Source organism: Lacticaseibacillus zeae subsp. silagei (genome assembly GCF_030770335.1).
GTDB lineage: Bacteria > Bacillota > Bacilli > Lactobacillales > Lactobacillaceae > Lacticaseibacillus > Lacticaseibacillus zeae.
In genome coordinates this window covers 1,960,213-2,190,898 of record NZ_CP132484.1, presented here as the reverse complement: position 1 = coordinate 2,190,898, position 230,686 = coordinate 1,960,213, and the positions used below count along the sequence as shown (strand labels likewise).

The 230,686-nt window shown below is 48.0% G+C and carries 200 protein-coding genes, 2 pseudogenes and 1 riboswitch (2 of these 203 running past the window's edge); of the genes and pseudogenes, 162 read left to right on the top strand and 40 right to left on the bottom strand.

Going from position 1 to position 230,686, the window contains the following annotated elements; translation table 11 throughout:
* The 6 genes from LACZS1_RS10240 to LACZS1_RS10215 form a co-directional block, all read right to left on the bottom strand.
* A protein-coding gene (locus LACZS1_RS10240) for an ABC transporter ATP-binding protein (RefSeq protein WP_070652263.1) crosses the window boundary here: on the bottom strand, positions 1 to 758 show its 5' portion. Its footprint begins 109 nt before the window's first position; only the first 758 of its 867 coding nucleotides appear in the window; the start codon lies at positions 756 to 758; its stop codon lies off the left edge, out of view.
* The gene (locus LACZS1_RS10235) at positions 748 to 1,140 is read right to left on the bottom strand and encodes a GntR family transcriptional regulator (protein ID WP_070652262.1); all 393 of its coding nucleotides are present in this window, start codon (positions 1,138 to 1,140) and stop codon (positions 748 to 750) included. The genes LACZS1_RS10240 and LACZS1_RS10235 overlap by 11 nt, the downstream gene beginning before the upstream one ends.
* Positions 1,141 to 1,153: 13 nt before the next feature.
* A complete protein-coding gene (locus LACZS1_RS10230; protein ID WP_070652261.1) occupies positions 1,154 to 2,425 on the bottom strand; it encodes an ABC transporter permease in 1,272 nt (423 codons plus the stop codon).
* A 3-nt stretch (positions 2,426 to 2,428) separates the two neighbouring features.
* Positions 2,429 to 3,316 carry an ABC transporter ATP-binding protein gene (locus LACZS1_RS10225; protein ID WP_070652260.1) on the bottom strand — a complete coding sequence of 296 codons (888 nt, stop codon included), beginning with the start codon at positions 3,314 to 3,316 and terminating at the stop codon, positions 2,429 to 2,431.
* Between the two features lie 190 nt (positions 3,317 to 3,506).
* Positions 3,507 to 4,712 (bottom strand): acetate kinase, encoded by a 1,206-nt coding sequence (locus tag LACZS1_RS10220; RefSeq protein ID WP_070652259.1) that lies wholly within the window; start codon positions 4,710 to 4,712, stop codon positions 3,507 to 3,509.
* Positions 4,713 to 5,052: 340 nt separating this feature from the next.
* Positions 5,053 to 6,021 carry a polyprenyl synthetase family protein gene (locus LACZS1_RS10215; protein ID WP_047106388.1) on the bottom strand — a complete coding sequence of 323 codons (969 nt, stop codon included), beginning with the start codon at positions 6,019 to 6,021 and terminating at the stop codon, positions 5,053 to 5,055.
* 78 nt (positions 6,022 to 6,099) lie between these two features.
* Between LACZS1_RS10215 and LACZS1_RS10210 the strand changes: the two genes are divergently transcribed.
* From LACZS1_RS10210 to LACZS1_RS10195, 4 genes and pseudogenes are all read left to right on the top strand, one after another.
* Positions 6,100 to 7,014, top strand: coding sequence for a 1,4-dihydroxy-2-naphthoate polyprenyltransferase (locus LACZS1_RS10210; protein ID WP_070652258.1), 915 nt, complete (start codon positions 6,100 to 6,102; stop codon positions 7,012 to 7,014).
* A 32-nt stretch (positions 7,015 to 7,046) separates the two neighbouring features.
* Positions 7,047 to 8,117: a metallophosphoesterase family protein gene (locus LACZS1_RS10205; RefSeq protein WP_070652257.1), complete on the top strand. Its 1,071-nt coding sequence runs from the start codon at positions 7,047 to 7,049 to the stop codon at positions 8,115 to 8,117.
* Between the two features lie 792 nt (positions 8,118 to 8,909).
* Positions 8,910 to 10,814 (top strand): asparagine synthase (glutamine-hydrolyzing), encoded by a 1,905-nt coding sequence (gene asnB / locus LACZS1_RS10200; protein WP_070652256.1) that lies wholly within the window; start codon positions 8,910 to 8,912, stop codon positions 10,812 to 10,814.
* 98 nt (positions 10,815 to 10,912) lie between these two features.
* Positions 10,913 to 11,272 (top strand): annotated as a pseudogene (locus LACZS1_RS10195) (HIT family protein); the annotation flags it as partial.
* Here the strand turns inward: LACZS1_RS10195 and LACZS1_RS10190 are convergent.
* Together LACZS1_RS10190 and LACZS1_RS10185 are read right to left on the bottom strand one after the other, a co-directional pair.
* Complete coding sequence (locus LACZS1_RS10190; protein ID WP_306402848.1) at positions 11,160 to 11,537, bottom strand: hypothetical protein; 378 nt, start codon at positions 11,535 to 11,537, stop codon at positions 11,160 to 11,162. The pseudogene LACZS1_RS10195 and the gene LACZS1_RS10190 overlap by 113 nt on opposite strands.
* Positions 11,537 to 11,845, bottom strand: coding sequence for a cation efflux transmembrane domain-containing protein (locus LACZS1_RS10185; RefSeq protein WP_306402847.1), 309 nt, complete (start codon positions 11,843 to 11,845; stop codon positions 11,537 to 11,539). The genes LACZS1_RS10190 and LACZS1_RS10185 overlap by 1 nt, the downstream gene beginning before the upstream one ends.
* Here LACZS1_RS10185 and LACZS1_RS10180 point away from each other — a divergent pair.
* A protein-coding gene (locus LACZS1_RS10180) for an IS5 family transposase (RefSeq protein WP_306402846.1) occupies positions 11,844 to 12,631 on the top strand; the annotation gives its coding sequence in 2 pieces (ribosomal slippage) (positions 11,844 to 12,111 and positions 12,111 to 12,631; 789 coding nt in all). The genes LACZS1_RS10185 and LACZS1_RS10180 overlap by 2 nt on opposite strands.
* A 130-nt stretch (positions 12,632 to 12,761) precedes the next feature.
* Positions 12,762 to 12,986 carry a hypothetical protein gene (locus LACZS1_RS10175; protein WP_003597463.1) on the top strand — a complete coding sequence of 75 codons (225 nt, stop codon included), beginning with the start codon at positions 12,762 to 12,764 and terminating at the stop codon, positions 12,984 to 12,986.
* A 90-nt stretch (positions 12,987 to 13,076) separates the two neighbouring features.
* On the opposite strand, the gene LACZS1_RS10170 is transcribed toward LACZS1_RS10175, so the two are convergent.
* Positions 13,077 to 16,022, bottom strand: coding sequence for a YhgE/Pip domain-containing protein (locus LACZS1_RS10170; protein WP_003662082.1), 2,946 nt, complete (start codon positions 16,020 to 16,022; stop codon positions 13,077 to 13,079).
* 150 nt (positions 16,023 to 16,172) lie between these two features.
* Between LACZS1_RS10170 and LACZS1_RS10165 the strand changes: the two genes are divergently transcribed.
* A complete protein-coding gene (locus LACZS1_RS10165) occupies positions 16,173 to 17,189 on the top strand; it encodes an IS30 family transposase (protein ID WP_306402845.1) in 1,017 nt (338 codons plus the stop codon).
* 29 nt (positions 17,190 to 17,218) lie between these two features.
* Here LACZS1_RS10165 and LACZS1_RS10160 read toward each other — a convergent pair whose 3' ends face one another.
* The gene (locus LACZS1_RS10160) at positions 17,219 to 17,791 is read right to left on the bottom strand and encodes a TetR/AcrR family transcriptional regulator (RefSeq protein ID WP_306402844.1); all 573 of its coding nucleotides are present in this window, start codon (positions 17,789 to 17,791) and stop codon (positions 17,219 to 17,221) included.
* Between the two features lie 512 nt (positions 17,792 to 18,303).
* Here LACZS1_RS10160 and LACZS1_RS10150 point away from each other — a divergent pair.
* Positions 18,304 to 19,091, top strand: a protein-coding gene (locus tag LACZS1_RS10150; protein ID WP_094515910.1) for an IS5 family transposase whose coding sequence is annotated in 2 segments (ribosomal slippage) — positions 18,304 to 18,571 and positions 18,571 to 19,091 — 789 coding nt in all. Because the reading frame shifts where the segments join, the coding sequence is not laid out codon by codon here.
* On the opposite strand, the gene LACZS1_RS10145 is transcribed toward LACZS1_RS10150, so the two are convergent.
* A complete protein-coding gene (locus LACZS1_RS10145; protein ID WP_306402843.1) occupies positions 19,088 to 19,600 on the bottom strand; it encodes a cation diffusion facilitator family transporter in 513 nt (170 codons plus the stop codon). The genes LACZS1_RS10150 and LACZS1_RS10145 overlap by 4 nt on opposite strands.
* Positions 19,601 to 19,615: 15 nt before the next feature.
* Positions 19,616 to 21,499, bottom strand: a complete 1,884-nt coding sequence (locus LACZS1_RS10140) for a YhgE/Pip domain-containing protein (RefSeq protein ID WP_093997820.1) — start codon at positions 21,497 to 21,499, stop codon at positions 19,616 to 19,618.
* Positions 21,500 to 21,751: 252 nt separating this feature from the next.
* Here LACZS1_RS10140 and LACZS1_RS10135 point away from each other — a divergent pair, with 252 nt between their 5' ends.
* Complete coding sequence (locus LACZS1_RS10135; protein ID WP_070652255.1) at positions 21,752 to 22,345, top strand: TetR/AcrR family transcriptional regulator; 594 nt, start codon at positions 21,752 to 21,754, stop codon at positions 22,343 to 22,345.
* 447 nt (positions 22,346 to 22,792) lie between these two features.
* Positions 22,793 to 23,194, top strand: coding sequence for a pyridoxamine 5'-phosphate oxidase family protein (locus tag LACZS1_RS10130; RefSeq protein ID WP_080978087.1), 402 nt, complete (start codon positions 22,793 to 22,795; stop codon positions 23,192 to 23,194).
* Positions 23,195 to 23,353: 159 nt separating this feature from the next.
* Here LACZS1_RS10130 and LACZS1_RS10125 read toward each other — a convergent pair whose 3' ends face one another.
* The gene (locus tag LACZS1_RS10125; RefSeq protein ID WP_070652253.1) at positions 23,354 to 24,169 is read right to left on the bottom strand and encodes an alpha/beta fold hydrolase; all 816 of its coding nucleotides are present in this window, start codon (positions 24,167 to 24,169) and stop codon (positions 23,354 to 23,356) included.
* Between the two features lie 24 nt (positions 24,170 to 24,193).
* Entirely contained in the window at positions 24,194 to 24,898 is a 705-nt protein-coding gene (locus tag LACZS1_RS10120) for a TIGR00266 family protein (protein ID WP_070652252.1), read from the bottom strand.
* Between the two features lie 226 nt (positions 24,899 to 25,124).
* On the opposite strand from LACZS1_RS10120, the gene LACZS1_RS10115 reads away from it, so the two are divergent.
* The 6 genes from LACZS1_RS10115 to LACZS1_RS10090 all read left to right on the top strand — a co-directional run bounded on the left by LACZS1_RS10115 (position 25,125) and on the right by LACZS1_RS10090 (position 31,205).
* Entirely contained in the window at positions 25,125 to 25,535 is a 411-nt protein-coding gene (locus tag LACZS1_RS10115; protein WP_083311646.1) for a VOC family protein, read from the top strand.
* Positions 25,536 to 25,846: 311 nt separating this feature from the next.
* A complete protein-coding gene (locus tag LACZS1_RS10110; RefSeq protein WP_070652251.1) occupies positions 25,847 to 27,010 on the top strand; it encodes an aminotransferase class I/II-fold pyridoxal phosphate-dependent enzyme in 1,164 nt (387 codons plus the stop codon).
* 43 nt (positions 27,011 to 27,053) lie between these two features.
* A complete protein-coding gene (locus tag LACZS1_RS10105; protein ID WP_070652250.1) occupies positions 27,054 to 28,046 on the top strand; it encodes a D-2-hydroxyacid dehydrogenase in 993 nt (330 codons plus the stop codon).
* A gap of 15 nt (positions 28,047 to 28,061) precedes the next feature.
* On the top strand, positions 28,062 to 29,105 hold the full coding sequence (locus LACZS1_RS10100) for a PTS sugar transporter subunit IIC (RefSeq protein ID WP_070652249.1): 1,044 nt from the start codon (positions 28,062 to 28,064) through the stop codon (positions 29,103 to 29,105).
* Positions 29,106 to 29,230: 125 nt separating this feature from the next.
* The gene (locus tag LACZS1_RS10095; RefSeq protein ID WP_032958671.1) at positions 29,231 to 29,620 is read left to right on the top strand and encodes an NfeD C-terminal domain-containing protein; all 390 of its coding nucleotides are present in this window, start codon (positions 29,231 to 29,233) and stop codon (positions 29,618 to 29,620) included.
* 13 nt (positions 29,621 to 29,633) lie between these two features.
* Entirely contained in the window at positions 29,634 to 31,205 is a 1,572-nt protein-coding gene (locus LACZS1_RS10090; protein WP_070652248.1) for a flotillin family protein, read from the top strand.
* Positions 31,206 to 31,645: 440 nt separating this feature from the next.
* On the opposite strand, the gene LACZS1_RS10085 is transcribed toward LACZS1_RS10090, so the two are convergent.
* Together LACZS1_RS10085 and LACZS1_RS10080 are read right to left on the bottom strand one after the other, a co-directional pair.
* Positions 31,646 to 32,992 carry an aspartate kinase gene (locus tag LACZS1_RS10085; protein WP_306402842.1) on the bottom strand — a complete coding sequence of 449 codons (1,347 nt, stop codon included), beginning with the start codon at positions 32,990 to 32,992 and terminating at the stop codon, positions 31,646 to 31,648.
* Positions 32,989 to 34,188, bottom strand: a complete 1,200-nt coding sequence (locus LACZS1_RS10080) for a homoserine dehydrogenase (protein WP_070652246.1) — start codon at positions 34,186 to 34,188, stop codon at positions 32,989 to 32,991. Before LACZS1_RS10080 ends, LACZS1_RS10085 begins: the two co-directional genes overlap by 4 nt.
* Positions 34,189 to 34,297: 109 nt before the next feature.
* Here LACZS1_RS10080 and thrC point away from each other — a divergent pair, with 109 nt between their 5' ends.
* The 13 genes from thrC (at position 34,298) to LACZS1_RS10015 (ending at position 48,668) form a co-directional block, all read left to right on the top strand.
* Entirely contained in the window at positions 34,298 to 35,809 is a 1,512-nt protein-coding gene (gene thrC / locus LACZS1_RS10075; protein WP_070652245.1) for a threonine synthase, read from the top strand.
* Positions 35,775 to 36,680, top strand: coding sequence for a homoserine kinase (gene thrB / locus LACZS1_RS10070; RefSeq protein WP_070652277.1), 906 nt, complete (start codon positions 35,775 to 35,777; stop codon positions 36,678 to 36,680). Before thrC ends, thrB begins: the two co-directional genes overlap by 35 nt.
* A gap of 80 nt (positions 36,681 to 36,760) precedes the next feature.
* Complete coding sequence (locus LACZS1_RS10065; RefSeq protein WP_070652244.1) at positions 36,761 to 37,807, top strand: Fic family protein; 1,047 nt, start codon at positions 36,761 to 36,763, stop codon at positions 37,805 to 37,807.
* Positions 37,808 to 37,872: 65 nt separating this feature from the next.
* Complete coding sequence (locus tag LACZS1_RS10060) at positions 37,873 to 38,823, top strand: hypothetical protein (RefSeq protein ID WP_070652243.1); 951 nt, start codon at positions 37,873 to 37,875, stop codon at positions 38,821 to 38,823.
* A 12-nt stretch (positions 38,824 to 38,835) separates the two neighbouring features.
* Positions 38,836 to 39,123 carry a type II toxin-antitoxin system HicB family antitoxin gene (locus LACZS1_RS10055; RefSeq protein WP_083311645.1) on the top strand — a complete coding sequence of 96 codons (288 nt, stop codon included), beginning with the start codon at positions 38,836 to 38,838 and terminating at the stop codon, positions 39,121 to 39,123.
* Positions 39,124 to 39,337: 214 nt separating this feature from the next.
* Positions 39,338 to 40,597, top strand: coding sequence for a carboxylate--amine ligase (locus tag LACZS1_RS10050; protein ID WP_306402841.1), 1,260 nt, complete (start codon positions 39,338 to 39,340; stop codon positions 40,595 to 40,597).
* Positions 40,598 to 40,645: 48 nt separating this feature from the next.
* The gene (locus LACZS1_RS10045; RefSeq protein WP_010491798.1) at positions 40,646 to 41,107 is read left to right on the top strand and encodes a universal stress protein; all 462 of its coding nucleotides are present in this window, start codon (positions 40,646 to 40,648) and stop codon (positions 41,105 to 41,107) included.
* A gap of 162 nt (positions 41,108 to 41,269) precedes the next feature.
* Entirely contained in the window at positions 41,270 to 42,001 is a 732-nt protein-coding gene (gene sfsA, locus LACZS1_RS10040) for a DNA/RNA nuclease SfsA (protein ID WP_070652241.1), read from the top strand.
* A 354-nt stretch (positions 42,002 to 42,355) separates the two neighbouring features.
* Entirely contained in the window at positions 42,356 to 43,579 is a 1,224-nt protein-coding gene (locus tag LACZS1_RS10035; protein ID WP_070652240.1) for a quaternary amine ABC transporter ATP-binding protein, read from the top strand.
* Positions 43,572 to 44,423 carry an ABC transporter permease gene (locus LACZS1_RS10030; protein WP_010491791.1) on the top strand — a complete coding sequence of 284 codons (852 nt, stop codon included), beginning with the start codon at positions 43,572 to 43,574 and terminating at the stop codon, positions 44,421 to 44,423. Before LACZS1_RS10035 ends, LACZS1_RS10030 begins: the two co-directional genes overlap by 8 nt.
* A gap of 11 nt (positions 44,424 to 44,434) precedes the next feature.
* Positions 44,435 to 45,340 (top strand): glycine betaine ABC transporter substrate-binding protein, encoded by a 906-nt coding sequence (locus LACZS1_RS10025; RefSeq protein ID WP_070652239.1) that lies wholly within the window; start codon positions 44,435 to 44,437, stop codon positions 45,338 to 45,340.
* Between the two features lie 249 nt (positions 45,341 to 45,589).
* Positions 45,590 to 47,350 (top strand): pyruvate oxidase, encoded by a 1,761-nt coding sequence (gene spxB, locus LACZS1_RS10020; RefSeq protein WP_274804356.1) that lies wholly within the window; start codon positions 45,590 to 45,592, stop codon positions 47,348 to 47,350.
* A 376-nt stretch (positions 47,351 to 47,726) separates the two neighbouring features.
* Positions 47,727 to 48,668 (top strand): diacylglycerol/lipid kinase family protein, encoded by a 942-nt coding sequence (locus LACZS1_RS10015; protein WP_070652237.1) that lies wholly within the window; start codon positions 47,727 to 47,729, stop codon positions 48,666 to 48,668.
* 90 nt (positions 48,669 to 48,758) lie between these two features.
* On the opposite strand, the gene LACZS1_RS10010 is transcribed toward LACZS1_RS10015, so the two are convergent.
* Positions 48,759 to 49,169 (bottom strand): GtrA family protein, encoded by a 411-nt coding sequence (locus LACZS1_RS10010; protein WP_010491783.1) that lies wholly within the window; start codon positions 49,167 to 49,169, stop codon positions 48,759 to 48,761.
* A gap of 235 nt (positions 49,170 to 49,404) precedes the next feature.
* Here LACZS1_RS10010 and LACZS1_RS10005 point away from each other — a divergent pair, with 235 nt between their 5' ends.
* The 3 genes from LACZS1_RS10005 (at position 49,405) to LACZS1_RS09995 (ending at position 52,360) form a co-directional block, all read left to right on the top strand.
* Entirely contained in the window at positions 49,405 to 50,106 is a 702-nt protein-coding gene (locus tag LACZS1_RS10005; RefSeq protein WP_070652236.1) for a class A sortase, read from the top strand.
* Between the two features lie 90 nt (positions 50,107 to 50,196).
* Positions 50,197 to 51,273 carry an AI-2E family transporter gene (locus tag LACZS1_RS10000; protein ID WP_010491779.1) on the top strand — a complete coding sequence of 359 codons (1,077 nt, stop codon included), beginning with the start codon at positions 50,197 to 50,199 and terminating at the stop codon, positions 51,271 to 51,273.
* Complete coding sequence (locus LACZS1_RS09995) at positions 51,263 to 52,360, top strand: serine hydrolase domain-containing protein (protein ID WP_070652235.1); 1,098 nt, start codon at positions 51,263 to 51,265, stop codon at positions 52,358 to 52,360. Before LACZS1_RS10000 ends, LACZS1_RS09995 begins: the two co-directional genes overlap by 11 nt.
* A gap of 69 nt (positions 52,361 to 52,429) precedes the next feature.
* Here LACZS1_RS09995 and LACZS1_RS09990 read toward each other — a convergent pair whose 3' ends face one another.
* Positions 52,430 to 53,464: a zinc ribbon domain-containing protein gene (locus LACZS1_RS09990; RefSeq protein ID WP_070652234.1), complete on the bottom strand. Its 1,035-nt coding sequence runs from the start codon at positions 53,462 to 53,464 to the stop codon at positions 52,430 to 52,432.
* 190 nt (positions 53,465 to 53,654) lie between these two features.
* The gene (locus LACZS1_RS09985; RefSeq protein ID WP_274804354.1) at positions 53,655 to 53,861 is read right to left on the bottom strand and encodes a hypothetical protein; all 207 of its coding nucleotides are present in this window, start codon (positions 53,859 to 53,861) and stop codon (positions 53,655 to 53,657) included.
* 238 nt (positions 53,862 to 54,099) lie between these two features.
* Between LACZS1_RS09985 and LACZS1_RS09980 the strand changes: the two genes are divergently transcribed.
* The 33 genes from LACZS1_RS09980 (at position 54,100) to LACZS1_RS09820 (ending at position 88,502) form a co-directional block, all read left to right on the top strand.
* The gene (locus LACZS1_RS09980; RefSeq protein ID WP_047106419.1) at positions 54,100 to 54,789 is read left to right on the top strand and encodes a 2,3-diphosphoglycerate-dependent phosphoglycerate mutase; all 690 of its coding nucleotides are present in this window, start codon (positions 54,100 to 54,102) and stop codon (positions 54,787 to 54,789) included.
* A gap of 162 nt (positions 54,790 to 54,951) precedes the next feature.
* Positions 54,952 to 55,248: an ArsR/SmtB family transcription factor gene (locus tag LACZS1_RS09975; protein WP_010491770.1), complete on the top strand. Its 297-nt coding sequence runs from the start codon at positions 54,952 to 54,954 to the stop codon at positions 55,246 to 55,248.
* A gap of 143 nt (positions 55,249 to 55,391) precedes the next feature.
* Positions 55,392 to 56,765, top strand: coding sequence for an MFS transporter (locus LACZS1_RS09970; RefSeq protein WP_070652233.1), 1,374 nt, complete (start codon positions 55,392 to 55,394; stop codon positions 56,763 to 56,765).
* A gap of 89 nt (positions 56,766 to 56,854) precedes the next feature.
* The gene (locus LACZS1_RS09965) at positions 56,855 to 57,322 is read left to right on the top strand and encodes an NUDIX hydrolase (protein WP_070652232.1); all 468 of its coding nucleotides are present in this window, start codon (positions 56,855 to 56,857) and stop codon (positions 57,320 to 57,322) included.
* Between the two features lie 192 nt (positions 57,323 to 57,514).
* Positions 57,515 to 58,099, top strand: a complete 585-nt coding sequence (locus tag LACZS1_RS09960) for a MarR family winged helix-turn-helix transcriptional regulator (RefSeq protein ID WP_070652231.1) — start codon at positions 57,515 to 57,517, stop codon at positions 58,097 to 58,099.
* A 385-nt stretch (positions 58,100 to 58,484) separates the two neighbouring features.
* Entirely contained in the window at positions 58,485 to 59,240 is a 756-nt protein-coding gene (locus tag LACZS1_RS09955; RefSeq protein ID WP_141753089.1) for a zinc ribbon domain-containing protein, read from the top strand.
* A gap of 228 nt (positions 59,241 to 59,468) precedes the next feature.
* Positions 59,469 to 60,572, top strand: a complete 1,104-nt coding sequence (locus LACZS1_RS09950) for a zinc ribbon domain-containing protein (RefSeq protein ID WP_414973792.1) — start codon at positions 59,469 to 59,471, stop codon at positions 60,570 to 60,572.
* A gap of 195 nt (positions 60,573 to 60,767) precedes the next feature.
* Positions 60,768 to 61,532 (top strand): zinc-ribbon domain-containing protein, encoded by a 765-nt coding sequence (locus LACZS1_RS09945; protein WP_070652229.1) that lies wholly within the window; start codon positions 60,768 to 60,770, stop codon positions 61,530 to 61,532.
* Between the two features lie 159 nt (positions 61,533 to 61,691).
* A complete protein-coding gene (locus LACZS1_RS09940; protein ID WP_070652228.1) occupies positions 61,692 to 62,105 on the top strand; it encodes a MarR family winged helix-turn-helix transcriptional regulator in 414 nt (137 codons plus the stop codon).
* Between the two features lie 494 nt (positions 62,106 to 62,599).
* A complete protein-coding gene (locus tag LACZS1_RS09935; RefSeq protein WP_010491756.1) occupies positions 62,600 to 62,791 on the top strand; it encodes a hypothetical protein in 192 nt (63 codons plus the stop codon).
* A gap of 269 nt (positions 62,792 to 63,060) precedes the next feature.
* On the top strand, positions 63,061 to 63,558 hold the full coding sequence (locus LACZS1_RS09930; RefSeq protein ID WP_070652227.1) for a MarR family winged helix-turn-helix transcriptional regulator: 498 nt from the start codon (positions 63,061 to 63,063) through the stop codon (positions 63,556 to 63,558).
* A 23-nt stretch (positions 63,559 to 63,581) separates the two neighbouring features.
* Complete coding sequence (locus LACZS1_RS09925; RefSeq protein ID WP_070652226.1) at positions 63,582 to 63,947, top strand: rhodanese-like domain-containing protein; 366 nt, start codon at positions 63,582 to 63,584, stop codon at positions 63,945 to 63,947.
* A gap of 94 nt (positions 63,948 to 64,041) precedes the next feature.
* The gene (locus LACZS1_RS09920) at positions 64,042 to 65,238 is read left to right on the top strand and encodes an iron-containing alcohol dehydrogenase (RefSeq protein WP_070652275.1); all 1,197 of its coding nucleotides are present in this window, start codon (positions 64,042 to 64,044) and stop codon (positions 65,236 to 65,238) included.
* A gap of 47 nt (positions 65,239 to 65,285) precedes the next feature.
* Positions 65,286 to 66,254, top strand: a complete 969-nt coding sequence (locus tag LACZS1_RS09915; protein WP_070652225.1) for an alpha/beta fold hydrolase — start codon at positions 65,286 to 65,288, stop codon at positions 66,252 to 66,254.
* A 419-nt stretch (positions 66,255 to 66,673) separates the two neighbouring features.
* Positions 66,674 to 67,111, top strand: a complete 438-nt coding sequence (locus LACZS1_RS09910) for a 3-hydroxyacyl-ACP dehydratase FabZ family protein (protein ID WP_070652224.1) — start codon at positions 66,674 to 66,676, stop codon at positions 67,109 to 67,111.
* Positions 67,112 to 67,181: 70 nt separating this feature from the next.
* Complete coding sequence (locus tag LACZS1_RS09905; protein ID WP_005684753.1) at positions 67,182 to 67,631, top strand: MarR family winged helix-turn-helix transcriptional regulator; 450 nt, start codon at positions 67,182 to 67,184, stop codon at positions 67,629 to 67,631.
* 15 nt (positions 67,632 to 67,646) lie between these two features.
* Positions 67,647 to 68,606 carry a beta-ketoacyl-ACP synthase III gene (locus tag LACZS1_RS09900; RefSeq protein ID WP_070652223.1) on the top strand — a complete coding sequence of 320 codons (960 nt, stop codon included), beginning with the start codon at positions 67,647 to 67,649 and terminating at the stop codon, positions 68,604 to 68,606.
* A gap of 68 nt (positions 68,607 to 68,674) precedes the next feature.
* The gene (locus LACZS1_RS09895; protein ID WP_010491736.1) at positions 68,675 to 68,914 is read left to right on the top strand and encodes an acyl carrier protein; all 240 of its coding nucleotides are present in this window, start codon (positions 68,675 to 68,677) and stop codon (positions 68,912 to 68,914) included.
* Positions 68,915 to 68,937: 23 nt separating this feature from the next.
* Positions 68,938 to 69,927 carry a nitronate monooxygenase gene (locus tag LACZS1_RS09890; RefSeq protein WP_070652222.1) on the top strand — a complete coding sequence of 330 codons (990 nt, stop codon included), beginning with the start codon at positions 68,938 to 68,940 and terminating at the stop codon, positions 69,925 to 69,927.
* Positions 69,928 to 69,953: 26 nt separating this feature from the next.
* Entirely contained in the window at positions 69,954 to 70,877 is a 924-nt protein-coding gene (locus LACZS1_RS09885; protein ID WP_070652221.1) for an ACP S-malonyltransferase, read from the top strand.
* A complete protein-coding gene (locus LACZS1_RS09880; RefSeq protein ID WP_010491731.1) occupies positions 70,874 to 71,602 on the top strand; it encodes a 3-oxoacyl-ACP reductase family protein in 729 nt (242 codons plus the stop codon). Before LACZS1_RS09885 ends, LACZS1_RS09880 begins: the two co-directional genes overlap by 4 nt.
* Before the next feature lie 22 nt (positions 71,603 to 71,624).
* The gene (fabF, locus tag LACZS1_RS09875) at positions 71,625 to 72,845 is read left to right on the top strand and encodes a beta-ketoacyl-ACP synthase II (RefSeq protein ID WP_052767555.1); all 1,221 of its coding nucleotides are present in this window, start codon (positions 71,625 to 71,627) and stop codon (positions 72,843 to 72,845) included.
* Between the two features lie 5 nt (positions 72,846 to 72,850).
* Positions 72,851 to 73,288 carry an acetyl-CoA carboxylase biotin carboxyl carrier protein gene (accB, locus tag LACZS1_RS09870; protein ID WP_010491727.1) on the top strand — a complete coding sequence of 146 codons (438 nt, stop codon included), beginning with the start codon at positions 72,851 to 72,853 and terminating at the stop codon, positions 73,286 to 73,288.
* Positions 73,289 to 73,713: 425 nt separating this feature from the next.
* Positions 73,714 to 74,154, top strand: a complete 441-nt coding sequence (gene fabZ, locus LACZS1_RS09865) for a 3-hydroxyacyl-ACP dehydratase FabZ (protein WP_010491726.1) — start codon at positions 73,714 to 73,716, stop codon at positions 74,152 to 74,154.
* Positions 74,155 to 74,191: 37 nt separating this feature from the next.
* Positions 74,192 to 75,574, top strand: coding sequence for an acetyl-CoA carboxylase biotin carboxylase subunit (locus LACZS1_RS09860; RefSeq protein ID WP_070652220.1), 1,383 nt, complete (start codon positions 74,192 to 74,194; stop codon positions 75,572 to 75,574).
* A complete protein-coding gene (locus tag LACZS1_RS09855) occupies positions 75,556 to 76,371 on the top strand; it encodes an acetyl-CoA carboxylase carboxyltransferase subunit beta (RefSeq protein ID WP_070652219.1) in 816 nt (271 codons plus the stop codon). Before LACZS1_RS09860 ends, LACZS1_RS09855 begins: the two co-directional genes overlap by 19 nt.
* A 264-nt stretch (positions 76,372 to 76,635) precedes the next feature.
* Positions 76,636 to 77,409: an acetyl-CoA carboxylase carboxyltransferase subunit alpha gene (gene accA / locus LACZS1_RS09850; protein ID WP_070652218.1), complete on the top strand. Its 774-nt coding sequence runs from the start codon at positions 76,636 to 76,638 to the stop codon at positions 77,407 to 77,409.
* Between the two features lie 98 nt (positions 77,410 to 77,507).
* Positions 77,508 to 78,689 (top strand): SAM-dependent methyltransferase, encoded by a 1,182-nt coding sequence (locus LACZS1_RS09845; RefSeq protein ID WP_070652217.1) that lies wholly within the window; start codon positions 77,508 to 77,510, stop codon positions 78,687 to 78,689.
* Between the two features lie 463 nt (positions 78,690 to 79,152).
* A complete protein-coding gene (locus LACZS1_RS09840) occupies positions 79,153 to 80,631 on the top strand; it encodes a sucrose-6-phosphate hydrolase (RefSeq protein WP_070652216.1) in 1,479 nt (492 codons plus the stop codon).
* 219 nt (positions 80,632 to 80,850) lie between these two features.
* Entirely contained in the window at positions 80,851 to 81,852 is a 1,002-nt protein-coding gene (locus LACZS1_RS09835; RefSeq protein ID WP_070652215.1) for a LacI family DNA-binding transcriptional regulator, read from the top strand.
* Between the two features lie 75 nt (positions 81,853 to 81,927).
* Positions 81,928 to 83,592, top strand: a complete 1,665-nt coding sequence (locus LACZS1_RS09830; protein WP_070652214.1) for a glycoside hydrolase family 13 protein — start codon at positions 81,928 to 81,930, stop codon at positions 83,590 to 83,592.
* Position 83,593: 1 nt separating this feature from the next.
* On the top strand, positions 83,594 to 85,558 hold the full coding sequence (locus LACZS1_RS09825; RefSeq protein WP_070652213.1) for a PTS sucrose transporter subunit IIABC: 1,965 nt from the start codon (positions 83,594 to 83,596) through the stop codon (positions 85,556 to 85,558).
* A gap of 211 nt (positions 85,559 to 85,769) precedes the next feature.
* Positions 85,770 to 88,502, top strand: a complete 2,733-nt coding sequence (locus LACZS1_RS09820; RefSeq protein ID WP_070652212.1) for a YhgE/Pip domain-containing protein — start codon at positions 85,770 to 85,772, stop codon at positions 88,500 to 88,502.
* A gap of 229 nt (positions 88,503 to 88,731) precedes the next feature.
* Here LACZS1_RS09820 and LACZS1_RS09815 read toward each other — a convergent pair whose 3' ends face one another.
* Positions 88,732 to 89,928, bottom strand: a complete 1,197-nt coding sequence (locus LACZS1_RS09815) for an AbrB/MazE/SpoVT family DNA-binding domain-containing protein (protein WP_070652211.1) — start codon at positions 89,926 to 89,928, stop codon at positions 88,732 to 88,734.
* Positions 89,929 to 90,191: 263 nt separating this feature from the next.
* Between LACZS1_RS09815 and LACZS1_RS09810 the strand changes: the two genes are divergently transcribed.
* The 4 genes from LACZS1_RS09810 (at position 90,192) to LACZS1_RS09795 (ending at position 95,161) form a co-directional block, all read left to right on the top strand.
* Positions 90,192 to 90,998, top strand: a complete 807-nt coding sequence (locus LACZS1_RS09810) for a hypothetical protein (RefSeq protein WP_070652210.1) — start codon at positions 90,192 to 90,194, stop codon at positions 90,996 to 90,998.
* Positions 90,999 to 91,125: 127 nt separating this feature from the next.
* Complete coding sequence (locus tag LACZS1_RS09805; protein WP_070652209.1) at positions 91,126 to 91,437, top strand: nucleotide pyrophosphohydrolase; 312 nt, start codon at positions 91,126 to 91,128, stop codon at positions 91,435 to 91,437.
* 9 nt (positions 91,438 to 91,446) lie between these two features.
* Positions 91,447 to 93,261 carry a DUF2075 domain-containing protein gene (locus tag LACZS1_RS09800; RefSeq protein WP_070652208.1) on the top strand — a complete coding sequence of 605 codons (1,815 nt, stop codon included), beginning with the start codon at positions 91,447 to 91,449 and terminating at the stop codon, positions 93,259 to 93,261.
* 652 nt (positions 93,262 to 93,913) lie between these two features.
* Positions 93,914 to 95,161 (top strand): DNA cytosine methyltransferase, encoded by a 1,248-nt coding sequence (locus tag LACZS1_RS09795; RefSeq protein WP_070652207.1) that lies wholly within the window; start codon positions 93,914 to 93,916, stop codon positions 95,159 to 95,161.
* Positions 95,162 to 95,194: 33 nt separating this feature from the next.
* On the opposite strand, the gene drmB is transcribed toward LACZS1_RS09795, so the two are convergent.
* From drmB to LACZS1_RS09775, 4 genes are all read right to left on the bottom strand, one after another.
* Positions 95,195 to 97,156 carry a DUF1998 domain-containing protein gene (gene drmB / locus LACZS1_RS09790; RefSeq protein WP_070652206.1) on the bottom strand — a complete coding sequence of 654 codons (1,962 nt, stop codon included), beginning with the start codon at positions 97,154 to 97,156 and terminating at the stop codon, positions 95,195 to 95,197.
* Positions 97,149 to 100,673: a helicase-related protein gene (locus tag LACZS1_RS09785; protein WP_070652205.1), complete on the bottom strand. Its 3,525-nt coding sequence runs from the start codon at positions 100,671 to 100,673 to the stop codon at positions 97,149 to 97,151. Before LACZS1_RS09785 ends, drmB begins: the two co-directional genes overlap by 8 nt.
* A gap of 14 nt (positions 100,674 to 100,687) precedes the next feature.
* Positions 100,688 to 103,102, bottom strand: a complete 2,415-nt coding sequence (locus LACZS1_RS09780; RefSeq protein WP_093997814.1) for a hypothetical protein — start codon at positions 103,100 to 103,102, stop codon at positions 100,688 to 100,690.
* Between the two features lie 267 nt (positions 103,103 to 103,369).
* On the bottom strand, positions 103,370 to 104,092 hold the full coding sequence (locus LACZS1_RS09775) for a hypothetical protein (RefSeq protein ID WP_070652203.1): 723 nt from the start codon (positions 104,090 to 104,092) through the stop codon (positions 103,370 to 103,372).
* A gap of 481 nt (positions 104,093 to 104,573) precedes the next feature.
* Here LACZS1_RS09775 and LACZS1_RS09770 point away from each other — a divergent pair, with 481 nt between their 5' ends.
* The 17 genes from LACZS1_RS09770 (at position 104,574) to LACZS1_RS09690 (ending at position 123,688) form a co-directional block, all read left to right on the top strand.
* Positions 104,574 to 106,541, top strand: a complete 1,968-nt coding sequence (locus tag LACZS1_RS09770) for a BglG family transcription antiterminator (RefSeq protein ID WP_070652202.1) — start codon at positions 104,574 to 104,576, stop codon at positions 106,539 to 106,541.
* A complete protein-coding gene (locus LACZS1_RS09765; protein WP_070652201.1) occupies positions 106,534 to 106,830 on the top strand; it encodes a PTS sugar transporter subunit IIB in 297 nt (98 codons plus the stop codon). The genes LACZS1_RS09770 and LACZS1_RS09765 overlap by 8 nt, the downstream gene beginning before the upstream one ends.
* A gap of 20 nt (positions 106,831 to 106,850) precedes the next feature.
* Complete coding sequence (gene ulaA, locus LACZS1_RS09760) at positions 106,851 to 108,146, top strand: PTS ascorbate transporter subunit IIC (protein ID WP_070652200.1); 1,296 nt, start codon at positions 106,851 to 106,853, stop codon at positions 108,144 to 108,146.
* A 15-nt stretch (positions 108,147 to 108,161) separates the two neighbouring features.
* Positions 108,162 to 110,159, top strand: a complete 1,998-nt coding sequence (gene tkt, locus LACZS1_RS09755; RefSeq protein WP_070652199.1) for a transketolase — start codon at positions 108,162 to 108,164, stop codon at positions 110,157 to 110,159.
* Positions 110,160 to 110,813: 654 nt separating this feature from the next.
* Positions 110,814 to 111,644, top strand: a complete 831-nt coding sequence (locus LACZS1_RS09750) for a PTS mannose/fructose/sorbose/N-acetylgalactosamine transporter subunit IIC (protein ID WP_070652198.1) — start codon at positions 110,814 to 110,816, stop codon at positions 111,642 to 111,644.
* 16 nt (positions 111,645 to 111,660) lie between these two features.
* Entirely contained in the window at positions 111,661 to 112,569 is a 909-nt protein-coding gene (locus tag LACZS1_RS09745; protein WP_070652197.1) for a PTS system mannose/fructose/sorbose family transporter subunit IID, read from the top strand.
* Positions 112,570 to 112,582: 13 nt separating this feature from the next.
* Entirely contained in the window at positions 112,583 to 113,089 is a 507-nt protein-coding gene (locus LACZS1_RS09740) for a PTS sugar transporter subunit IIB (RefSeq protein WP_070652196.1), read from the top strand.
* 14 nt (positions 113,090 to 113,103) lie between these two features.
* Positions 113,104 to 113,529, top strand: a complete 426-nt coding sequence (locus LACZS1_RS09735) for a PTS sugar transporter subunit IIA (RefSeq protein WP_070652195.1) — start codon at positions 113,104 to 113,106, stop codon at positions 113,527 to 113,529.
* A gap of 2 nt (positions 113,530 to 113,531) precedes the next feature.
* Positions 113,532 to 114,479 (top strand): phosphoglycerate dehydrogenase, encoded by a 948-nt coding sequence (locus LACZS1_RS09730; RefSeq protein WP_231956488.1) that lies wholly within the window; start codon positions 113,532 to 113,534, stop codon positions 114,477 to 114,479.
* 38 nt (positions 114,480 to 114,517) lie between these two features.
* Entirely contained in the window at positions 114,518 to 115,147 is a 630-nt protein-coding gene (locus tag LACZS1_RS09725) for a bifunctional 2-keto-4-hydroxyglutarate aldolase/2-keto-3-deoxy-6-phosphogluconate aldolase (protein WP_070652193.1), read from the top strand.
* Positions 115,148 to 115,183: 36 nt separating this feature from the next.
* The gene (locus tag LACZS1_RS09720) at positions 115,184 to 116,113 is read left to right on the top strand and encodes a zinc-binding metallopeptidase family protein (protein ID WP_070652192.1); all 930 of its coding nucleotides are present in this window, start codon (positions 115,184 to 115,186) and stop codon (positions 116,111 to 116,113) included.
* Between the two features lie 117 nt (positions 116,114 to 116,230).
* Positions 116,231 to 117,088 (top strand): MurR/RpiR family transcriptional regulator, encoded by an 858-nt coding sequence (locus LACZS1_RS09715; RefSeq protein ID WP_306402840.1) that lies wholly within the window; start codon positions 116,231 to 116,233, stop codon positions 117,086 to 117,088.
* Between the two features lie 138 nt (positions 117,089 to 117,226).
* On the top strand, positions 117,227 to 117,475 hold the full coding sequence (gene mazE / locus LACZS1_RS09710; RefSeq protein ID WP_070652190.1) for a type II toxin-antitoxin system PemI/MazE family antitoxin: 249 nt from the start codon (positions 117,227 to 117,229) through the stop codon (positions 117,473 to 117,475).
* A gap of 452 nt (positions 117,476 to 117,927) precedes the next feature.
* Positions 117,928 to 119,178, top strand: a complete 1,251-nt coding sequence (locus LACZS1_RS09705) for a cytosine permease (protein ID WP_070652189.1) — start codon at positions 117,928 to 117,930, stop codon at positions 119,176 to 119,178.
* Positions 119,179 to 119,210: 32 nt separating this feature from the next.
* Complete coding sequence (locus LACZS1_RS09700) at positions 119,211 to 120,296, top strand: S-methyl thiohydantoin desulfurase family protein (RefSeq protein WP_070652188.1); 1,086 nt, start codon at positions 119,211 to 119,213, stop codon at positions 120,294 to 120,296.
* A gap of 2 nt (positions 120,297 to 120,298) precedes the next feature.
* Complete coding sequence (locus LACZS1_RS09695) at positions 120,299 to 121,855, top strand: hydantoinase/oxoprolinase N-terminal domain-containing protein (protein WP_070652187.1); 1,557 nt, start codon at positions 120,299 to 120,301, stop codon at positions 121,853 to 121,855.
* A 1,020-nt stretch (positions 121,856 to 122,875) separates the two neighbouring features.
* Positions 122,876 to 123,688, top strand: coding sequence for a PfkB family carbohydrate kinase (locus LACZS1_RS09690; protein ID WP_070652185.1), 813 nt, complete (start codon positions 122,876 to 122,878; stop codon positions 123,686 to 123,688).
* A 754-nt stretch (positions 123,689 to 124,442) separates the two neighbouring features.
* Here the strand turns inward: LACZS1_RS09690 and LACZS1_RS09685 are convergent.
* A complete protein-coding gene (locus LACZS1_RS09685; RefSeq protein ID WP_070652184.1) occupies positions 124,443 to 125,057 on the bottom strand; it encodes a WxL domain-containing protein in 615 nt (204 codons plus the stop codon).
* Positions 125,058 to 126,095: 1,038 nt separating this feature from the next.
* Here LACZS1_RS09685 and LACZS1_RS09680 point away from each other — a divergent pair.
* The 3 genes from LACZS1_RS09680 to LACZS1_RS09670 all read left to right on the top strand — a co-directional run bounded on the left by LACZS1_RS09680 (position 126,096) and on the right by LACZS1_RS09670 (position 129,918).
* Positions 126,096 to 126,563 carry a CPBP family intramembrane glutamic endopeptidase gene (locus LACZS1_RS09680; RefSeq protein ID WP_168165320.1) on the top strand — a complete coding sequence of 156 codons (468 nt, stop codon included), beginning with the start codon at positions 126,096 to 126,098 and terminating at the stop codon, positions 126,561 to 126,563.
* A gap of 132 nt (positions 126,564 to 126,695) precedes the next feature.
* Complete coding sequence (locus tag LACZS1_RS09675) at positions 126,696 to 127,301, top strand: hypothetical protein (protein ID WP_172493475.1); 606 nt, start codon at positions 126,696 to 126,698, stop codon at positions 127,299 to 127,301.
* Between the two features lie 40 nt (positions 127,302 to 127,341).
* Positions 127,342 to 129,918 (top strand): ATP-dependent DNA helicase, encoded by a 2,577-nt coding sequence (locus tag LACZS1_RS09670; protein WP_070652181.1) that lies wholly within the window; start codon positions 127,342 to 127,344, stop codon positions 129,916 to 129,918.
* Between the two features lie 338 nt (positions 129,919 to 130,256).
* Here LACZS1_RS09670 and yaaA read toward each other — a convergent pair whose 3' ends face one another.
* Both yaaA and LACZS1_RS09660 read right to left on the bottom strand, forming a co-directional pair.
* Positions 130,257 to 131,000 carry a peroxide stress protein YaaA gene (gene yaaA, locus LACZS1_RS09665; protein WP_070652180.1) on the bottom strand — a complete coding sequence of 248 codons (744 nt, stop codon included), beginning with the start codon at positions 130,998 to 131,000 and terminating at the stop codon, positions 130,257 to 130,259.
* A gap of 62 nt (positions 131,001 to 131,062) precedes the next feature.
* Complete coding sequence (locus LACZS1_RS09660; RefSeq protein ID WP_070652179.1) at positions 131,063 to 133,285, bottom strand: alpha-galactosidase; 2,223 nt, start codon at positions 133,283 to 133,285, stop codon at positions 131,063 to 131,065.
* 555 nt (positions 133,286 to 133,840) lie between these two features.
* Between LACZS1_RS09660 and LACZS1_RS09655 the strand changes: the two genes are divergently transcribed.
* The 5 genes from LACZS1_RS09655 (at position 133,841) to LACZS1_RS09635 (ending at position 137,464) form a co-directional block, all read left to right on the top strand.
* Positions 133,841 to 135,268 (top strand): PTS sugar transporter subunit IIC, encoded by a 1,428-nt coding sequence (locus tag LACZS1_RS09655; RefSeq protein WP_070652178.1) that lies wholly within the window; start codon positions 133,841 to 133,843, stop codon positions 135,266 to 135,268.
* Positions 135,265 to 135,429 carry a hypothetical protein gene (locus LACZS1_RS09650; RefSeq protein WP_168165319.1) on the top strand — a complete coding sequence of 55 codons (165 nt, stop codon included), beginning with the start codon at positions 135,265 to 135,267 and terminating at the stop codon, positions 135,427 to 135,429. The genes LACZS1_RS09655 and LACZS1_RS09650 overlap by 4 nt, the downstream gene beginning before the upstream one ends.
* A gap of 61 nt (positions 135,430 to 135,490) precedes the next feature.
* Entirely contained in the window at positions 135,491 to 135,901 is a 411-nt protein-coding gene (locus LACZS1_RS09645) for a DUF3284 domain-containing protein (RefSeq protein WP_070652177.1), read from the top strand.
* Between the two features lie 91 nt (positions 135,902 to 135,992).
* Positions 135,993 to 137,093 (top strand): DUF871 domain-containing protein, encoded by a 1,101-nt coding sequence (locus LACZS1_RS09640; protein ID WP_070652176.1) that lies wholly within the window; start codon positions 135,993 to 135,995, stop codon positions 137,091 to 137,093.
* A gap of 38 nt (positions 137,094 to 137,131) precedes the next feature.
* Positions 137,132 to 137,464, top strand: coding sequence for a PTS lactose/cellobiose transporter subunit IIA (locus LACZS1_RS09635; protein ID WP_047105743.1), 333 nt, complete (start codon positions 137,132 to 137,134; stop codon positions 137,462 to 137,464).
* A gap of 188 nt (positions 137,465 to 137,652) precedes the next feature.
* Here LACZS1_RS09635 and LACZS1_RS09630 read toward each other — a convergent pair whose 3' ends face one another.
* Positions 137,653 to 138,219 (bottom strand): hypothetical protein, encoded by a 567-nt coding sequence (locus tag LACZS1_RS09630; protein ID WP_010491644.1) that lies wholly within the window; start codon positions 138,217 to 138,219, stop codon positions 137,653 to 137,655.
* A 660-nt stretch (positions 138,220 to 138,879) separates the two neighbouring features.
* Here LACZS1_RS09630 and LACZS1_RS09625 point away from each other — a divergent pair.
* From LACZS1_RS09625 to LACZS1_RS09555, 15 genes are all read left to right on the top strand, one after another.
* Positions 138,880 to 139,662, top strand: a complete 783-nt coding sequence (locus LACZS1_RS09625; protein ID WP_047105741.1) for a (Fe-S)-binding protein — start codon at positions 138,880 to 138,882, stop codon at positions 139,660 to 139,662.
* Positions 139,659 to 141,143, top strand: a complete 1,485-nt coding sequence (locus LACZS1_RS09620; protein WP_070652175.1) for a LutB/LldF family L-lactate oxidation iron-sulfur protein — start codon at positions 139,659 to 139,661, stop codon at positions 141,141 to 141,143. The genes LACZS1_RS09625 and LACZS1_RS09620 overlap by 4 nt, the downstream gene beginning before the upstream one ends.
* Positions 141,136 to 141,843 (top strand): LutC/YkgG family protein, encoded by a 708-nt coding sequence (locus LACZS1_RS09615; protein ID WP_070652174.1) that lies wholly within the window; start codon positions 141,136 to 141,138, stop codon positions 141,841 to 141,843. The genes LACZS1_RS09620 and LACZS1_RS09615 overlap by 8 nt, the downstream gene beginning before the upstream one ends.
* A 241-nt stretch (positions 141,844 to 142,084) precedes the next feature.
* A complete protein-coding gene (efp, locus tag LACZS1_RS09610) occupies positions 142,085 to 142,648 on the top strand; it encodes an elongation factor P (RefSeq protein ID WP_070652173.1) in 564 nt (187 codons plus the stop codon).
* Between the two features lie 172 nt (positions 142,649 to 142,820).
* Complete coding sequence (locus LACZS1_RS09605) at positions 142,821 to 144,254, top strand: MFS transporter (RefSeq protein WP_093997816.1); 1,434 nt, start codon at positions 142,821 to 142,823, stop codon at positions 144,252 to 144,254.
* Positions 144,255 to 144,686: 432 nt separating this feature from the next.
* Positions 144,687 to 146,306, top strand: a complete 1,620-nt coding sequence (locus LACZS1_RS09600) for a peptide ABC transporter substrate-binding protein (protein ID WP_070652171.1) — start codon at positions 144,687 to 144,689, stop codon at positions 146,304 to 146,306.
* 121 nt (positions 146,307 to 146,427) lie between these two features.
* The gene (gene opp3b, locus LACZS1_RS09595) at positions 146,428 to 147,351 is read left to right on the top strand and encodes an oligopeptide ABC transporter permease (protein ID WP_010491629.1); all 924 of its coding nucleotides are present in this window, start codon (positions 146,428 to 146,430) and stop codon (positions 147,349 to 147,351) included.
* Complete coding sequence (locus LACZS1_RS09590) at positions 147,351 to 148,349, top strand: ABC transporter permease (RefSeq protein WP_010491627.1); 999 nt, start codon at positions 147,351 to 147,353, stop codon at positions 148,347 to 148,349. The genes opp3b and LACZS1_RS09590 overlap by 1 nt, the downstream gene beginning before the upstream one ends.
* 11 nt (positions 148,350 to 148,360) lie before the next feature.
* Positions 148,361 to 149,413 (top strand): ABC transporter ATP-binding protein, encoded by a 1,053-nt coding sequence (locus LACZS1_RS09585; protein WP_010491625.1) that lies wholly within the window; start codon positions 148,361 to 148,363, stop codon positions 149,411 to 149,413.
* A 1-nt stretch (position 149,414) separates the two neighbouring features.
* Positions 149,415 to 150,395, top strand: coding sequence for an ABC transporter ATP-binding protein (locus LACZS1_RS09580; protein WP_070652170.1), 981 nt, complete (start codon positions 149,415 to 149,417; stop codon positions 150,393 to 150,395).
* A 284-nt stretch (positions 150,396 to 150,679) separates the two neighbouring features.
* Positions 150,680 to 151,309: a histidine phosphatase family protein gene (locus LACZS1_RS09575; protein ID WP_070652169.1), complete on the top strand. Its 630-nt coding sequence runs from the start codon at positions 150,680 to 150,682 to the stop codon at positions 151,307 to 151,309.
* A 265-nt stretch (positions 151,310 to 151,574) separates the two neighbouring features.
* Positions 151,575 to 151,886 carry a helix-turn-helix domain-containing protein gene (locus LACZS1_RS09570; RefSeq protein ID WP_010491620.1) on the top strand — a complete coding sequence of 104 codons (312 nt, stop codon included), beginning with the start codon at positions 151,575 to 151,577 and terminating at the stop codon, positions 151,884 to 151,886.
* Positions 151,887 to 152,191: 305 nt separating this feature from the next.
* Positions 152,192 to 152,416 carry a DUF2829 domain-containing protein gene (locus LACZS1_RS09565; protein WP_010491618.1) on the top strand — a complete coding sequence of 75 codons (225 nt, stop codon included), beginning with the start codon at positions 152,192 to 152,194 and terminating at the stop codon, positions 152,414 to 152,416.
* Positions 152,413 to 153,126 carry a 3-oxoacyl-ACP reductase gene (locus LACZS1_RS09560; RefSeq protein ID WP_070652168.1) on the top strand — a complete coding sequence of 238 codons (714 nt, stop codon included), beginning with the start codon at positions 152,413 to 152,415 and terminating at the stop codon, positions 153,124 to 153,126. Before LACZS1_RS09565 ends, LACZS1_RS09560 begins: the two co-directional genes overlap by 4 nt.
* A gap of 18 nt (positions 153,127 to 153,144) precedes the next feature.
* Positions 153,145 to 153,243, top strand: a riboswitch (PreQ1 riboswitch).
* Positions 153,241 to 153,741, top strand: a complete 501-nt coding sequence (locus LACZS1_RS09555) for a QueT transporter family protein (protein WP_010491614.1) — start codon at positions 153,241 to 153,243, stop codon at positions 153,739 to 153,741. It overlaps the preceding riboswitch by 3 nt.
* Before the next feature lie 176 nt (positions 153,742 to 153,917).
* Here the strand turns inward: LACZS1_RS09555 and LACZS1_RS09550 are convergent, their stop codons facing one another.
* Positions 153,918 to 154,637, bottom strand: a complete 720-nt coding sequence (locus LACZS1_RS09550; protein WP_070652167.1) for an SGNH/GDSL hydrolase family protein — start codon at positions 154,635 to 154,637, stop codon at positions 153,918 to 153,920.
* Positions 154,638 to 154,926: 289 nt separating this feature from the next.
* Here LACZS1_RS09550 and rfbB point away from each other — a divergent pair, with 289 nt between their 5' ends.
* From rfbB to LACZS1_RS09495, 11 genes are all read left to right on the top strand, one after another.
* A complete protein-coding gene (gene rfbB, locus LACZS1_RS09545; protein WP_070652166.1) occupies positions 154,927 to 155,904 on the top strand; it encodes a dTDP-glucose 4,6-dehydratase in 978 nt (325 codons plus the stop codon).
* A 418-nt stretch (positions 155,905 to 156,322) separates the two neighbouring features.
* Entirely contained in the window at positions 156,323 to 157,237 is a 915-nt protein-coding gene (locus LACZS1_RS09540; RefSeq protein ID WP_274804350.1) for a YveK family protein, read from the top strand.
* Positions 157,238 to 157,252: 15 nt separating this feature from the next.
* Positions 157,253 to 157,999, top strand: a complete 747-nt coding sequence (locus LACZS1_RS09535; protein WP_274804349.1) for a CpsD/CapB family tyrosine-protein kinase — start codon at positions 157,253 to 157,255, stop codon at positions 157,997 to 157,999.
* Positions 158,000 to 158,086: 87 nt separating this feature from the next.
* Positions 158,087 to 159,205: a UDP-galactopyranose mutase gene (glf, locus tag LACZS1_RS09530; protein WP_049169279.1), complete on the top strand. Its 1,119-nt coding sequence runs from the start codon at positions 158,087 to 158,089 to the stop codon at positions 159,203 to 159,205.
* A 39-nt stretch (positions 159,206 to 159,244) separates the two neighbouring features.
* Positions 159,245 to 160,684 (top strand): flippase, encoded by a 1,440-nt coding sequence (locus tag LACZS1_RS09525; protein WP_070652163.1) that lies wholly within the window; start codon positions 159,245 to 159,247, stop codon positions 160,682 to 160,684.
* 82 nt (positions 160,685 to 160,766) lie between these two features.
* A complete protein-coding gene (locus LACZS1_RS09520) occupies positions 160,767 to 162,128 on the top strand; it encodes an O-antigen polymerase (RefSeq protein WP_070652162.1) in 1,362 nt (453 codons plus the stop codon).
* Positions 162,129 to 162,181: 53 nt separating this feature from the next.
* A complete protein-coding gene (locus LACZS1_RS09515; RefSeq protein ID WP_070652161.1) occupies positions 162,182 to 163,246 on the top strand; it encodes a glycosyltransferase in 1,065 nt (354 codons plus the stop codon).
* Positions 163,247 to 163,280: 34 nt separating this feature from the next.
* Positions 163,281 to 164,429 carry a glycosyltransferase gene (locus tag LACZS1_RS09510; protein ID WP_070652160.1) on the top strand — a complete coding sequence of 383 codons (1,149 nt, stop codon included), beginning with the start codon at positions 163,281 to 163,283 and terminating at the stop codon, positions 164,427 to 164,429.
* Between the two features lie 2 nt (positions 164,430 to 164,431).
* Positions 164,432 to 165,529: a glycosyltransferase gene (locus LACZS1_RS09505; protein ID WP_070652159.1), complete on the top strand. Its 1,098-nt coding sequence runs from the start codon at positions 164,432 to 164,434 to the stop codon at positions 165,527 to 165,529.
* A gap of 98 nt (positions 165,530 to 165,627) precedes the next feature.
* Complete coding sequence (locus LACZS1_RS09500) at positions 165,628 to 166,425, top strand: DUF4422 domain-containing protein (protein ID WP_070652158.1); 798 nt, start codon at positions 165,628 to 165,630, stop codon at positions 166,423 to 166,425.
* A gap of 166 nt (positions 166,426 to 166,591) precedes the next feature.
* Positions 166,592 to 167,275 (top strand): sugar transferase, encoded by a 684-nt coding sequence (locus LACZS1_RS09495; RefSeq protein ID WP_083311643.1) that lies wholly within the window; start codon positions 166,592 to 166,594, stop codon positions 167,273 to 167,275.
* A gap of 92 nt (positions 167,276 to 167,367) precedes the next feature.
* Here LACZS1_RS09495 and LACZS1_RS09490 read toward each other — a convergent pair whose 3' ends face one another.
* Entirely contained in the window at positions 167,368 to 168,261 is an 894-nt protein-coding gene (locus tag LACZS1_RS09490) for an LCP family protein (protein ID WP_070652157.1), read from the bottom strand.
* 158 nt (positions 168,262 to 168,419) lie between these two features.
* Here LACZS1_RS09490 and LACZS1_RS09485 point away from each other — a divergent pair, with 158 nt between their 5' ends.
* The 6 genes and pseudogenes from LACZS1_RS09485 to LACZS1_RS09460 form a co-directional block, all read left to right on the top strand.
* Complete coding sequence (locus tag LACZS1_RS09485; protein ID WP_049169300.1) at positions 168,420 to 169,184, top strand: tyrosine-protein phosphatase; 765 nt, start codon at positions 168,420 to 168,422, stop codon at positions 169,182 to 169,184.
* 373 nt (positions 169,185 to 169,557) lie between these two features.
* Positions 169,558 to 171,711, top strand: coding sequence for an AAA family ATPase (locus LACZS1_RS09480; protein WP_070652156.1), 2,154 nt, complete (start codon positions 169,558 to 169,560; stop codon positions 171,709 to 171,711).
* 685 nt (positions 171,712 to 172,396) lie between these two features.
* Positions 172,397 to 172,798 (top strand): Spx/MgsR family RNA polymerase-binding regulatory protein, encoded by a 402-nt coding sequence (locus LACZS1_RS09475; RefSeq protein ID WP_010491576.1) that lies wholly within the window; start codon positions 172,397 to 172,399, stop codon positions 172,796 to 172,798.
* Positions 172,799 to 173,181: 383 nt separating this feature from the next.
* Entirely contained in the window at positions 173,182 to 175,113 is a 1,932-nt protein-coding gene (locus tag LACZS1_RS09470) for a fructose-1,6-bisphosphatase (protein ID WP_070652155.1), read from the top strand.
* A gap of 133 nt (positions 175,114 to 175,246) precedes the next feature.
* Positions 175,247 to 176,077, top strand: coding sequence for a YitT family protein (locus tag LACZS1_RS09465; RefSeq protein WP_070652154.1), 831 nt, complete (start codon positions 175,247 to 175,249; stop codon positions 176,075 to 176,077).
* A 1,231-nt stretch (positions 176,078 to 177,308) separates the two neighbouring features.
* A pseudogene (locus LACZS1_RS09460) lies at positions 177,309 to 178,040 on the top strand (sortase domain-containing protein); the annotation flags it as partial.
* Positions 178,041 to 178,246: 206 nt separating this feature from the next.
* Here LACZS1_RS09460 and LACZS1_RS09455 read toward each other — a convergent pair.
* A complete protein-coding gene (locus tag LACZS1_RS09455) occupies positions 178,247 to 179,278 on the bottom strand; it encodes a branched-chain amino acid aminotransferase (RefSeq protein WP_070652152.1) in 1,032 nt (343 codons plus the stop codon).
* Between the two features lie 469 nt (positions 179,279 to 179,747).
* Here LACZS1_RS09455 and glgB point away from each other — a divergent pair, with 469 nt between their 5' ends.
* The 6 genes from glgB to LACZS1_RS09425 all read left to right on the top strand — a co-directional run bounded on the left by glgB (position 179,748) and on the right by LACZS1_RS09425 (position 190,567).
* The gene (gene glgB, locus LACZS1_RS09450; RefSeq protein WP_070652151.1) at positions 179,748 to 181,808 is read left to right on the top strand and encodes a 1,4-alpha-glucan branching protein GlgB; all 2,061 of its coding nucleotides are present in this window, start codon (positions 179,748 to 179,750) and stop codon (positions 181,806 to 181,808) included.
* 340 nt (positions 181,809 to 182,148) lie between these two features.
* Positions 182,149 to 183,291, top strand: coding sequence for a glucose-1-phosphate adenylyltransferase (locus tag LACZS1_RS09445; RefSeq protein ID WP_010491565.1), 1,143 nt, complete (start codon positions 182,149 to 182,151; stop codon positions 183,289 to 183,291).
* Complete coding sequence (glgD, locus tag LACZS1_RS09440; RefSeq protein ID WP_047105716.1) at positions 183,288 to 184,457, top strand: glucose-1-phosphate adenylyltransferase subunit GlgD; 1,170 nt, start codon at positions 183,288 to 183,290, stop codon at positions 184,455 to 184,457. Before LACZS1_RS09445 ends, glgD begins: the two co-directional genes overlap by 4 nt.
* Positions 184,450 to 185,895, top strand: a complete 1,446-nt coding sequence (glgA, locus tag LACZS1_RS09435; RefSeq protein ID WP_010491563.1) for a glycogen synthase GlgA — start codon at positions 184,450 to 184,452, stop codon at positions 185,893 to 185,895. Before glgD ends, glgA begins: the two co-directional genes overlap by 8 nt.
* 149 nt (positions 185,896 to 186,044) lie before the next feature.
* Positions 186,045 to 188,462: a glycogen/starch/alpha-glucan phosphorylase gene (locus LACZS1_RS09430; RefSeq protein WP_070652149.1), complete on the top strand. Its 2,418-nt coding sequence runs from the start codon at positions 186,045 to 186,047 to the stop codon at positions 188,460 to 188,462.
* Between the two features lie 326 nt (positions 188,463 to 188,788).
* Entirely contained in the window at positions 188,789 to 190,567 is a 1,779-nt protein-coding gene (locus tag LACZS1_RS09425; protein ID WP_070652148.1) for a glycoside hydrolase family 13 protein, read from the top strand.
* Between the two features lie 105 nt (positions 190,568 to 190,672).
* Here the strand turns inward: LACZS1_RS09425 and LACZS1_RS09420 are convergent, their stop codons facing one another.
* Positions 190,673 to 191,602 carry an FAD:protein FMN transferase gene (locus LACZS1_RS09420; protein WP_070652147.1) on the bottom strand — a complete coding sequence of 310 codons (930 nt, stop codon included), beginning with the start codon at positions 191,600 to 191,602 and terminating at the stop codon, positions 190,673 to 190,675.
* A gap of 150 nt (positions 191,603 to 191,752) precedes the next feature.
* On the opposite strand from LACZS1_RS09420, the gene LACZS1_RS09415 reads away from it, so the two are divergent.
* The 4 genes from LACZS1_RS09415 (at position 191,753) to LACZS1_RS09400 (ending at position 196,346) form a co-directional block, all read left to right on the top strand.
* Positions 191,753 to 192,109: an ArsR/SmtB family transcription factor gene (locus tag LACZS1_RS09415; protein WP_010491559.1), complete on the top strand. Its 357-nt coding sequence runs from the start codon at positions 191,753 to 191,755 to the stop codon at positions 192,107 to 192,109.
* A gap of 146 nt (positions 192,110 to 192,255) precedes the next feature.
* The gene (locus LACZS1_RS09410; protein ID WP_070652146.1) at positions 192,256 to 193,200 is read left to right on the top strand and encodes a cation diffusion facilitator family transporter; all 945 of its coding nucleotides are present in this window, start codon (positions 192,256 to 192,258) and stop codon (positions 193,198 to 193,200) included.
* Positions 193,201 to 193,582: 382 nt separating this feature from the next.
* On the top strand, positions 193,583 to 194,854 hold the full coding sequence (tyrS, locus tag LACZS1_RS09405; protein WP_047105709.1) for a tyrosine--tRNA ligase: 1,272 nt from the start codon (positions 193,583 to 193,585) through the stop codon (positions 194,852 to 194,854).
* A gap of 298 nt (positions 194,855 to 195,152) precedes the next feature.
* Complete coding sequence (locus tag LACZS1_RS09400) at positions 195,153 to 196,346, top strand: C40 family peptidase (RefSeq protein ID WP_075760960.1); 1,194 nt, start codon at positions 195,153 to 195,155, stop codon at positions 196,344 to 196,346.
* 328 nt (positions 196,347 to 196,674) lie between these two features.
* Here LACZS1_RS09400 and LACZS1_RS09395 read toward each other — a convergent pair whose 3' ends face one another.
* The gene (locus LACZS1_RS09395) at positions 196,675 to 197,907 is read right to left on the bottom strand and encodes an IS110 family RNA-guided transposase (RefSeq protein WP_070650064.1); all 1,233 of its coding nucleotides are present in this window, start codon (positions 197,905 to 197,907) and stop codon (positions 196,675 to 196,677) included.
* Positions 197,908 to 198,268: 361 nt separating this feature from the next.
* Between LACZS1_RS09395 and LACZS1_RS09390 the strand changes: the two genes are divergently transcribed.
* The 13 genes from LACZS1_RS09390 to LACZS1_RS09330 all read left to right on the top strand — a co-directional run bounded on the left by LACZS1_RS09390 (position 198,269) and on the right by LACZS1_RS09330 (position 210,799).
* Positions 198,269 to 199,090, top strand: coding sequence for a MetQ/NlpA family ABC transporter substrate-binding protein (locus LACZS1_RS09390; RefSeq protein ID WP_070651684.1), 822 nt, complete (start codon positions 198,269 to 198,271; stop codon positions 199,088 to 199,090).
* 537 nt (positions 199,091 to 199,627) lie between these two features.
* Complete coding sequence (locus LACZS1_RS09385; RefSeq protein ID WP_070651686.1) at positions 199,628 to 200,458, top strand: MetQ/NlpA family ABC transporter substrate-binding protein; 831 nt, start codon at positions 199,628 to 199,630, stop codon at positions 200,456 to 200,458.
* Between the two features lie 18 nt (positions 200,459 to 200,476).
* Positions 200,477 to 201,529: a methionine ABC transporter ATP-binding protein gene (locus LACZS1_RS09380; protein ID WP_070651688.1), complete on the top strand. Its 1,053-nt coding sequence runs from the start codon at positions 200,477 to 200,479 to the stop codon at positions 201,527 to 201,529.
* A 4-nt stretch (positions 201,530 to 201,533) separates the two neighbouring features.
* Positions 201,534 to 202,223: a methionine ABC transporter permease gene (locus LACZS1_RS09375; protein WP_010488862.1), complete on the top strand. Its 690-nt coding sequence runs from the start codon at positions 201,534 to 201,536 to the stop codon at positions 202,221 to 202,223.
* A 167-nt stretch (positions 202,224 to 202,390) separates the two neighbouring features.
* Positions 202,391 to 203,158: a Fe-S cluster assembly ATPase SufC gene (gene sufC / locus LACZS1_RS09370; RefSeq protein ID WP_010488859.1), complete on the top strand. Its 768-nt coding sequence runs from the start codon at positions 202,391 to 202,393 to the stop codon at positions 203,156 to 203,158.
* Positions 203,151 to 204,182 carry a SufD family Fe-S cluster assembly protein gene (locus LACZS1_RS09365; protein ID WP_070651689.1) on the top strand — a complete coding sequence of 344 codons (1,032 nt, stop codon included), beginning with the start codon at positions 203,151 to 203,153 and terminating at the stop codon, positions 204,180 to 204,182. The genes sufC and LACZS1_RS09365 overlap by 8 nt, the downstream gene beginning before the upstream one ends.
* Positions 204,175 to 205,371, top strand: a complete 1,197-nt coding sequence (locus LACZS1_RS09360) for an aminotransferase class V-fold PLP-dependent enzyme (protein ID WP_070651691.1) — start codon at positions 204,175 to 204,177, stop codon at positions 205,369 to 205,371. Before LACZS1_RS09365 ends, LACZS1_RS09360 begins: the two co-directional genes overlap by 8 nt.
* Positions 205,358 to 205,804 carry a Fe-S cluster assembly sulfur transfer protein SufU gene (gene sufU, locus LACZS1_RS09355; RefSeq protein WP_025012621.1) on the top strand — a complete coding sequence of 149 codons (447 nt, stop codon included), beginning with the start codon at positions 205,358 to 205,360 and terminating at the stop codon, positions 205,802 to 205,804. The genes LACZS1_RS09360 and sufU overlap by 14 nt, the downstream gene beginning before the upstream one ends.
* The gene (gene sufB, locus LACZS1_RS09350) at positions 205,797 to 207,233 is read left to right on the top strand and encodes a Fe-S cluster assembly protein SufB (RefSeq protein WP_010488843.1); all 1,437 of its coding nucleotides are present in this window, start codon (positions 205,797 to 205,799) and stop codon (positions 207,231 to 207,233) included. Before sufU ends, sufB begins: the two co-directional genes overlap by 8 nt.
* A gap of 252 nt (positions 207,234 to 207,485) precedes the next feature.
* Positions 207,486 to 207,668 (top strand): hypothetical protein, encoded by a 183-nt coding sequence (locus tag LACZS1_RS09345; protein ID WP_025012620.1) that lies wholly within the window; start codon positions 207,486 to 207,488, stop codon positions 207,666 to 207,668.
* Positions 207,669 to 208,006: 338 nt separating this feature from the next.
* Complete coding sequence (locus LACZS1_RS09340) at positions 208,007 to 208,387, top strand: DUF1694 domain-containing protein (RefSeq protein WP_010488839.1); 381 nt, start codon at positions 208,007 to 208,009, stop codon at positions 208,385 to 208,387.
* Between the two features lie 81 nt (positions 208,388 to 208,468).
* Complete coding sequence (locus LACZS1_RS09335) at positions 208,469 to 209,437, top strand: DUF2785 domain-containing protein (protein WP_070651693.1); 969 nt, start codon at positions 208,469 to 208,471, stop codon at positions 209,435 to 209,437.
* Between the two features lie 474 nt (positions 209,438 to 209,911).
* Complete coding sequence (locus LACZS1_RS09330) at positions 209,912 to 210,799, top strand: helix-turn-helix domain-containing protein (protein ID WP_049169589.1); 888 nt, start codon at positions 209,912 to 209,914, stop codon at positions 210,797 to 210,799.
* A gap of 173 nt (positions 210,800 to 210,972) precedes the next feature.
* Here the strand turns inward: LACZS1_RS09330 and LACZS1_RS09325 are convergent, their stop codons facing one another.
* The 3 genes from LACZS1_RS09325 to LACZS1_RS09315 form a co-directional block, all read right to left on the bottom strand.
* Complete coding sequence (locus LACZS1_RS09325) at positions 210,973 to 211,473, bottom strand: universal stress protein (protein ID WP_010488833.1); 501 nt, start codon at positions 211,471 to 211,473, stop codon at positions 210,973 to 210,975.
* Between the two features lie 60 nt (positions 211,474 to 211,533).
* Entirely contained in the window at positions 211,534 to 211,812 is a 279-nt protein-coding gene (locus LACZS1_RS09320) for a hypothetical protein (RefSeq protein WP_010488832.1), read from the bottom strand.
* 442 nt (positions 211,813 to 212,254) lie between these two features.
* Positions 212,255 to 213,550, bottom strand: a complete 1,296-nt coding sequence (locus tag LACZS1_RS09315; protein WP_047105977.1) for a replication-associated recombination protein A — start codon at positions 213,548 to 213,550, stop codon at positions 212,255 to 212,257.
* Between the two features lie 361 nt (positions 213,551 to 213,911).
* Here LACZS1_RS09315 and LACZS1_RS09310 point away from each other — a divergent pair, with 361 nt between their 5' ends.
* Together LACZS1_RS09310 and LACZS1_RS09305 are read left to right on the top strand one after the other, a co-directional pair.
* On the top strand, positions 213,912 to 215,144 hold the full coding sequence (locus LACZS1_RS09310; protein WP_070650064.1) for an IS110 family RNA-guided transposase: 1,233 nt from the start codon (positions 213,912 to 213,914) through the stop codon (positions 215,142 to 215,144).
* 364 nt (positions 215,145 to 215,508) lie between these two features.
* Positions 215,509 to 217,473, top strand: coding sequence for a glutamate--cysteine ligase (locus LACZS1_RS09305; protein WP_172493504.1), 1,965 nt, complete (start codon positions 215,509 to 215,511; stop codon positions 217,471 to 217,473).
* 122 nt (positions 217,474 to 217,595) lie between these two features.
* Here the strand turns inward: LACZS1_RS09305 and LACZS1_RS09300 are convergent, their stop codons facing one another.
* Positions 217,596 to 218,042, bottom strand: a complete 447-nt coding sequence (locus LACZS1_RS09300) for a YueI family protein (RefSeq protein WP_070651697.1) — start codon at positions 218,040 to 218,042, stop codon at positions 217,596 to 217,598.
* A gap of 89 nt (positions 218,043 to 218,131) precedes the next feature.
* On the opposite strand from LACZS1_RS09300, the gene LACZS1_RS09295 reads away from it, so the two are divergent.
* The 9 genes from LACZS1_RS09295 to LACZS1_RS09255 all read left to right on the top strand — a co-directional run bounded on the left by LACZS1_RS09295 (position 218,132) and on the right by LACZS1_RS09255 (position 226,131).
* The gene (locus tag LACZS1_RS09295) at positions 218,132 to 218,782 is read left to right on the top strand and encodes a DUF1054 family protein (RefSeq protein WP_070651699.1); all 651 of its coding nucleotides are present in this window, start codon (positions 218,132 to 218,134) and stop codon (positions 218,780 to 218,782) included.
* Positions 218,783 to 218,948: 166 nt separating this feature from the next.
* Positions 218,949 to 219,614 carry an L-serine ammonia-lyase, iron-sulfur-dependent subunit beta gene (gene sdaAB, locus LACZS1_RS09290; RefSeq protein ID WP_070651701.1) on the top strand — a complete coding sequence of 222 codons (666 nt, stop codon included), beginning with the start codon at positions 218,949 to 218,951 and terminating at the stop codon, positions 219,612 to 219,614.
* A 46-nt stretch (positions 219,615 to 219,660) separates the two neighbouring features.
* Positions 219,661 to 220,530 (top strand): L-serine ammonia-lyase, iron-sulfur-dependent, subunit alpha, encoded by an 870-nt coding sequence (gene sdaAA, locus LACZS1_RS09285; RefSeq protein WP_070651702.1) that lies wholly within the window; start codon positions 219,661 to 219,663, stop codon positions 220,528 to 220,530.
* Between the two features lie 93 nt (positions 220,531 to 220,623).
* Positions 220,624 to 221,310 carry a histidine phosphatase family protein gene (locus LACZS1_RS09280; protein ID WP_306402913.1) on the top strand — a complete coding sequence of 229 codons (687 nt, stop codon included), beginning with the start codon at positions 220,624 to 220,626 and terminating at the stop codon, positions 221,308 to 221,310.
* A 157-nt stretch (positions 221,311 to 221,467) separates the two neighbouring features.
* Positions 221,468 to 222,304, top strand: coding sequence for a peptide-methionine (S)-S-oxide reductase MsrA (gene msrA / locus LACZS1_RS09275; RefSeq protein WP_414973780.1), 837 nt, complete (start codon positions 221,468 to 221,470; stop codon positions 222,302 to 222,304).
* Positions 222,305 to 222,330: 26 nt separating this feature from the next.
* Positions 222,331 to 223,266, top strand: coding sequence for an SDR family NAD(P)-dependent oxidoreductase (locus tag LACZS1_RS09270; RefSeq protein ID WP_070651704.1), 936 nt, complete (start codon positions 222,331 to 222,333; stop codon positions 223,264 to 223,266).
* Positions 223,267 to 223,496: 230 nt separating this feature from the next.
* Positions 223,497 to 224,228, top strand: coding sequence for a nicotinamide riboside transporter PnuC (gene pnuC / locus LACZS1_RS09265; RefSeq protein WP_070651706.1), 732 nt, complete (start codon positions 223,497 to 223,499; stop codon positions 224,226 to 224,228).
* 79 nt (positions 224,229 to 224,307) lie between these two features.
* Complete coding sequence (locus LACZS1_RS09260) at positions 224,308 to 225,036, top strand: deoxynucleoside kinase (RefSeq protein ID WP_070651707.1); 729 nt, start codon at positions 224,308 to 224,310, stop codon at positions 225,034 to 225,036.
* A gap of 282 nt (positions 225,037 to 225,318) precedes the next feature.
* A complete protein-coding gene (locus LACZS1_RS09255) occupies positions 225,319 to 226,131 on the top strand; it encodes a PHP domain-containing protein (protein WP_070651709.1) in 813 nt (270 codons plus the stop codon).
* A 53-nt stretch (positions 226,132 to 226,184) separates the two neighbouring features.
* Here LACZS1_RS09255 and LACZS1_RS09250 read toward each other — a convergent pair whose 3' ends face one another.
* The 3 genes from LACZS1_RS09250 to LACZS1_RS09240 form a co-directional block, all read right to left on the bottom strand.
* On the bottom strand, positions 226,185 to 227,825 hold the full coding sequence (locus LACZS1_RS09250) for a peptide ABC transporter substrate-binding protein (RefSeq protein ID WP_070651711.1): 1,641 nt from the start codon (positions 227,823 to 227,825) through the stop codon (positions 226,185 to 226,187).
* A 139-nt stretch (positions 227,826 to 227,964) separates the two neighbouring features.
* The gene (locus LACZS1_RS09245) at positions 227,965 to 228,861 is read right to left on the bottom strand and encodes a sensor histidine kinase (protein ID WP_093997842.1); all 897 of its coding nucleotides are present in this window, start codon (positions 228,859 to 228,861) and stop codon (positions 227,965 to 227,967) included.
* 17 nt (positions 228,862 to 228,878) lie between these two features.
* Positions 228,879 to 229,553, bottom strand: coding sequence for a response regulator transcription factor (locus LACZS1_RS09240; RefSeq protein ID WP_070651716.1), 675 nt, complete (start codon positions 229,551 to 229,553; stop codon positions 228,879 to 228,881).
* 157 nt (positions 229,554 to 229,710) lie between these two features.
* Between LACZS1_RS09240 and LACZS1_RS09235 the strand changes: the two genes are divergently transcribed.
* Together LACZS1_RS09235 and LACZS1_RS09230 are read left to right on the top strand one after the other, a co-directional pair.
* Positions 229,711 to 230,643: an ABC transporter ATP-binding protein gene (locus tag LACZS1_RS09235; protein ID WP_070651718.1), complete on the top strand. Its 933-nt coding sequence runs from the start codon at positions 229,711 to 229,713 to the stop codon at positions 230,641 to 230,643.
* A protein-coding gene (locus tag LACZS1_RS09230; RefSeq protein ID WP_070651720.1) for an ABC-2 transporter permease family protein crosses the window boundary here: on the top strand, positions 230,636 to 230,686 show its start. The gene runs 720 nt beyond the window's last position; the window shows 51 of its 771 coding nt (coding positions 1-51); it begins with the start codon at positions 230,636 to 230,638; its stop codon lies beyond the right edge, outside the window. Before LACZS1_RS09235 ends, LACZS1_RS09230 begins: the two co-directional genes overlap by 8 nt.

The window sequence follows — 230,686 nt, the reverse complement described above, 5'->3', positions numbered from 1 at the left end:
ATACCGGCAAAACCGACCACGCTGCGTTGAAGGCCGATAATATTAGCTTGAATGGCCGGCGTTAAGTCATTAGGCCCGCCTTTAATCATGACATACCGGTCGAGTAGTTCGTCTAGTGAACCGGTAAAGGTGACTTTACCCGCTAATAAATAAGTGACATAGTCCGCCACCTTCGCCAGCTCAAGGACATCATGAGTCGAGATCAGAACACTTCGTTGCCCATCACTAATGAAATCCTGCAAAATGCCGATTAATTCATCGCGAGCAATCGGATCCAGGCCCGAAGTCGGCTCATCTAGAATCAGTAAGCGAGGATGATGAGCGAAGGCTGCTGCTAATTGGAGTTTGATTTTGGCACCCGTGGATAAATCACGATATTTGGGTTTGGTAGGAATCGCAAAATCTTGGAGGAGTTTCTTAAACTTGTCTGGGTCCCAACTGGGGAAAAAAGGACCGACGTAACGACTCACGGTTTCTGCGCGCCATGAATCAGGATAAACCGGACCGTCTAAAACGATCCCGATTTGATCCCGAACGGATTCCCGGCCTTGCAGTGTTGTCTGACCAAGTAATTCAATCTGGCCGGTATCCGGACGAATCATATCCAGAATGGCTTTGATGGTCGTTGTTTTCCCCGCACCATTGGGACCGATGAACCCCATGATATAACCGGCAGGAAGCTGAAAGCTAACATCGGCCAGCTGAAATTCTGCATATTGTTTGTTCAGATTTGTGACGGTAAGTAAATCAGCGCCCATGATCGTTCTCCTCCGCTTGTAATAAGGTATCCAGCATGGTGTGTAGCTCGCTGGGGGCAATATGCGCCATGTTGGCAGTACCAATTGCCTGATTGAGTGAAGCTTCAATATCTCGTAGGGCATTTTCCCGAACCAGCGCACTGTCTTGGCCTAATACATAAGCACCTTTTCCTTGGACATTGGTGATAAAGCCGGCTGCCTCAAGTTCGTGATAAGCCCGCGTGGTGGTGATGACGCTGATACGTAAATCCCGTGCAAGGCTGCGAATGGATGGCAGCTGCTCATTGACTTTTAACTGACCAGAAAGGATCGCGGCTTTAACCTGATCTTCGATTTGCTCATAGATCGGTTTGCCCGATTGATTTGAGATGACGATCCGCATGGCTGACCTCGTTTCATGACTTGATCGGATTATTTTTGCGGGCGGTTCGTTGCAATTGCAGCGAGCGCTTGAACGCTTTTAAAATGCCGCCATCTGAATAGCTTAACACATTCGTCTGATAAAGCTTGACCGTCAGCCAGGTGAAGATGATTAAAAAGATCAGATTAATACCGAATGCCGACCATGCAGCGAGCGCACTAACCTGGCCCGCGCCAAGGCGTACCGGCATCATCATGGTCGAAAGAAACGGGACGTAGCTGGCGATATTAAGGATAGGCGAGGTGCCGGAACTTACAATTAAGGCACCGAAGTAACCAACCATACCAAGCATCACAATTGGCGTTGTTGCCTGGCCAATCTGTTCCTGATTTGCGACCAGTGAACCGGTGAGTGCAGCTAAGACGGTATACGTCAGCGTGCCCACAAAGAAGAAGGCAAGACTGAAAATCAGCATGTTCGGGGTAATACTACTTAGGTTCATTTGACCGATCAGTGAAGACAGCGGGTTTGAAGGCAACTGGCGCATGATGGCCATGCTGGCGAGTCCCACCACTGCATAAATTGCGATTTGCGTTGCCATTAACGCCAAGATTCCCAGCAACTTACCAAAGAATTGTGCTTGCGGCGTAATGGCCGTTAAAATCGACTCTTCAATTCGCGAGCCTTTTTCAGTGCCGATTTCCTGGGCCATCATGGAGGCGTAGCTGATCACGAACGTATAAATTAAGAGACCGACAATAAATCCGGCTGCCGAGCCTGATGCCTGGCTCTTGGCGGAGCGGGTCACCAATTTGCCGTTGTCAACCGTGACATTGTTAGTGGTGAACTTCGGTGTGGCAAAAAGCTGCTGCAGCTGGGCAGGCGTTAGGTTCAGCTGGGTCGCGACTTCCTTGGTATGTGCCTGGGCAAGGATCGACTGCAACTGGTTACGATCGATACTTTCACCGTCTGTCCGTTTCATTAGGCTGGCTTCCAAAATCGGATGGTTGGTGATGGTTAACACCCCGTCAAGTTTTTCAGTGGCTAAGGCACTTTTGGCCGCGCTGGGGGTCTTGTAACTGATGTATTTTTGATCGTCATTGCTGTTGGCTTTAAAAGTCTGTGTCAGCGCAGGACTGGACGTTACCACGCCGATACGGGTCGTTTGGTTGGTTTGGTTCATAAGCCAGAAAACGCCGCCAAAAACTGCTGCCAGCACTAGCGGACCAAGAACGATCCAGAGCCAGGTTTTACTTTTGAGATTTTTGAAGAAAACTTGACGGAAAATGACATCCATTTTTTTCATGGCTTAGGCCTCAACTTTCATGCGGAAAATTTCGTCTAGAGAAGGTGCTTGTTGGCTAAACTCGGGAATGTAACCTTGATGGGTTGCCGCGGCGAAAATATCGCGGCCAACGTGCGGATCAGTGAGTTTCACCAAGAAGCCGCGCGATTGCGGGGTGACAGACACAACGCCCGGGAATGCTTGGAGTTCTTGCTGCGTCAGAGGCGACTGGATGTGTAGTCGGGGTTGGCCGAATTGTTCGCGAATGGCGTCAAGTTTGCCGGATAAGACGACTTCACCATTTTTTAACATGACTAGCTGATCGGAAATGGCCTCAACATTGCCCATATCATGACTTGAATAAATAATGGCACTCCCGGCATCCCGCAGCCGCCGAATCCCGGCTTCGAGTAAGCTTGCATTCACGGGGTCCAATCCTGAAAACGGTTCGTCTAAAATGATGAACTTTGGCATGTGGATCATGGCAGCAATGAGTTGGACCTTTTGCTGATTCCCCTTAGACAGATCTTTGATGAGGTCGGTCGGTTTTCCCTTGACCTGAAACTGTTCAAGCCACTGATCAAGGCTAGCCATTGCTTCAGTACGTTTCATGCCATGCAGTTCGGCGAAGAAGCTAATCTGATCAGCCACTGTCATTTTCGGATAAAGCCCGCGTTCCTCAGGGAGATAGCCGATCATTTCCCTGTTGAGTTGCGTCAGTGGCCGATCTTGCCAGGTCACCGTACCGCTATCTGGCTGCAATAAATTTAGCAGCATTCGAAAAGTGGTCGTTTTGCCGGCTCCGTTTTGACCGATCAGACCCAGGATTTCCCCTGGGCGAACGGACAGTGAAACGTTGCGAACGGCTGTTGTTTTGCCAAAATGTTTGGTTAAGTTCGTGACAGTGAGCATGGCGCGCATCTCCTTTAATGTGTCTATACTGTATATGTATGATATGCACAGTATAGGCAGTGGGTTGATAAAATGCAAGCTCTTATTAGTTTTGATACAAAAATGTCCCCAAAAGCTGAGACTCAACTTTTGGGGACAGGTTTATTTAGGCGAAAATCATTGACACTTGGTTAGCAGAGGCCTTGAATCACTATTCAGCTTGCTGTGCCGCATGCGATAGTGACATAACATCACGGACGATCATCAGTTCTTCATTAGTCGGAATGACCAACGTTTTAACTCGGGCGCCTGGCGCCGTGATGTCGCCGGCCTGATGGCAAGTTTGCTCATTGCGTTGCAGGTCAATGCGGGCGCCGAGATAGTCGAGTGATTGCATGACCCGAGCGCGAACGGCACTGCTGTGTTCGCCAATGCCGGCAGTGAAGACCAGCGTATCAACGCCGTCCATCAAAGCAGCATAGGCACCGACATATTTGACGATGCGATTGACAAAAATATCCAGTGCAAGTTTGGCGCGGGGATGTTGCGGTGCCGCTTCTTCCAGATCGCGCACGTCATGGCTGATGCCGGAAATACCACGCAGGCCAGATTGGGTATTCAAAATGTCAATCATTTGATCAACATCGGTAATGGCCAGTTTTTTCATCAGGTAGGCGATCAGCGAAACATCAACGTCGCCGGAGCGGGTGCCCATTGTGACGCCGGAGACCGGAGTGAAGCCCATTGACGTGTCGATGGATTTTCCATTTTGAATGGCGGTAATGCTCGAGCCGGCGCCAAGGTGCATGACGATCATGCGCATTGATTCAAGCGGCTTGCCAAGCATTTTGGCTGCATGAGCGCTGACATAGCGAACACTGGTACCATGCGCGCCGTATTTGCGAACGCCGAATTTTTGATAGTATTCGTAAGGAATGCTGTAGAGATAATTAACGGGTTTCATGGTTTGATGGAAGGCCGTGTCAAAAACGGCCACTTCAAGCGCCCAAGGCATCATGGTGCGGAAAATCTCGATGCAGTCCGCTTCGACCGGGTTATGCAACGGCGCATAATCGCGCAAGGCCCGAATCTGTGCCAGCACCCGGTTATCAATCACAATTGGTGCGGAAAATAGTTCGCCACCAGCCACAACTCGGTGACCGATGCCGGTAATTTCATTGAGGTGATGCACGAGGCCAAGCGATTGAAGGTCGGCCAGGGTGTTTGCGACCGCTTCTCGGTAATTGTGGATAGGGGTCGTGCTTTCATATACTTGATCAGTGCCATACTTAATTTTGACAGTAGAGTTTCTTAAAATATCAGTCGCGCCTTCTGCAAGTTGGCGTTCACTTGGCATGTCAAACAGTTTCCATTTAAGGGACGAGCTGCCGGCATTGATAGAGAGGATTTTTACCATGTTTGATCACTCTTTCACGATTGCTATATCAGTATCATACCACTGAACGGGGGTTATGTTTGTGAAATATTATGCAAATTTGTTTTTTTTAGATACATCTTAGTTTCATATCACATTTTAAAAAGACTAAATAATGAGCTGCAACCCATCCCAAAAGTGTCTCTCAACCTTGGCGGGTTACAGCTCATTTTCTGTTTTAATGGTCAACTTTTTAAAATTGGCTAGGCATCAATGTTGGCATGGACGATCCAAAAGTACAACTTAGTCAACGAAGACTTAATGCTTTTTGAAAACTTGGATGTGATATCCGGTGCTCGGAGAAATCCCACTGCCGCAAAAACTAATGGCTTCGCTTCAACATTTGCTGGGTCAGTTTGACCAGCGCCGATTTAGTGGCTGATGTTGGGAAAGGTGCCAGTGCCGCAACAGCACGATTGGTATAAGTAGCCGCCATTTGTTGGGCGTGCGGCAGGCCGTGGGTGCGCACGATCGCGGCAATTTTCTCCGCATTGGCCGCAATGTGGGCGGCATCTTGGGTTAGCGGTGCCAGTTGATCCGGAACGATCTGGTAGGCATAGATTAATGGCAGCGTGACGATGCCATTATGTAGGTCTTCAAGTGCCGGTTTGTTGAGCGTTGAGCTTGTCTGTGTGTAATCCAACAAGTCATCGATCATCTGAAAAGCCATGCCGAGTTGCCGGCCAAAGCGATAGGCGGCCTTTTTTTGCTCAAGTGACAGATGGCTGATGACAGCACCTGTGTATGTTGATAACGCAAATAAGGCGGCAGTTTTGCCCGCAATGGCACTGAGGTAAGCATCGATGGTGGGAATCAACGGCGCACTTGGCCCATTTTGATCCACTTCGCCCATGAAAATGCGTTTCATAATGCGGGCATTGGCGCCAAGGTCGACAACTTCCGGATTTTGTTCGCTGAGTAGCTGAAAATAAATAGCAAACAAAAAGTCGCCGGCATAGATGGCTTCGCGATTGCCGGATTCAGCTGAGACAGTTGCCATGCCCCGCCGAATATCGGCATGGTCCAAAACATCGTCATGGACAAGCGTGGCCAGATGCAGTGCCTCGATCGCCGCGCCAGCCGTCACAAGATCACCGTTGTCAGGTTGACCGAAACGCGCTAGCATAAGCATTAGCCCGCTGCGCAACATTTTGCCGCCAGCGTTGATTTGTTGCTGAATGAGGGTGTGTACTTGCGGCTCGCGCAAAACGGCGACCTGCTCCAGTCGTTGTTGGATTTGTTCGAGTTGGTGATAGACCGTGGGGAATCGGTGCCACAGGGGATGAATCATGCATTTTCTCTCTTTCCTTAAAGACATATTTACTCTACTGTACCTGATTCTTAAAAGTCAATTATTGGAGGTTGGGTTATGTCATTATCTGTATTTCTTGAGTTGGTTGAGATTAAGGCGAAAACGGCATCGGTGTTCCCGTTTCTTTTAGGGACGTTGTATGCCTGGTATCACTATCATACGTTACATATTCCAGAGTTGCTGGTCTTCTTCGTTGCGATGCTTTTATTCAACATGTCAGTCGATGCCAATGACAATTATCAGGATTATCGGCGAGCGGAGCGGACAGAAGCGTTGCATTTTCGCGAAAAGACCAACATCATCGGGGTGCATCATTTAAATCCTAGCATGATTGGCTGGATGGTGGTTGCTATGATGGCCACCAGTGCCGTTCTGGGTTTGTGGATGGTTAGTCGTACCGGGTGGCCGCTGTTGGTGATGGGGTTGTTTAGCTTTGCGGTCGGTTACGGCTATGCTGGTGGGCCGCGGCCGATTTCGGCGACACCTTATGGCGAGTTTTTCTCCGGATTTACGATGGGTTTTGTGATTTTTCTGATCGCGGTTTATGTCAATGTCTTTAATGTTGCAGATTTTTCATGGTCGTTGGTTTTGTCGGTTTATCTGGCCAGCGGTTTGGCGCAGTGTGCGATTTCGGCGCTGCTACTGGCGAATAATATTGCGGATCGGGAAGAAGACGAGACACTTAAACGCCGAACGATCGTGCATTACCTCGGCCTCGACCGCAGTATTATTTTCTTCTATGGTTTGTACACGGTGGGTTTCCTGATGCTCATTGCGTCGGTACTGCTTGGTCTATTGCCGAAGCTGACGTTGCTCACCTTGATAACCATTCCATTTGTGATTAAAAATGCGCGGGGCTTTGCTGCTAATCCAGTGAAAAAACTGACTTTCCCCAATGCAATCAAAAATTTATTTGTCACCACCTTGGCGCAAGTCATTTTCCTGGCATTAGGCGTCTTTTTAAATATTTGAAGCTCACACTCGGTTCTTGAGGGGAGGCCGTCATGAGTATCACGATTCGTCCATTTGTTAAAAAAGATCTCGGTCGCTTTATTAACGCTGTAGCACCACTATTGCCGGCATCAGCGGTAAGTTTTGCTTTGATCACGGATACGCACGATAAGGCTAAGTTTGCAACCACTTATTATGGGCCGACCGGTTATTGGCACGTGCGGGAACAGGGGTGGCTGAGTACCCAGTTGCCGCTTGCACTGCGGGTTCACTTAGGCGATTTGGTTGATGGTTCGGAATCGCCGTGGCTGACAAAATTGCGGCTGCGTAATATCATGGCCGATTATCGCCGCGGCCAGGTGCCGTTTCTGGTCACCAAAGGCAATCACGATGACAATGACAAGTTTGCCGAAAAGCAGCCGGGTCATCGTGGCAGCTTTTTGCCGGATGTGGCGCAGCAGCTGATTTTTGCTGCCGATGCGACTCAGCGCCATGTTGCGGTTTCGCGTGAAGGTTTGCTTGTACAAGACTTTCCCGGACTGCGCATCATCGTTTTAAATACGGCAGATGTGCCTTTACATGACGGTCGTAAAATCTATGACGTTAAAAAGACATTGGCTGTCTCATTTGCGCAGTTGCGTGATTTTGTTTTAGCGCTAAAAGGTGCCCAAAGCCGTGACGTATTGATCATGAGCCACGCGCCGGCCATGAAGCAAAATGGGCAGCCTGCCCTGAAGTTCAACGGACGCGCGGTGCACGAGTTGCTGCGGGCGTTCAATTTACATGCCAGTGGCTTGCTGAACACAGGTAAGACGCCTGAGTTCGGCGGGCAATTACGGTTTGATTTTACCCAAACAACTGGGAAAATCATTGCTTATCTGGCGGGGCACTACCATCTTGAAGCCGATTATCAAGTGAATGGTATTCATTATAGCTTGCAGAATACCAGTGCCTTGATGGGGCGGCATCATGGACTCACCACTAAATTCAATCGCCGTTATGATCGGCGCTTTGGTACGCCGAGTGAATATGCCGGGTATGTTGTCAGTGTAGATGTAAAGCGGCGGCGGCTGAGTCTTTATGGTTATGGAGCAGCGAGTCGTGTCCGCCGGTTTGTTTACTAAATCTTTAGAAATTTTTGCCGAAAAATCTGGCCATTCCGGTTGCCAAGATAACGCTTACATGATACACTGTATTTGAAGTTAAGGAAGAACCAAAGGTCGATGCAGGAACCGAGAATCACGATCCTTTGTCTAGCAGCACAAAGACGAACCGGCTCGAAAGTGTGTGTCGCAAAGCACGAGAAAAGCGAATAGAGCACTGGTGCAGTAAGTATCTGCGCCACTTATCGTAAGATTCATGTTCCACAAGATCCAAAGATGAACACACATGGAGGTATGAGGCTTGTAAACAGACTCAGTAATCCAAGCGGGACAATGAGCTTCCCATAGATGTTCAATCGGGTGTGTCATAGGACCACCAAACAACGCCAAGTTATCTGGCAACATCATTTCAACACTCGTCGTTCCGTACAAGTGAATAAGTTTTTTGTAGAGGTGTCGCAGTATTAGATTTATTGAAGAGGGTTTTACAATTAGCACCAGTAAATGTAACAAAACTGCTGCATCGGTCAAATCCTTAACTTAGGAGATCCAGGTTCACCTGTAGGAATCTGGGTCTCTATTTTTTTGCCTTTTTCTTAATTTTCAGAAATGACCAGAGACATTGCCTGAAAGATCTGAATTTTACTTGCGACCGCGGTTGCGAGACAGTGGCTGTCTATATGTCCCGATTAAGTCGACCTGACAACGTCGTACAGGCTCCTTTTTACCGGCGCGCTTCAATTGACTTGCGCCGCCAAATCTTTATACTGAAACAAGTAATGATGGTCATTCACGTGAAAAGGGGTTAACTGTATGTGCGGAATCATCGCGTTTGCGGACAAGACAATTTTGAACAAAAAGCCAGTTATTAATGGCATGATGGATATGATCAAGCACCGGGGACCGAATTCCAGCGGTGAATATATCAATGATGATGTCGCTTTAGGGTTCCGCCGGTTGTCCATCATTGATTTAAAGGGTGGCTCACAACCGATTTTAAACGAAGATGGCACGGTTGCTATTATCTTCAATGGCGAAATCTATAACTTCCAAAGCATTCGCAAAGACTTGATCGCTGCCGGACATGTATTTAAGACCCACAGTGACACTGAAGTTCTACTCCATGGCTATGAAGAATATGGCATGGAAGAATTACTCAAGAAGATTCGCGGCATGTTTGCCTTCCTGATTTGGGATGACAATAAAAAAGAAATGTTCGGTGCTCGCGACTTCTTTGGTATCAAACCAATGTATTACTATCACGATGGCGACACGTTCATCGTTGGCAGTGAAATCAAGGCATTTTTGAAGCACCCCAAGTTTAAAAAGCAATTAAACAAAGAAGCGTTGAAGCCGTATTTGACCTTCCAATACTCTGCTTTGGACGAGACCTTCTTCAAGGGCGTCTATCGCATTCCGGAAGGCCATTACTTCACGTTGAAGGATAACAAGCTCACGATCAAGAAGTACTGGGATATGGACTTTAAGGCCAACCATCTCAGTTTCGACGAGACCGTGGCTGCGATTGACAAGAGCGTCTCCGAATCCGTTGAAGCCCACCGGATTTCTGATGTTGAAGTCGGGTCCTTGCTTTCTTCCGGGGTTGACTCTTCGTATATCACGGCACTGTTGCGGCCGGAGCATACTTTCTCGATTGGTTTTGACAACAAGAAATATCACGAAGGAACGGCAGCCAAGGAGCTGAGCGACAAACTTGGCTTAGACAACACCAGCGATATCGTGACCGAAAAAGAAGCGCTCGACAACTTCCCACTCATCCAATATCATCTGGACGAGCCGGATTCCAACCCATCCTGCGTGCCGCTCTATTTCCTGACTCGGATGGCGCATAAAGACGTCACTGTTATCCTGTCTGGTGAAGGTGCCGACGAACTGTTTGCTGGTTACGCCAACTATGGGTTCCACACCCGTAGCCATGCAATCCGCGTGTTTGCGGATGGTTTACGGAAGTTGCCGCGTGGCGTGAAGTACCGAATCGCCTATGGCTTGAAAAAAATGCCTAACTTCCACGGCCGCCTGCATTTGTATGAATCCACAGCTCCGGCCGAAGAATTCTTCATCGGTGAAGCACTCGTGTTCCATGAAGGTCAAGCCGACAAAATTCTGCAGCCTGAATTCCGGCAAAGTAAGAGCGTGCGCGACATTGTCACCGAATCCTACAAGAAGGTTCGCCACTACGACGATGAAGTGAAAAAGATGCAGTACCTCGATATCCATCAGTTCATGCCTAAAGATATTCTCTTGAAGGCTGACAAGCTCTCGATGGCAAACTCGATGGAATTGCGAGTACCGTTCTTGGATAAAGAAGTCGCCAAAGTCGCTGCGGGTATCCCAACCAAGTATCTGATCAACTCCCATAACTCCAAATACGCCCTGCGCGAGGCGGCCAACCGCCACTTGCCAGAAGAATGGGCCAGCCGGGAAAAGCTCGGCTTCCCAGTTCCGGTCAAGCAATGGCTTGAAGACGAACCGTTTTACAAAGAAGTGCGCAAAACCTTTGAACAGGATTGGGTCAAGGAATTCTTCGATCAGGATGCGATTCTGGACATTCTTGACAAGACGTATCGCAAAGAACGGGATGATCGGCGGAAAGTCTGGACCATTTACACCTTCTTGGTTTGGTACAAAGTTTACTTTATCGACACCGAGATTCCGCATTACATTGCCGATTCGAATAAAGATAAGATTGAAGCTTAGTCCGGTTTAATGAATCATAAGCACAAGGCAATTGGCAGCATCATGTTGCCAGTCACCTTGTGCTTATTTTTTCTGGGTGTTTAAGGGAGGAAGCCATCATGCAACACACGAATTGTATCTTTTGCCAGTTCCCTAAGTCTGAGGTAGTCCTCGAGAACAATTTAGCGATTGCTTTTTGGGATATTCATCCCGTGAGTCGAGGTCACCTGCTTGTCATCCCACGGGGGCATCGGCAAGACTACTTTGAACTCAGTCAAGAGGAATTACTAGCCGTTAACGACCTTATTCATGCTGGTAAAAAGCTGATTGATCAGCAATTTCATCCCGATGGTTACAATATTGGGGCTAACGTTGGGCAATATGGCGGCCAAACGGTGATGCATTGTCATATCCATTTGATACCAAGATATCAAGGCGACGACCCTGATCCTGCTGGCGGTGTTCGGAAACTTTTGCCGAGAAGATGCGGATCAGTTTTTTGTCGGAGGTCAGTGACCGAGCTAGAATGGCTTCCAGATAATCGCTTGGGGATGTGCGCTGGAACTTTTGGGAGCGGGTTTGACCTGAATACAGCAGTAAAGGTAAAGAAGCTTGCAGGATCTGCTCAATGCTCTTGCAAATGCGGTAGGACTTGGTCAGGCTGTCATCATTAGCTAAAGTGATTTCTGCTTCGATAATAATATTATTGCCTGAGTAACGACCATCAACAAAAGTAACATCCATCACACCACTGACAGTGAGTATTTTGTCGATGATGTCTGTGCGCAGCTTTGGACTGAAGCCATTGGATAGCTTTTCGGCGCTTGTGCTGAGAATCTGGCACCATTCCAGATGATAAAGCATCCTAAAAGAAGCGCTGCAACCGGGTCAATCCAGTGAATACGGAACAACGACGCGCCGATAATCGCCAACATGGTGCCAGTGGAGGTGAGTGCATCACTTAGAAAGTCCCTGGCGGATGCTGCTAAGAACCTGTCCAGTATCTGCTGAATCTGGTAGAATTGTGGAAAACCGACTGAGGAGTTTGTCATGCCAGATTATCCAAGCAATATTTCTCGAGCGCAATTTGCGTTAATACAACCTGATTTAGAAAACTTCCGCAAGCATACAAGACCGCGTCGTTATGATCTTTATGACGTATTCAATGCCATCCTTTACTCGCTTACTACAGGGTGTCAATGGCGTGAATTACCGCACGATTTCCCGGAATGGCACACTGTCTACCGCTATTACGATATGTGGCGAGATAAACCAGACCCGACAGCTGATTCGCTATTAGAAAGGCTTTTAAAAAAACTGTCGCTTCCTATCGCTTTGCACAGGGCCGATCGGCCCGAACGTCGTTTGTGATTGTTGATGCTCAAAGTGTTAAAACCACTGATTTAACGAAAAATAGTGGCTACGATGGCGGCAAAAAGATTTCAGGGATTAAGCGTCATATGGCGGTTGATATTAATGGTTTACCACAAGCCATTCTCGTGACACGAGCTAATGTATCAGATCGTTCAGGTGCATTGGCTATGTTTAGTTTGGCTAGCCAAAATTTAGAGCTGGTTCAGCATGTCATGGTTGATGGTGGCTACACTGGCAATGACTTTGCGGATCAGGTGAAGCTCATTTTGAATGCTAAGACGACGGTAGCTAAACGCAACGAGTTGCATATGTTCACGGTGTTACCGCAACGATGGATCGTTGAACGTTCATGGAGTTGGCTAGACAAATGTCGGCGACTTTGGAAAAACTGTGAACGTGCCCTTAACAGCAGTCTTCAAATGGTTGTATTGGCCTTCCTGAAGATAGTTCTTAAAAGATGCTAGACAGGTTCTAATGAAGCCAAAAAGACACCGGCTAAAAAGCAGGATGAATCAGCGGATGATATTGATTTGAATGATCTGAGCGGATTAGACTTTAGTCAAACCAGTCATGAAAAGAAGAAGGATGATTCGGATGAGTAAAATCATGGCCTCCTTTCTGGTATTCATCGATACGATCGGTGTCGCCATCGCTTTGTTAGGTGGCAATATGATGTTGTGTCTCCTGATGGGCATTATGACCATTATTTTGTATGTTAAAGTGAATCCAATCTTATTTGGCGACTATGACCGTCGACGTGAAGAACGCATTGAGCAGCGGCGGAAAGCCTTGACGGCACGACGGGAGAACGACAAATAAGAACCGTAAATAAATAGGCGCCTTGATCGCGGGATGTTAATGTCTCGCAATCAGGGCGCCTATTCGTGATAAGAGGTCGACAACGTTAACTTATTTTTCAACTGCCTGAAGCTTTTGATTGTCATCAAGCTGTGAAATGCCCATTTTGTGATAGCGTTGTAGCAAGATCATCGTGATCCAGAGCAACAACAATGAGCCAAGTGCGAAGGCGATGATGACGATGTAACCCAAGGTAACCGTGTTGGACGCAATGCCACTCGTAATCGCATTCCGGAAGTTCATAATCGAATACGACATCGGTAAGAATGGGTGAATGATGTTATAAAACTGGTTGGTAATCTCCATTGGGAAGGTCCCGCCAGAGCCGCCCAGTTGTAACATTAACCCGACCATCGCAAGAAATCGGCCAGGATTATCAAATGCCATTGAAAGGAACATAATGAGATACATCGAGGTTAGCGAGAAAAGAATCGCAGTGAGATAAAATTGCCCGACATGATCGACGTTCAGACCGACTGCCATGATCAGTGTTGCTTCAACAATGGCGGTTGCAACGGCGACAACTGCGCCAATGGTGATTTTGCTGAAGAACCACTGGGTCGCAGTGCCATCGGCTTTAGAAACTTTACGGATTGGATAAGCAAAGTTAAAGACCAAGGCACCGACGTAGAGGGCAAGACTCAAGACGTATGGTGCAAGGGCATGTCCATAATTAGGAACATATGAATAATGTTTATGCGACATCTTGGTTGGTGCGGCAAACATTTTCTTGGTATCACTGGTGACGGTGATGCCGTTGACTTTTTTGGCACTGCTAGAGAGCGTTTTGGCAAACTTTTTATCGCCATTTTTAAGCTGAGTGGAACCGGATTTAAGGGTGCCACTCTGGGCGGTGATTTGGCTAGTGCCATCCGCGAGTTGGTTGACACCGGATACAAGCGTTGGAACATTGGCATTCAATTGACCAACGCCATTGGCAACCTGACCGGCACCATTGGCCAGCTGGCTGACTCCGTTCGTGAGGGTCGGTACTTGACCGTTCAGGGTACTTAAGCCACCAGAGACTTGACTGGAGCCGGAATAGAGTTGACTGACCCCGTTTGTGAGCGTCGGGATTTGACCGTTCAAGCTGGTTAGCCCGCCAGAAACCTGGCTAGAACCGGAGTAGAGTTGGCTGACGCCATTGGTGAGCGTTGGGATTTGACCGTTTAAGGTATTTAAGCCGCCAGAAACCTGTCCAGAGCCGGAATAGAGTTGGCTGACGCCATTGGTGAGCGTTGGGATTTGACCGTTTAAGGTGCTTAAGCCGCCAGAAACTTTGCCAGAGCCGGAATAGAGTTGACTGACGCCATCAACCAGTGAAGGTGCTTTTGTTGCTAGCTGGTTGATGCCACTGTTCAAGCTATTCGTCCCGGTCACAAGTTGATCATTGTTAGAGATGATTTTCGTAGCACCGTTTTGAAGACCAGTAATAGCAGCTGTTAATGTCGGAACCCGCTGGTTAAGTGTCGTCAGACCATCTGAAACCTTTTTTGAGCCAGGAATCAGTTTCTGATTAAGAGTCGTCGACAGCGACGTGCCACTGCTTTCGGTCTGAGTCATTAAAGCATTGATATTTGTCTCGAGTTGTTCAAAACCGGCAACCAAATCCGGATCTTGATTGGTTTTGGCTTTTAAGGTGGCTTCATACTTTGTGAGGCTTTCTTGAAGCTTGGCTGCTGATTCGACTGCTTGCTTATTTTGGCTATCGACAGAGCCACTCAATTGTTGAAGACCGTTGGTTAAATCCGATGAACCGGTTGCCAACGAGTTAGTGTCTGTTGCTAAAGAGCCGGTGCTACCTGCAAGCTGATCAATTCCTTTAGAGAGCGATGTCACACCGTCTGTATAGTTCTTTACCCCTGTTGTTAAGCTTGCCGAACCAGTCTGGAGCTGGGTGATCCCGTTAGCCAGTTGGCCTGATTCGGTTTGCAGGGTTCCCAGTCCATTCGTTACCTGATTAGAGCCGGTTGCTAACTGACCGACACCAGAGCTAAGGGTTCCGGTTTTCGACTGCAAGGTTCCCAATCCACTCGTCACTTGGTTGGATCCGGATGCTAACTGACCGACGCCGGAGCTAAGGGTTCCGGTTTTCGACTGCAAGGTTCCCAATCCACTCGTCACTTGGTTGGATCCGGATGCTAACTGACCGACGCCGGAGCTAAGGGTTCCGGTTTTGGATTGTAAGGTTCCCAAGCCATTGGTTACCTGGTTTGACCCATTGGCTAATTGACCCACACCACTAGCTAATTGGGTGGTGCTGCCATTGAGTGTTTGCAAGCCGCTTGCAACTTGATTGGCGCCGCTTGCGAGTTGGGGAATCTGTGAAGACATCGGCGAGACTTTAACTTTCATGGTCTGAATCCCGTCATTTACCTGTGAAACGGCAACGGTATACTGATCAATCCCATCGTCAAGCTTGACTTGACCTTCGTCGATTTGCGTGGCGGCATCAGCGGCATTTTTCATGCCTTTGCCAATGGTTTTGATTTGATCAAAAACCGCACTGGCGTAAGCATTGGTCACATTTGCCCGAATCTCGCTGTTTAAGGCATTCAGACCGATTCCTGAGATGACTTGGCCGATGTAATTTAGCGAATCATTGGTTTGATATTTAAGATCCATTTTTCGGGGATGCTCGTCCAGAATGGTGGCAGCATTTTTCGAAAAATCTTTAGGTAGGGTAATGACCGTGTAATACTTGTTGGCTTTCATTCCCCTATCAGCTTGGGCTTTAGAAACAAAATGCCAGCCAAGCTTTTTGTTATTCTTGAGTTTATTGACCGTCTGCTCACCAACGTTAAGTTTTTTACCTTGGTAAGTAACCGGCTGATCTAAGTTCACCACGGCTACGGGTAGATTCTGTGTATCACCATAAGGGTCCCAAACAGACTTTAAGAAGAAAATGCTGTAAAGAAAAGGAATTAAAATGATGACAAGCACCGAAACTAAGATCAATTTATTTTTGCCGATGAACTTAAATTCATCTTTGATCATAAGCACTTTACTCCTTTATTTCGTTTAGATACATGTCCAGCAGAGATTCCCCAGTTTACAATTCAAGTGCAACACCCTGACGACTAGACCATAAAGGCCATGAAGACCTATTCTTGTTAGTGCTAGCTAAACAAGAAAGCAGGAATCTTCATGACCCACTCTCAGATTAACACCCACAAGCATTACCAACAACTCAGTTTTAGCGACCGTGCTACAATTCAGGCCCTTCAGGCTGCTGGTGACACCGCAACCGTGATTGCACAGAAGCTTCATCGCAGTAAAGCGACAATCTCACGAGAAATCACGCGTGGATCTGTAACTCAGCTCGACTCGAAGCGTCACTCGCATCAAGTCTATCTTGCGGAAACTGCCCAAGCCATGCACGACCGTAAACGCGATAGAACCGGTCACTACGCCTTTCTTAAGACCGGCCGTGCGTTCTTCAAGGCTCTCTCCAGGGAGCTTACTCGTAAGCCGCGCGTACACAGCGTTGATAGCTTCGTACACTTCTATCGCGACCAGGGCAAGGCTTGCCCTTCAACGACAACTGTGTATCGCTACATCGACGCCGGGCTGCTTGAGCTAGACAACATGACACTTCCCAAGAAGCTCCGACGCCGCATCAAAGGCTATAAGAACGCCCACAAGCGCAAGAATAAGAAGATATACGGCGACTCAATCGAGTTGCGTCCTGCGGCCGTGAATGACCGCACAGGCGTGGGACATTGGGAAGGCGACTTGGTCAAAGGTATTCGCTTAGCTGATGAGCCAGCATTAATGACGCTCACAGAACGGTACAGCCGGACTGAGATCATCGTCAAGATTCCTGACTATCATGCGGGCACCTGCCTTAAAGCCTTGCAGGACACGATCGACGACTACGGGGCCAAGGAATTTGAGAGTATCACTTTTGACAATGGTTCCGAGTTTGCCAAGTTATCAGAGATTGTTGGAACCCAGATTTACTTCGCACATCCGTACTCGCCTTGGGAGCGTGGCACAAACGAGAACGCCAATGGACTGCTTAGGGAATTCTTCCCGAAAGGGAAGTCTCTCAGAGCAGTTACCCTGGTTGAAATTCAAGCAGTTCAATCCGCACTGAACCATCGTCCCAGACGTATTCTGAACTATCTTCGCCCATGCGATTACTACCGATGCATGGCGTAACAGCCTAGACCACTATCAAGAATTCGTTATCATCGTTGCACTTGACTTGAAAATTGAGGGTCCAGCAGAGATTCAAAAGATGTGTCGCGGCTGGCTTTATTGTCAGGTAAAAATCCCATGACTTCCAAAACGGTAAAACCAAGCACACTACTAATGAAATCCTGGACAAAACTTTCTTTTGCCATTTGCTTCAGCTCCGTGTGCACAATCAGACGCTTCAGCAAGTTAATAACATCGCCGGTGCCTTGCACAAATGGACTGCTTTCTGGGAATTGATGGACAAAATAAATAATTTCATCTAACGACTGTTGACGTTCAAAATAGCGATGAGCGACTTCTGCAAAAGCACGGATCGCCTCTTTGCCTGAGATACCGCTGACGTTCTCTATCAACTCTTGGTAAAGGTTATGCATAAATTCGGTCCCCAACGCTTCAATGACTGCCGGTAGATTCGGAAAGTAGTTATATAGCGACTGAGAACAGATATTCAGTTCCTTGGCCAGCGTCTGAAAGGTCAAGTCCCGAATACCGTCTTGGGCGACCATCGTTCTTGCAGCATCTAAAACAATTTCCCGATGTAAAATCTGATGTTTGGTTGTCATGCAAGCCTCCTTAAAGCTAATCTATGTTCCAAAGTACGAATATACGCCTACCGATTGAAGCATGCAATCTACAAAATGTAGATCATGCCCAAAAAATGGCCTAAAAAATTTCGCGGAAATTGATGATAATATCCAGTTATACGGCGCAGTATATTGAGAAAAAGAAAAGTATCTCCGTTTAAGAAAGTTAGGATTCGGTAAAATCAAGTGACGAGTTCAAGCTGATTTTTGCCAGTTGAACCAGTATGATGATTGATAGAAAGAACAAGAGTTTGATATTAGAAAAGAGGGACGGTATGGCACCATACACGATTGAATAAATAAGCGCGCCCAGTCGCGAACAATTGGATCAAATTATGCGGTTATGGTGGCAGGGGAATTTACAGGCCCACCAGTTTATTCACGCTGAATATTGGAAAAGTAATGCTCCTCTGGTGCGCCCTTTAATTCAGAACCTGTCTAGTATCTGCTGAATCTGGTAGAATTGTGGAAAACCGACTGAGGAGTTTGTCATGCCAGATTATCCAAGCAATATTTCTCGAGCGCAATTTGCGTTAATACAACCTGATTTAGAAAACTTCCGCAAGCATACAAGACCGCGTCGTTATGATCTTTATGACGTATTCAATGCCATCCTTTACTCGCTTACTACAGGGTGTCAATGGCGTGAATTACCGCATGATTTCCCGGAATGGCACACTGTCTACCGCTATTACGATATGTGGCGAGATAAACCAGACCCGACAGCTGATTCGCTATTAGAAAGGCTTTTAAAAAAACTGTTGCTTCCTATCGCTTTGCACAGGGCCGATCGGCCCGAACGTCGTTTGTGATTGTTGATGCTCAAAGTGTTAAAACCACTGATTTAACGAAAAATAGTGGCTACGATGGCGGCAAAAAGATTTCAGGGATTAAGCGTCATATGGCGGTTGATATTAATGGTTTACCACAAGCCATTCTCGTGACACGAGCTAATGTATCAGATCGTTCAGGTGCATTGGCTATGTTTAGTTTGGCTAGCCAAAATTTAGAGCTGGTTCAGCATGTCATGGTTGATGGTGGCTACACTGGCAATGACTTTGCGGATCAGGTGAAGCTCATTTTGAATGCTAAGACGACGGTAGCTAAACGCAACGAGTTGCATATGTTCACGGTGTTACCGCAACGATGGATCGTTGAACGTTCATGGAGTTGGCTAGACAAATGTCGGCGACTTTGGAAAAACTGTGAACGTGCCCTTAACAGCAGTCTTCAAATGGTTGTATTGGCCTTCCTGAAGATAGTTCTTAAAAGATACTAGACAGGTTCTAAGGAACTGCTTTGGGTTTTGCGGGCGATAAAATGATTAAACGCACATAGCGATAGCATTGTGACACCGGAGATGGCTGCCATATAAGCTGCCTGGCCTTTAAGTGGCGCCGTGTAGTGGCCAGCCAAAAAACCGAACGTCTGCGTGATGCCTTCCCAGACGCAGACGAGGCCCACTAAGAACATCCCAAGCCCGGCTAGAAAAACAGCCAGACTTTCAAACTGCCAGTGACCTTCAAGATGAAAATCATCGGAGGGTCTCTTTGAAAAGGTTAAACCTACGATTAAAGCTGTTACGGACACAATACCTGTTAGATTGTTTTGACCGTCGGCAAGCAATGCGGTTGAATGATCGGCTGTACCGATCGCTAATTCGGCTCCGGCAATCAGGACATAGACAATAAGATTTAGAAAAAGAACTCTTCGCGAAGTCTCGATTCGTTGATGACTGGCTTTTGTAATCAAATTCGAGATGCTGATGGGTTTGACGTTTTTTAACATGATTCGACACCTTCTTCAGTTATCTTCGGTGGCAGTTTCAATTTCAATAAAGCTTTGATGGAGTCCGATCTGGAAGCGAAGGATCATCGCAAGATTAAAGCCAACGATGAGGGCGATCATAACCCAAATGTTAGTTGTGATGGCTTGGTGGGTTGAAATCAGACTTCTCAAAGCATCAATTAGATAGGTCATTGGCAACCAAGCATTGATGGCTTTAGCAAAACTGTTGACTAAATAAGTCGGATATAAGCCACCGGAGCCGGCCAGTTGCAAAACTAGAACAATAGAAACCAGCCAGGTGCCAAAACCGCCAAGCAGCAAACGAAGACAGAAAATAAGCGATAGAAACAGCACTGATCCAAGCCAAATCGTTCCGAAAAACGCACCTTGCGAAGTGACATGTAAATGATTGCCTGAAGTCAATGTCCAATAAAGCAGGATTGCTTGTAATAAACCAACTGATCCGATAACCGATGCCTTACTAGCCCACCAAGTCAATGCATGGCGAGGCTTTTTGTGTGGTAGAAAGCCTTCGTACATGGTTCCTAGTGCGATGCCACCAACGTAAAGGCCAATTGCAATCGCAAATGGTGCCATGCCAGTACCATTGTTTGGGATTTTGGCAATATCACTTGTGACCTCATGGACTGGTGTTGCCAAAGCCGATGCATTTCCTGCCTTCGTATGAATGACGCCTAGTTTCTGAACTGCGGCAGTGAGGCTCTCTGCAAGTGTTTGGCTGCCTTGATCAAGTTGCTGTGAGCCACTCAACAAGGACGACGCGCCGGTATTCAGTTTTTCAGTGCCGGATTGCAAAGCAGGAAGATTGGTTTGTACGGTCGCAAGTCCTTGGGCAATTGCCTGATTACCAGTTGCGAGTGCACTAACTCCATTCGTGTACACGGTTAGCCCATTGTTCAACGTTGCGGCGCCTGTGGCTAGCTTTGAGCTGCCGCTGTCAATTGCTTGCGAACCACTTGTCATGGATTGAAGGCCACTCGTAAGTGCGGAAGATTCTGCAGCAAGTTGCTTTTGGTCAGTGTTTCCGGATGCTAGCTGCTTTTGCATATTTTGGGCTAATTGCTTCAGTTTGATAGTCCCTTGTGCTAAGGCAGGTGATTTCTGTGCCAACTGATTCAAACCGTTTTGGATTTGATCAAGACCGTTGGTAAGAGTCGCGGCGTGATCTTCTAACTGATTGAAGCCGTTTGTCATCGTTGTGTTGCCGACGATGAGTTTGGTATTACCAGCCGCGAGTTTATCAACGCCGGTAGACAAAGCTGTCGTCCCTGTCAGTAGTTGCGACTCACCTGTGGTTAATTTTTGTGCCCCGCTGGCCAGTGCTTGACTGCCATTTGCTGCTTTCGCCAACCCTTTAGTTGCCTGGTGCAATGCGTTTAGAACAACAGTTGCGTCCAGCTTAGTGACCTGCGCTGAGACCTTTGCCTTAATTGCCGTTGCCGCGCCTGTTGTCATTTTGGAGACAATGAAATTCTGTCCGGAGTTAAAACGAAAATAGAGATTCATCTTTTGGGGCTTATCGGTCAAAATCGTGGTTGCCATTTTCGAGAAATTCTTGGGGATCGTTAAAATCATGTAATATTTTCCTTGCCGTAATCGATGATCAGCTGTTTTGGCTGAAACATGATGAAAGTCAAGTGAGTTTGACTTATCCAAGTTTTTGGTCAAAGTTTTGCCGATAGTGATGTGGTTGCCATGATAAGTCACAGATTGGTCGTGATTAACGATTGCAACTGGTATGTCGTCCATTTTGCCATAGGTGTCCCACATTGAGGATAGGTAGATAAAACAGTAGATTGCTGGAATTAATGCAATTGCAATCAACACAACCAGCATCATCTTGTGTTGAAACAGATAGCGCCATTCGCTTTTGAACATTTTATGACCGCCTTTCAAATTGACATCCTGTTCATTAGCGATCATAGGGGCGTCTTAAACCTCAAGCAAGCGACAATCTGGTGAATTTGTTCAGTCAAAAATCGCCTTGCTGTGGGCAAGTTCTTCTAAAAATGTGACCAGAACAATATTGTTTGTATGAACATTTGAGACGAATTTGTCAATTGTAAATATTTAATATTTATTGTTAAATGAAGTTGGAAATTGACAACCTGTCAATGGAGGCGAGCTAGCTTGGCAACAAATACAAAGATGGTTGAAACAGAGGTTAAGATTCAAAAGGCGTTTATTCAACTATTGCAGCAAGAAGGTTTTGGAAAAATCAGCGTGCAACAATTGGTCAAACTTGCCGGCATCAGTCGCGGCACTTTTTACCTGCATTATTTTGATAAGTATGACTTACTGAATCATTACGAGGATGAAATTGTCAGCCATGTCAACAGCATCTTCGAACGTTTTCCCAAACCGTTTACCCAAAACGACCGGTCAAAAACGACTCATGAAAATGATGCGTTTTTCCAGTTATTTAAATACCTTTATCACCAGCGCGAGTTGGCTGCCTTGCTGTTAAATGAAGGTGGCGCGCGACTGGTCACCAAGGTCAAACAACTGATTGTGGCAGTTTTACGCCAAGGCGCAGGGGAATCAGTTGAACAATCAAAACAGGTGCCGAGTGACTATGCTCAGGAAATTGTAAGTCAGGGAGTCTTAGATATCATTGTCTATTGGTTGAATCAATTACCGGTTTTGCCTCCAGAAGATGCTTATCGTATTTTTCGCCAAACCCGAATGCTAACGCCGGAAGAACTGACACGGCAGATCAAGTAACGATTATTGATAGATTCGGCAACGCAGAACATTCATGTCGTCTATTTGTAGGGCATGGCATTATCAGCTTTCAAATTATGATCTCTAAGGCGGCAAACCGATGAACGGAGGAAAAATATGAAGTATTGGCGGAGTTTCATCTTGACGTTCGGCGTTGCGATGTTACTGGCGTTTATTATCTCTATCTGGCTGAGAGGTCCATTTCGATGGTGGGTCTTTGTTGGAGGCGCGCTTGGAAGCCTGATAGCCGATTACTGGTTCGGAAGACGGCGGAAAAAGCATAAACATTCCGCAGATTGAATCAAGCTACTCCACTAGACGCTTGAGTGAATATTTATATTTAACTGTATTCATCTCTATGAACATGGCATCCACCGAGACACAATAATTGCCTGAAACCTTTAGCGGCCTTAGAATGGCTGTACTGAAATGAATAGGGGATGTGTCATAGTGGCAAAATTGAATCAAGCAATGAAAGACATGATTGCTGGTGAGTTGTCCTATATTTCAACCGTTGATGCGGATGGCAACCCGGATGTTGGGCCTAAGATCTCAATGCGGGTGTTGGACGATGAGCACCTTATTTACAACGAAATGACAGGTGGCCAAACCCAAGCCAACATTAACGACAACGGGAAAGCGATTGTCGCTGTTGCTAATGCCAAGGCTCTGAAAGGCTTCCGCTTTGGCGGCACTGCCAAGCTCTATACGGACGGTCCTTACTATGATCAAGCAGCAAAGTGGGCTGAGGGCAAATTCCCAGTGCCAAAAGGAGCTGGCGTGATTACCATTGACAAGATCTGGACATTAGACCCCGGTCCTAAGGCAGGGAAGCTTTTTGAAGCGTAAGCCAATGTCTTTAATATAAATATGGGATAACATCTGAAGCACCAAAAGACGGCCAATCAGCGAAAAGATTAGCCGTCTTTTGGTGTTTGTATCAAGAAAAAGGAATGGTTCCGCTGCCCAAACCGCTGCCGTCACCATTCCCTTGCTTTTGCTGAGATGCTATTCGGTTATATCGTTCTTTCTCGATTCCTGTATGAACCGGTGATAAGTTTGCATCACCTGATCAGGTGTATCCATCATCAAATTATGCCCGGCGTTTTGAATTAACGTCGTGTGGACATGGTCGTGCCCGTTGGCAAAGTCAAGTTGATCTTGATAGCCGACTTCATTATCATTTTGGCCCAGTAACATGGTGACAGGTTCCTGAAGCATGCTGGCTAGACGAGATTCGAAAGAAAAACGGTAGTCATGCCGCATTTTCATCGCATCCCAGAATGGCCGATCAAAATGGGCCACAGCTGGTCGGATCAGTTGTTGATATTGTTGCCAAGTAGCGTGGCTGATGACCACGTTCATGTTGAGGTAGTCGGCAAAATCCGCGGCGTCACTTGTCACATCATCCTTCACGACATGCTGCAGTTTTGCAACGTGGCGGCTTGCTTTATCCGCAATGACAACCGGCGCGGTTAAAAAAGCACCGAGAAAATCCGTCGGGAAACGCGCGAGCAGGCCTAATGCCAAGTAACCGCCATAAGAATGGCCCACGAGGTAACTTTGACCTTGACTGGCAGCTTGGATGAAATGATGGAGTTGCGCTAACACATCGTCTGCATTGCGCAATGCTGCCGTGGCAGGCGAACCACCCATGCCGGGCAAATCAAGATAAATCCGCGTATAGCCGGTTTTTTCATTCCCCGTTAACCGCGGCTCATAAAAGGCTGCCATGCTGTGACTGTCCAACCCCATGCCGTGTAAAAAGAAAATCGGTTGGCCGCTTCCAAATGTTTGATAGTGCAATCCGAATTTTTCTGGCATCGATGTCTCCTTACTGGTTAATGATCAGTCACTCTTAGTCGGGATAAATGGCTCAATCAGGTTAGCCAAAGCTTGAATGTTCCGTGTCTGGATGTAAACCGTTCCTGTTCCGGTGAAGCGGTTGACCAAACCTTCGCCGGTTGTGAAGCCGATGACGCCGCTGGCCGGCTGAATGTGGTAATCCAGCTGACTATCCCACGCAACCACATGGCTATTGTCAACAACGTATTCGTGGCTCCCGTCGAGTTGGATCGGGATGATATCACCATACGCCGAAACCAGCATGGTGCCTGTGCCGGCCGTTTCCATAATGAAGAAACCGCCAGTGCCGCCGAACAGCGCGCCGCCAACCTTTTGACTGGTCATGTGATAGCTGGCGGAGCTGTCCATGGCCAGAAAAGCGCCGGTATTCAGACGGTACTGGTGGCTGTCATCAAGCGTTAATTCCTTAATCACCCCCGGATTGCCGGGTGCAATGGCCAATTCGGCATTGGGTGCGGTACCGGTGGCGGTGGTGATGAAAAAGCTTTCGCCGCTTGTCACCGACCGGCCAATCGCGCTCATGAGACCGCCGAGACCTTTCTTGCCGTTGCTGTTCATATGGCCGCTCAACTCGACTAATCCGTTGTGATAAATCATGGAGCCTGATTCAATCTGGATCGTTTCATCCTGTTCCATGGCAATATCCACAACCGGGAAAGTATTGTTGGCCGTGATGGTATATTTCATCGATAAAAACTCCCTTCTTAATTAATTTAATTGTAGCGTACTCAACCGTTGAAGTGCGGCATTTTTCCTCGGAAAAGTTAGTGGAGGCTTGAACCTGACGCCACGTCATCGGCTATTTTTATGTTGAACCGCAAGCCAATCGCATTGATGATCAGTCTCAACTGACAAGATGGGTCGTCGTTGTGAAATATCGCGGTTCGCTTAATTAAAAAAGGACGTGATAATTTTGCCAGAATACTATCCAATGCCGATGTTCGTCAAACTGCCGGTCAAGGATATCGTCAAGGCGGCCAATTGGTACCAAGACAAATTAGGCTTTCAAAAGCTTTATACGTTTAATGATCAATCGGGATCACCCATCATGATGCATATTCGTCGCGAACGGTATCAGGATTTGATGTTGATTCAAGATAAACACGCCTCAGCTGGCAGCAGTGTTGTGATTAACTTATTAGTCAAAGATATTGCGGCGATTGCTGAGAAGACTGAGGAACAATCAATTGTGTCACCACCGGCCCAAAAGCCATGGCAAGCGGTTGAGATGACGCTAAAAGACCTGGATGGGCATAAACTTACTTTGACCGAACCCAAGCCAAATGGGGAATCGTTTCAAGATGTCATGACAAAAGTCAAATAATTTAACTCGAATTAGTTGACAAATGCACAAGTAACCGGTAATCTTTAGCTAATCCAATTCTTAGGAGGTTCTCATGATGACGATGAAGCTGACTCAAAGCGCACAATCATTTTATTTCTGGTTTTTCAGACGCGATCTGTGAGACCAGTTACCTTTGAGTGAGCGGTCACACAGATCAAGCAATTGACTGTGTGGCTGAAATCAGGAGAATCATTCCCAATTCCTTGCCCGCAGTCACATCGACTGCGGGTTTTTGCGTCTGTCGGGTTAATCGCTAAGAATACTGGCAAAAAATATTGGAGGTAGAAGAAATGGCATTAGTTGATCGTATGAATCAGGAAGTTCGGCAGCTCAAGCCGAGCGATATTTTACAGTTTAATGCGGAAATCAGCAAAATTGACGGGATTGTCAAGCTGACATTGGGTGAGCCGGATTTTCCTACGCCGGAACATGTCAAGGCTGCGGGTATCCGCTCGATTGAAAATAATGAAAGCCACTATACCCAAAGCAAGGGGCTGCCGGGATTGCGGGCTGCAGCCAGTCACTATCTGGCGACAAAGTACCACACGAAATATGATCCCGAGAGCCAGATTCTGATCACGGCGGGCGCGACTGGCGGGATTTATTCGAGTTTGACGGCGATGCTGAATAAAGGTGATACCGTGATTATCCCGACACCGATTTTCCCGTTGTATATTCCGATTGTGATGTTGAATGGTGCTAAGCCGATTTTTATTGACACTTCGGCGGACGGCTTCATTTTGAAACCGGAAAAGCTGCAAGCGGCGATTGAAGCGAATAAAGATACGGTAAAAGCCGTTGTGTTGAATTACCCAACGAATCCAACTGGGGTAACTTATAGTCGCGCCGATCTCGAAGCGTTGGCAGCGGTGATTAAACAGTATGAGATTTTTGTGTTGAGCGACGAGATTTATTCCGAATTAACATATACCGGCACCCACGTTTCGCTAGGGGAAGTATTGCCGGAGCAGGCGATCGTTTTAAATGGGGTGTCAAAGTCCCACGCGATGACCGGTTGGCGCGTGGGTATCACGGCGGGGCCGGCGGATATCATTGCCCAAGTCGGAAAAGTCAGCGAATTCACAATCACCAGCGTGACCACGAACGCGCAACGTGCCGCTGAAGAAGCGCTGAAAAATGGTATGAATGATGCCCAGCCGATGAAGGAAGCTTACATGAAGCGACGGGACTTTTTGATCAAAGCCTTGACCGATGCCGGATTGACGGTGCCGCATCCTGATGGGGCCTTCTACATTTTTGCTAAATTACCGGAGCGCATGCATGATAGCTGGAAGTTTGTCTACGCGTTGGCGCGCGAGGCAAAAGTGGCGGTTATTCCGGGTGCCAGTTTTGGTCCTGGCGGTGAAGGTTATGTGCGGATTTCTTATGCGGCGTCAATGGAAGATCTCGAACTAGCGACAGATCGCATTGCTAAGTACATGGCGAGTCATTAATGGCTAAATAGGCAAAGTAACGACAAACAACATGGAGGCAAAGATGACAAAAATTTTGATGTATTCCGTTCGTCCCGATGAGCAAGCTGCCATTGATGACTGGGTGGCCGCTAATCACATTGAGGTAGATACGAACACGGTTGAACTTGGGCCCAAGACGGTTGACTTGGCTAAGGGTTATGACGGCATTGTGATTCAGCAACACGCGGCCATTCCTGATGACGTTGTGTATCAAAAGCTGAAGGCATTTGGTCTTAAGCAGCTGACATTGCGGATTACCGGCTTTGACATTGTGAACCTTGAAGCCGCTACCGCCAACGGATTGGCTGTGACCAACGTGCCAGCGTATTCGCCGCGGTCGGTTTCCGAACTGGTGCTGGCACAAGTGATGCGGCTGATCCGTCACTTAGGAGAAGCAAGTGCCCGCGAAGCGAAGGATGACTACAGCTGGGGTGGCTTGGAAGCTGCGGAAATTCACAATCTGACAGTCGGCATTATTGGCGCCGGCAAAATCGGCAGTGCGGTGGCTAGGATTTTCCGTGCGTTGGGGTCAACGGTGATTGTGAGTGACCCAGTGAAGCGGCCTGAGCTGGCGGATACGGTTAGTTATGTGGATTTGGACACGCTACTGACGACGGCTGATATCGTGACGGTGCATACACCACTGGATGCAATCACCACCCATCTGATTGATGCAGATGCACTGAAAAAAATGAAGCCAAGCGCTTATCTCATTAATGCTGCCCGCGGGCCGATTGTTGATACCGGTGCATTGATTCAGGCGCTGAAGGATCATGTCATTGCCGGTGCGGCGTTGGATACGATTGAAGGGGAAGCCGGTATTTTTGGCGAGGATCGTAGTCAGACTCTGGTGGACAATCCCGAACTCGAGACGTTGAAGGCGATGCCGAACGTTGAGATTACGCCACATATCGGCTTTTACACCGATGCAGCGGTGAAAAACATGATTGATATTTCGTTAGACGATGTCAAGCTCATTTTGGAAGGCGGTCATTCACCGCATCAAGTTAACTAGATTGGAGGAAAATGCATGAAACAAGACGCGAAAACGGTGACGATGAACATTTTGAATGGTTTGTCTGTGGGGATCATCGTGGCGCTGGTGCCTGGCGCTATTTTGAACGCCATTGTGAAGTTGCTTTTGCCGAGCTTTCCGCAACTGGCGGTGGTGACGTATATGACCACGGCCGCCATGACCTTGTTGCCGGCATTGTCGGCGGTTTGTGTGGGCATGATTGCGAAGTTTACGCCGATTCAGACGAGTTCGTTGGCGTTGGCCGCGATTATTGGCGCTGGGAATTACCATTTGACCAAAACAGGCTTAACGGTTGCCGGAACCGGGGATGTCATCAATCTGGCAATTACGCTTGCGATTGGCTATTTGGTGATTTTATTGCTGGGGAATGCGTTGAAAGCCTATACGATCCTGCTGATTCCGTCGCTGGTTTTACTCATTGCCGGCGGTGTGGGAATGTTGACGTTAGGGCCGGTTTCCGGGATTACCAAGTACATCGGGGTGCTCGTGCATGACATTACCGCCTTGCAACCGATCGTCATGGGCGTTTTGATGGGCATCATTTTTGCGGTTTTAATCGTGACTCCGATCAGTACAGTCGGGATTGCCACAGCCATTTCGTTAAGCGGGATCGGCGCCGGATCCGCGAATCTGGGGATTGTCGGGACAAGTTTTGCGCTAGCAGTTTACGGTTGGAAGGCGAATCCGCTTGGCACGTCTTTGGCCCATTTCCTAGGGTCGCCTAAAATGCAGATGGCCAATATTTTGTCTAAGCCGAAGCTGTTCTTACCGATGGCGATCAACGCCGGCATTCTTGGTGGGGTTGGGGCAGCGTTGAACATTCAGGGAACCCCGGCCAGCGCAGGATTCGGGTTTTCTGGACTAGTTGGACCATTGGCGGCGTTAGATGCGATGAAGACCGTGACAGTAGGCAATATTTTGGAGCTGACGCTGCTGTTCTTTGTCTTGCCAATTGGATTAGCTTACATCAGTTATTTATTGTTCACCAAAACGTTACGGTATCAAGTCCCAGAAGATTATGCGCTGCATTATGACTGATCATTTTGATAAAATCGATTGTGCAAAATAAAACGCTCGTTTCGTTTCGATTGGTATAGGCTGGGAATCGTTTGCATGGTAGAATAAAAGAGACGTTTGTACCTGTTGAAAGCGAGGCGATCGGAATGGTTACTTGGTGGACCCAACAAGGATTGGGTTTGCAGTTGGTGGTGGGCGTGGTTGCATTGGTGATCGTTGCCGGTCTTTTATGGATGTTGCTATCGTTGGTGTTGTTGCCGTTGTTGGCGGTTTTACAGCGCGTTTTGTCATCGGTGGAGAACACAACGTCCATGAGCACTCAGGATTATCTGCTGGGCACGTTGACACTGGCGGTTGCCCCTGATCATACGGGCGAAGTCATGGTGACGGGTGGCGGCCGGGCGCGGCAAACTTACCCGGCTAAATTGTGGTCAGGCACGCATCGTCCACTTGAACAGGGCACCAAAGTCGTGATTATCGAACTCACAGAAGGCGTCGCATATGTTGATGAGGTCGCCGCACATAACCAACCCTAAGAGGAGGGGACGAATGGAAATTTTAGCTGATTATATGCCATGGATCATTGTGATCGTTGTCTTACTGTTGCTTTTTATTTTCTTGGCAACGCACCGCAAGACAGCATTGCCTAACGAGGTTCTGATTATTTCCGGTGCCTTGATATCTGGCAAGCATAGCTTTCGGGATATTAACGGGAATCGGGTGAAGCTGATCACGAATGGCGGGTCGTTTATCCTGCCGATTTTACAGCGCTGGGATGTTTTAAGCCTGAACACCCGCACAATCGAGGTGGCAACGCCGGAAGTTTACACGCAGCAAGGCGTTCCGATCATCGTCAACGGAACGGTTATTTTAAAAATCGGTTCCAGTCAGGAAGAAGTCGCAACTGCTGCCGAACAGTTTTTAGGCAAAAATGACGAACAGATCAACGCCGAAGCGACCGAAATTCTTGAAGGCCATTTGCGGGCTATTTTAGGCACGTTAACGGTTGAAGATACTTACCAAAACCGGGATGCGTTTGCCGAGAAAGTTCAGGACGTGGCGAGTTCCGATTTAGCCAAAATGGGTCTGCAGATTATCTCATTTACGATCAAAGATATTGCTGACAAGAACGGCTATCTTGATTCATTAGGTAAGAAGCAGATTGCCGAGGTCAAGAAAAACGCGGCAGTTGCTGAAGCGGCCGCTAACCGTGACACGCGGATTCAGCAAGCCCAAGCCGATCAGGAAGCCAAACAGCAGGAAATCGAGCGACAGACGCAGGTGGCGGATGCCGAACGCGAGCAACAAGTCAAAATGGCCGACTTCAAGAAGCAACAGGAAATTGCCCAGGCCCAGGCCGATCAGGCAGCGATTGTTGAGCAGATGAAGGCCAAGCAGGTTCAAAAGGAAAAAGATATTGAACTGGCCCAGAAGAACGCGGAACTGCAGGAACAGGAACTGAATGCCACCGTGCGTAAACAGGCAGATGCTGACTTGTATAAGGCTCAGCGTGCGGCTGAAGCGCAGAAGGCGACCCAGATTGCTGCAGCCGAAGCGTCAGCCAAGCAAGTTGAATTGGCTGCTGAAGCGAATGCCAATGCTACGAAAGCAATTGGGGAAGCCGAAGCCGGAAAGACCCGGGCAATCGGGCTGGCCCAGGCGGAAGCGATCGCGAAGCAGGCAGAAGCAGCGCGTCAATTGGATGAATCTGGTCGTTTCAAGATGACCATCGAGGCAATGCCGAAGATCATTGAAGCTGCCATGAGTCCTTACGCCAACGTTGATTCGATTAAGCTCTATGGTGACGGCGACCTCACCAAGCAAACCAGTGGCAGTTTGGTGAAGGAACTGGACATGCTTCAGGAAGTGGCAGGCATTGACATTCGCGGGATGTTAAATGGCGCTCTCATGCATCAAGCAGGCAATCAGCCAGTGGTCGATGCCATCAAGGGTCGGCACGCGGACACTGCCGAAAAGGCGCCGCAAAAGCAGTCGGAAGTACCGCAAAAGCAACCGGCAGCACCAGCAGCACCGGCAACCTCCGCCGCCAAGCCGGCCGCAACCAGTCAATCGGCAGCAATTGCACCAACAAAAGAGGCAGATAAGCCGTGGAAGAAATAGTGATGCGCCAGTGTCATTAGCGGCTGCGTAACGTAAAAAGGTCGCTGGGGCATAATTCACATCGGCAATATGAAAACGAACATACTCAGTAATTGTGAGTATGTTCGTTTTTGTTTTCCCAGAAGTAAATCGTTAGGGATGTTGAGATGTTAGTGCCAAAGCGGAGCAATCGTAGGCCGGATGGGGCTCAGCCGTGGAAACAACACAGCGACGGTTTTTGTCGCTGATGTTGTTAGGCGACTTTGAGACAGCGGTTTTCTGGCTCAAAGCGCCGTCACAGCGTTCCAGCACCATCTGGCCGGAGATTGCGTAGTTTGGCACGGCATGGAACCTATTGCCTGAAGCCCTTCTGTATCGTTCGGAATTTATTAAACTGTTGATGCTTTTGCAGAATTATGGCTTCGCTTCATTTTTTGATAGGCCAGCAAACACCATCTACCTCAAGCAATGCCCTCGATATAAGGTGCCGGGCGGTGAAAATTTTGGTGAATGCTGCTGTAAATGACGCGAACGGCTTTATCATAGTCTTTGTCGTTGACGCCGATCAGTAAGTTGATATCGTCGTTGGTTTGACTGACCAACTGGACATTTAACAGGTTGTCATCCAAATACGCAAGCACTTTGCCCGCAATCGCCGGTCGTTTTCGCAATTGACGGGAAACCATCGCAATTAAGGCGACATTTTCAGTGACTTCTAGTTTATCCGGCTGACAGGCGGTTTTAATTGCTGCTGTTAACTCACGAACCGAGATTTGGTGGCGGGGTTCTCGAATCAACAAGCTGAAGCTGTCGATGCCGGTTGGCAGGTAGTCAACGACTAGATGATGGGCAGCAATGACGCCCAATGCGCGTTGAATGACTTCCAAGTGTAAAGCAAGCTGGTATTGACGAATAGTAATGACGAGATAATGTTTTCGCCCAGCAATGCCGGTGATAATGCGCAGTTCGTCGCTGGGGTCGTCATCATGAATGATCAACGTTCCCGGATCCTGTGGTGCATTGATATTGAGAATGCGGGTTGGAATTTTACATTCACGAACCGGCTGGACGGCTTCTTCCTGAAACACACTAAAGCCCATATAGGTCAATTCGCGCAACTCATCATAGCTCATCACATCAATACTGTCGGCATCCTTGATAATGCGCGGATCCGCCATTTTAATGCCAGACACATCAGTCCAGTTTTCATATAAATCTGCCTGAGCCAACCGCGCTAACCATGCGCCGGAGATATCCGATCCGCCACGGGGCATGAGTTGAACATGCCCGGCTTGATTCTGTCCGTAAAATCCGGGGATGACCAAGCCGTGATGCTTAGGAAGCTGGCGATAGGCTGCCTGGGTTTTGGCCTCATCAATGGCGCCGTTTTGATCAAAAAAGAATAAGTCGACGGCGTCCACGAAGGTGTAGCCCAGATACGCTGCCATCAATTGAGCGGTCAAAAATTCGCCGCGGGATACCAGATAATCGCGCGAATAATGCGTGGCAAGCCGATGACGGATCGTGTTCATTAATTTAATTAAAGGCACGTGTAACTGTAATGCGTGATTGATGGCTTCCAATCTGGCCTCTACCTGAGCAAACATCTGCGTCACATCGCGGCCGGCTTCGATGCCGTCTGCAATGAGGTAGAGGATGTCTGTGAGTTTTTGCGTGGCCGGTCCATATTTACCGGCGGCGCTGACGACCACAAGCTGACGCTGGGGATCCTGATCGATAATGGCTTTGACTTTTTGAAATTGATCGGCGGTGGCAACGGAACTGCCGCCAAATTTTGCGACTTTCATCCGATGACCTCCTGATCCAATTGCTGTTTGACATCGCGCGCGACGAGTTCGCTGTCGCCAATCGCCGCCATGAATGCATGGGCATCAATTGCCAAAACGCCACGCATGAGTCGATGCATTTCGCCGACCGGGATTTGTTTAATCAGCAGCCGGTGGTCGATCACTTCAGTTTGCTTGTCGTTAAACATCGCAAAGGTTAACGGATCAGCCCGTAACAGATAATCGGCAACACTGAGGTCAGGATCAAATTGTAAGGTTTGCTTGAAGTCGCGTTTCAGATGGGTGACCTTTTCCAGAATATCGAAAAGATCTTGAACAATCGCGTTGGCCGTCGGGTATTTGCCGGCGCCTTGGCCATAGAACTGTAAATCGCCAATGGTTTGACCATGCAAGCGAATGAGGTTGAAGTTTTCAAAAGTATTTGCGGCCAAGGCGGTGGCTGGATAAAGTCGCGGCTCAACGACCATACTATAATGATCACCGATTCGCTTACTTTTACCGATTAAACGCAGCACTTGGTGGTGTTTGGCGAAAAAGTCGATGTCGGCTTTGCTGACGTGACGGATGCCAAACTTAGGCACATCACGCGGCGGTACCATATTGTAGGCCAAAGCCGCAGAGATTTTGAGCTTGTTGACAATGTCATCGCCGTCAATGTCGGCACTCGGGTCGGCTTCGGCATAGCCCATGTCCTTGGCCGCCAAAAGGACAGGATCGAAATCGAGGTGGGCACGTTGCATCTGGTCTAAAATGTAATTGCTGGTGCCATTAAAGATGCCTTCGATTGTATCGACCTGATCAATCCGCGCAGCCCGTTCCAGATTACGGATCCAGGGAATGCCACCGCCAGTCGTTGCTTCAAAATAGAAGCGAACATGATGCTGTTCGGCAGTGGTAATAAATTCAGGCAGATAACGGGCAACAACCGCTTTATTGGCTGTCACAACATGCTTGCCATGGCGCAAGGCTCGGAGAATATAATCGTAAGCGGGATGCAGCCCGCCGATTGCCTCCACCACCACATCGATAGAAGGATCCGCAAGAATGGCATCGAAATCAGTTGTCATCTCAGGCATGGTGGCAGGGTGAGTTGGGCGAATAAAAATCGCAGTGACCCGCATTCGGCGATCACCATTCGCAACAATATCGTAAACGCCGCTACCGACAGTACCAAAACCTAAGATGGCAATATTCATATTTCTCAGCTCCTTGTTTATAAAATATAGACACTTGTTTTTCTAATGCGAACAGATTATCATATCCATATCGTAAAAACAAGTCGGATCAGATAGGAGAATCGTTCACATGCGATACACGAGCACACGGGATCAACGAGTAACCAAAACGAGTCAGCAAGCCATTAAGCAAGGTATTTCCGAAGAAGGCGGCTTATTCGTTTTGCCGCATTTAACGGATTATCGGATTGCGCTTCAGGATTTACTGGGAGCAGATTATGAAACGATTGCTCAGCATGTTCTCATGACCCTGTTGCCTGATTTTAACACTGCTTCATTGAAAAAAGCGATCCATTTAGCATATCGACAAAATTTTTCCGATAAACGCATCACACCGATTCGAAAAGTCGGCGATTTTCACGTGCTTGAATTATTTCACGGTCCGACCAGTGCCTTCAAAGACGTGGGGCTGCAATTATTACCCCAATTGATGCGATTGGCCCTTGATCTGGAAGATCGCATTATGATTCTGGCGGCGACCAGTGGCGATACCGGCACCGCGGCCCTGCAGGGATTCAAAAATGTGCCGCAAACTGGTATTACGGTTTTTTATCCCGATCATGGGGTTAGCCCGATTCAGGAGCAGCAGATGCTGACAACAACTGGTAAGAATACGCGGGTGTTCCCGATTGCCGGTAATTTTGACCAGGCGCAAAGTGCGGTCAAAGCGTTGTTTACCGATACGGGTTTTGCTGCGCGATTGCAGGCTGAGCAGGTTACGTTGTCGGCAGCCAATTCCATTAATATCGGCCGGCTGATCCCACAAGTGGTTTATTATTTTGCCGCTTATTTGCAACTGGTCAACAGCCATGCAATCCAGTTAGGGGAACCGGTTAATTTCACGGTGCCGACCGGAAACTTTGGCGATGTGCTGGCTGGTTTTTATGCCAAGGCACTGGGCTTGCCGATTCATAAACTGATTGCTGCGGCTAATGCCAATCGCGAGATCGCGGATTTTCTTGATACTGGCATCTATGACCGCAATCGGCCGTTTTTAAAAACCGTTGCCCCAAGTATGGATATTCAGATTTCAAGTAATCTGGAACGCCTGCTGTATTATAAGAGCGGCGAAGATAGTGCCTATGTGGCCATGCTAATGAAAGATCTAGCGAAAACAGGACGCTATCAAGTCCGTTCTGATGTGCTGGCGGCGATTCAAGCTGATTTTGCCGGTGGTTTTGCGACTGACGAACAAGTAGCAGAGGCGATTGCCAAAGTCTGGCAGCAAGATGGCTACTTAATGGATCCACACACAGCAGTCGGCTATAGTGTGATGCAACAATATCGGGCCACGGGTGATACCACGCCGAATGTTTTGTTGGCCACAGCGAGTCCTTACAAGTTCCCGCGTGCGGTAACTAAGGCACTTGACTTGCCGGTTTCAGGCGACGATTTTTCGTTGATGAAGCAACTACAACAGGTGAGTGGCCTTGCGATTCCAGCAAATCTGGCCCGTCTGGCTGGAATGACGCCGCAACCGAAACACGTGATTGCACCAGCAGCAATGGGCACCGCCATTCTCGATGCGGCAAAGGAGGTTTTCGATGATGATTCGCGTGTCCGTTCCGGCAACAACCGCTAATTTAGGTGTTGGTTACGATGTGTTGGGCATGGCCCTTGATCTCAAAGCTCGGTTCACTTTTGAACCGAGCACCCAAAAGCTTGAGATCATCGGTGACGGGAATGATTTTGCTAATCCGGAAAATTTAATTTATCGCGCCTTTGTCACGTTTGCGAATGCGATTCATCAACCGGTTCCCAACTTACGTATCACCGTTGACTCGGATGTTCCCAGTGCGCGTGGGCTGGGCAGTTCGGCGACGTGTGTGGTCGGCGGTCTTGCTGCGGCGAATGCCTGGTTTCACGCCGGCTGGGATGAAGCCGCCCTTTTGAAGTTGGCCACTCAGATGGAAGGACACCCGGATAATGCGGCGCCGGCCATTTATGGACAGGTCTGTGCGACTGTTTTGGCGGGTAATGAACCGATTGTCCGGCAGTACCCCGTCAGCCAACAGCTGCATTTTGTTACCTTGATTCCGCCATACGCGGTTAGCACCGAAGAAGCACGCAATATTTTGCCGGCAACCATGAGTTATGCGGATGCGGCTTATCAAATGGGCCGCTGCGTTTTGATGACCCGTGCATTGGTGGATGGAGATTTATCGCTGTTACGCCAGGTGGCTCAGGATCGGATGCACGAGCCGTATCGCGCAACGTTGATTCCGGATTATCAGGCAGCGCGCGAAGAAACAGCCGCACACGACGGGATCTTATTGATTTCCGGGTCGGGATCGACCATGCTGGCCATTGTTGGCGATGCCGCCGGAGCCGAACAACTGCAAAAGGCAGCCGCGCAACGTTGGCCGGAATGGCAAGTGCGGATCGTGACGCCAAGTGAACAAGGCGTACAGGTGGTAAAAACGGGGGAACTTTCAAAAAAAGTCGAGCATTGAAGCTCGGCTTTTTTTACGCGCCATAATTGAGTTTTCTACGCCAAATAGTGTAATATGGCGAGGAAAGGGAGCGCTTGGCGATGAAATATTTTGACTTTGAAAGCCTCAATGCACTGGTGGTCACCCCTGCCATCATGGCTAAGATGAATCAGATTTATGAATTGCGCGGACAACAACAGGACAGTCTACAGAAGAGTCGGGTTGCTTTAGACAGACTGGTCAACATTGCCAAAGTTGAAAGCACCGATGCGTCCAACCGAATTGAAGGAGTTTATACCAGTGACACGCGTTTACGGGAACTGGTGAACAAAAAGACGACGCCCCACAATCGTAGTGAGGCGGAGATTTCCGGATATCGTGATGTTTTAGAGTTGATCCATGAGCACTATCAAGACATTCCTATTACTAGCAATTCAATCCTTGGCTTACACAAACAGTTATTTAATTACACTGAAAGTACATGGGGTGGTCATTACAAAGACATCAATAACACCATTGTCAATCACTATAAATATGGAAGTCAGGGTGTCAGATTCACCCCACCACCGGCGCACATGACACCTGAGTTGGTCGATTCGTTGTGCCATGCCTACAATCAGGCAATCCATGCCGGCGTTTTATCGCCATTATTGCTGACCGGCGCATTTGTTTTTGACTTTGTATCCATTCACCCGTTCAGAGATGGCAATGGTCGCATGTCGCGGCTTTTAATGCTGCTGACGTTATACCAAAACAACTTTTTGGTAGGAAAATTCGTTAGTATTGAACAACTTATCGAACACACAAAATCTGCTTATTACGAGCGGCTCCAACAGAGTTCGACCGATTGGATGACGAATGGTAATTCATACGCGCCGTTCCTTGATTACTTCTTGAGCATTATTTTGCAGGCTTATCGTGATTTGAATGAGCGCATCAACATCACACAACCTCAAGCTAAGTCGGCGGCAGAATTGGTCTTAAATGCGTTGCAGAGAGAATTACGGCCACTGAGCAAGCGTGATTTATTATCGCTTGTGCCAGAATACAGTCAGCGTTCAATCGAACGGGCCCTTCTCGAACTACAAAATAAACAGCAGATCGAGAAAATCGGCAGAGGGCGAGCAACAAGATATCGTCTCGTTTGACGGCTATTTTCTGGTAATATAAAGGCAGACAACTGTCATGATCCAGATCAGAAAGGACGGAACGGATGGAGCGGATTAAGTCTAACGAACGGGTACTGATCAACATCGGCCAGCACTGGTATTACACGACCGCCAGTCGCCTGTCGCAGGTTATTCATGACACGATTAAAGCGGCGCTGGGTCCTGATCAGCATGAATTGTTATTCGTCTATTCGTTTACCACCAACAGCCGGTACAGCCTGATTACTGACGGCAAACGGCTTTGGCACTTGAGAATTAGCGATCATCGCCAGGCCGGTTACCAAGGTTTCAACTTTGATCTGCGAAATATTGCTAACTTCGGCGGACTCCGTGACATGATTCGAGACTGCCTGGCCAGCCCTAACAATACACTGCGAGTGGGTGGCCTTGCCTACATGCTTTTGCTTGTCAAGCATGCCGAGGTGATGGAAGACGAGCAGCACAACGTTCAAATAGCGGTTGACGACCAAATCATTACCTTGTCGCTGAAGCGTCTGTCTATGCTGCTGGATCAGTTAAACCAACTTAAACTGATAACGACGGAAGAAACGGGGGCCGCTGCTGTCACTGCGCTAGGTGAGGGCGTGATAAAACGGCTGACGACGCCAGAAATTTTGCAACTGTGGCACGGCGACGGGGTGCTTGACTTTTCAGTCCGAACTATCCTGGAAGTGTTTGCAACCGATTTGCCAAAAGAAGAAAAACTCAATATGATCAGTCCTTACAACACAGTGGTTGCGGTGGGTCTAAAAGGCAAACCGCACCGTTTTAGTATTCCGGGGCGGCTTAGAGGTGAATTGAAAGTCGGGCAAATCATCGCTGTAAGGGCCTCGTATCGGCAGCGCGCGCTTGCCTGTATCAAGGAATTAACGACTGTCCCAAAAGAAGAACAGTTAGCCGTTCATATGGGGTGGGTCAGTAAGCATCCACCCACGGAAGAAGAGATCGCTGCGTATCTGGCGGAGAAGGCGGGTCAAGTAGAGATCTCCGATTAAAGGAGTACAGCCATGAAAAAAGAGCCTATCAAATCATCGGTTCTAGTTTATCCAACCATTTTCACCGAATTTAATGATGAAGACGGCCATTACTTTACAGTCACCAGTCCAAATATTAAAGGAATGGTGACTGAAGGAACGACGCGTGAAGAAGCGGCCACAGAGGCTGTGAACGCCATCGCAACCATGCTGGATGGTGAACCTTATCCACCAGTTCAGGATCCGTCGAATTGGTCGTTGGCAGCTAATCAGAGCATTGTGTACATCACGGTCGATATGGCGCAACTGAAACAGTTTTAAACCACACTACCAGTATCTTCATGAATGCATATTGCCAGTATGGTATAATTCGAGAGCGACGAGCGAAAAGTTGAACCGCTTCAACCATCGCTTCGGAAATGTCATATGCAGCCGGCACCAACCACGTCACTGATCGCCGCTGCATTTTCAATGAAAATTTCAAGGCGCAGGTATAACGAACCTGAGCCTATCGAACGAGGAGAATATCATCCAGATGAAAGATGCACCCAGTTTTACCCCCATTCTGCTTGGCAGTGATATGAACGTGTACGGGATGGCGCGTTCGTTCCACGAGATGATCGGCGGCGCAATTGATGTTTATGCCCGTGAGCAGCTTGCGCCGACGCGTTTTTCGCGTATCGTGAATGTCCATCTAATTAAGCAGTTTGATTCCGACCCCACGTTCATCGAAAAAATGCGTGAAATCGCCCACTTGCATGCGGCTTCGGCAGGTCGACTACTCTTGATTGCGTGCGGCGATACATATGCGCAACTGGTATCCAAACATAAAGACGAATTGAGTCAATGGTTCATCTGCCCTTATGTTGACTATGATTTGCTGAAGCGTCTGAATAGCAAGGAAAGCTTCTATCAGGTTTGCGAGGAATATCATCTGCCATATCCGGCGACCAAAATTGTCACCAAGTCGATGTACGAAAGCAACGCCACCATCACCGCACCGTTTGAATTTCCGGTGGCGCTTAAACCGACTGATTCGGTGGAGTGGTTGAACATCCATTTTGAAGGACGTAAGAAGGCGTTCACGATCCACTCACAGGTTGAGCTGACCAACACGATTGCCAAAATTTACGACAATGGCTACACGTCGGATCTGATCTTGCAGGATTTTGTTCCCGGCGATGATAGCAACATGCGTACCATGAACTGTTATGTGGATCAATATCATCACGTTAAAATGATGTGTTTGGGCCACCCGCTGCTGGAAGATCCGACGCCGGCTTCAATCGGTAATTATGTCGCCATTATGCCGGCATTTGATCAGAAGCTATACGATCAGATCAAGGATTTCCTGGAAGCCATCAAGTTTACGGGTTTTGCCAACTTTGATATGAAATATGATCACCGCGACAACACCTTTAAGTTGTTTGAAATCAACATCCGCCAGGGACGCAGCAGTTTCTTTGTCACGTTAAATGGCTACAATCTTGCCAGCTGGCCGGTTCGTGATTATATCGTCGGCGATCTCAAGGATGCTCCAACAGTTTTCGGTAATGCTGACCGCAGCAAATACAAGCTATGGATGGGCGTGCCGGAGCGGGTCTTCAAGCAATATTCCGCCGATAATGAAGCCAAGCGGGAAGCATTGCAGCTTATCAAAGAAAAGCGTTACGGGACGACGGTCTTTTACAAGCCGGATATGACCTTCAAGCGTTGGATATTGCTTAAGTACATGTTTCACAATTATGTCGGCCGGTTTAAGCAGTATTTTTCGGAAAACAAAGGTAATGTGTGATAGAATAGTTTTGTTAGGGATACCTAAACTTGCAAGGGGGCATTTCTGTTGGTTACTGAAAATGATTTAACGATTGAATCCGTGCATTATAATCGACTGCTACTGGCGGTCGATGATGATGACGACGACTCCTCGCGCAAGGCATTGAACTACGCCTGCACGGTCGCCAAGATTTACGATATTCCGCTGGGGATTGTTTCGGTTCTGGAAACCGGCGATTTGAATATTTTCCAGTCATTGACACCTGACGATGTTGATGCAGCACGGGAAAAGATGGCCAAGAATCTGAATACTTATGTTGAAAAGGCCCGCGACTTCGGCGTTCAAAAAGCGCAGCCAATTGTGGCAGAAGGTCGTCCAGCTGCTGCTATCCTTGATGAAGTGATTCCTGCTTTCAAGCCGGACCTGGTTATTATGGGTTCGCACGTGCGCCGTGGTCGGTTACGTCTCGGACACGTGGCAAGTGAAGTGGCACGTGATGCGTCGGTATCTGTCATTATCGTTCGCTAATATTGTAAAAGCATCACAACAAGCAGCCGTCGCGACTCCAAAAAAGAGTTCGGGGCTGCTTTTTGAGCGCAGACTGGCGACGGATAGCAAGCAAACAGTCCAGCGTACGCTCGACGCAATTGCTGGAAGACCACCCCTTAACTAACAGAAACGAGGCATCCCATGCATTATCAAAACGTCAGCGTCGGCAAACTTATTCGCCGCGTTAGCCGTTTCACGGTCGAAGTTGCATTAGACGGCGTGACGACGCCAGTTCACATGAACAATACCGGCCGCAATAAGGAAATTCTGATTCCGGGCTCGCTTGCCAGTGTCCGCCATGTGGCCAATCCTAACCGCAAAACGCACTACGATCTTTTAGCCGTGCAGCGGCAAAATCGCTGGATCAATATTGACAGTCTGGCACCGAACCATGTGGCCAAGGAATGCTTGGAAACAGGAACCTTGATACTGCCGGGGTTGACGTTGCCGTATACGGTTCATCCGGAGACGACTTGGCGGGATTCCCGACTGGATTTTGCCGGCACAGCTGCAGATGGGCAGCCATGGTTTGTCGAAACCAAAGGCGTGACATTAGCCAGTGGTTCGTTGGCGGCATTTCCCGATGCCCCGACGACTCGCGCATTGAAGCATGTCCATACCTTGATGATGGCGCAGGCAGAAGGCTACCAGGCGTTTTTGGTGTTCATCGTACAGTTGCCAGATATTCAGGAGATGACCATTTATCGGGATCGTTTTCCCGAGCTGGTCACCGCGATCACCAACGCTAAGCAAGCCGGCGTTCGGGTGTTGGCATATGATACGGTAACCGGTCCCGATGCCATTACGTTAGGACGCAAAATTGCCTTTGATGAACAGCTTCCGTTTACAGAAATCGACTTGGCGAGTTTGTGAAAAATGAAAACCCGTTCATAAAAATTTCATTTTGACTTGACAATTTTATTTAAGCATTGCTACCGGGTCGTTAATCGTCCCTAGCCCTCAATCCTATGCAGATGAGGGCTTTTTGGATGGCGGGAAAATCATGGGCTCGGAAACGTCAGGATCATGGCGAAAAATGAAAATGAGATTCCGTGATTTGAATCACACACAAATGATCTTTACAATGGTTAGCATTGTTTCAATTCGATGACAACTGTTTTTTAAATAAGACGCCAAGTAACACAATGCATAGCAAATAGCTTTAAGCAAACAGTACTGGGTGCACGCTTGTCAAAAAGCGGTGACCCCGAGAGGAGAAGTGAACGGATGCAACACAAAATTGAAAGTGATGCAGAAACCAAAATCGAAGTCCGCGGGTTGACCAAGATTTTTGGTAAACGAATTAACCGCGCTAAGGAAATGTTGAAAAAAGGTAAAACCAAGCCGGAGATTTTAAAAGCAACCGGTGCAACGGTCGGCGTTGATCGGGCGGACTTTTCGATCAAGACCGGCGAAATCTTCGTGATTATGGGGCTTTCCGGATCCGGCAAATCAACGACCTTGCGGATGCTGAATCGGTTGATTGAACCGACTGCCGGCCAGGTGCTGATTGACGGTGACGATATTTCCAAAATGGACAAACAAGGCATTCGCGAAATTCGGCGCAAGAAACTCAGCATGGTGTTTCAAGGGTTTGCGCTCTTGCCGAATCGAACCGTGTTGCAAAATGCCGCCTTTGGTTTGGAAATTCAGGGTATGGATAAAGATGAACGCGAAACCAAGGCCAATAAAGCGCTCGACTTGGTTGGCCTAAACGGTTTTGCCGATCAATATCCGGACCAACTATCGGGCGGGATGCAGCAACGGGTTGGCTTGGCGCGTGCCTTGGCCAGTGATGCCGAGATCTTGCTGATGGACGAAGCCTTTTCCGCGCTTGATCCGTTGAATCGGCGGGATATGCAAGATGAACTGCTGGATTTGCAGGAAGACATGCATAAGACGATTGTGTTTATTTCGCACGACCTGAACGAGGCGTTGCGGATTGGCGATCACATTATGATCATGAAGGACGGCGAAATCGTCCAGATCGGTACCCCTGAAGAAATCCTGAGTCAGCCAGCTGACGATTACGTTGAGAAATTTATCGAAGGCGTGGACCGCAGTCAGGTTTACACGGCGGCTAATGTCATGATTCGGGCCAATACGGTCAACATTGACAAGGATGGTCCGCGGTTGGCGGCACGGCGCATGCGGGATAACGAGATTTCCAGTTTGTATGTGGTGAATACGCAACGGAAACTGGTCGGCATTCTGGATGCGGATGACGTGCGGGCAGCCATTGATGCCGGCAAGAAGGATCTGAAGGACATTGTTAAAACCGATGTGCCGACAACCAAAATGGATACGCCACTGGCTGATCTGCTTGACGCCGTTTCCACGACTTCGGTTCCGTATGCCGTTATCGACGATCGTGACCGATTACGCGGCATTATCATTCGCGGTGCCGTGTTAGGGGCACTGGCAGGACAGGAGGTCAATGTCAATGTTTAATCTTTTCATGAATATTCCGACTTTACCGTTGGCCCACTGGATCGATTCGTTTGTGGCCTGGTTGACCCAGTTTTCCGGGTTCTTCGGGGTGCTGACGAACTTCATCGGCAGCATTGTGAACGCTTTTCAGGCCGTGTTTGATTTAATTCCGATTTGGCTGTTCATCGTGCTGATTATGGCACTGACATGGTATCTGAAACGGGATCAGAAGTATCGGAGTCTGTTGATTTTTGAACTGCTGGGCTTACTGCTGATCTGGAATCTCGGTTTCTGGCGCGACATGACCCAAACTTTAACTCTAGTGTTAACGGCTAGTCTGTTAGCCATCGTGATCGGCATTCCGCTGGGTATCTGGGCCGCAGAAAGTAAAACCGTGTCCGCCATCGTTAAACCGCTGATGGACTTCATGCAGACCATGCCAGCCTTTGTTTATTTGATTCCAGCGGTTGCGTTTTTCGGCATCGGGATGGTGCCTGGGGTGGTTGCCTCGGTGATCTTTGCCATGCCGCCAACCGTTCGGATGACCCAGCTTGGCATCGATCAGGTACCGGCTGATTTGAACGAAGCAGCCGTTGCTTTTGGTGCGACCAGTTGGCAGCAGCTTATCAAGGTGCAGCTGCCGTTTGCCCGTGGGACGATTATGGCCGGCATCAACCAAAGCATGATGCTGGCGCTGTCGATGGTGGTCATTGCGTCCATGATCGGGGCAATGGGCCTGGGAACCAAAGTCTATTTTGCCGTTGGACGTAACGATGCTGGCGGTGGCTTTGTTGCCGGCTTGGCGATTGTCATTTTGGCGATCATTTTGGACCGGATCACCCAAAGCCTCAACCGCACGCGCTAGGAGGTGACTGTTTGACTTTTTATAAAAAGATCATCGCAACCGTGGCGATGATAGCAAGTGTCTTGCTGCTGGCCGCATGCAGTAGCACCCAACCGAAATACGATGCCAACAAGCCACTAGGGCCGCAGATCAATTACACGATTACGGGGATCGATGCCGGTGCCGGGATTATGACCAGCACGGATAAGGCGCTGAAAGCATACGGACTGGCGGATAAAAATTGGCAACTGCAGCCGAGTTCAACCGCGGCCATGACCAGCACGCTGAAAAAAGCGATTGCCGATAAACGGCCGATTGTGGTCACCGGCTGGACGCCACACTGGATGTTCACGAAGTTTCCGTTGAAGTTTCTGAAGGATCCTAAAAATGTTTATGGTAAAACCGAACAGATCCATACGATTGTGCGGAAGGGGCTCAAGCAGGATGATCCGCAAGCCTATCGGGTGTTGGATCAGTTTCACTGGACGCCAAAAGAAATTTCCAGCGTGATGCTCGCCGTCAACAATGGCCAGGATCCGGCTGATGCTGCCAAAGACTTCGTTAAGAAACACCCTAAGCAAGTTGCCGAATGGACGAAAGGTGCGAGCCATGTCAGCGGGCATCCTAAGTTGACGTTAACGTACATTGCCTGGGATTCGGAAATTGCCTCCACCAATGTCGTAGCAACGGTCTTGCGCCAAGTCGGCTACAAGGTCACGATTCGGGCGATGGAGCCACAGCCGGTCTGGGCATCGGTTGCCACCAAGGCCGCAGATGCGCAGGTCTCCGCATGGTTGCCGAACACGGCGGCTAAGTTATACGCCGATTACAAGAACCAAGTCGTTGATCTTGGCGTCAACATGGACGGTGCCCGCGTTGGGTTGGCTGTGCCTAAGTATATGAAGAACATTAACAGTATTGAAGATTTGAAGAAATAGAAGATCATTAACGCCAAGGAAGTCGTTCGCAAGATTGCGGATGGCCTCCTTTTTTTGTTGGGTGAGTTAATGAGCAGATGGCTTGCCTTCTAGGCGTTTAATGACTACGATAACCGCGAAGAAGAATCTAATGCTATGAAAAGTTAACTTGTTTGTAACGGTTTTTCATGAAGTGTTCACCATAACGCGTTCACCGGCGCAGGCTCCTAAGCGCGCCGGTTCACGCTCACCTAAAGGAGGAGAGTTTTAATGGCTGAGACGATTAAAGCCGGAATTGCTGCCTTGCGGACTTTGGAAAGTTGGGGCGTGACCCATCTTTACGGCATTCCCGGTGGTACGTTTAATAACATGATGTATGCGCTGGATGAAGAGCAGGCGCGGATCAAATATATTCATGTCCGGCATGAAGAGGTCGGGGCGCTGGCAGCCGTTGCCGATGGTAAGCTCACCGGTCATATTGGCGTGGCATTTGGATCAGCCGGTCCCGGAGCAACCCACCTTTTCCAGGGAATCTATGATGCCAAAATGGATAAAGTGCCAACGCTATTCTTGGTGGGGCAGGTCGAACAGCGGTTTATGAATGCCGATTTCTTCCAGGAATTGGACGAGGATCCAATGTTTCAAGACGGCGCCGTTTATGCCCGCACGGTGACCACCGCGCGCAGTCTGCCCCATGTGATCGATGAAGCCATTCGCCGTGCTTATGCCGCTCGTGGTGCTGCCGTGGTGATCATCCCCAACGACTTACCGGCAGAACCGATCCCGGCTGACGGGTATTACAGTGCGGCTGAAACGCATGCAACGCCGGTTTTGGCGGCTGGCAGCGATGAGCAGGTCGATGCAGCTTTGCGGCTGATCGGTGCGGCCTCCCGACCAGTGTTGTATGTCGGCCAAGGGGTCCGTGGTGCGGCCGATACCGTTATGACACTAGCCAAAAAGTTACAGATGCCGGTCATTACCACCGCGCTTGGTAAACCGATCATTCCGTACGAGTTCGAAGCATTACTGGGTTCGGCTGCCCGGGTTGCCTCGAAACCGGCCAATGAAGCGTTACGGGTCGCGGATCTCATTATGTTCGTCGGGTCAAATTACCCATTTGCCGAAGTCATGTTCTCGCCTAAAGCAAAGTTCATTCAGATCGAATCGGATCCGAAAACCCTTGGCAAGCGTCATCACACCGATGTGGCCATTTTGGCAGATGCGCCGGCAACGCTGGAGAAAATGATTGCTCGCAGCGATGATGCACCAAGCAGCGACTGGTATCAGGCAAATGTCGACAACGTGAAAAACTGGCATCAATACAACGATGACATGATGCAGCGGACCACTGGTGATATGCGGTTTGAGCCAGTCTTCGGTCAAATTAACCGGTTAGCGACGGACGATGCGATTTTTGCCATTGATGTCGGCGATGTAACGCAAAATGCCGTGCGGCTGTTGAAAGTCACCGGCCGCCAAGCATGGACCACCAGTGGCCTGTTTGCCACCATGGGCGCTGGTTTGCGGGCAGCTTTGGCTGGACAGTTGAGTCTCCCTAAACGACAGGTCTTCAATCTGACTGGTGACGGCGCGGCCGCGATGGTCATGCAGGATCTTGATACCGAAGTGCGGTACCATTTGCCGATTATTAACGTTGTGTTTTCCAATAATGCGTTAGGTTATATCGAAGATGAGCAGGAAGATGACGGTCATGAGTGGTTCGGTATCGACATGCCGCCGATCGATTTTGCAACGGTTGCGAAAGGCATGGGGATGACAGGCATCACGGTGACGCAGGTATCGGAACTTGCTGACGCGTTTGATGAAGCCGAGGCTAATCGCATTGCCGGCAAACCGACGCTGATTGATGCCAAAATTACCAACGAACGGCCAATTCCGGTCGAGCACCTGCAACTGGATCCTGATCGCTTCGATGCGCCGACCATTGCAGCATTCAAGAAACGTTACTATGCGGATAAGCTGGTGCCGTTCAGTGAGTTCCTGCAGGCGCATCACGTTCCGATTGGATAATTGTGTGAGTAGGAGAAAAACTCAGGCAATGAGTTCCAAGCCGTGCCAAACTACGCAATCTCCGGCCAGAGGGGGCTGGAACGGGGTGGGCACGACTGAGCCCCCTCTGGCCTACGATTGCTCCGCTTTGGCACTAGTGATTGAGCGGTCTGCCAAATTATCTGTACGGAAATTGCAAATGAACGTGCGCCGCAATGGTTGTGCGTTCATTTTTATTTCCCGACTACTGTTGACGTGTTCAATTTTACAGGTCACGGCGAACGCAAAGCACAATCAATGGTTGCGCAGCCCGAAAATGGTATCATGTGACTTAACCGGGCAATTCGTCTATGGCATGAATTGTCTCGTGACTTAAATGACAGGATGGCCTAACAGGATGTTTGCTGCTGAAATTATTATGAATCCAAGTGCGGGTAATGCACGCTGGAAGAAGGAGTTGCCGGCGTTGTTGGCGCTGCTTAAGTTGCACTTTGCGCCGTTGCGGGTGAACCGAACCCAACAGCCGGGTGATGCGCAGATTGTTACCGAGAAATTGCTTAAAGCCTATCATGATCACCTTGACGAACTGCAACTGATTGTTATCGGTGGCGATGGCACGTTGCATGATGTTGTGAATGGGTTACAACGCCGCGGTCATCCCGAAGTGGCTATTGGCTATGTTCCGACCGGCACAGGCGATGATTTTGCACGGGCTCAGCAGATACCCTTGGATCCGAAAAAGGCCGCAGCGGCATTGGTAACCGCCATGCCGCGACCGGTGCGGATCGGGGTTGCGACTTCCGCCAAATACGGGACCCAGTACTTCATCAATAATTTTGGGATTGGCATGGATGCCCAGATTGTTTACCAAACCAATCATTCGCTGCATAAGGGGACGCTAAATGCCCTCAAGTTGGGCCAATTTGCGTACGGCGCCAGCATTTTGAAGGCGCTGCGGGTGCAAAAAGGCTTCGCAGCAACATGGCAAGCCGCTGGACATCCTGAAGCGCATGCCGCTAACGCCTATCTAAATGTTTTTACCAACCACCCGTTTCTCGGCGGCGGTATTCGCCTTTTTCCGGACGCGATGGATCAGCGGGAACGGTTATCACTGGTTCAGGTGCATCGCGAAAAGCTTGGCACCTTGCTTCAAGTCGCGGTTGCCATTTTAAGCGGCCGATCGGTTCATCGTGCCATCCACCATTTCGAGGCCGATCAATTTGATTTTGTCACGAAGGCCACAGTGCCGATTCAAATGGATGGTGAAGAGTATACGACGCCAATCGCGGTTACTTTGCGGCAGACGACGCAAATGTTTCTATTGCCAACGAATAAGTAAAAAAAGTCCCCATCGACAGACTATGTTTCAGACTGTTGATAGGGACTTGTGATTTTGTTAAAGCGCTGGTGGTGTTGGCTTGCCAGCCGGTTAACGCTTGCGCACGAAAATTAATTTTGAGAACAGATAATTGGCCACCACGATGATGACCTGATCGAGAATTTTGACCAGAATCTCATTGCCATGCAGCCAGTCAACGCCGACAATCATGATAAAGTTGTCCAGCAGCAGCGACACGCCGCGAAGAATCAGAAAGCTAGTCAGTTCGAACCAAAATTTTTTCTTGCTAGAATAATCGCTGTGGAAGACGACACTTTTATTGGCAAAAAACGCAAAGATAACACTCACGATATTCGCGGTGGTATTGGTTAACACCAAGCCGATGCCAAAATAGCGCATCACGAAAAAAGTGACAAAGTTGATGAGGGTTGTGAGGCCGCCAATGAACAGGTAGTTAATGATCATTTCGTAGCGGCGGTAAAGTTGAATCAGGGTTTTCAAGGGAATGTGCTCCTCTAGCATTAAGTTTGGCACGCGTGCCGGCCCGAATAATGGCAACTCGTCACAGTATACCATGCAACGCAGTGGGGCGTCAGCCGGCGAATGATCAAGTGACTTGCACTTTTGCACGCCTTTGTCTTACAATTAGTAAGCAGATTCGAGCGTTATTTTTGTACTATAGGCGCGCTTGAATCTCAGCAAATTTCAGGGTATCCTTTTCCCAAGGAGGGTGACGATGACAAAATCTAGTAAGCAACAACCGCCGCGCAAGCATCGCTGGCTTTGGCGGACGATTTTCACGCTCGGTATCCTTCTTGGCTTAGCGTTGGTCTTCAATGAACCGATTAAGTTATTTGTGGTCGATCATTTAAGTCAGACAACGATGGCGCACATTGATCGGGACACGGTTGACAAAAACGAAAAGAAACACGCAACGTTTGATTTTAAAGGCGTCAAAGCGCTGGACATCAATACGGTCGGTAATGCGGCGATCACGCGTAATCTGCATCCCATCGGCAAAATTGCCATTAGCAGCGTCAACTTAAAGTTACCGATTCTCAAAGGTCTTTCCAATGATAACCTGAGTGCCGGGGCTGGGACGATGAAGGCCGATCAAAAGATGGGCGAAGGAAATTACGCGTTGGCTGGCCATTATATGACCAATCAAGGTATCCTCTTTTCGCCATTAAAGAACGTTAAAAAAGGCGATACGGTTGTTATCACGAATATGAAGCACATCTACACGTATAAGGTGACGACTAAACAGATTGTTAATGAGACCCAAGTCCAATGGATCGATGATGTGGCGGGCAAGAAACTGATCACGTTGGTCACATGTGCGTCACCGACTGAAGGCGAAGTGGATCGAATCATTGTTCAAGGCGAGTTGCAATCGGTTAAAGACGCCAACAGTCAGAATTTGAAAATTTTCTTATAATTTAAGCAAGTGTGAGCGAATGCTTGCACTTTTTTTCTTTTTGCGGCAGGCTAAAGTTTAATGAGTAAAGAATGTTAAATGGGGGAGACTATGTCAGCTTACGAAAAATTTATCAACAACGTGCCGGTTCGGCGTACCGTTGTTTTATTCTCGGTATTTATAGTTTTATGGTTCGCACGCAGTATTATGAGCGATATTTTGCTGACATTTATTTTTGCCTTTTTGGTCAGCCGCTTGGTTCACGCGGTGCAACGGCATGTCCATATTCGCCCGTTTATCATTGTGGTGCCGGTTTACATATTGGTTCTTTTGGGGCTGGTTTATGCGGCTGTGCATTATGTACCGGCGATTGTCCGCCAGACCATCACGCTGTTCAACTCGGTGCAGGACTTTTATAACAGCGATGCGTTTGCGAATAATCAGGTCATGCAATGGATACTGTCAAGCACCAAGAGTCTGAATCTGACCGAGCAGCTTAAAACCGGGCTGTCGACGGTTCTCGAATATGCTGGCAATATTGGTGCCATGGGGTTGACGCTGGTTCTGTCATTTATTTTAAGCTTCTTCTTTACGATCGAACTGGACAGCCTGCCTGAGTTCGGTCAGCTATTCCTGGATTCGCCCTTTGGCTGGTATTTCAAAGACTTGCGCTATTTTGCCATGAAGTTCATCAATACCTTTGGCGTGGTGATGGAAGCCCAGATTTTTATTGCGGTGGTCAACACGGTCATTACGACGATTACCTTGTTATTCCTGAAAATGCCGAACATTCCTAGTCTGGCAATTATGGTCTTTCTGTTGTCACTGATTCCGGTGGCCGGGGCGATCATATCGTTGATTCCGCTGACCATTATCGGCTATACTGTCGGCGGCTGGCAGGATGTGATTACCATTTTGATCATGATTGCCGTGATCCATGTACTGGAAGCATACGTGTTGAATCCGAAGTTTATGAGCAGTCGGACGCAGCTGCCGGTATTTTTCACCTTTGTGGTCTTGCTGGTTGCGGAACGCCTTTTTGGTACCTGGGGCTTAATCGTCGGGATTCCGATCTTTACGTTCTTCCTTGATGTGCTCGGAGTCAAAAAGATTGCCGGAACGAAGGCCAATCATTCAACGTATGCCAGCATCCCGCAGCCAAAGGAGCATGATGGGGATGGCGCATAAAAAACGTTGGTTGATCGTGATCGGGGTGCTCGTGGCGGTAGTGGCAGCAGGTGGCTTGACGATGGCGTGGGTACAACATCAACGCGATGCCACTAAGATTACGGCGCATCCGGTTCCCCAGGCACAGTTAGGCAAAAGTGCCCGTAAGTTAATTCGCGAGACTGATTTCAGAGGTAGTGTCGCATTAATCAAGCAAGGGCGGGTTGTCTATGCCGGTGGTGTTGGCGAAGCGAATCACGATCGCAAGTTGGCCAATACCGGCGACACCATGTTTCCGTTGGCATCGGTCGAAAAGTACCTGACCGCTTTGGTGATCGGCCGGTTAGTGGCCAATCACCAGTTGAAGCTAACGACGAAGCTGGCGAAGTTTTATCCCGAGATTGCCCATAGTAAAGACATCACGATTCGCCAACTGCTTGATCACCGTTCCGGGATTCAGATGGACGAGTTAACGCCGGACAATGTTTTGACATCGGAATCGAAGTCGTTGGACTGGAATCTGAAGCAACTAGGGTCGACCGGTCAGCATGACTTTTTCTATACAAATGCGAACTATGCGCTGTTGGCCGGAATCATTCGCAAGGTGACTGGCAAAAGCTTCGAGACGACACTGCGAGAAACGATCCTGACGCCGTTAAATCTTCAACATACCCGCAATTTTGATGAACTAACTGCAAAAATGCCCGTAGCGCAAGGCTATCTCACCGAAGATGATGACCACTACCAGCCAGATGATCTTAGCCCGGCACTCTTGTCGAGCCTACTTGGCAGCGGTAGCGAGTACATGAGTGTGACCGACTTGGCGAAAGTCATCATTGCTGCAGAAACCGGAAAAATTATTCCGCCGAAAGTTTATCGTGAGCTGATCACCGCTAACTATGCTGATGGTAATCGTTATGCCAGCGGGGTGGCCTGGCTAGATGATCAGCGGTTACTGCAAGGCATGTACAACGACAATCCGGAAAGTTTCAGTACGTTAGCTTATTTCCGCGCTAATGCCGCAAGTGGCGTTGTGCTGTTTGGCAATCACACCATGACTACGGACACCGTGACCTTAGCCCAAAATCTGGAAGCGTTGGTTCGATAGCGCAAGAAAAAAGACGACACTAGAGGAAAAAATCCAGTGTCGTCTTTTTTGCAACGTTAAATAAAACTGTTAGTAGTTGAATGAGCGGCCAATATCGTTGATGCCTTGGTAAAGGCTACTAATGATACTTGAGAGTCCAAGCATGCCAACCACCATGAAGACCAGGAAGAGTAATGCGCTGGCAATTAAGTATGCATAGATTTTATCGAACTGATTTGTTGGTTGCGCGGTGAATAGCATGTAAGGTCCGGCCAAGAGGAAGAGCCCGAGACTTAACGCGACGAGGAAGGTGAGCAGCATCGCCGATCCGACGTTGATAAGGCCCACGATCTGCATCAGCAGCGTGAAAAGTGAGAAGAACACCATCCAGTTAGCGTGGAAGGCATAGGCGGTAGTGAACTCAAGAAAATTGCGGCGCCGATCGCCCAGAATGCCGCGAATCGCCAGATAATAAATCGCAATAATGGCAACTGCAAGAATGGCGACCATGACAAACAGTTTGATGAAGGTGCTCAAAACGATATTGGCAACGCCACCCGGAAGTGACGATAGCGTACTGCTAACCCGCAACGCGATCGTCAAGGCCAGACTGATAATGGTAATGGCCAAACTGGTGAAGCCAAAATAAGGGTGATAAGACTGATCAATCTGTGCCGGATGCTTGATGCTGTCAACTAGATAACGCCAGTAACTGCCAGCGTACTGTTTGCCTGCTTCAACCGTTGGATTCGGCTGTTTGGGTGCTGCTGGTGTCTGTGCGACCGTTTGACTGTTCTCGGCACCAGAATTCGTATTTGTATTGGTTGATGCAGTTGCCGTTGAAGTTGCCGGCTTGTGCGGTGTCTGAGAAGGATCGGCAGCAGCGCTTTGTGTTGTTGAGGTTGAATTAGCCGTTTCATCCTTCACTGCTTCTTTTGCAGCAGAAATTGGTGCGGCAGACTGACTGGCTGAACTTGTGGCCGGCTTTTCAGCAGGTGCAGTATGAGATGCTGTATCAGCTTGTTCTTGCGTTACCGCAACGTCAGCTAAATTAGTACCACATTTGACACAGAAGTTGGCGGTTACCAGGTTATGGGCACCGCAATTAGGACATATTTTGAACATACAATTACCTCCAAAGTAAAAGTGAGCGTGAACCAGCCCGGTTAGAAACCGGAGTGTACGTGGCCTTGGCCTTGGGCGTGATGGCCCGGTCCAGTTCACGAATTGAGCCGAATCCCCAGTTATGAAAACACCCGTCACCTAATCATACCAAATGAATCGGTGAATGCCTTAAGCTACCCCCCAAAAAAAATCACCTGCGATGGAAGAGCCGATAAAGACCACCGGCAACCAAAGCAAAGGTGGTACCGAGTAAAATCAAATCCATGACCCCGTGTACCAAGGACAAGAAGCCGTTTTCATTCACGGCCGCTTGAAAGGTAGCGATGCTTACATAGACCAAAAAATAAATCACACTGATCAGCCAGAAGCCGCCGATCGTTAACCAGATTTTTTTCAAGATAACCTCCAAGTAGTGGGTTATTGTCGCGGTGTGGTGGACGCACTGGATAATGGTCATCACTACCGGAGCGCGACCCAATTTTATATGCCGTTCAGGTAACCTCAATCATTTACTTTTTGCTTATGTTTCCAATATACCAGAGAAAGCGGGTGCGAACTTACTGAAAATGGTGTAACATGAGATTCTGTAAACAGACAGAAGACTGTCAAATCATAAAAGCGAGGTATTCTCTGATATGGCGAAATTAGTATTGATCCGTCACGGGCAAAGTGAATGGAACCTGTCCAACCAATTCACCGGCTGGGTGGATGTTGATCTGAGTGAAAAAGGTGTCGAAGAAGCAAAGCATGCTGGGCAATTGGTCAAGCAAGCCGGCCTTGAATTCGATCAGGCTTACACCTCAGTCTTAACCCGTGCGATCAAGACCCTGCACTACGTCTTGGAGGAATCCGGCCAATTGTGGATTCCGGAAATGAAGACTTGGCGTCTGAACGAACGTCACTATGGCGCATTACAAGGCTTGAACAAGAAGGAAACGGCTGATAAATATGGTGCCGACCAAGTTCACATCTGGCGCCGTTCGTATGACGTTTTGCCACCATTGTTGAAAGCAACTGACGAAGGCTCTGCTGCTAAGGATCGTCGTTATGCTAACCTTGATCCGCGGATCATTCCTGGCGGCGAAAACCTGAAAGTTACGCTGGAACGGGTTATCCCATTCTGGGAAGACCATATCGCACCGGATCTGTTGGATGGCAAGAACGTTGTCATTGCGGCACATGGTAACTCACTGCGCGCTTTGACCAAGTACATCGAAAACATTTCCGACGCTGACATCATGAACTTGGAAATGGCAACTGGCGAACCGGTTGTTTATGACTTTGATGAAAAGTTGAACGTTAACAGCAAGACCAAGTTGGATTAATTCTGGCTTGATTGGCTAAAGAACTCGTATAAGACAGGCATTGTTCGCGCAGATTTTAAATTTGCGCGAGGATGCCTGTCTTTTTTGTCGTTTAATATTTAGCGAACCGAGTTTAAAGCTGATTAAGTTTGTAGTTTGGCAAAGGTGGGTTATAATAGTTGTATGATTATTGAACTAAGTAGCGCGCAAGTTGATGAAATTCAGGTTAAGGTTTTTAAAGCATTGGCTGATCCAGTTAGACTGGCCATTATTCGCTATTTAAAAAAGGTGAACAAGGAGGTCACCTGTGGCGAAGTCGGTGAGGCAATTAAAATGAGCAAGTCGGCGGGATCCTATCATTTTCGCTTGTTACGTGAAGCCGGATTGACGAAGACGCGAAAATCTTCGCGCGAGAAGTACGTTTCGCTTAATGCTGAAAATTTTGATCTCTATGTAACAAATTTTTATAAAAATTTGTAGATGGCCGGTAGATGTCTATCGGCTATTTTTATACAAAATAGTTCAAAAAAATTTGAACTTTGCATTGCAATTTCGGAAAGCAAGCTTTAAGGTTTAATAGTTGAACGATCGTTTAACTATTAAATATTTAGGAGCGTGCTCGTATGTTAAATGCTGAAAAGGCAAAACCAAAGACAGGTTGGATCTTATTTTTGACATCGCTTGGCTTTTTTATGTCAATGATGGATTCAATGATTGTGACGACTGCTTCAACGGCTATTAGAAGTGACTTTTCCATTTCTGTTGATCAGTTGCAGTGGGCTTTAAATGCCTATAATATTGCGATTGCTGCCGTATTACTGGTCGGTGTGGCGCTAGGCGATCGGCTCGGACATCGCAAAGTTTATGAACTGGGGCTACTCATCTTTGTTATTGGATCGATTCTCTGCGCCTTGTCCGGGAATATTATGTCGTTGATTGTTGCCCGGGTTGTTGAAGGTGTTGGCGCATCGGTTATCACGCCGATGTCAATGGCCATCTTAACAGCAAACGTACCAGTGGAAAGCCGCGGCAAGGCGTTAGGTATTTGGAGCGGCATTGGCGGACTGGCGCTTATTGTCGGACCGGCATTAGGTGGGATTATCGTCGCCAAGATTGCGTGGCAGTGGATCTTCTGGATTAATGTGCCAATTGGCTTAATTTGCATCTTATTATCACAACAGAAGCTTCCTGAAACCAAAGCCGGATCCCAAAAGATCAATGTCCTTGACTCACTTTTAGTGGTTTTAACTTCAGCAGGTCTGATTTGGGCGCTTTCGGCAAGTAAATCAGTCAAAATCCCTACAGCAGCTATCATTGTGGCAGTTTTGAGTGTTTTATTTGCGTTGTTACTCGTATGGCGACAAAAACGCGAAGACTTTCCCTTGATTCCTTTAAGTTTTTTCCAGCGGTGGCAATTTACCGGTGCTAATCTTGCAACGGCGCTTCTATATGCCGCAATGTATGGGGTCGTGTTCTTCCTTCCTCAATTTTTCCAGGTAGTTGGACATGTCAATGCGATGATTGCCGGAATGGAAATGCTGCCATGGACGGGCATGCTGGTTCTTGTTGCCCCGTTTGCGGGTCGCGCCGTGGATCGCTTTGGAGAACAGCTCATTGCGATCTTTGGGCTATTTCTGCAAGGGCTTGGTTATTTGCTTATTGGATTAATCGTTCACGATGGTTATACATATAGTCTAACGATCGTGCCGCTTGGTCTGGCAGGTATTGGTCTTTCAATGGCAGGGCCAGCATTGCAAAAAGCAGTCTTGGGTGCTGTCAGCCCAAAGAATCTGGGAAAAGCTTCAGGTTTGTACAATATGTTTCGACTGTTTGGCGGTGCCATTGGGGTCACCATTTCAGTTTTGATTTTCTATGCAATTGGCAGTGCAGACACATCGCTCGAATTTTCCAGAGGGTTTCAAGCGGCTATGATCGGCGCGGGCGGACTTTCGTTAATCGGTATTTTGTCCGCATTAAGATGGCGTCAGAATGCTTAAGCGTCAGTGAAGGTATGTAGCGTGATCTTGCACCTGAAGCTCAACTGTCTGATAATCAGTTTAAATGGTTCATGAAAAGAGGCAGTTAAGTGGCAAACTATATTAAAGAAATTCGCAGCAAGGTCGGGCATATGCCCATTTTTCTCAATGCAGTGGCTGGTGCGGTTGTTAACGATCAGGGCCAGTTATTGTTGCAGCAGCGGACCGATGCCGGTAATTGGAGCGTCCCCGGCGGCATGATGGAATATGGCGAGTCGTTTCTTGAGACGCTGAAACGCGAGATGAAGGAAGATTCCGGTCTGCTGGTTGAGCCGATCAAGGTCCTGCATACCTTCGATCGCGGGTTTACGACTTACCCGAATGGCGATCAGGCGCAGATTGTCTGTCGGTTTTATCTGGTCAATCCGATTGGCGGAAGCTTGGAGGATGCCGACCCTAAGGAAACCTTGGATTTACGATATTTTGACTTTGACGATTTACCGCCGTTGTTTAGTCAGCAAACGCGCGACATGATCGATTGCGTCCGGGAATACTTGAAAACACAAGCTGAATCATAATTGGGTCTTGATTGACACGCTGTTATAGAGAAAGCGAGCTGAGGATGGTGTCTCAGCTCTTTTTTTATGGGCGGTAAATCATTCGTTAGGCTTTATTGACACGAACTAACAAATGGGTTATTATCTACTCAGTTAGTTTTATATTTTAAAAACTAACTATGAAAATTCCAACCATCAAAGGAGCCGAGTAACATGACACAAACATCAGAAGCATTATTAAAAGTATTCGGCCAACTAATCCAAAAACGGCCGTTCATGGGTGCCGTTGCCAGCAGCTTACGGTTTGGCGATCGTCAGCGGCAACCGAACCAGCTGCGATTGTTGCGCTTACTGGATCAAAAAGGTGAGATGACTAACTCGGACTTGGTAGAGGCTTTGGATATTCGTCCTAGCTCGGTTTCTGCGTTAGTGCAGAAGTTAGAGGAACTTGGTCTGATCAGTCGCCACGAGTCGGAAACTGACAAGCGGGTGCAACTGATCGGGCTCACAGATGACGGTCGCAAGTTTATTGAAACTACCGGTAAGCTTCGAACCGATTTGCCCGATCAAATCTTCAGCGGCTTGTCTGAAGAAGAACAGTCTGAATTATTGAAGCTAATCAACAAACTATCGGAAGATCTCGCCAACCGCGATGATTTGAGCTGGCCAGAAGGTAAACAGTTCGACGATATGCGGATTTGGGCAGAACGGTTCCATCACGGTCATCATGGTCCTCGCCGTGGTTATCCGGGCAGTTTTGGCGCTGGCGGTCCGCGGGGTTTTGATCGGCGGTTTTAAAAATCAAATTTTGCAAATGGTAATATCACTGGTTTAAGAAGGATTCCGCTGTTGTATTTTGCTAAGCGTACTGTGCTTGATATTGTATTTCGTTAATTGTGCTGAAGAATCGACTTTAAGGGCGAGTTTTGTCACTAAAGCCGATTTTTTTGTATGCGCATCTACCAATCTTAGCGGACACTACACCTACAAATACTTTAACTGCTTATCAGTGTAAATGTAGAAGCTAAAAGCATCACTTGAAATAATTAGTGTTTTCAATGAGCGAAGTTGTTGTAAGATTGTCTTGCCAAACTTTTTAGGCCGATACATTAAGCTGTAGATATTTACGAAGTCTTCTGGAAGAACGCCAGAAAAGTATTAGCTAAAATAACGGAGGGGTTATTTGAAAATGAAATACTGTCCAAATTGTGGGGTACGAGTTGATTCTGAAGAACTTTTTTGTCATAATTGTGGTTTTAATTTGGCTCAGTTTCGAGCTAGAAGAACTTCGACATCAGTTAATCAACAAAAGCAGCGGCAATCACAGCTGAAGACACGAACTCATCAACAAACAAGCGAGGATTCAGCAAGTCAAATGCTTCCACCACAGCGGTCTAATCGGCCGAACAAGAATCGTCCATGGGTGATGGGTGCTATCGTGATTGGTATTTTTATTTTGCTCTTATTAGGTGTGTTTTATTCGCAAAAACGCCTTGATCGTGTAAGCAACGCAATTGATTCATCTAAAAGCGGCGAGTATTTTGACGTGTCTTCATTCATGAAAGAGGCTAGCAAGGATTCTGCCCAATCACGCTCTGCTGAAAAAGCTTCCACAATGGCGGAGAATTCTCGAAATTCAGAAGTAGAGGCTAATGAATCTGCCATAGATGCTAGTGAATCTGGAAATGCAAATCTAACAGATCACGATCTTGACAACGACCAGATAGCACAAACTATAGCAGAGTATGGCGGCTTCGACTTGCAAGATTACCGGGTTAAATTCAGTGTGCCAGCCAGCAGTATGACAGAAGTTGATGTTTACGATAAAACCAATGGCAGCCTCTATGGCAAATACCGTTATGATGAAATTCATGGTCAGATAAGCCAGTATCGTGATGAAACTGGCAAGTGGGTGTTGATCAAGGACAGTGATGACTGATACTATTCGTTGCGATATCAGGCAACTGTAAGTCACCGGAAACGATAGTTACTTAAGGTAAACATACACTGCCATCAATCTCTCTAATGAAGGACAACCTAATTTTGAGAATGATAAAACTCTGAATCATTCGCGAACGAGGCTCTTATACTTGAACTTTTAATAAACCTTTTGCGGGAACTTTACTATTTCACCCCAAGCAGGCAATATGGAATTAAACATATCAGAATGGAGGTCACCGATTTGGCTGAAAAAATGCGGTACTGTCCAAATTGCGGCTTTAGGATACCGGCAGGGGTGAAGTTTTGCCCGAATTGCGGCATGGACTTGGTGCAATTTGATGCGCGCCTGGCCGCTCAATCGGCAACGCAGCAAACGCAAAGCCGTCCGACAATGCAGCAGACGGCAAGCGATACGACGCGTGCAGCGCAGCGAGAACCGGCAGGCCGATCGCGGCGGCAGCAGGAGAAAACGGCGAATGTTAAGAAAAGTCTTGTGTTGACAGACGATAGCTTCCAGCATTTTCTCGACTGGCTGGCAACGCATATCGTTTATACCTTAATCGGGGCGCTGGTCCTTTTTTGTGTCTTCAGTTTTTCCGTTTGGATTGGTTGGCTGTTGGCGGTCATTAGCACGGTCGCAGTTTATGTCGTAGCCAATCGTCGTGTGGTGGCACCTTATCAAAGTAAATTCAGCAGTGAGTCGCCAGATGATGATGACATTTGGACGATGCCTCAATCTGCTGCGACGGGGCAAGGTGCAAATTATACTGCGTCAGTGGGTGGTCAATCGACATCGTCACCGTGGCCACAGGGGATGACGACGAACGGGCCGCAACACTGGTGGACGCGGCTTGCCGGAAAACCGCGACGAAGCGGTGGCGTGATTTGGATTGCTTATTTACTGGCTGCTTTTGTAGCCTTGATTGCTGCCTATGTGTGGCCATTTGGTGCCAGCGGCGTGGGAACCACTGCAGTTGGCGGGAGTCTGTATGATTTGGTGCGCAGTGCGAATACATTAGCAGAAACCGCCGCAGCTGCCGGTACCGTCAGTTCGGCGAAGGCTAATTTGCCTTATCTGGCCTTGGTGTTAGCAGGCTTGGGTCCGGCATTGGGCTTGTTGTTTGGTTTCTTCCGGTCACGCGGCATGATGCGATTCGGTGGCATGTTGGGCTTGCTTGGCTATGCATCGCTTTACTTTGCGTACGCGCCGTTGATGAGTAGCGGCAGTAATCAAATCCAAGGATTATTGAGTCCAGGTATCGGTTATTCGATTGGGATCGGGGCGGCTTTGATCATGTTTGTGACAGCGCGTCTGCTGCCACGAGACTGACATCCAGAGTTGAAGAGTCCGGGTAGATCAACCAGGCGATTGATCGGTCACCATAACGCGTTCACTGGCACAGAAATCTGCGTGTAAGGAACTTGGTCGCAATGGCCTAAGCCCGGGCCATCACGCCCAAGGCCGCTTACACTCCGATTTCTAACCGTGCCAGTTCACGCTCACAATTAAAAAGGGGAAACAATCATGGCGTTTTGTCCAAATTGCGGCGCGCAAGTTAGCGCCGACGAAACATTTTGTCATCAATGCGGGTTTAATCTTGCCCAGTATCGGGCGCAACATCAGGGAACAACGGGCGCAGAAAATGGCTCATCCAATGCATCTTCAACCGGTCCAACGCCACAGCCAACCGCGCAAGGTGCTGTGCCGCCAAACACAAGACGGCAGCGCAGTAATGGCGGGGCTCCAAATGGGCCGCGCCGCCCGTGGCTGATGGTGAGTTTGGTTCTGGCTGCAGCCGTTATCGTTGTTATCGCAGTATTATTTTTCCAGAATCAAAGTCAGCAAACGCAAGAGGCTGCGGCAAATTCAGCCAGTGCCTCAGCTGCGAATGCTTCGTCAGCTTCATTTGCCTCAGCGTCTGCATCAGCTTCGCAGGCGGCGGCATCGAGTTTACTCGCGGCCTCGCAAGAAGCAGCCAGTGAATCACTTGCCAATGCTAGCGAATCGGCAGCAGCGGAGAGTCACGAAAGTACCACAACAACGGCGGGCGGTAGTGACCTGAGCAATCGCCAAGTTGCCAAAATGGCTGCGGATCTCGACGATTTTGACCTTGATGAGTATCGGGTGGAAGTAACGTCACCTGCGACCAATATGAAAGAAGTCGATGTTTACGACAAAGATGATGGTGAGTTGCATAACAAATACCGTTATGACGAAATTCATGATCAGATGAGCAAGTACGACGATGATTCCGGTAAGTGGGAACTGATTCAAGACGATGATGATTAGTTTTTAAGAAGGTGTTTCGCAAAGTCTTTGTGAAATGCCTTTTTGTTATTTTGAAATAAGGCAGATTTTAAATTGGCTAAAAAGTCGGCTGAAGGAACACTAATGAAACTGTTGCGTTTAAAACCAAAAAGCGTATGTTAGTAGACATGGAGGTTTTGTATGCAAACCGAATCAAATATTTCCGGCTTAATTTATCAGCTGGCCAAGTTACAGAAGTACTTTTTAAACCAGCACCTGAGCGACTTAGACTTAAATAGTGATCAAGCCAAGGTATTGACGTTTGTCGCCGCCCATCCTGGAACAAACCAACGCCAAATCAGTATCGACTTGAGCCGCGGGCCAGCCAGCGTGTCTAACTTGGTGAAACGATTGATCCAACAAGGCTTACTGGAGAAGCAAATGGCGCCGCACAGTGATCGTGAGCGGCAACTCTTTTTAACCGAAACGGGCAAAGCCACGGCGACAGAAGTCCACGAGCTATTTCAGGTGCTCGAAAAGGCTTTTGCAACGAACGTTAGGGATCCTGAAGCGCTGACGCAGACGTTAAAGCAACTTTTAGTAGCCTTACAGTGAGACCGATTAAAGGGCCAATTACAACTATCAGATACGGGCTAAAAGAAGGACTAATGTTTATTTGTGAAGAGATTTGTTGAAGAATTGGCAAGTCTTAACGTATAATTTTAGGAGTTGAAAAGAGGCCACCGGGCTGAGCCCCCGATGACCTCGACACGGCTCAGATGACAAGGGTGGAAGCTAACTTTGACGGTTAGCTTTTTTGATTATCGCGTACGCTTTAGCACTACTGGTAATCAGTATGCTCAGCGCGATGATAATCGACGCCACAGCTGCTAATCGATTTTTTGGATGGTGAAGCTTCTTTCTAAGTCTTTTAACAAAATTAAGAAGCTTCATGCATTTAAAATTCGCCGGATATACCTACGAAAACTCAGCTGTTAGCAGCATGTGATTAACATAAATAACAAAAAAGCCAAATACCCCCTTGGCGCTTGCGCAGAAACATGCTAAACTATGCACAAATTCAGCAAGCAGAAAGGTGTCCCTTATCATTGATTGGCGCGTCGAATGAAGCGTTATTTGCACTATTATTTCCTAAAGACTTTCCGACACTGCTAGTGGCCAAACAGGCACGGCGCATGTTGTGTATTCGTGCCGCGCATGGCAACCAGGAGGCAGCTCGACTATTACGTGTTCGGTCAACGCCGATACATGTGGTTTATGCCGTCAAAGTCAGCCATTAAAACGAGTTTTACCTCTGAGTCCGACTATTTGGTCGGGCTTTTTTGTTGTGAGCGCGTCATAGAAAGTGAAGGGCAGCCCAATTTCCGCCGAAAATAGAACGAGTCGAAATCGTCTAGCTCTGGCAGTCACAAAACTCTGTGTCACTGCACGTGGCAAATAAGATAAATTTAAAAAAGATGGCACACAAACTTTCCTTCGTGCTTGACACGATGAATAATACAGCAGATAATCATATTGTTAGCCGGCTAACAATATAGGAGGATGACTTGTGAGTTTTGACTTTACTGACCGACCGGATGCACATCGGCTTGAGCTTATGCGCAAAGCTTATCCCGATGTAGATACGCAATCGGTTTTAACTTTTTTGAATTTTCGTGCCTGTTTTCGTGCAGTTGCTGCCGATTACCAACGGGTTTTGGATCGCTTTGGTTTGTCTGAATCGCGATTTTTGATTTTAATGTTTCTCTATCACAATCAGCCACAGGCGTTAGGTATTACAACGTTGGCAACCAAACTTGGTGCAACAAAGGCGACGACAAGCAAACTGGTCGGAGGAATGGTCAAAAGCGGCTTGGTTGAGAAGGTATCAACAGCTGCAGACAAACGCGCAACGCTTATACAGATGACATATGCAGGTGCGGAATTGCTCGATCGGTTTTTGCCAGTGAATTATCAAGCTGTCAATCACCTATTCAGACATTTGACTCATGATGAACAGGTTCAACTCAATCACTTATTGGATAAGTTATTGCCAGATGCGCAATAACAGGCAGAAAGGGGCTCATCTCCATGGAACAAGCTAAAATTGATTTACTAAAAACATACCTAAGTCTTTATATCGACCATTTCACCGTCCTTAAAGCCTTGAACGCAGGAGACGACACCTATGAAATCTTGGATGTTCGAAACGCGCCTGCTCAAGCAAAAAAAGTTCAAATTAAAGGGGCACATGCGTTACCTGCAAAAGATCTCGCAAGTCAGGTTGATCAACTCGATCATGACAAAACATATGTCGTTTACGACTGGACAGCCGGGACGACTTTGGGCAAACAAGCCCTGCTTATTTTACTGACGCACGGATTTAAGGCATTTGAACTCGCAGGTGCCTTAGAAGGATGGCGAGGGATGAACTTGCCAGTTGAACCGGTTCAATAAAAGTGAATTTTTAAAGCACCATCAACATTTCTATTTCAATCGCAATAAAGGTACAATTAAATTGATAACAGGTGAAAGAAATGGAGATGGCACTGTGAAGAACTTTCGGTTTAAAAATCCCACTGACATTCGCTTTGGGACAGGGCGGCTTGACGTTGAACTGCACGATGCTGTGAGCCACTTTGGTTCGCGGGTTCTTTTTGTTTATGGCGGACACTCAATCAAAAAATCCGGACTTTACGATACGGTAAAAGGTTTGCTCGCAGACTTGCAACTTACCGAATTGCCGGGGATTGAACCCAATCCTAAAATTGCTTCGATTCGCGAAGGCCAGAAACTGGTTAAAGATAACGACGTCGAAGTGGTGCTTGCCGTTGGCGGTGGCTCGGTAATTGACGCAGCTAAAGTCATCGCCAGTGCCAAGTTTTATGATGGTGATCCATGGGACCTAGTCAAAGATCGCGGCGTGACCCGGCACAAGTTGCCACAGTTACCGGTCGTGGATATTTTGACCTTGGCCGCAACCGGTAGTGAAATGAATAGTGGTTCGGTCATTTCCAATCCGGAAACCCATGAAAAGCTTGGCACCAACGGACCGAATACGCCCGCGGTGTCGTTTCTTGATCCGACGCTGACATATACCGTTCCGCATCGCCAAACCGCAGCCGGTTCGATGGATATTTTCAGCCATTTGCTTGAACAGTATTTTGATCGCTCCAAAAATAATGACGCTAGCAAAGGTATGATGGAAGGCCTCATGCGAACGGTGATTAAGTGGGCGCCGATTGCGGTTAAGGAGCCGGATAACTTCGATGCGCGGGCTAATTTGATGTGGAGTGCGACGATGGCACTTAACGGTGTCATGAGTGTTGCCAACGAAAATGGTTGGACCGTGCACAGCCTTGAACACGAGTTGTCGGCTTACTATGATATTACGCATGGGGTCGGTCTGGGCATTTTAACGCCGCGGTGGATGGAATATGCGTTGACCAAGGACTCGACAACGGCTGAGATGTTTGCCCGCTTTGGCCGCCATGTCTGGGATCTTGAAGGGGATGAAACATATGCCGTTGCGCAAGCGGCAATTGACGAGACTTTTGACTGGATCCAACATTTAGGCTTTCCGATGACGCTTCCGGAAGTCGGTATTGCCGATGAACGCCACTTTGATGCGATGGCAACAGCTGCTGTGGCCAATGCCAGACTCGAGACACGTGCGTATGTGCCGTTGTCGGAAGAAGATGTCAAAGCCATTTATCAAGCTGCGATGACTGACGGCTTAACGGCATAGTTGCCGGTTTTGGGTGAATTTTTGATGATTGACGAGGGGGAAAGTTCGTGACGCAACCGATTCTTGAACATGATTCAGTCGCTTTTCAGGCAGCGCGTAACGCCGAAAACCAGCTATGGGCCGATTTTAACCTGAAACCCAAGGCGCGCTGGTTTAAATTGCCACCAGACGATTTGCGAGTCAGGGTGCTTGAATTCGGCCATGGGGATCCTGTGCTTATCATTCCCGGCAATACCGGCGATCCTTACCCGTTTGCGCCGCTTTTGCCGCAACTGGCCGGTTATCACTTGTTTGTGCTGGCGCGACCAGGTGGCGGTTTAAGCGACGGATTTGACCATGAACAGGTGGATGTGCACCAATTTGCGGTCGATTTAATCGGCCAAATCATGGACAAGCTTGATCTGAAGTCAGCACCGATCATTGCGCATTCCATGGGCGCACATTGGGCAACTTGGTTTGCATTGGCCCATCCAGAACGCGTTGATCAGCTGATTCTTTTAGGCAATCCGGGACGGATGTTAATGACCAAAACGCCTGGTATGCTCAAGATGGCGATGATGCCGGGCTTGGGGCAGTGGTTTATGAAGCGCCAGATCCCAAAATCTGCCAAGCGCGCATGGGGACCGCTTCACCGCATGGGCACTGATCCAGTGGCGGTCAGCAAGTTGCCGCAAAGCTTTGCCGCGTGCGTCTACGCCTTTGACCACTTACCGAATTACGCGGTATCGACCTTGTCCTTGTTGCGCAGCATGAATTCAGAGAAAAACCATAATGGCCTTGGTGAAGACCAACTACGGCACCTTTCCGTACCCACCACCCTTATTTGGGGCACGAATGACGCGCTCGCAAGGCCAGAGTTAGGTCAGGAAATTGCCGCAGTGGTGCAACATGGCGAACTGGTGACCATTAATGGCGCTGGCCATGAGCCGTGGATCGACGACCCCGAAAAAGTGGGCACGATTATTCGATTGAAGTTAAAGGATAGTCGGTTGCGCGCCGAACTTAGCCGCCGGTAATTGATCAGTACAAGTGAATTCTAACCAAAAAAATTATATTTTTAGCGATGATCGGATGTCTTGCAACGGTCATCGCGTTTTTTATTTTGGTCAGAAAAACGGGCCGCAAAAACTCAATTTTTCAAAAATTATTTTTTGTATCCGTTCACAGTTTATGGCATGCCTTAAATCCCACAACAAAGTTATCTGGGACCGCCTTCATTCGCTTGTGCCTATATTCTCACAAAAGAATATAGGCGAAAAAGGTTTGACAATCAAAACAGTTCTGCATATGCTTTGAACATCCAATTAATCTGGTTGGACAAAAGAGCGAAAGCATGTGAGCGCCTGATCCAAGCGGAAGTTTTTGTTTTGTTTGGCGACAAGATAATCTTTTCTGCAAGTGCTCAATTGCGATCGTGGTTAAAGGAGGCGAGGCTATGACAACTTTGGATACCTCAACCATACAGACGCTGATTCCGAATCGTTATCCTTTGTTCTATATCGATCGGGTCTCCGAACTAGTGCCGGATGAATCCATTGTCGCGGAGAAGTATGTCAGCGTGGCAGAGGATCATCTGGTTGCTTATCTGCCGGGCGAGTTAACCATGCCGCCGACGTTGATTATTGAGACGCTGGCCCAAGCGGCATCAATCCTGATTTTGAAATCACCAAAGTTTGCCGGTAAAACCGCTTATCTGGCAAGTATCGGCAAAACAGAATTCCTGAAGCCTGTCCCGACTGGCAGTGTCTTGACGCTGGCAGTCAAAATGGGCAAGATTCGGGCGAACATGGGGGTGGTCACAACGACCGCCAGTATCGGTGATGAGCTCGTCTGCCACGCAGAATTGCATTTTGTGGTAGAAGCAAATGCTTAGTTCACTTGACAGGCTTTTTTTTTCAACTGATACTTTGAATATCAAATCAGTTGTACATGGAGGCACACCAATGTCCCAAAAGCCAAGCGTCAAGCGGATTAATGATAAACTCATTCGCGTTTATTCAGATATCCTACGAATGGAAGAAGAGGAACTGCGCAAAAGTCAGTTCCGGGATTTAGGTATTAAAGAAATGCATACCATTGATGCGATTGGTATTCATGCGACACCCAGCTCAAGTGATGTGGCCAAAAAGCTGCATGTGACGCAAGGAACCCTAAGTGTGGCGATTAACAATCTGGCACGCAAAGGGTATGTCGAACGACTGCATCTTGAGTCGGACAAACGAGTCGTGAATCTGCGACTTAGCCGCAAAGGGCGCTTAATGTATCGCGCCCACCTTGCCTTTCACCAGAAAATGGTTGCAAGTTTTGTTAAAGGATTTACCGAGCCGCAAATCGAGTTGATCGAACGCGCGCTGGATAATCTCAATGAATTTATTGACGAATATCGTCATTAGAAAGAAGGCCCCGTCTTGGAGATTCTGGCCAGTGCTTATTCGGTACCTGCCACGCGTGTTGAAAATGAGCAGTTACGTCAATTTATGGATACATCTGACAGTTGGATCAGAGAACGTACGGGGATTAAAACCCGCCACGTGGTCACCGATCAGCGTAACTTTGATCTAGCGTATGATGTTGCCCAGCAGCTTTTGACGAAGTCGGCGACGAGTGCCGACCAGCTTGATTTCATCATCGTGGCGACCATGAGCCCGGACTATGCAACCCCGGCCGAGGCAAATCGCCTGCAAGCAGCACTTAATGCAGATCATGCATTTGCATTTAATCTCAACGTTGCCTGCGCCGGTTTTGAGTATGCGTTGCACGTTGCCGATCGACTGATGACCAGCCCGACGGTTCATCAAGGTTTGGTCATCGGGAGCGAAGTGCTTTCCCGATTGGTTGATTGGCATGATCGCCGCACAGCAGTGTTATTCGCTGATGGTGCTGGCGGCGTTTTGATCAGTGATCAAGGCGCGCCGGTTCAGGCAGTCGACCTCAAAAGCTTCGGCGATACCGAGATGGTACTGTCAGCTGGGGCTCAAGCCAATCAAAGTCCGTTTGCGGATGCGGTTGAAGAATCTTCAGCTTATTTCAAAATGAACGGCCGGGCGGTTTACCAATTTGCCATCAGTGAAGTTCCGCGATCGATTCAGCGAGCGCTGGATCAAGCGGAGATGACCACAGATGATATCGATTGGTTCCTGCTTCATCAGGCAAATGCCCGCATTGTTCAATCCGTGAACAAGAAGTTGAAAGTTGCTGCGGAAAAGTTTCCCATCAACATTGACGAGTATGGCAACACCAGCGCAGCCAGCGTGCCGATTTTGTTGGCGCAACTGGCTGAAAGCGGTCAGCTGAAACGGGGCCAGAAATTTGTCCTCAGCGGTTTTGGCGGCGGCTTGTCAGTCGGCTCGCTGATTATGACGTATTAATTCGAATATCCCTGTAGACTGACCGAAAAAACGGTCAAACCACTTAATTTAAAGGAGAACATTTTAACATGACAAACGAAGAAGTATTGCCTAAGGTACAAAACATCATTGCTGACCAATTGGACAAAAACGCTGAAGATGTTACGTTGACCACCAACTTCAAGAATGATCTGGATGCAGATAGCTTGGATATTTTCGAAATCATCAACGAAATCGAAGACGAATTCGACGTTAAGATCGAAACCGATGAAAGCATCGAAACGGTTGCTGATCTGGTAAACTTCATCACTGAAAAGACCGAAGCTTAAGACAACTGGAGAGGAGTGGGCCAATGAGTCCATTAATGGAACGCTTAGGCGTTAAGTATCCGCTTTTTCAAGGCGGCATGGCATGGGTTGCTGACGGTAAATTAGCTGCGTCGGTTTCTGAAGCCGGTGGTCTTGGTATCATTGGTTCCGGTCATGCCCCTGCTTCGTGGGTTAAGGAACAGATCGAAGTTGCAAAATCAATGACAGACAAGGCGTTCGGTGTGAACGTGATGCTGTTATCGCCTTTTGTCGAACAGGTTATTGATGTCATTGTTGATGCCAAGGTTGCCTTGGTAACCACAGGCGCCGGCGATCCTAGCCGTTATCTGGAACGGCTCCAGCAAAATGGCACCGTTGTGATGCCGGTCGTGCCGTCTGTTGCCATGGCCAAGCGTATGGCGCGTGATGGCGTGGACGGTGTGATTGCTGAAGGCCTGGAATCTGGCGGTCACATTGGCAGTATCACGACCATGGCCTTGGTGCCACAAGTCGTTGATGCCGTTGATATTCCGGTTGTTGCGGCCGGTGGGATTGCCGATGGTCGCGGTGTTGCGGCCGCACTCAGCCTGGGTGCGATCGGCGTTCAAATGGGCACCCGCTTCCTGACATCAACTTCAAGCCGGATTCACCAAAACTATAAAGATGCGGTGATCAAGGCGAAAGACGTGGATACGCTTGTTACCGGTATGTATGTCGGTCATGCAGCCCGCGTGCTGAAAAACCCGATGAGTCGTAACTACCTGAAACTGGAAAAGGAAATCGCCTTGTCCGGTACGACTGACTTTACCGCTGTTGAAGAATTAGGTAATGGCAGTTTGCGTAAAGCTGTTCTGGAAGGCGATCGCGATCATGGTTCATTCATGGCCGGTCAGATTTCCGGTTTGGTCAAGCGCGAAGAAAGCAGTCAGGACATCGTTGAAGAAGTCATGCAGCAGGCAAAAGAGATTTTGGCCGGCTCAAAAATGGCTGACCTTCTCACAAGTACGACTGCGGATGCATTTCCACGTCAGTAAACACATGACAAGGAGGGTTCCATCTGTTGCAATTTGCTTATGTGTTTAACGGCCAAGGTGCCGAGGTCCCCGGAATGGGGATCGATTTTTACCAGAATACTTTGATATTCAAAGAGATTATTGACCGTGCCGACGCCGTTTTGGACTTTGACTTGCCTGAGTTTTTGGCCAATGGCGATTTTGCCGCGCATCCGGATGACTTGCAGCCGGCGTTGGTGGCTTATAGTGTGGCCATGCATGAAGTCGCATCCGCTGAATTACCACCGGAAACGGCTTTGGCCGGATTGAGTCTGGGCGAGTACAGTGCGCTGATTGCTGGCGGCGGTCTCAGTCTGGAAGACGGACTTAAATTAGTCGCGGCGCGCGGTAAAGCGATGGCGACGGCTTGTCAGAATCGGCCAGGTGGTATGTTGGCGGTCATGAGCGGTGATCAGGCGGTCATTCAGGAAGCCTGCGAACAGGCACCGGATGTTTGGCCGGCCAACTACAACGGCCCCAAGCAAACGGTTTTGGCAGGCACCCATGAAGCCTTGGCAGCCGTTGAAAAATGGCTAAAAGCACAAGGCGTCCGCGCCATTCCGTTGCATGTGACTGGCGGGTTTCACAGCCCCTTGATGGCTAGTGCCCAACCGCAGTTGCAGGCAGCGTTGAAACAGGCCAATGTGTTTGAACCAGTGATTCCGGTGATCAGCACCACTGCGCTCAAACCGTTTACGGCGCGCAATATGCGTTCCGTGCTCGCCGCCCAGGTTGCGGAACCAACCAAATTTGCGGCGGTGATCGCGCAACTGAAGGCTGAAGGCGTTGATACGATCGTTGAATTGGGTCCCAAACCGGTGCTTAGCAAGATGATTAAGCGGATTGACCGTAAGATGACAACGCATCTGATTAGTGATGCAGCGAGCCTCAATGAGGTCGCCGATTTGAATAACGGAGTGAAGGCAGATTGAAATTAACTGATAAAACCGCGATCATCACGGGTGCCTCGCGTGGCATCGGTGAAGCGATTGCCAGAAATTTTGCGCAGGCAGGCGCCAACTTGGTGCTGAATGCACGCCACGAATTTCCGGAAACTTTGATCAAAGAATTAGAAGGCTTTGGCCACGGGGTTGTCACCGTCTTAGGCAGTGTCGATGATCCAGCCACTGGTGAACAGCTGGTAGCTGCAGCCTTGGATCAATTCGGCAGTGTGGATATTTTGGTCAATAATGCCGGTATCAATGATGACATGTTGGCGATGCGGATGAAACCGGCCACTTTTGCCAAGGTCATCCAAGTTAACTTAGATGGCACTTTTTATGTGACCCAACCTGCCTTCAAGAAAATGATGAAGGCGCGTGCCGGGGTCATCATTAACCTCGCCAGTGTGGTCGGATTGACCGGCAACATCGGGCAGGCGAATTACGCTGCCAGCAAGGCCGGCATTATCGGCCTGACCAAAACACTGGCACGTGAAGGGGCAATGCGTGGCGTGCGCGTCAATGCGATTGCGCCGGGAATGATCGCCACGGATATGACCGCAGCATTGAGCCAATCCAGTCAGGACCAGATCTTAGCGGAAATTCCGTTGAAGCGCTTCGGCCAGCCCGAAGAAATCGCGCACACGGCCCGCTTTCTGGTCGAAAATGCCTACATAACCGGACAGACTTTGACAGTCGCCGGCGGGTTAGGTTAAGGACATGAACGGAGGAATGACATTGCAACGAGTAGTCGTAACCGGAATGGGTACCGTGAATCCACTGGGTCATTCAGTCGCTGAAACCGTAGCGACGATGGACGCTGGCAAAGTCGGTATTCAACCTATCACCAAATTTGATGCTGAAAAAACCGGCATCACAGTCGCTGGTGAAGTCAAAGATTTCAAACCTGAAGCACGCATGCAAAAGCGTCTCAGCAAGCGATTGGATCTGTTTACCCAATATGGTCTATACAGCGCCATTGAAGCCTACGAGCAATCCGGGCTGACCAAAGACGCCGTTGATGCTGATCGTATGGCCGTTATTTTCGGATCAGGGATTGGTGGTTTGACAACCATTCAGGAACAAGTGACGAAGATGTATGTAAAAGGCCCGGATCGGGTGAGTCCACTGTTTGTGCCTGAAGCCATTAGTAACATGGTTGCCGGGACCATTTCCCAATATTTTGGTGCCCACGGTCCTAGTTACGTGGTGGTCACAGCTTGTGCCTCTGCCACGAACGCCATTGGCGAAGCAGCGATGCGGATTCAAGCTGGCAAAGCCGATGTTGTGATTACGGGTGGCGCCGAAGCATCCGTCAACGAAATCGGAATTGCCGGATTTGCGGCGCTATCAGCTTTGTCCAAAACCGCAGACCCGACCCAAGCAAGTTTGCCATTTGCGGCCGATCGTAACGGTTTTGTGCTTGGCGAAGGCGGCGGTACGCTGATTCTTGAAAGTCTTGACCATGCCCAGAAACGCGGCGCCAAGATTTTAGGCGAAGTGGTAGGTTATGGTGCAACTAGTGATGCGTATCACATGACTGCTCCTGATCCGAGTGGTGCCCAAGCCGCCCGCGCAATGCAGCTGGCTGTCGAAGAAGCCGGCATTCAGCCTAGTGACGTGGGTTACATCAATGCGCACGGTACAGCCACCAAAGCCAATGATGCCATGGAAAGCAAAGCTATTCATGATCTTTTCGGCGACAACGTGCTGGTCAGTTCGACTAAAGCACTGACAGGTCATCTGTTAGGTGCGGCCGGTGCCATTGAAGCAATTATGACTTTGAGCGCATTGCAGGATGGTCGGTTACCGATGAACGTCGTGGACGCGGCACAAGATGAAGACTGCCCTGTCACCTTGGTCAACCAAGACAATCGTGATACTACAGTTGATTATGCCTTGAGCAATTCCTTTGGCTTTGGCGGCCATAATGCGGTCTTGGCCTTCAAAAGGTGGTGAGTGTCATGGACACCAAAATGATCGAATCCTTGATTAAGCAGTTGGAGCAAAGTTCTTTGAACGAGCTGGAACTGACGCTCGGCGAGGATTCCCTGCATCTCGTCAAAGCGGGTCCGGTCGCACCGGCACCGGCTGCTCCGGCTTCCAATCCAGTGCCAGCCACACCGGTCAACCCGACACCGGCTGCCCAACCTGAACAACCCGCCGGCACCGCCATCAAGGCTCCGCTAGTCGGTATCGTTTACCTGGCACCCAAACCAGGCGCCGATCCGTATGTCAAAGTCGGCGACCACGTCAAAAAAGGCGAGGTTGTCTGCATCATCGAATCGATGAAAATGATGAACGAAATCAAAAGCACCGTAACCGGCACGCTCAAGGCTGTCGAAGTCGACAACGAGAGCTTGGTCGAATACGATCAGCCGTTGTTTACGGTCGAAGAATAAGCGGCGTAGGCTAAGGGGCAATTTATCGTTACGATGCAAGAGTGACCGGTAATTCCTAAAATTGAAGCATCGTTTATTTTTAAGTTCATTGCAGGCAACTAAAGGGATCTTAAGATTCTAGTGTCAAAGCGAAGCAATCGTAGGCGTTTTGGGGCTCAGTGGTGAAATTGTACTAGCCGGGCGATCTTCCCGGCGTAGTACAAGGCCGAGCTTTGAGACTCAGCCGGGTTTGCTGAGGCTCAAAGTCGTGCCCACCACGTTCCAGCTCCAAAACGCCGGAGATTGCGTAGTTTGGCACGGCACAGAACGCATTGCCTAAATCCTTCTGTCTTTGCAAAACTATGGAACGGCCCTAGCTGTGTTTAGAAAAACGCTTAACGATACCGCAAACCTAACAAACGCGTTTTAAGGAGGAATTTTATTCCATGCTCGAAACCAAGAAAACACTTGAAGCACAAGAAATTCAGCAAATTCTACCGCATCGCTATCCGATGCTCATGATCGACCGGGTACTGGATCTTAAACCTGGCGAATCAGTTGTGGCCCAAAAGAATGTTTCCATCAACGAACAGATTTTCCAAGGCCATTTTCCGGGCAATCCGATTTTCCCGGGCGTCTTACAAATTGAAGCCATGGCGCAGGCCGGGGCAATTGCCTTGTTGTCAATGCCGGACTTCAAAGGCAAAACCGCCTATCTTGGCGGCATTAAAAAAGCCAAGTTCCGCCACATGGTTCGTCCAGGCGATGTTTTGCGGATCGAAGTCACCTTGGAAAAACTGATTGACCATGCCGGCTTAGGCAAAGGCAAGGTATACGTCGGCGAAGACATGGCCTGCAGTGCCGAACTCGTTTTTGCCATTGGCTAATATCGCCGGATTCAGACTCGTGTAAGGAAGTGGAACTGTGTTCAAAAAAGTACTCGTTGCCAACCGTGGCGAGATTGCGGTCCGCATCATCCAAACCTTGCGGGAAATGGGCATCACCTCGGTGGCGGTATTTTCGAATGCCGATCGCCACAGCCTACATGTCTCGCTGGCAGATGAAGCGATTTGCATCGGCGGTCCACGGGCAACCGACTCTTATCTGAATATGCGCAATGTCGTCAGCGCCGCCATTTTAAGCGGGGCTGAAGCTGTGCATCCGGGTTTCGGTTTCTTATCCGAAAATGCCGAATTTGCCAAGTTGGTGACCGATGCCGGCCTGGCTTTTATCGGTCCTAAGCCAACCGCGATTGAGCGGATGGGTGATAAAGCGGTCGCCCGGCAAACCATGATTGATCTTGGGGTGCCAGTGATTCCCGGGAGCCGTCCGTTGCAGGATGTCGATACGGCGTTGGCAGCGGCTCAGGCAATCGGGTATCCCTTGATGCTTAAAGCCAGTGCTGGTGGCGGCGGTAAAGGGATCCGTAAGCTGACCGACGCCGATGCGCTGACCGCCGAGTTTGCCGGTGCCCAGGCAGAAGCCCAGGCAGCGTTCGGCGACCCAACGATGTATCTGGAAAAGGTAATTGTGCCAGCGAAACACGTCGAAGTGCAGGTGCTGCGCGATCGGCAAGGCCATGTGAGCGTCTTCCCTGAACGTGATTGCAGCTTACAACGCCACAGTCAAAAAATGATCGAAGAAAGTCCGTGCCCAGTGTTAACATCCGCTGAGCGAGCCAAGCTGTTGCAGTTGGCAGAAACTATTGCCAATGGCGTTGATTATCTCAATGCCGGCACCATTGAATTCTTGATGGACAAGCAACATCATTTTTATTTCATGGAAATGAACACACGGATTCAAGTTGAACATCCGATTACCGAAATGGTGACCGGCGTCGATTTGGTTCGCGCACAGTTGCAGATTGCTGCTGGCGAAGACGTCGAATTGACGACGCCCGAGCCATCTGGCGTTGCAATTGAATGTCGGCTCAATGCCGAAGATCCTGACCATCAATTCATGCCCGATGTCGGCACCCTGAATCAGTTGCGGTTCCCGACCGGCGGCTTAGGTTTGCGGGTTGACACCGGCGTTGCGCCTGGCGATAAAATCAGCCCTTACTATGATGCGATGATTGCTAAGATCATTGTCCATGGGCAAACCCGCCAAGAAGCATTGGCAAAAATGCACCGCGCCTTGACCGAATTGGATGTTCAAGGCGTTAAAACCAACCGTGACTTTGCGCTGGCACTTTTCCGGGCACCCGTTGTATTGGCCGGTAAAGCCGATACCGCTTATCTTAACCGCGACTTTTTGCCGCAATGGCAGGATGAAAGGAAGGATGCTGCATGTTCCAACCACAACTAACCCAAGAAGCGCTTGCTCGTGAAGCGGCCTTGCCCGAAAACCTGTGGATTCAATGTCCATACTGTAAGCAAGGCAGCTATCGGGAAAGTTTAGGCGATGCTCAAGTCTGTCCGCATTGCCACTATGGCTTTCGCATCACGGCCAAGAAGCGGTTAGCGCTGGTGGCAACCGAAACAACTGAATGGGACGCCGATCTGGTCACAACCGATCCGCTTGACTTCCCCGGCTACGACAAGAAACTCGCAGCGGGACGGCAGGCGACCGGCTTAAAAGATAGCGTCTGGACTGGCCAAGCTAACATTGGCGGCCAAGTCTGTGGCCTAGGCATCATGGATCCTAAGTTTATGATGGGCTCTCTGGGGACCGTGACTGGCGAGCGCTTAACGCGTTTATTTGAAAAAGCCACAGAAGCCAGCTTACCGGTTGTCTTGTATTGCGCAAGCGGTGGTGCCCGGATGCAGGAAGGAATTCATTCACTGATGCAGATGGCTAAGGTTAGTGCGGCGGTTAAAAACCACAGCAATGCCAGCCTGCTTTACATCAGCATTCTCACCGACCCAACCATGGGCGGTGTGACTGCCAGCTTTGCCATGCAAGGCGACATCACCTTGGCCGAACCCCACAGCTTAATCGGTTTCGCTGGCCGTCGCGTCATCGAACAGACCATCAACCAAAAACTTCCGCAAAACTTCCAACGCGCCGAAACTTTGCTGCAAAGTGGTTTCATCGACGCCATCGTGCCGCGGAGTGATCAGGAAGCTTATGTAGGGGATTTGTTAAAAATGCATAGAGCGTGAGCTGGCGCGGTTAGGAGCCGGAGTGTAAGTGGCCTTGGGCGTGATGGCCCGGGTTTAGGCCATTGCGACCAAGGTCCTTACACGCAGGCTCCTGCGCCAGTGAACGCGTTTTTGTGCAAGAAAGCCACAGGCAGGGTTTTGGCCATTTAGGCTTGAGGTCCTTACACGTAGATTTCTGCGACTGCGAACGCGTTTGCATCATAGAACGTCCCGTCCCACCCATTTCCACCCAAGCACCAATCGAATCAAGGAGGCCATTTTCGCATGCCAAAAAAAGAAACTTCAGCCTACGCAACCGTTCAGGCGGCCCGTGCACCGCGGCCGTACCAAACCCGTGAGCTCATCAATGGTCTGGTTACCAATTTTCATGAATTCCATGGTGATCGGCAGAGCCATGATGACCCGGCAGTGATCGGCGGCATCGGCTGGCTAGATCAGCAAGCCGTGACCGTCATTGCGACTGACAAGGGCAATGATTTGACGGAGCGGCTGCAGACCCATTTTGGCAGTCCTGAACCTTGGGGATACCGGAAAGCGTTGCGCCTCATGAAACAGGCTGCTAAGTTTCACCGGCCGATTGTCACGCTGATCAATACGCCGGGTGCTTACCCAGGTAAAGAAGCCGAAGCGAACGGGCAAGGAGCAGCGATCGCTGACTTACTTGTGGCCTGTTCGGATCTGCCGACGCCGATTCTGGCTATTTTAGTCGGTGAAGGTGGCTCAGGCGGTGCGCTTGCCTTGGCGTTTGGGGATGAAGTCTGGATGACCGATAAGAGTATGTATAGCATTTTGTCACCGGAAGGCTTTGCCGCAATTTTATGGAAAGATGCCAGTCGCGCCAAAGAAGCAGCTGAAGTGATGCAACTGACACCGCAGGATCTGTTGGCAAAAGGCGTCTGTGACCGTATCGTTCCCGATACCGGTGCGGATTTTCCGGCAGCGCTCAAAGCCGCAGTGAAGCCCAAACTGGCTGAGCTGACGGCCATGGATCCGCAAAGCTTGGTTGCCAAGCGCCAGACGCGGTTCCGGCAATTTTAATGAAAACGGCACCACACCGTCCATTTTTACGGCGGTGTTTTTTCTTTGGTTAAAAAGTTTTATAATTACTTTTGTAACTTTTCGAAACGGAGGCCATCATGCTCGAAAAAAAGTTCTACCATACCATGTTCAGTCAATCTTTTAATATTCCGGTCCGGGTTGAATATTGGGACCATACCGAAGAGACCTTTGGCACCGGCGAACCAACGATCACAATCAAAATGAAAAAAGCTATTCCCGTACGTCAGCTGATCAAAAATGCTTCGCTGGCATTAGGTGAAGGCTATATGCGTGGTGACATTGAGGTGTTGGGTAGCAACCGCCCGCTGCAACGCCTGATTGCGTCGGCTTATGCCAATGCCGGCAGTTTTATGCGCAGCAGCAAACTCAGACACTTTTTGCCAAAACAAAGCCATACCGAGCGTAAGTCGAAGGAAGATATTCATTCGCATTACGATCTCGGCAATGACTTTTATAAATTATGGCTGGATCCGACGCTGACGTATTCCTGCGCCTATTTTGAAAACTGGGATGACGATCTGGAAACCGCTCAGCTGAATAAAATCGATCATATTCTGCGTAAACTGAATCCGCAGCCCGGGCGTACCTTGCTGGATATCGGCTGTGGCTGGGGAACGTTGATGTTGCGGGCGGCTAAGATTTACCACCTGCATGTTGTCGGCATTACCCTGAGCAAGGAACAATTCAAGCTGGTTTCCGATCGCATTGAAGCCGAGCATCTGACGGATGTAGCTGAAGTGCTGTATATGGATTATCGCGAACTCGATCGCGAGCCGTTTGATTACATTACGTCTGTCGGCATGTTTGAACACGTCGGCAAGGAAAACCTTGAAGGCTACTTCAAAGATGTTGCTAAACTACTTAAAAATGATGGTGTTGCCTTGATCCATGGTATTACTCGGCAACAAGGCGGAGCATCAAATGCCTGGATTGATAAGTACATTTTCCCCGATGGCTATATTCCGGGCATGACGGAAAATCTGGGTCATATTATCGATGCGGGGATGCAGCTGGATGATCTGGAACCGTTACGGCGTCATTATCAGCACACGCTCGAACTCTGGGATACGAATTTCAACAATCACCGGAATCCGATTCAGCAAAAATTCGGTTATGAGTTCACCCGGATGTGGGATGTCTACCTGCAGGCCGCAGCTGCCAGTTTTGAGGCCGGCAATATCGACGTCATGCAGTATTTGATTAGTAAAGGCCCGTCAGGCAAGGACTTGCCGGCGACCCGTGACTATATGTACAACTAGTGAGTCAGTTGTGACGACTTTTTGGTCAGATATGGGTGATCTGAAAGCTTGTAAGATGCTTAACACAAAGAACAACTTAGCGTCACAAAATGTTCAAACATGGTCGGTAGTATTAACAGCATAGAAGTGAGCCACCCACTCATTCCTAAACCCCAACCAACTTTTTCATTTCTACTCCTCCAAAGTGAAGTCGCCGATCGGCCTCCATCCGGTCGGCCAAGCCCGAATCCCGTAGCAAGCAGCTGCGGGGTTTTTGTTTGGTGAGCGCGAATTATTGAGTTATATTACGAATGAACTCTTAAAGGGTTAGGCATGATGTTCCAAGCCGTCACATTTTTGCCGCTAAATCCCAGCGCATCAAGCATGAAAGAAAAACTAAAGTTATTTTGTTCACGCTTTCATTGACATTGCCATTAACTCAGATAAGATAAGGGTATTCTTTCAAACACAAGGTGGTAAGTACATGACCGATTCAATTGAGCATATGGCAAAGCGTTATCAGCCGTATTCAGCTTGGACACCGGAATACGTGGCTAGCTTGAAAGCTCAAGTCGCCGCAAGTAAGTGGCGGACCAAAACCCATGTTCAACCAGACACCGGCTTGATCAATGATCCGTGTAGTCTGAACTTTTTCAACGGCAAATGGCATCTTTATTATCAGCAGTTTCCATTTGGTCCGGTGCATGGCCTGAAGTCGTGGGCGCATGTCGTCTCAAAAGATTTATTTAACTGGCGGCGGGTGCCGGGAGATCTTTTGCCGGAGGACGAGCATGATGCGCAAGGGGCTTATACTGGCTCTGCGCTGGTGACGCATGGCACGCTACGGATCATGTACACTGGCAATGTCCGTGACGAACAGTGGCATCGGCATGCGACGCAACTGGGTGCAGTGTTGGGTGCGGATAGTCGGCTGTTTAAGGATCCTAAGCCGTTGATCGCCGCGCCACCAGCTGGGTATACCCAAGAGTTTCGCGATCCGTTTCTTTTCAAATATCAAGACAAAACCTATGTCCTAGTGGGCGGCCAGCGTGCTGACCACACCGGCGCCATTTTGTTATATGAAAAACAACCGGACAAGACTTGGCGTTTCGTGGCGCCGCTCGGGATCCCGGACGAGTTTTGCGGTTACATGGTTGAGTGCCCTAACATCGCCTTCATTAACGGTAAGGTTGTGTTGGTTTATTGTCCGCAAGGGTTGGATCAGGATTTTTTCGAATATGAAAATGCTTTCCCTAACATTGCGCTTGTGGCCGATAGTTTTGATCCCGAAACCGGTGCCTTGACGCATCAGCACTTGCAGAACATTGATAAAGGCTTTGATTTTTACGCGACTCGGCTGGCCAATACCGAAAAGGACGGCACGCTTGCGATTTCGTGGTTAGGCTTGCCGGACACGAGTTATCCAACTGATGACGATGGCTGGGAAGGCGTTTTGAGTTACGTGCGGAAGCTGGATCTCCGCGATGGGCATGTTTGTCTGGTGCCGCATCCAAACGTCGAGACATTGCGTGAGACTGCGGATGATAGCTTGCCAACTGTGACGAAAGCTGATGATAACTGGTCAGTGGCAGACTTAACCGGTGCCTTCGAACTCACGATGACGCTGGCGGCCGGGCAGAAGACGACGCTGCATATTCCTGACGGCGATCATGATCAGTTACTGATTAACCTTGATTCCGATAGCGGGCAAGGCATGGTGCAGCGGGAGAACCGCAACAATGGTGGTAGTCTGCGGCAATTTGGTTTTCCAGCAGGTAAGACCGTGACGATTCGGTTGTTCATTGACGTGTCCGTTTTCGAGCTTTTCATTGACGATGGCTATCGCGTGGTTTCCGGCCGGTTCTTTGGCGATACCTGTCCCAGTGCCGTGCGCGTCACCCCGGCAGCTGCGGTCAGCGCGGTGCAGGCATGGAATTTGCGGAAGGATAACGGCGGGTTGTGAGGCCGGCGAATGCTTGATTAAAAGAAGTCATGTCCTTGCTCCAGTTATGTGGCTTTAATTGGTCATGTGGCTGGAGTTTTTGTTTGCCTCGGCGTGGTGTTTAGTGAGGACAGTCCTGCGCAAAGTGCGCGGAAAATTCCCGGATAACAACTTGACATTCTCTGAAAGCGCTGTATACTCGTTTTATGAAATCGATTCCATAAAAAGGAGAGCAAGTCCATGGTGACGATTCGGGAAATTGCGACAGCAGCGGGGGTCGGCGTGACAACCGTGTCGCGATATTTAAATCATCATCCGTATATTTCCGCGGACAAGAAGGCGCGGATTGAAGCGGCGATTCAAACGCTAGGCTATACACCGAGTGCTGCAGCGACCTCATTGCGGGCCCAAGCAACTGGCAATATCGGGGTTTTGGTCTCGCGGGTGACGAATCCGTTTTTCGCTGGGTTGTTTGATGCAATTGAGCGCACGCTGCATGAGCAAGGGTATCAAGTGATGATTTCGCAGACTTATGATGATCCGGATGCCGAGGAGCGGTTTTTGGATCAATTGAAAAGTCGAAAATTGGATGGCATTATTTTGGCCTCGGTTGAAGCACCGGAGCGGGTTGCGGCCGTTGCCAAAGCTTTTCCCGGCCGCGTTGTGGTGGTGAATGCCGATGTGAAGATTTCACATGCGACTTCCTTGGTGCTGCCGCATTATCAGGCAACGCGGGATGCACTTGATTACCTGTATGAAAAAGGGCACCGCCGATTTGCCTACGTGACAGGCGGTGCCATTCAAAGCGCGCGGCACGGGAAGACCCGTACTCAAGCGTTCTTTGACTTTATGGCGGCACATAAACTGGCAGTTGATCCGACATTACTTTTTGATCACGCGCACACAGCCGCGGACGGCCAGGGGATTGGCAAACAATTGGCCGCATTAGAACCAGTCAAGCGGCCTGACGCCATTTTTACCAACTCGGATGAAGTGGCGGTTGGCGTGCTGGATAGTTTGCTGGCGGCGGATCTGAAGGTACCGGATGACATCGCGGTGATGGGGTATGATGATCAGCCATTTGCGCCGTTCGCCCGCGTGCCGCTGACCACCGTTCATCAACCGGTGACCGAGATGGCCCAGGTTGCCACGGATATGTTGTTGCGCGGACTTGGCCGCGGCGACCACCAAAAGGATCCGGCAACATTAGCGTTATCATTAAAAATCAGGCAAAGCGCCTGAGTTTTATTTTTAGCCAATATGGAATCGATACCACATTTTAAATATCAAAGCGTCATTTAGCAGGGGGATTCAAACATGGTCAATCCAACCAGCCGCACATGGTGGCAACAGGAAATCTTTTATCAAATTTATCCGGCGTCATTCAAGGACAGTAACGACGATGGCATTGGTGACTTGCCTGGCATCATTGAGGAATTGCCAAAACTTAAGGAATTGGGGGTGACGGCGATTTGGCTGTCGCCGATTTACAAAAGTCCGATGGTGGACAACGGCTATGATATTTCGGATTATCAAGCGATTAATCCGCAATTTGGCACCATGGTTGATTTTGACCGGCTCATGGCAACGGCCAAGGCGCTCGGCATTAAAGTCGTGATGGATTTGGTGGTGAATCACACATCGGATCAGCACCCGTGGTTTCAGGCGGCGTTAAAAGATCCAAACTCGCCGTATCGGCAGTTTTATATTTTTCGTCAGGGTCACGACGGCCAGCCGCCGAATAACTGGCGCTCGAACTTCGGCGCCGGCTCGGCCTGGACCGCGGTGCCGGGTGAACCGAACACATACTACCTGCATGTTTTTTCTCCTCAACAACCGGATCTCAATTGGGAAAATCCGAAAATGCGGCAAGCCATTTACCAAATGATCAATTGGTGGCTGGCAAAAGGCTTGGCTGGCTTCCGCATTGATGCCATCACGTTTATTAAAAAGGATCAGGACTTTGCGGCGTTGACCCCTGATGGCAGTGATGGCCTTGGCAAGATCAAGCGTAAGGCCGAAAATCGTCCGGGTCTGGGTCGTTTTCTTAAAGAGCTAAATGATGCGACTTTTCGTCCAGCCAACGCCGTCACAATTGGCGAGGCTTCTGGGGTAAGTTACGATCAGCTAGCTGACTTCATCGGTCCCAACGGCTACTTTTCCATGATTTTTGATTTTCATTATGCCGATATTGATGTGGCTTCCGGTTCCGAATGGTTCAAACAAACGGACTGGACACCCAAAATATTAGGTGACGCGATTGCCAAAAGCCAGCTGGCGATTCAAAAGGTTGGCTGGGGCGCGAACTTTTTGGAAAATCATGACCAGCCGCGGAGTTTGAGCAAGTATATTAAGGATCCGGCCTATCGCAATGCTATCGGAGCCAAAGCGTTGGCGTTGTTGTACTTCTGCTTACGGGGATGTCCGTTCATTTATCAAGGGCAGGAGTTAGGGATGGTCAATGCAACGCGAACCAGGATCGACCAGTTTGACGATCTGCCGACGTATGATAACTATCAGCGGGCGCTTGCGGAAGGCTATTCCCCAGCGGAGGCGCTGGCGTGTGTCAATCGGCGGTCGCGCGACAATGCGCGCACGCCGTATCCCTGGAACGATCAGGTCAATGGCGGCTTCAGCACCCATCAGCCGTGGTTGCCAATCGCCCAGCAGGCCCCTGGTGTGAACTGGCAGGATGAGCATGCGGATCCGAACTCGGTCTGGCACTTTTATCAAAAGCTTTGCCGGTTGCGCAACAATTCGCCATTGCGCAGTGATTTGATCGAAGGCGACTATGCTCCGATCAAGGTCGCAGACGATCATGTTATCGCCTATGCCCGCGGGCAGCATGTGCAGATTTTCGTCAATTTAAGCGCACAACCAGCAACGGTCGCATTACCGACCGGGCGGATCTGGCTCAATAACTATCCGGATGCCGCACCAACGTTGCAACCTTACCAAGCGATTCTCATTGAGGTGAATTAAGATGGCAAAAAATTATGAACAAGAAGCAAAAGCAATTTTGAAGCTGGTCGGGGAGAACAACATTGATTCCGTAACCCACTGCCAAACCCGGCTGCGCTTTGTGGTCAAGGATCGCAAGGCAATTGACGACAAGGCACTGGAAAAACTGCCGGAAGTCAAAGGGGTGTTTTATGGTTCCGGTCAGTATCAGGTCATTATCGGCACCGGCGTTGTCAACGATGTGTATGCGGCGATTGCCAAGCTGGGCACGGTAAATGCCATTTATGGCAAGGATGATGCCGATACGACTGCGGCGGCGACCGGCGAGCACAAAACGCTCGTGCAACGCTTGATGGCGATGCTGTCTGGTATTTTCATTCCGATTATTCCGGTTATTGCTGCAACGGGTCTGTTCTTAGGGTTGAAAAGTGCCGCCACGAACGCTCAGGTCTTGAAACTTTTCGGTGCGGTTCCCAGTGATATTCCGACAAGCTTAACCTCGGTAATTTCCGTTTTGACCGACACGGTTTTCGCGTTCCTACCCGCGCTGATCGTCTGGTCAACGTTCCGGTATTTTAAAGGGACGCCAATTATCGGGATCGTCATCGGCTTGATGCTGGTGTCGCCGATTTTACCGAATGCCTATTCGGTGGCAGATGGCAGTGCCAAGGCGATTATGTTGTTTGGCTGGTTGCCGGTTGAAGGTAGTCAGGGATCGGTGTTAACCGCACTAGTGGCTGGCTTTATCGGGGCAAAATTGGAACTCTTTTTCCGGCGGCATATGCCGAATGTGTTGGAACAGATCCTGACGCCGTTTCTCACCATGCTGGTCACGTTCGCCATTATGATCCTGGGTGTCGGCCCCATTGTTCATGCGATTGAAAGCGGGATGTTGGTCGGCGTTGAAGCGGTGATCCACTTGCCATTTGGGATTGGCGGCTTTCTGATCGGGGCGGCATATCCGTTGATGGTCTTGATCGGGATTCATCAGACCATGATTGCCATCGAGACGTCATTGCTGGCTTCAACTGGCCTGAACCCGTTGATCACGTTGGAAGCTATGTATGGATTTGCAAACTTAGGCGTGGCGCTCGCCATTTTTCTGCGGGCCCGTTCCAATAAGGCAAAAGCCACGTCAATGGGCGCGTTCACTTCGCAACTATTCGGTGTTTCGGAACCGACGTTGTTCGGGGTCTTGATTCGTTACAACTTCCGGCCACTGATCGTTACGGTGCTGACGTCCGGGCTTGGGGCGGCGATTCTCAGCATGCTCAATGTCGCTGCCAACTCATATGGACTCGCAGTGGTGCCGTCTTACCTGATGTACATCTATAACGGCCATGCATTGTTATGGTACACGGTGGTATCGCTAGGGACGGTGGTGGTCGCATTCGTTGCCACCAACGCATTCGCAATCCCTAAAGAAGTTCTGAAGCCTGACGAAAACGTCGAGACGGCCAATGCCTTGATTTCCTCCACCGTCAGCGACGACAAAGTCTACGCACCGGTCAGCGGTGAAACCATGGCTTTGACCAAGGTCAGCGATCCGGTTTTCGCTTCCGGCATGATGGGCGACGGACTGGCGATCCAACCGGCAGAAAAAGGCGTCAATAAGGTCTATGCGCCGCAAACCGGCACATTGTCGGTGGTTGCCGACACTGGTCACGCGTATGGCATGACGACCGATGACGGCATGGAAATTCTGGTCCATCTGGGCATCGACACCGTCAACTTGAAAGGCGCACCGTTCACGGTAGCGGTCAAAGCCGGCCAGCATGTCAACAAAGGCGACTTACTCGGCACCTTTGACCGGGCGGCGATCAAAAAGGCCGGACTTGATCCGACTACGATCGTGCTGATCACGAATAGCAAATCCTACGCGCGTATCGAGCCGGTTGCGGACACAACTGTTCAAGCTGGTGCGGATCTCCTTGCGGTTCAACGGGAAGATGTGAAGGTCGAATCGGTTTCGCCGGCGTCGTTGTAAGAAAAATTGCATTGAAATAAGCCTTAATGCTACCTTGGGTGTTTTGATGCCTGATAAGGTAAGGTTAAGGCTTTTTATGATGTTTTTGATATTCTGAAACGTCAAGCGCTGTCCTTGCAAAACCCAACACATCCCGCATTTTGTCCAATGGCGTAAGCAAACACCTGTGATATAATCGACCAATATTTCAATCTGACATTCGGAGGAAGTTATGCGTAACATTGGTAAACTAGTTGCTTTGGACTGGAAACGGATTGTGAAAAGTCCGTTCGCTTTTCTGCTGATCGCGGCACTGGTCATTATTCCCAGCCTTTATTGCTGGTTTAACGTTTGGGCACTGTGGGATCCTTACAGCAATACCCAGGATCTGACGGTTGCGGTATACTCGGCCGATCAGCCAGCGACTTTTCGCGACCAGAAAATTGCGGTCGGCGATGAGTTGATGGATCAGTTGAAGCACAACAAACAGCTTGGCTGGCGGTTTGTTGATTCTAAAAAGGCCGTCCAAGAAGGCGTCAAAAGCGGCAAATATTACGCTGGCGTCGTGGTGCCGAAGCATTTTTCCACTGATCTGCTGAGCTTTGTTGACGGGAAGATCCATAAGCCTAAGCTAGATTATTATGTAAACGAGAAAATCAATGCGATTGCTCCGAAAATTACCAGCACCGGCGCGAGCACGCTGCAAAACACCATTTCGGATGAATTCGTCGCAACCGTCGCCAAAACGCTAGTCAAAACGTTTAATAAAGCCGGCATCAAGCTGGATCAAAATCTGCCAATGATTCGCCGGTTCGCCAGTCTGGTCACGAATACCAATGATCAGTTGCCAACTATTGAAAAGTACCTAACTGAAGTGGATGACTTGCAAGGAAAAATGCCGGCAATCCGAGCAAAGTTACAAACGGCAAATGAAATCGCCGAGTATCTCCCAGAAGTCAATCAAATGGCGCAGAAGCTAACCGCCGCGAATGGCTATCTGCCGCTGGTGCAAGATTCCGGGGAGCTGGCAACTGATGTGAAGGGCAAGTTGCCGGAAGTTCAGCAAGCCGGCGCCCAGCTGAACACGGTGGTCACCAATTTTGATCAACTGGAAAGCGGCGTCAGTCAAGCGGTCAAGGTGACTGATCAAGGCATCACGGTGATTAATCAGGTCGATGGCACCTTACCAGCACTGACGGATTTTGGTCAAAAGGCGCAGGCAGCCGTGGGGACTACCAAGGATGAGGTACTGCCGAAAATCAGTACCGCTCTGGATGTCGTGCAAAATGCCACTGATGCCGGGCTAACGCTGATTGCGGCGGCCAATACCAGCCTGAGTGCGGATTTAACAACCTTACAGAATCAGCTTCAGCAGCTTGACAATAGTCAGGATACGGCCGCCGTTAAACAGGCCATGGCCGAACGGCTGACGGCTTTGGCGAAGCGGCAAGGCAAGGTGGCAGACAATGCCACCAGTTTGGCCGAAATGCTTGAACGGGTGCAGGCCAGCCTTAACAAACTTACCGGTAAAGACAACCAGATCTTGGCCGGCGCCATTGCCCAGCTGAAAGAAGTTGCGGCAATGGCAACCGCAGTGAAGGATGGTGCCGAAGCGCTGGCCAAGGACGTGCCTAATTTGAGTACCAGTGAGATCCAGGCACGCTTGGGAGCACTAGCCAAAACGGCTGATCAGTTTGCTGCCGCTGCTGATGCACTAAAGGCACTTGATATCGGCACCAGTGTCAAACAAGTGTTAAGCGATTTTAAAGCCGCACTTGAGGACGCCAGCACCACGCTTGCCACCATCAACAATCAGATTCTGCCAGAACTACCATCGCTCCTCAGCGGCACCAAGGATTTACTCACGCAGGCGCACAGCTTTTTGGTCAAGGCTCAACAACAATTACCAGCGCTGAAGCAGGAACTAACCGATGCCAACACCTTACTGAATGGGCACATGAATCTGATCACGAGTGGCGTGACGACCGTTGCGGATTTGTACCAAAACGATTTTCCTAGCCTTAAGGCCAAATTGACGAAAGCGACCGACTTTATTAACCAGGATCTGCCGGGCATTGAAAAGGATCTGACCAACACCTTGGCGCTGGCAAACGAAAAAATGCCGCAGCTGCAGAGTGGGCTGGATGATGCGCATACTTTCATCAAAAACGACTGGCCGACCCTAAAAGATGCCATTCAAAAAGGCGCCGCCGCCATCAAAAAAGGTGAAAAGTCGGTTGACTTATCGCAGCTGATCAAGCTTTTGCGCCGGGATGCGACAAAAGAGGCCGGGTTCTTGGCTAAACCGGTCGAACTCAAGCAACAAAGCTTCTACGCGATTCCGACGTATGGTTCGCAAAGTGCGCCGTTCTATCTGGCCTTGTGTATTTGGGTCGGTGCGTTATTACTTGGCGCGATTTTGATCACCGAATATCAGTTGCCGGCAACACTCAGCGATGCCACCGTCAAACAAATGTACGTTGCGCGCTGGCTGACGTTTGTCGGGCTGGGGATGTTGCAAGGCCTCATTGCGGCACTGGGCAATCTTTTCCTGATTGGCACTTACGTCGTCGACAAGCCGCTTTACCTGCTATTTTCCATGATGCTAAGCGTGGTCTTCGTTTCGATTCTCTACATGCTGATCTCGCTATTCGGCAACATCGGGAAAGGCATCGGCATCATCATTCTGGTCCTATCCATTTCCGGAGCCGGCGGGAACTTCCCGGTCGTGCTTTCGGGCAAATTCTTCCAGATGATCAACCCGTGGCTGCCATTCACCTACGCCGTTAACCTCTTACGGGAAACGGTCGGTGGTATCTACTGGCCTAATCTCTGGCTTGACCTCGCCGTTCTGGCCGCATTCGGCATTAGCTTCTTCTTGGTGGGACTTTTCTTGAAGGAACCCATTCACCCGTGGATTGAGAAAATGCACAGCATTACCCGACGATCGAAAATTATTGAATGATGTTGGAGCACCTGGGATAACTACCTCATAACAACCGATTATCAGATGGCAGACAAAAGGCAACCTGACTGGCGATTTGCTGGTGAGGTTGTTTTTTACATAGACGCCGGTCATGGTATGTTTGGATGCGCCAACGATGGGGTACAGCAGTTCAAGGTGTCAGCGATTGGAGCAAAATAAAATGGCGAACTTCAGTTTATGCGCTGAGGCTCACCATTTGATGTGATTTCTATGCCGATTTTTCAGGTGATTTCTCTTTTCCACTCGTCACCGTCACGACGAAGGTGGATTCATCTTTTTGATAAAGCCGGTGGATGTTTTGCAGCAAGAGCATGATCCATGACATGGCTAGGGCGAAGGCGATCATCTCGAACGCGGTCAGCGATAGGTAGTGCACGAACTGGAACAGGATGGCGGCTAAGATAATGATGCCGCCGATGGTGTAGCTGGTGCTGAGAAATTCGCGCGAGACGCCCGGCAGCAGCCAGCGCACGGCGATGATCATGCCGATCAGGAAGTAGTTCAGGAACCACGCGCTTTGGGTGTGCAGGACATGCAAGATGCCGCGATTATTTGGGAACAGGCCGACCCCCAGCAAGGCAATGGCTGCGACGGTCAGTAAGATGCGGAGCGTGATCAGCCGCCAGTCGGTTTTGCGATGCGCCATCAATGGCACGAATAAATAGTCCACCAAGGCAATCCACAGCAAGGCCGACACCGCGATGGTCAGATTGAACTGCCACGCGTTCAGGGCTTTGCTGGTGCCTAAAAAGCTGACATTGTGCTGCCACCACTGACGCGAACTGTTGGTCACAATCGCGCCCACCACACCGCCGACAAACGTTGACAGAAATAGCGTGGTAATAAACGACGTCGAAATCGACAGCGCCGAATAAATCATCAGGTAGTTCACAATACTGATAAAAATGAAGAACAGCCCGGTCGCCGTGTAAATATCAAAACTGACGCCTTCAAACATATAACCAATCGCCCAGAAAAACACCGATGCCACGAATGCAAGAATAATCGCAAATGACAGCAGCAACGTCGGAAAAATCCGCCAATAGCGCCGGCGATGATCACGTCCATGAATCTGCCGGTGATTGCGAATATACGCCACTGCAAACGTACTCATGCCACTCAGCTCGCCAAGGACAATCACCATCTGCGCAATCGAATTCTTGCCCGTCATCGGCACCTGCAAGATGTTAAAGTAGAAGAAATACGCCAGAAAAATGATCCCTGACAGAATCGATGGAATCAGAAAGAACCGCAGCGAAATCGTCTGCGTCCCCGTATCCGCCTGCTTCGGCCGAATCACCGCTTCCTTATCTTTTAACGTCACCTCGACTTGTTCGCCATCTTTAATATCCAAGTCTTCCATAATGGCGTCAGGGATGACGATGTGATGTGCTTGTTTGGTCAATTTTTTCTGCTCCCCAAAGATGCTTGATGTTACTTCTATACAGAACTTAACTGTAGCACATCCAGCGCAAAGGGGAAAAGGCAACTTACCCATTATCGGCAGTTGAGCAGAACCTTTTCGTTAACCTCGCAATTTAGTGGAATTCCGTTTAAAATCAAATTATGTTGGCACATGTGGCAAAATGGCCAGTCAGCAGGCCACAGTCGCCAACGTTTCTGGCTGGAAAAACGTGTGCCCGATACTTTTTGCAAAGGAGTTACGCTATGGCGCAAATTGATGCGATCAACCAGGTAATCAATCTCGTCAGCTTGGTCGTTTTGTTATTTGCGATCGTCAAGACTTACCGGCAAGTCCGCTCACTGAACCTACTGGACTATATCATCATGTACTTAAAATACCGGCAAACCATCTACGAAGAAATGCAAAAAAATCCGCAAATCCGCCAAAAGCAGCTACTCTCCATCGCCGTCACGCTGCTCATCGCCACCTTCTGGGTCATCAGCAGCCTCCAGCACCTCATGGCACAATGGAACTTCAGCAACCTCTTAAACGCCATTACAACCCTCGGACTGCTAGGCCTTTTCCTGTTCCAAACCTGGCAAACCAAACACCTCAACGAAGACAACCGTTACCTAACCTTCGCCAACAACTACCAACGCCGCCACTTCGACGACGTCCTCCACATCTTCCAGAAAAAGTTAGACGAATGGACCCCACAAGACGACGCCGACCAACGCGAATGGAACAGATTCCACGAACTCCTGGAACGCGTCAAGGCAGAAGCCGAACACAACCGCCGCGCCGCCATGTTCAGCGACGATCTATACGCGCTATTCGACGACAAGCTGCTCCTACACGAAGACAGCGAGCCATTAACTTTCCGCGAAAAAGGCATTCTAAGCTACTATGTCGGTTACTGGGACGCCGGGCCGTATAACGACTACACTCTTGGTATGTTGGAAGACATGGACGAGCGCGAGCGGCGGATCGCGTCGCGGGTGGTTAATGTTTCCATGGGGTTGATGGCTGCTGGGTTGATTTGGGTGGCGGTTAGGCAGGTTGTGGGGTAGTGGGGTAGTGGGACAAAAATAGTTTTATTTTGAAGCAGCATACTGCTGTTTTTCAGTAGCCTATATTAAGATTATGCGTTTAAATAAAGATAATGGTAAAAATAAAGACATCTACGGAGGCTGTACTATGACGACTCAAGAAGTGATAGATGATTTAATTAAATTTCGCAATGACCGTGGTTGGCAAGAATTCCACACGCTTATTGGTTTATCACGGGCATTAGGAATTGAAGCCTCCGAAGTCGAGAAAATCTTTTTGTGGAAAAAGTCTGATAACGATCTTTCTGAAGAAGATAAGAATGCCCTGAAATTCGAACTTGCTGATGTGCTCACTTATGCCTTTTATATGTGCGAGAAGCTAAATGTTGATCCCAACCAAATTGTGGAAGAAAAACTAGCTAAAAACAAGCAACGCCATTGGAAGTTTGAAGAAAAGTAGGTAATAGGCATGGATAAGGTTGATGAGCCAATAGTACGGCAAGTGCCTTACAGTCGTGATGGCTTAACCACATTAAAGGCTGAAGGCAAGGATCCTGTTATTGATAAGTTTCTGTTACAATATCCAACGGTTTACGTCATTCATACAGACAAAAAGTCAGCAAATCAGGTAACGGTTTACGTAGGAGAAACATCAGATATCCACAGGAGAACGATTCAGCATCTTGTTGACGACCCCGCGAAACGAGCCGACTGGGCATCGTTTTCTAATGATCGGAATGCCCAGATGATTGTGATTGGCCATCAGCATTTCAACAAGTCTCTGACTATGGATATTGAAAACAGACTGATGCTTTACCTTTCCGGAGTACCTGCTGTCAAGCAACTAAATAATCGGCGTACTAATCCACAAAACCAATATTATACGGCAAGAGAGAAAAACAACATTTTTGTTCATGTGTGGGAGAAGCTTCATCACATCAACAAAGTTGTATTTCCAGTACAAAAAGTTGTTGAAGATTCAGCAATGTTCAAGGCTTCACCTTTTCATGCTTTGACGGATGAACAGCTGTCCGCAAAAGAACAGATTTTTGATCACGTTAAATCAGCTCTGGGGTCCAAGGAGGTTGGCCAGCTCATCTTAGTTGAAGGAGAGGCCGGTTCCGGTAAGACCGTTTTGCTAAGTAGTTTATTTTATGAATTGGCAACGCAGTTAGATCAAAATGGGACGGAAACGGATGCTCCAGTTAATAAGCTATCGGTGTATACACTTGTTAATCACGAGGAGCAATTAAAAGTTTACCAGCAGATTGCGACAAAATTAGGTATATCATCACCTAAAGACGAACGTGTCATGCGCCCGACCAGATTTATTAATCAACATTTGGCATCTGACACCCCAGTTGACGTTATTTTAGTGGATGAAGCGCATTTGCTTTGGACACAAGGCAAGCAATCGTATCGAGGGAAAAACCAACTCATGGATCTACTACTGAGGGCTCGGGTGGTCATTGCCGTTTTCGACAAACATCAGGTTTTGCGCACAAACGGATACTGGGAAGATCAGCAGCTACAAAAGATAGAGAAGCTGGCAGGGGAAAACATCATTAACCTGAAGCAGCAAATGCGTATGCAGGCGAGCCCCCGAACAATCGCGTGGGTTGATAGTCTTGTTCATGCGCATAAGGTATTACCAATACCAAAGGACAGGCAATATGAGATACGAATATTCAATTCTCCGGCAGAACTTCAGGCTGCTATAAAAAATAAGAAGTCCGATAATGAAAACGGTCTTTCGAGGTTGTTGGCCACATTCGATTGGCCGTATACTCAAAAAGGAAAAGACAAGCCAAAATGGTATGTGAAAATTGGTAGTTGGCGAGCTCCGTGGAATCTTGAACTTCCTAGAACAAAACATCGAGGAAACAAGGACATTCCATGGGCAGAACAGACCGAGTCACTCGAAGAGGTAGGATCCACCTTTACAATTCAGGGCTTTGATCTGAATTTTGCAGGGGTCATCATTGGACCATCTGTCAAGTTTCGGCAAGGAAGAATCGTCTTTGACCCTTCAAAGAGTTGTGATAGTGGTGCCACAAATAAACGCACACTTTCGGACAATAGTAAAGTAAGCGTTGCAAACGAGCTTATCGAAAATGAGCTTAATGTTTTGCTGACCCGTGGTGTACATGGGCTTTATATTTATGCGGTTGATCCGGGGTTGAGGAAGGCTTTGTTGGTAGCACAAAATGTTGATTCTTCGGCAAGAGATTTGCCGCTTGTTGCGGAAGACAGAAGAAAATATAAAACAGATAACAATAATTAGTGGCAGCTGAATAATTATAGAATACTTGTTGCTACAGACTTCTCGACGTTATTATGGTAAAACGAATACGGTTAAAGAATGAAAGTTGAATATCCGCCAAGAATCCCGAGAAATCGGGATTCTTTGGCATAAAAAAGACGCAAGCTGCTCCGTGTTGTATAGTTGAGTCGACAAAAAAACAACATACGGAAGGAATGTTTACGTCCATAATAACCATACAACAATCGAACCATGATATTCATCTCAAAACGCAGTGTTTTTTTCAAATTGATCCATTTTCTTAATGTGTTGCGCCAATCAATGTCCAAAAACACAAAGGCATTAAAATTCCCGCCCTGTTTCAATTTATGATTTTGACTATTTTTCAGCGCTTTTCTCTATACCGGCGGAAGTTGATCCAATTTTCTCTAGGCACACTGTCCGCAACTGGTTAAATGATTCGTGGATTAACTGATGACGACTGGCTCGGCTGGTTTCGGTTTGATTCATCAACTATGTCCGTCAAATTTACCGACAAGCGGCGTGATCAAGCACTTATCATTGACGATTCGTTGTTTAAGCGTGAATTTTCCAAGAAAACCGAACTTCGACACATGGTCTGTGGCATAGCCGAGTATGGTTTTAGATGATATAATTTGTACGAGGTGCACACATGAGACAAAACATCATAGACTTGTTTTCGGGCGCAGGGGGACTTACTGAAGGCTTTCGACGTCCTGAATATAATATCCTAGCGCACGTTGAAATGAGTGCTGATGCCTGTCAGACACTGAGATTACGAGATGACTATTATCAGCTGAAGAAGCGTAACATGCTTCAGCAGTATCGCGATTTCCTGGATGGGAAAATTTCACTTTCTGAATTGGAACTGCAGTGTGGATTAAGCCAAAAAGCCCTAACAATCAATGAAACAATTGATACGGATACTATGGACGGGATCTTGGCGAAGATCGACTCGAAGCTTTCGGGCAGACAAGTACATGGGATTATCGGCGGACCACCGTGTCAGGCATACTCTACAGTGGGAAGAAAGCGTAATGAGGCTAAAAAGGAAACTGACGAGCGAATTTATTTGTATCGCTTCTATATTCAGTTTCTGGAGCATTACAAGCCGGAGTTTTTCTTGTTCGAGAATGTGCGGGGACTCCTTTCTTTCAATGATCTTGATGGTAAGCGACTGTTTCCAAAGATGGAGCAAGAGTTCGAGTCAATCACTGATGAGCTAGGGTATCATATTGATTGGAAGCTAGTTGATTGCTCCGAATTTGGCATCCCTCAAGAACGAAAGCGCATTATTCTTTATGGACAGCGAAATGATCTGCCAAAGTTCTCTTTCTTTAAACGACTTGCAGATTTGAAAGAAATTCCCGGGACTGTTGGCGAATTCTTCAGGGATTTACCAAAGCTGAAGGCCGGGGAGACCTGCAACCAATATTCCAAGGCTCAACCGTGTACTTTTGTTTTGGAAAATCTTCGCACTCCCTTAAGTAAGTTAACTCAGAACGTTGCCCGGCCCAATCGGGAGTTGGATCTAAAAATTTATAAGATTGCAGCGGAAAAGAGAGCAAAACATGAAATTCTTCATTACAACGACCTGCCCGAAGATCTACAGACTCACCATAATAAAGAGGTGTTTTTAGATCGTTTCAAGGCGTTACCGGCAGATGGTGTCTCACAAACAGTTGTAGCTCACATCGCTAAAGATGGACATTACTATATCCATCCAGATGCGGAGCAAAACCGTTCGATTACAGTGAGAGAAGCGGCACGTATTCAGACATTTCCAGATGATTTCTACTTCATGGGCTCCCGAACACAAGCATTTAAGCAAATAGGTAATGCCGTTCCTCCTTATCTAGCTAAGAAAATGGCGCAAACGATACTACTAAACAAGCAATGAGGTCAGCTCAATACAGGCTGACCTCATTGCTTGTTATTCGTTAATGTAAGGCGAGAAGAATCCTAAATCTGGCTCATCTAGGGTGCCAACAAGAATGCCCCGATCTAAGAACACATTACCTATTTCACAACTTGTTTCCGCCACAAGCGCACAGGCATGACAGGCAGCAATGTTTAACGAATCGCGTCCTTGGCCGGAACTATCAATGCAGGTGGGGTCGTAGCTACACCAGCGAGCTTTTTCTAAGGCACTGGCGAGTGTTTTGAAGAAGTTGTCCGGTATACCTTGGCGAACGAGGCCGCCTAACGTGCCTTCAGAGTCTGCGCTTGATGTATAGATCAAGATACCTGCCATATCAGACTTGTCTGCTTGTCCGCTGGAAAAGTACAGTCGCTCTTTTAATGCAGAAGATGAATAGCCGCTGGCGAAGCTGAGCTCACGTAAAAGTATATGAGATAAGGTGTGAAGCATATAGTAGGTGGGATCGATCAACGGTTTACGGTTCTCTGGAACTTGAATCGAAAGTTTACGCACAATGTTGGCGAAGATTTTTGAACCGTCGAGGCTATTTCTCCAAGGGCGTAGAAGTTGACTGTTCAATTCAATGAATATCCCTTCACCTGAGTTTTTCAGAGCGACAAACCGGTTATCTGTACGACGCAACGAAACTTCATTAACAGGAGCCTCGTCTGCTCGGCCATCTACTTCTGCACTTGCACGTTCGATTTGTTCTTGTTCCAGCATCATATCCGACTCGATTGGACGAATTCGACTATAACCTTTAAGAACAGAAATGACCTCAAGTTGATTTAGAAGCGTAATGTTTTGGAAGGCACTTCCGAGTTTCGTATCCCCAAAGTGTTCACGAGGTTGAAGTGTCATGTCGAAGCGATTTGTGTTACGGGCATATTCCTTAGCGCCAGTTAAAACGAGATATTCGTCTCGGCGGTAATCCATCTGGCTTTGTTCTCCTTCTGCATGAGCGGCTTGCCACACACTTGAGAAAACATTGATCAGTTTTTCCGGTGTGGGCGAGTTTTCGATTTCATCAACAAGCGTCTCCAAAAACGGGGCGTATCTTTGAGAAAGCGTCGCTTTCATCTCGTTGAGCGTTGCGGATTTCAACACTTGTTTGAGTAAAGCCTGGTAGCTAGAATTTTGAGTCAACTGCTCCTGAAGCGCAGTGTCTTCCATGGGTATGTTCACTGATCCGACAATATCGGAAAAGTAAAGGTTATTCGCGTTCCGCATGAGTGCGACTGGCTGTCGGCGACATTGTTTAGGGTGTTCGTTCTTCCTCCATCCGTATCGACCGTGACATTTCACACCAATGCGTGAAAGGGTGGCGCCAAATGAATCATCAAATACGCCTTGAAGATTACGTTTAGCCGTACAAGAACACTCGATCACAAGGTCTCCAATCGTGCCAGAAAGAGGGTTATCTTTTAACTTCAGATGATGAGTGCCACGGGGAAAATCATTTTTTTCTTTAGAGTGTGCCCACTCCATCCAGGGAAAGTCTTGGATGTGGCCGTCTCTGCAGGCACAGACGAGTCGGACCGGGATCAATTCCTCCCGATAGCGTTTGTTAGACTTTGACAATTCAAAATGAAACGGTTTGACATCAAAGCGCTTCAGATCCGCATCGTTTCGGAGATCAGCACGCCACTGCGATAGTGTCCGAAGCTCGCGGTTCTTTGGTCCGAAATACCACTGTGGAAATGAAACTCCAGTGATGAATTCTTTGGTGATATCAGTTGGGGGAGCGATGAATCCAGCTGCTCTTAAGCTGGATTGTAGGCGAATGTCGACGATAGGGTCTTCGTTACTTGTAGGCTGCCAGAACTCCGAGTCACAAATCATCACCGATTGATTGTTGATCTGGGTAAGGGCGCCAGTTCCAAAAGGGGTAATCAGCTGTGATTGGCGAATTTGGTTTTCTGGTGAACGGCGCTGACCGTCATTTGAGATTTTGCCATCGTTAAACTTAGTCATCTGTCAGACTCTCCTTTATGGAAATATTCCCAGAATTTTCTATATCGCGCATAGAGTTCATCGCGAAGTAAGCTTCGTGATGAGCTTGTCTCATATCAAAACTTTTTAGGAGGTAAACGGTGTCTGGTGTGGCGTCTTTCTTTGCCGCGAAGTATAAGAGGTTCTTGTTCGCAGTATTGTCACTTAAAACGGCAGATTGCAACCAGTTTTCAGAGATGGCATCAAGCTTTTCACTTGCTTTAGCTGTGTAAAGATTTTCCGAATCGTTTCGTTGTACGCGATCAAGCAAAAATGCTTTTGCACTTTCTAGTTCTGGTTTGAACTCGAGAATTGAACTGGCGTCTTTCTGAGATAAGAGAGCAGGAATCGTGTGTCGTAGCATACCAATCAAAACAGCTGCTAAAGCCTTATCTAAGGCAGGTTGGGAGAATGGTGTTACGCTGCTTGGCTCTACTTGGGCGTACATATTCTGATGATAACTTGTGAATGTCTCATAGTGAGAACGGTCGCGACTTTTGGTCGAGCTGTATAGTGCAAACACCAAACCCAATGTGTCTCGGCCAACTCGACTGGTTGCTTGGATATACTCGGAGGTGAGCTTGGGCTGACCAACAACGATCATGCTGTTCAATCTTGAAATGTCGATGCCTACTGAGAGCATATTGGTAGCGATCATGGTGTCGACAGCACGTTCATCCGAAGTGTGCGTGTGCGTGAGCTTCTTAATTGTGTTGACGATTTCGCTACTAGAAACGTGTGAAGTGAGCTCAAGATTACCGAACGTATTAAGCTGCCGCGAAGAAGCGGAGCCTTCGATTTTGGTGAGACGACGCAGCTCATCGCGCACATCATCCATCAGTAAGGTGGAAGCTTTCCCTAACTCTCTGAGGCTATTGAAATAACCAACGACTGTCCAGAAAAGGTCCTGTTCTTCGAGACTCAGCCCAAGCTCAACAATCGAGTGAAGAAGAGCCGCAAATAGCCGAATTTCTGTTGTCACTTGGGTTTTACCTGTACCCATCACGCCAACATATTGGCGACCATATAGATTGCCATCAGCAGAAGGTTTCCTTGTTTTGACGAAGAAATTGTCGTCAACGTCTAGTCCGTCTGGCGGAAATTGCATAACATCTCGGTCGAAGAGGTTGCGAACTTGTTCTTGAGAATTTCTGATAGTCGCCGTCGAGGCGAGGTATTTAGGCCGTGAAGATCCTGAAGACAAGATGTAATCAAAGCTACTTTCATAAAGCCCGACGATACTACCTAACGGACCGGAGATAAGGTGTAATTCATCCTGAATGATGAGCTGTGGTTTATAGGCTTCGCCAGATTTTCCGTTGGAGCAGGAGAACAAGGCCGCCGTCTTTTCGTTGATCGGCACTTGCGCAAATTTATCAACGGTTCCAAATAAGAGCGTCGGCTGATTTTTGTAGATAGAATCGTCAATAACATAAATCGGCAACTTCTCGTGGAAAGGACAACTGGAATTTTGACATTGGAGATCAAAATCATTGCCATTGACTAGCGGAGCGTACCCCCATGCATCCACGACACGTTTTTCTGTGTCGTCTGGGATGATGCTGTGCTCTCGATGACACCAAGGACATTCAAGTACTTGAAACGGATTTGGGCTATCATGGTTTTTCCGAAGATTAACAAAATCCGTTTTTGCTTCTTTACGATGGTTAGGTGTTGAACCTCCACCAACCCATAAACCCACACTGATTTCGTTACTACCAAGATCGTCACGATGCTGACGCAAGAACTCAAGAGCGCAAATCATTGAAGAGGCACGTTGAAATTGTTGCGCAGTCAGCAAACGCAGTGTATAGCGCATGATAACTGTAACGCCTTTAGCATCGGCGTCACCGAGACGCTGGTAGAGGACTACCAGCGCAATAGCACATAAGTACGCCTCAGTCTTGCCGCCGCCAGTGCTGATCCAAATCAAATCTAAAACGTCACGAAAGTCGCTCTTTTCATTTATCAGTGAATCAATCGTTGTGAGTATAAAGGCCAGTTGAAATGGACGCCAAGCAAAACTTGTGTTTGGATCATCTTCCAGATTTTCATAGGAGCGAGACCGAAAACATTGCATCTTCCGTTCGGGGTTTTTACTTCTTTGCAGTAAGATGGCCTCGTTGGCGAGATCGAAGGCGAGCAGAGCTGCTGGATCCCTGCGCAGGAGTTCAATGCCTTGGTGTATGCGGTTGCTGCAGATTCGACAGTCTTGAAGGTTGCTACTGGCAATCTCGGCGTAACTGGGGTTCTCCATTTTGATCTCAGGTACCTGCAACTCGCGTTCATCAATCCATGCGTCGTATTTCGCAGCAAACTTGGTCAAGGATTGTATTTGTGCCTCTTCAGGGACCTCAGAAAGGTAACTGTCCGGGCGGAGTATGTCCTTACTAAGTCCCTCCAAATCAAAAGACATGGGTGAGAGTTCATAGGTTGGGACATACTCGGTGAAGATGGATTCCACTTCGCCGGCTTGCGGGGACCAGCCAACCGAAATACCATGTCCGATAGCGTACGTTTTCTTGTTGCGGTACTCAAAACGGATTTTTTGGTCTTCTTTGCTAAGCTGTTCCAGATGGGTATCCATGACGTCCTCTGAAGCGCAGAACTTGAGTGAGTGCATCGCATTCAGGATAACTTGGGTTTGGAAAAAGATTGTCGACTTTGAAGTATTCTGGACGACCAACGTGACGGCCTGGACTGCTCTTTTGTTGTCGGGAAGGGGGAGTTCTCGTACCTTCGCAAAAATCGATAATCCCAGTGGCTCGCCGGATTGCATAATTTCTGTAGTTGATCGTGGTTTCGTCAAATCTAAGGTAACCTTGGTGGAAATCGGACGACGCTGATAAATTTTCGGCTTTGCCTTTTTAGATTTTTCAGAGAGGTAATTCAGATTGTAAAGCCGATAAAGAAATGCGGCGGCGTCTTTCATTTCCGGCTTTTCTTTAAGTTGATCAATCAAGTTTTTTAGCCGTTTTTGGAGACTTATCGCCTTTCGAGTATAGCTATCAGCATAGGCAATTTGTTTTTGATCATCAGAAATTTTCAAAATTGGTTCAGTTACTTGAGCATCGGTTACAATGGGTAAAATCGACTCAAGAAGGTCCGCTGGTAAATCGATCCAAGGGTTTTCAGTCATGTTATAAACCGATGTGTTAATCTTGAAATCCAAGGTTGAAGTTTTCAAACAGTAAAACGATAAGCCAATCGAAGTCGGTTTGAAACTATTGTCAACAACGATAGGTTCGCTTTCGGCATCAAAGTCGACATCTTGGTCATCTCCGGAGATGTCATCCGATGAACGGCCCGATGCTTTGCTTTCTACTTTCGGATAAAGGATCCCAGTAATATAGCGATTACGAGGAGGTTCGGAGATGATTTCGACGCTTGAATCTGAGACGAAATGTTCAGACCCTGGTCCTAATATTTTTGAAGTGATCGAATTCAAATAACGACTGCGAACCGCTTCTTGCTTTGACTTTGGAATTCTTTCTGTCATGTTTTACCTCCGTGTCAATCTTCTAGTAATCTGTTCGTTCTGTATCTAGGCAAGTACTCAGATACTGGTGTGATGGTGGCAATTGTCATAAAGCTGATGGGTGTGTCAGTCATGTCGAGCTTTTGTCCTTCTATGCGATCAAGTGCTTGTTGTCGTTGATCTTGATACCAGTCACGAACCGCAATACTCGATTGCCGATACGCTTCGGCGTTCTCTTCGATGTCGAGATTATTGGTGAGCTGTCCGATGATACGGATGAATTCCAGATCTTGAGGAACAAACTTAACGCTACTTGGCTGAGACCAGTACCGGAAATATCCCTGAGTGTGATCGAGACCGTACCGTAAGAATTTCTGTACAAGATCGTTGGGTGTCAAGTGATTAGAGCGGACATATTTGATAAATGCTTGTTTCCATTCGAAGTCTTTCTGATGGTCGGGATGATTTTCGAATAATTTAGTCAAGCTTTCAGCGCTGTTGAAGAGCTTTGAAAAGTCATTTTGGTACCACCGCTCATTTTCTACGCGTTGGACGTAGGCAACTTCATCCATGGGTTTGAAATCTGCAATTGGCTTATGACGAAGAATGCCTTCATGGTCACGCGTGAGAATGGTTGCAGAAGGAGTGACAAACATTTTCGCCCTTTTATTTTCGAGAAAAGCCAACCGATACTTGGCTACGACATGGTTGTCTCGCGTTGCCGCTGGGAAAGTTTTTGAGCGTTGTTCTTCCGCTCCGTCATTCAAAATGGACTCTTCGCGCTCTAAAGAATCAGAGTCCTCCTCGAGAATCAGTTCGGAGTCTTCTTTCGATCTAAGCGTTAAAGAGTTTTTCAATTTAGAAATACTGTTTACAAAAGTGGAGCCAGAATCGACATCAACGAGTTGATCAATCTGAAGAATTTGCTTTAGAAAGAAGAGGTCAATGGAAAGTGAAGTAGCAAGCTGGCGTGCGAAGTTATTTGGCGCGACAATTGTGACTTCTCGTGCGATGCCAGCATACATCCAGCGACGGCGCTCTGAGATCTGTGGAACAATCATGATCAGGCGTTCAGGGGCTTGGCGCCTGTTGATTGAATGAATGGGCTCGCCATAGTCAATCACGCGAGCTTTTTTCTTTCGAACGTAATAATTCGTCTTCATCTCTTCGGCTAATGCTGAGTGTGTTAAAATGACGGTCCGATTATCAATAATTAACCCGGAAAGAAGATTATCTAACTGAACAGCATAATTTTCTTTAACCAAACGAGTAAGATGTTGCAGAAGGTCTTTTGCCGTATCTTCAGCGACAATATTTTGGAGCTGCATCTCAGATTTCACCGATTGAAACGCCTGAGCAACCTTTGAGGAATTTGAATCAATCGAAGAAAACAGGGTTTGCTGAAAACGCTGCAAACTTCTTTCGAGGTCAAAGAGTTGCTGGCCTCTAATACTTGCTAGGAACTCGTCAATTTCGGCCGATTCTGCGTCGATGGTGGCATCAGTCTGAATAAAATTCGCAGAAATAGTGCTTGTCTTGAACTCATCAGCTGTCAGCCAACTGTACAGAGTATCCATCGCACTCATGAAAGTTGCGCCGGCGGCCGACACGGCAGAACTAAGCATAGAGAGAATGTGAGTCTCTACCGAGTGCCTGATGATGAAATCACGGACATTGGCCAACATGTCCTTGTTTGAGTACTTCCACCAAGCATCACCTATCATGTAGAGCGTGAAATGTTTATTGACCCGTTCGTGTAGAAGGGTGTTTAGGGTCTGAAGTTTGGGAACGAAGGTAACCATGGGAACCATCGTTTTCGTCGTACCCTTTAGATGCCTTGTCTTTCCGCCAGCATTGTAATATTCGCTCGGTACAACGGCACCGAAGCTAAGGTCTCGTCCTTCAATTGTAAAGTTCATCTTTTCAAGACTGTCAATGACTGCCTTGTCTGTCAAAATTACAATGTTAGATTCATCCGTTCGGCTGAAGTGAGAAATGTGAAAATGAGCAGCTACTTTTGCTCTTGTGTCAGTAGTTTTCCTTGAAGAAACCGACTTTGCAAGGCTGACTGAGGATAAGAAGGTCTCACGCGGGATCGTTAATAGCAACCCGTCAGAATCTGAGGCCATTTTGCAGATGTCATGGCCATCATGTTTTTCTACTCCGATAAAAGTATAACTTGTTTCCGCATATACTAGCGGGGTCCCAGATTCAATTTTCTCTGGGTAGAGGACTTGGTGATCGGCCATGTTCGACAATAATGTACGTAGAGCAGCCAATGTTACTAACGCGGCAGTGACTTGTTCTGATAGGTGGTAATATAAATAGCCACCGCCTGAGTCCTCAGCGGCCGTGAAGTCGTGCAGAACTTTACTAAACATCGGATCTTTGTTGGACAGTTGTTTTGGTAAAAAGCTAATCATCTTTTCCGTATACTTTTCAAGATCCATGACCCATCCCCCCCAAAAAAAGAAATAAAACGCAACTGTTCAAGTCAAGAACGCTTACCTATGAGTATAAACTTGTTTTAATGTATAAGATATTATAAGCCTGAACTATTCACAAAATTAAGTTTGAACTTTTTTCTTTCTCCACTAGGATCATATTCTTTCAGCTGTTTTAATGGTTTGGTGTTCAGAGAGTCTGATTATACCAAGATTAATTCACTACTTCCATCGCTTTTGGGAGGAACTAGATTTAGTTTCACATTTTTTCTTTTAACGTTTAACGGACAACACCGTAGAATTATTTACCGCAAATCCAGCATATGCAGGTGCCATATTAAACGTCTTGCCATCATCATCTGATGTTGCAATGGCAAAGCGAGCATGTTGACTATCGGTGGTATCAGTCATTGGTTCGGACGTCTGCCAATTTTTCTGTATTTGCGTACCTGCGGGAGCTAGCAACAAGCTGAAATGTACAATCATGGCCTTCTTTTGACTGTGATCTTGAGGATCTGGATAATCGAACTGTCCTGTGACATTAATGATTAGACTGCCATCCGGATGCCGAATAACCTGATCAAAATGGTTTGTATAGGCGCTACCAAGCGCGTTGTGCGTTGTAAAAGTTCCATTCTTGAAGTTGAGGATGTCCGGTAGTGCTGAGCGGGTACTGTTGATGTAGTTTCCGCTTAGGTAGTCGTATTTCTGATAATCTGTGATGATGCTTGTTAAATTTTTTGTTTGCGTGGCGTCATCATTTTTATTAGCTGGCTGGGTGGTAGCATCTTTGGAAGCTGATCGGGAACGCGAATCACTCACTGATGTCGAAGTGATTTGCTTACTGGCGCTGGAGCCACTTTTTGGACCATCAACTTTGTTGCACGCTCCCACGGCAAGCGCAAGTACCAACATGGTAATAATAAACGTTAACCGTCGATACCCGCGAACTGATTGGTTGTCTTTATGATTCCAATGGCACCTGTCTGTTTTCATTTGAAAGCCCCTCCATTCTTATTTGATTATACAATTACTGATGCCTTTTTTGTTGGAGCCAGTAGCTAATGGGCGCATAATATTAGTCAAAGACGACGAGTAATTCCATTCAGACCCTGCCAGTCAATGGAATTGCCCGCCGTCTTTTATGTTCACAGTAGTCCAACAACGGTGAGGTAAAATAGCTCCCTTTATTGAAGCAATTGTTACTACAAAACGCTGTGAACGACTTCTGTTAGAGCTATCTGAATTCATGATTGCCTTTGATGTAGATCAGTAAAGTCCTTTAATATCAGGCTTTTTAGTATCATGATCTAAGCCTTTGAGCGTAAATGACTGGGAACTCGAAATAAGTGCGAAATGTTTTGTTTGACAAAAGGGGGTGATCATTCATGATTTATGACCAATGCAACGGTCAGATTTTTAGAAAGCGCTTTCTTAACTTTGCCATATACTTGAAATCAGGAAGGACAGATTGAATATGCATTTCAGTGACAGAGAACGTAAACTAATGAATCTTCTGTTAAATTCGAAAGGTTATCTGACGGCTGCAGAAATTTCGAATCAACTCTTTATTTCGACTAAGACGGTGTACCGAACCGTTGACCACGTTAATGAAATTGCACCTAATCATGACCTCATCACAGGTAGTAAGGGACAAGGCTTCCGAATCAATTATTCTTCATACCTGCTGTTGAATCGAAAACAGAAACGAGAAAAGGAGGCTTCGAACGCAGAAATTGTCGAACGTCAAGCTGATGTTTTATATGACCTGCTTTGGGAGGCACCGGCATCAGTCAAAGTTCACGACCTATTTGAGCCATATTACGTTAGCGAGTCACAGATCGAAGCTGACGTTAAAGCAATTCGTGCAGACATTCAGACTTATGCTCTGCAGATCAAGCGTCAAAATATGGCTATTCAAGTTGTAGGAAAGGAGGACGAAATCCGAAGAGCGCTTCAAGACCAAATGATGGCACGTGACATCATAGAAGCGAGCAGTGACCAGAGTAGGAGAAAAGATCTAAATGTCAAAACATTGGCTTTTAGTATGTCACTTTTGCATCAAGTTGAAACTGAACTCAATGCTTCAGTACCGTACCCTTACAACCTTAACATTGCCATTCCGCTGTATATCATGATCACACGTAACCGGAAAGGCCGTTCAATTGTCATTGACGAAACTGAATCAGAGAGCACAACGGGTAGTGTGAATTCCTCGTCTAATCAGCGTCTATTCAAATTAGCGGCCAAGACGATTACGCACGTAGAAAGTTATCTCAATAAAAGACTTCCGCCAGGTGAAACAACTTATCTTTTGGAACATCTGCTTTCATCTCGTTTCTTGAAAGACGGATTCAACAGTGTCAAAAATGTCACCACCCATGGTCAAGCTTATGAAGTATCAAGATATTATCTTGAACGGATGGGGGAGGTGACTGGTAAAAAGATTGAAGACTTGGTTTTGCTGGAGGAATTGACTAGCCATATTCAGCCGATGTTAGCACGTCTATCGTCTAATATCCATGTCCATAATGTTTTGCTAGATGACATTGAACGCCTTTACCCACGACACTTTGAAAATGTCAGCCGTATTTCAAAAGAAGTCGAAATGCACTTTCATACCGCAAATATATCGACTGACGAAAATGGCTTCATTGCGTTGTACTTTGCTAAATATTATGAACAAAACGAGAAATCCTTAAAAGCACTGGTCGTATGCACGACTGGAATTGCGACAGCTAAACTATTGGCGGTGAAGATTCGAGCGTCGTTCTCACAACTTGAAATTGTCGATGTCGTAGCACGCGACAAAGTTGAGGAGAGGTTAGCACGGGATCCAAGCATCGAGTTGGTGATATCGACTGTCAGTTTAAACAATATCAACACTATTCCCGTGATTGTTGTGAATGCGTTAATGACAAGTCGGGACCGCGACAAAGTGTCTTCATTTTTAAACCGCATTGAGGGGAGTGAAAAAATGCTGAGCGATGTTACCAACCGTAATCTGATTCAGGTTAATATCAGTGTTCAAAATTGGGAAGAGGCGATCAGAAAGAGTGCCCAACCGTTGATTGATCAAGGTTATGTCCTTCCAAGTTATGTAGACGATATGGTGAATACCACCAAAGAAGCCGGTCCCTATATTGTGATCAGCAAAGGGGTGGCTTTACCACATGCGCGACCCGAAAAAGGTGCACAACGCGTGGGAATTGCCATTTCAACTCTTGAGACGCCAATTTCATTCGGAAATAAAGCAAATGATCCGGTGAGTTATGTATTTGCTTTGAGCGCAACCGATAGTCGGACGCATTTACGAGCACTGTCAGAGTTAGTTGAGCTAATCGGGCAGGAAGCATTTATGCAAGCATTAAGAGATGCTACTACCCCTGAGGCCATATATGGACTGATTACGAAATTTGAAGAAAGATGTGATTTTAATGGCTAAAAAGTTTTCAGCGCTTGTTGCCTGTCGCACAGGTATGGGGTCTTCAATGATGTTGAACATCAAAGTGACTCAAGTCGTTCGTGAGAATAAGTTTCCCATTGAGGTCTCGCACGATGTGATTGATGCAGCCAAGGGCATTGATCCTGATGTTTTGATCACGATGGCTGATTTGGTGCCAGACGTCAAGGATGAAGTGCGCCAAGTTATCGGAATTAAAGATTTAACTGACAAAGAGGAGATTAAAGAAAAGCTCGCTGGGTGGCTTGCTGAGCAAGGGGATGCGAGTTGATATAGAAGGGATGGAAAACCATGACGGGGATTATCGCGATTTTGATTGATCTGCTAAGTTCGGCAGCAATCATGGTGGGTATTATTTCTTTTATTGGGTTGGTGGTGCAAAAGGAAGCACCTTCTAAAGTCATCAACGGCACAATCAAGACAATTGTCGGCTTTCTGGTATTTTCGGTTGGGAGTGCAGCCGCTTCCACCGCTCTGAATGATTTTCAAAAACTGTTTGCTACCGGTTTCCATCTGCAAGGGGTCTTGCCACTAGCCGAAGCCGTAACAGCATTAGCGCAGCAACATTTTGGAACCACAGTGGCTTTGGTTATGACCACAGGCTTCGTTTGGAATTTGCTCATTGCCCGACTGACGCCAATGAAGTATATCTTTCTGACTGGGCAACACAATCTATATTTGGCTGCCTTGTCGACCATTATGCTGAAGTCAGTTGGCATGAGTAATGGCTGGATCATCTTTATAGGTGGCATCATCGTTGGTTTCATGTCTTCTGCAATGCCGGCAATTGCGCAACCTGGGATGCGTAAAGTGACTGGCGGTGATGAGATTGCTTTGGGGCACTATGTTTCGTTGGGTTATGCATTATCGAGTTGGATTGGTAGTAAGGTCGGTAAACCAGAAGAAAGCACCGAGAAACTGAAGCTGCCAGGTTGGCTTAGCATCTTTAAAGACTATGTCATTGGTGTTTCAATTACGATGGTGATTTTCTACTACATTGCGGCGTTTATCGCTGGGCCTGCACAAGTTGAAAAATTATCCGGCGGTATGAGTTGGCTAGTTTATCCATTGCTGCAAGGCTTACAATTTTCAGCAGCATTGTACGTGATTATTACAGGTGTTCGGCTGTTATTGGGAGAAATTGTTGGCGCTTTTGTTGGAATCTCTGAAAAGGTTATTCCAAATGCTAAACCGGCTTTGGATGTCCCTGTTGTCTTCCCATACGCGCCAACAGCAACGGTTGTTGGGTTCATTTCATCCTATGCTGCCGGTTTGTTGATGATGTTTGTTTTTGGTGCACTAAAGATGCCGGTTATCATCCCAGTGGCAGTGCCTTACTTCTTTATTGGCGCAACAGCCGGGGTGTTCGGTAATGCAACTGGTGGTTGGAAAGGCGCAGTTGTGGGTTCATTTGTCATTGGTATCTTGATTGCGGTGGGACCTTCGCTAGTTTACCCAGTTTTACAATCAGTCGGACTAAAAGGCACCGCTTTCCCAGAAACCGATTTTAACGTTGTAGCTTTAATCATTAAATATCTTGGTCAAGCTTGGCATAGTGTCTTCGGAACGATTTTGCTACCACTTTAATCGAGGAGGATTTTCATGAAAAATTTGGATAAGTTAACCATTAATACGATGCGGACCTTAACAGTTGATGCGGTTCAACACGCCCATCATGGTCATATGGGAATGCCACTTGGCACAGCACCGATGGGATATGCTCTGTGGCGGTATTTCCTTAAAGTCAATCCTAAAGATCCTGAATGGTTTAACCGTGATCGCTTTGTGCTGAGCGCAGGCCACGGATCAATGCTTCTATACTCGTTAATGCTTTTGTCAGGATTTCCATTAACGATGGCGGATATTAAACAATTTCGACAGCTGAACAGTAAGACGCCGGGTCACCCTGAAGTACACAAAACGCGCGGCGTTGATCTCAGTACTGGACCGCTGGGACAGGGGTTTGCGATGGCAGTGGGGTTAGCAATTGCTGAAGCGCACTTAGCCGACCGCTTTAACCGACCAAACTTTCCAGTTATTGACCATTACACTTATGTCGTTTCCGGCGATGGGGATTTTGAAGAGGGTATTTCACAAGAGACTGCATCATTGGCGGGGCAATTAGGGTTAAACAAACTGATTGTGTTGTGGGATGCCAATCATGTGACGTCAGATGGTCCGTTAACTGCTTCTAATACGGAGGATGGTTTGGCCCGATTCAGAGCCATGAACTGGAATACGTTGGAAGTCAAAGATGGAAACGATCTCCATGAAATTAATTTAGCGATAGCTGCTGCAAAGCGCTCGGCGAATAAACCGACCCTTATTAAGGTTAATACTGTGATTGGCTATGGTTCAACAATGCAAGGGACACCAGCTATTCACAGTGATCCAGTGTCTGAACAAGAAGCAGATCATATGCGCGCAATGTTTGGCTTTGCTGATAAACCCGCATTTTATATACCGGATGAGGTTACAGAAGGTTTTAAGCCGATGATCGAACGCGGACAGAAGGATGAGGCGTCCTGGAAACTGTTAGTTGCAGAATACAACAAACAATATCCGGAGGAAGCGGCAGAATTAACCGATTTTATTCGGGGAAAATTGGCTGTACCAGATTTAAATGATCTGGAAATCCATGGTGATATGGCCACAAGGCAGGCATCTGGTAAAGTGCTTAATGCGATTTATCCCAAATTGCCAATTCTTGTTGGCGGTAGTGCAGATTTAGGAACCTCTAACAAAACGACCATTATGGATCAATACTTCATGAGCAACCGTCGTTATAGTGGACCAAACATTTATTTTGGGGTACGTGAGTTCGGAATGGCGACGATTGCCAATGGAATCACTTTGCACGGCGGCCTAAGGGGATACACAGGAACGTTCTTGGTGTTCTCTGATTATATGCGGAGCGCAATTCGGCAAGCCGCAATTATGGAAACGCCGACCATCTTTGTATTTACCCATGATAGTGTTCAGGTCGGTCAGGACGGACCAACCCACCAACCAATTGAGCATTTGATGTCACTAAGAGCGATGCCTAATCTCATTGTCTTTCGAGGAGCTGATCAGACTGAAGTTAAAGCGGCGTGGGATATCGCTTTAAAGAACAAGACAGCTCCGACGGCCATCATTTTGAATCGCCAGCCTGTACCAGAATTATCCCGAACGGACATGAAGAAGGCGGAAAAGGGTGCTTACGTGCTGTCTGATCCTAAAGATGGTCAAACGCCAACGGGGATAATCATTGCAACTGGGTCAGAGCTGCAACTAGCCCTAGACGCTCAGGCGCAACTAGCAGATGAAGGAATTGCTGTTCGGGTAGTATCAATGCCATCATGGGAGCTGTTTGAGCAGCAACCTGATGAATACAAGGAATCAATCTTGCCAGATGAAATTCAGAACCGTATGTCCATTGAACTTGGTGCTACCACTGGGTGGCAGCAATATGTGGGAATGCACGGTGTGAGAATGGGATATGATCACTTTGGTGAATCTGCCCCAGCTAAGGATATTCTTCGCATGATTGACTTCACGGCAGACCACGCAAGAAATCTGTATGTTGCCGCTTTTGGGCCTGCGAAAGTTCCGCTATAGAAGTAAGTGGTCAGCGTAGTGAGGTTTATCCAAATGATTAGTGTACCGTGATCTAACAGCAAACAATCTTAATAGTTAAAAAGAGTCGCCAACTCTGCACTAGTTCTTAGTCATCTTGACCGGACGATATGCAGAGGGGGCGGCTCTTTTTTGAGCTTAAGGTGCACTAGAACGATAAACAATGACAATGATTATTGATGGATGTTACGCATTCTAGTCAGACTATACCGGCCGTGAAAGATATTCAGCGTTGTTTAAATATGCTGATCTGCCGGAAAAGATACATACCAGAGACGCGCTTTATATGTTTAACGTCAAAACAAAGTTGTCACCAAAATCTGTAGGAATAATTGTCGGCACTCTCTTTCTGTTGAAGTGGGTCAAAATAATCTTTCTACTATTTCCAAGATATGGCCCTTATAGCACTGATTTTGCCGATTTTAAACGAACTTAATTTCTGAATTACCAAAAGATCAACTATTTTGGGTGTCATAAATGCAGGACAGTTTGGAAATATTTACATAATATATTGAAAATTTGGGAAATGGTGATATTATGACAATGAAAGCGCTGTTATAAGCCGATACTTCATAAACTAACTGGCCAGTTAACTGTTTAAGCTTGTAATGCCGCCAAAAAAAGGAGGTAAGCTTCATGACACTGACAGTCTCGCAAGCGATCATCATTGCACTATGGATAGCCTTAGTAGAGTCGCGTATCTTGCTTGGTGGCGCGACAACAACTTTGCGTTTTACGCCGATGATGACTGGGCTTGTCGTTGGGATCGTTCTTGGCAATGTTGCGCAGGCAATGATGATTGTCGCGGCGATTCAACTGATTTACATGGGTGTTTTTTCTCCGGGAGGACAGATGCCGTCTGAACCGGCAATTGCTGCCGCCGTTGCTGTTCCAGTGGCGTTGCTTGGCGGATTAAAACCCGCAGCTGCCGTTGCTATTGCTGTCCCGGTTGGATTACTCGGAGCGTATTTATACCAATTCCGGTTGTTCCTTAATACCTTCGTTGTTCATTTGACAGATAAATATGCTGCTGCAGGGAATCGAAGGGGGCTCACTTTTTCAATTATTTGGATTCCGGTGATCGTTTCTTTTGCCTTATTCATGCCATTTATGTTTATTACGTTAAAGTTTGGGGTTCCAGTGATTGCATCATTTGTTAAGTCAAATTCCGGAACATTACTCTTCCACATCTTAAGCACCATTGGCGGCGGTTTAGCTTCCATCGGGATTGCTTTAACTGTTTACGTAATCGGGAAGAAGAACTACATTCCATTTTTCCTCTTGGCGTACTTCATGACAGTCATGTTCGCAACCTTAAAGATCTCGATGGTCACATACGCGATCATCGGTTGCATCATTGCTTTTGTCTATATCATGTTACGGAACGAGGCAACCCAATCTGCCTTAGCTGAGTTTAACAAACATCAATCGACACCTCCTAGTGGCGATGATGATGATGACTTTTAGTTAGTGGGTGAATAAAATGGCTGAAAATACAAATGATTTGACGAACCAAGAAAGCAATTCAAGCCCAGAGATTCAACAGAAAAACGTTGAGTTAAAGCCAGAGACCATTTCTAAGAAAGATATTATGCTGGCTTGGCTTCGATTCTACTTTGTTAATGAAATTCCACATTCTTTTGATCGATATATTGCACCGTCCTTGTTATGGGGACTAATTCCAATTCTCAATAAGTTGTATAAGGATCCAACTGAGCTTAAAGCAGCCTATCAACGACACTTGCTTTTCTTCAATACTCAGCTGTCATGGGGTGGTGGCATCTTAACTGGCATTATCGCCTCACTGGAACAAACACGTGCGCAAGAAGTATATGAAAAGCAGCCCATATCCATTTCTGATGACTTGATTTATAACACCAAAGCTGGTCTGATGGGTGCTCTAGCAGGCATCGGGGATTCGATTGACTCAGGTACAATCCAGTATATCTTTATCGCTATTGCACTTCCTTGGGCAAAGCAAGGGTCTGCAATGGGTGCCATCTTCCCATTTGTTGCTTTTTCCGTTTATCAAGTTCTTATTGGCTGGTATTTTGCAAATACCGGATTCAAATTAGGACGTCGAGCAGCGACAGAAGTTGTTGGCGGCACAAAGATGAAGAGCTTAATTGAGGGGCTCTCCATACTAGGGCTATATATGATGGGTATTATCGCTGCAAGTTACGTGAAGGTTTCTTCAACATTAAAGTGGACGCTTTCAGGCAAGAAGTTTGAGTTGCAGAGTATCATTGATGGAATTTTACCAGGATTATTGCCACTGCTGGTAGTTGCTGGGGTCTACTTCTACTTTGTAAAACGCGGGCTTAAAGTTACGCGAGCGTTGATTGGATTGACGGTCATTCTGGGCGTATTAGCTGCAATTGGAATTTTGTAAGGAGGAAACTGTCATGGGAAAAGTAACACTTGCAAGAGTTGATGAGCGTTTGATACATGGACAGGTTATGACCAACTTGTCGCAGAACTCAGATGCCAACTCGATCTTTATCGTTGATGATGAGATTGCCAAAGATGATTTTATGAAACAAGTTTTTGTAAACTCCGGATCACGAACAGGTATGACCATTAAAATTTATTCCGTTAAAAAATGCAGTCGCTACTGGGAGTTAAGAAAATTTGACGACTTCAACTGCATTTTATTGACAAAAACGGTTGATAACATGTACAGACTTGCCAAGAATGGTGTCCCGATTAAAGCGCTAAATATTGGCGGAATTGCAAAAAGGCCGAACACCGAATTTGTAATTAGTTCCGTAGCCATTGATGCCAAGATGGCTGCCCAACTTCGCGAAATTAAAGAGATTACTGGAGCAGATATTTATTTTCAGACAATTCCATCTTCAAAGAAAGTCAGTCTAGAAGATGGTGTTAAAGCATTCGATAAAGTTAAACCTTGAGGGAGCTGAATAGCATGATTGGTGTTTTAGTTGTCACCCATGGAGAATTAGCTGCAGGATTCAAGAACAGTGTTCATTTGATTATGGGTGAACAGGAACATTTTGATACTTTAGGACTTTTTGAAGGTAATGATTTTGGAAAGTTCAAAGAAGAAATTCATGACAAAATTGTGGACCTTGATTCCGGGGATGGTGTTGCTGTTCTGGTTGACTTACTGGGGGCATCTCCATATAACGCCACAGCAATGAACATGTCTAGACTGGATGACGAGCAACATCAAGTTCGGTTGATAACCGGTGTTAATTTGCCAATGTTGATTGAAACACTTTCGACTCGCAATGATCATCAGTCATTAACAGATTTTGTTAAGACGGCGATTGAAAGCGGAAAAAATGGGGTAGAGGAACTGGCAGTTAAGAGAGGAGTTGATCAGAATTGAAAGTGCTTATTACACCTCGCTCTTTTGGTAAATACGATGACGAGCCATTCCGAATTATGAAGGTTCGTGGTGTGAAGATTGTCGAGAATGAAACCGGTTCTGTTTTAAGTGAACGTCAAATGATCGATCGTGTTGCAGATGTTGACGGTATTATTGCTGGCGTTGACCCCTTAAATGAAGAGGTTCTCAAACATGCCAAGAACTTAAGAGCTATTGCGAAATATGGTGTTGGAACTGACAATATAGATTTGGGTTACTGCAAGAAACACGGTATTGCCGTTTCGATCACCAAGAATGCAAATCGAAATGCCGTTGCTGACTATACTTTTGCTTTGATGCTGAACGTGGCTCGACGTGTGACAGAGATTAACAATGGTTGCAAGCAAGGTGATTGGTCTAAAAAGGTAGCGCTGGATGTTTTTGGGAAAAAACTTGGCGTCATCGGTTTAGGAGCGATTGGTCGGGGTGTCATTCACCGAGCTGAAGGATTTGATATGCAAATCTATGGCTATGATGTCTTCCATGATGATGTTTTCGTAGAGGATAACCAAGTCCGTTTTACTGACGTTGAAACGATTTTTAAGGAATGTGACTTCATCACACTTCACGTTCCTTTGATCCCTTCAACAGAAAACTTAGTTAATGCAGAAATGCTTAGTAAAGCCAAGAAGAATTTAGTCATAGTTAATGCTGCTAGAGGGGGCATTATCAACGATGACGATCTTTACAATGCATTGAAGAACAAACAGATTTTTGGCGCAGGGTTAGATGTCTTTCAGACAAAAGATCCCCAACATTCAAAACTTCTGCAGTTGCCAAATTGTATTGTTGGCTCTCATACAGCGGCTAGTTCACAGGGCGCTGTCAATAGTATGAGTCTGCGCGCAGTCTCGAATTTGATGAGAGATTTAAATAGCAGTGTTGAACAAGAAGATAATGTGGCAGTTTAGGAATTAAGAAAGGAGCCAGCGTTTCTACGCGACTATTTATGGAATACGAAGAAATAATTTCAAAAATTAAACAAGAGAAAATCGTTGCGGTTATTCGCGCTAATGATGCAGATGAAGCTCTTAAGATCGCCCAAGCAGTGTCAAAGGGTGGTATTCATCTACTGGAGATGACAATGACGGTTCCGGGGGCCTTAGACATTATTAAAGAACTTTCAAAAGTGGTTCCAAAGAATATTGTAGTTGGAGCAGGTACGGTACTTGATGCCATCACAGCTCGTATGGCTATTCTTAACGGAGCAAAGTTCATTGTAGCGCCCAGTCTTGATCTTGAAGTGATGAAGATTTGTAACTTATATCGTGTACCGTCGATAGCGGGAGCAGCAACACCAAATGAGGTGCTACATTGCTTAGAAGCAGGCAGTGCGATTATCAAACTATTTCCTGGCAATGCTTTTCCAAATCCAAAGATCATTAAGAGCATTCACGGACCGTTTCCTCAGGCCAATATTATGCCAACGGGTGGTGTTTCCTTGGAAAATGTCAAGGCGTGGTTAGATGCCGGCGCAGTTTGTGTTGGCACGGGTGGCTCGCTAACTGCAGGAGCAAAGACTGGCAACTTTGAGGCTGTTACGAAAGAAGCGGAGAAGTTCATTGCTGCAGTGAAGTAATCTTGGTTGGTTTGAATGTCGGAGGGGGCAAATACAATGGATATTCGAGATGATGTTTTGCAATATTCGCTAACCCAAAACAAAAGACGGACGACAAAGCAGAAGATTAGATTCTTAAAATCCTTATCGTCAGAAGTTCGCCATCTTGGATACACAAAAGAAGTGTCAACTAAAGTCGCGAAGATTAATCATCGGGACAATTACAATCTTTATGTTGGTAATATAGAAGAAGCTGACACTATCCTGACGACGTATTTTGACACGCCTCCTCGGTCGTTCTTTGGCTTGCACTATAAAGTTGGTGATGCGCACAATAATTATAAATGGGTCATGATTTCTCAAGTACTTCCGTTTGCTTTATACATTGTTTTTGAACTGCTAGTTTTTATCCTGTTTGTGTTTCCTATGCTGAGAATGTCCAACGTTTGGCAGCAAGTGGCCGGCATGGTATTGGCCGCTGCGTCAATCTGGATCAGTCTTAAGTTAAAAGATGGGATTGCGCAGGCAAGTAATTTGTCTAATAGCACGGCTTCGATCATTCTTATGTTAGAGTTCATGCGGCATCTATCAGCTAAACAACGTAAGCGGATTGCCTTCATCTTTGCAGACAACGGATCAGTAGATAATTTAGGGCTAAAGGTCGCTGCAAATTACATTTCGCATCATTCTAAAAAAATTCCTAGAATTATCTACTTCGACTCCATTGGCGATGCTAGGAACATCCAAATATTCCGTGATAATAAAGTATTAGTTAATAGAGGTCACAACGCATGGAACATTTTCCCGTTAAGCGCTTTAAAGAATGACGAATTTTTGGTAAAATTTACTGACTATATCGTCACGAATGGGACGAAAGTTGGAGGAAGCGTTGTGCCTGACAACGAAACGTCGACACAGCAGCATTTTGATCCTCAGAAACTTAGCCACTTGTCCCAGGACTTAATTAAGGAGCTTAATGTTGCATAGCATTCAGGCTAGAAATGAGCAGTGCCGCTTTGCGGTTATTAATAGTTACCAGAGGAATTGTTATCTTCGGTAACTATTTTTTGCTTTTTCTAGGAAAGCATAAGGGAAAGGATGAGAATGATGGCTAGTAATTTGGCAAACAGAATCAAAAGTACTTTTGGGCAAATGAGTGAAGGCCATAAAAAGATTGCATCAGCGATTCTTGACAACGAGGCTGATCTGGAAAATATGACAATCAGTGAGGTTGCTAAGAGGATTGGTTCTTCTACGGCTAGTTTATCAAGATTTGTAAAGGAACTAGGGTACAACAGCTTCCCTGAATTTCGAAGTGCCATTATGGAAGATGCTGATGGCGATGTTCCTAATGCTCGAGATATCAGTCTGGAGTTGAATGGCGATCGATCCTATCATGCAATGAAGAACTCGATACTCCGTCTCAATCAAGCTTCGTTGCAGTCGACTTTTGATCTAATTGACGATGAGACGCTAGACAAAGCAACAGACTTCATTACACAATCAGCCAATCTTGCGTTCTTTGGGATTGCGGGATCCAGTGTTGTCGCAATGAACGGTTACTTTGAATTTATAAGAACGCCCTTAAACTGCTTGTATACAAGCGATTTCCATTTGCAGCTGATGCAAGCTGTCAAATTAACGAAGCATGATTGTGCCATTTTGATTTCACAAAGTGGTCAAGATAAAGATGCGATTAGGATTGCTGAGACCATTAAAGAGGCCGGATGCCCGCTTATTTTGCTGACTAGTTTCAAGAATTCTCGCGTAGCTGGTTATGCCGACCTGACATTGATTTCGCATTCACAAGAAACAAAATTTCGTAAAGAGGCTTTACACACCTTGATCACCCAAATTTCAATTATGGATTTGCTGTTCTTTTTGAGTGCGGTCAAGTTAGGTAGTTCTCTTGATATCAGTATTGCTAAAGCACGACGAATTGTTGCAAAGACAAGATTATAGTGTTCTGCAATTGCCGTAGTGATTGCTGTGAATGGAATCCATATCGTATCCATCACGTTTCAGCTTGAGATGAGCCTTTGTTATCACTTAGAGCATTGACAACCAATATAGTGACATCAAAAAGAAAGGATGACACCCATGCTGGAAACAGTTAAAACACAGCGCCAAGGAAATACGATCATGGTTCCCATCCCCACTGCGTTCAACATTAGCGAAAACGCTGAGTATCAACCAACGATCGATAAAAACGGTGTCATCACTCTAGTCCCAATAAAGCGTCATATTTTTGAGAGCAACCCGGATTATGATCTGCGAAAGGACATCGAGGAAGAAAAGATTGGCGATAATGGTCCGGCGGTGGGGCGCGAAAACATGTGGGATGTATAAGTAATCTTATTTGGATCAATCATGGACCCTCGCGAGCACTGCGACGGCGATCCTTTAATCGACCGATCATTTAAAAATAGTCTGACAGTGGAATCCAAGCCGACACAGCACATCTCCATTTATCTCCATACCAAAATTAAAATTTAACTATCCGAATTTGCAAAATTCATATGCAAATTCGGACTTTTTTAATTTCTGCAGAACCTTTTCGACACAAAGCCTTGGCTCATACAAGATCTATCGGCGATTCCAATCACCATCAGAACACCCTAAACACACGCGCATAAGTCAAAACCTCACCCAAGTTTTAACCTAAAAATCAAATGAACCCATTGACAACTAATCTCATAATTCTATAATCAAACCATTACATTTCAGCTGAATTCCCAAATTATCCTGCGAACTCAGCTGAAAAGTCCGCAATTATTAGAAAAATATGTGAGGTGCCGAGTATGGAAGAAAATAAACGTGATCAAACTTGGTTCGGTTTAGCCATGATTCTTTGTGGGGCGTTGGTCTCGATTCCCAGCTTGATTCTTGGTGGCAGCCTGGTTTCGGGAATGTCGCTTCCGGCCGCGATTTTGACCGGGTTGGCCGGTTATGGGTTCATCGTCTTGATGATGGTGTCGCAAGGGATGCAGAGTGTTGACCAAGGCAAGCCGGCGGTCGTGGTGGCTCAACAGGTGTTTGGAAAAGTTGGGTCGTCGAAAGTGATTTCGATTATCATCGCGATTGCGGCTTTGGGGTGGTTTGGCATTCAGGCGAATGTTGGCGGCTTGGCGGTGGCCAACTTGCTGAAGTATTTGGGTTTGCCGATTCCCGCCTGGCTGGCTTCGCTGTTGACAGGGTTGCTGATGGTGGTGACCGCGATGTATGGCGTGAAGCTGATTCGTCTGCTTGCGTACGTCGCCGTTCCGTATTTGGTGATCGTCATTCTGTATGGCCTGTGGTTCGCGTTTGCTAAGCAGGACGCTGCGGCGACGATTGCGGCGTATCATCCGAGCGGCACGGTGTCGTTTGTCAATGGTTTCTCGTCGACGGTTGGCTCATTCGCGATGGCGGGCGTCATTGTCGGGGATTACGCGCAGTTTTCCAAAAAGCGCAGTGATGTGGTTAAGGCGGCGATTTTCGGTGTCATTCCTGCGGGCGTTTTGATGATTGCGGTGGGCGCGGTGTTGACGATTGCGTTTAAGTCGAATGATATTAGCAGTCTTTTCATGAAAATCGGCTCGCCGGTCATCGGTGGCTTGGCACTGATTTTGGGCACGTGGAAGGTCAACGTGGTGAATGCTTATTCTGGCGGGATTGCCGTGGCGAATATTTTTAACATCCCGGAAAAGTACCGTAAGTTGACCCTGTTTCTGGTCGGTGTAGGCGGCACGATTTTGTCGATTATCGGCATTTTGAATTATTTCGAGCCGGTGATGAACATCTTTTCGGCCATGATTCCGCCGGTGGCTGGTGCGATGGCGGCGTCTTATTGGGTGATTCATCGCGGTGACTTGCATAGCTGGCAGCCGGTGCCTGGCGTGAACTGGCTTGGCCTAGCCGCGTGGGCATTAGGCGCGGTTGTTGGCGTTTTGCCGGTTGTCTGGCTCGTCATCCCGAATATTCCAGTGTTAGGCATCATCCTCGCGTTTGTGCTTTATTACGCCGGGGCGAAGTTGCATCCGGAGTGGGATAAAGCTTCTGAGTTGGACTAAGACGTGTACTGGTGAATGTTAAGGAGGCAATTATGCGGTTATTAGACGAAGAATCAATCGAAAATATCGCGACTGGCGCAGCTTTTTTTGGCGCTGGCGGTGGTGGCAATCCCTTTTTAGGCAAGTTGATGGCGCTGGAAGCCATTAAGAAAAATGGTCCGGTGAAGCTGCTGGATGTATCTGAAATTGATGATGATGATTATTTTTGTCCCGCGGCGATTATGGGGGCGCCGGCTGTGATGATGGAGAAAATTCCCAAGGGTGATGAGTTTGAGCGGGTTTTCACTATGCTGAGTCAGTATACCGGGCACCGGTTCGTCGGCACGTTTCCTATGGAGGCTGGCGGGGTGAACTCGATGGTGCCGATTGCACTGGCGGCGTCGCTAGGCATCCCCTTGGTGGACTGCGACGGCATGGGACGGGCGTTTCCTGAGCTGCAGATGGTGACGTTCTACCTAGGCGGCGTGGCAGCAACGCCCATGGTGATCACGGATGAAAAAGGCAATGCAGGCGTGATCAAAACGATTGATGCGAAGTGGGCCGAACGCCTGGCCCGGGTTGAGACCGTGGAAATGGGCGGCAGTGCAACAGTGGCACTGTATCCCTCAAGTGGCGCGCAGATTAAGCAAAATGGAATTCGCGGCATTGTCACACTGTGCGAACAGGTCGGCTTGCGGATTCGCGATGCTCATTTGAATCCGGCCAAGGCACTGGCGGAAATTCTTGAGGTTACGAATGGGCATTTGATTTTTGAAGGTAAAGTCATCGATGTCGAGCGGCGCACTGAACGCGGGTTTAACGTTGGCGACATTAAAATTGATGGCTTCAACGATTTTCAGGATCAGCATCTCAGTGTCTTGATTCAAAACGAGAATCTTTTGGCATTGCGCAACGGGAAGCCGCTGGTTATGACGCCTGACCTGATTGAAATTGTCGATGCGGATACTTTATTGCCGGTCACGACCGAGGTCATTAAATATGGTAAGCGCGTGAAAGTGCTCGCCACCCCGGCAGATGCGCGCTGGCGGACGGAGGCAGGCATCAAAACGGCCGGGCCGCGTTACTTTGGTTTCGATTACGATTATCGGCCGGTTGAAGAACTGGTGAAGGAGGGGTAAGCATGTATCGATTAGGCATTGACGTTGGCGGCACGAATACGGATGCGATTCTTCTGGACGACCAGCATCACGTGATCAATTCGGTTAAGCGCCACACAACCAAAGATATTCAAACCGGCATTAGCAACGCCATTCAAGCGGTGCTGGCCGATCAACCGCTGGACCGTGATCAAATTAACAAGGCCATGCTTGGAACGACCCAAATTACCAATGCAATTGTGGAGCGCAAGCATATTGCCCGTGTCGGTGTGCTGCGCCTGGCATATCCGGCGACTGAGGCGATTCCGCCATACACGGCATGGCCGGAGGATTTGGTGAACAAATTGTCAGGCAAGTACGCGATCGTCAAAGGCGGTTACGAGTATGATGGACAGATTCTGAATGAAATCGATCCGACTGAAATCAACGCAGTGTTGGAGCAGTGGCGTGGAGAAGTCGACTCGATTGCCATCATCGGGGTGTTTGCTGCTTTACGGGTCGATCAGGAGCGGCAAGCCGCCGATCTGGTGCGCGCAGCTTATGGCGCCGATTTTCCGGTCACGATGTCGCATGAGGTCGGGTCACTCGGCTTAATCGAACGCGAAAATGCCGCGATTCTGAACGCCGGCCTTTTCCGCGTCATCGAAAATACCGTGGACGGCTTCGAGCAGGCGCTGGCGGCATCGGGGATTAAGCATGCTTCGTTATATCTGACCCAAAATGACGGCACCTTGATGACGGCGGCGTATGCCCGGCATTTTCCGATTCTGACGATTGGCTCCGGGCCGACGAACAGTATTCGCGGCGCGGCGTATCTGTCGCACCTGAAGAATGCAATTGTGGTCGACATTGGCGGGACGACGACTGACTTAGGCGTGCTGCAGGCCGGGTTTCCGCGCGAGTCGTCGATTGCGGTGACCGTTGGCGGCGTGGCGACGAACTTCCGGATGCCGGATATTATGTCAATCGGTTTGGGCGGTGGTTCGATCGTCCGCCAGCAGCGCGATGGTAGTGTCACGGTTGGCCCAGACTCGGTCGGCTACCAAATTACCGACAAGGCGCTGACGTTTGGCGGCAATATCATCACAGCGACCGACATTGCGGTGCGCCTCGGCTTGTCCGATGTCGGTGATCCCGAGTTGGTGAAGCAAATTCCGCTTAAGTTTGCGCAAGCTGCGTTAAAGACCATCGGCGAGATGATTGCGGTGGCCATTGATAAAATGAAAACCAGCGCCGAGCCGGCCACCGTCATTTTGGTTGGCGGTGGTGCGATCATTGCGCCGCGGCATCTGGACGGCGTCGGTAAGCTGGTGCGCGATCCGCTCGGCGGCGTGGCCAACGCGATCGGCGCTTCGATCAGCCAGGTCTCCGGCGAATACGGCCGCATTTATCCATACAACCAGATTCCGCGCGATCAAGCCATGGCCGACGCCAAGAAAAAGGCGATTGCCGCGGCCGTCGAATCAGGTGCGGATGAAGCCACGATTGAAGTGGTCGAAGTCGATGAGGTACCGCTGGCCTACCATCCGGAGAATGCAAATCGGGTGAAGATTAAAGTGGTGGGGAATTTGGCGCGGTAAAAAGGGCTATTGTGAATGTAGCACCAAAAATTCGTATTAGAGACTTAATAAGCCTTGTCATTGATTGATTTGCAATTGATCAATGATGGGGCTTTTTAAGACATTAGCCTTTATGAAGGCGCTAATAATACTGACAAGAAAATAAGCGGTTCATTTACACAATCGATATTCAATTTTTGCAAAACCGCCATAGTTCCTTTACAAGCCGCGCGTATAAATAAACTGATAGTCAACAATCAGCGGCTGGCAGTTAGGACGGTGGATGATGGTTAGAAAAAATTGGAAAGTAGCTGGAAGCCTGCTATCGATAGCAACGTTGATACTTGTTCGGTGGTTGACACCTGCCAAAGTCGCGAACAATCTAGCAAGCGGCATCCTTGGCTTCGCGCTCGTCATCGCCAGCGCCGCCACTTATCTCATCAGTGGTTATCGGCGGACGAGGTAGGTTACCACAAAATTCGATAAACCCTTAAAAAGGGTGGCAATGAGCAAGACTGTTAGAAAAGTCTTTTTTTGGATCATAAATCCCCACAATAAACTAATATATACTGCTTATATGGGATTAGTTTTCCACTTTATGGCCAGTATATGCTGAAAAGTGGGATTTAAGCCCACGCAACTTACTCAACTTGAATTTTATCGAGTTCTTCAGAAGCACCCAATGAGCCGTTGTTTTTGTTCTTCACAGAATGTCCACTTTTTTTACATCCCCGAAAATTGATCTATTTGAAATCTCGTGATACTATATTTGTAGCGATAAGACAAAGAATTCTAATAGTCATGAGAGCACAATAGCCGTATCCCGGCCAGGGGACACGGCTATTTTTTTCACCCGCTGCAACTGACGGGCGTGTGGGTGGATGAGGCCACTGCATGGCTTCCGCCTATCGTTTTTGTTATCCCCGAAGCTGACCGCACCTCGCAACAACCTGTGGTAAACTTGCTTTAGTAATACCTTTGTCAGTTATCCTTGCGCTGACACAACTGATGTCGCTTCGTGTGGGAAAGAAGGAAAGACTCTTGAAAATCATCGCGATCGGAGACAATGTCGTTGACCTTTATCCAGCAGACAAGAAGATGTTTCTTGGCGGACATGCTGCCAATACGGCGGTTTTTGCGACTATGATGGGGCTAGAGGCTGCTTATCTTGGTACGTTTGGTAATGATGCCCGCGGTGATTTCGCGCGGCGGACGCTAAGCGAGCTGGGTGTCAATATTAGCCATTCGCTGCAGTACGACGGCCCTAATGCCTTCACGACCATGCGACTCAATGACGGTAAATGCCAGAAAACAGTTGGCGAACCGGTTCAGGAGCTTCAATTGAGTCCTGATGATATCGCGTACATCAACACTTTTGATTTAGTCTACTTAAATAATGAAAGTGGTGCGGATGCCTTTTTGTCAGCCATCACGGCGCCTAAAATTTATGACTTTTCAACGATTGATGACGATCGTGTGTTCAAAAAAATTGCGCCGCAGATTGACCTTGCGTATCTTTCCGGAAAAGCCAAGTCTGACGATGATGTGGAGGCTTTGTGCCGGCGGGTTGCGGCAGCTGGGTGCGATCAGGTTGTCTGCTCGCGGGGACTTCGCGGCTCGGCGGCGCTGGTCAAGGATACGATGTCTTGGCAGCAGGCGCTTGGCGTTAAAGCGGTGGATGCGTTAGGGGCAGGGGATGCTTATATCACTTCGTTTGCGGCTACGCTATATTCCTCGAAAAAGCCGACACTTGATGCGAAAGTTTCGGAGTCGTTGAGTCATGCGACGAAGTTTTCGTCGGCGCAGGTGCGTGTGCCGGGTTCGTTTGGGCATGGGGCGGCTTTGATTGCTTGAGGAAGCGGGACTCGGTTGTTGGCGTGGAGTTGCGTAAGTAAGGGTTCCGAGACTAAATGGACAAAGCTTGACCACATATTCTATTGAAGGCAAGTAAAGAAGTTTTCTTGCGCTTTCTATAACGCGTTCACTGGCGCAGGAGCCTGCATGTAAGGACCTTGGTCGCAATGACCACAGACCGGTCATCACGCCCAAGGCCGCTTACACTCCGGCTCCTAACCGCGCCAGTTCACGCTCACACACAAAAGAGCCGCCGACTTGTTATCGGCGGCTCCTTTGTAGCTTGACGTGGTTAGTCTGTGATCATTTTTTAGATTTGATCAATATAGACTGCGAGCGTCTCAGTCGTGGCCTGACCAAGTTCTGTTGACGGCGCGTTAGTCTTGATCTAACTTTTGTCGCAACTTGGCAGCCACGGAGGAAGGCGGGTGGCCAACCTTAAGCTGAGCATTAACTTAACTATTTAAATCTTGTTCCTAAAACCCCATGGCCATCCTCGGCTCCCCAAAGCCGATTCGGCGGTCCAGAGGAAATGTGAGAAAGTTTACCCTAAACCTTTACCAACAGATAGGTCGATTGCGGTCTCAAAGGCGGGTTTGGCTGATGTGATCAGGATCAGCCCCGCGCCTACATTAAAATATTGATGCATTGCGGTCGCCGGTGACCACCTCCCTTCTGTTCAAGGCAGATCATCGGGGGGATGGGCGTGACTAAACGTCTATCCCTTCATTAATCAGTCGTTGCGGTAGCGTTTTTATGGAGCTGGATTGGACGTTGCGGCTTGTGCCGGCTGGCCGGGCGTCAGCGTAAAGGTGATCAAGCCGCTGTAGTTGCCAGCTTTAACATCATTATCCTCAGGTACGTCCAATGTGACTTTGTTGAGGTCATAACTCGTGATCCCGCCACCATCTTGGCCCGTGCTGGTCGCAAATAGCGGCTGATCGCTTGTTGTCAAATCAACCGACTTTGTCCATGCTGGCGCCGCAGCGTTAGGCGTTACCAAAGTGTCGGGCACCATGTGAACAAAGGCGCCTTTCAGTGTCGCACCACTACCATTCGTAATCGGTGATTCCTTTGCCGAAACCGTGTAACCCGCGCCGGTACCGCGGAAATCGCTCACCGTCAGCAGTGAACTATCAGCAGTGGTAACTGGATCATTCAAATTGCCTTTTACAATACTTTCAACCGTGACACCTGGAAAAGCGAGCGCGCTCGGTGCGGAAAGCCCAATGGTGCCACCGGTTACTGTGACTGACGTATTAGTCGTTCCGGTATCTTCGTCTGCAGCTAAAACGACGGAGCCGGTTGTCAAACTCCCTACAAGAAGGCCAGCGAAAGTGATTCCGCCGATCCAACGTTTCTTTGACATAAAAGTCCCCCCAGACAATGTCAAAATGAAAAACTTTTTAGAACACTTTTAATTGTATGCAAGATACTTGTTAAGTTAATTAATCTGTTTAGTTTATATTGTGAATAATTACCCAAAACCGGTCTAGCAACAATTCGCCGCAAGCGGGGGTTGGGATTAAAACTAAGCAACGCAAAAAAGCCGTCATTTGTCTCAAATTCGGTAAAATAATTACCGAAAATTGCGACTTGCAGTGAGAATCAAGAACAAATTCACGGATTTATTAAAAAAGTGATGGAATACTGGAGGACAGCTAAAGCCTGCCGCTGAGAAACATTGTGTTTACATGTGAACGGGTCAAAAGGAATGTTGCCAAGTCGAGAATTCAGTCTGTTTGAGAAAAGTACACCGGAAAAACACATCTGGAAATTGGTTCAGGCAAAACAGACCGATTTAAAAACGTCATATGGTAGACTGATTTTACGGTTGAAAAGGGAGACGGGAAGAACTCAGATGTTGAAAATAAACGCAGCGGCGTTCGGAACTTTTTGACCGGAGCTGCCCGAATACTTGATCTTGGTGGGACCTTCAATCGACGTGAGTGGGCTGACAAACAAGGACTTAAATTTGTAGAGACTGATAATGAGATTAATGATGCATGGGAAACTGTCGGCAAATTGATGGCCGATCAGTTTGGTGATTCTGAAAATGAATTTTGCGATGAGTTGCACTGCCACAAAAAGTGTTGATAGAGATGGAAAGCTGGCAAAAGTCCGTGGATCGATTCAAGGATCGCTCACTCTGACGATCAACAGCTTATTCAAAAAAAGGGAAGGACTGTGATAATTTGTGAATAGCAGCAAAGATTCTCTGGTTAAACGAATTGCGTACGTTGTATTGCTTTATCTTTTTTGGCAGGTTCCTTCGATCTTCTTAGGGATCATGCCAAACGTACTAAGAATCTCGTCATCAATGATGCTAGCCGCTGCATTTCTTTTGTCGAGTGCGATCGTTATTTACGTCGCGTATCGGATTGCTTTTAAATATACGCGGAGAAGCATGATACAAAAGGTGGGGCTTCGCGACATTTGGTATATTGTTGGTGGATATGTCATTACTGTAATCTCGGACAATGTGCTGATGGCTTTAAACAATTTGATTTACCATCAGTCAGACACGCCTAACAACCAAATGATTAGAGACTCTTTTATGGACGCCAATTGGATGGTCACCGTTCTGCTTATTGTTGAATCAGTTCTAACAGGGCCGATCATGGAAGAGTTGCTTTTCCGTGGTGTTCTTTTCAACTTGTTTTTTAGCCCAAATAAACCAGTTCACAGAACAATATTAAGTGCCACCTTGTTTGGCTTAGCCCATGCGACCGATACTGTCTTTGGGTTTTTGTTATACGCTTTTTCAGGCATTGTATTCGCAACTGTCTATGCAAAAACCGGTAAGCTGCAGAATGCAATGGCGCTTCATGTTGTCATGAATGCTGCCGCAACGGTGACGATTCTTCTTTCCTAAGAAGCCACTTAACTCCAGAGTTGTTGAGGGTTCTTAGATCAATACATACTTTCAAACTTTTAACTCAAAAACTGCCTTGATCCAGTTTGCATCCCACCGCTTGCGCAGGTAAGCTTATTGAGAAGTGAGGCAATGATGACAGAAAAGCATGAACAACAGGATCAAACATCGCCTGAGCACCAGCAGTTGATCAAATTGCCGAATGGCGTGACGGCAAAAGGTGTCTTGCTGCAGCGCGGAATGGCGAATCTTCAAAAAGAAGCCGAGCAGGCGGATTTTCCCGCCCAGACGAAGGCTTATTTGGCGTGGATGAATGATTTGAACGGCAATCGGTTTGGCATCAAGGTAACCGATGCAGCGGACCACGTACTAGTGCGGCATACGCAATTTTTGGATGACGCGATTAAGGAGCTGGCGTATGCCGATGCGCCGGCAAATGCTGAGCTGACGCCGGATGACTACAAGCCGGCCCGCAATTTCTACGTGCCGTCTGCTGGGTTGATTGCTTTGGTAGCGGCGTTACAATGGGCGGCGCAGCATGAACGCCGGGATGTCGTGGTTTACAGTACCCACCGGCGTGACTTAGTGTTCTACCAACCGCGCCATCAAGCCACGTTTCTTCAGCAATGGGCACAGCAACAACTCCAGACACTGCCACCTGACTTTCGGTTTCGCATTGCCACCAAACTGGATCGTGACGCCACCCATGAAACGACCAAGCTTCGAATGCAGTTGTGATATTTGCTGTAAAATTTGACGGAAAGGAGGCTGGTGTACCATGGAGCAAGCCCAAGTTTATGAAAATGTCGACCTGCAGATTATTAAGTTACTGTTTAACAGCGATAGTAGCGATTATAAAGTTTATGCCGTGCGAATTTTAAATCCGAATCCTAAGCTGAAAATGACGCTGACACAGGAAATTACCGTGACCGGTGACATGGGCTATTACAATAGCCGCGCCATTATCACGGCTGACTTGGTTTATGATGACGCGGATTCCCTGCGCTACCGCAAACCTTCCTATAAGGTGGCGCGTCTGCATTTTGGCTTGCCTAAAGAACCGCGGCGGCAGTGGCAGCTGATCGACACGCTGCTGGTACATCAGCCCACGGTTTTGCGCCGGCTGCATGATTATTTTGCGGATGACGCGCCGATTTTGACCATTTTTTCAAAAGATGACATTAAGACGGCGAAAATTCCCGGCGTTGGGCCGGCGACGATTCAAAAAATTGCTACTGCCATTCGCGGTAAGCTTGAAGTCGCGGTGTTAGCGAACCACTGGGGTAAAGCGCTCAGCTCCATGACTTACGAAAAGATTTGGTTAGCCTATAAAGATGCCGAGTTGGCCATGCAACACGTGGATGCCAATCCGTATGTTTTGATGCAGGTGGCCCAACTCGATTTCAAGAAGGTCGATGCCTTTGCGAAAAGTCGGGGAGTGGCGCCAAATGATCCGCACCGACTCGCGGCCGGGCTGCAATATATTTTCCGTACGGCGGTGCTGACGCAGGGGCTGACTTACATTACGATTACTTGGTTCAAGGAGCAGGCAGCTACCTTATTGGGCGTCAGTACAGATGACTTAACCATGTTCGCTGACCCTAAACAAGCGTTGGCGTATGGTTTTCTGCTGAACGAACAGTACGATTTGGTCACCAGCTGCGACATGTTTGCGACAGAAGGCTCGGTTGCTAGGATTATGGCCGTGGCCCAGAAAACGGCTGAACCTTTGATCAAGCCGGCCGAGTTGGACGAAAAATTGGACAAATTTTTGGATCGCCACCAGCTGGTCATCAACGATCAGCAGCGAGCCGCTTTTCAAAACGTGAATCAACATGGGCTAAGCGTGCTCAATGGCAGTGCTGGCACCGGGAAAACCTGGCTGACGAATCTGCTGGTGCACTTTTTCAATGAGCAAGCTAAAGGGAAAAGTGTGCTGCTGGCGCCAACTGGTCGTGCGGCAAAGGTGCTGGCGCGCTATACCCATGAACCAGCTGCCACGATTCATGCGTATCTGCATCTTTTACCGGGCGAAGAACTCGATCGGTTTGATTCTGAAGCTGACTGGGAAACGTTTGGCGATGCGCGGTTGATTATTGTGGATGAAAGTTCGATGCTGACGACGCCGCTTGCGTATACGGTGTTGAAAAATGTGAACTTCAAGAAGGCACACGTTCTGTTTGTGGGTGATGTGTTTCAGTTGCCGCCGATTGGTCCGGGAAACTTTTTGAAGGATTGTCTGGCAGACGATCATGTTGCGGCGACAACGCTGACGCGGGTTTATCGGCAAGACAGCCAGTCAGGCGTTTTGGCACTGGCTAACCGCATTCGTGATCGGTTGGCGTTGCCTTTTGGGCCGGATGATGATCGCTATGTCAGCGGTAATGTGGCGTTGTACAATCAGCGTGATGCGGGGCGGGTTTTTGATGCCGGCATTAAGGCGTATCAAGAAGCGCTCGCCAAGCATGGCCACCAGCCGGATTCGCAGTTGCTGATTGTCAATAAGAACATCGGTGCGACCGGGCGTTTGCGGTTTAATGCGGAACTGCAGGCATTGGTTAACCCAGCCAAGCCAGGCGAGCCCGAGTACGTCAGCAGCTACGTCGATCCGGTGACCAATCAAAAACACCACCTGCGGCTCAACGACCGGGTGATGATTCTGAAAAATGACAAACATGTGGCCTTGGTTGACCCGAAAACCTGGGAACGCCGCGCTGTGTTAGGTGAAAATGGCCTCCAGAAAACCGATGAATTCGGGACAAAGCGCTGGCGCGAGACGATCATGGCCAATGGCGATACAGGTGTTGTTGCCCATATCGACCCTAAGCGGCGGTTTTTGGTGGTTCAAGTCGGTGATCTATATTGCTATTACAGTTTTGGCAGTGTACCGCGTGCCTTGACGCTGGCGTATGCGATTACGGTGCACAAGGCGCAAGGCGGTCAGGCCGATACGGTGATTGCGATCGTCAACGGTGCGGATCGCATGCTGAATGCGCAGAGTTTTTATACGGCGCTGACCCGAACCCAGTCGCAGTTTATCTTTTTTGGCGATTTCCGGGTCTTATTGGCGCGCACCAAAATATACCCGATTGACTCGCGCCATGACCTACTTGGCAGTCTGCTTTCCGGGCAATTAACGGTGGATACTTTCAGCCGCTTCACGTTCGAGCAGATCCTGGCCTGGCTGGATCACCAGCGGCACCAAGGCATTCAGCCCCGCGCCGCCGTCACCGCCGCCAAACCCGAAGCCGCCACCCAGCCATTTGCGGTGCGGTACGCCGAGCAGTTAGATATTCTCAATCAGGTTGTCCGAGAAGTTACTAAGTTGCCGATGAAAAAGGTGACTGGGGAGTAGTGATACTAATTTAAGATGTGCCGTGCCAAACTCCGCAATCTCCGGCCAGATGGGGATGGAACGCTGTGGGCACGACTTTGAACCCGCAAAAACCGCGGTTTCAAAGCTCGGCCTTGTTGTAGGCGGGGCAAAGACCGCCCCACCAACAACAATTCCACGGCTGAGCCCCAAACCGCCTACGATTGCTCCGCCTTGGCACTGCAAGTGTAATCGTGTTCAAAAAATATATATGATACAACAAAGAACTGCCGCATATTGCCAAATTATCTGACAATATACGGCAGTCCTTTAGTTTGTCATCGCATTTTTGTACATTACTAGTCGCCCAAAGGCTCAACCTACTTCGCCACAAAAACCAATTCCGTCCCTGTCGATCGCCCTGGGTCAAAACGATAAGTCGGTGAATCAAACTCGGTCAATTCAGCAACTGTCGAAACTTGATGCATCGCGGCATAGCGGACCATTTCGCCGCGGGCTATTTTGGCATAAGTGGCGCGGGTTTTGAGCTTGCCGTTAACTAGGTGGGCGAAGCGGACGTCGATGAAGGTGTCGTCCGGCTGTAAATACGGGCGGATGGTTTTGGCGTATTCATCGGAGGCTAAGTTAATGATCGGGCCGGGGATGGCTGCCAGTGCTTGATACAATCGCTCACCCCAGAAATCGTATAAATGACGGTAAGGCGGCATGGCCAAGCGCGTTTGCATTTCCAGACGATAAGGGACAATACCGTCGAATGGTTGCAGAATGCCATACAGGCCGGACAAAATGCGCAGATGTTGCTGGATGTAAGCCAAACCCGCATCGTCTAGCAAATCAGGCGCCATGTATTGGTATTGAATGCCAACATAGCTGAAAATGGCCGGTGACTGCTGGTGCGTGACGTCGCTTGTCTGCAACTGCTGATAAGCCGCCTGCGTCAGGCGGTCACTTGTCTGCCACAGCGCCTGCATTTCCGCTTGGGAAAGTTGTTGCATCCGCTTAAGCAATGCTGCCGCCTGATCGCGGAACTGTGGCTGGCTTTGAACCGGAAAATCGTCTTGGGCGACCACCATTTTCTTGGCCGGGGCGATGATGAACTTCATAGAGAAAACCAAACTTTCTAGGTAGGATGCGCCATTTTCAAAAAATGGCAGTAACGAAACTTTTAAAACGGCAACTTAGCAATATCGCCATTCGCTTGCGTCGTTGTTTGCGGCAGATGGCTGACGGCCTGCAATGTCATCAAGGTTGCGGAAAAGTCACCATGCGCCAGCGGCAAGGTCACGCCGGCAAAATTCAGCTCCGCACCGGTTGCGGTCTTTTTGTCGTTAATCTGATACGACATGGTCGGACGCAGATAGTGCAGCAGGACATGCTGATAGTGGGGAATCGGCGCAATGACTCCGGCTGATGTCAGGACGATGGCCTTGGTTTTCGCCTCGTCGGTGATGAGCCAGCAGACCTGATCCTGATTCGGATGGCTGGGGTGGAGACGATAAAGGCTGCCGTTTTGCAATTCGGCACGATTGGCTTTGTAAAAGGCAAAGCTGGCCTTGACCGCTGCGGCCTCGGCGGGACTGAGTTGGCTCGGCGGACACTCAATGCCGGTCACGCCGACCAGACTCAGCAGCGCCCGCGTTCGTAGCGGCGTCACCCGCGAATCCTGTAGGTTAGGCGACATCGTAAAGTGGGAGACGAACGTTTTAAGCGGGAAGAATAACGAAAAACCATTCATAATCTTCATGCGATAAACCGGATCGGTGAAATCGCTGGTCCACGTCTGATCGGTGTACGCCAGCATCCCACCGTCCAATCGGCCACCACCGGAAGAACAATTTTCGATGATGAGCTTGGGAAAAGTGTCACGTAACGTTTTCAAGACGCGATACAAGCCGCGCGTGTACCGGTAACCCACTTCACCTTGTTGATCCGGCGGCAAAACCGGGCTGCCGGGCTGACTGAAGTGGCGATTGTAATCCCATTTTAGATAGTCGATGTGATTTGTGCGGACCAAGTCAGTCAACACGGCAATCAAATGATCCTGCACGATGCGCTGACTGAGGTCCAACACCAATTGATTACGCGACCGCAACGGCTTTTGCCCGACATACTGCATAGCCCAATCCGGGTGTGCCGCATATAGTTCGCTATTTTCGCTGATCATTTCCGGCTCGACCCACAAGCCGAACGCCAGTCCCCGCGCGTGCAAGGCATCGGCAACTGGCCGCAAGCCGCGCGGAAATTTCACCGGATCCGGCACCCAATCGCCAAGTTGCCCGGCATCGTTGGGGCGATTTTTAAACCAGCCGTCATCCACCACGATCAGTTCGACGCCGAGCGCCTCCGCCTTGGGAATTTCCGCCAGCACCTTGGCTTCACTCACGTCAAAATAAGTCGACTCCCACGTGTTATATTCGATCAGATTCCGCCGCGGCACCGGCATGACGTGATTGGCGAAGAATTGATGGAAAATATGGCTCAGATCATTCAGGCCCTTAGTCGTATACGCAACTGCGGCCTCGGGCGTAACAAACGGTTTGCCGGGCTTAAGCTGCCAGGAAAAGAGTTCCGGATTCAACCCCATCACTAGCCGGCTATTGCCAAACTGATCCACTTGCGCCGTGTAATTAAAATTGCCGCTCCACAAAAGCGTGACGCCCAGCGCCTCACCGGCAAAGTCATCGGTTGCCGGTGCTGCCAAAATCGTCGCCGGAACGCCTTGCGGTCCACTCGCCCCATAATTGCTGGCAATCGATTTTTTTCCCGGCGTCAACGGCTGACGGGTCACACTGGCTTCGCTCAGATGCGCCCCGGTCAAGGTAATAAGATCGTACGCATGATCGTCAAAATCAAGCTGAAGACTGGCCGCATGGGTAATCGTCAGAGTGTTGTCACTCAGATTGCGATAAGCCACCTGCTTAAGCAGCACCGGCAAATCGCCAACAATCGTGTACTTCAGGTGAACCGCCAACGTATCGGTCTCATCATGCATGGTAATAATCAGCGTCTGACCATTCGGCGTCCGCGCAGTCGGCAGCGTGCCGTTGAAGTTTTCATTACCAGCCAGAATTTGAAAATCGTGGAACTTAAGATTACCGATTAGCTGGCCATGAGCATTGCGCACAGCATAAGCAGGCGTGCGATAATCGCCACCCATCAGCGTGCTATATTCAAGCGGCAGGGTCGTCAGCGAAAATGGGGCGGCATCATTTTGAATGTTAAACGCATGGCTAAAGTCTTCCAGCTTTGCCGTCCCTGAAAACTGCTCCAGCGCCGGACCGCAATAACGCTTCACAAGGTACCCGCGAATCACCTGAATAATGTAACTAAAAGTCGCGTTATGCAGATGAAAAAGCTGGCGTTGCGGATCATATTCAATATTTGCCATGGTGCGCCTCCTGGAAAATCTCTGGTTTTAATCTATTATAAGCAAACGGCCGGTGATTTGCTTGGGGGACATGTTAGGTGGGGTGGAAATGTTCATCTATTCTAAAAAAGGTTTCCATAAATTATGGTGGAGCTGTGTATGGGAGGAAAGAATAGCTTGAACATTTTATTGGGACCTTAGGATGTCAGTGCCAAGGCGGAGCAATCGTAGGCCAGATGGGGCTCAGCTGTGAAATAGATGTTGGTGGGGCGCTTTTTGCCCCGCCTACATCAAGGCCGAGCTTAGAGACTCTGCCGGTTTTGCAGAGGCTCTAAGTCGTGCCCTCCGCTCTAGCTTCGCGTCGCAAGCCCCAGCTGGCCGGAGATTGCGGAGTTTGGCACGACAACAAACGCAAGCCCCCAAAATCCCCCCGACTGAAGTCAAACATTTTGCTTATAAAAATTATAAACAATAACTACTATAATCTTTGACCCGCCATCTGGCACTCCCGTAGAATTTTAATTGTAGTTAAGCACTAATAACGACATTATAAAATTTTTGAAGGGAGTGCATAGTATGAATGCATTTATTGGTTGGCTGAACCGGCATATCGTCCCGGTCGCAGCAAAGATTGGATCGATTCGCTGGTTAGTCGCATTACGTGACGCGTTTATCGCGATCATGCCGGCGATGATGGCCGGAGCGGTTTCCACCGTCTTGAACGTTTTGATTCGGGACATCCCGACCCAGTTCAAGTGGATGGGCATCGTCGATAGCATGCAATGGCTCATCGTCATCAACGCCATGGTGTGGACCGGAACCCTAGCCATTTTAGGTCTGCTCTTCGCCTTTACGTTCGGGTACCACTTGGCCGTTCAGTACCAAGTAGAACCGGTGACCGGCGGGATTGTTGTGCTCGGCACGTTCATCATGAGCCTGCCACAGAACTTTACCTTGGCGTTAAAAGGCACACTCGGTAAGGGCGCGGCCAAGCTCATCACCGATGCCGGTGGCGTTGTGGACGGCAAGAACGTCAGCATGTGGGGTTTCTTCAACTTCAACAAGTTCTTCGGCTCCTATGGCTTCTTCACCGTCATGATCATGGGCGCCCTTGCCATGACCCTCTACATCTGGTTAATGAAGAAAAACGTCACGATTCGCATGCCAGAATCGGTGCCGCCAGCCATCGCCAAGGCATTCACCGGGATCATTCCCGCCACCGCCGCGCTCTACCTGGCCGGCGTCGTGAATTACCTGTTCAGCGTCAACAAGACCACCGTCATTGAGTTCATCGCCACGATTGTTCAAGAACCGCTTTTGAACATGTCCCAAGGCTTCTGGGCGGTGTTACTGATGACGCTGCTGGTACAGATTTTCTGGTTCTTCGGTCTCCACGGCACCAACGTCTTGGGCCCGGTTTTGGACTCGATCTGGTTAACCGCCCAAATCGCCAATATGAATGCATTCATGAAAGGCGAGGCACTACCGTTTGTTTGGACCCGTAACGCCTTCGATCTGTATGCATGGATCGGTGGGGCCGGCAGTACCTTACTATTATTGATCGCCATCCTCATGTTCTCCAAGCGTGACGACCAGCGTACTGTGGCAAAACTCTCGATCGCGCCCGGTTGCTTTAACGTCAACGAACCGGTGATGTTCGGACTGCCAATTGTGCTCGACCCGATTTACTTCATTCCATTCATCGCGGCACCGGTTGTGATGGTCTCGATCGCGTATGGCGCACACATGCTAGGCTGGGTGTCACCGGTCAAGAACCAGATCGTCTGGTCCATGCCGCCATTTGTCAACTCGATCATCGCCACCATGGATTGGCGCGCACCGATTCTGCAAGCCGTGAACATGGTCATCGGCTTCCTGATTTATGTACCATTCGTCAAAGCCGCCAATAAGCTGGATCCGGAACTGCACATGACCGAACCGCCAGCAGAAAAAACCAAAGAAACAGCCGATGACGATCGCAACCTAGAAGGTGATGCGATTTGAAAACCGCAACCACCGCGCTAATTCTAATTAACATTAGCATGGCGATCATCGTTTTCAGCGCGTTGATGCCGACACCATGGCGCATTGGCGGCTGTCTTCTGGGCGTTATCGCCACTATTTTCTGCACGCGCAGGTACGTCAGTCTGGCCAAAGCAAAATAAACCACCGCAGTCACGACTTGGGTTGATCTACCACACTGCATCGTGCCAAAAGGAGGCCAAGATGAAAATTATTATGAATTTACCGGTGGCACCGAAAGTCTTTTTCAATCAATTGCAACAATCTGCCTTAGCCGATATTCGCCAGCACACCGGGCGCGAACCGCTGCCTAAAAGTCTGCGCGGGTTCAGTTACGCCAAAAATTGGCCGAATGGACGCACGGCGCGGTTGACCATCACCGAGTTCGAGCCCAATTCAGTCTACGCGTATGAATTGGTAACGCCGCAGGATGATTTTAAAGTCCGCTATCAATTAACCCCACTGGAAAACGGTAAAAGTCGGCTCGTCTATGAAGAGTCACTTGTCGCCAAAAGTGCGCGTGGTGCCGCCAACAATCGTGCCAGCGGGTTTTTGCTCGGGTGGTTCCGTAAACGGCGCTTTAAAAAAATGGCCCGCCAGATGTGTGCTACCTGAGAGTCTAACCAGACACTGTAAGAATGAAGCGTGATCTTTTGCGCCATAATCGCTGAAAGATCACGCGCAACAAACGCTAAAAGGAGGAACTATGGGCAAACTTGGCATCAGCCTCTATCCGGAACAAACAACGGTCCCACAGGCAACGGCGTATTTAGAAGCTGCGCAGCAATTTGGTTATCGCCGGCTTTTCACGTCACTTTTGCAACTGTCAGGAGATCACGGTCGCGATCAGCTTGCGGTCTTCAAAGCCGTGGTCGCCAAGGCCAATCAACTCGGTTTTCAAACCATTGTCGATATTGCGCCGCCGCTGTTTAAAGAACTGGGCATTGACTATCATGACCTGAGTTTCTTCCATGACTTAGGCGTTTGGGGCCTGCGTCTTGATGAGGGCTTCACCGGTCAGGAAGAAGCCTTGATGACGCATAACCAATACGGTCTGAAAATCGAACTGAACATGAGCGCCGGGACGAATGCGATCGACGCGATCATGTCCTTTGGTCCGCGGCGGTCGAACTTACTGGGTTGTCACAACTTTTATCCGCAAGAATACACTGGCTTAGGCGATGACCGGATGGTGGCTTATTCCCAGAAGTTTCGGCGGTATGGTCTTCAAACGGCGGCTTTTATCAGTGCGCCGAGTGCAGATCACGGGCCATGGCCGGTCAGCGAAGGTTTGCCGACGTTGGAAAGTGACCGTCATCGCTCGATTGCAAGTCAAGTACATCATCTGCGTTTAACTGAAGTGATTGATGACGTCCTCATTGGCAACGCGTTGGCAAATGAGGCTGATCTAAAAGCAGCGGCACTGGCATTCTTTTGTCCTTATCCGACACTGCGGATGACCACTGAGCCGGCGCTTGCGGATCTCGAAGCCAAAATTGCATTCAGTGAAGCTCACCTGTATCGCGGCGATGCGTCTGATTACCTGATTCGCGATACCCAACCGCGTGTACGTTACGCCGGACAACCGTTGCCGGCACATGATGCCACCGGGACCTTGCATCGCGGGGATGTCGTGGTGGTCAATGAAACTTACAAGCGTTACGCAGGCGAGTTGCAAATCGTGTTGCGTGATCTGCCCAACGATGGGCGCCGCAATAAAATCGGCCAATTGACCGATGAAGATCTGGCGTTGTTGTCATTGTTAAAGCCATGGCGGACGTTTATGCTAAAACGCGTTGCCAACTAGCAACTTACTCAAGATTAATCCGAGGGGAAATTAAATTTATGCATGAAGTAAACGAAGAAACGATTATGGGCTTGATTATGGCCGGTGGTAACGCTAAAAGTGAGGCCTTTGAAGCCATTCAGACAGCGAAAACCGGCAACTTCAGCGAAGCGGATCACCATTTAAAATTGGCTGATGAAGCATTGGTGACGGCTCACAATGTGCAGACTGAATTGTTGACAGCCGAGGCAAGCGGCGAGCATGCGACGATTTCGTTGTTGATGGTGCATGCGCAGGATCATTTAATGAATGCGATCACGTTTCGCGATTTAGCTGGCGAAGTCGTGGCAGTGTATCAGCGCTTGGCGGAAGTAAGCGCGGTTACTGACTAGCAAGCTGCAGTGTTATGGGACATTAGATCACATTAAGCGCAGTACGACAGCTTAAATCAAATCAAAGTTTAGCAAAAGGCTGGGGCAACGCGAACCTGAACTTATCAGGCGCGTTGTCTCAGTCTTTTTAAATTGAGGTGTGGGACACTAAAATGCTTTTCCCGGTTTTTAACCGGTCTGCCTTACGCTCACCCCATGACTTTTCTCAATTTACCTACCGCAATCGGCAAAGTAAGATATGGCTTGCTTTTATCCAGATCACTTGCCACGGTCTTGGGCAGAATGACATCACTTTGCACGCCGTTGACATAGATAACCGTGTTGTCGAGGTTGAGCACGTCGCGGCCATAGCGCTTCCGCAATTGGTCGCGCAGCGCGGATACGACGACGCGCTGTTGGTAAATGTAAAAGCCATTGTCATCAGCTTCAGGATATTTACTGCCGACCAGTTTCAGCTTATCCGGTGCATTGTCGAGCGGCACAAAAACCTTGCCGGAAACTTGCTCGGCTTCTTCTTCGTCAACCACGCCGTCATGATTCTTGTCCTGGGCGCTAGTGGCCGGCACTACCGGCGCATCCGATCCGGTACTTTCCAATACTGCCATATGGTTCATATCCGCTGGCGTATTGAACATTTCGATTCGGATTTGCAAAGCATCATCATCGGTGACCTCAAAATTTGCAAATCCGTGCGCTTGGCGGCCGATGCAATCCGAATTAAGTGCCCGCAACGTTGCCCGATATCGTTTACGCATAAACCCGCCTCCATTTTTGAGTTATTTTAGGTAAACCTAACTCACCTTTAATGTTAGTCCTTTTAGACAAAAAATCAAGGCCGTGAAACATCGAGAAACATTGATATATCAATGTGGAACAGGGAAAATATGCAAGACTGTTCGTCAAAATCGATATTATTGTAAAAGAAACGAATATTACGCGCAAAAAAGTTAGTGATCGTTAACACCCAACATCCCAAGTGTCTTCATGTGGCTCGATCGGAACAACCTGCTATACTCGTCCTGATTTAGAAATGGATGCGAAAGAGGAACAGGGATTTTGACAGAGGAAAAGAGGTCATCAACTTGGCAAAAGTTAAAGTGCTGACCATCCTCGACACGACCAGCGCCATTTAAATAATTGCAATTTTACATCATTGGATTGGCCACAACCGATCATTGCTTATAATTGCATAAGCGTTGTACGATAAAAACAGCTTAAGGTCAGACCCAATCTGGCTTTAAGTTAAGTGGCGCCTGTCACAAAACCGCGATGTTGCCGAGACATTTACCGGTCATCTCGGCAAGGAAACTTGATCACAAAATAACAATTTACCATTTTGTAAGCGTTTTCGGTGTTGCATTTAGCGCCACTGGTGTATAGTTAAATTGGAATCATTGTAATATGGGAGGTGCATTATGAGAGTCGTTATTTTCTCCACCTGTATCGTGGATCTTTTCTTTCCCAATGTTGGGGCGGCGATGACCGAAGTGCTTGAGCGGTTTGGGTGTGAAACGTTTATGCCGGTCAAACAGATTTGTTGCGGTCAGCCAACCTATAACTCTGGCTATGTGAAAGCCAGTCAAAAGGTATTCCGTAACGAGATCGACGCGTTGTTGTCGGTGGACGCCGATTATATTGTCGGGCCAGCCGGTTCTTGCGTGAACATGTTGCGGGAATACCGGATTTTGCTGAAGGATGATCCCGAATATGCGGAAAAGGCCAAGCAAGTCGCGGACAAGACGTACGAATTTTCCCAGTTTCTTTATCGCGTGCTGAATGTTATCGACGCCGGGGCCGAATTGGATGCTAAGGCTACCTATCACCGTTCTTGTCATATGACGCGGTTGCTCGGTGAACGCACGGCGCCATTTAAGCTGCTGGATCATGTGAAGGACTTGCAGATGGAACCGTTGCCGCACATCGAAAACTGTTGCGGTTTTGGCGGGATGTTCTCTGCTAAGGAGCCGGAAATTTCCAAACAAATGGTCGATGAAAAAGTTGATGATGTGTTGAGCACCGGCGCACAAGTTCTGATTTCAGCCGATCCGTCTTGCCTGATGAACATTGCCGGCCGTTTTTCCCGGCGAAATGAAAAGATCAAGATCATGCATATCGCGGAAGTTTTGAACCACAATGTTAATCCGGAGCGGATCAAGTTCCATGAACCGCTTGGGGTCGAACAGGAGGTGCGCCCATGACTATTTCAACCAGTGACAAGCCGTTCTTGGAGCGGGTTAAGGAATCAGAACAAGACAAATTCATGCAAGCCAGTGTCGCCAAGTCGCAAGATGCCCAGTGGGACAAGCGGGAAGCTTCGCGTAAGGAGCTCGGCAACTGGCCGCAATGGCGGGATCTAGGCGAACAGATTCGCCAACATGTTATTAAGTACTTACCGGATTATCTAGAAGAATTTAGCGATAACATCGAAAAGCGTGGCGGTCACGTTTATTTTGCCAAAACCGACAAAGAGGCGGCTGCGTACATTACGAACCTCGCCAAGGAAAAGCAGGCACATAAAATTGTGAAGTCCAAGTCAATGGTGACCACCGAAATCAACCTGGACAAGGAATTATTGAAGATTCCCGGCACCCAGTTGATGGAAACCGATTTGGCGGAGTTTATTTTGCAAGAAGACGATTGGGCTGAGCCGACGCACATTGTCTTTCCGGCATTAGCCAAAAACCGCGATCAAGTCAAAGAGATCTTTGACAAACTCGGTTATGAAGGCGACAACGATCCGGAACATCTGGCGCGGTTTGCCCGGGAATACCTGCGCCGTTACTTCTTACAGGCAGACTTCGGAATTACCGGCTGTAATTTTGCCATCGCCGATTCCGGGTTGATTAATTTGGTAACCAATGAAGGTAACGCCGATCTGACCATGGCCATCCCGAAGACGCAGGTGGTTGTGATGGGGATGGAGCGGATCGTGCCGAGTCTGAAGGAAGCCGAGACGTTGGACAACATGCTTTCCCGCTCGGCGGTTGGCCAGAAGCTAACCAGTTACTGCTCCTTCTCCGGCAAGCAAGTTGAAGGCGAAGCAGACGGTCCCGAAGACTTTCATGTGGTCATTGTCGACAACGGCCGCAGCAATGCGCTCGGCACCCCGTTTGAACCGGTCCTGCAGTGTATTCGTTGCGGGGCCTGTCTCAATGTCTGCCCGGTTTATCGCCACATCGGCGGACATGGCTACGGCTCGATTTACCCCGGACCGATCGGCGCAGTGCTGTCCCCAGTGCTGGACGGCTATGAAAAGTTCGGCGACTTGCCGTTTGCCTCCAGCCTTTGTGCTGCCTGCACCGAAACCTGCCCTGTCCGCATTCCGCTGCATCATCTGCTGATCAAGCACCGCGAAGTCATGATGGATAAACTGAAGACAGATCACAGTTTTAGCGACAAGATTATGAAAATGGTCGGTGTCGGCACCAGCGCACCGGTTTTGTTCAACATGGCACTTGATATGGATCATGCGATGGTGGGCGTTTTATCTACCAAAGACCAAGGCAGCGTTGAAAATGAATACAATAGCGGCCGGATCAAACAAACCGGCATGATGCCGAAGCTGGCGCGCGGTTGGACCGATGTGCGTGACTTGCCACGGCCGCCGAAGAAGAACGAGAACTTCCGCCACTGGTTCAAACAACACAAAGCAGCATTGGAGGCGCAAAAACATGATTGATCACAGTAATCGCGAAGACTTTTTAAATGCTATTGCCGAAAAAGCCGGTCGCCCGCGCCACCAGCTACAGGATCATCCGTTTGAACCGCTGAATGACCTGCCGGAAACCACGTTGTCTGGCCATTCGCAAGACGAGTTGGAAGCGATCGCCAAGAAAAATAGCGAGGCCGTGCATGTGACCTTTTCCACGACGGACAAGGCGGGGCTGGCCGATGCGTTGAATGCCTACATCGAACATGACGCGCCGAAAACGCTGATCCTGCCGACAACGGATCAGTATGAGGACTTTGGCCTGCGTGACTGGACGGAAACAGTTGCACCGAAGCCGATGTATTGGACGCCGGGAAAAGGCCGCGACTTCAACTTGAAGCAGGCGGCTGCGGCTGATGTTGCGATTGGCTTTGCGGATTATCTATTGGCCGAATCCGGCACCATCACCATCGCGACAACGCCAGGGCAGGGCCGTGGGTTCCACTTTTTGCCAACGCATTATCTCGCCATTGTTAAGAAAAGCAACATTTTGCCGCGGTCACGGCAGGCGATGGATCGTTACGATGCCGCCATCAAAGCCGGTGAGCTGCAAACCAGCAACATTAACTTCATTACCGGGCCATCAAACTCGGGTGATATTGAAATGACCTTGGTTGTTGGCGTGCACGGGCCGCTGGATATGACTTATTTGGTGGTTGAAGATATGTAGCAGGTAGCTCGTTAATGTGAGATGCTTGAATGAAACGGTCTTAGGGACAGCAGTTGTCTCTGTGGCCGTTTTTTGGTGCGCCGGGGTTTATGTCACTTTTCGCGGTCAAGCGACCGTTCATACAGATATGGTATACTTGCTAATGAAATGATTTGTACCGGTGCTTAGTGAACGCTTAGGTTGTAAACGTGTTCACACATTTTGCCAGCGCCGGTTTGCTCATAATGAAGGAGATAGCAGAATGACAGAAGCAATCGATTTGAAGGCCGGAATGGTCTTTGTTAAGGACGGCAAGTTGATTAAGGTTTTGGAATCGAATCATCATAAGCCAGGCAAGGGCAATACCGTGATGCAGATGAAGTTGTACGATGTGCGTTCCGGTGCCAACGTGACTACGACGATGCGGCCAAGTGAAAAGGTTGAAATTGCGATCATGGATCGTAAAAAGGCCACTTATCTGTATACGCAAGACGACACGGCTTATTTCATGGACAGCGATACTTATGAGCAGTATGAGGTCCCAACTGCTAGCATTGCGCGTGAGCTTAAGTACATGTTGCCAAATGTGCCGGTTGAAATTGAGTTCTACGGTGATGAAGTGATTGGCCTTGAGCTGCCGGGAACGGTCGAGCTTGAAGTCACCGATACGCAGCCAGCGGTCAAAGGCGGCACGGTGGCAGGCGGTGGCAAGCCAGCCACACTTGAAACTGGCTTGGTCGTTACTGTACCCGACTTTGTTAAATCTGGGGAAAAGATTTTGGTCACCACTGACACTGGTACTTACAAGGGTCGGGCTCAGAAGTAAATAGATTCAAATAACAAAGTGCGTCCAATCAAAATGGACGCTTTTTTGATGATCTGAAATAGTTGAGTTGCTCGCAAATGGGAAGCGTGGTGCGCACGGCAAAGTCGCCGGGCTGATTAATTGTAGCGATTAAACGATGAGCATAGAATACACTCGAAAGGGTGTGGGGACGATGGAGATGTCGCAGGCGCAACGCGTTAAAATTCTGATTGTTTTAGGGATGATGTCGTTACTGACGGCATTATCCGGATCGAGTACCAATCTGGCCATGCCCAGGATTTCCGAAGACTTGATGATTTCCAGTAGTGCGGCGACCTGGATTGTGTCCATTGGCCTCATTACTACGGCGGTTTTGTTGGTGATGTTCGGACATATCGGCGATTTGGTCTCCAAAAACCTGGTCTTCCTGATTGGCGAAGTCGTGTTTATCGTTGGCTCGCTGTTGACGGGCATCGCACCGACCTATCTGACTATTATGGCAGGTCGGGTGGTTCAGGCAGTTGGTTCGGCGATGATTATGGCCAATTCGATGGGTATCATTAGTCAGTATTTTCCCGATGCGAATCGTGCAGAAGCCCTTGCTGTGATCTCGATGTTCGTGTCGCTGGGATCGATTTCCGGCCCGGCATTCGGTGGTATCCTCATTACTTGGGCGAGTTGGCGCTGGATTTATTTATTCAATGTACCGGTGGGAATCCTGATTGTTTTGGCTGGTATGCGTTTGTTGCCATTACGGCGGCCGGCGCATGGTGAGATCAGGCGCGTCTGGCAACAAGCTAACTGGACCGGACAGAATCTGTTCACTGGTGGGATGATTTTGATGTTCGCCAGTGGTTACTGGTTGCAACAGCCAACACAGCTGTGGCTGGGCGCAGGCATTTTGGCAGGCGGGATCCTATTAACGATTCTGGCATTTATTCAGGATCAACGCTCGCGCTCGCCGTGGATTGCGCCGAGCATTATGCACAATCCGGACTATTTGATTTCGGTGAGCGTGTTGCTGATCGTGATGCTGGTCAATTCGGTGTCGAATATTCTTCTCCCATTCTACCTGCAGAGTTACGGCGGCATTTCGGCGTTCGCCAGCGGCCTGTTGATGATGTTGCAGAGTGTCACGATGCTGATGATTACGCCATTTGCCGGCTGGTTGGCCGATCACTGGAATCGCTATTACCTGACGATTCTCGGCTTGTTCGTCCTGATCATCTCGCAGATCGGATATGCCAGTTATCCTGCCAAAATAAGCATGGCGCCGATCATCTGGCCGATTGTTGCCAATGGTGCGGGGATGGCCTTGTTCCTGTCGCCGAATAACGCTTTAACCATGGGCGCCGTGGACAGTAGCCTTTCCGGGGTTGCCGGTTCCATGAACTCACTGGCCCGCACGATCGGGTTGACCATTGGCATCAGCTTCGACGCTACCTTGCTATTTGCTCAGTTGCCCGGCGTGACCCGCATCTCATCGCAGTCCGGAGAACCATTTTTACACGCGCTAGCTACGGTCTTTTGGTTAGCCACTCTGGTTTCGGTCGTCGGCCTGGTGATTGTGGTGTTTCGAAGCATTCGTAGCCGTAAGCAGACTAAGACACTCACTAATAATAAGTGATTACTTTGAAAATAATTAGCAAGAACTGAGCAAACGCCTTGGTTCTTGCTTTTTTTAGTGAGCACATGGCTAGTGGGCTGTTTGACAGAAGCGAAAATTATTCGAGCTAAACGAGTCGTTTCATGAAAATAGGGGGAATTTGCGCTAAAAAGTTCTGTTATTTAATATTGCTGCTATTTTCGCTTTTAGCAAAGTAAACAGTTGCTGACCCTATATCTCACTAGTGATGTTGCCTTTGCTGATTCTTGATTTGATGCACCATCTAAAACGTTCGGAAAAGCTACGTATGATTTGTTATTTGATATCATGCTTAACTTTTTGGTGAGACATTTCCTAACACAGTAGTTTTTTTATTCAAAATTGAGGGTTTACTTATTTACATTAATGAGATTCTAATGTAAGGTAAGTTCAATCATTTTAGGAGGGAACAAGATGAAATTTAGAAAAACAATGGTTGCGGGCACAACAATTGCGCTCGCTGGGGTGTTAGCAGCCTGTGGTTCTAATTCAGCAAGCAGTAAAGGCACCTCCATTACTCGCATGGAAAGCGATGTTATCTCCACAATGGATCCATCAACGAACACTGATGCGATTAGTGGTCAGGCGTTGACGGATACGATGGATGGTTTGTATCGGTATTCCGGCAAGGATCTCACACTGGCAATGGCCAAGAGTCAACCAACTGTATCTAAAGATGGTAAGACATACACCTTCAAACTACGCAATGCCAAGTGGAGCAATGGTGATCCGGTAACGGCTCAAGATTTTGTGTTTGGTTGGCGGCGCACAGTTGAACCTAAGACCAAGTCACAATATGCGTATCTCTTTTCCGGCGTGAAGAATGCCGATGACATTACCGCTGGCAAGAAAGCAGCCAGCACGTTGGGTGTCACTGCGGTTAACAAGACAACGCTAAAGGTAAGCTTGGATCATGCGATTCCTTACTTCAAGACCATGCTAGTTAACCCGGCATTCTTCCCGCAAAATGAGAAGTTTGTTGAGAAAGCTGGCAAGAAGTTTGGTACCACCTCCAAGTACATTCTGTCTAATGGTCCTTACGAGCTGAAGAACTGGAACGGCACCGGTAACACTTGGAAAGAAACCAAGAATAAGACTTATTGGAATGCCAAGAATGTGCATATTGATACGTTGAATGGTCAAGTGGTTAAGGATCCGCAAACTGCGATGAACCTTTATCAATCCAAGAAGTTGGATATTGCGCAGTTGACTGGTGAACAAGCAGCCCAGGCAAAGTCGAATCCTGACTTCAAAGGTTTGAAGCAAACTTCTACATTCTTCCTGGAACTAAACGAACAAAAAGATCCGATCTTTAAGAACACCAAAGTTCGGCAGGCAATTTCCATGGCGATTAACCGGAAAGAGTACATCAAGAAAGTTTTGAATGATTCTTCTATCGCGGCCAAGAACGTTACACCTGAAGGACTATTTACCAAGGACGGTAAAGACTTCTCGGAGACAGCGGCAAAAGCAGAATCGTCAACGGTTACGTATAATCCTACCAAGGCCAAGGAACTTTGGACAGAAGGATTAAAGGAAACCGGTCAGACCGCACCAAAGCTGGAACTGTTAACGGATGATACGACCAATGCCAAGCGTTCGGCTGAGTACTTCCAGAGTACCCTTCAGCAGAATTTGCCAGGATTGAAAGTGACAATTGCCACGGTACCATTTAAGACACGTTTGTCTCGTGCTCAAAATGGCCAGTTCGATATGGTCATCTCAGCCTGGGGTGCTGACTTCCCAGATGCAATTTCCTTCCTCGATTTGTTCACCACTGACAATACGTATAACGATGGCAAGTGGTCAAATGCGCAATATGATGCCTTGATTAAACAGTCCAAGACGACGGACGCTACTAACCCGACTGCTCGTTGGAATACATTGTTAAAGGCACAAGAACTTCTAACAAAGGAACAAGGGGTTGTGCCACTGTATCAACGGGTTCAAACCACACTGCAACGTAAGACCATTACCGGTTTGAAGTACAATCCGACGAATTCTTATGACTTTGTCAATGCAAAGGTTAAGTAATTCGCTGAAATAAAAATAAAGGCTTAACACTTTAATCATTAGTTCTCATGAACGGCGTTGTCACGTGTTTTGCGGCGGGACAACGCCGTTTGAGTAAAAACCCAAAAAACAGGAGTGAATCATGGCTAAATATATTTTAAAACGGATCGGCTTCCTGCTCCTGACGCTGTTTCTTGTTGCCACCATTACTTTTTTCCTAATGAAGTTACTGCCGGGGACCCCGTTTAATAATCCTAAAATTCCGGCAGATCAACTGGCAATTTTAAAGAAACAGTATGGACTGGATAAGCCGGTTTGGATGCAATATCTCACGTATATGGCAGGGATCACGCATGGTGACTTCGGGATGTCGTACCAGTATCCCGGGCAAACCGTGTCCGGCCTGATCGTTTCGCGAATGGGACCGTCACTGCAAATCGGCGCGCAAGCCATGGTTGTGGGCACGCTTGCCGGTATCGTGCTTGGTGCGATTGCGGCGATTCGGAAGAATACCTGGGTGGATGCCACCGCGACGATTTTCGCGATTCTCGGCCGGTCTATTCCTAACTTCGTGTTCGCTGCGTTGTTGCAACTGTTTGCTTATAAAACCGGTGCTTTTCCAGTCGCATTATGGGGCGGGTTTACGTACAGTATTTTACCGACGATTGCCCTTGCCATTGCCCCACTGGCGCAGACGGCGCGGTTTATGCGGACCGAAATGGTGGATGTGCTGAGTTCTGACTATATCGAACTTGCGCGGTCCAAAGGCGAATCACGCTGGCAGGTCGTTGCTAAGCATGCGCTGCGTAACTCCATGATTCCGATTGTTACCATCATCGGGCCAATGGCAGTTGACTTGATGGTTGGCTCACTGGTTGTCGAGAATATTTTTGCGATCCCCGGCATTGGTGAACAATTCGTTAAGTCAATCACGACCAACGACTATCCGGTTATCATGGCCTTAGCAATTCTTTACAGTGCAATGTTGACCGTCATCATCTTAATCGTTGATATTCTCTACGGCTTCATTGATCCACGAATCCGACTGAGCGGGGAGGCAAACTAATGGCAACAACAAAATTAAGTCCAGACGCATTCAAGCATGTCAAAGTGAATACGGCTGAACAGGAACGCATTGCCAAGCCTGCGCTGACGTTCTCACAAGATGCGATGCGGCGACTGAAGAAGAACAAAGCCGCGCTCATCTCACTTTGGGTCTTGATTATTATTGCGGTCATTTCAATTCTATCTTTGTGGCTGTCACCTTCAAATCCTAACAAGCAGAACCTGAACTATTCCAATTTGCCACCAAAATGGCCAGGCGTGGATTTACCGGGATTAAACGGTTACCTGAATGGCCAGAATAAATACGCCGGCATGGGCAAAAATGTTTACTACCTGCTCGGTACGGATTACCTCGGCCGCGATTTGCTATCCCGCATCATGGTCGGCACCCGCGTTTCGCTGTTCATCGGGATTGTCGCAACCTTCTTCGACCTGACCATCGGGGTTTTCTACGGCATCATCTCTGGGTGGCGCGGCGGCATGACCGATACCTTGATGCAGCGTGTTATTGAAATCATCTCCAGTGTGCCAAATCTGGTTGTTGTTATCTTGATGTTGCAGGTATTTAAGCCAGGGATGACGTCCATCATTTTGGCCATTGCGTTGACTGGCTGGGTCACCATGGCCCGCCTGATTCGGGCGCAAACACTGCAGTTAAAAGATCAGGAATTTGTCTTGGCGGCTAGAACGCTTGGCGAGTCGAGTGTCAAAATCGCCTTCAAGCATCTGATTCCGAACCTGAGCTCCATTATCATTATTCAGACCATGTTCACGATTCCAACGGCCATCTTCTTTGAAGCCTTCCTGAGTTACATCGGGATCGGGCTGCCGGCACCAACTGCCAGTCTCGGGACGTTGTTATCCGATGGGCAGAAGAATTTGCAAGTTCTACCATATCAACTACTGTATCCGGCGATTGTCATCGTTGTTCTGATGCTGGCGTTTAACTTGCTAGCTGATGGCTTGCGTGACGCGTTTGATCCGCGTAGTGAACATTAGGAGGTGGCAAAATGACTAAAATTCTGGAAGTTAAAGATTTGGAAATCGACTTTGCCACTTATGCCGGACCGGTGCACGCGATTCGGGATGTCAGTTTTGACCTTAACAAAGGCGAAACGCTGGCGATTGTTGGCGAGTCTGGTTCCGGGAAATCCGTTACCGTACGGACCGTGATGGGCTTGTTGGCGCCCAATGCCAAGATCACCCACGGCGAAGTGCTCTTTGATGGCGTCGATATTCTCAAAAAGTCCGAGAAACAGTTGAATGCCATGCGCGGCAATGATGTTGCCATGATTTTCCAGGATCCGATGACATCGTTGGATCCGACCATGACCATCGGCAAACAGGTGGCCGAGCCGTTAATGCTGCACAACAAGATTAGCGAATCCGACGCTTTGAAAGAAGCCGAGCGGGTGCTGGAACTGGTCGGCATCAAGGACGCAGGTGGCCGATTGAAAGATTACCCGCATCAATTCTCCGGCGGCCAACGCCAACGGATCGTCATTGCGATTGCGATCATCAATCACCCGCAGATTCTGTTAGCCGATGAACCAACAACGGCGCTGGACGTGACGATTCAGGCGCAAATCATCCATTTGTTAAAAGAAATCCAATCCAAAATCGATACGTCAATCATTTTCATTACCCACGACCTCGGCGTTGTTGCCGGGATCGCTGATCGCGTGGCGGTTATGTATGCCGGTAAAATTGTGGAATACGGCACCGTTGACGAAATCTTTTATAATGCTCAGCATCCGTACACTTGGGGGCTGCTGGAAGCAATGCCGACACTGGAAACGAAGAGTGATCGGCTGTACGCAATCCCCGGTACACCACCGGATTTGCTTGATCCGCCAAAAGGAGACGCGTTTGCCCCGCGTAATCCCTATGCGATGGCCATTGATCTTGAACAGGAACCGCCTTTCTTCAAGATCTCGCCAACCCATTCGGCCGCGACCTGGCTATTAGCGCCGGGTGCGCCGAAAGTAGAGCTGCCACCGGAAATCGCGCGGCGACACGCGCTGTGGGCAAGTAAGCATCCAAACGAAAAGGTGGTGAACTGACATGGCTGACGATAAGAAAAAAGTCCTTGTTTCCGTTAAGCATCTGGTTCAGACGTTTAACGCCGGCAAGAAAGACGAAGTCAAAGCAATTCAAGATATCTCGTTTGATATTTACGAAGGCGAAACCCTTGGGCTTGTTGGCGAATCCGGTTCCGGGAAAACCACGACCGGTCGTGCCATCATTCGGCTGTATGATCCAACGAGTGGCGAAATTTTGTACAACGGCCAGGACATCGCCAAGCTCAAAAACGGCTCGAAGCAGATGCTGGCTTTCCGGCGGGATACGCAGATGATTTTCCAGGATCCATATGCGTCGTTGAATCCCCGGATGAAAGTTAAAGACATCATCGCGGAAGGTATCGATATCCACCATCTCGCCAAAGACAAGGCGGATCGCGATCACCAAGTCGAACAGTTGCTAGAAGAAGTTGGCTTAAACGCCGACCATGCGACCCGTTATCCGCATGAATTCTCCGGCGGCCAACGCCAGCGGATCGGAATTGCCCGGGCGCTTGCGGTACAGCCTAAGTTTATTATCGCGGATGAACCGATCAGTGCACTGGACGTATCCATTCAGGCTCAGGTGGTTAACTTGCTGAAGGACATTCAGGATCGCCAAGGGCTGACTTATCTGTTCATTGCCCATGACCTATCCATGGTGAAGTATATTTCCGATCGCATCGCGGTCATGCACTATGGCCGTCTGGTCGAACTGGCCAGTGCCGACGAGGTTTATTCCCATCCACTGCATCCATACACGAAGAGCCTGCTGTCAGCCATTCCTGTTCCTGACCCAGATGTCGAACGGAAGCGTGTTCCGATTCCTTACGATGCCAGCAAAGTCGAAGGCGACAACAAGCAACGTAAAATGGTCGAGGTTTATCCCGATCACTACATCTTCGCCGCTGACGATGAAGTGGCCGCGTATAAGGCTGAAGCCGAAGAGGACCATAAGACGCCAGCTGGGACAGCTGCGGACTAACAAAAGAGGATTCGCTTGCTCCAGTAGCATTTGCGGCAAGTCTTATAGTAGCGTTTGATTTATAAAAGTCGGGAGCACGTAAAAGTGTTGCCGACTTTTTAGCGTAAGTGCGAATGAAAGCGCTTATACGAAGGACTTCTGCAACTGTGTGAACTTGTGATTCATCAATCCGAAACTTGTTAATATTCGCTAAATATTGCCAAGCCTGAATTGAATTTTGACTTCAAGATGGCGCTTTCTGGTCGCGGGTCTGCTACACTATCCTCAAAGGAAGTGTGCAAGGAATGACCAAGTTTTATTTTGTACGGCATGGACAGACCGAGACGAATCTGGCGCACCGCTTCAATGGCGGACGCACCGACACACCGCTAACACCGTCTGGCCGCGCCGGAGCAATGGCAGTGGGACGATTTTTTGAAACAACCGGTTTTGCTGGCATCTATGCCAGTCCGATGCCGCGGGCCCAAACCACCGCAAAGTTGATTGTGGCTCAAAGCAAGGTGGCCCAACCGGCAATCATTACCGAAGAAGATTTACGTGAAGTCGATTTGGGTCAGTGGGACGGTCGCCCTTTGGCAAAAGTTCAGGATGATCCCCAAATCGATAATTATTATCATAACCTGCTGGCATTTGATTATAAACGAATCGGCGCCGAGTCGTTTGAGCATGCGTTGACTCGCGGACGCCGCGTGATCGCGCGAATTTATGATCAACATCCGGACGGCAAGGTGCTCGTGGTTGCCCATGGATTGTTGGGGATGCTACTACTGAGCACTTATCTTGGTGCAGACCTCAACAATGCCCGCGATGAAATGGCCATGCCGCCGAATAATAGTATCAGCGAAATCGATACCGATGACGGTGAAGAATTTACCCGGGGCACCTTGTGGGCGTTTGTCCCGAGCACGTTATAGAACACGAAAGATCAGTTAATCATTTGTCCCCGCCGGAATGTGCTCTTTTTTCCCGCTTATCAAGCCAATATTTGGCGCTTCCCCCACGCGAGCGCTTACAATAGTAGTGGAGATGTATTGGCGCGTTAATGTGGGGTTCGTACACCAGCGTTGTGTGAGAATAGGCCGTCTTTAGATTATTAAATAATAATATAAAATCTTTTGATGGTCGCTCGTTTCATTTAATGTTAAAGCATAACGCCGTACATTAAAGGTGGGGGACATGATGTTAGATAATATCGGAAAATTAGTACATCAACAACGCCGCAGTTTGAACCTGACGATTGAAAAGCTGGCCGAGCGTTCGGGGGTCTCAGTCAGTCTGATATCCCGTATGGAACGCGGTGATGTCAACAACATCAGCGTTAAGAAGTTGACTGACATTGCACAAGCCTTAGACATGGAGGTCGGTGATTTCTTCATCGCACCGGAAATGAGCGACATCAATACGTTAGCGTTGGTGAAGTACTTGACTGGCTTGCCGGAAACCGAGCGAGCACGCGTTTCCGAGGTACTCATGCAGGTGATTAATCTTTGAGTGCGGTCATGGGTTGAAAATACGCCAGCAGCGGTTATGCGGCTGGGTAATTAGAAAATCGGTGCTGGCGGCAATTGTCGTTGGCACCGATTTTCTTTGTCATTGATCGACAGAGGCGTGTGGCCAATGCCAAAAGGATAAGCACTTTTGGTGGCCGTTGCCCCGGTTAGGCATTTTGCGCTCGGGGCTGTTCGCTAATCAAAAAATCGCGTATACTTAGTGCACTGAATTCACATCCAAGGTAGCTAGGTAAGCCGCACAAAGGCTGTGGGCTGCCTGCCAAGTAAAAAGGAGGAAATCACTTCATGACATTCGAAGCAGTTTTACCATCACTGAAAAAAGGCCAAAAAGCCGTTCGTACCGGCTGGGAAGGCACCGAGTTGTATGTTCAGTTAGTTCCGGAAGGCAAATTTGAAGGCGACACGTTAAATCCGTATTTTCTGATCAAAACGGCGGATGAAGCGTTCAGTTTGTGGTCACCGACTGACTGTGACATTCTCGCTGAAGACTGGCAACTTGTTGACGCATGATAGCATTCGATTTTAGCGGCAAAACAGTTGTTGTGACTGGTGCGGCATCGGGAATTGGCGCGGCTCAGGCGACGGCGTTTACGGCAGCGGGAGCGCGGGTTATCGGCGTCGATCTTCAACCCATGACAGGGCTGGCCGTCACCATTCAGGCAGATGTCAGTCAGCCTGCAACAGCAGAAACCATCGCCCGTGACTATGCACCTGATATTGTCTGCAACACGGCTGGCATTCTGGACAGCTATCAAGACGTCGCCGCCACTGATCTGGCAACTTGGCAACATATTCTTAACGTTGATCTCACCAGCCAGTTCCTGATGATCAAGGCGTTGTTGCCAGGGATGCTCAAGCGTGGCCATGGCATTTTTATCAACATGAGCTCCATCGCCGGATTGGTCGGTGGCGGTGGCGGCGTGGCGTATACAGCCGCCAAGCACGCTGTTATTGGGCTCACCAAGCAGTTAGACCTTGACTACGCCGCAAGAGGCATTCGCGCCAACGCATTAGCGCCAGGTGCTATCAATACCCCCATGAACGCCGCTGACTTCGCCAGTGACGGGAAAATGGCCGCGTGGGTCGCTGAGGAGACGCCAGCCAAGCGTTGGGCCAAACCAGAAGAAGTCGCCCGGGTATCCCTTTTCCTAGCCAGCGATGCCGCTGATTACATTCACGGCACCGTCATTCCTATTGACGGCGGTTGGTTAGAAAAGTAAACTTGAAACATTGTAAGATGATGTTAACTGAATCGGAAGCGCACACCGCTTCCACGACGATACTTATTTCCTTTGATCGTCGTTATTACTGGCAAAGCCACAAAGGAGAACAATATGCAAACAACATCAATGTCCCATCGTTCAATCGTCAGTCTCACCAAAACCGCGATCGTCGCCGCAATTTATGTGGTCATGACCCTGATGCTCAGCCCGCTAAGCTTCGGTGTCGTCCAGGTCCGGTTCTCCGAGATGCTCAACTACACGGCGCTTTTCAATCGCCGGTACGTTTGGGCGGTTACGTTGGGTGTTTTTTTGGCCAATTTAGCCTCGCCAACCGCACTACTCGATGTCCCAGTCGGCACACTAGGCACCCTCGTCTTCATCGTGATCAGTCGCTGGGCAGCCAAATTCGTCCACCAAAAATGGGCTAAATTCGCTATCATGGGCGTTCTCTTCGCCTTCTCGATGTTCACAGTCGCCGGCGAGCTCACAATCATGAGCAGGGTGCCATTCTGGGCGTCATACGCCACCATTGCCCTAGGTGAAGCTGTCTCAATGGCAGTCGGCGGTGTCGTGATGATGGTGCTGACACGGTATGTGGACTTGGACAAATAAACTTAACAGAAACCTGGTGGCTAGTGACGTGAAACAAAAAAGCTCGCACTGATTGCCGGCAGATTCAAGAATCAATCAAAAATAACACCGAGAAGATTTCCGTCATCTCGGTGTCATTTTTTAGGATTGAAGCTTATGTGAAGTATGTCTGCAAGCAAAAGCAGAAGCCACGCGCACTACTTCTTAAGCGTCTGCATAACATCCTTGGCAATCAGCGTGTAATAATGCACGCGGCCGGCATCGTTAGGGTGAACCCCGTCGTCGGCAAACCAGTCATCATTGCCGCCTGCCAGATAGTACCAGTCAATCACGTGCAGATTGCTATGCGACTTAGCCGCCGAATGAATCAACTTATTCACGGGATCAATCCACGCTTTACCCGGCGCATACGCCGTCACCCAAAACACTTGGCGATTGCTGCCTAGCTGGTCCAAAATGCCATTAATATCGGATTCCGTCATCGGGCCATTCGTACCAAGGCTGATCACGACAGTATCGTCCAACTTACCTTCCGACTTAAGCTGGCTGATAATCGCGGGCGCTGCCTGCACTTGCCGGCCCACTTCGGCGTCAATCGACATCTTCGGGAACAACACCTTGAGGTAAGCTGAGCTACCCAGCATGACCGAGTCGCCAATGGCTGTGACAGGTAAATCCTTAGCTGCTGTGATATCGCTATCAGTTAGCCCAAAAAGCCGGTACTGGTTCAGTACTTTCGCTTTTTTAACTTTAGCTTTGGAATCTTTTTGAATGCGTTGTCGTGTCTGCTGGTTCACGGCGATTGCCTGTTCGGACTGGTAATGGCGGAAGTAGAAGAAGCCGCCAACGCCGGCAATCAATAAACCTAACGCAATACATAATATCCAGTCCCGCAAACGCAGCGTATGTTTTTTCATGATCAGTAAGCCCCCAAAAGTTACGTTGCTTTCATTTTAAACTAAAATCCAGATAAGTCTGGTTACAAGTTAGGGTCATTCTGACGGGTTTGGGGGAAATTGTAAAGAGATTGTCATAATCGACAAATTGAACGTATTTATCCGTAAGCCTTTCTTCAATTGTCGCTAATAGTTTCTGGCAAGGATTTTTCGAAAGGCGTTCCGTGTTAAAATTTAAGGCGACTTAATAATCTCAGTTTAGGGTTACACTACTGAAGCATACTCTGGCAGGAAGGAAGGTGCTGCGTCCGTGAATTTACTGGTTACTGGTGGCGCTGGCTTTATAGGTAGTAATTTTGTCCGATTTCAGCGACAAAATCATCCCGAGGATCTTATCGTTAATCTTGATCTGTTAACTTATGCTGGAAATTTACAGAACTTGACAGATCTACAAAATGATCGTCGTTACATCTTTGTTCATGGAAATATTGTTAATCGTGAGTTGGTGGCATATGTGATTGAACAGTATCATATTGATGCCATCGTCAACTTTGCTGCCGAGTCTCACGTTGACCGCAGTATCCAACATCCGGAAGTGTTTTATGAAACAAACGTTAAAGGAACACTGACGCTGTTGTCCGAAGCCAAGAGGAAGCATTTGAAGTTTTTGCAGATCTCGACAGACGAAGTTTACGGGTCATTAGGTAGGCAAGGCTATTTTACAGAAAAGTCCGCGTTACAGCCGAATTCACCTTACGCCGCTAGCAAAGCATCCGCTGACATGAGCGTGCGTGCATTTTATGAGACTTATAAGGTCGACGTCAACATAACTCGTAGCTCCAACAACTATGGTCCATATCAATTTCCAGAGAAGCTGATTCCTTTGATGATTACCCATGGGCTAACCGGAAAACAGCTACCAATATATGGCAACGGCAAGAATATTCGCGACTGGTTGTATGTGGAAGACAACTGTCGTGCACTTGATTTAGTTCTCAGGAAGGGGCAAGCTGGCGAGATCTATAACGTTGGTGGACATAATGAACGCAGCAACAATGCGATCGTGCAAAATATCGTTGATCATTTGGGATTATCAACAGATCGTATTGAATATGTTAAGGATCGGCCTGGTCATGATAAGCGTTACGCATTAGACTCAACAAAAATCAGTCTTGAGTTAGGCTGGGAACCGATTACCTCTTTTGATGTAGGCTTGAACAATACAATCAATTGGTATATAACACATCGCAACTGGTGGAATTTACTTTTAGATAAAGCAAAGTTTTAAAAAAGCATATGAAGGACAAAAACAGGCAGGCATTGCCAGTTCCCGAGAAAAGATCTCTTTGGCGTCATACAGTTTTGGGGTTTCTAGAATTCGTGATTGTATTTTAAGCCAGAACTTAAGCAGAAATAATTAAAGCGCGCAGTCATTTTGACAACCGTCGTAAAAAATGTAAAGAGACTGTAACACAATCGTTATCAAGGATTACTATAATGGCATAATAGCTTGTGCCTTTCTGACTTGACGGTAATTGATTCAGTTCAAAAAGTGTCTAGCTATTTTAAAATGGGTGGACTTGAAGTCACTTGCTAAGGTATTATGCTCAGGAGTGGCTTTTTAGATTTTGTCTTCAGTGCGGACCATCTTACATGTCCGCATTAAAAATTTGTTTTTAATTTTGGATTAGGTGGGGAAAGAGTTCATGAACAAACAGATCGACCTTTCGCAGTTGTGGCAGATCCTCAAGCGTAGTTTTCTAGCAATGATCATCTTGGGCATTTTGGGTATGGCAGTGGCTTATTTTGGTGCCAAAACATTGATAGCACCAAAGTATGAGGCTGATACGTCTCTTCTGGTTAACCGGAAGCAGGATAATGATCCGAATATGCAGTTAAATGCGCAACAAGCTGATGTGCAAATCATTAATACATATAAAGATATTATTACGCGTCCAGTCGTCTTACAGGCAGTAGCTGATGATTTGACAAGCCCGCAACGTGTGATAACAAAAAAAGCTGAAAAAGCTGTTTACGGAACCCGGTATAATGCGACGACAGGAGTTCGGGAACGATATGTTGTTGAAAAAGCTAAGCCGGCTAAGTACAAGTTGGAGCCGGCAAAATATACTAACTTAACAGCAGACGATTTAGCTAAAATGGTTTCCGTATCAACACAACAAAATTCTCAAGTATTTACAGTCAACGTCAAGGATAATGATCCGGTTCGAGCTCGGGACATTGCAAATGAAGTTGCCAAAGTGTTTGAACAAAAGATTGCAAAAATGATGAGTATATCAAATTTGTCGGTTGTTTCAAAGGCTACAGCTAACCCGACGCCTGTTTCACCACGATTAAATTTAATTGCAATTGTTGGCTTAGGTATTGGGGTTTTGATTGCTTTCATGTGGGGATTGATTCGTGAACTGACTGACCAAACCGTTAAGGATCTCGACTTCATAACAGATTCACTAGGACTGGTAGATTTGGGTGCTGTGAATTATGTTCAACGAATGAAAGATATTGATGAAGTCATTCAGGCGACAAAAGCAAAATATGACGATGATGTAGATAGTTTTGACGGACCAAATCTTCCCCAGCGAAGTCGTCGTCGAGTTTAAGAGAGGAAGATAATAATGAACTGGCTATTTAAGTTTGGTTTTAAGCGAAATCAAGAAGACCAAGAATCCCAAAAAAACGGGGTTATGTTAGTTACGTATGCTGAACCTAAACATGTTGTGTCTGAACAATATCGGACCGTTCGCACGAACATTGAATTTGCAGCAGCTGCCTTAGACAAGTGTCAGGTCGTGATGTTTACGTCTTCTACAATGTCAGAAGGAAAATCTACTGTCTCAGCAAACGTTGCGGTTACATGGGCACAAGCAGGGAAAAAAGTTCTGTTGATTGATGCAGATCTTCGTCGGCCGACCGTTCACGCAACTTTTAGAAAGCTTAACTTGGATGGTGTGACAACGGTGCTAACTGGGAAATCAAAGCCAGATGAAGTTGTGGAGGAAACATTTGTTGACAACTTAAGCATTATTCCTTCGGGTCCAATTCCGCCTAACCCATCTGAATTGCTAAATTCCAGGCGGATGTCAGATTTATTAGATTGGGCACGGGGAAACTTTGATATTGTTGTCTTAGATGCTCCGCCTGTTTTAGCAGTGTCAGATGTGCAGGTTTTAGTTCCGAAGACAGATGGGGTTGTCATTGTGACTAAGATCGGCCAGACACAAAAAAGTGACTTGCGCCGAACTGTTGAAGTCTTAAATTTGGCAAAAGCAAAAATTCTCGGATCAGTCGAGCGTGTAAAAGCACGACATGGTGACAAAGGCTACGGATACGGTTATGGATACGGCTATCAAAGTAATGCGTAACCTTTTTTAAAGAGATATTTGCTAGCAAAATAAACAAACTCGATATTCAAAATAAATACGCATTAACTTAATTTTGGGGGATTAACGATGAAGTTATTGATCGTTGGTGCTGGCCTGTTCGGGGCCACTATAGCACGAGAACGCGCACTAAAAGGTGACAAAGTGGATGTTCTTGAAAGAAGAGAACATGTTGCTGGTAACATCTACACCGAAAATATTGAAGGCATTCAGGTTCATAAATATGGCGCCCATATTTTTCACACAAGCAATCAAGCAGTTTGGGAGTACATCAACCAGTTTGCAACCTTCAACCGTTACACAAACGAAGTCATTGCTAACTATAAAGGTGAGATTTACAACCTGCCCTTTAACATGAATACTTTTAATAAAATGTGGGGTGTCATCACACCTGCTGAGGCAGAGGCAAAGATCGCCGAACAGAGAGCGGCTATGGCCGGGAAAAAGCCAGAAAACCTTGAAGAACAAGCAATTTCGCTTGTAGGTATTGATATTTATCGGAAGCTAATCAAGGACTATACAGCTAAGCAGTGGGGGAGAGACCCTAAAGAACTGCCGTCGTTCATCATCCGCCGCTTGCCTGTCAGGTTGACGTACGACAATAACTACTTTAACGATCGGTATCAAGGCATTCCGGAGGGCGGTTATACTCAGATCGTCGAGAAGATGTTGGATCAGCCTAATATTCATGTCGAACTCAATACCGATTTTTTGGATCACAAACAGGAATATTTGAACCAATACGATAAGGTTATTTATACAGGTATGATCGATCAGTTCTTTGATTACCAGTTGGGGACTTTGGAATATCGCAGTTTACGATTCGAAACCGAAGTTTTGGATATGGATAATTTTCAAGGGAATGCCGTTGTCAATTATACCGATGCCGAAACGCCATTTACGCGGATCATCGAACATAAACATTTCGAATTTGGAAAAGGTAATCCTGGCAAGACGGTTATAACACATGAATATCCTGCTAGTTGGTCAAAAGGTGATGAGCCATATTATCCGGTAAATAACTCAGAAAATAACCATTTATTTACTAGTTACCGCGAATTAGCTGCTAAAGAAACACCACAGGTTGCTTTCGGCGGACGCTTGGGCCTCTATCGCTATTACAATATGGATCAGGTTATTGCAGCAGCTTTGCAGTTTCTGCAAGGGGACTTCTTTAACAAGAAATAAACTGCTAATTAACTGACTCTTAATTGATAATACGTGGAAATGAGGTGGATCGTCACGAAAGTTGTCAAGAATCTCCTGTGGAACATGGGGTATCAAGTTTTTATCCTCTTATTGCCAATCGTTACGATCCCATATGTTTCGCGTGTTCTTGGACCAACCGGAATCGGAATTAACGCTTTCACAAATTCAATTGTTCAGTACTTTGTGCTGTTTGGCACACTTGGACTGACAATGTACGGTAATCGCGAAGTAGCATACCAACGTGATCATCCTAAACGACTCTCAAGTCTGTTTTGGGAATTAACATTGATTCGTGTCGGAACAACGAGCATTGCCACGATATGTTACATTGGTTTCATTATAATAGCAGGGGAATATCAAACTTTCTATTTGATCCAGGGTCTTTTGTTGGTTGCAACTGCCATTGACGTATCTTGGTTCTTCCAGGGCCTTGAGGAATTCAGAATTACTGTACTAAGAAATACTTTAGTGAAGATAATTTCCTTGATCTTGATCTTTGTATTGATCAAAACTAAAAATGATCTTGGCTTGTATATTTTGATTCTGACTGGCTCACAAGTGTTAGGGAACATGACCTTACTTCCGTATCTAAAACGGTATGTTAGGTTCCCTCACCTATCAGATTTAAAGTTAATAAATCATTTGCGTCCAACACTTGAGATGTTTATACCACAAATTGCGACGCAAGTTTATTTGCAGCTTAACAAGACTATGTTAGGTGCATTAATCGGTGTCCAAGCTTCAGGTTTTTATGACAACTCGGATAAGATTGTAAAAATTATACTAGCGATTGTGACTGCGACTGGGACGGTTCTTTTACCCCACACAGCGCACAGCTTTGCGATGGGAAAGCACGATGAGGTCGAAGAATCACTAAACAAGTCAATGCACTTTATTCTGGTTATTGCATTCCCGCTGGCAACGGGGCTGGCTGGTATCGCGCCTGTGTTTACAAGGATTTTTTTTGGTAAAGGGTTTGACCCTGTTTCAGATTTGTTGGTCATTGAATCAATTGTTATTGTTCTTATAGGAATTAGTAATGCAACAGGCGTTCAATATTTACTGCCAACAAATCAACTTAAACCATTTACGGCTTCAGTTGTTTTAGGTGCAATTTCGAATATAATCTTAAATGTCCCGCTCATTTTAATTTTGGGCAGCAATGGAGCCATGATAGCGACAGTCCTGTCAGAATTACTCGTAACAGTTTATCAACTTTTAAAGGTCAAAAACCAGATCAGACTTCATGTCATTTTCCGTGAAGTTTGGAAATACGCGGTTGCTGCTCTTGTGATGGGGGTAAGTGTTCGGATTTTCATCAGTGTGTTGTCGTTATCTAGTCTCACGGCTTTGTTTGGAGCTATCATCTATGGCGCTTTAATCTACACGGTAGCACTGTTCATGTTTCGACCGGTGGTATTGATGAGGATGCTCACGTCTTTAAAAAAGCTTCATTAATCGATTGACTTCAAGGAAAGACCCTACGTCTGACCCAAAACATGATGGTAAAAAATAAGTATAGAGAATGTAAGGAGAAAGAATGCTCCCATTAGCCTTTACTTTAATTCTGATTCTAATTGCAGCGTATTTTTTGAATAATCGAGAATTAATGTCCCCTGCCGTCTTATATTCAGGTGCATTTGCATTTAGTGGCTTATGGGCATTAGCTTATGCAGGAAAATGGTTTTTAGAGCCTTCCTCGTTAACCGTTCTGGTTTTAGTCGGTGGCGGTCTTGAATTCATTTTTGTAACATGGTTCATCCACCTTTTTTTTAGTTCAATACGGTCAAAACAGGTAGTGAACGAGCAAGATCTAACGCGTGCAGTAGACAATCAAAAGTTAAATGTTGGAAAAGAAAAGATCGAGGAGTGGACAGTTGCCACATGGAAAATCGTTCTTATCTTGGTTGTATTGATAGTTGGTATCTTCTATACGATTTATGAAATTAAAAAAATTGGCGGTGGTATGTCATTAGGAGATGCCATTTACTATGTCAGAGTACAAACGATCTTTACAGTTAATGGGAATACTTTGCCCCGTTCCGTAAGTATCATTAGGAATTTTTCGTTAAGTTGCGGATTCTTTTTTGGTTATCTACTAGTCCGTGAGTTTGTTTATTTTCATAAATTCTCGCTCTCAAATGTTTTTATAGTGTTGCTGGCCATCGTGACGACGTTGTTAATGGGAGACAGAACAGAAATGGTTGTGGTGTTAATTGCAATCTTCTGTTATTACTATTGCTTACTGAGAACCAAAAGCAACTGGTCCAAACCAAACAACAAGAAATTCATTGCCGGTGTTGTGATTGTCGGTACCATCGTGTTGCTGGTATTTCCACCAATCGCTAATATGTTAGGACGAGAAAGTGATGCGGGTTCTAATAGTCTAGATTACTTATCGGTTTATATTGGTGCAGAAATAAAAAATTTGGATATATTCTTACGAACTACAACTATTCCTGTTACGGGTTCAGTTTGGGGGAGCCAAACTTTTGTAAACATTCTTCCATGGTTTGCTAAGATCTTTAACTTTACGTTACCTCCGGAAGGGTTAACGTTACCTTACCAAACTGTAAACGGTGTCTATCTGGGAAATGTTTATACCACATACTATGCTTATCTGTATGATTTTGGGATTTGGGGCGTGTTTACGTTAGTTCCTATTATGGCAGGAATTAGCCAATTATTTTTTGAACGCATTCGGGTGACCAAAAACCCCAATCATGTGCCATACAGTATCTTGATCTATTCAAATATCGTTAGCTCACTTGTACTTTCGTTCTTTTCAAATAAATTCTTTGAGCAGATATTTGCACGTCAGTTTGTGCTGATCATCTTTTTCTGGGTCTTCTTAAATTTCTTTATCTTTGAGACAGGGCTGCGGCAGTCAAGGGGTAAATAGATAATCATAAAAACATGAACATTTTGGGTAGGACAGGCAGTAGGGGGACTTATATGAGCTACTTTAACATTCAATCTATTAATAACACTGCAGGGGGCAAAGCATTTGCGGCAAGTAAGCCGATTGCTGATACTATTAAAACACTTTCGACATTAGGGTCTATTGATATGGGGTCAATTGATTCTTTGCCGAATCTTCTTGGTAGGAAAGTGATTTCTTACGGGTCATTAGCAAATTATTTTAAGCAAGTTGGTTCTGGCGATACAATTTTCGTACAGTATCCTTTGTATATTTCCTACCCTGCATTCCTGCAGGTCGTTTATTATTTGCGGTTCGTCAAACGCTGCAAACTTGTATTTATTATCCATGATGTTAACTCCCTGCGTATCGATCCAACGGTTGGTCTTGGGGGTATGGGGCATACAAACAATACCCAACGTTCACTAAGAAATGAGCTCAGAATACTTAAACTCGCATCGGGGATTTTGGTGCCGACGGATGCTATGCGTAAGTTCATTGAAAATACAAATAAAGTATCCGCTAAAGTTATAGTTTTCGGATTATATGAGCACTTGGCTGATTCTCTTGATGTACCGACATTTAAGAACCAAAGAACGATGATATTTGCAGGTAACTTGGACAAATCTTCTTTTTTAAGCAAACTCAATCATTCTACATTCCACTACGAAATATATGGGAATGAACCTTCAATGTTTACTTTACCTGAAAATCTTGATTATCGCGGCTCTTTTCCTTCAGACGAATTATCCGCGCAATTCTCAGGTGGGTTTGGACTGGTTTGGGATGGATCATCGGTTGACGGTATATCTGGCGTTATGGGTGCTTATTTGCGGTACAACAGCCCCTTCAAGGCATCTATGTTCTTGGCAAGCGGCATTCCTGTAGTTGTTTGGAAGAATGCTGCTATCGCTGATTTTGTTAGCCAACATCGTCTTGGCATTACGGTTAATTCATTAGCCGAAGCAGAATCGGCCATAAAGCAGATAACCGATGAACAATATGCAGAACTCACCGCTAGTGTTCGTTCTTTTGGACTTCAATTGAGACAAGGTGCCCAGTTTAAAAAGGCACTCGAAGATGTTCTCACGTTCGCCTAAATACGGAAGTTTGAATCCGAGGAGGAGTTTATAGTTGAAAGTTTTGCTGGTGGGGGATTTTCAATACGGCAGTGGCATGACCGTTTATATGATGAATACATACAAGCAGCTGTCAAAAAAAGGTGTTAAAGTTGAGTGTGTTAGTTATTCTGGGAAGCATGACTTTGAAAAGGAAACGAACGCATTAGGTTGGCCAATGTATTATGTTACACGCGTTGGAAAGAATCCCATGAAGCACTGGATAGATTGGGCTCGGTTTTGTAAGCAGCATAAACAATCTTATGACATTATCCATTTCAACTTTTCGTCATCCTGGAATTTCTTGCCAGTTGTGTTTGCACACTATTTTACGAGTGCAAAAATAGTTGTACAATCGCACAACACGGACTACAGCAAACCAATTAAATCGCATGTTTTCAAGGTTGCCATAGACACCGTGAACAGGTTAGGGCGGCATATTTTTTCTAGAATCAGTGATTTAAAGTTAGGTGTGTCAAATGAAAGCTTGGCATGGATGTTTGGTAAAGAAAATCAAGGCATTGTCTTGAAGAATGGCATTGATCTGCGCAAATTCCATTTTTCAGAGAAACCACGCCATGACTTGCGACAGTCACTTGGATTAGGTAATGGGACATGGATTGTTGGTATGGTGGGTGTCTTAACTGAACGCAAAAATCCTTTTTTCTCGCTAAAAATATTTGAAGAACTGCATGATAGCCATCTGGAAAGTCATTTGGTGATTATCGGTAGTGGTGAGCTTCGTGAGAAACTCGAGCAAGAAGTTCATCAGAAAGGCCTTGATGCTGATGTTTCGTTTATACAACATACCGATGCTATGAATGATTGGTACACAGCATTTGACGTCCTACTCTTTCCCTCACTGTTTGAAGGGTTTGGTTTTGTACCACTTGAAGCGCAGGCTTCTGGGCTTCAAGTGGTTGCTTCTGATCAGATTCCGCCTGATGTCATGTTAACTGATAGTATTGTGGCGTTACCACTTAATGAGCCCAAAATGTGGATCAAAAATCTACGCTCATACTTAGATAAATTACCCGTCAAACGTAATGATATCAGTGAACGAAACATAGAATCAATTGACTTGGCAGGATACTCGATTGTGTCATCTGCAGCTATCTTAAAGCAATGGTTTGATAAATTATTGCTTCAGGAGGAGAGCATATAGTTATGCGTGACAAAGAAAAAATCAAAACACTTGTAATCCTTCCTTTTTTATCTGGTGAAGGTGGTACCGAAACAGTCGTTAATGAGTGGATATCACATTTCGAACACTCATCTGATTTTGAGATGTCATTCCTCCTACCGCAAGGATCAATGCGCGATCATTGGTACCCGTCCTTCTCTAAGAAAGTTAAAGTGTTTAAATTCGCTCAACTCTTTAGAAATAGGCGCTCTATTCGGAATTTATTTGGAGCGATCTGGCTTGCTTTCGCAGTTTTATTTACGTCTGCTGATGAGGTAGTTTGTTTAAGTACAAAGCTAATTTATGAGGTGGCAATTTTAAAAAGGCTATTTCACAAAAAGTTTAGAATAATTTCTTGGATTCATTTTTCCTTGCTTCACGGACAAGACGTAAGTCTAGATGATCTCCAAAAAGCGGATTATCATTTGGCTATTAGTACTGGCATTCAGCAACAGATGCATGACATTAACATCGAGGATTCGAGAATTGGAGTAGTTGGAAACCCTGTTTCCCCAACAACAAACGTAATCCCAGCATCCACGGATGGTATTACTAGGTTTGTTTATAGTGGACGAATTTTTGTTGGTGGCGAAAAAAATTTGAGAGAACTTGTGCTTGGCTTGAATAAACTAAATAAGTTAACAAAGCAATGGACTTTGGATGTCTTTGGTGACGGACCAGACATGTTAGAATTTAAGGAATTGATTGCGCAAAAAGGTATTTCAAGCCAAGTTACTTTACACGGCTGGGTGACTCAACCACTCGATAAACTGGCTCATGCTGATTGTTTGGTGTTAACTTCAACGTATGAAGGATTTGGGATGGTGCTTGCCGAGGCAATTGCAAGAGGCATTCCAGTCATTAGTTCAGACTGTCCAACTGGGCCTGCCGATATTGTAAATAATAGCAATGGTTATCTTTACAAACCTGGTGATGTAAGCATGTTGACAGAGAAGATGCTTGCTATCATTAATAAAGAAAAAGTCTTTAATCATGACGACTTACCTAGTACGGTTTCTAAATTTTATTCTAAGTCATATTTTAATCGTCTCGAACAGTTTCTTGTGGCTTTTTCTGAATAAGCAGATGTTAAAGCTTTATAAGATTAATTGCTTGAAATTTTGATATAAAGCTATTCTTCTTGCAAGAACCTTGCCAATCATTAAGGAGCGTTATAAAAATGCATATCAGTGTCCTTATTGCAACTCATAAACCATACCATATGCCTTCAGACCCTGTGTATTTGCCGATATTTGTGGGCAGCAGTCTTCATTCAGAAATTCCGGATGGGTATCAACGTGATGACCAAGGTATCAATATATCGGATAAGAATCCGCATTACAACGAGGTAACTGCTATATACTGGGCATCTCAAAATCTTAATGCAGACGCAATTGGGCTGGTTCACTATCGCCGATATTTTTCTAACCGTTCTTTTGCACAAAAAAAAGACTTCTCATCGATCCTACGTGAGTCTCAGATTGAAGATCTCCTAAAGCGATCTAGCATTATCGTACCTAAACCACGAAACTATTACATTGAAACAATCGAGTCCCATTATCGACATAGCCATAGTGCCATTGGTATTGATGCTTTGTACGAGATTATTGCGCAGCAACCAGCTGAATATCGCGAGAGCTTCTCCAAAGTCATGCATTCGAAACAAGCCCACATGTTTAATATGTTTATCATGCGTCGAGAAGAGTTCATGGCATATTCTTCTTGGCTGTTTTCGGTCCTGTTTGCAGTTGAAGCAAAAATTGATTTTTCTAAGCTTCAAGGCAATGAAAGTCGCGTGATGGGCTTTCTCGCCGAATTATTAATGGATACTTGGCTTTTAGCTAATAACAAAACGTTCCTGGAATGCCCAGTCATCTTTATGGAGAACGAGCACATCGTCAAAAAAGCGCGCAATCTTATTTTAAATAAATTGACGGGAACACATGTTAATTTGGACACACACATTGGAACCAAGTAGAATAGCCGGTATAGCAATTGCGCCAGTTGTTAGAAATTCAGTGTGAATTTCATTCCCATTTCATTGAATGGAGACCTTGCTCATTCGTTAAGAATATCTTAAAATGGGTAGGAAATCTTTGGGGGGTTTCGCAGCACTGACGCTTTGAATATTGGAGGAGATTAGTTTGGAAAAACAATTGGAGAAGACTCAACATCGAGTCGAAGTTTTAGAGAGTGAGCCGGCTAACGTTTCATCAGTCTATTTGTTTGAAAAAAGGGTGTTTGATATTATTTGCGGTCTCTTTGGAATGGTGTTAGTCATTCTAGCAGCCCTGGTATTGGAACCGTTTTGCTTAGTCGGTAGAAATAAAGGGCCATTGTTTTTTAAGCAAACTCGGGTTGGACAAAATGGTAGAAAATTTAAAATTTATAAGTTTAGAAGCATGGTTGTTAATGCGGAGGACGTTTTACATAAAGACGCTACTCTTTACGATAAATACGTAAGTAATAACTATAAGTTACCACCCAAAGAAGATCCACGGATCACTAAATTAGGCATTTTTATCAGGAAGACGTCGTTAGATGAGTTGCCACAATTTATCAACATTCTTAAGGGTGACATGAGTATGGTGGGCCCTCGGCCAGTTGTGGAAAGTGAATTACGCGAGTATGGACAGCATGTTGATCAACTGCTTACAGCTAAACCGGGCGCTATGGGACTTTGGCAAGCTAGCGGACGGAGTAAGATCGGATACCCGCAGAGAGCTGACTTAGAGCTTTCCTATGTTGCCAATCGTTCCTTTAGTTATGATTTATTGATTATTTGCAAAAACATTGTTTCAATTTTCAAAGCTGATGGAGCTTTTTAATTTACAGTTTGTTTTTTATGGTTGCGCTAAAAAGAGGCCGGCGACTTGATACAGATATTCTGTATCAAGTCGCCGGCCTCTTTTTTTACACATCACTTTGCGTCTAACGCCTTCTGAATCACGTCATGTCCCCGGGCAAGCTCGGTATCTGACATGACTTCAAAAGCCTGTCCATCAATATTCTGACCAGTACCATGTAGCTGATCGCTCTTAATGCTACTGCCTGCATCACGATAAGCTGTTGCTAGATTCTTAACCGATCCAAGGGATACATCGGTTCGAACGTTCTTACCAACAGCATTGAGGAACTTTTGACTCAATACAGTCGTGGGATTCTTCTTCAATTTATTGATAACTGAAGCAAGAATCAACTGTTGCCGCATCTGCCGGCCATAGTCGCCTTGCGGATCGTCATACCGCATCCGGGAGAACTTCAGCGCATCGCTACCTGAAAGGTCATAGGATTGTCCCTTAACGAAGGACTTGCCTTCATAATCGAAACTAATCGGTGAGGTGACGGTGACGCCGCCAACTGCATCTACCATCTGTTCAAGGCCTTTCATGTTGACGAGCAGGTAACCGTCTAGTTTGATGTTTAAGAGCTTCTCAACGGCTTCCATGGCCGTGTCAGAGGAGCCGTAGGAATAGGCGGCGTTGATTTTGATGGTGACATCATCGAAAGTAACTTTGGTGTCACGAGGTACCGAGAGCATGGTGGTTGTCTTTGACTTCGGGTTTAGAACCATCACAATCATGGTATCGGTGCGGCCTTTATAGGAACGGCCAAGTTCACCGGTGTCGGTACCAAGTAATAAGTATGCAACCGGCTTTCCGCTGGTGGTTTTGTCATCAGAAGATTTGTTGGTCTTCTTGTTGTAAGAATATATTTGTGATGTTGAATTATGAACCATATAGTACACGAAACCACCAAACCCAAGAGCGGCAACGAGTACGACGAGTAGAACGCGTACTAGGATCTTTTTCATTTTTAGACCTCATTTCCTCCGTAATCTTTTGATATTATACCGCAAAGTGTGCTATCTCGCTGATCTATTGCGAATCGTTAACAAACTGTTACAAAAAACGATTTGACGTTGGCAGCGCTTCATTAGATACTAGAGAGTATTGGAAGGGGAACTGAATGATGATTGACGTGCATTGCCACATGTTACCAGGAATTGATGATGGCTCAAAAGATTTAACAACTTCATTGGAATTAGCGGAAGCTGCGGTTGCTGACGGAATTACGCATGCCTTGATGACACCACATCACATGAATGGACGGTATACGAATCATGCAGCGGATGTGATTCGATTGACCGATGAATTTCAGGATGTGCTGGAGCAGCGACATATTCCACTGACTGTTTTTCCGTGTCAAGAGGTTCGAATTAATGGCGATTTATTAGAAGCAATTGACCACCATGACATTTTGACTTGTGATGTGACTGGTCATTATATCCTAATTGAATTTCCGTCTGATGATGTGCCACTTTACACACAAAATATGTTGTTCGAAGTGATGCAACGCGGGATGGTGCCCGTGATTGTTCATCCGGAACGTAATACACGACTGATGAAGCACCCGGGTTTGCTATATCAAATGATTGAACGTGGTGCGTTTGCGCAGGTGACAGCTAGCAGCTATGTTGGGACGTTCGGCAAAAAGGTTCAACAATTTTCTGAAGATATTATTGATGCGGGGCTGGCACATGTCTTTGCCTCTGACGCGCATCACTTGCCTGGCCGTAGTTACGAGATGTCCGCAGCGTTCAAACGCCTGGAGCGTAAACGTGGCGAAAAGAAGGCTAAGATTTTCGAAGACAACGCACGGGCGCTGGTCAATGGCGATCCGTTAGTACGGTTTAATGAACGGAAAGTTGAAAAGCGGCTGTTGTCGCGGTATTGATACTTTAAGTTGCTCCCATAAAAATATTTCTGAAAAATTAGCACTCGCCTTGTTCGAGTGCTAATTTCGTGCTATAATACATTACGTAAACAAGGAAAAGGCGCAACGGCATCAGTGCCATTAAGTGAATAAGCTCGACACGAAAGTACTGCCAGTGCGTCTGGGAGTACTTTTTTGTAGAGCGTGAACTGGCGCCGTTAGAAGTTGGAGTGTAAGTGGCCTCAGACGTGATGGCCTGGGCTTAGGCCATTGCGCCTGAGGCAGACTTCTGCGCCAGTGAACGCGTTTCAGAGAAGTATCAAACTTCTCCGCACAAAGCCATCCAGACACATCACCTTTTCCCCGCACATTCCCAACAAGGAGGAATTCAGCTATGGCAAACTTTAATGATCCGTTTTTTAACAATCATGATATGGACGATATTTTTAATCAGATGCTTCAAGGCATGGGTAAAGGTGAATCAGCACGGTATGTGGTTAATGGCCACGAAATGACGCCTGATGAATTTGCCCAGTATCGCGCGACTGGCCAGTTGCCGAAGCAGGGCGATGAAATTCCGGTTACGACCACTGGTGAACAGGCCGTCAAGAAGGGCGGTATCCTTGAGAAGCTTGGTCGCAATTTGACGCAGGAAGCCAAGGATGGTTTGCTTGATCCGGTTATCGGCCGCGAGCATGAAATTCAAGAAACTGCTGAAATTCTGAGCCGGCGTACGAAGAATAATCCAATTCTGGTCGGCGATGCCGGTGTCGGCAAGACGGCGGTTGTTGAAGGCTTAGCGCAGGCGATTGTGAAGGGCAATGTACCTGAAGCGATTAAGGATAAGCAGATTTGGTCGATTGATCTGTCGAATCTGGAGGCCGGCACGCAATATCGTGGCAGCTTTGAAGAGAAGATTCAGAATCTGATCAAAGAAGTGAAAGCTGCTGGCAATGTCATTCTGTTCTTTGATGAAATCCATCAAATTCTCGGTGCCGGTGCAACTGGTGGCGAAGAATCCGGCGGCAAAGGCCTAGCCGATATTATCAAACCAGCATTGTCTCGTGGCGAGATTACCGTGATTGGTGCGACCACCCAAGACGAATATCGCAACACCATCATGAAGGACAGTGCCTTGGCTCGCCGGTTCAATGATGTCACCATTAACGAACCGAGCGCTGCGGACACGGTCAAGATTTTGGAAGGCGTCAAGAAGCTGTACGAACAACACCATCACGTTCAGTTGCCGGAAAATGTTTTGAAGGCAGCGGTGGATTACAGCATTCAGTATATTCCACAGCGTTCTTTGCCTGACAAAGCGATCGACCTGATCGATATGACCGCGGCACATCTGGCAAGCAAGCATCCGATTGTCGACAAGGTTGAACTGGAAAAGCAAATCAAGGATCTGAACGACCAAAAGGATGCAGCGGCGAAGGCTGAAGACTTTGAAAAGGCCGCCAGCCTCAAGAAGGAGATTGCCGACAAGCAACATCAGCTTGAAGGAACGAACGACGAGAAGCCTGTTGTGGCAACGCCAAATGATGTCGCTGCGGCGGTTGAGCGTTTGACCGGCATTCCGGTATCGAAACTTGGTGCGTCCGACATTGAACGGCTGAAGGGCATTGGTAAGCGTCTGAAGGGTAAGGTCATTGGCCAGGATGAAGCTGTTGATATGGTTGCTCGAGCCATTCGCCGGAATCGGGCTGGTTTTGATGAAGGCAATCGGCCAATTGGCAGCTTCCTGTTCGTTGGACCAACCGGTGTCGGGAAGACTGAATTAGCCAAGCAGTTGGCGCTGGATCTTTTCGGCAGCAAAGACGCGATTATCCGCTTAGATATGTCTGAGTACAGCGATCGCACCGCGGTATCCAAGTTGATTGGTACTAGTGCCGGGTACGTTGGCTACAATGACAACAAGAATACGCTGACTGAGCAGGTACGGCGGAATCCATATTCGATCGTTCTGCTCGATGAAATCGAAAAGGCTGATCCACAAGTTTTGACGTTGTTACTGCAAGTCCTAGATGATGGTCGGCTTACTGATGGCCAAGGCAATGTCGTGGACTTCAAGAACACTGTCATCATTGCCACTTCCAATGCTGGATTCGGTAACGAAACCTTAACTGGCAAGAAGGAAAAGGACGAAGACTTAATGAAGCGGTTGGCGCCTTACTTCCGTCCTGAATTCCTGAACCGGTTCAACGGTATCGTTGAATTCAGTCACTTAACCAAGAAGGACTTAGGCAAGATTGTTGACCTGATGCTTGAAGACGTCAACAAGACGCTGGCTAAGAAGGGCATCACGTTAACAGTGACTGCGGCAGCTAAGGATTGGTTAATTGCCCAAGGTTACGATGAAGCGATGGGTGCACGACCATTACGGCGAGTCATCGAACGGAATATTCGTGATAAGGTAACCGACTTCTACCTGGATCATCTCAAGGCGAAGAAGCTGCAGGCGGATTTGGTTGACGACACAATTGTCATCAGCGAAGTCCAGCCGACCAGCGGTAAACCTAAGAAAGAAGCCGTTGGTGCAAAGTAATCGTGCCGTCCCAAAACATCTAATTAAACGCACCAGCTAAGTTGGGGTGCGCATCATAGCCATCAAGCGTTAAAACGCTTGGCGGCTTTTTTTGGTTGCAAAAAAGATGTATAATAAAATTTAAAATAAATTGTGCACGTCCTTTTTTGAACAAAAACCTTGGTCGCTGTCTGAGTGAGGTTGTGTAAAAGCCTTGTGCACAAGGCTTTTGAGGGGCTGATACTGGGCAAAAATATTTAAATGTTAGTAATCGCAAATTATTTTTTTAAAAATTGTTATTGAAAGCGATATAAGCTTGTGCTAAATTTGATGTAAGCCAACCGGTGATATGAAACTGAAATATCAGATTTCATGCTAAAAATTCACAATCGAATCGAGCCCTCATTCAGGTGCTATCGTTGTTATTTAATTATTGTAGGTCAGGACTTTGACTTCAACCGTTCATTTTTTAACGACCACATTGACTTTGGTCAGCATGTCTGAATGGTTGAAACCTCAGTCACATAGCATGAGAGTGTCTTTATTGTCATAAGTGCCTGAATGTGTTAAATTATTATTAGGATAATAAAATGGTGTCGTTAGTAAATCACCATAGGACTTGTGAACGTTGTTAGCATTGAACACGTGGGTGGTATTAGCAGAGAAACGATAATGATATATTATCGTTTCGTTGAGGGGTGATTGGATGATCAAGTTGTATACATCAGGTTCGTCAAAATCGAGTCGCGAAGCTAGAGCGTGGTTAGAAGCCAACGGACTGCCATTTGAGGAGATTTCGTTGTCGAAACAGGGCATCAGCAAAGCGCAGATTTTGGAACTGTTGGCCCGATCGGAAGATGGCATCGATAGTTTAGTCTCACGGCGTTCAAAGGCGTTTCAGGCCCTTGATGTTGATTTTGATGCATTGTCACTTAAAGAAGCAGTTGATTTGTTATCTAAGCAGCCAGCCATTCTCCGGCGGCCGATCATTGTGGACGATCGGCGACTATTGTTCGGGTTTAACCAGGATTCAGTCCGCGTCTTCTTACCGCGCGAAGTTCGCCGGCAGAAGTTGTGGGCGGCGTTGCTGAACACTTCGAGTGTGTGAGAGGTTCGGCACTGGAACATTTTTGAATAAGTTACTTTTATGGCTAAAGGCTCTGTCTGTCGTTGTTGCAGATAGAGCCTTTTTGCGTGAGCGTGAGCCAGCCCGGTTTCTGAGCTGGCGAACGCGTTATGGTGTAGGCGCGTTTTACAACCCCCGACAGTTAGTGCGGAAATCGTTGGTATAGTTTTTGGCTTGCCTTAATTAGCTTATCTTTCGAAAAGTTCCAATTAAAAAGCGCTAGTTATGTTCCAATCGCTAACGGCGGCTTCACCGTCATATGATGAATTTCCTTCAAAAAGTGGTGAAACCGTATACAAAATCCTGAAATATGCTATCATATTGCCATGAGCCAAAAATTGGTCTACGTGAAAGGAAGCTATTTCATGGATTTGTACAGTGAGCTGACGGCGAAATATCAAACGATTCCAGCCATTGCAACCGAGATTATCAATCTAGAGGCAATTTTGAATCTACCTAAGCCGACAGAAGCGTTTATGAGTGACATCCACGGGGAATATAATGCGTTTCAGCATGTTTTGCGCAATGGTAGCGGCAATGTCAAAAGTAAGATTCGGTCCTGTTTTCGGGATGAAATGACCGAGAAGACGTTGCAGCGTTTTGCGTTTTTGGTGTATTACCCTTCTGAACGGTTGGCTGCGATTCATCAAGAGATGGACGGTGACGATTTGCAACAGTGGTATCTGACCACTTTTCGGCGCTTGATTCGGTTGCTGGCCTTTACGGCAACGAAGTATACGCGTTCGAAGGTGCGTAAGGCGATGGCGCCAGAATTTGTTTATATTACCGAAGAGCTGCTGTATAACGATGCTTCGATGCAGGACAAGTTAGCCTACTATTGGCAGATTATTCATAACCTGATTGTTTTGGAGCAGGCAGATGAATGGATTGAGGCCACCTGCCGAACGATTCAGCGGCTAACCGTTGACCATTTTCATATTGTCGGCGATATCTACGATCGGGGACCGGCACCGGATCAGGTCGTTGAAAGTTTGATTCGGCGCGACCAACGGCATTCCGTGGATATTCAATGGGGCAATCATGATATTTTATGGATTGGCGGCGCAGCGGGATCGGCGTTGTGTATTGCCAATCTTGTGCGGATTTCGGCGCGGTATAACAACCTGAGCATTCTGGAAGACGTTTATGGGATTAACTTGCGGCACCTGGCGCGGTTGGCGGAGCAATATTATCAGGATAATCCGGCATTTTCACCAAAGTTGGGGCGGTCGGATCGCCCGATTACCGAGGCGGAGCGCCTGCAGATCACCCAAATTCATCAAGCAATCGCAATGATTCAGTTTAAACTTGAGGGTCCGACGATTAAACGGCGACCCGAGTTTGAAATGGATCATCGCCTGCTGCTGGACAAACTTGCACCGGATTTTGCCACGATCGAGCTTAATGGCCATACTTATCCGATTGAAAATGGCTGCTTTGCTACAGTCGATCCGGCTGATCCGTATCGCTTATTGCCTGAGGAAAAGGAAGTCATTGATTCACTGGTCGAATCGTTCACGCACTCTGAAAAGCTGCATCGTCACATGGATTTCCTGATCAATCGCGGCAGCATGTATTTGCGCTACAATCGCAATTTGCTGTTGCATGGGTGTGTGCCTGTGGACGAGGATGGCAATTTTATCGGCTTAACCATTGACGGCACCACTTATGCCGGCCGCCAGTTGTTCGACATGTTGGAAGCCAACTTGCGCCTGGCCTACAGTCAACCGAATGAAAAGGCCGATTTGGCGACTGACCTGTTATGGTATTTGTGGACCGGACCGAATTCACCGCTTTTTGGCAAGCACGACATGACGACGTTTGAGCGGTACTTTATCAATGATCCTGCGACCCATGTGGAAGGCCGCAATCCTTATTACCAGTTGCGCAAAGATCCGGATTTTATCAAGAAGATTTTAGAGGAGTTCGTCCTCGATCCGGAAGTCGGGCACGTGATTAACGGCCACACGCCGGTGAAAAAAGGTACCGATCCAATTATGGCGAATAACAAAATGATTGTCATCGACGGTGGTTTTTCCAAACCTTACCAAAAGACGACCGGGATCGGCGGCTATACCTTGCTGGATAATTCATATGGGATGCAGTTGGTGACCCATCAACCGTTTACCACGAAGGCGGACGCCATTGCCAATCTGACCGACATTATTTCCACGCGACGGGTTGTTGAAACCGAAGCGCGCCGACGCACTGTCGCAGAAACCGATATTGGAACCGCGCTTCAAGCGGAAGTCGAAGTTTTGAAACGACGATTGGCGGAACTGCGGAACGGGGATTAAACAAAACTCGTCTATCAGCTAAGAATACGCACAGGCTGGCCTCTTAACAATTGCGTTTGTCAACAAGTTACTTTTCCCGTATATTATTAATATGATAAGAAACGGATGAAAAGCAAACGGAAAGGGTGGCTTGATGCAGAAAACGATGCGGCATCCTGTGCTGAAATGGCTGTGGATCATGGCTGCGCTCGCGCTGATTGCGGTGAGCATTAATATGTTTTACGCGCCGCATGCGGTGGCAGCAGGTGGGGCGACCGGCATTGCCATTTTGGTGCAGGAAGTGGCCGGTATTCAGGTGGGTATCACCACCATGGGCGTCAATTTATGCATGCTGGCGTTGGCGTGGTTTTTCCTTGATCGCAGCACGCTCAAGCGGATTCTTTTCGGCAGCTTTATGTTGCCGCTGTTATTATGGCTCACGCCGGAGATCAACTTGGTGACCGACCGCCTACTGGCCATTATTGTTGGCAGTGTTGTCTTCGCGTTCGGCGTTGGATTACTCTACCAAATGGATGCCTCAAGCGGCGGAACCACCGTACCACCGCTGATTTTTAAAAAATATTTCGGTCTGAAACCGTCGCTGATGTTGTTAGTCACCGATATTGTGGTGTCGTTGTTTAACATCCCGGTTTCTGGCGTCGAAGCGTTTATCTTGGCAGTGTTTGCCTTGACGATTACCAGCCTGGTTATGAATTATGTCGAAACCGGTTTTGATCGCAAAAAGGCGGTCTATGTCATGAGCGACCAACTGCCGCTGATCAAGCAGCAGATTCGGGATGAAACGTCCCATGGCTTAACCGTTCAGCAAGTTGTCGGCGGCTTTTCCGATGAGGCTAAAGAAATGCTGATGGTGGTTGTCGAGCAGAGCAATTTTAGGCAGCTGATTGAATTGGTTCATGCAGTCGATCCGCATGCATTTATTTTGACCGTTGCCGCGACTGAAGTGCACGGCGGCAGTATCTGACTGCGTAGTTCGGATGCACGATATAAACAAGAATGGACTCCCGGAGACAAGCTCACTTGTCGTCTGGGAGTTTTTTAATGGACGGGACCTCACTGTCTGGGTCTGTCTTGGAAATACACTTGTACTTGAAAAACAACGGTTATTAGTCAATGTCCGAAACCAACTTTTAAAAATATTTCTTTTATAATATGGTCAAATAAAACGAAAATAGCGAAATATTGGGTATTATTTTGATTATAAATAACAAAGGCACTTTTAAAAGGTAAGCGTATTTGTTTACCGGCTATATTAATTTGTGCATAATCTAAAACAAGAGATGGCCATCTCTAAAAAAGAATTTATGTGGTAAGTCAGTTTCATAATATGGACTGGGGGAGTCTATATGTTACGCAAGAGTCTGTTGACTTTCGCTCTTGTGGCAAGCGGACTGGTGGCGACATCAGCTGTCGGCTATCACATGCAGCATCAAGACGTGGCCGGATCGCGTATCACAACAAGGGAGAAAGTTAATGCTGTAAGTGCTTCAAGCGATTTGCTCAATGCAAAACTGGCGGCGCTGCCTGTTGAACAGACAGGGACGCTGGCGCACGGAGCAAGTGGTTCAGGCGTTACAACGAGTCAAACGGCGTCACCGACACAAATTAAGGCGACACCGCAATATCATGTATCCGTTGTTAAAAACGCACCGGTAAGTTCACTCAAGTATTTTGGTTTACAGGTTTCAAATTCAGCGGCGGGTAAAACCGAAGCTAAGACAACGGCAGTTAAAACAACAGCTGTTACTACTAAAGCAAGTACAACGACTGCAGCTGCGACAGCTAAGACAGCGGCAACGACTGCATCCGTCAATAAAACCGCTGCTGTCAAACAAACAGCAACCTCAGCGACCAAAAAGACCACTGTCGCTGTTGATTTACTCGATGCAACGGCAGCTGTTCAACCGGCTGGACAGGCAGTTGCCCATCCGCAGTGGTCCGTTGTCGCCAGCGTTACTAGCAAAACAACGACCAAGCAACCCGCTGCAACCTCAACGCAGGTTTCGACTAGCAAAGCAACCGCTTCTTCCGCTGTCGCTGTGACAACGACCAAAGCGGCAACCGAGACCCAAGTTTCAAGTGCGCCTACAGCGCCAGCCAAGGTAACCACCTCGGCGCCAGCTGCAAGTACAACGACAGCGCCAGCTACGAAAGCTCCTGCGCCGGCAGTAAAAGCATCAACACCAGCCGCAACGAGCGCATCGACAAAGGTTGATCTGCTCAACAGCACAGCCGCTTCACAACCGGCTAATCAATCGGTTGCCCATCCGAGCTGGTCAGTTGCTTCAGGTACCGTTGCTAGTCAACAGCCAGCTGCCCAAACCGCGGTCAAGGCTTCGACGCCAGCACCGGCAGCTTCAAAGGCTCCAGTTGCTTCGACACCAGCGCCAGCCGCTAAACCAGCTGCCGCACCGTCGACAACGCAAGCCTCTGCCCCGGCAGCAACACCAGCACCGGTTCAACCGGCAAAGCCAGCACCAGTCGTTACACCAGCGCAACCAGTTAAACCGCAAGTTCAACCCGCACCAACTTATGCGAGTCGGGTCTTGATGTTTGCTGGGGTCACCGTGCCGTATATCATTGGTAACGAAAGCATGGATGCTGCGCCGGCTAATGGCGCTGCAACTTGGGGCGGTCAGGCTAACTACAGCAATAACAGCGGCGAAAATACGCACTTTATTGGGCATAACCCTGGGGCGTTTGCCGCAATGCTTTCGTTAGGTATCGGTTCGCCGATCACCGTCACGGATGCAGCCGGCCAAGCCCGCACGTATCACGTTTATCGGTTAGCGACCGTTAACCCGAACGCAGTCACCGCGGATGGTCAGGATTTGTGGGATGACATCACCGGTACTGGCGGTGGGCAACGCATTACCTTACAAACATGTGTCGGTGACTACTGGCGCCTGATTGCCTTTGCGCGCTAATGAAAAGCGCTGCACGGACATCAACACCAAAGTTTGACAGGAACGTTAGGCAGTTATTTTAAGCCTTCATCATTAGAAAGATCGCGATACTCATGAATTAAAAAGCCGCCGTCAAGCTTCATACTTGACGGCGGCTTTTAGTATGTTGAGCGTGATATGGCTCCTAAGCAGATCACGGCACGGTGATGACAAGTTCAAAAACTCAGCTAGTCAACCGGCACGTCCACAATCCAGCCTTCCGGAGCCGGGACATCGCCAAACTGGATGCCGGTCAGCTCATCATAAATTTTCTTGGTGTAAGGCCCGACTTCGGTTTCGGAATAAAAGACATGCTCATGGCCGTTGTAGGTGATGCTGGCAATTGGCGTAATGACCGCGGCGGTGCCACACGCGCCGGCTTCGCCAAATTGATCTAAGTCCGTGATGGCAATCTTGGTTTCCTCAGTCTTCATGCCAAAGCGGTCATGCGCCAGTGTCAAAATGGAGTACTTCGTGATACTTGGCAAGATCGAAGGAGACTTCGGTGTTTTCAAAGTTTTACCATCTTTTGAAATGCCGAAAAAGTTCGCTGAACCGACTTCTTCGATGTACTTATGCTCAATTGGATCCAGGTAGATTGCGTCGCCATAGCCGTGTTCATGCGCAAACTTGCCGGCTTGCAAAGAGGCCGCATAGTTGCCGCCGACTTTAGCCTGACCAGTACCATAATGGGCGGCGCGGTCATGCTGATCGGCAACCACAAACTTGGTCGGTACCATGCCACCTTTGAAGTAAGGGCCAACCGGCATGGCAAAGACATCAAAAATGTATTCTTTGGCCGGTGCAACGCCGATATTGGGACCAACCCCAATGAGCATTGGTCGCAAGTAAAGCGTGGCGCCGGTACCGTATGGCGGCACGTAGTCATGGTTGGCAGCTACAACCTGTTTGACCGCGTCCACGAACCGGTCTTCAGGGAACGGTGGCATCAATAACTTTTCTGCAGAGTTATGTAGCCGGTGGGCATTTTGATCAGGTCGGAAAAGTTGAATTTTTCCGGACTTGGTACGGTAAGCTTTGAGTCCTTCGAAGGCACCTTGGCCATAGTGCAAAATCGGGGAACCTTCGTTGAGACTCAGATTCGGGTCAGTGGAGAGCGTGCCTTCATCCCAGGCACCGTCCTTCCAGTGGGCAACATAGCGATACGGCAGTTGCATGTAATCAAATCCTAGGTTGTTCCAATCTATATCGACGCTCATCGTCATCCCTCCAGTGGTTGGGTGTTTAACTAGACCAGCAAATTTGGTCAGTTTGGTTAACATTGCGATTCCATTAAATAATATAGGTTCCATCTTAGAGTATTCTCACAAATAACTCAACCGAAAAAATTGTATTTACTGTTAATATCTGGCGTAAGCGGTTACAATTAGACGCGTAAGGGGATTATATTCCTCTTGGCAGTGGCTAATCGTTTTATTTATAAAAGTGTTCAGGTGAGCGTTTCTTGAGCCTTTTGAATGTCTTGCTGTTACACTTGGGGCGATAGGGAATATTCGCGATACGTGATGTAGGTGAAGCAAGTCGAAGCATAACGCGTTCACCGGCGTAGAAACCTGCGTGTAAGGACCTTGGGCACAATGGCCTAAGCCCGAACCAGTGCGCCCGAGGCCGCTTACACTCCGGTTTCTAAGCGCACCGGCTCACGCTCACGTGATTGGGGGAGTGATCATGATCCAAGGATTAAAAGATTGGTTATATCTTTTCAACACAGGACAGGATTTTCAAAGTTACAACCGGTTTGGGGCCCATGAAGTTGAACCAGGTAAATGGTCATTCCTCGTTTGGGCGCCACATGCCAAGCAGGTTCAAGTCGTCGGCGACTTTAATGATTGGCAAGGGAGTCCGTTAAAGCTCCAAGGGCAAACCGGTTGTTGGTACGGCGAATTATCTGCCCAGAAACATCAGTTATATAAGTATCAGATTGTTGGTCCGGACGGCGCGACGCACGAAAAGATCGATCCTTATGGCTTCGGTTTTGAACGTAAACCCGGCAGTGCTGCACGTTTGGTCGATGTCCCCCGGATCACTTGGCATGACGATGCCTGGCTGGCCAAGCGCAGCAAGTGGCGGCCATATGACGAACCGCTGACGATTTACGAAGTACACCTAGGTTCGTTTATTCGCGACACCAACGCCGGACCGGATGGCGGGTACATGACGTATCAGGATGCCATTGATAAGTTGATTCCGTATGTGAAGGATTTGGGCTACACTCACATCGAGTTTCTGCCATTAATGGAACACCCGCTCGATGCCTCATGGGGCTATCAGTTGATGGGCTATTTTGCGCCGACCAGCCGCTTCGGCGAGCCAGAAGACTTTCTGCGATTCGTCGATGCCGCGCATGAAGCCGGGCTTGGTATCATCATGGATTGGGTGCCGGGTCATTTTATCAAAAATACCGACATGCTGGCACAGTTCGACGGGACGCCGACTTTTGAATACACCGACCCGCACCGCGCCGAAAACGTTCGGTGGGGCACCTGGAATTTTGACTTAGGCAAGGCCCAGGTTCAAAGCTTTTTAATTTCCAGCGCCATGTACTGGTTGGATCATTGCCACCTCGATGGACTGCGCGTTGATGCCGTTTCCAACATGCTGTACATGGATTATGACGCCGGCAAGGAAAATGACCGCAACCAATTTGGCGGCCGCGACAACCTCGAAGGCATTGCCTTTTTGAAGCGGTTAAATACCAAAGTGTTCGCCAAGCATCCCGATGTGCTCATGATGGCCGAAGAAAGCTCGGCTTATCCAAAGGTATCGGCGCCGATCAACACGGGTGGCTTAGGGTTCAATTACAAGTGGAACATGGGGTGGATGAACGACACGCTCAAGTTCTTTGAAGAAGACCCGGTTTATCGCCACAGTGATATGAATTTATTGACGTTTTCATTCATGTATATGTATAACGAACAATTCGTCTTACCATTTTCACATGATGAAGTGGTGCATGGTAAGAAGAGCCTGATGCATAAAATGCCAGGCGACCGATACAATCAGTTCGCTAATTTACGCACCATGTACGTCTGGCAAACGACATTCCCAGGGAAAAAGCTATTATTCATGGGCAGCGAATGGGGACAGTTTCTCGAATGGCGCGACTGGAGCGAGCTTGAGTGGGTCGACTTGAAGGATCCGATGAATAAGAAGATGCAAGGCTTCACGAAGACGCTGAATCATCTATACACCGCCCGTCCAAGCTTGTGGCAACAAGATCATCAACCGGCCGGCATTAAGATCACCATGGCCGACGAACCTGATGTCATGAGCTACATCCGTTATGGCAAACAACCAGACGATTTCACGGTGGTTGCGATGAATTTCGTGCCAGTCCAAAAAGATCACTTCAAGGTCCCGGTGCCAAGACTAGGTACGTACACCGTGCTACTGAACACGGAAAACATTGACTTCGGCGGCACCTGGACCAAGTGGCAGGCAACGCTAAAGACAAAAGAAGGCAACACCCACGGCGAACCGGCATGGCTCGACGTCATCTTACCAGCCATGGGCGCCTTGCTCATCGCCCCTAAAAAGCTGGCACCGCTGCCCGAGCCACCAAAACAAAAAAGCAAGCACCAGCCAGCAATCACCGGCAGCCCGTCACCCAAAGCCATCGCTAACCAAAAGCATCAGGCAATCAGTCACCACAAAGATTGGGGAACAACCCCAGCGCGGGCCCAGCCACCAACAAAGTCGCTTGTCGTCAAGACTGACAAGAATTCGTGAGATGTCTGGTGCTCGATGCCCAGTGCCAAGGCGTAGCGACCGGAGGCCAGAGGGGGCTCAGTGGTGAAATTGTACTAGCCGGGCGATCTTCCCGGCGTAGTACAAGGCCGAGCTTTGAGACTCAGCGGGCTTTGCTGAGGCTCAAAGTCGTGCCCACCACGTTCCAGCCCCCTCTGGCCGGAGATCGCGGAGTCTGGCACGACACGGAACCAATTGCCTAAACCTTTTTTCACTGCTGCAAGCCAATCATGCAAGATATTTAAAAAGAGGCATCAGAGCACTTTTAGATCTTTTTATATAAAGAAGTAAGGGGGGAAGGCGCACCACATGCGCCGCAATCATGAGTACTGAAATGTTGGGAATCATTCTAGCCGGAGGTCAAGGCACGCGTTTAGGCAAATTAACCAAAACCACTGCCAAGCCATCCGTGCCGTTCGGAGGCCGTTACCGCATCATCGATTTTACCCTGAGCAACTTAGCCAACTCCGGGGTAAACACCGCGGGGGTCATCACCCAGTATCAGCCGCTTGAACTGAATCGCCACATTCAAAACGGTGCCAGCTGGGGCTTGAACGAACGCGGCGCCGGCGTCACGATCCTGCAGCCATATGCCTCAAGCGAAGGCGAAAAGTTCTTTGAAGGCACGGCGCATGCGATCTACCAAAATATTGCGTATATCGATTCTTATAATCCGCAATACCTTTTAATTCTATCCGGCGATCACATTTATAAAATGGATTACCAAGCCATGCTGGACTACCACAAAGCCAAGAAAGCATCCCTGACCGTGGCCGTCATGCCCGTCGCCAAAGACGAAGCGAAGCGTTTTGGCATTATGAATACCGACGATACTGACCGGATTATCGAATTCGAAGAAAAACCGGCCAAGCCAAAGAGCAACTTGGCATCTATGGGGATCTACATCTTCAACTGGCCAACGCTCAAGCAATACCTGACAGAAAGTTATGCGACAGATGGGGCAATGGAAGACTTCGGTCATGACGTCATTCCAGCGTATCTAACCCATAACGAAGCCAGTTATGCATACGCGTTCCGGGGTTACTGGAAGGATGTCGGGACGATTCAGAGTCTGTGGGAAGCGAACATGGAATTCCTGAATCCGAACAACCCGCTCAACATCGGCAATCGCAACTGGCGCATTTTCAGCCAAAACGAAGCACTGCCACCGATGTTCCTGACCAAAACCGCCAAAGTTTCCGGCTCGATGATTGTGGACGGCTGCTATGTTGCCGGTGCCATTGAGCACAGCATCTTGAGCCAAAATGTCAAAATTGGGGAAGGCTCGGTTATTAAAGATAGTATGATCATGCCAAACGCCGTCATCGGTAAGAACGTCACCGTCGATCACGCGATTGTCGGTGAAAATGCGATCATTGGCGACAATGGCAAGGTTGTCGGGAAACCAAACGAAATTAGTGTTGTCGGTTACGGGGAAGTTTTAGGAAGGACTGAAAAAGAATGAGAAAAGGCGATTTAGCAGCAATCATTGATCTGAATGAAAAAGACGACCAAATTCAGCCATTGACGGCAGCCCGCCCGATCGGCACGCTGCCATTTGCAGGGCGCTACCGGCTCATTGATTTTCCGCTGTCATCACTGGATCACGCCAATGTTCGCAGTGTGGCGATTTTCCTGCCTAAATCTGGGCGCAGTGTGACCGACCACATTCGCAGCGGGTCCACTTGGAACATGGATCAGATCACCGGCGGCATTTTCACGTATCCCTATATGGCCGGCCGCGATTACGAAGATCCGCAACTGCGGGCCCGTTATTATGATGACTATCTGCAATTTCTGCGCAAGAGCAGCGCCCAATACACGATCATTATGGGCACCCAAAATGTTGCCAATGTCGATGTGGACGCGATTGTGGCGTACCATCAAGCCGGTGAAAGTCCCGTCACCGCCGTTTACAAGAATTTACCGGAAACGGCGATGCAGCCTGAGGATCTCACGTTGGACATGACCGAATTGGGGACTGCCAGTTCGGTTGTGCCGGCCTCGGAAAACCGCGGTCACCTTAAAGAAGGCAAAATCCCGGCGTTCATGGACATTTACCTCATCGGCACCATTGACCTGATTGATTTACTGATCGATGCATCCGAAGCACCGACATTCAAGCGCCTACCGCAGATTATGCGCGAAGCCGTGTTGCAAAATAATGCCAACGCGTTTGAGTACACCGGCTTTTTGGCGAAGCTCAATACGATTCAGCGTTATTATGACGCGAACATGAGCATGCTGGAGGATCAGAACTATCAGGCATTGCTGTACAGTGCCAACTCGATTGAGACCAAGAATAAGAACGAAATTCCGACGTACTTCTCAACTGAATCAAAAGTGACGAACAGCTTGCTCGGCACCGGTGATTTCATTGAAGGCGACGTCAACCATTCGATTCTTTTCCGCAATGTCCACATTCATCGGGATGCGCTGGTTGATCACAGCATTGTCATGCAAGGCAGCAAAGTTGGTACTGGCTCCAGCGTGAAGTATGCAATTCTGGACAAAGGCGTGATTATCGGACCGAACCTGGCTTTGGAAGGCACCCCGGAAGAACCGCTTGTATTCGCCAAGAATCAGAAAGTCTTTCAGCCAGATGGTAAGGGAGTGACGGCTCGTGCTTAAAGTTCTTTTTACTGCTGCAGAAAGTGCTCCGTTTTACAAAACCGGTGGCTTAGGTGATGTCACCTATGCCTTGCCAAAAGCAATTAAAAAGCAAGGCGTTGACATTCGGGTTGCTATTCCGTTTTACGAAAAAAAGTTTCCGGCTAAGTATCTGCCTAAGGTTAAGAACCTGACGCATTTTACGATTGAAATGGGTGGTCGCCCGGTTTACGTCGGTCTTAAAACGATTAAGCTGGGGGATGTGACGTATTATCTGATCGATAACCGCCAGTATTTTGATCGCGATGGCCTGTATGGATACTGGGACGACGGTGGCCGGTTCGGGTTCTTCCAGATGGCCGTGATCGAAATGCTGCAGGTGATCGAGTGGATTCCAGATATCATTCATGCCAACGACTGGCACACGGCGTTTATTCCGGTGCTGTTGAAGGAGAAGTATGGCTGGATTCGTCCTTATCAAAACATTAAAACGCAGCTGACCATCCATAATTTGCAGTTTCAGGGATGGTTCCCGCCGTCAATTCTGGACACGGTCTTTCAAATTGGCCGCCAGAGTTTTAATGACGATGGGTTTGCTCAGGATGGTTCGGTCAACTGGCTTAAAGGCGGTATCAATTTTGCCGATTTAGTGTCGACGGTGAGTCCAAGCTATGCGCAGGAAATTCAATCACCGGCGTTTGGCGAGCATTTGGATGGCACATTACGCAAACAAAGTGGTAAATTAGTCGGGATCCTGAATGGCATCGATGCGGAAGTATATGATCCGGAAACCGACCCACATCTGGCGTATCATTACAACGCCAAGAATTTAAAAGGCAAAGCCAAAGACAAGCGCGTTTTGCAAGACGAGATGCATTTGCCAAAGCGGTCCGATCCGCTGTTTGCGATGGTCAGTCGACTAACCCGCCAAAAAGGTGCCGACTTACTCGTTGACGCTTTGGAGAACTTCTTGGTGCAGAATAATGTTCAGGTTGTGATCTTGGGAACTGGCGATCGCGATCTTGAAGAAGATTTACTGTCGATGCAGGATCGCTTCCCAGGTCAGTTAGCCGTGCGGATTAATTTTGACGAAGCGATGGCGCAGCGGATTTATGCTGGGGCCGACTTCTTCATGATGCCGAGTGCCTTTGAACCCAGCGGCTTAGCGCAGATGATGGCGATGCGGTATGGAACGTTGCCAATCGTGCATGAAACCGGCGGGCTGCGAGATTCGGTGACGCCGTATAACGCGGAAACCGGTGCCGGCAACGGCTTTAGTTTCTGGGAGTACAATGCTGGTGTCTTTGCGAAAATCTTACGAATGGCCAAAAATGTTTACGCGGATCAGCCTAAGGTTTATGCTCGACTGCAGCAACAAGCCATGGCCATGGATTTTGACTGGCATCATTCGGCGGCTGCGTATTTGAAGGGGTATGACCGAATTTTAGGCAAAGCATGAGGTGGCAATCAACGAGGTCGGATCGAATCGCACGCAAAGCAGGTAAGACGGTCATCGTCTAACCAAAAGTGGCGGAGATTTGATTGGACCTCGTTATTCATGTTTAGGCGAACGGTTACGGTTGTTTATTTTGATGAGGTGTATATTTGATGGCATTAACGAAGGAACAATTCATCACGGAATTCAAAGATATGGCCTTAAAATTGTACGCAGCGCCGATTGAAGATCTGTCTTCACAGCAGCTTTATCAGGCACTTGCGTTACTGACACGATCATATATTGCGCAACCTTGGGCCGACACCAAGGAGCGCTATGACGAGGAAGAAACCAAACAGGTCTTTTATTTCTCGATCGAATTTTTACCGGGCCGTCTGCTGCAATCAAATTTGCTGAATCTCGGAATTTTGGACGAAGTTGAGGCTGGTTTGGAAGAATTGGATCTACATCCACAAAAGATTTTTGCTGCTGAAGCAGATCCCGGCTTGGGCAACGGTGGACTGGGGCGGTTAGCTTCAGCATTTATGGATGCCATGGCCAGCGTTGGCATGGCTGGCAATGGGAATGGTATTCGTTATCAGTACGGCTTGTTTAAGCAGGCATTTGTGAATGGGTATCAAGTTGAATTGCCAGATGATTGGATGCGCAATGGTTTTCCTTGGGAGACGCGTAAGGAAAATCGCGCTGTCACCGTGAAGTTTGGCGGCTGGGTTGAATTGCGGCCTAGTCGCAGCGGCCATTTGCGGGTGATTTATCATAATACCGATGATGTCTTGGCCGTGCCGTATGATGTGGCGATGGTTGGGTATCACAATGGCGTTGTCAATAATTTGCGGTTGTGGTCAGCCGAGGCGCCGATTAATGCCGGCCCGCATTTTACCTTAGAGCAGCGCGAACGAATTAATCAGATCACCCAGATTCTGTATCCGGATGACTCGGATAATGCTGGCAAGGAATTGCGGTTGCGGCAGGAATACTTCTTCACGAGTGCCGGGATTCAAAGCATTGTCCGGCATTATCGTCGAACTCACAACAGTATGGCCGGGTTTGCCGATCGGGTGGCGATTCATATTAACGATACCCACCCGGCGATGGCAATTCCTGAGTTGATGCGCGTGTTAATGGACGACGAGCATGTGGGCTGGGATGAAGCCTGGCGCATTACGCTCAAAGTGATGAGTTATACGAATCACACGTTGCTTTCCGAAGCATTGGAAGTTTGGCCGATTGACATGTTCAGCGGGTTGTTGCCGCGGATTTACCAGATTGTACAGGAAATCGATCGCCGCTTCCGGTTGGCCTTTGTGCCGCAATTTGGCCAGGCCATGATTGATCGCATTGCGCCTCTGGGTAACGGGCAGGTGCGCATGGCGTATCTGGCCACCATCGGCTCGCACGCGGTGAATGGGGTGGCGCCGCTTCATAGTGAATTGCTGAAAAAAGATGTGCTGCATGATCTTTTCCAGATTTTTCCGGAGCGGTTTAACAATAAAACCAACGGCATTACGCCGCGGCGCTGGATTCAAATCGGCGATCGGCCGCTGGCGCACTTGTTGGATAAGAAAATCGGAACGGCGTGGCGGCAGAATCCATTGGCGCTGCGTAAATTACATGACTACATTGACGACACGCGCTTTTTGGCCGATTTAAATGCGACCAAAGCGGAAAATAAGCGGGAACTGGCTAAATATATTGACCAAACCGTGCATGTTAAAGTCGATCCCGATGCCATCTTTGACGTGCAGATTAAGCGGCTGCATGCTTACAAGCGCCAGTTACTGCATCTTTTAGGAATTCTGGACGCGTACTTGGCGATTAAGCGCGGCGAGAAACGACCGAAGCGGCTGCATATTTTTGGAGCAAAAGCTGCGCCTAGTTATGTGTATGCCAAGGAAATCATTAAGGTTATGAATGCAGTAGCCGATATGGTCGATAGTGATCCGGAAGTCAGTCCTTATTTGCAGGTTGTCTTTTTGCCGAACTATGGTGTCTCGATGGCTGAAAAGATTATTCCGGCGGCGGATATTTCCGAGCAGATTTCAACGGCCGGTAAGGAAGCCAGCGGTACGAGTAACATGAAGCTGATGAGTGCCGGGGCGTTGACCTTGGCGACGTTGGATGGCGCTAACATCGAGATTAAGAATGCGGTTGGCGATGATAATATCGAGATCTTCGGGTTGACCGAAAAAGAGATTGCCGGGTACTATCAGCGCGGCGATTATCGTTCGCGGGACTTTTATGAAAAGGATCCGCGGTTGCATGCCGTGTTGGATATGCTGGTGAATGGGAAGATTCCGGGGATTGAGACGGAAGGCCGCGATATTTACAATGCGTTGTTGATGTATAATGACGAGTATTTCGTGCTGGCGGATTTTGAGAGTTATCTGGCGGCTAATGCGCGGTTGGATAAGCTTTATCAGCAGCCTGAGCTTTGGGCGAAGAAGGCGTTGGTTAATATTGCGGAGAGTGGTCGGTTCTCGGCGGACTTTACGGTTCAGCGGTATGGCCGCGAGATTTGGCATGTGATTCCGCAGACGCCTGAGGATGATGGTAGTGACACTGAAGCATAAGTAGTATCGCAGTGGCAACTTGGCTTGGTGTGTGTGACAGTGACGTCTGCTACTCCGCGCCAAACTCCGCTATCTCCGGCCAGAGGGGGCTGGAACGTGGTGGGCACGACTTTGAGCCTCTGCAAAAAGCGCAGAGTCTCAAAGCTCGGCCTTGTACTACGCTGGGAAGATCACCCAGCTAGTACAATTTCACCACTGAGCCCCCTCTGGCCTCCGATAGCTCCGCCTTGGCACTCTGCGTTAGTTGGAGTTGGTGTTGCGTTTAACTTCATCAACTAAGGCTAATGTCACAGCATTGCCACATTTTGTAGAGCAGGGAGGTTCACATGTTTCAATTTGATTCATTTACCGATCGGCGGCCGTTTGGGGCTGTTCGGGAGGGGACGCTGGTGCATTTTTCGGCTAAGGCTGACGGTGCCGTGACGCAGGCGTCGTTGGTGATTGCTGCGGATGGTCAGTGGGATCAGGCGCAGACGTTGCCGATGACGCAGAGTCCGAATGGTTATACGGTTACTTTTACCCCGCCGTCTTCGGGGTTGTGGTTTTATCATTTTGAATTGCAAACTGATGAAGGCCGTCAGCGGTTTGGTGCGGTTGATGGTGGTTATGGCGGCATTGGGCAGACTTATTCGGACAATGCGGATGTGGTTAGCTATCAGCTGACGGTGGTGCATGCGTTTGATCCCGTGCCGGATTGGTACAAGAACGCCCGCTTTTACCATATCTTTGTGGATCGGTTTCAGAATGGTAACGCCGATGGCCATGTGAATGCTCCTAAGGCTAATTCATTTATCTATGGGCGCCAGTCGGATCGGCCGATGTATATTCGCGGGAATAACGGCGAAGTCCTCCGCTGGGATTTTTATGGCGGTAATTTGGCTGGCATTCAGCAAAAGTTGCCGCTGCTGGCCGCGCGTGGGATCAACGCGTTGTATCTCAGTCCGATTTTTCAGGCGCGGAGCAATCATCGTTATGACACCGGTGATTATTACGCGATTGATGAAGTCCTGGGTACGTTGCATGATTTTAAACAGTTTTTGGCGGCGGCGCATCGGCAGGGGATGCATGTCATTCTCGATGGCGTCTTTAACCATGTCGGTGCGGATAGTCGGTATTTCAATGCTGTGAATGAATACAATGATGTCGGGGCCGCCAACAGTCTGGATTCGCCGTATGCCTCATGGTTTTCGTTTAAACGGTTTCCGGACGATTACAACAGCTGGTGGGGCGTGAAGGATCTGCCGGCCATTAATAAAGACAATCAGGATTTTCATAACTTTATTGCTGCCAAAAAGGATTCCGTTATCAGTTATTGGACGGATATGGGCGTCGATGGTTGGCGGCTGGATGTTGCGGACGAACTGACCGATGGCTTTATTCGGCAGATTCGGAGCACACTTGATCAGTTTCCGAATCGCGTTTTGATCGGCGAGGTGTGGGAAGATGCGTCCAATAAACAGGCTTATGGCAAGCGGCGCCAGTATTTTGAAGGCGGTGAGCTGAATGCCGTGATGAACTATCTGTTGCGGTCAATGCTGATCGATTTTGTCAATGGGCAGCTCAATGCAGCCGGCTTTGTCCGCCAGTTGATGACGTTAAAAGAAAATTATCCGCCGAATGCGTTTGATTTTAACTTTAATAACATCGGCACTCACGATACGCCGCGGATTTTAACGGTTTTGAATGGCGATCGCCAGAAGCTGAAATTACTGGTTTCGCTTTTCTATTGGTTGCCAGGGGTGCCGTGTCTGTATTACGGCGACGAAGCCGGATTGACCGGTGGTAAGGATCCGGATAACCGTGCCTTTTATCCTTGGGGGCATGAAGATCAGGAGATTATGGATTTATATCAGATTGCGATTCAGACCCGCATCGATCAACCGGCATTGGCGGCAGATGCCGCATTCTTTCCGTTTACTTTTGAGGACAGCTTCGGCTTTGTCCGCCAGAATGAAGAGCAGACGCTGGTGGTGTTGGCCAACCCAACCTGTTCGCCGCAAGCGTTGCAGGATGCCAATACCAAGCTAGTTCCAGCGAATCTGCGCGCATTGTTACCGGTGGGAACCATGGTGCCGCCTTGCAGCGTGATTTGGCAGGAACTTTAGGAGTCAGTTGAGGCTTTGATAACTGACACAAGCCGTAAAAAAACAGCAACCCAGCCTTTTTGGCAGTTGGTTGCTGTTTTTGTGTTCTAATGTTATTTCAGCCCGCTATACCGTGATAGCTAGGGTTTCGCGCAGGCCGCTAGTTTGATAAACGCGGGTTTCTTTGGTGACGAAAATGGCTTCCTGACCTTCTGCCTCGATGGCGTCGTAACCAGCCGGAATGCCGGCATAGAAGCCGATGGAGGACAACACATCACCAAGGAGCCCATTATCGGCAACCACGGTGATGCTGGCCATGTTGGATTCAACTGGATAGCCTGTGTTAGGGTCAATTAAGTGGTGATACTCCTTGCCGGCAATTTTGGATTGGCGTTCAAAAATGCCAGTCGTGACCACTGCTTTTGGTTCGGTTGTCAGGGTCGCGATGCTGCGCTTTTCGGGGTAGCGCGGATCGGCGATGGGCCACTGCCATAGCGGAATCCCGCTGGCTGCCTTGCCGACCAGTCGTTGGTTGCCCCCTAAGTCAATCAGACCACCTTCGACGCCGGTCTTGTCCCATAAGTCGTAAACCTGATCCACAATAAACCCTTTGGCAATGCCACCCAGATCAAGCGCCATGCCTTTTTGGGGTAGAAAAACGGTTTGATTTTCCGAATCCAGTTCAACCAGATTCGGATCGGTTAACGCTAAAGCAGCGCTGACTTCGCTGGCCGATGGAATGCGAGCATCAGCAAAACCAATCCGCCACAGCTTAACGATTGGCCCGATTAAAGCATTATAACCAAGTCCGCGCTTGCTCCAGGCAATCGCTTGGGCAATGAGATTGAAGACCGGGCGGACAGGTATGTGAACCGGCGTTTTACCGGCCTGATTGTTGATCATGACGAGCAGGGATTCTTCGTCATAAAGCGACAATAAGTGGGCATAAGCGCGAATCATGCTGACGCTTTGATTCAGAAGTTCATTGGCGCCGTCTGTGTAAATGGTCAGCGTGTTATCCGCCCCTAAGCCGTGAAAGGTTGTGGTCGTTGTCATAGTGCACCTCCAAAGTCGTTGATTGTTCTTGGTTACAGTATGAACGGTTTGCATATTTGTTGCAATCGTTACGATTTCAGGTAATATTCGATGTGAATGGTAACGGATTCATCTGGGGTTCGCAGTAGAAGTCACTAGAAGGAGAAAGTTATGGCGTACAGCTCGGCACAACAGGAAGCGCTAAAAGAATTCAAACAAGACATCGGTCACCTAAACGCGTTATCAAATACGAATCGTCAAAGGCTCATTATGATGCTTGGCGCTGCTAAGAATAACTCCGGCGTTAAGGTCAGCGATCTGGCGGATGCGATTGGGTTGTCGCAACCGGCAACGTCGCATCATTTGAAACGGCTGAAGGACATCGGTATGGTCGCATCCCGGCATGAAGGGAATATGATTTACTATTACTTAACGCTCGACGACACCATTGCGCGGTTGGAACGTCTGGCTAGTGCGTTAAGGCGGCAGACGGAAGAATATGAGACAGGTGAATCACAGGATAGCTGAGAGGCTGATCCGTGATTTGGCGTGATGAATGTAAAAGTTTTGTAAGAAAGCGTTTGCGTCATTTAAAACGAATATTTTACGGTGGTACGGCCACATTGATGCTTTATAATAGTTATTAAATAGTCTATTCAACAAGGGGGATTAGCATGGATGCTGGCCGCAATATTTTTAAAGATGAACAGCGCCGATTTGCGCGGCTTAAAAGTGCCCAGCATGCGGCTGCGTTAAATTTATTTGTTTACGGCGGTTTGACGGTGGCTGAATTGTGGATTGCCCAGCTGGCGCATTCTCGGGCTTTAGCCGCGGATGGGTTGAATAACCTGACCGGGGTGGCTTCAGCACTTATTTTGCTTTGGGGCTTACAAATTTCCCAACAGCGACCGGACAGCGAGCACCGTTTTGGCCACTGGCGGTTTCAAACAATTGCGACCTTGTTCTCCGGCTTGATTATGCTGGTGGTTGGCGCGGATGTTGTCTTGGATGGTTACCACGGCTTGCAGGCTTGGGCTCAGGGCAAAGTTCAAGTCCCCGGAATATTGGCGGTTTATGTGAGTCTGGCGGCAGGAATAGCTATGGGCGCCATCTCGCTAATGAATCATATTCGCGCCAAACAGCTGAATAGTAGTGTTTTGCGAACGGCGTCTAAGGATAGCTTTTCAGACGCCGCAACCAGCACGGGGACTTTGCTGGCCATTTTGGGGGCCAAAGCCGGTTGGTTGTGGCTTGATGGCGGGGCTGCGCTTGCTGTCGGAATTTTGATTTTGTATGCAGCCTGGACCATCTTGCGGGATGCCATTTTTGAACTGACAGATGGCTTTGATACCAAGAAAATTGCGGCGTATCGGCAAACCATCACCCAAGTGCCCGGCGTCCTCGGCGTTCAAAGCATCGAGGCCCGGTACGCTGGCGACGCAGTTTTGCTCACGATTGGCATTCGGGTTGATCCCAAGATGACCGTCGCCGATTCTTATGAGTTAGGCGAGCAGGTCGAGCGCAAACTAATGGATAAGTATGATATTCTCGATGCCGATGTCAAAACGTATCCGGCCGACTTGCCGCCGAATGATGCGCCGCAAGATCCGCAGAATTAGCTGGTCAGCTGGCAAATAACTTTAAAAATATTGACGCTGTACAAATCCTGAGCATGTGATAAGATTTGAAGTATCATTTACCAGTTGAGCCGCAGTAGTGGTGTTAGGTAGTCTTCAGAAAAACGGTGGTTGCTGCGAACCGTTGCGCTTAACAGCATGAATTACAACTCAAAAAACACTGGCCGCGGGTCATGCCGATATCCATGAGAGTGATGCATAGCATAATTTGGGTGGTACCGCGGTGAAAATCGTCCCTGATCTTATTGATAAGATCAGGGACGATTTTTTTTGAGCGTAAGCCGGCTTCTGCGCCAGCGAACGCGTTCTGAAGAAGCGTGAACATTGCGGCTCGCGCACATGACAAATAGGAGGAAATCGATTGATGACAGAAACACAACGAGGCAAGATTCTAGACGAATTAAAATGGCGCGGGGCGTTAAATCAGCTGACCGATGAAGATGGCTTGCGCAAGCTGACCCAAGAGAAAGCGGTCAGTGTTTATTGCGGGACGGATCCGACTGGTGATTCTTTGCATGTCGGCCATTTGATCCCGTTTATGATTCTCAAGCGTTTTCAGCTGATGGGTCACCGGCCAGTGATCGTTATCGGCGGTGGCACCGGCTCGATTGGTGATCCGTCCGGGCGTAATTCCGAGCGGGTTTTGCAGACGATGGACACCATCGCCACCAACAAAAAGAAATTGACGGCCCAAATGGAGAATCTGTTTGGCACGGAAGATTTCCGGATTGTCGATAATTATGATTGGTTATCGAAAATCTCGATGCTGGACTTTTTGCGGGATTACGGGAAGCTATTTTCCGTCAATAACATGTTGAATAAAGAAGTTGTGGCCAGTCGTCTGGAAACCGGGATTTCATACACCGAGTTCACCTATCAGATTCTGCAGTCGGTTGATTTTCTGCATCTGTTCAAACACGAAGACGTTCAGCTGCAAATTGGCGGTGCCGATCAGTGGGGCAACATCACAGCCGGGATTGACCTGATTCATCGAATTGAAGGCCCGGATGCCCGTGCTTACGGCCTCACGAATCCACTGATGCTCAAGGCGGATGGCACTAAGTTTGGTAAATCCGCAGGCGGGGCGGTTTGGCTTGATCCGGAAAAGACCTCGCCGTATGAGTTCTATCAATTCTGGTTCAACCAGGATGATGCCGATGTTGAAAAGTTCCTCAAGTTCTTCACTTTCCTGTCACGGGACGCGATTGCGGAATTAGTTGAAGCGACTAAAACGCATCCGGAAAAACGCGAAGCACAGCGGGAATTGGCCCGTTCTGTCACGAAGTTTGTTCACGGCCAAAAAGCAGTGGATCAGGCCGAAAGCATCAGCGCTGCACTTTTCTCCGGCGATGTCGCGGACTTGAGCGCTGAAGAAATCAAGCAGGGATTCAAGCAGTTTCCAACGGTGGAAGCGCCGAAAACTGCAGAGAATATCGTCACTTGGCTGGTAGATACCACTAAAATCGAACCGAGTCGGCGCCAGGCGCGTGAGGACATTCAGAATGGTGCGATCACAATTAACGGGACCCGCCAACGCGAGCTGGATTTTGAAGTTGACCCGAGTACCCATTTTGACGGTCAGTACGTCATTGTTCGGCGCGGGAAAAAGCGGTACTTCCTGGTTAAGATCAAGTAAACGATGTCGTTGATAGTTGGGCCAACTAAGTAAACGCTACCAACAAAAAATCCCGCCAGTAAAAATTAAATGACAGGCACTGCAAAAAGTCAGGGATGAAGCCGCGCTTTGTCCCTGTTTTTTTACATGCAAACGCGAAAATATAACTAGGACGTAAACTAATTATCAATATGATCATAAAATAATGTTGATTTAATTGCGAAAGTATTCTGATGGTAACGGCCTTGTAACAAGCCTGTAATAGTTCAGTGTTAATGTGACAATTGTGAACAAAATGAAAGCAGGAGTGGCGATAAAGATGAGATTACGGCAATTAGTTACGGGCGCTATCACCGTTGCAACATTAGCTGGTGTTGGGGTTTCGGGTGTAGCAGCAACAACCGTTCGCGCGGCAGACGACAAATCAAGTTTGCAAGCGAAGAACGATGATTTGATGAAACAGCTTCAGGCAGCCAACGATAAAAGCGCGAAGCTAAGCAATGATGTTTCCAACAAGGTTTTGGCGATTCAAAAGGCCGAGGCTGAGATTAAAGATACCCAAGCTAAAATCACTGATCTTGACGGCCAGCTGACAAAAGCCAATCAAGAAGCCAGCCAACGCAAGAATAATTTGAAAGATCAATTGATTTCTTTGCAAAAACGGGTCGGCAATTCGGTTACCGGCAATGTCTATTTTGATTTCATTTTGAATTCAAGTAGTTTGACCGACTTGGTAGGCCGTTCCTTTACTGTTAGCAAGTTGAGTCAGGCTAGCACCGAAGCCTTGCAGGCGGTTAAAGATTCCGAGGCGAAAGTCAAGGATCTGAAGGCTAACCAGGAAGCCAAGCAAAAGAGCCTGGTCGCAACCAAGGCCCAACTTGAAAGCGATAAGGCTAAGATTGATAGCTTGAAGGCAGATGCTGACGAAGCCGCTGCCGAAGCACAAAAACTGATTGATGCCAACAAAGACAAGCTGGCTGAATTGGCTGCTGAAGAAGCTGCCAAGACTGCAGCTGCACAAAAGGCCGTTAGTGACGCAGCAAGCACCACTTCTACGTCGACGGCATCAAGCACCAGCACTGCTTCTGCAAGTAACAATGCTTCCAGCACGAGCGTGACCTCCTCAACGGCACCCGCTTCAGCTGGCAGCAGCAAGGTTTCCGTTTCCGGCGGCGGCATCGCAAGTAACGCTGCTAAGTATATCGGTGTGCCATATGTTTATGGTGGCACTTCACCTTCAGGCTTTGACTGCTCAGGTCTGATTTACTACGCAGCTAAAGAAGCCGGTGTTAACTTGCCACGGACTTCGCAAGCCCAAAGCACGCTTGGTTCTTACGTGGCGGTTTCCGATCTTCAGGCCGGCGACTTAGTCTTCTGGGGCGGCGTTGGCAGTGCCTATCACGTTGGCATTTACATCGGCAATGGCCAGTACATCCACGCGCCGGCACCGGGTCAGAATGTCACTGTTCAAAGCATGGCTTACTTTGCACCTGAATTTGGCCGTCGTCTCTAATTAGTTGTTCACATCCTGCAAAATATATATTTAAAAGATCGGTCATGGTGGCCGGTCTTTTTTCTTTAAAATAAAATCCAAATAATCGAGCGATTCGCAAGCCTATCATCCGCAATCTATGCGACAATATGATCAAACTGATAATCATGTGTGACTCATTGCCTGAATTAAGCATTGATTCACGCTTACGAGACTTGTGGTCTGAAGTCAAGGGAGTGATTCAAATTATCTAGACTTGTTTCATTTTTCAGAGGGTATACTTCCCCCAGCCCAGGGATTTAGTAATTTCTCTAGGTGAATCTAAAGCCCTAACTTGACGCTTGGCGCGCTAGACCGCTTTGGCTGGTTTATACAACTCGTGGTTTTTAAGTAATGCATAGATCACGCGTACCAGCTTTCTTGCAGTCATGACACAAGCACGTCGGTGTTGATATTTTGGCACCTCCCGGTATTTCTTGTCGTAAAATCTGGCAAATGTGGGATCATGCGCTCTTACCGAGTTGGCAGCTTCAATTAGGTAATAGCGTAAGTACTGATCGCCGTTATGCGTGCGCGGCGTTAGTTGCCGCTCACCGTTTCCGGATTGACTTCTGCGCCAAACCAGTCCGGCATAGCTTGCCAAACTAGCTTCACTCGGAAACCGTTCAATCTGACCAATTTCAGCCAGTAGTCCAGCCGAGTAGACTGGGCCAACGCCTGGAATACTTTGCGTTGACTGTGAGCCATCAATGACGGCACACAGGTCGGTGATGCTCTTGTCTAGGGCTTTTAGTTGCTTTTGTAACATCCGGATCTGGTTGATGTAAATCGCCATGACCTGGTCAACAGAATCGGCAACCGTCTTGCTCAAGCGATAAGAGCTACGGATGGCTTTTTGTAAGGCCTTAGCGATCGCCTCTGGGTCACCAAAGCGACCGTGGGACAATTGGTTAAGATCTTGAGTAAGCGTCTGTAAGGGCATCTGAGCGATTTCGTCCAGTGTGTACTTTTCACCGCTAAGCACCGTCATCATCGTGTTTCCGAACACAGAAGTCGGTAGCTCAGCTTCCAGTGTGTTCAATCGGAAGTACAGATTGTTGAGGAAGTGGTTTTTGCCATCTGTAATTTGTTTGACGATGTGATACCGTTCGCGGGTGAGCCGCTGTAAGGCAATGTGTTTCTCGTCGCGGGTCACTGGCACTTGATACCGGCCAATGCGCAGAAAGTCTGCGATGTGGAAGGCATCAATGGTATCAGTCTTGTCGTCATCAAACAATTGGCTGTAACGATGAGTCATCTTGGGGTTCAACGTGACGACAGTGGCATCCAACGCACTGAGCGCTGAGCTTTGTTCAAAGTAAAGTGTGGGGTGGATGTTGTACACCGAGGTGGCTTCCATGCCAATCACGATCTTTAGTGAATCATCTTGGCGTTTAGCCCATTCCAGGATTAATTTCTCAATTTGGCCGGCCCCGTCAGGGGTATTCGTGGTCTTGTCCTGGAAAATAACCTTCTTGGCAGAATCCAAGCCACAGTAATCAAGCTTTGCTTTTGAAACATCAATACCAACATTCAAGTTCATCGAATTGGACCTCCTTTCTGTTCTGATTTATGGATAGGCTTGGGCGCTGCGCGATATTCCCTAATTATGAACCTACAGTACTTCCTCGCAGTATGAGCAGTCTGTCTGAGGATCAGTAGCTGCTCGGTGAAACGCGAGTCACCGAACTGATCTCCAGCCCCCGCAGCTTGTGGTTTGTGCTTGTTCGATTCATCTGGGCGGCAGTCTCGGGGTGAAGTCTAGCAATAGCTAGCAACAGGAGGGAAAAGCCTATACCAGTTGGACCCAAATCCAATGAACAACTAGAGAATATCACGCAACATCCAAGTACGGAGCTATCCAAGAACTTGGTTGTAATTTAAATATACGAGGAGGATTCAAGATGAAGCGTTTTTGGAAGATTTTTGCCACCATTGCAGTATTAGGACTGATTTTGGTTGGTTGTGGTAACAGTAGTAGTAGCAGTCAGAAGCAGACAACGGTCAAGATTGGGGTCGTTGGTGCGGATAATCGGGTTTTGCAATCAGTTGCGAAGAAGGTCAAGAAACAGGGTATCAACATTAAAATTGTTCAGTTCTCTGATTACAACCAACCTAATACAGCGTTGAAGGATCATGATATTGATTTGAACTTGTTCCAGCATCAGTATTTTCTGAACAACTGGAACAAGACGCATCATGGTGATCTTGTCAGCATCGGCCAGACCATTATTGCGCCGTTAGCGATTTATTCTAAGAAGATCACGAAAATCAGTCAGATCAAGCAAGGCGACACGATTGCGTTACCAAATGACCCGACTAACGAAGGCCGGGCGCTGCAATTGTTGCAGGCGGCAGGTTTGATCAAGCTCAATACGAAGGTGGCTTTGCCAACAACCCGTGATGTGACCGACAACAAGCTGAATTTGAAGCTTAAAGCGGTCGATGCCGCGCAAACGGCCAGTTCTTTACCAGATGTTGCAGCGTCCGTGATTAATTCAGGCGTGGCCCAGGATGCCAAGTTGAATCCTAAGAAGGCTATTTACACGGAGAAGGTCAACAAACAGAGTCAACCTTGGATTAACGTGTTTGTGGCGAATAAGAAGGACAAAAATAATAAGACTTACCAGAAAATTGTGAAGGCATTCCGGACGAAGGATACGGCTAATCTGATTGAGAAGCTGTACCATGGGAGTGAAGTACCAGCTTGGACGCAGAAGTTTTAGGATTGCGGGTAATGTGTGTAGGGAAACTACTTGATTTGCTTTCCGGCTGATAGGTTGAGGATTTTCAGTCTTTTGGTGACTTCTTTGGCGAGTAAAACAATAAGTGGTGGAAGGCAATCCGGTTCACAAACGCGTTCGCAGGTTTCTGGGCCTGCTCACGCTCTCTCTAACCTTTTGCTTGACAAGTCCCTCTCCTTTCGTCTAAACTCGATTTAATTCATTTCGGGAAACGAATGATATGAGTGAGTAGATTTGATGAGACTGTACAGAAAACCTGATTAGCTGAGAGCAGGGTAGTTGATTGAATCGAAGATGGCTCATTGATCGGCATCGCTGAGCAGTAGTTAGGCGATGATGGCTGGCGGTCATTATTCCGCACACAGGTGATTGCCTGTTACTGAGGGCGCTTTGGCGTCGAATTAGAATGGTACCGCGAGCTGGCTCGCTTCTAAAACATTGTGTTTAGGAGCGAGCTTTTTTATTTTTCAAAAAGCTTGCGCATATTGTTCGTGAACCCGAACGAGGAGGAAAAAGTTTATGAAGTCTTGGAAAAGAGTCATTATCACACTTGCTTTGGTTTTGCCATTATTTGTTTTAGCAGCCTGTGGTAAGTCGTCATCCAGCACTAGCAAAAATACCACGGTTAAAGTCGGCATCATGAGTACGGACAAGGAGATCTGGACGGACATCCAGTCACGGTTGAAGAAGCAAGGTGTGACCATCAAACTGGTGCAGTTTACGGATTATAACCAACCGAACCAGGCACTGGAAGACGGCGACATTCAGTTGAACGCTTTTCAGCATCATAATTTCTTAGATAACTGGAACAAGAAACACAATACCAAGATCGTCGACATCGGTGCCACTTATATTGGGCCGATGCGCGCTTATTCCAACAAAATCAAATCGCTAAAAGACGTTAAAGCCGGCGACAAGATTTCCCTGCCTAACGATCCTTCCAACGAAGGCCGAGCGCTGCAGTTACTCGCGCAAAACGGCTTGTTGACACTGAAAAAAGGTGTGGCATCGCCAACTATTCGCGATATTACGGACAATAAGCTTAACTTGAAATTCACCGAACTGGATGCAGCCCAGACCGCGCGCTCACTGGATGACGTTGCAGTGGCCGTTGTCAATAATGATATTGCGGCAGCAGCCAATCTGAAGCCGGCCAATGCGATTGCGGTTGAAAAGATCACTAAGCAGTCCAAGCCATGGGTTAACTTCATTGCTGCCAAGTCAGCAAAAGACAAGAACAACGCCACTTACAAGAAGATCGTCAAAGCTTACCAGACAAAGCGGACGGCTGAGCTGCTGAAGAAGGTTTACAAAGGCTCAACACTGCCAGCCTGGAACTACAAGTTTTAATTAGAAACGGGGACAATTATGTCAGATCAAGCAGTTGTGACGTTAAAAGACGTGGACGTTGAATTCCACGGGAAGACCCGCTCGGTACATGCCGTTGATCACGTTAATTTAACGGTCAATCGCGGGGATATTTATGGGATTGTCGGTTATTCAGGAGCCGGCAAGTCGACATTGGTCCGGACCATCAATCTGTTGCAACGGCCAACCAGCGGCAGCGTCAATGTTTTAGGCCAGGATATGCTAGCTTTGTCAGCGGCACAGCTACGCAAGGAACGCAAACGGATCGGCATGATTTTTCAGCATTTTAATTTGATGAACAGCCGCACGATTGCCGATAATGTCGCGTTTCCGTTAAAAGGCATCAAGTCAAAGCAGGAGATCAAGAAGAAGGTTGCTGAGCTGCTGGATTTGGTTGGGCTGACGGATCGGGCAAATTCCTATCCGGCACAACTATCCGGCGGGCAAAAGCAACGGGTCGGGATTGCACGGGCCTTGGCGTCTGATCCGGAAATCTTGATCTCCGATGAAGCGACCAGTGCGTTGGATCCGAAAACCACGAGTTCAATTCTGGACCTTTTGAAATCGCTGAATGAACGGTTGGGATTAACGATTGTTCTGATTACCCACCAAATGGAGGCGGTTAAACAGATTTGTAATCGCGTTGCCGTCATGGATGCAGGCGCCATCATTGAACGCGGCGATCTGCTGCAGGTCTTTTCCAATCCGAAGCAGCAGTTGACCAAGGATTTCATCGATACGACCCTGCAGCTTGATCAGGCGATTGAATCAGTCTTGCAGCAGCCTGCCGTTAAGAACCTTGGGCCGAATGATCGGTTGCTGCGCTTGACTTATGTTGGGGTATCGGCCGATCAGCCACTGGTGGCCAAGCTGTTTGAGAGTTACCAAGTGACGGCGAACATTTTGTTTGGCGATATTCAGATTTTACAGGATACACCATTTGGTAATCTGATCGTGGTTTTGTCCGGTGATCAAGCGCAAGTGGACGCCGGCATTCAGTATCTTAAGCAGCAAGATGTCAAAATTGAAGACATTTTAAAGAAGGAGGCCTAGGCAGATGGTACAATTTTTCACAAAATATTTTCCTAACGTTGTGCCTATCTGGTCCGGCGATGGCGGCGTGACGCAGGCAATCAATGAGACGCTGTACATGACGGCCTTGACGGCAATTGTTGCTGGAGTGCTGGGCATTATTATTGGGATCTTGCTGGTCTTGACCGATGAAGGCGGACTACTGGCCAATCATCCGTTTTACTTCGTTTTGGATAAATTGGTGAACATTTTCCGAGCGGTGCCGTTTATCATTTTGCTGGCGATCATGACGCCAGTGACGCGCGCTATTGTCGGAACCGGCATCGGCCCGACCGCGGCGTTGGTACCATTGATCGCCGGGACGACCCCGTTTTACGCACGGCAGGTGCAAAACGCCTTGTTGACAGTTGATCCCGGAGTCATTGAGGCGGCCGAAGCGATGGGCGTTTCACCGTTAGGGATTGTCTGGCGCGTTTACTTGCGTGAAGGGTTGTCTGAATTGATCCGGGTTTCCGTCTTGACGATCATCTCCGTCATTGGCTTAACGGCCATGGCCGGTGCTGTCGGAGGTGGCGGTCTCGGGAACCTGGCCATCGCGGTCGGCTACCAGCGTTACCAGTACGACGTGATCATTGTTTCCCTGATCTTCATTTTGGCACTGGTCTTCTTGGTTCAGTTTATCGGTGATTTCTTTGCACGGAAGAGCCACCATTAATTGCGATTGAAAAAGAACGTCATTTAAATTTAAATGCCTCACAATGATCAGATAAGCAAAGTCTGATGGTTGTGAGGCTTTTTTAAAAGCGGGGCGTTTGCCGCCGTATCTGTTATGACGTAGAATAACGGTATAACGAAAAGTCAAATCCAGTCGGGGGTAACATTGTGCATACACTTGAGATTAAAGATTTACACGTCAAAATTAAGGCAGAACCGGAGCATCCAGAGATTTTAACCGGGGTCAATTTGAAATTGGCAACCGGTGAGATTCATGCCATTATGGGTCCAAATGGTACAGGTAAATCGACGTTGGCCGAGACAATCATGGGCAATCCGGCTTATGAAGTCACTCAAGGCGATATTTTAATTGATGGCAAATCAATTTTGGACCTTGCTGTCGACGAACGGGCACGTGCCGGATTGTTTCTCGGCATGCAGTACCCGCAGGAAATTGCCGGGGTGACGAATGCGGAATTCATTCGTGCTGCGATCAATGCGCGGCGTCCGGAAGATGATCAGATTCGCATTACCGACTTTTTGAAACAATTAGATAAGACAATGGCAACCCTTGAGATGCCGGAATCAATGGCAGATCGGTATCTGAATCAGGGCTTTTCCGGTGGTGAAAAGAAGCGTAATGAAATTTTGCAGCTGATGATGATTCATCCGCATTTTGGCTTACTGGATGAAATCGACTCCGGCTTGGATATTGATGCACTGCGGATCGTTGCCAAAGGCGTTAACCTGATGCGTGGGCCGGAATTCGGCAGCATGATTATTACCCATTATCAGCGTCTGTTGGATTACATTATTCCTGATGTGGTGCACGTTATGAAAGGCGGCCGGATCATCGAAAGTGGTGGCCCTGACTTAGCCAAAGAATTGGAAAAGACCGGCTATGAACACCTTAAAGTGGGTGAACAAAATGGTTGAAACAACAACGCTGCCAGCGCCTAATCTGCCTAAGTTTCCGTTGGCGCGCTATTTGAAGAACCAACCGGATGCTATTGAGGATCGGGTCATCTTGCATGCGCCTCAGGCAATTGCTTATGCGGCCGGGTCAAGCGAAGTCCAGCGTTTTACACCGACAAACTCGCTTGATGCATGGTTGTTACGTTCGCCTCAAGGGGTAACGACGGTCGATATTCCTGCTCATTTTGTCAGCGGCGATGCCCCCATCGTCTTAACTGGGCCTAAGAACGCCGGTGGATTGCTCTACGTTCATGTGGGCAAAGGCGCCAAGGTTACCCTGCAGGAAAAGTGGGCTAGTGGTGGCCATGTGTTAGGCATTTGGCTCATGCTGGTGATTGATGCCGACGCAGACGTTAATTGGTTGAGCTATGACAGCTTTACTGCCGACACTGTATTGGTGAATCGCACGGCGACATTAGCCGCCAATGCAAAGCTTAATTGGACATTGGCCGGATTTTCGCATAACTCTGGGTTGAATCGGGTCGATGTGCGCCTGCTGGGACAAAACGCCGAAGCAACGGTTAACGTGGGTGTTTTGGCTTCCGGCAATCAGCATGTCAGCTATACGACATCCGTGACCAATGAAGGCCAGCATACGGTGGGGCACATTAACCAACGCGGTGTGATTACCGGCAATGCCCACCTGATGTTTAATGGGATTGGCCACATCATCAAGGGTGCCCGCGGAAGTGATGCCCAACAGGAAAATCGCGTGTTGATGCTTTCGCAGCGAGCGGAAGGCGACGCTAACCCGATTCTGTTAATTGATGAAAATGACGTTACGGCCGGCCATGCTGCTTCCGTGACGCGGGTGAATGCCGATCAGCTTTACTATTTAATGAGCCGAGGACTTTCCGCGACATTAGCGAAACGATTGGTGATCCGCGGCTTTTTGGAAGGCGGTTTGGCTGAAATCGATGATGTTCGGCTGAAGAAAGAACTGTTTGCAACGATTGATCGAACGCTGGTGGCTGAAGATGCGTGAACAATTTCCGTTTTTTAAGGCTCATCCTGATCTGGTTTATTTAGATACCGCAGCGACTTCCCAAAAGCCGCAAGCCTTGTTGGACAGCCTACAGAACTACTATATTAATGATAATGCCAACGTGCACCGCGGTCTCTACAAGTTGGCTTATGATACGACCGAGGCATACGAAGGTGTGCGCCAGCAAGTTGCTGATTTCCTTCATGCTCAAAGTGCCGAGGAGATTATCTTTACTCGTGGCACGACCGATAGTCTGAATTTGGTGGCGAGTGCGTTTGGACCGCATGCGGTGCCTGCTGGTGGCCGGATTGTCGTCAGCGGTGCCGAACACCACAGTAATTTTATTCCGTGGCAACAGCTTGCTAAGCGTCAGCAGGCAACCTTCACCGTAACGCCGGTTCATCCGGATGGAAAGGTTGATGTGTCCGCCTTATTGGCCGCTATCACGCCGGGCACTAACCTAGTGGCGATTGCTCAAGTGACCAATGTTGCTGGTGATACGCTCCCAGTGGCAGAGATTGCCAATAAGGCGCATGACGTGGGGGCCATCGTTGTCGTTGATGGCGCACAGGCAGTGGCTCATATGGCGGTTGATGTCCAAGCGTTAGGCGCGGACTTCTACGCTTTTTCCGGGCATAAAATCTATGGGCCAACAGGGATCGGCGCGCTTTACGGTCGTGCTGACTTATTGGCAAAAATGCCGCCGATTCAATTTGGCGGTGAAATGATTTCCGAAGTTCGTGATCAAGAAAGTACGTGGGCAGACGGGCCGATCAAGTATGAAGCCGGCACGCCCCATATCGCCGGTGTGATCGGCATGGGCGCGGCGTTGAACTGGTTTCAGAAAAATGTTGATGCTGCGGCATTGCAAACCGAGCATGAGTTGACAAGTCAACTGCGAACGGCGTTGACGGCAATTCCGGATCTCACGGTTTATGGCAACGATGACAGTCTAGCAACGGTTTCCTTTAATTTAACCGGTATTCATCCCCACGATGTTGCCACCTTCCTGGATGAGCAGCAAATCGCCGTGCGTGCCGGCCATCATTGCGCCCAGCCGCTCATGGCCAGGTTAGGGGTGCCGGCGACGGTGCGCGCCAGTTTTGGGGTCTACAACAATCAGGATGATGTCACGAAATTGGTTGAAGCTGTTCAGGCCGCAAGGAGGTATTTCCATGGCATTGACTAAGCTAGATCAAATGTATCGCGCGGTGATTCTTGACGAGGCGCAACACCCGCGGCATCACGGCGTTTTAGCTGATTTTGATCACGAAATTACGGTGCGCAACCCCAGCTGTGGCGATGTTTTGCACTTGCAGATTAGTGAAAAGGATGGCCGGGTGAACGATGTTGCTTTTTCCGGCAGTGGCTGTACCATTTCCCAGGCGAGTGCCAGTCTGATGACCGATCAGATTTTAGGTAAAACGCCAGCCGAAATCGAGCAGATGGTCGAAACTTTTTCCGACTTGATTATCAAAGGCGATGTTCCTGATGCCGACCGGTTGGGGGATGCAGCTGTGTTAAAAGGCGTTCATCAGTTTCCGGCACGGATTAAATGTGCCACGTTAGCATGGAAAGCAGCTGCGCAAGTTTTGACGCAGAAAGGTAAAACCGATGACTGAGACAAAAAATACTAAAAATAACGAAACTGTTGCGGCGGATATCGACTTTTTACCTGACGAAAATCCCGCTGATTTCAAAGACGATATCAAGCCGGTTTATTCAACTGGGCGTGGACTTACCGAAGAAACGGTGCGGGCCATCTCGGCGGAAAAGCATGAGCCGGAGTGGATGCTGGATTATCGGCTGAAAGCGTATGCGACTTACCGTAAGCTGGCAATGCCGAATTTTGGCCCGGATTTGTCGGATTTGGATTTAGATAATATGCTTTATTTCCAAAAAGCGACGGATCGGACGTATCGCGATTGGGATGACGTACCGGACACGATCAAGAAAACGTTCGATCGCCTCGGCGTGCCGCAAGCAGAGCGGAAATATCTGGCCGGTGCCAGTGCGCAGTACGAATCTGAAGTGGTTTACCACAATATGCGCAATGAATTTGAAAAGCTAGGGATTATTTTCATGGACATGGATTCAGCGTTGAAGGAATATCCCGAACTCGTGCATGAATACTTTGGAAAATTAGTTAAACCTAGTGACAACAAGTTTGCGGCACTTAATGGTGCGGTTTGGTCCGGTGGCAGTTTTATTTATGTTCCTAAAGGTGTCCAGACCGATGTGCCGATTCAAAGTTACTTCCGGATCAATGCAGAGAACACGGGGCAGTTTGAACGGACCCTCATCATTGTGGAACCGGGCGCGCATGTTAACTATGTTGAAGGGTGTACGGCACCGAATTATTCCAGTGACAGCCTGCATGCAGCGGTCGTCGAGGTCTTCGTTAAAAATGATGCCTATTGCCGCTACACGACGATTCAAAACTGGAGCAAGAATGTGTTCTCACTTGAAACCAAGCGGGCTCAGGCGCTTGATAATGCCACGATGGAGTGGGTTGACGGCAATCTTGGCAGTAAGACGACCATGAAGTACCCTAGCGTTTATCTGGACGGCAAAGGGGCACACGGTACGATGCTCAGTATTGCGGTTGCTGGCGAAGGTGTCGATCAGGATAACGGGGCGCGCATGATTCATAATGCGCCGAATACTAGCAGTTCGATCGTCTCCAAATCCATTGCCAAAGATGGCGGGGCAGTTGACTATCGCGGGACAGTTCGATTTACCAAGAAAGCCGACAACGCTTTTTGTCACGTGGAATGCGATACCATTCTGATGGACGAAAAGAGTTCAAGCGACACCATTCCATACAACGAAATCCATAATTCGACGGTTTCAATGGAACACGAAGCAAAGGTTTCGAAAGTTTCGGAAGAGCAGCTGTATTATTTAATGAGCCGCGGCATCTCTGAAGCTAAGGCGACTGAAATGATTATCATGGGCTTCGTTGAACCGTTTACCAAAGAGTTACCGATGGAATATGCAGTTGAGTTGAATCGCCTCATCGGTATGGAAATGGACGGCTCGGTTGGGTGATGCGATGGTGACGCGGTTTTAATGAGTTTAAAGGCAATGGGGAAAGGCGTTCACCACAGATTGCCCACAGAACAATTGACATACCAACATTGAAAAATTTTGGCCTGCCTAAAATAAGTCAATCATCAATGCTAGCGTAAATACGCAGTTAGTTGGTGATTGGCTGTTTTTTTAAACAAAGTATTAGGCAAGCCTAACTTTTTGTTTTATGATAGATGCGGTACCAAAATGGCAACATTGAGGGGGCTGCTAATGGACAACTATGATAAAGCAAGGAAAGTCTTGCAATCAATGGCGCTATCTAAAATTGCCCAGGAAACTGGCATCAGCATTGGCCAGATCTGGCATTATCGGGATCGCCATGAAGGCATTGAAAAGGCTCCGCCGGCTTATGTGGAGCGAATTGCGCGTCTGTATCGCAAAAAGCGCGTTTAAAGTGGATAAAGTTGGGGGATGTGGTAGTAAATGAAAGGAAGTGTCCGAACGTTTTTAAGATAAGGCTTGGGAAATAAAATATCGCGACGTTGTCTTGAGCTAGGTAACTTGATTAGCTGAGACGGTGTCGGGCCGTTCGTGATGATGATCCGAACGTCGACAAGACCGCATGGCAAGCGTGATAGCTGCCATGCGGTCTTGTCGTTTTTTGATGTTCTGAAGTGAGTGGACGCTATTTAGACACGGGTGCTACAATGGGTGAATGTATGGATTGGCTACGGCTAATCGAATCGTGACTTCTGGGTAGCACATCATGATAAAGCGGCAGGAGGAAGATCATGGCTGAGGACTTGGAACATTTCATTAAAACAATGGCGCTGGGTATTCCAACCATTAAGCCGGATGAGAAGCGGGCTTTTCTAGGCAACTTTCGCGAACGGGTCGCAATGGCGGTGACCATTCGGCAACTCCGCGATGCCCGCATTACGGCGATGCTTGATTCGGTGCTGACGCGCTATCCCGGTTATCGAATCTTTTTGAACGGTCGGATGGGGGAAAGCTTAGTCAATCAATATATGTTGCAAGCGCTGGCGCATCAGTATCCTTTTACAATCATGAATCAACCGGGGATGCGCGTCACCAAGCGTGTGTTGCCAACCGACTTTGGCTGGGTTCTTGCACATCCAACGCAAAAAATCAGTCGGCCGATTTTGTTGTAGAATCAGCAGGCATGGCCACGGGATTGCTTGGCGACAGCAAACTGCACTACAACGCCATTTAGCTTTAAAAGGAGGCCCATTTTGACGCAACTTGATACCATTCAAACCACTGTCCAGCAACTGCGAACGTTACTGAATCAAGGCAAAATTTTTGCAACGTTGCCGGATATGCTGGGCAAAGTCATTGATAGCATCGCAACGGAATCGAAAACGCGTGTCACTATTCCGCGCGATGATAAAACTGCTACTGCAAGAATTCGAACCATTCAAAAGCGGATTAAGCAAACGAGTGATCCGAGTATCACCGATGATGAAATTGCTTTTTTGGTGGCACATTTAGCCAGCACTAAGCCAGCCGTTCGGGACAAAGGCGTTTTTTTCTTATTCAATGATTTATTTCAAGCAGAAGCGTTTACCAATGAGCAAGTCAAGGCGCTTTTTAAACGGCTGCAAGCGCCGGATATTTTGTTCAGTCATATCTTTGAGCCCCAAAACGATGCCGTGTTTCTGCGCAGTTTTGCGGTGATGATATTGAGCGGTATGATTTATGCTGATCAGAATCGCTATCATATTCTCAGTAAAGCCGATTATCTGGCAACCGTGCAGAATATCGGGACGTATATTTTGCTTGAAAGAGATGGCCGGGGATACGTTGAGACCAAAGGCTGGGCCCATGCATTTACGCATATTGGCAATATGTTGGAAGAACTGAGTCAAGTCGATGTGTTGCCGCGATCGGAGAAAGTTTTCTTGATGGCGGCAGTTGTGGAAGCTTGGCGGCGCATTGAAACGCCGTTAATTTTCGGTGAGGATCATCGAATGGCCTTGTATCTCAGCGGTATCACCAATGTTAACCAGTTTTATAGCGAGACGCTTTTAATGTGCCTCAAGAACTGGCAACATACGCTGGTCAATATTCGGCCTCAGGAATCTTACGCTTTTTGGGTGCGGTGGTACAACCGCAATCGCTTGCTGCAGGCACTGACATTACGCGCTGATTTGCCGCAACCGATTACGGATTACATTCAACAGATTGTTGATCTTTTCTGAATGAGAGCGTGAGCTGGCGCGGTTAGAAGTCGGAGTGTAAGTGGCCTCAGGCGTGATGGCCCGATCTTGGCCATTGGCCTGAGGTCCTTACACGCAGACTTCTGCGCCAGCGAACGCGTTTTAGCAGAAGCCAGTTTTAAGTAAGAGATTGGTATATTTTTTAATCTTACTAAAAGCAGGATGAGGTTGATTCATATGGCCTATGAGTTGTAACAATTTTTGAAGACCTGAGCAATAGAATTATTTATGGTTAAATATAAATAAACAGATATTATAGTATGCTAGTTTTGACATTGTGACCTTTTTCATTATCAAAGCTCAAAATTTAAAAAATTTTTTTACAAAAAAAGAATAAATACCGGTTGTTATTGTTAGCTTTTAAAACCAGTTATCCGTATAATTGACACTAGGTTAGGGGGAGACCCCGTGACTTCTATGTTGATTTGTTAAAAGGAACACTGGGGAGTGATAAGTGTGCGAAAGGAGCAGCAAACGCTACGGATTTTGGGGGATAAAGTCCGCTACTATCGTAAGTTAAAAGGCCTATCTCAGGCGGAACTGGCAGCAAATATCTGTACGCAAGCAACGATTAGCCTTATTGAAAAAAGAAATAAGGTTCCAAGCATGAATATTCTGATGCGGCTTATTAGTCGATTAGGGATACAACTTGATGATATTGTTGTCGAACATCATGATCGGATTCAACAACTGCTTAACGCGATTGATTACCAGATTCAGCATCATCAATACGCGGTTGCAGCGGATAATCTGAGCAAGATCCGGCTGGATAAGATTAAAAGCGAAGATGATCAAAAGCGTTATTACTATTATCAAGGGATCATCGAGCTATTCAAGAACAACGCACCTGACGAGGCCATTTATTTCTTTGGTCGGGTTTTAAGTCCGCTTGTGAATTCAGAGCGTGATTTATATGCCATTTTGGCAACCCTTGGCTTGGGACTGGCGTATGCGGACAAGCATACCTTTGATCGTTCACGGGTCTACATTGATCAGGCATTACGCATGTTAAAGCATGTGCCGCTATCTGACAGTAAGTATCTCGATGTTGAACTGACGATCTATTGGCATATTGCGCGTGTATACTACGAACTAAGTGATTTTAAAGCCGTTTTGAAGTATACCGACCATGGTATTCGTGAAGCTGTCAAGCACGATAAGCTTTTTTTGCTTGACGAACTTTATACCTTGCAGGCGCGGGCCTTGAAATTACTCGGTAATCCGGAGGCGCCTAAAAGTTATCAAATCGCCATTGCGTTTGCACAAGTTACCGGTTCCACTGCACTGGCGGCAAGTCTTGCTGCCGAAATGGTGACACAAAAGCCAAACAGCGAAACTGCATAACTGCAAGTTACCGGCAATTGTTTGGTGATCGTCAAAAAAATACCTGAGGCTTTCGTCCTGCATCTGCTGATGTCATTGGCGAAGGTCTCAGGTATTTTAATGTCGTTTATGTGTGGGGGCATTGAATGGCGAGTCGGCAACTTTGCGCTCATCATTCCAATTCGGCTTAGCGTTTAATCATCTTGATGTTGTTCGGTTGGTTTTTTGGTGCTTGCCAATGCCGGCTTGTTGGTCAAGTCAGTCCGAACCACGAGGACATCGCATAAAGCGTTCCGCGTGACGTATTCGGTGACGGATCCAATCAGCAGACGTTCAACGGCGTTTAAACCAGTTGCCCCAATCATGATCAGATCGATATTTTTAGCTTTGGGGATGTCTCTGGCGATGATTGTTTTTGGCGCGCCGTATTCAATGCTGAAACTGACCTTGTCCAATCCGGCTTTTTTGGCCTGATCGACATAACCTTCCATAGTGCTCTTAGCATTTTCCGTTACTTGTTCGACCATCGCTGAATCAAAGCTAGAAACGTTCTGGAAAGCTCGAGTATCAACGATATGAATAAGAATTAACTCCGCCTGGTTTCGTTTGGCAACCGCAACCGCTTTTTTGAATGCTAACTCAGCTTCGTATGAGCCATCGATCGCAACCAAAATATGTTGATATTGTTGTAACATTCCTCATCACCTCTATCTTCATTGTACTTGATTCCATCGGAAAATTAAATGAAAAGCGTTTCACAACTTCATTTGGGTCAGGCTGATAAAAACAAAAACCGTTGCTAAAAACGCGCCAATAACCAAAATAACCAAATTCGCCCACATCGGGAACAGAATCCCGCCAATAATAGCGAGAATGCCGACAAGGGTAAAGAGATAGGCGAAATTCTTGAGAAAACGCGTCATGCCCGGAGACGGTTTTTTGATAATCAGAAAGTTTTGATAGCGATGAAGCCATGTGTAAGCCGCCAATCCGAACAAGGCGACCGCGTAAATGCACATTAAGATGATTGTCAAAGGATCAGTCCTTCCTAGCTGTTTGCTTATATTATGCCACAGCAGCAAGGAAAAGCGGTTGGCTTTTTAAATATTGCCCCCGTAAACGAATGACCCGGTCAAGAACTAGGGGTTGCAGTGCCGGCATTTGTCTCAGCCGTCCTGCCATTTTGGGCATGAAAAAAGCCGGCACGGAGCCGGCCAAAAACATGATTGGTTTTTTGTGAAAGACTAATTGGTGCCGTTTTCTTCCCGGATCGTTGAAACCCGCTGCTAGCTATGTGGGTCCAGACGTCGTAGACATTAGCCGCTAAGTGAAATAGCAGCACCGTCTATGGCTCTTCCGGTCCCAAGGTCTCGATACTGTTCGGTCAACTGATAGTTAAGGAAGCGCGAACACCTTAGAACTTTCACCGTTATAGTAGCACGAGAAGCCGCATGGGTGCAAGCGGAAACGCTTTCGTTACTTTTTCTTCAACTTTTCGGCATCATGCTGCCAGTCTTCAAGTTGTTGCTGGCGCTGTGCGAGCGCGGCTTCATAGCGTCCGGTGGTTTTAGGATGGTAGTATTGTTGATGCTTAAGATTATCTGGCAAATATTGCTGTGCTACCCAGCCATTAGGATAATTGTGCGGCAACTTGTAGCCTTGGCCGTGTCCCAGTTGCTTGGCGCCGCGGTAATGGGCATCGCGCAGATCATCGGGAATCTGGCCGGCGTGGCCGCTTTCGACATCAGCCAGGGCCGCGTCAATCGCCTTGATGCCCGAATTACTTTTCGGTGCAAGGCAAAGATCGATCACGGCATCGGCGAGGGGAATGCGACCTTCAGGGAGCCCCAAGCGTTCGGCACTTTGAATCGCTGTTAGCGTGCGGCTGGCGGTTGCCGGATTGGCTAGGCCGATGTCTTCATAAGCGATCACCAACAACCGGCGTGTAATACTGTTCAAGTCGCCAATTGCAATTAATTGGGCGAGGTAGTGCAAGGCGGCGTTCACGTCAGAGCCCCTAATGGATTTTTGAAATGCCGAAATAATATCGTAATGGGCATCGCCATTGACATCTCCGGCTAACGAAGGCTTTTGCAGGCTTTGTTGAATGGTCGTCAAGTCGATGGTAATCGTGCCATCCTTATCTGTGGGGGTGGATAAAACGGCAAGTTCAAGGCCGTTGAGTGCAGCCCGTAAATCGCCGTTTGTTGCATGGGTGAGGTAGTCTCGCGCTTTTGGTTGTAAATCAACCTGATACTTGCCTAGACCGCGTTTTTCGTCTGTCAGTGCGCGATCAATGGCGGTACTGATATCATCAGGAGTCAGTGGTTTGACTTGGAAAATCTGGGTGCGACTGCGAATGGCTGGTTGGATATTCATATAGGGATTTTCAGTAGTGGCCCCGATTAAGATAATCCGGCCGCTTTCCAGTAACGGCAGCAAAAAGTCCTGTTTGGTTTTATCCAGTCGATGGATTTCGTCTAGCAGCAAAATCACCGTGCCACTCATTTTGGCTTCTTCTGCGACAATTTGCAGATCTTTTTTGGTGTCAGTGGCAGCGTTTAAAATACGAAAAGCATATTTCGTACTGCCGGCAATGGCGCTGGCGATGCTGGTTTTCCCAGTGCCGGGCGGGCCATAGAGAATCATGGAACTTAAGCGGTGGGCACTGACCATGCGGCGGATAATTCTTCCCGGACCGACAAGATCCTGTTGGCCGACGACTTCATCTAAATTTTGTGGGCGCATGCGGTAAGCAAGCGGTTGTTGCAAAGGAATTCCTCCTCGTATATTTAAATTACAACCAAGTTCTTGGATAGCTCCGTACTTGGATGTTGCGTGATATTCTCTAGTTGTTCATTGGATTTGGGTCCAACTGGTATAGGCTTTTCCCTCCTGTTGCTAGCTATTGCTAGACTTCACCCCGAGACTGCCGCCCAGATGAATCGAACAAGCACAAACCACAAGCTGCGGGGGCTGGAGATCAGTTCGGTGACTCGCGTTTCACCGAGCAGCTACTGATCCTCAGACAGACTGCTCATACTGCGAGGAAGTACTGTAGGTTCATAATTAGGGAATATCGCGCAGCGCCCAAGCCTATCCATAAATCAGAACAGAAAGGAGGTCCAATTCGATGAACTTGAATGTTGGTATTGATGTTTCAAAAGCAAAGCTTGATTACTGTGGCTTGGATTCTGCCAAGAAGGTTATTTTCCAGGACAAGACCACGAATACCCCTGACGGGGCCGGCCAAATTGAGAAATTAATCCTGGAATGGGCTAAACGCCAAGATGATTCACTAAAGATCGTGATTGGCATGGAAGCCACCTCGGTGTACAACATCCACCCCACACTTTACTTTGAACAAAGCTCAGCGCTCAGTGCGTTGGATGCCACTGTCGTCACGTTGAACCCCAAGATGACTCATCGTTACAGCCAATTGTTTGATGACGACAAGACTGATACCATTGATGCCTTCCACATCGCAGACTTTCTGCGCATTGGCCGGTATCAAGTGCCAGTGACCCGCGACGAGAAACACATTGCCTTACAGCGGCTCACCCGCGAACGGTATCACATCGTCAAACAAATTACAGATGGCAAAAACCACTTCCTCAACAATCTGTACTTCCGATTGAACACACTGGAAGCTGAGCTACCGACTTCTGTGTTCGGAAACACGATGATGACGGTGCTTAGCGGTGAAAAGTACACACTGGACGAAATCGCTCAGATGCCCTTACAGACGCTTACTCAAGATCTTAACCAATTGTCCCACGGTCGCTTTGGTGACCCAGAGGCGATCGCTAAGGCCTTACAAAAAGCCATCCGTAGCTCTTATCGCTTGAGCAAGACGGTTGCCGATTCTGTTGACCAGGTCATGGCGATTTACATCAACCAGATCCGGATGTTACAAAAGCAACTAAAAGCCCTAGACAAGAGCATCACCGACCTGTGTGCCGTCATTGATGGCTCACAGTCAACGCAAAGTATTCCAGGCGTTGGCCCAGTCTACTCGGCTGGACTACTGGCTGAAATTGGTCAGATTGAACGGTTTCCGAGTGAAGCTAGTTTGGCAAGCTATGCCGGACTGGTTTGGCGCAGAAGTCAATCCGGAAACGGTGAGCGGCAACTAACGCCGCGCACGCATAACGGCGATCAGTACTTACGCTATTACCTAATTGAAGCTGCCAACTCGGTAAGAGCGCATGATCCCACATTTGCCAGATTTTACGACAAGAAATACCGGGAGGTGCCAAAATATCAACACCGACGTGCTTGTGTCATGACTGCAAGAAAGCTGGTACGCGTGATCTATGCATTACTTAAAAACCACGAGTTGTATAAACCAGCCAAAGCGGTCTAGCGCGCCAAGCGTCAAGTTAGGGCTTTAGATTCACCTAGAGAAATTACTAAATCCCTGGGCTGGGGGAAGTATACCCTCTGAAAAATGAAACAAGTCTAGATAATTTGAATCACTCCCTTGACTTCAGACCACAAGTCTCGTAAAAGTTGCGTGTATCAGTTAAATTTGTCTTAATTAAGGTGTCAAGAAGTGCAAAGGAAGCTTAGCAGGACGGGAAGCAGTTTTTCTCAACGGGGCGGTTGGCTTCTAAACACACCGCACCGGTTCGAAACGCGCTCACACTCCGATTTCTAACCGCTCCTGTTCGCGCTCTTGTCTCCAGCGTGTTACTCTAATTCTAAATCATCAACTAAAGGAATGACACATTGTGAATCATTATTGGCAACTGATTCAAAAACAGCATTTATCTGATTTGGCATTGCAGACCCGGATTGGCGTTGTGCGGACGGTGAAGCCGGAATTACCGGAAGGCGCGCAGTTGGCTGCCTGGTCCCAATTAAGTCGGCATGCATTGGTTCAGCCATTGTCGGCCTCGACTTTACAGGTGGTAACATCATTGCTGGACGATTTTGCCGGTGTGATTGCTGAATTACGTGCGGGGCTCAGTCGCATTTGGGCAAATTTGCCTGAAGGCGGGCGTCTGCCGGTTTTTTCCGAAGAGCACGTGAATCAGCAAGTCGTTCGCATCGTTTTGCCGGAAACGTTGTTTGAACGCTTATATACTGCAGAAAACTTTCAGGGGCAGGGTCCGGATTATGTGACCTATCGCAATGAAGTTTACGACTTGGTTGCGAATGGTCTGATGCGCCAGTTGCCTTTACTGACGGATTTATTTGCTGCAACGCCGCTGTCAGGTCACCAAGCATTTTGGCCATCATCGGATCAGGAGCGCCAGCTGGTTCAAAAGGTGACCGATCCGGACCATCTGGATCGAACGCTGGCCTTGGATGTCATGGTCGAACTTGACCCTTATACAGCTAGCGGCATAACGCCTCAAATGCTGACCTTTTTACGGGATAGTTGCTGGTTTGCGTTGAGTCAGCCAGCGATTCCGGTCGCGGTGGCCAGCGAAGTGCGTCGTCACGCTCTGGAAGAAGCACGGAAAATTGCTGCAATGGCACCTGCAACGCCGGTTAAGGAGCTGACAGCGACCATGGATGCCATGACCACGTGGTTGAACCATATGGGAATGACAGCGCAACAAAAGCAGGCGTTTGAGCTGATGCAGACCCGTTTGATGACACCGGAGACGACGGTTGCCGGTCAGGTTGCCGCCACTTTTGGCGATAAAAATGCCGCGGCCAAATCGTTAAGTGAGGAAGCCCGCGCGGATTTGGTGGGGACGGATGGGTTACCGGGCATGGTCGACTTGTCAGGTAATACGCAGGCGTTGGTGCAGGCCGCCATTGACGGTGGTTTTCAATTTACGCTATTGGATCGGCAGCAGGGGCTGGTGCAAATTGCAACAGATACGCAAACACAAGTGATTGTCGATGGCACCATTACCAAATACACGCCGGGCAATGCGTTGATGATTGCAACGCACCGGCATGCCGCGAAAAAACTACTTGCTGCGGTTGGCATACCGGTTGCCCGCGGTGCGAAGTTCACCCGGTGGCCAGATGCCAAGTCAGCGTTTGAGCGAAGTTTTGCACACAAAAGTATTGTGGTTAAACCGGAAGCGCGCAGCCAAGGCGTTGCGGTTGAACAGTTTGCAGTTCCGCCGACTGAGAAACAGTTTGCCCGCGCTTTTCATGAAGCCAACCGCTATCATGGCGTCTTAATTGAGATGATGGCGCGGGGAACGACTTACCATTTTACCATTGTCAATCAGCAGGTTCTCAGTGTTTTGGAAACCGCGGCGGCAAATGTGGTGGGGGATGGCCGCAAAGCCATTAAAGAGTTGGTGGCACTGAAAAATGGAACCCGACCGGCTGCCCGTCAATTGCAACTCGATGTCGCTGCTTTGCGTCAATTGAAGTTGCAATCGGTAACCCCGGAGACCGTTTTGCGTCGTGGTCAGCAGATTTTTCTGGCGACTGCAGCCCATCCGCAAACTGGTGGCGATCTTTATGATGTCACGGATGAGATTGACGCAAGTTATAAAAAACTGGCTGTGGAAGCCGCGTCAGCCCTTGATTTGCCGGTGGCCGCGGTCGATATCGTGATTGATAATCTGTATGCTGCGTATGATCCGGATGTGGCAGGACAGGCGGTGGTGATCAGCGTCAATCCGGCGCCAGACCTAATCTCACCGCAACAGCCGGATATGGGCACACCGCGGTTTATTGCGCCGAAACTGTTGAGTTGGTTATTTGCTGAAAAGTAACCGATGTCATAAAAAGTTCTGCCGCTTCCGTTAAACAAAAGTACTCCCGGAAACGTGCGCGTTTCTGGGAGTACTTGCTGTCATACTTTTTATTGACGTGAACCAGTTCACTGATTTTTTGCTTACAGATGCTTGAACAAATCGAAGCCGCGTTTTTTGGGTTTGGTTTTATCCTGATCTTGATCCAGCGATGGCAGATCGATCGTGCTTTGGTTGATCGCTTTGTCTGAAACAATCAGCAGGCCAGCAGCTTTGTCATCGGTTTGGGCGGTTTCATTTGCCACCAGGGTAAACGGAATGTTGGCGTCGGTGAGCAATTTCATGTAAGGACCCGTGACGGCGTTGTCGAGTTTACCGTTCAACAAGGCCTTGTAGCCGTGGTCATGGAAATCTTTTAGCAGCGGTGCTAGTTGTTTCTGGCGATCGGGATCTGCCAACTCCTTGTTAGAAAGGCGCAGGGCCACTCTTTCGCGTAAAGAGCCCATAAACCGCCGCCGCTCATCGGGGTTGGTCTGCGGGGGACCGTAAAGTGCACTATTCAGATGTTCCTGCATGTTATCGTCTGACATGATTGATGCGTCCTCCTTCAATTGACTTATCTGTGAAGCAGTGATGATCTAGTCACTAATCACCGCCACTTCATGTGTCTCATTGTAACATGATCTTTTGTAAAGAAAGGGGTGAGAGGCCGGTGTTTACCCAGGCAGATTTCGAGGCTTTTGCAGCGCCAACACTAGAGGCGCGGATGGCCTTAATTCGCGCGCGGCTAGATCCAAAGTTTGCCAAGGCCGCGAAGACGATCGTGCCTTTGTTGCAAACGTCTAGTCGCCCGATTTTTGCACACATTGCCAAACATCAGCGCCGCCATAAGAATCCGCCGCCTAACACATGGGTTGCCTTTTCCACGAGTCGGCGCGGCTATAAAATGTTGCCGCACCTAGAATTAGGCTTTTGGAATGATCGCCTATTTTTATGGCTCTCCTGTTTACGTGAAAGTAAGACGGTACCACAGCTGTTGGCAGGCGTGGAGCCGATGATCGAAAAGCTCTCCGGGCAGTGGTTGATGGCCGATGACCATACTAACAAGGCCACGGTTACGTTAAACCCACTCGCGTTGAAGCAGAAAATCACGCAGTTTGATACGATCAAAAATGCCGAGTTTCTCATCGGCCAGGTATATTTAGCCGAGGATCCTATTTGGACAACCCCGGATGACTTGTGGGAAGAGATTCAGCGGCGCGTCACACTACTGGCACCGATATTGAATCAGCTCGTGCAAAACGTGGCGGCTTATCAGGCGAAAAAGTGATGAACAGACTGTCAATTAGCCGCGAGGAAGAAATAGAGCATAAGCTTTTAAAACCAAGCATACCGAAGTTCAGGGTGGTAAAATCACATTGAATAGGAACTCATGTTGTTTTTAAATGTCAGCCTGCATCGAGCGACTGGTAATACCTGCAAATAAGGAGAAAGCCATGCCAGATATTCGGTTTCACAGTGTCTTTGATATTATTGGCCCCGTCATGGTCGGACCGAGCAGTTCCCATACTGCCGGGGCGGCACGTATCGGCAAAGTCGTGCGTGATATTTTTGGCGAAAAACCGGAAGTCATCACGATTTACCTGTATGAATCGTTTGCCAAAACCTATCGTGGTCACGGAACAGATGTGGCACTGGTCGCCGGCTTGCTGGGAATGGCGCCTGATGATCCGCGGCTGCCAGAATCTCTGAAGTTGGCATACGATCAAGGGATCAAAGTCAGTTTTGTGCCGAAAAGTGATAAAGTCGACCATCCTAACACGGCCCATATCGTCTTGCAAGCGGGTGATCATCGACTGGCGGTGACTGGCGTTTCGATTGGCGGCGGTAATATTCAGATCACGGAGATTAACGGCTTCAAGATTTCGTTGAGTATGGGCCAGCCGACTTATATCACGATTCACGATGATGTTCCGGGGATGATTGCGCGAGTGACCAGTATTTTTTCCGATGCAGGCATTAATATCGGCACGATGACGGTTACACGAACTTCCAAGGGCCAGCAAGCCATTATGATTATTGAGGCTGACGATTATCAAGCTGATATTCTGGCGAAGTTGAAGTTGTTACCACATATGCGCAATGTGACGTATTTCGAATAAGCTGGTCGCAAAGTTTGCCACGGGTTAGCTGATAAAGGAGTCAATTATGTTTTATACCGTCAAAGAGCTTGTTGAGCAAAGTCATGAGTTTCCTTCTGTTGCGGCGCTGATGGTGCACACGGAAGTTGAAAATTCGACGCGAACCGAAGAACAGATCCGCCATTTGATGAGCCGAAACCTTGAAGTCATGGAGCGATCGGTGAAGGAAGGCATTGCTGGCGTTAAAAGTGTCACCGGTCTGACCGGTGGCGAGGCGAAGAAGTTGAATACCTATATTACTGACCAGCAATTTATGAGCGGCCAGCCGATTATGGAAGCAGTGCGTAATGCGATTGCGGTGAATGAAGTCAATGCCAAAATGGGACTCATCTGCGCGACGCCGACTGCTGGTTCGGCAGGCGTTTTGGCCGGGGTCTTATTAGCGATGCGCGATCGGCTGCATTTGAGTCACGATCAGCAGCTGGATTTTCTTTTCACAGCTGGCGCGTTTGGCTTGGTGATTGCCAATAATGCTGGGATTGCCGGTGCGGAAGGCGGCTGTCAGGAAGAAGTCGGTTCGGCCAGTGCGATGGCCGCGGCGGCTTTGGTGACGGCTAATGGCGGTACGGCCGAGCAAGCGGCTACGGCTGTTGCGATTACCTTGCAAAATATGATGGGCTTGGTGTGCGATCCGGTTGCTGGCTTGGTGGAAGTGCCATGTGTGAAACGGAATGCGCTGGGTGCCAGTCAGGCCATGATTTCCGCCGATATGGCGCTTGCCGGTTGCATTAGTGTGATTCCGGCTGATGAAGTGATCGAAGCCGTGAATCGTGTGGGGATGCAGTTGCCGGCTACGTTGCGTGAGACGGGCGAAGGTGGTTTGGCGACCACGCAAACGGGTTTACGGTTGAAGAAGGAAATCTTTGGCAAAGCATAATTGTCGAGAATAACCGATTGAAGCATTGGGCAAAAGGCAGCTATGATTTACCGTGGCTGTCGGTGAATGGCACGTTTTGAAAAGGGGCAGATTGTGATTAATTTATACTTAGTCCGACACGGAGAAACTGCAGGTAATGTTCGCCAGTTGATTCAAGGTGTGACTAATTCGCGCCTGGATGCCCATGGGCGTAAACAGGCATTTGCTCTGGGGTTGGGCTTAAAAGCAAGTGGCTTGAAGTTTGATCGGGTCGTGTCCAGCGACCTCATTCGCGCTCAGGAAACGGCGCAGCAGATTCTTTTGGGTATGGATGAAAAACAGCCAATTGAGACCAATAGCGGCTTACGTGAGGAAAATGACGGTATTTTTGAAGGCCGTGAACTCAAAGACGTTTCGCAGGAGGTCTTTGGCGTCCCGGATTACCATCAACTCGTGACAAGTGGCAAGGTACCACTTGAAGCGATTCCTGACCGCTTACATGCCGCCGATGTGACTGATCAGGCGGAAAGCACTCAACAAATTGTTTCCCGCTATGATTTGGCATTGCGCCGGATTGTTGCCGCAGCAGAAGCCGCTCATGAGACGAGCGTTCTGGGCGTCAGCCACGGTACCGCCAGTTTGTTGTGGCTGCTGGCACATGGCGCTGACTTACCAAATCGCACCGAACTCACAAATGCCAGCGTCAGCAAAGTCAGGTACCAAAACGGCCGCTTCAAAGTGGACTGGCTGGATAACACGACGTTTCGGGATCAGGGGTTACAGGAAGCATGGTCACAATGACGGAATTTCAGAACCGCAGTCTGCTTGTGCATGCAAGCAGGCTTTTTTCATTTTCGAACGAATCCCGATGATCCGGATTTAAAAAAGATTGTGCACTATCTAAAAATAAGCAGCACGCGTATACTGATGGTGAATCAATCACTGGAGGCGATGTGCGATGAAGATGGCGCCGGAAGCCTATCTTGCAAAGTTAACGAATTTATTGCTGGCACCGGGGACGAGGGCCTTCGAGCGTGAGCAATTGCTGCAGGCAAAGCAGCAAGTTGAAGCAGGGCAAACAGTCGGGGCGAGTTGGGATCAGCTAAAAGCCAGTTTGCGGCCGCTTGCGATCCGCGATAACCTAACGCCGGATTTAGCCGATTTTTATCGAACCCAAACCGGGGATGCTGAAGCGGCAAGCGAAACTGACGTGAGTGCGCATTTTCAGCGCGATCTTGCTTATCAGGATCGGGCAATCTTTGCGGGCGGCTGTTTTTGGTGCATGGTGGAACCGTTTGTCGATATGCCGGGGGTTGAGTCGGTTGTTTCCGGCTATACCGGCGGCCATGTCGCTCATCCAACTTATGAACAGGTGATCAGTGACACCACCGGCCATGTTGAAGCCGTTGAAATTATTTTCGATACTCGGAAAATGTCGTATCGACAACTTGTCGACCTTTACTTTCAACTGACGGATCCGACCGACGCCTTGGGCCAGTTTCAGGATCGAGGCGGTCATTATCGGCCGGTGATCTTCGTGCGCAATGATGACCAGCGCCGGATTGCCGAAGAAGCGAAGGCTAAGCTAGCAGCCTCGGGTCGTTACTTGCGCCCGATCGTGACAGCCATTGAGTCAGCTGCGACATTTTGGTTAGCGGAAAACTATCATCAGGACTTTTACAAAAAGAACCCGAAACGGTATCGAATGGTTGAAAAGACCCGCCAGCAGTTTCTTAAGTTTCAGCATGCGCAAGGCGATTTAAGGATGCTGTTGAAAAGGCGAAAGCGGACTTAAAATAGTCACTGACGGAGGTGACACAGATGCAGGCGCCTAAACGACATTGGACGGAACGCGACATGCCAGATCTTACTGGCCGATATGCAGTAGTCACTGGCGGCACCAGCGGCGTTGGTTTTGCTATGAGTGCGGCATTGCTGCGACATGGCGCGACGGTGATTATTATTGGAAAGAATCGGCTTAAAGGGGAGGCAGCGGTCGAAACGTTGAAGCAGCAAACTCAGCGACAACCGATTCGTTTCATCGCAGCTGACCTGAGTGATCAGACCGCGGTGAATCAGTTGGCGGATGAACTTTTGGCAACCTTGCCGCACTTGGATATTTTAATCAATAATGCCGGCGTCATGATGCCAGCCAAGCGCACGGTCACACGTGATGGGGTTGAATTGATGTGGGCGGTTAATTACTTTGCCGGGTTTATCCTGACCTTGCGTCTAGCGCCATTGCTGGCAAAAACGTCACATGCCCGGGTGGTGAACGTTGCTTCGATTGCCATGGGGCGGCCGCATTTAACCTTTAATCAATTTGATGGGCGTGATTACCGCCCGTGGACGTTTTATGCCAACTCAAAATTAGCCCAGGCGATGATGGCGGTGAAACTCAATCAACTGTTCCACGAGACGGGACAGTCGGTCATGGTTAATAGTTCGAGTCCGGGATTGGCGGCGACCAGTCTTAAAACCATTCAGTCACGGGCGACAGCTTGGCCAATGCGGTTGGCAGCATTGTGCTTTCGCATCATGCCGTGGCTGCGTCAGTCGCCTCAACGAGCAGCCTTGCCAGCGCTTTACGCCGCAACGGATGCCCATGCACAAGGCGGTGTCGTGTATGCGCCGGCGTCATGGCATGGGCTGCGCGGTTATCCGGGGCTATGGAGCTGGAACAGTCGGCCCGAATTGCATGATCAGGACTTATTAAATCGGCTGTATCGCGCATCGCGGCAAGTTACCGGCGTTTGAAGCAGAACATTTTCCAGGCGCAATAAAATCACAAAAATTATTCCGATTTTCTGAAAAGCCGAGTTAATCACGATGGAAACGGTTTTATACATGTAGCACATGTTGTGGTAGACGCTACTATTACCACCAATATGTTGTATATGCAAGACTTACATTTCAAAAAATCTTGCGGCATAATAAAGACGTTCGTTATCATACGACGAAATTCAAGCTTAAAGGGGTCTTATTTCGTGCAAACGTCTGGGAATTATTTTAGTTGGTTGCTGCATCAGTTAAAGGGATGGCCGCAACAAAATTATTATTTGTTTTGGTTTGCTTTTGGCTGTCAGCTCATGACGCTGGTGGATGCCAAAATAACGGCAGTGACAGTGATTACATTCATCGGGACGACACTTGGCGTTCTTTGTGTTTTGGCCATCAACGCGACCAAGGCCGTTAATGGCTGGCTTGGTCTGTTGAGTGCCGCGTGCTTTATTTTTGTCGGATTCACCGCCCGCAATTATCTTTCGATGTTTGAACAGGTTGCGTATGTCATCACCCTTGATTTGCCGGTGTTGATCAGTGTGCGGACCTGGAATGACGATACCAAGAATCATTTGAAGACCTTCAACTTGCAAAAGTGGGTGCTCTCGATTGGGTTTACGTTGGTTGTCTGGGCTGTCAGTGCTTACTTAATCGGCCAGTACACCAATGATCCGCGGCCGATTTACGATGGCATGGCGTTCGCAATTTCGTTGACAGGCGGCATTGTTTGCTTCTTACGTTACAACAATCAATACTTCTGGTGGTTATTCAGCGGCATTGCACAGCTGATTTTGTGGGCTGTCACGTTCGCGCAAGGTGATGCCAGCTTGGCGATGGTCATCAATTCCAGTATTTACGTCATCAACGATATTCTTGCTTTCACGGTCAGTCCATGGTTCAATCGCGGCCGCAAGCAACTTGGCTTAAAGGCACTTTAAGTGGTGTTTTGAGGGCCGTTGTGGTAATGTTTTGATTTGTTGTGATCATTTTAATTCGGATAATTGAGGAGCGAGATTCGTGATCTACATTCTGGGTAGTATTGGTGCAGGAAAAACTTCGTTGACAAAAGTTTTGTCGAAAGATATGGAAGCCCCTGCGTATTATGAAGATGTTGAAGGCAACGGCATGATTGCCAATATGTTGCAGAAATTTTATGGCGCCGGGGCGGACAGTCGCAAGCGCACAGGTGCCATGTTGCAGATTGCTTTTCTAACCTTCCGTTATCAGCAATTAAAAAAAGCCGTTACCCAGGAAAATGCCATTATGGATTCGTCGCTTGAGTCCGACTTTGTGATGGCATCACAGTTACATAAGCATGGTGAAATCGATGATGTCGATTTCAATGTTTATGTCACGTTGTCGCAGGAGATGCAAAGCAACGTCAACGGCAGTCCGTGGAATGGTTTACCGGACCTGGCAGTTTATCTGAAAATCGATCCGGACCACGAGCTTGATGAGATCCAAAATCGCGGGCGGGATATGGAAGACATTCGCCAAAAGCCGGAGTTAGTGGATTATTATCGGCGGGTGAACACCGCGTATCAAGAATGGGCTAAAGGCTACACCCGATCGTCCATGATTACGGTGGATCGCGATCGTTACGACTTTATCCATTCCGACGCCGATCGCGCCAAGGTGCTTGATCAAATCGAAACCAAGTTAGTTGATTTGGGTAAGCTATCACCAAAAGAATTCGACGCCTTACAAGCTAAGCACGCAGCTGGTCCTATTTCAAAATTTGCTTGATTAATTTTGGCTTCGTCAGTTGTAACGTTAAAAATGGTCTTCGGTAAACTGGCTCGATTTCGGGTAGGTTGCTGAAGACCATTTTTTGTATCGCTGGTTTGTATATTGCTTTGGAGGACTTGAGTGAAGATGCCCATGCTTTTTGCTAGAACTTGCCCGCCGATTGTCGCCAGTTACCGTTGTTGCGTAGCTTTTATGCTATGCTTAATGAAGCGATGACATTAAATCAAACGAAGCGTCATTGTCTGCACAGCGTGACTTTTTTGGAGGAGGCAACTAATCGTGGCGATTTACGATCAACACATGCACACTTTATACTCATTTGACTCTGAAGCTCAATTGCGCGATTATCTGGCGCAAACTAAGGCGCCGGTTGTGACCACCGAACATCTGGAATTCGATAATCCTGACGATGGCGGTCGCGATGATCTACCGGATTATGCCGGGATGGTACGGACTCAAGCAGCCCTTGACACGAATTATCATAATGAGATGCTGCTGGGCATTGAGGCCGGCTATTTTGCCCCAGCCGAACCGCGACTGCGCGACTACTTGGCACATCATGACTTTGACCTCACGTTGTTGAGCTTTCATCATGATGGCAAACATGATTATTTGGATACGCAAATCGCAACACTGCTGCCCAAGCAAGTGCTGACGGACTATTTTTCACGCATGCTAATGGGGATTCAACGCTTTCATGATGCAGACGTGTTGGCGCACTTCGACTATGGCGTGCGCCAGTTTGAAATAACGCCGGAGCAGTTAGAAGCGTGGGGAAAAACGGCGCTCGATCAGATTTTTGCGATTGCCGTAGAGAACGACTTGGCGTTAGAACTAAACACAAAGTCCATGTATAAGTGGCATAATGCGGCTTTGTATGATCTGGCCATCACCTGGTATCAGGCAGCAGGCGGCCATCTATTCACGATCGGCAGCGATGCACACGAAGGTCCGCACTATGAGGCTAATTTTGCGCAGGCGTTGGCCATGCTCAAACGTCATGGCGTCAAAGAGATCGCCACTTATCGCCATCACAAGCGAACCATGGTGCCTATCGAACCGCCAGTGATTGACGCAGATAATGCGTATTGATCAATAATGAAAACACTAAAAAGCCGGCTCGCGCATCGGAGTCGGCTTTTGGTTTACTTCAAATAGGCATAGACAAAGTTAAAACTGTTCCCGGGACTGGTTTTGAGATCGTGCATTTTCGGATTCACCATCCGGGCGGCGACGAGCTGATAAAGCGGAATGGCGCCGGCCTGATTGACTAACAATTGTTCGGCTTGCGTCATATCTTTAAACCGTGCTGCTGGATCATTGGCGTCGGTTGTGTTGGCCTTGGTCATGAGTTTATCATAGTCGCTGTTTTGCCATTGACCGTGGTTGTACTCATTCGTGCTGGTGAAAAGATCCAGATAGGTGTTGGGATCAGGATAATCGGCACCCCACGTACTCAGCACCATATCGAAATTCCGGTCTGACGCGCGTTGTTGGCGATTTTTGGCCGGCACACTGGCGATACTGATTTTAAGCCCCGGCAGATTTTCCTGTAAGGTTCCCTGAAGATATTCTTGCGTGGCTTTAACCGCATCAACATCGTCACCGAGCAATTCAACACTGACACTCTTGAGGCCGGTTTCCTTCAACCCTTGTTCCCAAAGTGTTTGGGCCTTTTTCTTGTCGTAAGATGTGACAGTTTTAGTACCTTTAGCGACGGCGGTTGCGAAATCTGTCGAGCTATTTGGCAACTGGCTGAGGTCGGCAGGCGTAATACCGCGGGCAACGATCGAGCCGTCAGCGAGCACATTTTTGACAAAAGAATCACGGTTGATCGCCATGGAAATTGCCTGGCGAATTTTAGTGTTCTTAAAAGCCGGCACCTTATTTTCATTCAGTTCCAGAAAGTAAGTGCGCGCTCGCTTGTTGGCAACATAACCGGTTTTGCCTTTTTGCTGAGCGGCGAGCTGACCGGTTAACGTGGCGTCATCCAGTTTGCCGGTATGATAAAGGTCAAGCGCGGTATTGCTGTCTTTGACAACCTGAACATCGATTTGCGTCAGGTGGACGTTCTTTTTATTCCAATACTGGTTATTCTTGACTTCCACCCATTTATCGCCGGTTCCGCTCCAGTCCTTAGATTTAAAGGCGCCATTGGAAAGCGTGTAAGCAGACTTGGTGCCGTATTTTTCGCCCCATTTTTGAACCTGCTTTGCCGGTTGTGGGAAAAAGGCAACGTTGTTTAATAGACTATTGAAATATGGGATGGGATGTTCCAAGGTAACTTCCAGTGTTTTGTCGTTAAGCGCCTTGACGCCCAACGTTGACGCAGGTTTCTTTCCAGCGCGAATGTCATCGGCGTTTTGAATGCCGGAATACATGTTGGCCTGCGATGATTTCGTGGCTGGGTTAACCGTGCGCTGCCATGCGAAAACAAAATCCTGAGCGGTCACCGGCGAGCCATCGCTCCATTTTGCATTTCGCAGTTTAAACGTATAGGTTAGCCCATTATTGGTTGGCTTGACGATTTTCGTTGCCATCGCCGGCTGTAAATCATGTCCTTCATACTTATAAAGGCCATTCATGGTGTCAATGATCGCTTGCCCAGAGACGCCTTCGGATGCTTTGCTAGGGTCGAGCGTTTGTAAAACATCCGATTCCATTCGGTGCCAGACCTGCTGCTTGCTCGCACTAGAACTGGTTTTAGCTGATGACTGGCCGCATGCAGCCAGAACCAGAGTCAGTGCAGCGGTCATCATCACGAACCATTTTTGTTGCGTTTTCAAAGCGAGCCCCTCCATTTCGTAAACTGCTTTTAGAATAACAAGATACTTACAAAAAGCAAGTGTTTTATCTTGAAGGAGGGGAGAATTAATTGACTCAGGAATTCGGCTAAACTTTTAAAATAATCGTCAGCTGGTGCGATCATTTTGTGCTTTCACGAAATGTCAGTTTGACAGTGAAAGTGTGATCGTGCGCATCAATGGCCATTTTGCCACTAAGCGTTGTCGTCAATGACTGAACAATGCTCAGCCCTAAGCCAACACTTCGAGTGGTTCGCGCGGTGTCAGTGGTATAAAATCGGTCGGCCAACCGCTCAACATGGCGAACCGGTTCCGCCGTATTGTTTGCAAAAGTCATGACGATATGGTTGGCATCTTGCCGGGTGAGGGAAAGGCTTGCCTGACTTTTAGCGTATTTAAGCCAGTTACCGATTAAGTTCTGGATAATACGGCGTAGCAACGTTTCATCGGTGACAAGGGTTAGTCCATCGGTAACTTCAGGTTTGACCTGCAACCCATTGGCAGTGAGCTGATCGTAATAATCGAAAAGTTCTGTCTTAAGCAACGTCGAGACGTCAATTGGCTTGCGATTTAAAGTGCGCGTTTTTTCCTGGATTAGATTGAAGTCCATCAGGTAGTGCAGGTAATAGTTAACCGAGCGTAAATTATTGGCAATGCGGGTTAGGGAGGGTTTGGCATCGGCTGTGGGCTCGCGATCAAGCAGCTGAACGTAGCCAGTAGCGACCGTGAGCGGTGTTTTGATATCGTGGGTCAAATCCATCAGCATTTGATGGATCTTTTGTTCTTGCTCGATTTGTTCGATCTGCAGCTTACGCATCTTATTGAGATTCCAATTAATCCCAGCAGTCAGCCCGCGGATCAAAGGCAGGTTGGTGTTACTGGTCACGCCGGCGTTTGTCTCGTGATGATTGATATAGTCTAAATCATGGTTGATCCGTCTCAGGTCGATGATGACAAGCAAAAACAGACTGGTCACCAGCAAGCAAATAAGACTAAGTACGATAATGATTGCAAGCATCATAAAAGATCTCCTTGTCAAACGAGTCGAACACCGATGCCCCAGATCGAAATGATGTATTTCGGATTCTGAGCCAGATCGTTGATTTTGGTTCGTAAATTGCTGATGTGGACGTTAAGCGTGTTATCGGCATTTAAAAAAGGTTCGCCCCAGACCTGTTCGTAAAGTTGGCGTTTATCAAACACTTGATGAGGATCGCGCATCATGAGTGCCAATATGGCGTATTCTTTTTTAGGTAGTGTCAATGGCTGGTGATTGACGGTGACTGCATGGCGTTTTGGATCGAGTAAAATTTCGCCAACTTGTAATGCATCATCTTCCTGTGCGGTGATGGGCTTATTTTGACGTAGCTGAACCTGAACGCGCGCAAGCAACTCGTCGATGTCAAACGGTTTGGTCAGATAATCATTAGCCCCTTGTTTGAGCAATGCCACGGTTTTCTGCTTATCCTGAATAGCGGTCAAAACAAGGACCGGAACTTGCGAGGTCTTACGGATTGTGGTCAGAACACTCTCGCCGGTGACATTCGGTAACATGAGATCGAGAATCACAAGATCAGGGTGTACGCGGTGAAATTGCGTTAAAGCCTGAATCCCATCGAAGGCTTGAACAACTTCGTAAGTTGGTGCCAGCACATCTTGTAAAAGCGCTTGTATATCTTTGTGGTCTTCAACAATTAAAATTTTAGCCATGATGTCGCGACCTCCTACTAATGACAGTGTAAACTAACAAGCCTGGATGCCACAATTTAGGTTTAATTAAGGATTGATTATGCTAGTAATTAAGAAAGACTCGGTAGTCTGGGATTGTAGAATAAAAGCAAATTAAAAATTTTGGAGGCTAAGCATCATGAGCGAACCAATATTAACGATTCAACAGGTTAGCAAACACTTCGGCCATTTTCAGGCATTAGATCACATCAACTTTACCGTTGAACGCGGCGATATTTTTGGGTTAATCGGTGAAAACGGAGCAGGGAAAACAACTCTCATGCGGCTTATTACCGGGCTTTCGCCGATGCAAACAGGGACAATTACGTTATTAGGGGAAAATGCCGGACACTACCAGCGCGCATTGAGTCGCATTGGTGCTGTGATCGAAAGCCCAGCCGCGTTTGAAAAATTGACCGTCTTACAAAACTTACGTCTCTGCGCCATTCAACACGGCATTGATGATCAAAAGGTGATTGCTGAAACTGTTGATTTTGTGGGTCTTCAAGAAAAACAGCGAACACAAGCACGCCACCTTTCATTAGGCCAGCGACAACGGCTAGGACTAGCATTGGCTATTTTGCCGCGCCCAGATTTTTTGATCTTGGATGAACCGATTAACGGACTGGATCCATCCGGCATTATGGAATTTCGGCAATTGCTGAAACGATTAAACGAAGAACGGCAAACGACCATGCTGATTTCGAGTCACATTTTGAGTGAGCTTTATCAGGTTTCGACAAGATTTGGCATTATTCACCATGGCAGGATGATCAAGCAACTGAGCAAGACCGAATTGGATCAAGCTAATCAATCAGGCCTGGCGATAACAGTTGATCAAGCGCCTTTAGCCGCGCAGGTGCTTGATCACAACGGTTATAAACCTTTCGACGTGCTTGACGATCATCACCTGTTATTGCACCAAGGAGATGTTGATGCTGCCCGCGTGAATCAACTATTGGTGACAAATGGCGTCTTGGTTCAGGACATTAGCCACCAAACTGGCTCGCTGGAGCAATTTTACATGCAACTGTTGGGTCAGACGGAAAAGCAGGAGGCTAACCATGATTAATCAAATTCGCGCAGACTTCTATCGGCAACTACATACGGTCGGC

Bases quoted from the DNA above. Each gene is read 5' to 3' on its own strand.
- LACZS1_RS10190 (WP_306402848.1), bottom strand. From the start codon at position 11,537: ATGGATGTTACTTTTGTTGATGGTCGTTACTCAGGCAATAATATTATT.
- LACZS1_RS10170 (WP_003662082.1), bottom strand. From the start codon at position 16,022: ATGATCAAAGATGAATTTAAGTTCATCGGCAAAAATAAATTGATCTTA.
- LACZS1_RS09840 (WP_070652216.1), top strand. From the start codon at position 79,153: ATGACCGATTCAATTGAGCATATGGCAAAGCGTTATCAGCCGTATTCA.
- LACZS1_RS09810 (WP_070652210.1), top strand. From the start codon at position 90,192: ATGGCGCAAATTGATGCGATCAACCAGGTAATCAATCTCGTCAGCTTG.
- LACZS1_RS09700 (WP_070652188.1), top strand. From the start codon at position 119,211: ATGCGGTTATTAGACGAAGAATCAATCGAAAATATCGCGACTGGCGCA.
- LACZS1_RS10160 (WP_306402844.1), bottom strand. From the start codon at position 17,791: ATGACAACCAAACATCAGATTTTACATCGGGAAATTGTTTTAGATGCT.
- LACZS1_RS09585 (WP_010491625.1), top strand. From the start codon at position 148,361: ATGACTAAAATTCTGGAAGTTAAAGATTTGGAAATCGACTTTGCCACT.
- LACZS1_RS09470 (WP_070652155.1), top strand. From the start codon at position 173,182: ATGGATTTGTACAGTGAGCTGACGGCGAAATATCAAACGATTCCAGCC.
- LACZS1_RS09635 (WP_047105743.1), top strand. From the start codon at position 137,132: ATGCATGAAGTAAACGAAGAAACGATTATGGGCTTGATTATGGCCGGT.
- LACZS1_RS09565 (WP_010491618.1), top strand. From the start codon at position 152,192: ATGACATTCGAAGCAGTTTTACCATCACTGAAAAAAGGCCAAAAAGCC.
- tkt (WP_070652199.1), top strand. From the start codon at position 108,162: ATGAAAAATTTGGATAAGTTAACCATTAATACGATGCGGACCTTAACA.
- LACZS1_RS09360 (WP_070651691.1), top strand. From the start codon at position 204,175: ATGCGTGAACAATTTCCGTTTTTTAAGGCTCATCCTGATCTGGTTTAT.
- LACZS1_RS10005 (WP_070652236.1), top strand. From the start codon at position 49,405: ATGACAAAATCTAGTAAGCAACAACCGCCGCGCAAGCATCGCTGGCTT.
- LACZS1_RS09385 (WP_070651686.1), top strand. From the start codon at position 199,628: ATGAAGTCTTGGAAAAGAGTCATTATCACACTTGCTTTGGTTTTGCCA.
- LACZS1_RS09590 (WP_010491627.1), top strand. From the start codon at position 147,351: ATGGCAACAACAAAATTAAGTCCAGACGCATTCAAGCATGTCAAAGTG.
- LACZS1_RS09715 (WP_306402840.1), top strand. From the start codon at position 116,231: ATGATGGCTAGTAATTTGGCAAACAGAATCAAAAGTACTTTTGGGCAA.
- LACZS1_RS10230 (WP_070652261.1), bottom strand. From the start codon at position 2,425: ATGAAAAAAATGGATGTCATTTTCCGTCAAGTTTTCTTCAAAAATCTC.
- LACZS1_RS10215 (WP_047106388.1), bottom strand. From the start codon at position 6,021: ATGATTCATCCCCTGTGGCACCGATTCCCCACGGTCTATCACCAACTC.
- LACZS1_RS09735 (WP_070652195.1), top strand. From the start codon at position 113,104: ATGATTGGTGTTTTAGTTGTCACCCATGGAGAATTAGCTGCAGGATTC.
- LACZS1_RS10165 (WP_306402845.1), top strand. From the start codon at position 16,173: ATGACCCACTCTCAGATTAACACCCACAAGCATTACCAACAACTCAGT.
- LACZS1_RS09795 (WP_070652207.1), top strand. From the start codon at position 93,914: ATGAGACAAAACATCATAGACTTGTTTTCGGGCGCAGGGGGACTTACT.
- sfsA (WP_070652241.1), top strand. From the start codon at position 41,270: ATGCATTATCAAAACGTCAGCGTCGGCAAACTTATTCGCCGCGTTAGC.
- LACZS1_RS09785 (WP_070652205.1), bottom strand. From the start codon at position 100,673: ATGACAGAAAGAATTCCAAAGTCAAAGCAAGAAGCGGTTCGCAGTCGT.
- ulaA (WP_070652200.1), top strand. From the start codon at position 106,851: ATGACGGGGATTATCGCGATTTTGATTGATCTGCTAAGTTCGGCAGCA.
- LACZS1_RS09535 (WP_274804349.1), top strand. From the start codon at position 157,253: ATGAACTGGCTATTTAAGTTTGGTTTTAAGCGAAATCAAGAAGACCAA.
- LACZS1_RS10235 (WP_070652262.1), bottom strand. From the start codon at position 1,140: ATGCGGATCGTCATCTCAAATCAATCGGGCAAACCGATCTATGAGCAA.
- LACZS1_RS09675 (WP_172493475.1), top strand. From the start codon at position 126,696: ATGATGACAGAAAAGCATGAACAACAGGATCAAACATCGCCTGAGCAC.
- LACZS1_RS10080 (WP_070652246.1), bottom strand. From the start codon at position 34,188: ATGAATATTGCCATCTTAGGTTTTGGTACTGTCGGTAGCGGCGTTTAC.
- LACZS1_RS10100 (WP_070652249.1), top strand. From the start codon at position 28,062: ATGAAACAAGACGCGAAAACGGTGACGATGAACATTTTGAATGGTTTG.
- LACZS1_RS09685 (WP_070652184.1), bottom strand. From the start codon at position 125,057: ATGTCAAAGAAACGTTGGATCGGCGGAATCACTTTCGCTGGCCTTCTT.
- LACZS1_RS09310 (WP_070650064.1), top strand. From the start codon at position 213,912: ATGAACTTGAATGTTGGTATTGATGTTTCAAAAGCAAAGCTTGATTAC.
- opp3b (WP_010491629.1), top strand. From the start codon at position 146,428: ATGGCTAAATATATTTTAAAACGGATCGGCTTCCTGCTCCTGACGCTG.
- LACZS1_RS09655 (WP_070652178.1), top strand. From the start codon at position 133,841: ATGAATGCATTTATTGGTTGGCTGAACCGGCATATCGTCCCGGTCGCA.
- glf (WP_049169279.1), top strand. From the start codon at position 158,087: ATGAAGTTATTGATCGTTGGTGCTGGCCTGTTCGGGGCCACTATAGCA.
- LACZS1_RS09980 (WP_047106419.1), top strand. From the start codon at position 54,100: ATGGCGAAATTAGTATTGATCCGTCACGGGCAAAGTGAATGGAACCTG.
- LACZS1_RS09395 (WP_070650064.1), bottom strand. From the start codon at position 197,907: ATGAACTTGAATGTTGGTATTGATGTTTCAAAAGCAAAGCTTGATTAC.
- LACZS1_RS09365 (WP_070651689.1), top strand. From the start codon at position 203,151: ATGGTTGAAACAACAACGCTGCCAGCGCCTAATCTGCCTAAGTTTCCG.
- LACZS1_RS10050 (WP_306402841.1), top strand. From the start codon at position 39,338: ATGAAAGATGCACCCAGTTTTACCCCCATTCTGCTTGGCAGTGATATG.
- glgD (WP_047105716.1), top strand. From the start codon at position 183,288: ATGAGAAAAGGCGATTTAGCAGCAATCATTGATCTGAATGAAAAAGAC.
- LACZS1_RS09560 (WP_070652168.1), top strand. From the start codon at position 152,413: ATGATAGCATTCGATTTTAGCGGCAAAACAGTTGTTGTGACTGGTGCG.
- LACZS1_RS10030 (WP_010491791.1), top strand. From the start codon at position 43,572: ATGTTTAATCTTTTCATGAATATTCCGACTTTACCGTTGGCCCACTGG.
- LACZS1_RS10125 (WP_070652253.1), bottom strand. From the start codon at position 24,169: ATGCCAGAAAAATTCGGATTGCACTATCAAACATTTGGAAGCGGCCAA.
- LACZS1_RS09235 (WP_070651718.1), top strand. From the start codon at position 229,711: ATGAGCGAACCAATATTAACGATTCAACAGGTTAGCAAACACTTCGGC.
- LACZS1_RS09890 (WP_070652222.1), top strand. From the start codon at position 68,938: ATGAGTCCATTAATGGAACGCTTAGGCGTTAAGTATCCGCTTTTTCAA.
- LACZS1_RS09500 (WP_070652158.1), top strand. From the start codon at position 165,628: ATGCATATCAGTGTCCTTATTGCAACTCATAAACCATACCATATGCCT.
- LACZS1_RS10110 (WP_070652251.1), top strand. From the start codon at position 25,847: ATGGCATTAGTTGATCGTATGAATCAGGAAGTTCGGCAGCTCAAGCCG.
- tyrS (WP_047105709.1), top strand. From the start codon at position 193,583: ATGACAGAAACACAACGAGGCAAGATTCTAGACGAATTAAAATGGCGC.
- LACZS1_RS09765 (WP_070652201.1), top strand. From the start codon at position 106,534: ATGGCTAAAAAGTTTTCAGCGCTTGTTGCCTGTCGCACAGGTATGGGG.
- LACZS1_RS09600 (WP_070652171.1), top strand. From the start codon at position 144,687: ATGAAATTTAGAAAAACAATGGTTGCGGGCACAACAATTGCGCTCGCT.
- LACZS1_RS09620 (WP_070652175.1), top strand. From the start codon at position 139,659: ATGACTATTTCAACCAGTGACAAGCCGTTCTTGGAGCGGGTTAAGGAA.
- LACZS1_RS10145 (WP_306402843.1), bottom strand. From the start codon at position 19,600: ATGTTAAAAAACGTCAAACCCATCAGCATCTCGAATTTGATTACAAAA.
- LACZS1_RS09580 (WP_070652170.1), top strand. From the start codon at position 149,415: ATGGCTGACGATAAGAAAAAAGTCCTTGTTTCCGTTAAGCATCTGGTT.
- LACZS1_RS09550 (WP_070652167.1), bottom strand. From the start codon at position 154,637: ATGAAAAAACATACGCTGCGTTTGCGGGACTGGATATTATGTATTGCG.
- LACZS1_RS09630 (WP_010491644.1), bottom strand. From the start codon at position 138,219: ATGCGTAAACGATATCGGGCAACGTTGCGGGCACTTAATTCGGATTGC.
- LACZS1_RS09845 (WP_070652217.1), top strand. From the start codon at position 77,508: ATGCTCGAAAAAAAGTTCTACCATACCATGTTCAGTCAATCTTTTAAT.
- LACZS1_RS09805 (WP_070652209.1), top strand. From the start codon at position 91,126: ATGACGACTCAAGAAGTGATAGATGATTTAATTAAATTTCGCAATGAC.
- LACZS1_RS09345 (WP_025012620.1), top strand. From the start codon at position 207,486: ATGGACAACTATGATAAAGCAAGGAAAGTCTTGCAATCAATGGCGCTA.
- LACZS1_RS10095 (WP_032958671.1), top strand. From the start codon at position 29,231: ATGGTTACTTGGTGGACCCAACAAGGATTGGGTTTGCAGTTGGTGGTG.
- LACZS1_RS09615 (WP_070652174.1), top strand. From the start codon at position 141,136: ATGATTGATCACAGTAATCGCGAAGACTTTTTAAATGCTATTGCCGAA.
- LACZS1_RS09970 (WP_070652233.1), top strand. From the start codon at position 55,392: ATGTTAAATGCTGAAAAGGCAAAACCAAAGACAGGTTGGATCTTATTT.
- LACZS1_RS10090 (WP_070652248.1), top strand. From the start codon at position 29,634: ATGGAAATTTTAGCTGATTATATGCCATGGATCATTGTGATCGTTGTC.
- LACZS1_RS10120 (WP_070652252.1), bottom strand. From the start codon at position 24,898: ATGAAATATACCATCACGGCCAACAATACTTTCCCGGTTGTGGATATT.
- LACZS1_RS10000 (WP_010491779.1), top strand. From the start codon at position 50,197: ATGTCAGCTTACGAAAAATTTATCAACAACGTGCCGGTTCGGCGTACC.
- LACZS1_RS09515 (WP_070652161.1), top strand. From the start codon at position 162,182: ATGAGCTACTTTAACATTCAATCTATTAATAACACTGCAGGGGGCAAA.
- LACZS1_RS09770 (WP_070652202.1), top strand. From the start codon at position 104,574: ATGCATTTCAGTGACAGAGAACGTAAACTAATGAATCTTCTGTTAAAT.
- sufU (WP_025012621.1), top strand. From the start codon at position 205,358: ATGGCATTGACTAAGCTAGATCAAATGTATCGCGCGGTGATTCTTGAC.
- LACZS1_RS09480 (WP_070652156.1), top strand. From the start codon at position 169,558: ATGGCAAACTTTAATGATCCGTTTTTTAACAATCATGATATGGACGAT.
- LACZS1_RS10140 (WP_093997820.1), bottom strand. From the start codon at position 21,499: ATGTTCAAAAGCGAATGGCGCTATCTGTTTCAACACAAGATGATGCTG.
- LACZS1_RS09475 (WP_010491576.1), top strand. From the start codon at position 172,397: ATGATCAAGTTGTATACATCAGGTTCGTCAAAATCGAGTCGCGAAGCT.
- LACZS1_RS09375 (WP_010488862.1), top strand. From the start codon at position 201,534: ATGGTACAATTTTTCACAAAATATTTTCCTAACGTTGTGCCTATCTGG.
- mazE (WP_070652190.1), top strand. From the start codon at position 117,227: ATGCTGGAAACAGTTAAAACACAGCGCCAAGGAAATACGATCATGGTT.
- LACZS1_RS09820 (WP_070652212.1), top strand. From the start codon at position 85,770: ATGCGTAACATTGGTAAACTAGTTGCTTTGGACTGGAAACGGATTGTG.
- LACZS1_RS09905 (WP_005684753.1), top strand. From the start codon at position 67,182: ATGTCCCAAAAGCCAAGCGTCAAGCGGATTAATGATAAACTCATTCGC.
- yaaA (WP_070652180.1), bottom strand. From the start codon at position 131,000: ATGAAGTTCATCATCGCCCCGGCCAAGAAAATGGTGGTCGCCCAAGAC.
- LACZS1_RS10085 (WP_306402842.1), bottom strand. From the start codon at position 32,992: ATGAAAGTCGCAAAATTTGGCGGCAGTTCCGTTGCCACCGCCGATCAA.
- LACZS1_RS09445 (WP_010491565.1), top strand. From the start codon at position 182,149: ATGAGTACTGAAATGTTGGGAATCATTCTAGCCGGAGGTCAAGGCACG.
- asnB (WP_070652256.1), top strand. From the start codon at position 8,910: ATGTGCGGAATCATCGCGTTTGCGGACAAGACAATTTTGAACAAAAAG.
- LACZS1_RS10060 (WP_070652243.1), top strand. From the start codon at position 37,873: ATGGAGCGGATTAAGTCTAACGAACGGGTACTGATCAACATCGGCCAG.
- LACZS1_RS09555 (WP_010491614.1), top strand. From the start codon at position 153,241: ATGCAAACAACATCAATGTCCCATCGTTCAATCGTCAGTCTCACCAAA.
- LACZS1_RS10175 (WP_003597463.1), top strand. From the start codon at position 12,762: ATGAGTAAAATCATGGCCTCCTTTCTGGTATTCATCGATACGATCGGT.
- LACZS1_RS09645 (WP_070652177.1), top strand. From the start codon at position 135,491: ATGAAAATTATTATGAATTTACCGGTGGCACCGAAAGTCTTTTTCAAT.
- fabZ (WP_010491726.1), top strand. From the start codon at position 73,714: ATGCTCGAAACCAAGAAAACACTTGAAGCACAAGAAATTCAGCAAATT.
- LACZS1_RS09745 (WP_070652197.1), top strand. From the start codon at position 111,661: ATGGCTGAAAATACAAATGATTTGACGAACCAAGAAAGCAATTCAAGC.
- sufB (WP_010488843.1), top strand. From the start codon at position 205,797: ATGACTGAGACAAAAAATACTAAAAATAACGAAACTGTTGCGGCGGAT.
- LACZS1_RS09775 (WP_070652203.1), bottom strand. From the start codon at position 104,092: ATGAAAACAGACAGGTGCCATTGGAATCATAAAGACAACCAATCAGTT.
- LACZS1_RS09670 (WP_070652181.1), top strand. From the start codon at position 127,342: ATGGAGCAAGCCCAAGTTTATGAAAATGTCGACCTGCAGATTATTAAG.
- LACZS1_RS09640 (WP_070652176.1), top strand. From the start codon at position 135,993: ATGGGCAAACTTGGCATCAGCCTCTATCCGGAACAAACAACGGTCCCA.
- LACZS1_RS09540 (WP_274804350.1), top strand. From the start codon at position 156,323: ATGAACAAACAGATCGACCTTTCGCAGTTGTGGCAGATCCTCAAGCGT.
- LACZS1_RS09295 (WP_070651699.1), top strand. From the start codon at position 218,132: ATGATCTTTTGTAAAGAAAGGGGTGAGAGGCCGGTGTTTACCCAGGCA.
- LACZS1_RS09660 (WP_070652179.1), bottom strand. From the start codon at position 133,285: ATGGCAAATATTGAATATGATCCGCAACGCCAGCTTTTTCATCTGCAT.
- LACZS1_RS09680 (WP_168165320.1), top strand. From the start codon at position 126,096: ATGATACAAAAGGTGGGGCTTCGCGACATTTGGTATATTGTTGGTGGA.
- LACZS1_RS09425 (WP_070652148.1), top strand. From the start codon at position 188,789: ATGTTTCAATTTGATTCATTTACCGATCGGCGGCCGTTTGGGGCTGTT.
- thrB (WP_070652277.1), top strand. From the start codon at position 35,775: ATGATTCGCGTGTCCGTTCCGGCAACAACCGCTAATTTAGGTGTTGGT.
- LACZS1_RS10210 (WP_070652258.1), top strand. From the start codon at position 6,100: ATGTCATTATCTGTATTTCTTGAGTTGGTTGAGATTAAGGCGAAAACG.
- sdaAB (WP_070651701.1), top strand. From the start codon at position 218,949: ATGCCAGATATTCGGTTTCACAGTGTCTTTGATATTATTGGCCCCGTC.
- LACZS1_RS10105 (WP_070652250.1), top strand. From the start codon at position 27,054: ATGACAAAAATTTTGATGTATTCCGTTCGTCCCGATGAGCAAGCTGCC.
- LACZS1_RS09705 (WP_070652189.1), top strand. From the start codon at position 117,928: ATGGAAGAAAATAAACGTGATCAAACTTGGTTCGGTTTAGCCATGATT.
- LACZS1_RS09390 (WP_070651684.1), top strand. From the start codon at position 198,269: ATGAAGCGTTTTTGGAAGATTTTTGCCACCATTGCAGTATTAGGACTG.
- accB (WP_010491727.1), top strand. From the start codon at position 72,851: ATGGACACCAAAATGATCGAATCCTTGATTAAGCAGTTGGAGCAAAGT.
- LACZS1_RS09720 (WP_070652192.1), top strand. From the start codon at position 115,184: ATGGATATTCGAGATGATGTTTTGCAATATTCGCTAACCCAAAACAAA.
- LACZS1_RS09455 (WP_070652152.1), bottom strand. From the start codon at position 179,278: ATGAGCGTCGATATAGATTGGAACAACCTAGGATTTGATTACATGCAA.
- LACZS1_RS09575 (WP_070652169.1), top strand. From the start codon at position 150,680: ATGACCAAGTTTTATTTTGTACGGCATGGACAGACCGAGACGAATCTG.
- LACZS1_RS09750 (WP_070652198.1), top strand. From the start codon at position 110,814: ATGACACTGACAGTCTCGCAAGCGATCATCATTGCACTATGGATAGCC.
- LACZS1_RS09270 (WP_070651704.1), top strand. From the start codon at position 222,331: ATGCAGGCGCCTAAACGACATTGGACGGAACGCGACATGCCAGATCTT.
- glgB (WP_070652151.1), top strand. From the start codon at position 179,748: ATGATCCAAGGATTAAAAGATTGGTTATATCTTTTCAACACAGGACAG.
- LACZS1_RS09430 (WP_070652149.1), top strand. From the start codon at position 186,045: ATGGCATTAACGAAGGAACAATTCATCACGGAATTCAAAGATATGGCC.
- LACZS1_RS09415 (WP_010491559.1), top strand. From the start codon at position 191,753: ATGGCGTACAGCTCGGCACAACAGGAAGCGCTAAAAGAATTCAAACAA.
- LACZS1_RS09325 (WP_010488833.1), bottom strand. From the start codon at position 211,473: ATGTTACAACAATATCAACATATTTTGGTTGCGATCGATGGCTCATAC.
- LACZS1_RS09975 (WP_010491770.1), top strand. From the start codon at position 54,952: ATGATTATTGAACTAAGTAGCGCGCAAGTTGATGAAATTCAGGTTAAG.
- LACZS1_RS09950 (WP_414973792.1), top strand. From the start codon at position 59,469: ATGGAGGTCACCGATTTGGCTGAAAAAATGCGGTACTGTCCAAATTGC.
- spxB (WP_274804356.1), top strand. From the start codon at position 45,590: ATGGCTGAGACGATTAAAGCCGGAATTGCTGCCTTGCGGACTTTGGAA.
- LACZS1_RS10035 (WP_070652240.1), top strand. From the start codon at position 42,356: ATGCAACACAAAATTGAAAGTGATGCAGAAACCAAAATCGAAGTCCGC.
- LACZS1_RS10015 (WP_070652237.1), top strand. From the start codon at position 47,727: ATGTTTGCTGCTGAAATTATTATGAATCCAAGTGCGGGTAATGCACGC.
- LACZS1_RS09695 (WP_070652187.1), top strand. From the start codon at position 120,299: ATGTATCGATTAGGCATTGACGTTGGCGGCACGAATACGGATGCGATT.
- LACZS1_RS09570 (WP_010491620.1), top strand. From the start codon at position 151,575: ATGTTAGATAATATCGGAAAATTAGTACATCAACAACGCCGCAGTTTG.
- LACZS1_RS09940 (WP_070652228.1), top strand. From the start codon at position 61,692: ATGCAAACCGAATCAAATATTTCCGGCTTAATTTATCAGCTGGCCAAG.
- drmB (WP_070652206.1), bottom strand. From the start codon at position 97,156: ATGACTAAGTTTAACGATGGCAAAATCTCAAATGACGGTCAGCGCCGT.
- LACZS1_RS09625 (WP_047105741.1), top strand. From the start codon at position 138,880: ATGAGAGTCGTTATTTTCTCCACCTGTATCGTGGATCTTTTCTTTCCC.
- LACZS1_RS09605 (WP_093997816.1), top strand. From the start codon at position 142,821: ATGGAGATGTCGCAGGCGCAACGCGTTAAAATTCTGATTGTTTTAGGG.
- LACZS1_RS09800 (WP_070652208.1), top strand. From the start codon at position 91,447: ATGGATAAGGTTGATGAGCCAATAGTACGGCAAGTGCCTTACAGTCGT.
- LACZS1_RS10220 (WP_070652259.1), bottom strand. From the start codon at position 4,712: ATGGTAAAAATCCTCTCTATCAATGCCGGCAGCTCGTCCCTTAAATGG.
- LACZS1_RS10065 (WP_070652244.1), top strand. From the start codon at position 36,761: ATGAAATATTTTGACTTTGAAAGCCTCAATGCACTGGTGGTCACCCCT.
- LACZS1_RS09830 (WP_070652214.1), top strand. From the start codon at position 81,928: ATGGTCAATCCAACCAGCCGCACATGGTGGCAACAGGAAATCTTTTAT.
- LACZS1_RS10225 (WP_070652260.1), bottom strand. From the start codon at position 3,316: ATGCTCACTGTCACGAACTTAACCAAACATTTTGGCAAAACAACAGCC.
- LACZS1_RS09420 (WP_070652147.1), bottom strand. From the start codon at position 191,602: ATGACAACGACCACAACCTTTCACGGCTTAGGGGCGGATAACACGCTG.
- LACZS1_RS09410 (WP_070652146.1), top strand. From the start codon at position 192,256: ATGGATGCTGGCCGCAATATTTTTAAAGATGAACAGCGCCGATTTGCG.
- thrC (WP_070652245.1), top strand. From the start codon at position 34,298: ATGCGATACACGAGCACACGGGATCAACGAGTAACCAAAACGAGTCAG.
- LACZS1_RS09300 (WP_070651697.1), bottom strand. From the start codon at position 218,042: ATGTCAGACGATAACATGCAGGAACATCTGAATAGTGCACTTTACGGT.
- LACZS1_RS09960 (WP_070652231.1), top strand. From the start codon at position 57,515: ATGACACAAACATCAGAAGCATTATTAAAAGTATTCGGCCAACTAATC.
- LACZS1_RS09780 (WP_093997814.1), bottom strand. From the start codon at position 103,102: ATGGATCTTGAAAAGTATACGGAAAAGATGATTAGCTTTTTACCAAAA.
- LACZS1_RS09995 (WP_070652235.1), top strand. From the start codon at position 51,263: ATGGCGCATAAAAAACGTTGGTTGATCGTGATCGGGGTGCTCGTGGCG.
- LACZS1_RS09490 (WP_070652157.1), bottom strand. From the start codon at position 168,261: ATGAAAAAGATCCTAGTACGCGTTCTACTCGTCGTACTCGTTGCCGCT.
- efp (WP_070652173.1), top strand. From the start codon at position 142,085: ATGACAGAAGCAATCGATTTGAAGGCCGGAATGGTCTTTGTTAAGGAC.
- LACZS1_RS09240 (WP_070651716.1), bottom strand. From the start codon at position 229,553: ATGGCTAAAATTTTAATTGTTGAAGACCACAAAGATATACAAGCGCTT.
- LACZS1_RS09990 (WP_070652234.1), bottom strand. From the start codon at position 53,464: ATGTTCAAAATATGTCCTAATTGCGGTGCCCATAACCTGGTAACCGCC.
- LACZS1_RS09825 (WP_070652213.1), top strand. From the start codon at position 83,594: ATGGCAAAAAATTATGAACAAGAAGCAAAAGCAATTTTGAAGCTGGTC.
- accA (WP_070652218.1), top strand. From the start codon at position 76,636: ATGCCAAAAAAAGAAACTTCAGCCTACGCAACCGTTCAGGCGGCCCGT.
- LACZS1_RS10205 (WP_070652257.1), top strand. From the start codon at position 7,047: ATGAGTATCACGATTCGTCCATTTGTTAAAAAAGATCTCGGTCGCTTT.
- LACZS1_RS09380 (WP_070651688.1), top strand. From the start codon at position 200,477: ATGTCAGATCAAGCAGTTGTGACGTTAAAAGACGTGGACGTTGAATTC.
- LACZS1_RS09245 (WP_093997842.1), bottom strand. From the start codon at position 228,861: ATGCTTGCAATCATTATCGTACTTAGTCTTATTTGCTTGCTGGTGACC.
- LACZS1_RS09855 (WP_070652219.1), top strand. From the start codon at position 75,556: ATGTTCCAACCACAACTAACCCAAGAAGCGCTTGCTCGTGAAGCGGCC.
- sdaAA (WP_070651702.1), top strand. From the start codon at position 219,661: ATGTTTTATACCGTCAAAGAGCTTGTTGAGCAAAGTCATGAGTTTCCT.
- LACZS1_RS09835 (WP_070652215.1), top strand. From the start codon at position 80,851: ATGGTGACGATTCGGGAAATTGCGACAGCAGCGGGGGTCGGCGTGACA.
- LACZS1_RS09340 (WP_010488839.1), top strand. From the start codon at position 208,007: ATGGCTGAGGACTTGGAACATTTCATTAAAACAATGGCGCTGGGTATT.
- LACZS1_RS10055 (WP_083311645.1), top strand. From the start codon at position 38,836: ATGAAAAAAGAGCCTATCAAATCATCGGTTCTAGTTTATCCAACCATT.
- LACZS1_RS09400 (WP_075760960.1), top strand. From the start codon at position 195,153: ATGAGATTACGGCAATTAGTTACGGGCGCTATCACCGTTGCAACATTA.
- LACZS1_RS10185 (WP_306402847.1), bottom strand. From the start codon at position 11,845: ATGACAAACTCCTCAGTCGGTTTTCCACAATTCTACCAGATTCAGCAG.
- LACZS1_RS09520 (WP_070652162.1), top strand. From the start codon at position 160,767: ATGCTCCCATTAGCCTTTACTTTAATTCTGATTCTAATTGCAGCGTAT.
- LACZS1_RS09740 (WP_070652196.1), top strand. From the start codon at position 112,583: ATGGGAAAAGTAACACTTGCAAGAGTTGATGAGCGTTTGATACATGGA.
- LACZS1_RS09525 (WP_070652163.1), top strand. From the start codon at position 159,245: ATGAGGTGGATCGTCACGAAAGTTGTCAAGAATCTCCTGTGGAACATG.
- LACZS1_RS09465 (WP_070652154.1), top strand. From the start codon at position 175,247: ATGCAGAAAACGATGCGGCATCCTGTGCTGAAATGGCTGTGGATCATG.
- LACZS1_RS09725 (WP_070652193.1), top strand. From the start codon at position 114,518: ATGGAATACGAAGAAATAATTTCAAAAATTAAACAAGAGAAAATCGTT.
- LACZS1_RS09925 (WP_070652226.1), top strand. From the start codon at position 63,582: ATGGAACAAGCTAAAATTGATTTACTAAAAACATACCTAAGTCTTTAT.
- LACZS1_RS09895 (WP_010491736.1), top strand. From the start codon at position 68,675: ATGACAAACGAAGAAGTATTGCCTAAGGTACAAAACATCATTGCTGAC.
- LACZS1_RS09945 (WP_070652229.1), top strand. From the start codon at position 60,768: ATGGCGTTTTGTCCAAATTGCGGCGCGCAAGTTAGCGCCGACGAAACA.
- LACZS1_RS09505 (WP_070652159.1), top strand. From the start codon at position 164,432: ATGCGTGACAAAGAAAAAATCAAAACACTTGTAATCCTTCCTTTTTTA.
- msrA (WP_414973780.1), top strand. From the start codon at position 221,468: ATGAAGATGGCGCCGGAAGCCTATCTTGCAAAGTTAACGAATTTATTG.
- LACZS1_RS09485 (WP_049169300.1), top strand. From the start codon at position 168,420: ATGATTGACGTGCATTGCCACATGTTACCAGGAATTGATGATGGCTCA.
- LACZS1_RS09910 (WP_070652224.1), top strand. From the start codon at position 66,674: ATGACAACTTTGGATACCTCAACCATACAGACGCTGATTCCGAATCGT.